Source organism: Donghicola eburneus (assembly GCF_900115865.1).
Lineage (GTDB): Bacteria > Pseudomonadota > Alphaproteobacteria > Rhodobacterales > Rhodobacteraceae > Donghicola > Donghicola eburneus.
Genome location: NZ_FOXY01000001.1, coordinates 285369 through 510257 on the forward strand (window position 1 = coordinate 285369; position 224889 = coordinate 510257).

Consider the following 224889-nt stretch of genomic DNA (forward strand, 5'->3'; position numbering starts at 1 on the left):
CGCACGGTGCCGAGGATCGCTTCCCAAATGGACTGGACGTTGAACCCCAGCGCGATGGAGCCGATCAGCAGGATGTACAGGACGACGACGACAGAGGCTTCGGTCGGGGTGAAGATGCCCGCGAGAATGCCACCAAGCAGAATGACAGGGGCCAGCAGTGCGGGCAGGGCACGCCAGAAGGCAGTGTTCACTTCGGACAGTGTGGCGCGGGGCAGTTTGGGTGCATCTTCGCGGCCGGTTTTGACCAGAATGTAGACCATGACCATCAGCGCAAAACCAACCAGGAGGCCTGGCAGCGCACCGCCAAGGAACAGGCGCCCCACGGACTCTTCGGCAAGAAAGCCGTAGACAACCAGTGTGATTGAGGGCGGAATAATCGGACCCATTGTAGCCGAGGCCGCGGTGATCGCAGAAGAGAACTTGCGCGAGTAGCCGGCCTTTTCCATGGCTTTTATCTCGACCGCGCCAAGGCCGCCCGCATCCGCCACCGAACTGCCCGACATGCCCGCAAAGATGATCGAGGCCAGCACGTTCACATGCCCCAGACCGCCGGTGATGTGACGCACCAGAACACCCGCGAAGTTAAAGATGCGCTCGGTCACGCCAAGGCCATTCATCAGGTTGCCCGCCAGCAAGAACATGGGGATGGCGAGCAGGCTAAAGCTCTCGATCCCGCCGGAGGCGCGCAGGGTCAGTTGGACCTCTGGCAGACCGGCCATCAGGATATAGAGCGCCGAGGAGACAAGCATCGTGTAGGCGACGGGTAGGCCAAGGATTAGCAGCCCAAAGAACATCACCAGAAAGGCAACAGTAATCATTCGTGAACCTCTTTGGTGGGATGGGTCGGCGTGCCGGTCAGCTCTTTCCAGATCGCCTCTGCGGCAAAGAGGATGGTGAACCCTGCGCCCAAGGCGAACGGGAACTGGATCAGCATGAACTTGGAGGTCAGCGGCCCCTTGGGCACCGTGCCAAATTCGAGCCGCGACATCAGGGGCTGGATCTGCTGGATCTGGGTCAGGATATACAGCATCACCGCAATCACAGCCCCGTGCAGCAGGACATGGATCAAACGCTTGATCGCAACACTTTCGAACCCGCTCAGGACGTCCATGCCGATGTGCCCGCCCTCGCGGTAGACCAGCGCCGCCCCAAGGAAGGTCAGCCAAACCATCGACAATTCCGCGATGTCATCGGTCATGTGCACTGGCGCGTTGAACACGTACCGAGACACGATCTGGACCGCGAGCGCCCCGATAATCGCAACGGTCAGCGCAGCGCAGAGCCACAAAATCAGGCGGTGCAGCCCGTTCAAAAGAAGCGTCATAAGCGGTTGTCCTGCTTGGAAATTAAAGGGTTGGCGCCGTGATGTTAGAAGGATCAGCACCAACCCCACCCCGAAGGGATTACTTCATGGCCTGAATTTCAGCCCACCAGCCTTCGGGCAGCAGGCCCTCGGCTTCGAATTCGGGGACGGACTCGGACACCTTGGCGCTGAATTCCGCACGAACGTCTGCGGGCAAATCGCAGAAGGTCACGCCTTCGGCTTCCATGGCGGCTTTGTTCGGCGCGGTTTCCGCGGTCACGAGCTCGACAAAGTAGTCGCCCGCGTCCTCGGCTGCTTGAATGACAATCGCCTGATCTTCTTCCGAGATCGACTGGAACGCACTCTCGGCCACATAGACGCTGTTCTGCGGGTACATCATCTGCGCTTCGGTGACGTAGGGCAGGACTTCGTAGAATTTGGACGAATAGATCTGCTCGCCCGCGCTTTCAGCCATGTCGGCGACGCCTTGGCTCAGGCCCATGTAGGTTTCACCGTATGCCATGGTGACGGGGACAGTGCCGATGCTTTCCCAGCCAGCGACGAACATGGGCAGGTTGGGCGAACGGGCGCGCTTGCCCTCGATATCAGCGGGGCTGGTGACGCAGCTCTCTTTGGTCAGGAAGACGCGCGGCAGGCGGAACCAATTGGTGGCCAGAATGCGGACGTTGTAGTCATCGCGCAGCTCGTCCTTGAGGCCTTGGGCCAGATCGCTCTGCATGAATTTCAGGAAGTGGTCCTGACTTTCAAAGACGAAGGGGATGTCCACGACGCCGAATTCCTTGACGAGGTTTGAGGCGTTCGAGCCAGAGCTGATGTAGCCCTCTTGGGCACCCATCGCCATGGCTTCGATCTGGGCAGGGCCGTTGCCGAGCTGCGAGCCCTCGTAGAAGTCGATGGTCACGCGGCCTTCGGTGCGTTCACCGACCAGTTCGGCGAATTTCTTGGAGGCGATGGTGACGGGGGCGTTTGGCGGGTTGATGCCGCCAAAGGTCCACGTGGTTTGGGCCTGCGCGACGCTGGCGCCAAGCCCCAGAACCGAGACAAGGGAGAGGGAAAAACCTTTTGAAAACATAGTACCGTTCCTGTTGTTGGGATTATTGTTGGGTAAATCGCCCGGCGGTAAAGCTTCGAAATTCTGGCGGCCGCTGGCCGTTCAGAATCCATTGCGCGAGGGGACCGCGATGCGCAGGGGCGAGGGTCACACCCGAGTGGGTTGTGGCCACATAGACCCCCTTGTGGGTGGGGGATTCATCGTAAACGGGATTTCCGTCGGCTGTCAGGACGCGCAGCGCGGCCCAACTGCGGACAATCCGGACGCTGGCAAGGGCAGGCATGATGCGCACCGCGCGCTGCGCCAGTTTGTGCAATCCAGCGGTAGAGGAGCTGTCATCGAGCCCCGTATCCTCTTTGGTGTCGCCGATCAGGATCGTGCCTTCGGGCGTTTGGCGGATCTGCGATGAGATGACGGGCAGGGTTTGCGCCACGCGCTCTGTCACAAGGATTTGGCCCTTTTGCGGATGGACCAATTTGGGAAATCCAAAGGGTTTGGCTAGGTCATTCGTCGCCAGCCCAGCCGCGATCAGGATGCGGTCAGCATGGGCAGACTGGGTATCGGTTCGAACGGTATAGCCACCCTTTTCTGTCTTGATGGCCCGCACTTTCGCATTTGGCTCCAGCCGTGCCCCCGCGGCCTGCGCCGATGCTGCGAGTCCGCGATACAGCGCCAAAGAATGGCACGCCCCATCAACCGAAGAGGTCGAGGCGCTGACGGCGTCTGGCCCCACGCCGGGAAACATCGCACGCAACTCAGAGGCGTCGATCATGCGGGTGTCGTCATGGGGCAAACCGTGCGCGGCCATCTTTTCGACCATGCGCGCACGGGTCAGGTGTTCGCTCTCATCAAGGCAGATATGCACACCATTGCCCATTTTATGGGCGGTATCGACGCCAGAGAGAGCTTTCACCTCTTGCTCCAGCATCGGCCAATCGGCCACAGCGCGGCGGGTCCACGTCGCATAGTCCCGATTGTTTGCGCCCTTACTTTGGGCCCAAACCAGACCAAAATTCCCGCGCGAGGCGCGAAAGCTGCCATCGTCCCCGTCAAAGATCAGGACGCGTGCACGGTCACTGGCCATACCCAGAGCAGCCGCGGTACCGACCAACCCTCCGCCAATAACGATGACATCGAATATTCCCAGATCTTCCACGTTGCCGTCCTGTCATACTTCTGTGACCAGTAGGGCAAGCGCTGGGTTATAATGCTAATACCAAAACCTGCGATAAGTATTCGATTTTGTAATGGGGTGCTTCCATCCTCCTAGAATTGCGGGCTTATGTCGTTTCTTCGACTACGGCATAGCGATGCTCGACCGCTTCGACAGTGCTCCGAATTTGAGCAAGCAGGTCTTTGGCCAGCTGCGACATTGGCTCTGACGACGAGGTATAGAGCCACATCGGCGTCTTGATCGCGGGCAAGAAAGGGCGGAACTGGACATCAGTGGGCGACCAGCCTTCGGTGCAAAGCGAGGGCACAAGCGCGATCCCCTGACCCTCGGCGACAAAGGTACATGCGGAGTCCGCCATTTGTACTTGGATCGCGGGGCTATATTCCTCTTTGGCTTGGATATAGGCCTGTTCGATCACCTGCGCAGACAGGTCATCCCGACCCAGCGAGATCAGGCGTTCTGTCTTTAGGTCCGACATATGGATCGCGCGTTTATTGGTCAGCGGGTGATCTGCGGGTAGGGCGGCCACCATACTACACTCACCAAAGGGGTGACATTCCAGTCCAGCCCCCGGCGTTTTCAGCAAAGACACCCCAAAGTCTGCTTTGCCGGTCAGCATCCCGTCGGGTATCGACGGCGAGGTCCGCGTCATAACGGACAGCCGCACCTGAGGGCGTTTGGCTAAAAAACGGGCACAAGATTTCGGCAATAACCGCATAGACAAGGCTGGAAAGCCGACGACGGTGATCTCGCCTTCCTCTAGGTTGCGGATGGATTTTGCAACGCGATCAATCTGCGCGACCCCAAGCAGTAGCTTTTCGGTTTCCAGATACAGACGCCGCGCCTCTGGTGTGGGCCGCAGGCGACCGGATTCCCTGATAAACAAAGGAAAACCGCAGGCATCCTCAAAGGCGCGGATCAGTTTGGTCACCGCGGGCTGACTGACAAACAGATCCTCGGCCGCACGGGTGACAGAGCCGCATTTGACCACGGCGTTAAAGGCTTCAATCTGACGGATGTTGGGTCGCATAGCTGCCTCGGTATAACCAAACGGAATACTCGTCGAAATTAAACTCATTTGAGTTATGACACCCGTCACGGTCCCTTGAAGTCACAAAACATTCAACAGGGATTTCAATTATGACCAAACTGACTGGCGGACTTGCCGCCGTATTGAGCATCACCACCGCAACTGCGGCGCTTGCCCAAGAAACCACGCTGACTGTGGGCGGCTATGGTGGGTCGTTCGAAACGCTCATGAAAGAGCTGATCATCCCCGAATTCGAAGCCGCCAATGACGTAAAGATTGCCTTCGTATCTGGTAACTCGACCGAGAACCTGGCCCGCCTCCAGGCGCAGCGGAATTCACAGGAACTGGACGTTGTCATTCTTGACGATGGCCCGATGTACCAAGCGGACGCTCTGGGGTTCTGCACCGAAATGGCCGATAGCGAGGTCAAAGCAGACGTATATGACATCGCGAAACTGGGCCCGAACTCGATTGGCATCGGCTTTGTCGCGACCGGCTTTACCTACAACACCGAATGGTTCGAACGCGAAGGTTGGGACGCGCCCACAAGCTGGCTCGACCTGAAAGATCCCAAGTACAAAGACATCCTGTCGATCCCGCCGATCTCGAACACCTACGGCCTCCACACGCTGGTCATGGAAGCGCGTCTTGCCGGCGGCGGCGAGAACGACATCGACCCCGGCTACGAGGTGATGGCCGACGAAATCGCGCCGAACGTTCTGGTGTTCGAACCCTCTTCCGGCAAAATGTCCGAACTGTTCCAGAGCGAAGAGATCGCAATCTCGATCTGGGGGTCTGGCCGCACCAAGTCGCTGGCGGACACCGGTTTCCCCGCAGCCTTTTCCTATCCCGAAGAGGGCGCTGTCGCGCTGATGCTGGCTGCATGCCCCGTTGTGGACAGCGACGCTCCCGAGGCGGCTCAGGCCTTTATCGACTATCTGCTGACGCCTGAAATTCAGGTCAAACTGGCGGACGCGATGGGCGCAGGCCCCGTCAACACCGAAGCCGAACTGCCCGAAGAACTGGCCGCTGTGCTGCCCTATGGCGACAAGATTGCCGATCTGGTGGCGGTCGACTGGGACGTGATCAACCCCGCCCGCGAGGATTGGACCAAGCGTTGGGCCCGCGAGATCGAGCGGTAACCTCGTGGCTCATCGGGGCCTGCTTTCGGGCGGGTCCCACCCCACCCATCGAACAAAAGAAAGGCGGACCGGATGGCATTCCTAGAAGCACATGGCCTGACCAAAACTTATGGTGAGACCAACGCCGTCGATAACCTGACCTTCACGGTCGAAAAGGGCAGTTTTGTCTCGCTGCTTGGCCCCTCCGGTTGCGGCAAGACCACCACCCTGCAAATGATCGCAGGGTTCGAAGATCCGACCATGGGCAAGATAAAGCTTGCAGGTCGTGATCTGTCCGCGATCCCGGCGCGGGACCGCGGCCTTGGCATCGTGTTCCAGAGCTACGCGCTGTTCATGCACATGACCGTTGCGGAAAACGTCGCCTTTGGTCTGGAGATGCGGAATGTCGACAAGGCCGAGCGCAAGCGCCGTGTGGCCGATGCCTTGGAACTGGTCCATCTGGGACATCTGGCAAACCGCTATCCTCGCGCCATGTCGGGCGGCCAGCGTCAACGTGTGGCCTTGGCCCGTGCGCTGGTGATCGAACCTGAGCTTCTGCTCTTGGACGAGCCGCTGTCGAACCTTGACGCGAAGCTGCGCGAAGAGATGCAGCTTGAACTGCGCCGCATCCAGCGCGAAGCCGGCGTGACCACCCTGATGGTAACCCACGACCAATCCGAGGCGCTGGCCATGTCAGACCGCGTGCTGGTCATGGAGAAAGGCCGCCTGCAGCAAGAGGACTCGCCCTTCGAAGTCTACGAGCGTCCGCGCACGAGCTTTGTTTCCACATTCTTGGGCAAATCTAATAACTTCGAGGCTGAACTTAAATCTGTTAGCCCGACCGCGTCGCAACTGCTGATCGGTGGCCGCGCCCTGACAGGCCCCACTGTGAATCTGACGCCTGGCACCGTCGAAGTTGCCGTCCGCCCCGAGCGGATCGAGATTGTCGATGCCGCTGAAGCCGTGATCACCGGCACCGTGCGCGAGCGTATTTTCCTCGGGGCACAATGGATGATGAACGTCGCGACCCCCTTGGGCGATATGCTGGTCATCCGCCGCAACGCCGGTCGCCGCGAAGCCGAGATTGGCGACACCGTGCACCTGTCGTGGGCCCCTGAACACATGCGCATCCTGCCCCTGAATGAGGTGGCGGCATGAATGAAAAACCATGGATGATGAGCGCGCCGGCGCTGACGCTCTTTGGCGTCTTGCTGCTGGTCCCGCTCTGCATGACCTTCTTTCTCAGTTTCAACTCCTTCGGGTTCTACACCGGCATCGAAAACACCGTTTCGATGGAGAACTACGCCGAGGTCGTTTCCGACAGCTACTTCTGGGAGATCTTTGGCCGCACCTTTGCCATCGCGCTGGCGACCACGTTTTTCTGTGCGCTGCTCGGTGTGCCCCAAGCCTATATCCTGTACCGCCTGAGCCCCGCGTGGCGCTCGATTGTGGTGCTGATCGTGATTGGCCCGCTGCTGATTTCTGTGGTGGTACGGACGCTGGGATGGGCGATCCTGCTGGGGAACAACGGGGTCATCAACTCGGCCCTGCAAAACTGGGGTCTGATCGAACGCCCGATCAAGATGATGTACACCTCGGGCGGCATCGTTCTGGCGCTGACCCACGTCTTTCTGCCCTTCATGGTGCTGGCCGTTTGGGCCGCCCTGCAACGCAAAGACCCCGCAGTCGAGGCGGCGGCAGAGAGCCTTGGCGCGCGTCCCTTTACTATCTTTCGCCGGATTGTCTTGCCGCAGGTCATCCCCGGTATTCTGTCCGGTTCGTTGATTGTGTTTTCGATGGCGGCCAGCAGCTTTGCGACCCCTGCGATCCTAGGTGGACGCCGTGTCAAAGTCGTAGCGACGACGGTCTATGACGAATTTCTCAACACCCTGAACTGGCCCCTTGGCGCGGCGATCGCCATGCTGCTGCTGGCCTCTGTCATGGTGATCATGCTGGCGTGGAACCGTCTGGTCGAGCGCCGTTACGGGGAGGCTTTGGAATGAACCAGAACGGTCGTTTCTCCCAAGTATTCAACATCTTGTTCTGCGCTTTTATGCTGGCACCGATCGTGGTCGTCATGGGCGTCTCGCTGACACCCGAAGGCTTCCTCGAGTTCCCGCCAAGCGGCATATCGCTGCGCTGGTACCAAGCGATCCTCGACAACCCCGACTTCATCGAAGCGGCGTGGATTAGCCTGAAGCTCGGCATCGTTGCGGCCACCGTGGCAAGCGTTCTGGCCGTGCCGGCCGCGCTCGCCATCGGTCAAGGCAAGTTCAAAGGCCGAGAGGCCCTGCAAGCCCTGTTCCTGTCCCCGCTGATGGTGCCGACGGTGGTGTTGGGGATCGCGTTCCTGCGCTTCCTTAGCCTGTTCGGCCTGAACGGCACCTTTACCGGTCTGGTCCTGTGCCACGCGATCATCATCACGCCGTTTATCCTGCGTCTGGTGCTGGCGGCTGTGGTCGGTCTGGACCGTACCGTGGACCGCGCAGCCGAGAGCCTTGGTGCGAGCAACTGGACCATTTTTCGCCGTATCACGCTGCCGTCGATTTTGCCGGGCGTGATCGGGGGGTGGGTTTTGGCCTTTATCACCAGCTTTGACGAGCTGACCGTGACCGTCTTTATCGTGAACCCGGCGACCACCACGCTGCCGGTGCGCATGTTCTCTCATATCACCCAGACGACCGACCCGCTGGTGGCCTCTGTGTCTGCGCTGACGGTGATCTTTACCATCATTCTCATGGTGGCCGTGGACCGCATGTACGGTCTGGACCGCCTGCTCATCGGGGAGGGCAAGAAATGAGCGCCTCAGTCGACACAATCGTCGTGGGCGGCGGACTGGTCGGGGCGGCCGTGGCGTGGGGATTGGCCCGCGAAGGCGAGACCGTCACTGTCATCGATGAAGGGGACATCGCCTTGCGCGCGTCCCGCGGCAACTTCGGACTGGTCTGGGTGCAGACCAAGGGCAAGAATCTGTTTGACTACGCCCGCTGGTCCCGCCGCTCGGCCGACCTTTGGCCGGAATTCGCGGGCCTGTTAGAGCAGCAAAGTGGTGTAAACCCCGACTATCACAAGGCGGGTGGTGTCCACCTGTGCCTGAGCGAAGAGGAACTGGATCAAGCCCGCGCCCTGAACAACCGGATGCACAACGTGAACGGCGCTTTGGGCTACGGGGCGGAAATTCTAGACCGCAAGCAGCTGGACGAGATGATCCCCGGACTTGGGCCTGACGTGGTCGGTGGCTCGTATGGGCAGCATGACGGGCACACCAGCCCGTTGCGTCTGCTGCGTGGCCTGCATGGTGGGCTGAAGTCCTTGGGCGCGACCTATGCCTCTGACGGACCGGTTCTGTCGGTGGCCAAAGATGGCGACGGTTATGTCGCCAAGACCGCCAGCAGTACCTATCGCGGGGCCAAGATCGTGCTGGCCGCAGGGCATGGGAACAAGGCGCTTGGCCAGTCGCTTGGCCTTGATATTCCAATCCACCCCGAAAAGGGGCAGATCCTTGTGACCGAACGGGTTGACCCGTTCCTGAACATGCCGACCCATGTGATCCGCCAGACCGATGAGGGCACGGTCATGATGGGCGATAGCCACGAACACACCGGCTATTCCGACCGCTCGACCGCGCCGGTGATCTCTGATCTGGCCCGCAATGCTGTGCGTTGCTTCCCCATTTTGTCCAAGCTCAAAATCGTCCGCAGCTGGGGTGCGGTGCGTATCCTCAGCCCCGATGGCGCTCCGATCTACCAAGAGAGCGAGACTTGCAAAGGCGCGTTCTCGGTCAACTGCCACTCTGGTGTGACTTTGGCGGGGGCCCACGCGATGGCGCTCGCGCCGATGATTGCTGCGGGCAAGCTTGAGCCCGATTTCGAGATTTTTTCTGCCAGGAGGTTCCATGGCCAAGCGCATTGAGAACACGGGCGAACCCGTGCAGTTCACCTTTGACGGCCAGACCGTCACGGCCCAATCCGGCGATACCGTCGCCGCTGCGCTGACCGCTGCAGGGATCGATATCCTGCGCAGTAGCGTGGTCAGCGGTGCACCGCGCGGTGTGTTCTGTATGATGGGCACCTGTTTCGAGTGTCTGGTCGAGGTGGACGGCGTCCCGAACCGCCAAGCCTGCCAAGTCCCCGTGACCGAAGGGCTGACTGTCTGCAGTCAGCAAGGCGCCCCCGAAGTTCTGGAGGCCAGCGCATGACACAGCATTCCCCGATGGAGCCAACCAAAGTCGACGTCGCCGTGATCGGCGCGGGTCCCGCAGGCATGGCCGCCGCCGTCACCGCCAGCAAAGCGGGCCTGAGCGTCGCCCTCTTGGACGAAGGCCAGTCCCTTGGTGGTCAGATCTACCGCAATATCGAGAACGGGACGCCGTTCCGTGACGGTATTCTTGGGCGGGATTATGTGGCTGGCCGGACCTTGGCCCAGAGCCTGCGCGCGTCAGATGTGACCTACCTGCCGCGCACAACGGTTTGGAATATCTCGACCGACAACATGTTGGACCTGAGCCGCGATGGTAGCTCCAGCCAGCTGATCGCGGACAAGATTATCGTAGCCACCGGCGCGGTAGAGCGCCCGTCGCCCATGCCCGGTTGGACCTTGGCGGGCGTCACCACCGTTGGCGCGCTGCAAATCCTGCTCAAAGCCTCTGGCGTCGTTCAAGAGGATGCTGTGCTGGTCGGCTCTGGTCCGTTGATGTGGCTGGTCGCGGCGCAGATGATTTCTGCCGGAACGCCGCCCAAGGCGATTGTAGAAACCACGCCGAAGGGCCGCATGGCGCAGGCGATGCCGCATATCCTGCAGGCGTTGAAGGGGCATCGCTACCTGACCAAGGGTCTGTCTATGATTCGCCAAGTGCGCGGCGCAGGGATTCCGATCTACAATGCAGCCACGAACGTGCGGATCAACGGCGGCGAGGTTGCCGAGAGCGTGACCTTTATCTCCAAGGGCAAAGAGCACACGATACACAGCAATCACATCGCCCTCCATCAGGGTGTCGTGCCAAACCAGCAGGTCACGCGCCTTCTGCGCTGCGATCACAAGTGGGACGCCTCGCAACACTGTTTCCGGCCGGTACTGGACGGGCAGGGGAAAACCTCGGTCCCTGACGTGTATGTGGCGGGCGACGGAGCGGGCATTGGCGGAGCGAAATCGGCGGCGCTCATGGGCCGATTGGTGGCGCTAGCTATCGCGCAGGAAAAAGGCAAAGCCCTGCCGGAGCGGGTGGACCGTTTGGAGGCTGCGCTGGCCAGCGACGGCGCCGTGCGCCCATTCCTAGAGGCGATGTACGCCCCCGCGCCGCAATTCGTGAAACCCGCCAAAGAGACCATTGTTTGCCGCTGCGAAGAGGTGACCGCTGGTGCGATCCAAGAGGCCGTCGACCTTGGCGCGCCCGGCCCGAACCAAGTGAAATCCTTCTTGCGATCTGGCATGGGGCCCTGTCAGGGGCGTGTCTGCGGGCTTGTGGTCGCCAGCATTATCGCAGAGCGGCGCAAAGCCTCGATGGACGAGACGGGCTATTATCGTATCCGTCCTCCGCTGAAACCGATCCCGCTGTCAGAGCTGGCAAATTTCCAACCGCTCGAAGTGGCACAAAAATGACCCAGACCGCCGATCTGATCGTGATCGGGGGCGGCATTCATGGGTCGAGCACGGCCCTGTTTGCCGCCCTAAGGGGCATGTCCGTTATCGTGATCGAAAAAGATACGGTCGCCCGCCACGCCAGCGGGGTGAACGCGGGCGGCGTGCGCAGGTTGGGACGACATCTGGCCGAGGTGCCACTGTCCCAACATTCGATGGAGATCTGGTACGGGCTGCAAGACATGCTTGGGGCAGATTGCGGGTTTCAGATCGCCCCGCAGATCAAGGTCGCCGAAAATGAAGAGGAGCTGGACCGTCACCGTGCGCGGGTTCAGACGCTGAACCGGATGGGGTTTTACCACGAAACCATTCTGGATCAGCCGCAGGTGCGCCACTACTTGCCTGCTGTCGCCGATCACGTGGTTGGCGGGCTGGCGAGCTTGCGTGACGGGTTCGCGCAGCCCTTCTGGACCACCACTGCGATTGCCCGCAAAGCGACGCAAGCGGGTGTGGTGTTCAAGGAAGGCGAGCGGGTTCTGAGCCTGAAGCGCGAGACGGATTGGACCGTGACCACGGACCAAGACATATACCAAGCCCCCAAAGTTCTGAATGCGGCGGGCGCTTGGGCAGGGGCCTTGGCCGGATCGCTTGGGGAATATGCGCCGGTCGAAGCGATTGCTCCGATGATGATCGTCACCGCACGTTTGCCAAAGTTCTGCGATGCCGTCGTGGGGGCCACGGGGCGACCTTTGTCCTTCAAACAAATGCCCAACGGGACAGTGGTGATTGGGGGCGGACGCAGAGGCCGCGCAGACACAGCGACCAACACATCCGAAATGCTGTTCCCAGAGCTGCGCAATACTGCCGCGACCGCGATGGACATCTTTCCGATCATGCGCGGCGCAACCATCGTCCGCAGCTGGTCGGGGGTCGAAGGGCGCATGCCCGACGATATTCCCGTTATCGGGCCCTCTGCGCTGCACGACGGGCTGTATCACAGCTTTGGCTTCAGCGCGCACGGGTTCCAGATGGGACCCGGTACGGGCGAAACGATGGCTGGATTGATCGAGACAGGCGCGACGCAATTCGATCTTTCGGCTTTTGCGATTGATCGGTTCGCCCCGCCCAACACCTGAAAAATGTCCAGAAATGAGGCGCTTGTCCTCGCGACTGTACGAAAATAGCAGTCGTCATTTCAGTTTATTCTGTTAGACAGCACGGCGAATTTATTTGGTTGGATCAGATCTGCTGATCTCTTTGCCTGTGAAGGAATGCGCCGTGACCGTCAGCCTTGAAAATACCGAACCGGAAATCCGGACCATCGCGATGCCCGCAGATACAAACCCCGCGGGGGATATCTTTGGCGGGTGGCTGATGTCCCAGATGGACCTTGCTGCGGGCAATATGGCGGCGCGGATTGCGCGCGGACGATCCGCCACCGTCGCGGTCGAGGGCATGAGCTTTCACCGGCCAGTGAAGGTGGGCGATGAAGTCTCGCTCTTTGCCAAGCTCGAGTCTACGGGCCGCACATCCATGAAGATTTACGTCGAGGCGTGGCGCCGCGATCGCTTTGAATTGGCCCGCGAAAAGGTGACAGCGGCGACCTTCACCTTTGTGGCGCTCGACGATGAGGGACGTTCGCGGGCTTTGCCGCTGCAGGAGGACCCGAAGTAAGGGTCCTTTAAGCGGGGACTACGGTCTGCTTGCCGTCAATCTCGGCGACCGACAGGCCGGTACCGAACAAATCACTCAGCATCGTGCCGGTCATCGACAGCCATTTCGGCCCGGTCGTGACCAGCTGGCCGTCGCGTAGAGCGATGATCCGGTCCGCATAGCGCGCCGCGACACCCAGATCGTGCAGCACAATGATCACACTGCGCTGGTTCGGACCGGGGCGCGACAGGGTATGAAGGCGGTCCATGATATCGCGGGTGTGCCGAGGGTCGAGCGCGGATAGGGGCTCGTCCAGCAAGAGCCACGGCGTCTCTTGCGCCCATGCCATTGCGATAAATGCGCGCTGGCGTTGTCCCCCAGACAAGGACGCGATCAGGCGCGACTTCAGACTGATCAGGTCAAAGGTCTCTAGCGCCTCGGCGATCACCTCGTGGTCGTGGGCCGTGGGACGTCCGTGGTGATGCGGCCAGCGGCCAAAGGAGACCAGATCCTCAATCGTGAGGCGGGCGGTCACCCGTTCGTCCTGCGCGAGCAGCGAAATCAGGCGCGCGCGGTCTGGGGCCCGCAGGCTCGCCAGATCATGCCCGTCGATTTTGACCCGGCCACTGGTCGGGGTCAGTAGGCCGGACATGCTGTGCAATAGGGTGGATTTCCCCGCGCCGTTCGGACCGATCAGGGCGGTGATCCCCGCCTCGCCAAAGGAGAGCGAGATATCGGTCAGAATGGGTGTGCGGTCTTTTTCAACGCTGACGTTTTCCAGAGTGATCACCGGGGGGACCTCCTTAGGACGAGGGCAAGAAAGAGCAGGCCGCCCGCGAACTCGACGATCACCGCGAGGGTCGATTGGAGCCCGAGCAGGCGTTCGAACACGAACTGCCCAAAGATAAGAATGGATGCGCCGATCAGCGCGGCGGCGGGGATCAGGTAGATATGCCGCCACGTTGGAACAAAGGCATAAGCCAGGCTTGCCGCCAAAAGCCCAAGGAATGTCACCGGTCCGACCAACGCGGTCGAGACCGCCACCAGCAGCGCGACAAGCGCGAGAGACGCCAGAACCACGCGGTCGTACTCTTGGCCCAGCGAACGTGCCGTCGTTCTACCAAGGGCGACGATGTCCAGTTGTCGCGATAGCCGCATCGCGAACAGCAACGTCACCGCTAGAAGGACCATCGCAATCCACAGCTGGGTTTTGTCCACACCGCCAAAGCTGGCAAAGCTGGCACCTTGGACGATGGCGAACTCGCTCGGGTCGAGCAACCGCTGCGCCAGACCGGCGAGCCCGCGCAGCAGGACCCCAAGAATAACGCCTGTCAGGATCAGCCGCAGCATATCCTCGGTCCCGCGCCGGAGCATCAGGCCGAAAAGCAAGAGCGCCGTGACCACCATCGTGACGATCTCTGCCCCGAACTGCCCCAATTGCGGCAGGGTTGCATAGCCGGTCCCGCCAAGGGTCATGACAAGCATCGTCTGCAAGAAGATATAGAGCGCGTCAAAGCCCACGATGCCGGGTGTCAGCAGGCGGTTCGCGGTTATGGTTTGGAACACGACCGTCGCTGCACCAACTGCTGCACCCACGACGACCAGCGCACCTAGCTTGGTCAGGCGCAGGCTTAGGATCAGGGCTTTGGGATCACGCAGCTGCCACAGCAGAAACAGTGCGCAGACCCCAAAGAAGACGGCGATCAGACAAAGGAAACGAATTTTAGCCATGGCTGGCCTTTCGCGGAGCGGCGTGCAGCAGCCACAGGAACATGCCTGCGCCAAGCACGGCAAACACCGTTCCTGCCGGAATTTCATAGGGGTAACGGATGACACGGCCCAAGATGTCACAGGCCAAAACCAGACTGCCGCCAGCCCACGCAATCAGGGGCAGGTTCCGCCGCAGATTGTCCCCGCGCCAGCGTGAGATGATATTCGGCACCACCAGTCCGACAAAGGGGATTGACCCCACGCTGACCACCACGACCGATACGATCACAGCCACGAGCACCAACCCGGCGAGCAGCGTCTGCCGGTAATCCAACCCAAGGCTACGCGCCGCGTCTTCGCCAAGTCCAAGCAGCGTGATGCGATCCGCCACCAACCACAACAGGCCCGCAATCAGGGCGACAATCCAGAGCAACTCGTACCGCCCCTGAAGAACACCAGAGAACTCGCCGCTTTGCCATGTTCCGATGAATTGCAATAGGTCCGTGGTCCAAGCGATCCAGAGCACGGCGGCCCCAATGATCCCGCTGTAAATCAGACCAACGAGCGGCAAGAGGACCGGATCACGCCGCGGCACATGCCGAGCGAGTGCCAAGAATCCGAGCGTGCCCATCAATGCCGAGGCCGCGGCCACCGACATCTTGGTCATCAGCGCCGCCCCCGGCGCGATCAGGGTAATCCCGAGCAGGCCGAGCATGGCAGACTCGGGTGTGCCGACCAGACCTGGTTCAACCATCCGGTTCTGGACGCTCATCTGGACCACGACACCTGCCAAGGCCAGCCCCGCACCGGCGAGCAATGCCGCAAAGGTTCGGGGCAGGCGGCTGACCGCGAGCAGCATGGACTGGTCAATTGCACCATCAAACAGTCCAGCCACGCCGATCAGGCAACTGGCAACAACGAGGCACGCGAAAACAAGGCTGGCAAAGAGCGGGCCGCGCATTTTGAACTCAGCTGTTCGAGTCGCGCAGGGCGGTCATGATCTCGGACAGGGTGTGGTTCAACGACTGCACGCCGCCACCCGCAAGGTAAAGCGGTGCGGAATCCAGATAGACGATCTGTCCGTTCTGACCTGCTTTGGTGCCAGCGACCAATGGGTTGTCCAGTGTGACAGCTGCAGCCTCGGCTTCTTGGCCAATCGCAGCGCTGCGATCGACAACAAAGATCCAGTCGGGGTCAACATCTGCGATGAATTCGAAGGATACCGCTTCGCCATGGCGGCCGTCGGCCACATCGGGATAGGCTTCGGGAATGCCGACAGCGGTGTGCAGCCAGCCAAAACGCGACTTGTCTCCGTAGGCCGAGACTTTGCCACCGTTTGTCATCAGGATCAGCGCGTCGCCTTTGCCCTCGGCCATTGCCTTAGCGTCTGCCAGAGCGGCTTCGAGCTCTTGGGTCAGAGCCTGCGCTTCGGGAGACAGGCCAAAGATCGCGCCGTATGCGGTGATGCGCGACTTGGCGTCGTCAATCAACTTGGTCGCATCAATGGTCATGTCCAAAGTCGGCGCAACTTCGGCTAGCGCGGGAATGACGGTCTGCGAGCGGCCCCCCGCGAAGACGACGTCAGGGGCCATGACGGCCAGCGCTTCGAAGTCTGGCTCAAACAGGGTGCCCACGGTCGCGACACCATCAAACGCGTCGGCCAGATAGGCGGGCGGCGTGATGTTGGGGATGCCATCAATTTCGACCCCGAGCGCGTCCAGTGTGTCGATGGCCGAGAGATCAAGAGCCACCACCTTCGCTGGGTTCAGCGGCGCAGCCTGCGGGCCGGTTGCGGTGTCGATTTCGACAGTTTCAGCAATGGCAGAGACGGGCAGGGCGGTCATGGCGAGGACGGCAAAGAGGGGTTTCATGCAAAGCTCCTGGGTGGATCAGAAAATCACGGGTTAAAGTTGATCAATATTGTCACCTTTAATTTCCGACAGAAATACTAGGAATGCGGGGAGCGCAAGGAAAACTTTTGTGAGCCGTCGGAAAAGCGTCCTTGCCCGAACGCGCGATGAACGTTCGACCGGAAAATCGAGCAGGTCTAAAGGGATAGCTGGGGCGACTGACGAAAAGCCGCGCGGCCAAGACGGTGCGCAGAAACAAAAAAGGCCCTGCTCGCGCGGGCCTATGCATCATCATATTGGGAGATTTTCAGTGGCTCCGGCGGTAGGGATCGAACCTACGACCAATTGATTAACAGTCAACTGCTCTACCGCTGAGCTACGCCGGAACACTGTAGGGCGCTGTATAATAACAGCATTCTACGGGCGCAAGCGGAAATTCGAGAAAATTGGAAAATGTTTGTGGGCTGCTGTAAGTGTTTGATGCAACGTGAAAAAGGCTCTGTCCCCGATTGCCGCAGTTGCTTCGGTCGCTGCCAATCGGTTGGCCCAATACTTTATGCTGAATTGCCCAAGGCGGGGCGCAACCGCAGTCTGTACCCACGACCTTGAGCAGCCAAGGAGATAGAGATGGGACGGTACGACAGGGAAACGGCACTTCATGCCTTTGACGGACAAAGCCGCGTCATCCATCCATGCGCCGCGCAGGCCAAAGACGATAAGCCCGATTTTCAAGGGGGGACGTTGCGCTGTCACTGTCATGACAGTCCGGTTCTGGTGCAGATAAATGCGCAAAGCCAGCACAACCATCTATGTGGGTGCAGTCGGTGCTGGAAGTCTGACGGTGCTCTTTTTTCCCAAATCGCGGTGGTGCCCCGGAATGCCGTGCATGTTGTGGAGAATGCGGACAAGCTCGGGCTGGTAGATCCGGCGGCAGTGATCCAGCGCTACGCCTGTCGCGACTGCGGTGTTCATCTGGTGGGCCGGATTGAAAGCAAGAGCCACGGGTTTTACGGGCTCGACTTTATTCATACGGAATTGTCTGCGGATATAGGCTGGTCAGCGCCGTCGTTCGCGGCATACGTGAGTTCCGTGGTCGAAGCAGGCTTTCCGCCAGAGCAAATGCCGCATCTTCGGCGGCAGCTCCGCGCCTTGGGTCTAGAGCCGTATGACTGTCTGTCTCCGGATCTTATGGATGTTATTTCGCATCACGCATACGTCCGTCGCCGGTCAGAGGGTGAGCGAGTTTCTGCCTAAGTGGATGGTCATTAACCGCTTGGTGATCACAGTTTTGCTAAAAACATGGCGCTTTTTTTGATGCGTTTGAAGAATCATGGGGTACCCTTCCGCATAGGGAGGAAGTTTAATGATTCAGGAACCAGTGACTGTGTCGACTGGACAGGTGGGGTCTGTCCTAATCGTAGATGATCATCCGCTATACGGTGACGCGTTGGGCGCAGCCCTTCGGAATGAATACCCTGGCTGCCGGATCGAGACCGCTCAGTCCTTGCGTGCGGCGCTCAAAGCTCTGGATGACGGGTTTCGTCCTGACTTGGTGATGTTCGACCTGAAATTGCCGGATGTTCGCGGGATATCTGGGTTTTTGTCCCTGCGCGAGCGGATGCCGGATTTGCCGATCCTTGTGATTTCGTCTTTGACGTCAACCGACGTCGTCCATGCCCTGATGGATAAGGGTGCGGCGGGATTTCTGCCCAAAGATGCGTGCTCTGACGTGCTGCGCAAGGTGGTTGGGTCGATCGTGGCAGGGGAACGCTATGTGCCGACCGCCTATCAGAAGGCCGAAGACACCCTGCCGAGCGAGGGGGCGGGCACTGGGACCAAACTAGACGAGCTAACCCCGCAGCAGCAGAAAATCATGCGTCTGATTTGTTCGGGCAAGGCGAACAAACAGATCGCATATGAGCTGTGTCTCGCGGAGGCGACGGTCAAAGCCCACATTACTGCACTCCTGCGTAGGCTCGGCGTCCAGAACCGAACGCAGGCGGCTATGATGATGGAAAGCTCTTTGGCGGCGGGACAGACCACGGATCCGGATGCGCTTGCTTTCCTGACCCACTAATCATGCTGGACCAAGGAGACACCGCGCGGTTTGTGCGCGTCGCTCTGTCGCGCGCCTCGACCGCGACAGAAGCGGTCACCGAGGCAGTGGCCCAAGTGGATCGACGGGCAACGTGTTTTGTTATGGCGTTTGTGCCGGACCATCTGGATCGGGAAGTATTGGCCAGCGAACTCGACCGCCAAATGGGCGGTGTGCCCGTATTCGGTTGTACGACCGCAGGCCAAATCACACCCGAAGGCTACGAGACAGGCGCGCTGATGCTGATCGCCTTTCCGCGTCGGTATTTCCGCTGTGCATCCATGTTTATTGACCATCTGCGCGATTTTCCGATGCAGGAGCTCAGCCAGAAGATTGATCGGATCAAAACCCAGTTTCAACGCACAGCGGGCTGGCGCCGGTTCGGTCTGGTTCTGTGTGATGGTGTCTCCAAGGCCGAAGACTTGCTGGCCTCGACCCTGCAACTGTGCCTCGGTGAAATCCCGATCTACGGTGGATCGGCTGGGGACGGGCTGCAATTTCAAGAAACCTCTGTGCTTTATGGGGGGCAGTTCCATTCTGGCGCGGCTCTGGTCCTGCTGGTTGAGACGGCGCTCGATTTCACGGGCGTGGGATTTGACCACTTCTTGCCTACAGAAACACTGATGGTCGTCACCAGTGCCATCCCCGAAGAGAGGGTGGTGCTGGAGTTGAACGGCGCCCCCGCCGCGCTGGAATATTCGCGCAAGATCGGGGTCGCTGTGGATCAGTTGTCGCCAGAGGTGTTTGCCGAAAACCCTGTGCTGGTGCGCCAAAATGCCAAGTTCCATGTCCGCGCGATCCACTCGGTCGAGGCTGATCACGGGCTTTCGTTTATGGGGGCGATTGATGACGGGCTTATTTTGACGCTCGGCACTGGAACAGAGATTATCAATGCGCTGGATACGGGGCTCGATTTGCGAGGTCCGATGGGACAACGGCCGGACTTCATCCTTGGGTTCGACTGCATCCTGCGCAAGCTGGAGTTCACGCAAAAGGGCATGTTGGACGATGTCTCTGCCATGTTCCGCAAGCACAATGTGCTGGGTTTCAACACCTATGGCGAACAGCATTGTGGGGTGCATGTGAACCAGACGTTTGTTGGGATCGCGTTCTTTGAGCACACGCCGGAGGATTTGCATTGATCAATCCCTCTGACCCGCCCGAAGAGCAGATCCGCAAGCAGGCGAAGATCATCGACGCCTTGATCCGCCGGATGAACCACCAGCACGAATTGGGGAATTCGGCCTACGCGACCTTTCAGTCGGCAGTGTCCATGCAGGCCAAGATGATGGAGCAGTCGCGCGATCTGGAGCGGACGACCTCGGAGCTGGCCAATGTCCGGATCGAACGGGAACGTACGCGCAAGAACCTAACCAGTGCGCTGGCCGCAATGGAGGGGGGCTTTGCCCTGTTCAACCGCTGCCGGCTCGAAGTTAGCAACGAGCTGTTCCAGATGCTGCTGCCGGATATTTCTGCGCGCATTCAGCCGGGACTCGAGATTGATGAATACATCGAGGCCATGCTCTCGAGCGAGGATTTGGTCGGCACAGATGGGCGCTTGTTCGGGGCGCTGGCTCAGGTGCGCCGATCTGCCGTGGGGGCCGCGGTCAATGCGGTGGTGGCCGAGTTGATTGGCGATCGGTTCTTTCAGGTGAACCTGCAGAGGACGAGCGAGGACAACATCGTCATTCTGTTGACCGACATCAGCCGGATTGTCCGCCAGAACCGCAGTGAAAAAGAGAACCTCATTGACCGTCAGGCGACCTATCTACAAGCGGTGTTTCAAAACATGACCTCTGGCGTGTGTACCTTTGACTCAGACGGGCGGGTCAAGATGTACAACCAGCGGTTTCGGCAGCTGCTTGGGCTGCCCTACACGCTCTTGCAGACAGGATCAGAACTGGAGTTGATCGTGCGGCACGTGCGGTCCCACGCGGTGTTCGAGGACGAAGATGCCTTTGACGTTGGGTTCTGGATGGAGCGTTTGCAAAAGCAAGGGCGATTCAGGTCGCGTCTGCGCCATGCCAACGGACGCATTCTGGACATGCATTCCCATGTTCTGCCCGATGGGGGCTTTGTCGTGGACCTTGGCGACGTTTCTGCCGAAATTCGCACCGCAGAGATGTTAGAAAACCGCGTGGCAGAGCGCACAGCCGAACTGACCGAAGCCAACGCCCGCCTGCGCGAACAATACGAGGAAAAGGCGCGTGTCGAAGAGAAGTTGCGCGTCGCCAAAGAGGCGGCAGAAGCAGCTGTGTCCTCCAAAACCCGTTTTTTGGCGGCGGCCAGTCATGATCTGTTGCAACCCATCAATGCGGCGAAGTTGCTGATCTCGACGATCAAAGAGGCAACCCAAGGGGCGACCGTTCACCCCATGGTCGAGCGCTTGCAATCCTCTTTCACCTCCACAGAGCAGCTCTTGCACGCGCTGCTGGACATTTCGCGGCTCGATAGCGCGGATTCCAGTGCGCTTCAGCCTGCGAACGTGTGTCTCGGGACTTTGATGCAAGGCGTTTACGAGGACCAACTGCGGGTGGCGGAAAAGCGCGGCGTGCGTCTTGATGTGGTGACCGCGATGGTCTTTGTCCGATCTGACCCAGTGTACCTCTTGCGATCGATACAGAACTTGGTGGTAAATGCGATCCAATACACTCCGTCAGGCGGGCGCGTATTGGTCGGGTGCCGACGCAAGGGCGATGACGTAGTGCTCGAGGTTTGGGACACCGGCATCGGGATTACGCTCAAGGACCAGTCCAAAATCTTTGAGGAGTTCACCCGCGCGGGCAATGTGCCCATCGGGTCCGGCGTCGGCCTTGGCCTTTCGATAGTCGAGAGAACCTGCCGCCATATGGGGCACACCGTCAGCGTAAAGTCCAAGCCGAATGTCGGCTCAGTCTTTTCCATTCGTATGCAGCGGGTGGCAGTCCAGCCCGAAGCGATTGAAGAGCGTGTTCCGATAAATGCCAACGAATCCAGCACGATGGACTTGATTGTTCTGGTGGTCGAAGACGATCCAGCCGTGCTTTTTGCGATGATCAAGAAGCTAGAACAGTGGGGCGCTTCTGTTCTTGGGGCTAGTTCAACCGAAGAGGCGTTGGGCCATGTGCGGGACATGGGAATTCCGCCGGATATCATGCTTGCGGACTATCAGTTGGGCAAAACCGATACAGGCATCAACGCGATCAATGCAGTGCGGACTTTGACCGGTATGCACGTGCCTGCGGTGATGATCACGGCAGATCGTGGGGATCACCTCCTCAAGATGGGCGCGGAACATCGCATCCCCGTGCTGACAAAGCCGGTGCGCCTGCGCAAATTACGACCCCTGATCGAGTGGCTGACCCGTGATCCGATGGAGCCGCTCACGCGCTCTGGCACAGACCAAAGTCGGCAATGACTGCCCCATGCCAAAAGATAGGCTTGGGGTAAGGGGAGGACTAAATTATGCGGAAACACCTGCTTTCATTGGCGATCATCGCGGCCTTGGGCGCACCAGCATATGGTGCTGTTCTCGAAGGCAACGCACTCTATGAGACGCTGTTCAAATCGGGCACGCTCTCGCAAATGGAAGAGGGCGACAAGCTGGTCTACAGGCGCGAGGTGACCAACAAGGTCAAGCCAGAAACGGCCGCAAGGGACACCGGAAATGTCGTCCTTTCGCTCGAACAGGGCGACGCGTTGATGGCGAACCTTGAGTTTCGCCAAGAGGAAAAGCACCGCAATCTGGGCAGTTTTCCAGCCAGCATCGGAAATCCGATGATCATGTACTTTGCGGAAACGGTTGCCCGCGACATGGCCGAGACGGCGGGCGGCAGCCCATTCTATATCCGAAATCGTTTGAAAGAGGCGCTCGTGGGCGCAGCAGAAATGGTGGAAGGTCAGGCCGATCTGGATGGTGCGGGCATCGCGGTCAAAACAGTGGTGATGCGGCCCTTTGCCGATGATCCGAACCGGGACCGGATGCATGGGTTCGAGGATCTGGAACTGATTGTTGCGATGTCGGATGCCGTACCTGGTTGGTACCTGTCGATGTCCGCCGTGACGCCGCCCGAAAGCGCTGTTGGCTACCGTTCTGAAACTCGCTTTGTCGCGATCGAGGATGCGGAATGAGAGGCCTTGCGCTGCTGCTGGCTTTGGCCGCGCTGCCTGCCTATGGGCAGAGCGTGGCCGATCGGCTGAACGATTATCCAACGGCGGCGCGGGCGGACTATGTCTTTGCTTGCATGGCGTCAAATGGGCAGACCCGCCAAACGCTTGAGAAGTGCTCCTGTTCAATCGACCAAATCGCGACGATCCTGCCATATGCCAAGTATGTCGAGGCCGAGACCGTCATGTCCATGCGCCGGACAGGCGGCGAGCGAATGGCGATCTTCCGGAGTGCGGCCTCTGCCTCGGCTCTGGTGGCGGATCTGAAACGCGCGCAAGCCGAGGCAGAAGTCATCTGTTTTTAATCAGCTGCCCGACTTGGGTAGCACGTTGCGCCAGATGTTGCCTTCGGTGTCGGTCGCTGTGACCACCAGCGCATCTTCGCCATTGTCTGTGTAGATGAACCGGAACACGGGATTTTCGCTGATCGAGATCCCGCCCTCCATGGAAAACAGGGGCGTGTCACCTTGAGACACTTCAATCTCGCTCAGGAAATGGGCGGGAATGAATAATTGCGTGAGTTGGTCGCGCTGAAGCCCCGAGTAGTTGGGATGGCGGATCATAATCTGCGCTTCGCGGCGGTTGTGGTCCAAAGGCTCGAACTGCCGCAGCTTCATCTGGCCCATGTCGACTTTGGCCATCTCTGGATCGCGCGTCGCAGGGGCCGAGCACCCGCCTGATGCTTTGACGTAGCCGCCATCCATTGCCAGCCCGTTTGGCGTTTTTGCCAGCACGCGCACGTTGGAGTACTGGTTCACACGCACGCGCAACTCGAAATCCAGCGGCAGCATGTCTTGGCCAAAGGTAAAGGTCCCTGCCACTGGTGCTGGATTTTCGTCGACCACCACGGTGGCGGCAGTGACAGCCATCGCGGGATCAGTTTGCACGATGCGGATCGGGACGGTACCGGCGTCTTGGGCGCGGGCAGGCGTTTCGACCCGGAACATGCCATCTGCCGCGAGCGGCGTCATTTCACCGATGACATCCGCTTGCAGATCAGTCCACGTGGGACTGTCGCGCATTGGATTATCCTGAGCGGTCGCGGGCATGGCGATGGACAAGGCCAACGCAGCGGCTAGGCAACGTGTGATCATTCGGGCTCCTCCTTGGGGCGAAGTATGCCAGATCAGCCATGCGTTTCTCATACCGCCGAAAGTCTGTGTGGTGCGGGCGGCGGTCCCCGCGGACCCTTGTTTCCAAGGGCCAAAGGAGGCGCAGATGTTTGAATTGATCGCTACTGTGTGTGTGGCAGGGGCCTGTCACGATCAGCTGGTTCCAGGCTTCGAGGCGGAAACTTTGTCAGGATGCCAGAGCCTTGCCGCAGAATGGCAGAGCGATGTGGAAGCTTTCTGTCAGCCCGCAGGCCCCGCTCTGTCGCTGACAGAAATCGCGTCGGATGTGTACGTGCATATCGGGGAAATCGCTGAGCCAAATCCCGAAAATAAGGGGGATGTGGCGAACCTTGGGGTGGTTGTGGGCCGCGATTCAGTCGCCGTGATTGATTCGGGCAGTACGCGGAAGGTGGGCGAATCGCTCTGGCGGGCGGCGCGTCAGGTCACGGATTTGCCCGTGCGCCACCTTATCCTGACCCACATGCATCCCGACCATGTTCTCGGCGCTTCGGTTTTTGCCGAAGCTGGTGCGCAAGTGGTTGGGCGAGAGGGTTTGGCCCGCGCTCTGGCAGACCGTCAGGACAGCTACATGCTTCGGATGGGCCAAGAGGTGGGGGCGGCACAGGTCGCAGGAACCGCGTCGCCCGAAATTGATCTAGAGATTGTAGACCGGATGGAACTTGACCTTGGGCGCCGGCGTCTGGTGCTACAGGCATGGCCTTTGGCACATACCCCGACCGATTTGACAGTGCACGTGCCGGATGCGCGCCAGCTGTTTGCGGGGGATTTGTTGTTCGATGACCATTGCCCGTCGCTGGATGGGTCAATCTCTGGCTGGCAAGCGGTGCTGAACGATCTGATCGCGATAGATGTGGATCACATGGTGCCCGGACACGGAGAGGTTCTGGATTGGCCGCCGGATAATTTGCCGCTGGATCGGTATCTGACAGCGTTAGAGGCCGAAACCCGCGCAGCTCTGGCCGCAGGCACGCGGCTGGATCAGGCCGCTACGACCGTTGCGCAAGAAGTGTCCAAGGAATGGCACCTGTGCGAGACCTTCACTCCGCGCAACGCGACCATCGCTTACACGCAGTTGGAGTGGGAATAAGCCCTACAGCGCTGCGTTCTGCAGTAGATTGGCCAGCGCAAACAAACGTTTTTCTAGCAGGACAGGGGATTCGCATAGGTAAGTGACGGATTGCTGGCGCTCGCGGTAGATGCGGTCGTCCCAGTCGAGCTGCTCTTCCAAGGCGTCTACGCGGTCATAGTCCGGCTCTGGCTGGTCCATCAGACGGTCCATTTCCGAGCGTGTTTCGTCAATCCGCTCGGCCAGCTTGATCTGTCCGGTCGAGACATTGCCGATCCCGTTGATAATGCGGGTGCGCCGCTTGCCGACGGTGTCAAAGACCTGCGTAAAGACCGCCTGCATCAAATCCCGTTCTGCACCATGAGTTTGGGCGAACGCGGTCACCATCTGACCTGCGGTCTCCATATCCACCCGCTGCAACGACAGGGCAGCGGCCAACGCCTTGACCGCGCTTTCCTGAGAGTCGGTTAGGGTAATCTCTGGTTTGGGATCGGGCCACATCAGACCGACCGACAAACGCTCGACCTTGCGCTGGATGCACGGCCAAGTCGGGTCGGAAAAGTCCGCAGCCAGAGCCTGATTTGTCGCAACTGACAAAGCCAGAGCCATAGAAAGATTACATAAAATCTTCATGTAGTACCCCCTCCGCGTTTGGACTATGTGCTACTTAAGGGTTGCATGTCTATGCAGACCTGACACCAACCATCGTATGCATTGAGTGAAATGCAAACTGCTCAGCATACTTGGATCAACCCGTGTGTACCGCGGAATACTAACTCAAATTCATGGAGACTATGGATGCGAACCCGTGCCGCCGTTGCCCTTGAGGCAGGCAAACCCCTCGAAATTATGGAAGTCGAACTCGAGGGCCCCAGAAAGGGAGAGGTTCTGGTCGAGATTAAAGCGACCGGCATTTGTCACACCGACGAATTCACCCGCTCGGGTGATGACCCCGAAGGTCTATTCCCCAGCATTCTCGGCCACGAGGGTGCCGGTGTGGTTCTGGAAGTCGGCGAAGGCGTCACCACGCTGAAGCCCGGCGACCATGTAATCCCGCTGTATACGCCAGAGTGCCGCGAATGCCCCAGCTGCCGTTCGGGCAAGACCAACCTGTGTACTGCGATCCGCAATACTCAGGGTCAGGGCCTGATGCCCGATGGCACCACCCGTTTCAAAATGCTGGATGGCACCCCGATCTATCACTACATGGGCTGCTCGACCTTTGCGAACCACACCGTCATGCCCGAGATCGCTCTGGCGAAGGTCCGCGAAGACGCGCCGTTCGAAAAGATCTGCTACATCGGCTGTGGCGTTACCACCGGCATCGGTGCCGTGATCAACACCGCGGGCGTCGAGATCGGCTCGACCGCAGCGGTTTTCGGTCTGGGTGGTATCGGTCTGAACGTGATCCAGGGCCTGCGCATGGCAGGTGCGGACATGATCATCGGTGTCGACCTGAACGACGACAAAGAGGAAATGGCCCGCAAGTTCGGCATGACCCACTTTGTGAACCCGTCCAAGATCGAAGGCTCGGTCGTGCAGGAAATCGTCAACCTGACCAAAAAGGGCGACGATGTCATCGGCGGTGTGGACTACTCGTTCGACGCAACCGGCAACGTCAAAGTCATGCGTGACGCGCTGGAATGCTCGCACCGTGGTTGGGGTGTGTCGGTTATCATCGGCGTTGCGCCGGCTGGTGCCGAAATCAGCACCCGTCCGTTCCAGCTGGTCACCGGCCGCGTCTGGAAAGGCACCGCATTCGGTGGCGCCAAGGGCCGCACCGACGTTCCCAAGTTCGTTGATTGGTACATGGACGGTAAAATCGAGATCGACCCCATGATCACGCACGAGCTGACCCTCGACGAGATCAACGAAGGCTTTGAACTGATGCACGCGGGCAAATCTATCCGCGCTGTCGTGAAGTTCTAAGGTTGGGGGACGAGATGGAGGTCGTATCGGAAAATAGAAGCTTCGGCGGCCGCCAGATCGTCGCGAAACATCCCTCTGACGCTTGCGGGTGCGACATGACCTTTGCGGTCTACTTGCCTCCGCAAGCCGAAGAAGGTCCAGTCCCGGTGCTTTGGTATCTATCGGGGCTGACCTGCACGCACGAAAACGCCATGAGCAAGGCTGGCCTGCAGGAACATGCTGCCCACCATGGTCTGGCAATCGTCTATCCCGATACCTCGCCGCGCGGCGACGAGATCGCGAATGATGAGGCCTATGATCTGGGGCAGGGCGCGGGCTTCTACGTGAACGCTGTCTGCGATCCGTGGAAAGCTAACTTTCAGATGTATGACTATGTCACAGATGAGCTTCGGGGACTGGTCGAGCGAACGTATCCGGTGACAGACCGTCACGGTATAACAGGGCATTCAATGGGCGGCCATGGTGCCCTGACGATCGCGATCCGCAATCCGGACCGCTACCATTCCTTGACGGCTTTTGCGCCGATCACGAACCCCACCTGCTCGGATTGGGGGCGCAAGCAACTGTCGGCCTATCTTGGCGACGACGAGACGTCTTGGACGAATTACGACGCCACGCTCCTGCTAGAGGAGCATGGTTGGAAGGGCGATATCCTGATTGATCAGGGGGCTTCGGACCAATTTCTGGACCTGCTCAAGCCCGAAAGCCTGTCAGCGGCCATGGCGCGCCGCCGTCAACCGGGCGAGTTCCGCATGCAGCGGGGCTATGACCATTCGTACTATTTCGTCAGCACGTTCGCTGGCGAGCATGTCGCATGGCATGCGGAACGGCTGATTTAAAGGAAGTTACTCATGTCCAAACGGGTTTTTGTCGCAGCACTTCTACTCTCGGTACCGGCCCATGGGGTTATGGCCGAAGGCGACCCCGCCAAAGGCGAGCCAGTCTTTAAGAAGTGTCAAGCTTGCCACGCCGTGGGGGAGGACGCCAAAGCGAAAACCGGACCCGTTTTGAATGGCATTGTCGGCAGCGAAGTCGCTGCTTCGGAGAGGTATTCCTACTCTCCGGCGATGCAGGAGTTTGCCGAGACCGGGGTGACCTGGACGGTAGAAGAACTGGACGCATTCCTCGCAAAACCGCGCGAGCATGTGTCGGGAACAAAGATGTCTTTTGCAGGTCTGCGCAAGGAGCAAGAGCGCGCAGACGTGATCGCATATTTGGGTACGTTTACCAAGTAACAGACCCATGGGGATCATAGGGCCCCATCACAAGAAGCTCGCGCCCAGAGGAGGGAGAGGTCGCTGGACGCAGGCACCAGTCGGGAGAGGTGTGCCCGATGACCAGAGGGCGGGGATGGCCCGTCAATCAGGGAGGAAAACATGAAAAGCCTTAAGTACTTAACATCAGTATTGGCGATTTGCTCGGCGACAGGCGCGCTGGCAAATGCCGATCTACAAAGCCAGATCGACAACCCCGCGCAGTGGGCGATCCAGACTGGCGACTACGAGAACCAGCGCTATTCGGAACTGGCTCAGATCAACGCGGACAACGTTGGCGACATGCAGGTTGCGTGGACCTTTTCGACCGGCGTTTTGCGTGGTCACGAGGGCTCGCCGCTGGTGGTGGGAGACGTGATGTACGTCCACACGCCATTCCCGAATACGGTCTACGCTCTGGACCTGACGCAGGAAGGTAAAATCATCTGGAAGTATGAGCCCAAGCAGGATCCGAACGTGATCCCTGTGATGTGCTGTGACACCGTAAACCGCGGCGTGGCCTATGCGGATGGTAAGATTTTCTTGCATCAGGCGGACACCACGGTCGTTGCGCTGGACGCGAACACGGGCGAAGCGCTGTGGTCGGTCAAGAACGGCGATCCCAGCAAGGGCGAGACCAACACCGCGACCGTCATGCCGGTCAAGGACAAGGTCATCGTTGGCATCTCGGGGGGTGAATTCGGTGTGCGCGGCTCTGTAACGGCCTACAACATGGAAGACGGCAGCCTCGCATGGCGCGCCTATTCGATGGGTCCGGACAGCGACATCCTATTTGATCCGGATACCACCACCCATCTTGGCCAGCCCGTTGGCGCGGACTCTGGCACCAACACATGGGAAGGCGATCAGTGGATGATCGGTGGCGGCACCACTTGGGGCTGGTATTCCTATGATGCCGAAGCTGATCTGATCTACTACGGCACCGGTAACCCGTCGACTTGGAACCCGGCGCAGCGTCCTGGTGATAACCGTTGGTCGATGACCATTATGGCACGCGACCCCGATGACGGCATGGCCAAGTGGGTCTACCAGATGACCCCCCATGACGAGTGGGATTATGACGGCATCAACGAAATGATCCTGACCGATCAAGAGATTGATGGCGCGATCCGTCCGCTGCTGACTCACTTTGACCGGAATGGTCTGGCCTACACACTGGACCGCGTCACCGGCGAGCTGATCCTTGCAGAGAAGTTCGATCCTGCCGTGAACTGGACCACGGGCGTCGATATGGACCCCAATTCGGAGACCTATGGGCGTCCCGCAGTGGTGGCCGCGTACTCGACAGAGCAGAACGGCGAAGACGTGAACTCGACCGGTATCTGTCCGGCGGCTCTGGGCTCCAAAGACCAGCAGCCCGCGTCCTACAGCCCCAAGACAGAGCTGTTCTACGTACCCACCAACCACGTCTGCATGGACTACGAACCTTTCCGCGTGAGCTATACCGCTGGTCAGCCCTATGTGGGCGCGACATTGGCCATGTACCCGGCACCGGACAGCCATGGCGGCATGGGTAACTTCATCGCGTGGGACAACATCGCAGGCGAGATCAAGTGGTCCATACCTGAGCAGTTCTCGGTCTGGTCGGGTGCTCTGGCTACCGCTGGCGACGTGGTGTTCTACGGCACGCTCGAAGGTTACCTGAAGGCCGTTTCGGCTGACACCGGCGAAGAACTGTACCGCTTCAAGACCCCCTCGGGCATCATCGGCAACGTGATGACCTATGAGCAGGCGGGCAAGCAGTACGTCGCGGTTCTGTCGGGGGTCGGCGGATGGGCTGGCATTGGCCTTGCGGCTGGTCTGACCAACCCGAACGACGGTCTGGGGGCTGTGGGCGGCTACTCGGCGCTCAGCGACTACACCGCTCTGGGTGGTCAGCTGACCGTGTTCACCCTGCCTGACTAAGCGATCTTTTTGATCCAAGGGAGCCGGCCGTTTGGCCGGCTCCGACCCCCGAAAACTTAAGGATAATATGATGATCCGACAGGGTTTTTCTCTGGTGGCACTGACCACCGGTCTGATGGTTGCGTCTGGTGTCTGGGCTGAATCTGGCTACACAATGGACGACCCGAACATCGCCGTCTCCTACGAGGAAGATGGCCGCTATTTCACCGAAGATGACGTTCCGACCTTTAACGTCACCGACGATGGCAAGGTTGACTGGCTGACCTTCTCGGGCTTTCGCCGCTATCACTCGGAATGCCACGTCTGCCACGGCCCCGATGGCGAGGGGTCGACCTACGCGCCCGCGCTGAAAAAATCCGCGCTGGACATGGATTACTACGACTTCCTCGACGTGGTGACGAACGGGCGGCAGCGGGTCGATGCTGCAGATAATTCGGTCATGCCTGCCTTTGGTACCAACCTGAACGTGATGTGCTATCTGGATGACATCTATGTCTACCTCAAAGCCCGCGGCATGGAAGCTGTGCCACGCGGTCGTCCCGGCAGCAAAGAAGCCAAATCCGATGCTATCCGCGAAGCTGAAAATGCCTGCATGGGAACGTAAATCTGCCCTCAAGGTTCTGGCCGTGGCGCTCTGCGGGCTCTTGCCCGTCAGCGGCGCCGCGCAGACCTCGGATCTGGTGTCGCACCATGCGTTCCGTGTGTGCGCAGATCCGGCCAACCTGCCGATGTCCGACGATCAGGGCAGGGGATATGAGAACCGACTGGCAGAGCTGTTTGCGTCAAAACTGGATTTACCTGTGGAGTACGAGTGGTATCCGATGGCCACGGGCTTCATCCGCAACACGCTCAAGGCGGCGAAGTGCGATGTGGTGATCGGGTATGCCCAGGGGCATGAGATGGTTCTCAACACGAACCATTACATGACCTCTGGGTTTGTTCTTGTCGCGCCTCGGGATAGCGACTTGTCCAGCGTCAGCGGGCTGTCTGATCCCGCGCTGCAGGGCAAACGGATCGGTATTGTGGCAGGCACTCCGCCCGCCACGCACATGGCGCGCTACGGCCTGATCGGCAAGGCCAAGCCCTATAACCTGACCGTGGACCGCCGCTACGAGAGCCCCGTGGTCAACATGCTCGAAGATCTCAAGGCCCAAGAAATTGACGCCGCCATTCTGTGGGGGCCGCTTGGCGGGCCGTTGGTGAAATCCGATTATCCTGGGATGACGGTCCTACCTCTTTTGGGGGAAACACTGCCGCCCAAGATGTTCTATCGCATCACCATGGGCGTCCGTCAGGGAGAGAAGGTCTGGCAGCGCAAGCTTAACTCGCTCATTCGTCGTCATCAGGATGAGATCAACGCCATTCTAATGGAGGCGGGTGTGCCCCTGCTGGATGCGCAGGGGCAGACCTTGCTGGAGCTCCCCCAGTGAGGTGGCTATGGGCGGCTCTAATGTCCGGCTTGCCCATGGTTCTCCTCGCGCAGGTGGCCGAGCCCGAGGGCTACCGTACCCAACAGTATCGGGCTGCAGTTCCGTCAGAGCTTTCTGGCGGGACTGTCATCACAACCCCAGAGGCCGAGGCGCTCTGGCGTGAGGGGCAGGCGTCTTTTGTCGATGTGCTGCCCCAAGCGCCCAAGCCTGCCAATCTGCCAGAAGGCACGATCTGGCGCGACAAACCCCGCCACTCTATCCCCGGCGCGATCTGGCTGCCAAATACTGGTTACGGCGCGTTGGCGGATGTGACGCTCGACTATTTCCTTTCGGGATTGGACGCCGCGAGCGGTGGGGACAAGGCGCATCCTCTGGTCTTCTTTTGCTTAGAAGAGTGCTGGATGTCTTACAACGCTGCGCGCCGTGCGCTGGAGTTCGGCTATAAGGATGTCAGCTGGTATCCCGATGGCACCGACGGCTGGACGTTCTTTGACCTGCCGACCGAGCAGATCAAACCCTTTCCCGAGGAGTAAGGGGATCAGGGTCGGATAAACCGCCCAAACGCCCGTGGCCCGTCCGCTGTCGGGTAGGTCGCAATGATGCTCTGGCTCTCTGGATCAATGACTTGGATGGTATTGTCGAACCAGTTTGCAATCACGATATCCCCGTCAGAGGTTGTATCGATCCCCTCTGGGTATTCGTTTGTGGCGATCTCGTTCAGCGGAGTCAGAGTTTGCAGGTCAAACAGGCTCAGCGTGTTGGCGTATTGGTTGGTCGCGAAGCCGACAGCGCCCGCAAAGGCGATCCCGTAGGGCCGCTCTCCCACCGGAATGGTCGCAATCACCGATCCAGCCTCTGGGTCAATGACGCTCACATCATTCGTGCCTACATTCCCAACGAACAACCGACCGTCTGCATGAAACCGTAGACCATAGGGGCGCACGCCGGTTTTGACACGGGCCACGACCTCGAGTGTGTCTGTGTCAAACAAAGAGACCTTATCCCCATCGCGGTCGGCACTGGCCAGAAGCCTGCCGTTCGCCGAGATATCCAACCCTGCAGGCGCGGCGCCGGTCTTCAGCGCGCCCAACACGCTCAAATCTTGGCCAGATAGCACCCAGATGCGGGCGTTGTACCAGTCGGACACAAAGAGCTGATCGTGCGCAGGATCATAGGCGATTCCCGTCGGCCCGCCGTCCAGCACGATCTCTGCCAGGACAGCGCCGGTTTCGGGGTGGTGACGCCGGACGGTCTTGGCCTCCGGCGCAACCGTATACACGGCTGTTTCCGACACAGCGATCCCCGCCGGTTGACCGGGTAGCGGCCAGCGCGCGATTTCGCGCCCTTCGTCCAGATCAAAGACACTCAGCGCCTCGCCGTTCTGACAGGTGATGTAGGCGATATCCCCAAGCGCGGGTAAGGCGGCGCATCCCAGCGCCGCCGCCAGTTCAAGAACCCGGCGCACCAAATTTCTCGACCAAGGCATCAAGACCTGCCTGATACACTCCGCTGACTGCGGCAATCGCGGCTTCGTCGTTCAACTCGGCAGGCGGATCGTTGTTCGGGTAACCACGATAGAAGGCCCCCTTCCACTCGATCTTGGAGCCACCGCCATCGCGGGGCGTCACCGTCAGATGGGATGAGTAGTTGGTGACAGGTAGGACCTCGACCTTCACGTCGGTGATCCGGTAGGAATAGCTCATCTTGGTGGCGTCGTACTTGTACAGGATCTCGTCGATCGTCGGACCGCCTTCTTCGCCAAGCACCAATTGGCGCGTGGCATCAATCTCGTTGCCGCCGTTCCCAGCGGTCGCATGTACCGCAGGGTGCCATCCCATGTCCTGAAAATTGCCGATCGCGGCCCAAACATCTGCGGGCTCTGCGGCGACTTCGGTCGTCAGTGTGACCTTCTGGCGCGTGGGCCCGTGGGCATAGGCCAACCCGGGCAGTGCAGCCAAGGCGACCGCGCCAAGGAATAAGCGTCGTTTCATTGGGATCCTCCCCTGTCTTCTGTGAAGAACGTTGTTTTCAGGATGTACCGCATGCCGCGCTGCCAGCTTTCGTCCGTGTTGTTCCGGATATCGACCACACGGCCTTTGACCATGGTGCCCGTCGCGGCATCGCGCATCTGTAAATTCATGCTCAGGATCAGGTTCGAGACCTTCTGAACCTCGCCGACCAGGGAATAGTCTGCCCCCAGCTTGGTCGCCATGCGCGTGTCGCAGCCATAGCACTTGGCGGGGTTCACGGTGGCGTCGATCTGCTCTTGCACAGGGGCTAGATCGACTAAGTCGTACCCGTTTTCGGTAAAGCGCTCGCGCACCATTGCCTCGAGCATGTCGATCCGCGCCATCTCTGCTGGGTCTTGGCCCAGTTCAGCAGTCTGCAAAGAGCTGTCCAGAAAGGTGATCCCGAAAAAAGCCACGCTCTCAGCGCTTTGGGCAGAAGAGCCAAAGCCGAGCAGGGTTGTCAGGATCAGTGCGGTGTTCCGTAGCATACCGCCATCGTCACGCGGGACGGGGGTTGCTGCCAATTGCTCCGAAAGTATCGGTAGCGAGCCGCGCCGCCGCTCTGACAAGCTGTTGGTATGCGTCGGTATTCAGTGACGTGAACGTGTACGGAGGTGGCATGCGCAGACAAACGGGAACATGGGCTGTGGCCTCTGCGATTCTGCTGGCCGGACTGGCACCCGCGGCGGCGGTCGAGGTGACCTCTGCTGTGTTGCGCGTGGACTATCAGACACTGCTGCCGATCTCGCGATATGACCTGAAGCCGGATGATTTGGGCTTTGCCGGTGCGGCGCTCGCTGACGAAGATAACAGCACCACGGGCCGCTTTCTGGGGCATAACTATGAAACCCGCACTCTGAGCGTTCCCCCCGAAGCTGCCGCCGAAGCCGCTGTTGAACTGGTCGCTGGCGGCGCGCCTTATGTGGTGGTCATCGCCAATGGGCCCGACATAGCGGCCATTGCGGATGCAGTGGCTGGGGCAGGTGGCATCGTTCTGAATGCGGGCGCCGCTGATAATAGCCTGCGCGGCGCCGAATGCCGTGAAAACCTGCTGCACATCGCGCCGTCCAATGACATGCGTGCGGATGCCGTGGCTCAATTTGCCATGTGGAAAAAGTGGCCGCGCTGGGTACTTGTCGAAGGCTCCAATCCCGCCGATCAGGAATTGGGACAGAGTTACGAACGTGCTGCCCGAAAGTTCGGCGCCAAAGTGGTCGAGACCCGCACATTCGAAGATACCGGCGGCACGCGCCGGACGGACTCGGGTCATGTCTTGGTACAGCGCCAATTGCCGACTTTTATGCAGGACTTGCCGCGCCACGATGTGGTCATGTCCGCCGACAACTCTGACTACTTTGCGGCGTATCTGCCCTATCATTTGTGGGATCCACGGCCCGTTATGGGGTCGGCTGGATTGCGCCCGGTGACCTTTCACCCCGCGCACGAGGCGTGGGGTGCGACCCAGTTCCATACTCGGTTCGAAGACCTAACGGGGCGCTATGTCCACGAAGAGGATTACGAGGTCTGGCTGGCCCTGCGCGTCATCGGAGAGGCAGTGACTCGAACCAGCAGCAACGATCCGGCGGTCCTGCGCGACTATATTCTATCGGATGACTTCGAACTGGCCGCGTTCAAGGGGCAGAAGGTCACCTTCCGCGATTGGAATGGTCAGATGCGCCAGCCGATCTTGCTGTTTGACGACCACATTACAGTCAGCGTCAGTCCGCAGGATGGTTTTCTACACCAGATATCCCCGCTCGACACCCTAGGGCAGGACCGTGCCGAAAGCGCCTGTGCCGCCTTTGATTAACCCTAGATGGAGACCTTAGTGAAACCTTTGCTTTTGACGACTGCCCTCGTGATGGCCGCTACCTCGGTCGCTGCCAACCGCGCCTTCGTGTCGAACGAGCGGGGGAATACAGTCACCGTGATCGACACAGAGACGTGGCAGGTCGAGACAGAATTTTTTGCTGGAAATCGCCCGCGCGGGATCACCGTCAGCCCTGATGGGACTTTGCTGTATGTCTGTGCCTCTGACGATGATCAGGTCAAAGTGTTCAGCACTGAAACCTTCGAGGAACTCTATAGCCTGCCATCTGGTCCAGATCCTGAGCTGTTCACTCTGCACCCGTCGGGCAATCCGCTGTATATCGCGAACGAGGACGACAATCTGGTGACTGTGACAGACACCGAAAGCCACACGGTTCTGGCGGAAATCCCTGTGGGGGTCGAACCCGAAGGCATGGCGATCTCTCCGGACACCAAGTTCGTAATTAACACCTCGGAAACCACGAACATGGCGCACTTCATCTCGACCGAGGATTACGAGATCAAACACAACATCCTCGTCGATCAGCGGCCGCGCTATGCCGAGTACACGCCGGACGGCAAGCGCCTGTTCGTGAGCTCAGAAATCGGGGGGACTGTATCGGTCATCGACATTGCAGACGACGGCACGCCGACCCTGAACAAGAAGATCGGGTTCGAAGTCGCTGGCGTGCTGCCGGAATGGCTTCAGCCTGTGGGGGTCAAAGTCACGTCGGACGGTAGTCGGATTTTTGTTGCTTTGGGGCCGGCGAACCGCGTGGCCGTCATCGACGGGGATACGCTCGAAGTGCTGGACTACATTCTGGTCGGGCAACGGGTGTGGCAGATGGCCTTTACGCCCGACGGCGCGCACTTGATGACCACGAACGGCAACTCCAACGACATCACCGTGATCGACGTGGCCAAGGAAAAGGCCATTCAGTCCATTCAGGTCGGCCAGCAGCCTTGGGGCGTGGTCGTCACACCGAACTAATTGGGGAGAGATTCATGAAAACTTGGATCGCGGCAGGCGCGTTGGCGCTGATCGCGGGTGGTGCAGCCGCCCATGACTATGGGTTCGCGGGGGTGCTGTCTGCGAACAACAAAGGTGAGATGCCCGAGATTACGCTGTCCGTCGGCAAACCCATCGCAGAGGGGCCGATCACGCTGAAGTCTGGAATGATGTACGAGCTGGAGATCGAGTCAGACGGCAGCGGGGAACTGGCGCTCGAAGGGCCTGGTTTCTTTCGTGCGATCTGGGTGAATGAGGTCGTCGTCAATGGGCTGGAAATGCGCCCCTTCGGCATGGAAAGCGTCGAGTTCGACGAAGCCGGCGAGATGGAGATTGAATTTCTGGCGATCAAACCGGGCGCGTATTTCCTGCGTATTCCGGGATCCAAGGGCGAAAGCCAGCGGGTCGAGATCACCATTCAGTAAGCAAGCACGCAACCAGCCCCTCCTCTGACAGGGCTGCGTGCTGGCGGATTAGATGGCTTGGGAGTCCAGATTCACCATCTTGCACTTCCAGCCTTGGACCGAAAATTTGGGGTGCTCGACCTGCCATTTGGCCAACTCAGGTTGTGCACCCATCATGCAAGCCATGGGGGTCACGTCGACAAAGGTCAGGCTCTTTTGCTCACAGACGTCAGGGGCTGTGGCAAGACAAGCCGTGAAGAGAAGTTCGATCATAAAGACATCCTTTCAGTCAGAGGGGATGCCCAAGCGTAATGCCGCAATGCAGCATTCACGTCAGGGTACTGGTTAAAAGACCATCACCTTTTGCATAATTTTGCGATTTTGCACAATATGTAGGCGCTATTTGCCGCAGGTCACGGAAAAAGCGTACTCTGTCCCGCAGGTTAATGGGCGCGGTGGCCCTTGATCTCGCCTGTGGTCAGCACCGGAGAGGCGTCAATATCGTCTGCATTCAGCATCGCTGCGACTCGCTCCAGCGATGCGAGGAGCTGCGCTTGCTCCCAATCTTTCAACTTTTCAAACGCCTGAACGTAGCGCTGCTGCAGCGCGTCGGGCGCAGTCTGGACCGCCATCTGGCCGCTCTCGGTCAGGATGATGTTCGTCTGGCGGCGGTCGGTTTCAGAGCGTACGCGCACCGCATAGTTCCGCGCGACCAACCTATCCACAAGCGTAGTCACCGTGGCCTGCGACACGCCCATCTGAACAGCCAACTCTTTGGGGGTGGCGCTGCCATCCCGTGCTGCTGTGATCTGCAACACCCGCAGTTGAGCAGGGGTCAGGCCAGCCGACTGCGCAAGGCTGCGCGAATAGAGTTCCGTCGCACGCAGAATACGGCGCAGGGCGATCAGGCTTTGGTCGGTTCGGTCACGGTGTTGTTCAGACATAATCCTTTATCGCACAAAACTGAAAATGCTTCAATTGGCTAAGTATCTCGCCTGTGATCTTCGATTGTCGAAGGGAAATAATTTAGCCGCTTGGTGTAAAAATCAAGAAAAACATCAAGAAAACAAGGGCATTTAGGGGATGTGAGAAAAACAACTTAGGTGGTTGAAATATTTTCAGCTTCTATTACTTTGACAGCCAAAGGAAACAACCCGAGAGGCCAACATGCCAGAGTTGCAAGTACAGACCGAAACGACTCCGATGCGAGTCATGCAGCCGATCCTGCGCAAGCCGGATGCGACTGATGGCAAGAACGTCTGGGAGCTCGTCCGGAGCTGTCGCCCTCTGGATGAAAACTCGATCTACGCTAACATCATTCAGGCTGACCATTTCCGCGATACTTGCGTTCTGGCCGAGCTGAATGGCGAAGTCGTTGGCTGGATCTCGGGCCACATGATCCCGAACTCGAATGCGTTCTTTGTCTGGCAGGTTGCTGTCAGCGCCAAAGCGCGCGGTCTGGGTTTGGGCAAGAAAATGCTGCGTGAATTGCTGTCGCGAGATGCGACCGCAGAGGCGCGTGAGTTAAAAACCACGATCACGCAAAGCAACGAAGCTTCGTGGGGGCTGTTCCGCAGCATTGCCCGCGACGTCGGCGGGGATCTGACCGATCAGCCGCACTTTACAGAAGACGAGCACTTTCAAGGCGAGTGTGCCACCGAACACATGGTGACCATCACTCTGCCGCGCGCTCAGGCTTCTGTTGCACGCGCCGCTTGAACTCTCCCCTCTTTTACGACTGACCAAAGGATTTTCCCCATGCCCAAAGACATGGCTACTGAACGTACGATCTATGAACGCCGCGAAAGCGGGGCGCGTTCCTACTGCCGCGCCTTTCCTGCTTCGTTCACCGAGGCACGTGGCTCCGAAATCTTTACCGCTGACGGCAACCGCTACATCGACTTTTTGGCGGGCTGCTCTTCGCTGAATTACGGCCACAACGACGCCGATATGAAAGCCGCCCTGATCGAGCATATTGCTGGTGACGGCATCGCGCACGGTCTGGACCTGCACACCGATGCAAAAGGCGCGTTCCTGACCGCGTTCAACGACCACATCCTTGCGCCCCGCAAGATGGATCACCGCGTGATGTTCACCGGCCCGACCGGCGCAAACGCTGTTGAAGCGGCAATGAAAGTTGCGCGCAAAGTAACTGGTCGCACCAACATCATCTCGTTCACCAACGGCTTCCACGGCGTGACCATGGGCGCGCTTGCAGCAACCGGCAATGGCTACCACCGTGGCGGCGCTGGTATGGACAAGGCTGGCGTGACTCGCTTCCCCTTTGACGGCTACGCCGAAGGTGTGGACAGCGCCGCGCTCTTGGACCAGATGCTAAGCGACCCGTCGGGTGGCATCGACGCCCCCGCTGCGATCATGTTCGAAACTGTCCAAGGCGAAGGCGGTCTGAACCCGGCATCGGCGGACTGGGTTCGCAAGATGCAAGCGATCGCTCACAAGCATGGCGCATTGCTGATCATCGACGACATTCAGGCAGGCTGTGGCCGTACTGGCACTTTCTTCTCGTTTGATGAGATGGGCGTGCAGCCGGACATCGTGACCATGGCGAAATCGGTTTCGGGCTTTGGCCTTCCGATGGCGCTGATGCTGGTCCGCCCGCAGCACGACATCTTTGGCCCCGCCGAACACAACGGCACATTCCGTGGCAACACCCACGCCTTCGTCACCGCCCGTGTCGCGATTGAAAAGTTCTGGGCCGACGACGCGTTCCAGACCGAGTTGGCCGAGAAGGCTGCTCTGATGACCGAAAAACTGCAGCGCATCGCGGACCTCGTTCCCGGCGCCTACCTGAAGGGACGCGGCCTGATGCAGGGCGTTGATGTAGGCTCGGGTGATCTGGCCTCGGACATCTGTGGCCGCGCCTACGAGAACGGTCTGATCGTCGAGACCTCGGGTCCGAATGACGAAGTGGTCAAGATCCTCGCGCCTCTGACGACCTCGAAAGAGCTGTTCGAAGAAGGCTTCGCGATCCTCGAGAAAGCGGCTCGCGACGTGCTGAACAACGCAAAGCTGGCAGCGGAGTAAGAGTAATGATTGTACGCGATTTTAACGAATTGAAGAACACCGACCGCCACGTTGCTGACGCGCAGTGGACGTCGACCCGTATGCTTCTGGCGGATGATGGAATGGGCTTCTCGTTCCACATCACCATTCTTGAGGCGGGCTCGGAACACACGTTCCACTACAAGCACCACTTCGAGAGCGTGTACTGCATGGCGGGCAAGGGCTCGATCACCGATATCGCCACAGGCGAGACCCACGAGATCAAGCCTGGTGTCATGTACGCCCTGAACCTGCACGACAAGCATATCCTGCGCGCCGAAGAAGAGCTGCACATGGCTTGCTGTTTTAACCCGCCCGTGACCGGCAAAGAGGTACACCGCGAAGACGGCTCTTATGCCCCTGCCGAAGAGTTGGCGTAACAGCAGACAAGGATCTGATGACCTATACTGTCGAAAAAATCGGCGGGACCTCGATGTCTCGCGTGAACGAGTTGACCGAAACGCTGTTCATCCCGAACGGCGTCTCGGACGACATTTATGGCCGCATCTTCGTTGTCTCGGCGTTTGGTGGTATCACCAACTTGCTGCTCGAGCATAAGAAAACCGGTGAATCGGGTGTCTACGCCCGCTTTGCCGATGCGGATAACGATCACGGCTGGCATGATGCCCTGAGCCGCGTCGCAACCGAAATGCAGAAGGCACATGCAGGCGTTCTAGATCACTCGGCAGACATTGCTCAGGCAGATGCCTTTGTGTCAGAGCGTATCGCTGGCGCCCGTAACTGTCTGACGGACTTGCAGCGTCTGTGCAGCTACGGCCATTTCCGCTTGTCAGAACACATGCTGCACATCCGCGAACTGCTGTCCGGTTTGGGCGAAGCGCATTCGGCCTTCGTCACCAGCCTGATGTTGCAACGTCGCGGCGTGAGCGCCCGTTTCGTAGATCTGTCCGGCTGGCGGGATCAGGGCGAAGTCTCGCTCGACGAACGCATCATGACCGCGATGAAAGACGTCGATCCTGCGACCGAGATGCCGATTGTGACCGGTTATGCTCAGTGTGCCGAAGGCTTGATGCAGGAATTCGACCGTGGCTATTCCGAAGTGACGTTCTCGCGTATGGCTGCGCTGCTGCATGCCCGCGAAGCGATCATCCACAAGGAATTCCATCTGTCTTCCGCCGATCCAAAGCTCGTTGGGGCAGGGGTGGCGCGCAAGTTGGGTCATACCAACTACGATGTGGCGGACCAGATGTCGAACATGGGGATGGAGGCGATCCACCCCAAGGCCGCGAAAACACTGCGCCAAGCTGATGTTCCGCTGCGCGTGGTGAATTGCTTTGACCCTGCCGATCCGGGCACCCTGATCGACGACCGTCCTGCAGAAAACGCAGCGGTCGAGATGATCACGGGTTTGGATATCGTGGCACTTGAGGTGTTTGAACAGGACATGGTCGGGGTCAAAGGGTATGACGCCACCATTCTCGATGTGCTGACCCGTCACGGTGTCCGCATCGTGTCCAAGACCTCGAACGCGAACACGATCACGCATTATTTGGATGCCTCGCTGAAAACGATGCGCCGCGTAGAACGTGATCTGGCAGAGCGCTACCCGGGTGCCGAAGTCTCGGCCCGTCCGCTGTCCATGGCCTCGATCATTGGGCGTGACCTGCGCGGACTGTCGGTCCTGACCAAAGGTCTGCAAGCTTTGGCAAATTCCGGGATGGCTTGCCTTGGCGCGTCGCAAGGCCCGCGCAACGTTGACGTCCAGTTTATTCTGGAACGCGACGATCTGCAGCCCGCCATCAAGGCGCTGCACAAACAGCTGATCGAAGGCGTGACGCCGACCCTGAAGCAGGTCGCCTAACAAAACGCCAAGCCCAACAGAGACATCAGGGGCCGCCGCGCGCGGCCCCTTTTGCGTGTTCAAAGGCGCAGCTGTTCATATTATGCATTGAAAATAGGCATTTCGGGGCTGCACGTCTGTCCAATTCCTGTTTATGCGCTTGCGATATTGCGCATGCAGAAATTTCGGTCTATCCCGAAATCAAGCGGGCGGCGTATCGCCCGACACCTTGGTCGCAACGGCGCGACTTTTTCCGATCTTAACCCGTCACGGGTTGCAGCAATGACGCTGTTTCTGGCCTCGCATCCCGAGGTCTTCGGAAACTCCTGAACTGATCCATGTTCCCATTGCTTCGGCTTGATCGCAGTCCTTTGGACGCTCGGGCCACACGAACCGGAGAGTCTTATGACCAAGGCACGTCTTGTTATTGTTGGAAACGGAATGGCCCCTGGCCGGATGCTCGAACACCTGTTCGATCTGGCGGGCGATGCGTTCGACGTCACGATTTTCAACGCCGAACCCCGAGTAAACTACGACCGCATCATGCTGTCGCCCGTTCTGTCCGGCGAGAAGTCCTATGAGGACATCATTATCCACGGCGACGGCTGGTACGAAGAGCACGGCATCACGCTGCACCGCGGCGAAAAGGTCGTGAAAATCGACCGCGTGGGCAAGACTGTGACTTCCGAAGGCGGGATCGTCGCGCCCTATGACAAGCTGGTGCTGGCGACGGGCTCGAACCCCTTTATCATTCCTGTCCCGGGTCATCAGCTGGACGGTGTTCTGGCCTACCGTGATCTCGATGACGTGGATGGCATGCTGAAGGCTGTCGAGCAGGGAGGCCGTGCGGTGGTCATCGGCGGCGGTCTCTTGGGTCTCGAGGCGGCGGCTGGCCTCAAGATGCGCGGCATGGACGTGACTGTTCTGCACCTGATGCCCACCCTGATGGAGCGTCAGCTGGACCCTGCCGCAGGCTACCTGCTGCAAAAAGAGCTCGAAGGGCGCGGGATCGAGGTGCGCTGCGGCGCCAACACCAAAGCGATCCATGGCGACGGCAAGGTCGAGCAGGTCGAGCTGGAAGACGGTACGATCATCGACGCAACGCTGGTAGTGATGGCCGTGGGCATCCGCCCGAATGTGGAGCTGGCCAAAGAGTCCGGTCTCGATGTGAACCGCGGGATTGTGACCGATAGCGCCATGTGCACCTCGGACCCGGACATCTACTCGGTCGGTGAATGTGCCGAAGTGGGCGGCCGCGTCTACGGTCTGGTGGCACCGCTGTATCAGATGGCCAAGTCGGCCGCGCACCACCTGTGCAAGCTGGAAGACAACGATTTTGTCCACGCAGAGACCCCGACCAAGCTGAAGGTCACCGGCGTAAACCTCTATTCCGTTGGCGAATTCGGCGATGGTCCCGATCTGGAAGACGTCGTTCTGCGCGATGCGAACCGTGGCACCTATCGCCGTGTGATCATGCGCGGCAATCAGGTCGTTGGTGCGGTTCTGTATGGCGATGTCACCGATGGCATGTGGTACAACGAGATGCTGAAATCCGGTCAGGACATCAGCGAAATCCGCGATACCCTGATCTTTGGTCAAGCGCATCAGGGCGGCGCTGCGGCAGACCCGCTGGCGGCTGTGGCCAATCTGGCAGACGACGCGGAAATCTGTGGCTGTAACGGCATCTGCAAAGGCCAGATCGTCAAAACCATTCAGGACAAGGGCTTGACCTCGCTCGCCGAAGTGCGCGCCCACACCAAAGCCTCGGCCTCTTGCGGGACCTGCACCGGTCTGGTCGAGAGCGTGATGGCAATTACCCTCGGCGACGGCTACGCCAAGAAGGTCGAAGGCATGTGCGGCTGTACCGATCTGGGTCACGGCGACGTGCGCCGCCTGATCAAAGCCAAGGGCTTGAAATCGATCCCCGCGATCATGCAGGAGCTGGAGTGGAAAACCTCTGGCGGCTGCGCGAAGTGCCGTCCGGCGCTCAACTACTACCTCTTGGCCGATTGGCCCGGCGAGTACAAAGACGATCAGCAGTCGCGCTTTATCAATGAGCGTGTCCACGCAAACATCCAGAAAGACGGCACCTATTCTGTGGTGCCTCGGATGTGGGGCGGCATGACGACCTCAGACGAATTGCGGGCCATCGCGGATGTGGTCGACAAGTTCAAAATCCCAGATGTCAAAGTCACCGGCGGCCAGCGCATCGACCTTTTGGGCGTCAAGAAAGAGGATCTGCCTGCCGTTTGGGCCGACCTGAACGCTGCTGGCATGGTCTCGGGCCACGCTTACGCCAAGGGTCTGCGCACGGTCAAAACCTGTGTGGGCAGCACGTGGTGCCGCTTTGGCACGCAGGATTCCACCGGCCTCGGCATCAAGCTCGAGAAATTCATGTGGGGTTCTTGGACGCCCGCCAAGGTCAAGCTCGCTGTCACCGGATGTCCCCGCAACTGCGCCGAAGCGACCTGCAAGGACATCGGCGTGATCTGCGTCGATAGCGGCTACGAGATTGTCTATGGCGGCGCGGCCGGCCTGCACATCCAGGGCACGACCAAGCTTGGCACCGTGAAGACCGAAGAAGAGGTCATGGAGATCGCAGGCGCGATGACCCAGATGTACCGCGAGCAGGGCTTCTACCTGGAGCGCATCTACAAGTGGGCGGACCGCGTGGGCTACGACACGGTCAAAGCCGCGATCTTTGACGATCTGGACAGCCGCCGCGCCTATAACGAGCGCTTCATCTACAGCCAGAAGTTCAGCCAGACCGACCCGTGGTCCGAGCGGGTGTCCGGCGTGGACAAGCACGAGTTCAACCCCTTGGCCGTGTTCGGCGAAGAAGCGATGGAGCCCGCAGAATGAACGCCCCTGTCACCGAAAGCCAGCTGGACTGGCGCCTGATCGGCACCATCGACGACGTGCCGCTCCAAGGCTCGCGCTGCGTGAAAAACGGCGAGACGACCATCGCGATCTTCCGCACCGCCAAGGACGAAATCTTCGCCCTCGAGGACAAATGCCCCCACAAAAACGGGCCTTTGTCGCAGGGTATCGTCCATGACGGTTGCGTGACGTGTCCGCTCCACAATTGGGTGATTTCGCTTGAGAGCGGTATGGCCCAAGGCGCGGACAGTGGCCAAACGGCCTCTTATCCCGTGCGCGTCGAGGGGCGCGAGATCTATTTGAGTTTGTCGCCAAAGGTATGAGTTTTGCGGCGGAGGGGCCGCAACATTGTTCCACAAAAACAAGAACAAGGGACGAGTGAGGTGACATGGCGATCCTGCCCCGAGGGGCGGGGTCGTCTCTTTTTGTCGCGCCGTTTGATCGGCTCAATGGGAAAAAGGGTACTCGTTACAGGCGATTCCACGGGCTTTTTGAGTGTCGAGGTCTGGCAAACTTCCCGCGATTTCACCGACACGTTGGGTGGCGTACCCATAGACCGGCAACGTTTCAGAGATGCGACAAAGCTAACGATCCAAACAAATTAAATGCCACCGAGCGCAGACCATTATCGGATAGCGTTTTTGCGCGGTTCGGCTAGTCTTGCGATATGGACAGTGAAACCGAACGCCCCACGCTCCGCCTGAGAATTGTGTTTGGCCAAGATGCGATGCTTGGACCGGGCAAAGCAGAATTGCTTGAGCGGATTGATCGCACGGGCTCTATCTCTGCGGCCGGTCGCGAGATGGGGATGAGTTACAAGAGGGCCTGGCTGCTTGTGGGGACGATGAACACGATGTTTCGCGAACCTGTCGTGCATAGCGCGCGAGGGGGCAGCAACGGGGGCGGGGCGACATTGACGCCTCTGGGGGCCGAGGTGCTGCGGCTCTATCGCGCTGTGGAAACGACCGCGAGCGCGGCCGGGGCCGAAGATATTAACCGGCTGCACGGCTTGCTCGCGGATATGGCCACTGGAAAATAACGGTTGACGGGCTCTTGTTTGGATGGCGTTATTTCCGGCGGGGAATATTGAAGGGAGTGCGCCTTGGGGCTGACACGTAGAGAATTCGGAATGCTTGGGCTGGCAGCTGCGGCTTTTGGCCAGACGGCCGACGCCTCTGACATGCCGGTCATTGCCGTCGCGTCCGATCTGTCCTTTGCGATCGCTGAACTGCAAGAGCATTTCACCCAGAAGACGGGTCATGGGTTGCGCATCACTTTGGGCGCGACGGGCAACTTCGCGCGGCAGATCAGGGCAGGGGCACCGTATCAGATGTTCATGGCGGCGGACGAAACCTTTGTGAAGGATTTGGCCGCTGACGGTCTGACGCGTGACGCTGGCACGCTGTATGCCGAAGGCAGGGTATCGCTCATCGCGCCGTCAGGCTCTGTTCTAAAGCCGGACGGAACCCTGAACGATCTGCGGAGCGCGTTAGAGGGCGGCCGCGTAACCCGTTTTGCCATCGCGAACCCAGAGCATGCCCCTTATGGTCAGCGCGCGAAAGAAGCCCTGCAGCACGCCGGCCTATGGGAGGCGATCCAGCCGCACTTGATCCTTGGCGAGAATGTAGCTCAAGCCGCGCAGTTTGCGATGTCCGGCAATGCTGATGGGGGATTGATTGCGCATTCGTTGGCTTTGGCGCCTGAACTGAAGGCGCGGGGGCAATCCGATCTGATCGCGGCAGACTGGCACAATCCGTTGCTGCAACGCATGGTGCTTTTGCCCTCGGCGGGTCCCGAAGCCGAAGCATTTTATGCCTACGTCCAGTCCTCAGAGGCCAAAGAGATCCTCGCGACCTATGGCTTCTCCCTGCCGCAGGGGGACTGATGGACTGGACGGCGCTCTTGTTGTCTCTGCGTCTGGCGGGGTGGACGGTTGTCCTGCTGCTGCCCGTCACCGTGATCATGGGGCGGGTGCTGGCCTATCAAAGCTTTCGCGGCAAAGGATTGTTCGAGACGCTCGTGATGCTGCCGCTGGTCCTGCCGCCCACGGTGTTCGGCTATTACCTTTTGGTGGTGCTGGGGCGCGGTGCCCCGATTGGGGATTTCTGGCAGCAGACGTTTGGTCAGCCCTTGGTCTTCAGTTTCGAAGGGCTCGTGCTGGCCTCGGTCATCTTTAATCTGCCGTTTGCGATCCAGCCCGCGCAGCGCGGGTTCGAAGCTGTCCCGCAAGATATTCGCGAGGCGGCAGCCTGTTGTGGTATGTCGCCGTGGCGCAGTCTGTTGCAGGTCGAGTTGCCCTTGGCTTGGCCAGGCTTGATGACTGCGATGGTCCTGACGTTTGCGCATACCCTTGGGGAGTTCGGGATTGTGCTGATGGTAGGTGGGTCCATTCCGGGCGAGACGCGCACCATCGCGATCGCGATCTATGACCGTGTGCAGGCCTTTGACTATGACGGCGCGGCGGTCATGTCGGCGGTGCTTGTGGGGATTTCTCTGTTCACCATTGGGATCACCTACTTGCTTTCTGCACGCGTGGGGCGGCGCTTGTCATGAGCCTGAGCTTTTCGGCAAAAGCCATCGCGCCCATCCCGATTGATCTGGCTTTCGAGGCCAAGGAGGGCGAGGTTCTGGCGCTGGTTGGCCATTCTGGGTCGGGCAAGACCACCATTCTGCGTACAATTGCCGGGCTTTGGGCCCCGCAGAACGCCGAGGTTCAGTGCAGCGGGGCAACGTGGCTTCGCACTGCGTCAGGGGTTGATGTTCCGGCCCATCGTCGGCGTGTCGGGGTGGTTTTCCAGAATTACGCACTGTTTCCCCATATGACGGCCAAGCAGAATGTGATGTCCGCGATGCCGTCCACTGTCCGTGACAAATCGAGCGCCGCATTGGATTGGCTGGCGCGGGTGAACCTGCCGGATATGGCGGAGCGCAAACCAGCCGAGCTGTCAGGCGGGCAGCAACAGCGCGTGGCCTTGGCGCGGGCCTTGGCGCGTGCGCCGGATGTCCTGCTTTTGGATGAACCTTTCTCTGCAGTAGACCGCGTTACGCGGGAACGGCTGCATGCAGAGCTGATCGCGCTGCGCTCTGATCTATCGATGCCTGTCATTCTGGTCACCCATGATATGGCCGAGGCCCAAGCGCTGGCCGACCAAATGGTTGTGATTGATCAGGGACGGGTGATCCGCCAAGGCCCCACAGCCGAGGTTATGTCTGATCCAGCGGCGCTGCGCGCGATGGGGCTGCGGGATCTGGCATCCTTGTTGACGGCGCGTGTCTCTGCGCACGACGACGATGGTCTGACACAGTTGGAAACGGCGACGGGCCCCATTTGGCTGCCGCGCGTCAAAGCAGAGGTCGGAACGACCCTGCGTGTCCGCGTTCTGGCGCACGAAGTCATCCTGTCCCGCGCTCGCCCCGAGGGGCTGTCGGCGCAGAACATCCTGCCCGCGGTCGTGGATCGCATTGTTTCTGGCGAAGGGCCCGGCGTGATCGTGCACCTTGCGATTGGCGGGGACGAGGTTCTGGCGCGGATCACCAGACGCGCCGCGCGAGATCTGGAGCTGGCTGTCGGCCAGCCCTGTCACATGGTTCTGAAATCCATGTCGGTCGCCCGAGACCACGTGCGCGGGTAACGCCCGCCCTCAGACGTTCCCTTCGGTTTCGATATGGATCACCGTCCCGCAATGCTTGCAGTGGACCGCATCCGCGTCGTGCAGCACCAGCCCGCACACATCGCATTCCTGGCGCACTTTGGACGGACGGAACAGCACTTGGAGCAGGCGCAAGAACAGCGTCACACCAAAGATCATAACCAAAACCGACAAGAGCCGCCCCCATGGCCCGCCGAGCGTGATGTCCCCAAATCCGGTCGTGGTCAGGGTCGTGACCGTGAAATATAGCGCGTCAACGTAATTTCGGATCTCTGGATTGATGCCGTACTGGGTGGCATAGATCAGGCCCGTCATGATGAACAGGAATACACCCAAGTTCATTGACGATAGAATGATATCCTCGTTCTTGCGGAAATAGCCAAAGTCCTGACGCAGCCGCGCCAACGTCTGATAGGTGTGCAGCAGTCGCAGTGTACGCAGCACGCGCAAGAACCCAAGGCCTTCGCCCGCGATGGGTGCCAGAAAGGACACGACCGACACGATGTCAGCCCATGTAGACAAGCGCGTCAGGTAGCGGCTTTTTTGACGTTCGATCCACAAGCGCACGATAAAATCAGCAAGGATCAGGATGCCAAAGACCACATCGATCGCCTCGATGAGCGGGGTGTGGGTAAAGAAAGACGTGACCACCACGAACCCGATCGTCACCAGATCAAAGATCAACAGAATATAGCGAAAGGTGTGCGCGGCGTGGCTGTCGCCTTCGTACAAGGCGCGGATGCGGTCCAACACGAGTCTGCCTCTTGGGTTGTTTGCCAAAGAGTTGCACATGGTCAGGCCAAGAGCCAGAGGGCCAGATCACGCGGCCCGCACCCTGATACGGATGCGGGCCGGTTTTGGTCAGAGTTGCGCCAGCATGTCGGCGGCAGGCGTGTAGGGTAGGTTCTGCGCCACCGCGACGGGTTCGCAGGTCACAACCCCTTTGGCGACGTTCAGGCCGTTCAGCAGGTGGGGGTCACGGCGCAACGCTTCGGCCACACCTAGATCCGCCAGTTGTAGCAGGTGGGGCAGGGTGGCGTTGTTAAGCGCATAGGTCGAGGTGCGGGCCACGGCGCCGGGCATGTTGGCAACGCAGTAGTGCACGATGCCTTCCTCGATATAGATCGGATCGGCATGTGTGGTTGCGCGCGAAGTTTCGAAGCAGCCGCCTTGGTCGATCGCCACGTCCACAAGAACCGCGCCGGGCTGCATGGTTTTCAGCATCTCTCGAGTGACCAGCTTGGGGGCCGCTGCGCCGGGGATCAGGACCGCTCCGACAACGACATCCGCATCCTTGATGGCGGCTTCGAGCAGGCTTTGGCTCGAATACACTGTCTTGACCGCGCCGCCGAACTGCTGGTCGATGCTCTCGAGCACGTCATTCGACCGGTCCAGAATGGTAACATCCGCGCCAAGGCCAACTGCCATCTGCGCTGCATTTCGGCCAACGACACCGCCGCCGATGATCACAATCTTGCCCGGTGCTACACCCGGCACACCGCCAAGCAGAACGCCGCGACCGCCCTTGGCCTTTTCCAGCGCCGCAGCGCCGGCCTGCACGGACATCCGGCCAGCAACCTGTGACATCGGCTTGAGCAAGGGCAAGCCGCCGCGCGCAGAGGTGACCGTTTCATAGGCGATGCAGGTCGCACCAGAGTCGATCAGGTCATTGGTCTGGGGTGCGTCAGGGGCAAGGTGCAGGTAAGTGTAGAGCGTCTGGTCCGCGCGCAGGCGTTTGCGCTCAGCCTCTTGGGGCTCTTTGACTTTGACGATGATGTCAGCAGTCTCGAAAACCTCGTCCACGCTCGCAATGGTCGCGCCTGCGGCGATGTAAGCGTCATCGCTGGCGCCGATGCCGTCGCCTGCGCCAGTTTCCATGGTCACACTATGTCCGTGTGCCACAAGCTCGGCCGCGCTTTCGGGCGTCAAGCCGACGCGGTATTCGTGGTTCTTGATTTCTTTGGGGCAACCGATACGCATTGTATTCTCCTGAATTCGCGTTGCCGTAATCATGCGCTTGGTTGCCGCGTATGAGTTTCGAATGTTGGTCTGATTGGCGCGTTTTTGCGAAGAAGTTTGCGTATTTAACGCTCAGTGTCGAAGAATATTGCGTAGATTTGTTGCTGCGCCGCAGTATGGCCCGCTCGTGGATTCGCCGATTGCCGCTCTGTGTGCCTTCTGGCACATTTCACGCATGACGAGCGCTCATCCCATCCCCTCCTTTAACCTGTTCGGGGAAACCACCGTGTTTCCGGACGTGGTGCATTGCGAGCAATATTTTGATCGTGCCGCCCAACATGATTGGGCGATTTCAGCGCACCGGCATGACCAGATGGCGCAGTTGTTTGTGATGGACGAAGGGAGCGCCGAAGTCTCGTTGGATGGTGCAACGCGGCACCTGAACACAGGCTGGTATCTTTTTGTTCCGCCCCACGTGGTACACGGGTTTAACTTTACCCGTGGGTCCCAAGGTGTGGTGATCTCTTTTCCAACCAGTGTGTTTCTGGGTTTGGCAGGCGAGGGCGGCCAAATCACGAGCGCGCTGTCGCGGCCCTTCTTGGGGCAGGTCACGCCAGAGATTGGCAACCTGTGTTCCGTGCTCTCGACCTTGTTTGCGGGGCGCGGGGCATTCAGAGCGCAGAGCCTTGTATCCTCGGCGCAGGCGATTCTATCGTTGGTGGCCGAGGCCAGTCCGGTGGAACTGGGGGATGGTGCGGATGACCGGCTCAAGCGGCTCGATGCCCTGATTGCCGCGCACATGTCCGAGGGATGGAGTGCCCGAGATTACGCCGACGCGCTGTCAATCACGACTGGCCATCTGAGTCGGCTGTGCCGCAACGCCACAGGGCAGGGTGCGGCAGTGTATATCGAGGCCGCGATGATGGCAGAGGCCCGCAGGCTGCTGGCCTTCACGCGATTGCAGGTGTCCGAAGTGGGATACAGACTTGGGTTTTCAGACCCCTCCTACTTCTCGAAACGGTTCAAAGCCAAAGAGGGTCTGACCCCGCTCGCTTACAAAGCTCGCTTCGCGCCAGAGGTGTGATCCGCGCACCTGTTTGCCCTCAGGAAGTTGCAATCAGTGCGTGTTTTGTGGCTGCTTTTTCAGTCACTTGTTCGCTTTTTCGCGATGGGCTGATCTGCGGACGCCTATCCTCTTATGCTTGATCGGCATGCACGAAAACTACCAGTCTGCGCTCAGTTCCTCTATTTTCAATGTATGTTTTCTCGGCCACCCTCTGCCTCAGGAGGAGTGTCTGCCATTCGTAATTCGGCTTTGTGTGTAAGGGGTGCGTGGGCTGACGGGAACGTGAAGAGTGGATAATTGTTCATTGACAGAACAATTAAATCCGTGACACGTTTCAGGCAACGGGAGGACATTCATGGATATCAAGGGCAAAGTAGCGCTTGTCACCGGTGGTGGCAGCGGACTCGGAGAGGCAACAGCGCGCCGTCTGGCTGCCGCAGGAGCCAAAGTCGCCGTCGTTGATCTGTCGCAAGAACGCGCGGACGCAGTGGCAAACAGCATCGGCGGTGTTGGCATCGCAGCGGACGTGTCGAACGCAGAGCAGGTCGAAGCAGGCTTTGTCAAAGCGGCCGAAGTTCTTGGCGCAACCCCTGCAATTGTTGTGAGTTGCGCAGGGATCGGGACCGCCTCGCGCATTCTTCCGCGGGACGGATCGCTGACCATCGACAGCTTTGCCTTGGCGCTCAAGGTCAACCTGCTGGGTACCTACACGGTCCTCAACATCGCGGCCCGCGAGATGGCCAAGGTCGATCCGTTGGATGACGACGGCTCGCGCGGTGTGATCATCAACACCTCGTCTGTTGCGTTTGAGGATGGCCAGATCGGTCAGGCCGCATACTCCGCTTCCAAGGGGGGCGTTGCCTCGATGACCTTGCCTGCGGCACGGGAACTGGCGCGCTTTGGTATCCGCGTGATGGCCATCGCACCGGGTCTGTTCGAGACCGCCATGAGCGCCGGTCTGCCCGATGACATCCGCGCAGAGATTTGCAAAAGCATCCCGTTCCCCAGCCGGATGGGCATGCCCGACGAGTACGCGCGTCTGGTCGAGCAAATCGTCGAAAATTCCATGCTGAACGGCACTGTCATCCGTCTGGATGCGTCTGCCCGTATGCCAGCCAAGTAAGAAGAAAGAACATCGATGTCCCAGAGCACCGAATACCTGAAGGTCGAGATTGATGGCGCGATCGCCACTCTGACCATGAACCGTCCCGGCAAGCGTAACGCGATGTGCGACGAGTTGCTGGACGCGATCGACGCGTTTTTCTCGAACCCGCCCGAAGGCGTGCGTGCGGTTATCCTGACCGGGACCGAAGGACACTATTGCTCGGGCCTCGACCTGTCCGAGCATGTGGCCCGCAATGCCGAAGGCACCATGCGCCATAGCCGTAACTGGCACCGCGTGATGGACCTGATCCAGTTCAGCGGTCTGCCTGTGATCTCGGCCATGTATGGCGCGGTGATTGGTGGCGGTCTGGAAATGGCGACCAGCACCCATGTGCGGATCGCGGAACCCAGCACCATCTTCCAGCTGCCCGAAGGGATGCGCGGCATCTTTGTCGGCGGCGGCGCGACTGTGCGCGTGGGCCGGATCCTAGGGGCCGACCGCATGTGCGAGATGATGCTCACAGGCCGCAAGTACAACGCCGAAGAAGGCTTTACTCTGGGCCTGACGCACTACTCGGTTGGCGAAGGTGAGGCGATGCCTCTGGCACGCAAGCTGGCGGCCAAGATCGCGAAAAACGCGAGCCTGTCCAACTACATGATGATTAACGCGATCAGCCGGATCAACGACATGTCCAAGGCTGACGGCCTGTTCACCGAAAGCCTGTGCGCTGCGGTGTCCCAGACCAGCGAAGATGCAGAAGAGGGCTTGAAAGCCTTCCTCGAAAAGCGCGCGCCGGTCTTCCGGTAACGCCACGAGATTTGTCCGTCCCGAAGAGGAGGGGGCGGACACCCAGATTTCATTCGACCCACAGGACAATAGGGAGGCCCTGAGAATGACGAACTTTACCCGCCGTAGCATGATGGCAACCATGGGTGCCGCACTCGCCACCCCCGCGCTGCTGTCGCGCGCGAACGCTGCTGAAATTACCCTGCGCCTGCACCATTTCCTGCCCGCCGTGGCACCGATGCAGAGCAAATTCTTTGAACCTTGGGCAGCAGAGCTGAAAGAAGCATCGAACGGCGCAATTGACGTGCAGATGTTCCCCTCGATGCAGCTGGGTGGCAAGCCGCCGCAGCTGGCGGATCAGACCCGTCAGGGTATATGCGACATCGCGTGGACCCTGCCTGTCTACACCCCCGACCGTTTCCCCGTCGCAGAAACCATGGCGCTGCCCTTCATGGTCAAGAACGCCGAGAAGACCTCGGTGGTCATGCAGACCCTGATGGACGAGTTTGGCGAAGGCGAATACAGCGGCATGAAGACGCTGGCCTTCCACACCCACGATGGCGGTAAACTTCACACCCGCGGCGGTCCTGTCACCAGCACCGCTGACCTTCAGGGTCTGAAGCTGCGCGCCCCGAACCAGGCGACCGGCGAAATGCTGACCGCGCTGGGTGCCGAGGTTGTCTTCTTCCCCGTGACCGAAATGGTTGTTGGTCTGTCGAACGGTGTGATTGACGGCTGCTGTCTGCCATACGAGGTTGTGCCCGCGTTCAAACTGCAGGAACTGACCAGCACCACGTCGCAGCCTGCGGCTGGATCGCGCGGGCTGTACTGCAACACCTTCTCGCTCGTGATGAACCAGCGTTCGTATGACAAGATGTCGCCCGACGTTCAGAAGGTCATCGACGATCATTCGGGCATGGCACTGTCCCAGCGGATCGGCAAGCAGTTCGACGAATTCGAAGCCTTTGGCAAATCGGTCGTTGAAAAGCAGGGCAACGAGATTGCGGAAATCCCTGCCGAGACGATCGCCGAATGGCAGGAACTGGCAGCCCCGATCCACGACGCATGGGTGCAAAAGCTGAACGATCGTGGTTTGGACGGCGCGGCGATCCTTGCCCGCGCAAACGAACTGCTGGACGCGTAAGTCATGGCAGAACGCCTCGAAAACGAGGACTGGCAAGGGGTCCAAGGCCCCTTGTTCAAGATCCTGCGCCCCATTTGTTGGACCTCGGCCGGTATCGGCGGGTTGGCGATCTTCGGGGCGGCGATTGTGGTGACTGCGTCTGTCATCATGCGAAATGTAGGTCTCGGCGGTATTCGCGGGGACTTCGAATTGGTCGAGCTGGTCTGCGCGGCCTGTGCGTCCTTATTCCTGCCACTCTGTCAGTTGAACAAAGGGCATGTGATGGTGGATCTGTTCACCGCGTGGATGCCGTTCAAGGCGCAGCGTCGCTTGGATGGGATTTGGACCCTGTTGTTTGCCTTTGTCTGGGGGCTGCTCTGCTGGCGCCTGTCGATCGGGCTCGAGGAAATCCACAGCTACGGTGACAAGACCATGCTGCTGCGGGCGCCTGTCTGGTGGGTCTATGTACCTGCAGTCTTTGGTACCGCGCTGTCGGCGATCGTGGCCTTTGCCATGAGCCTGCCGATGATCTTTTCATCCATGCGCGGAATGGAGCGAACCTGATGGACGCGACGACTATTGCAACAATCATGGTGATCGTCCTGCTCTTGGCGATCTTCATCCGCATGCCAATCGCGTTGGCGATGGGGGCCGTGGGCGCTGTGGGCTATTCGGTTCTGGCCAGCCCCTATGCCTTGATGGCGTATTTCAATACCGCGTGGGTCGACAAGTTCATGTCCTATGAGCTGGCGATTGTGCCGCTGTTCATCCTGATGGGCCACTTGGCGACGCGGACCGGCATTTCCGGTGCGATCTTCCAAGCGTCAAACGCATGGATCGGTCACTTCCGTGGCGGTTTGGCGATGGCCGCTGTGGCGGGCTGTGCGATGTTCGGCTCGATCTCTGGCTCCTCGTTGGCAACCGCCTCGACTATGGCCAAGGTTGCACTGCCGGAAATGCGCAAGCATGGCTATTCTGGGGCTCTATCCTCGGGGTCACTCGCGGCTGGCGGTACACTTGGCATTCTGATCCCGCCCTCGGTGGTGCTGATCATCTATGCCCTGCTCACCGAACAGAACATCGTAAAGCTGTTCCTCGCGGCGACCATCCCCGGCATTCTGGCTGTGATTGGCTTCTTTATCGCGATCATGGTGTACGTACGCCTTTATCCCGAAGAGGGACCGACCCACGAAAAAGCAGACTTCAAAACCCGCCTCAAATCGCTGGGTGAAATCTGGCACGTGGTCGCGATCTTTGTGGTGGTGCTTGGCGGTATCTATGGTGGCTTCTTCACTCCGGCCGAGGGCGCGTCTGTCGGCGTGGTGATGACGCTGGCGGTGGGTCTGTTCAAAGCAGGTCTGAGCTTCCGTGAACTCATGGACTGCCTGATCGACACAGCCGGTTCGACCGCAATGATCTTTGCCATCGTGTTCGGTGCGGACATCTTCAACGTGGCGCTCGCTCTCAGCCAGATGCCTGCAGAGGTTGCCGACTACTTCCGCAATGCAGACATCGCGCCGATGACGGTGATGCTGGGAATGATCGTGTTCTACCTGATCATGGGCTGCGTCATGGACAGTCTGTCGATGATCCTCTTGACCGTACCGGTGTTCTTCCCGACCGTAATGGCGCTGGACTTCGGCCTGATGCCGGAACAGCAGGCTATGTGGTTCGGGATTATCACGCTGGTGGTCGTCGAGATGGGCTTGATCACGCCACCTGTCGGGATGAACCTGTTCGTGATCTCGGCCATGGCCAAGGATATTCCGACCGGTCAGATTTTCCGCGGAACGACCCCGTTCATCATCGCAGAGTTCTGCCGGATCGCGCTACTGGTCAGCTTTCCAGCGCTCAGCTATTGGCTTGTCGCCATAGTGGCCGGCTAAGCAGGAGAAGGATGATGGCGAAAGTGGCACGGAAACAGACTGCAGCGGCACCCGCTCCGAATGACGAAGTTCTGCGTCAATTCTACGGCTACAGCTTGAAGCACAGCTACCTGCTGATCCGCGATGACATGATCCAGACGATCGAACCTTTGGGGCTGCGTGTGGCGACGTTTTCTGCGCTCGCCATCATCAACGCCCATCCAGACATTACCCAGACCCAGCTGGCGCAGGCACTGCGTATTGAACGGTCTGGCGTGGTGGTGCTGGTGGATGAATTGGAAAATGCCGATCTGATCGGGCGCAACCGCGTCCCGGGTGACCGGCGCTCCTATGCTTTGCGGGCCACGCTCGCGGGGCAGAAGCTCTGGAAAAAGGCGGTAGCGACCGTGCACGAACATGAACGTGTGATGCTGTCGGCCCTGACCGAAGACGAGCAAAAGACATTGAAAGACCTGTTGTGGCGCATCGGCGCTACGGAACAATCCGACTAAGGGCGGGAGGGCCCAGAGGGGGAATTATGAAAAATGAGATTACGGGGCTGACCATGGTCCCGCACTCTGTCCGGCTCGACCGCCGCGACAGCACTCTCGAAATGCGCTCGAACGTTGCCTGTGATCCGATCGTTGATCACACCGGCGTCTGGATCGAACAGTGGGCGGCCAAGACACCCGATCAGGTCTATATCGCAGAGCGGGCAGGGGACGGCTGGCGCGAAGTGACCTATGCCGCGCTGCTGGAGCAGGTCAAAGCGATTGCGTCGTCTCTGGCGGCTCGCGGTCTGGGCCAAGAGACACCGATCGTGATCATGTCCGGCAACTCGGTCGACCACGCGCTGCTGTCTTTGGGCGCGCAGTGGGCAGGGGTGCCCACCGTGCCGCTGGCCGAACAGTATTCGCTGATCCCCGAGGCGCACGCCCGTCTGGTCTATGTGCTGGACAAGGTCAAACCGGCGATGGCCTTTGTCGATGACGCGGGCCGCTACGCCGAGGCGCTGAAGCGTCCCGAGCTGGCGGACGTGGAAATCGTGGCCTCTGCCACCGACGGCGCGCCTGTCGCCGTGACCTCTTTTGCCGATTTGCTGGCGGGTGATGAGACCGTCGATCTGGACGCGGTGCACGCCACTGTCGGCCCCGATACGCTGGCGAAAATCCTGTTCACCTCGGGCTCGTCTTCGGACCCCAAGGGCGTTTTGACCACCCAGCGCATGATGTGCGCGAACCAGGCGCAGATGGCGTCTGTCATGCCCTTCCTCAAGGAAAAGGCCCCGAGCATCACCGACTGGCTGCCTTGGAACCACGTGTTTGGCGGATCGCACAACGCCTACATGATGCTGGCAAATGGCGGCAGTCTGTACATCGACAACGGCAAACCGACCAAGTCGGGCTTCAAGCACACCGTTCAGAACATCATCGACAAACCCGGTACGCTGTCCTTTTATCGTGCCCGTCGGCTTTGCAATGCTGGTCCACGAGATGGAAACCAATCTGGAGCTGCGCCAAGCATATTTCCGTGATCTGGACCTGATCTTCTATGCTGGCGCGTCGCTGCCGCAGGACGTCTGGACCCGTCTCGAAGAGATGGCGATAGAAGTCCGTGGCCGCTTGCCGCTGATGATTTCGAGCTGGGGCATGACCGAAACCGCGCCTGCGACGATCATGGTGCACGAGCCTATTGGCCGCTCCGGCGTGATTGGCGTGCCGCTGCCCGAAACTGTTGTGAAACTGCTGCCCGACGACGAAATGCGCTGCGAAGTGCGCGTCAAAGGCCCGAACGTTATGACCGGCTATTGGGGCGATGAAAAGAAGTCCGCCGAAGCCTTTGACGAAGAGGGTTTCTTGATCACCGGCGACGCTGTGCGCTTTGTGAATAACGACGACCCCGAGCGGGGCCTGACCTTTGATGGCCGCGTGTCCGAGGATTTTAAGCTGCTGACCGGTACTTGGGTGCAGGCGGGCAAACTGCGTCTCGAAGCCTTGGAAGGGCTGCGCGGTTTGGTGCAGGACGTTGTGATCTGTGGTCACGACCGCGACCAGATCGGCTTGTTTATCTTCCCGCGTCCTGACCACGTGCATGGCGACAACACCTCCGAAGGGGCGGTCATCGACCCGATCCTTCAGGCCGAACTCGAAGAGCGGCTTCGCGAGATGGCGCATAATGCCACAGGATCTGCAAAGCGGATCAGCCGCGCTATTATCTTGTCCGAGCCGCCCTCGGTCAAAGATCACGAGATCACGGATAAGGGCAGCCTGAACGTCCGCAAAATCATTACCCGCCGCGCCGACCTGCTCGAGCGGCTTTACGATAACGAAGACCCGGCGCTGATCCGGGTGTGAGGTGACACAATGGTAGATTTCTCCAAAGTTCGCGCGATCGATTTCCACACCCACGCCGAGGAAAGCTGCGGCTGTCACGCCGATGACGGCTACGATGACCTGCAAAGCGCCATGGCCAAATACTTCGGTGCCCCGTGGAGCCACCCGCCGACCATCCCCGAGACCGCAGACCACTACCGCGAGAAAAACATTGCGGCTGTGATCTTCCCCGTGGATGCAGAACGCGAGACCGGTTACCGCCGCTACAATAACTACGAGGTCGCCGAGGCCTGCGCCAAGGAAGACGACATCCTGATCCCGTTCGCCAGCATCGACCCTCACAAGGGCAAGCTTGGCGCCCGCGAGGCCCGCGATCTGGTGGCAAATTACGGCGTACAGGGCTTCAAGTTCCACCCGACCATGCAGGGCTTCTACCCGAACGACCGCATGGCCTATGACCTGTATGAAGCGATTGCGGAAACCGGCAAGCCCGCCCTGTTCCACACCGGCCAGACCGGCGTTGGCAGCGGCATGAAGGGCGGCAACGGGATGCGCCTGAAGTACTCGAACCCGATGTACATCGACGATCTGGCGGTGGATTTCCCCGACATGCCGATCATTCTGGCGCACCCGTCCTTCCCTTGGCAGGAAGAGGCGCTGTCCGTCGCGACCCACAAGCCCAACGTCTATATCGACCTGTCGGGCTGGTCGCCCAAGTACTTCCCCGAGATACTGATCCGCTATTCGAATACGCTCTTGAAAAAGAAGATGCTGTTTGGTTCGGACTGGCCGATGATCGCACCGGAGAAATGGCTGGATGCGTTCGATAAGCAGAACTTCAAGGATGAAGTGCGCCCGCTGATCTTGAAAGAGAATGCGATGCGTCTGCTGGGGGTGACGGAGTAATGGTTCCCTTTGCCGCCCCCGTTGACGATATCCTGTTCAGCCTGCGCAAAGTGGCCGATGTCGACCGTTTGCCTGACTGGGATAACGAACTGGCCGAAGGCGTGATAACCCATTTTGCCAGCTTTGCCGAAGGGGTGATCGCCCCGCTTGACGAGTCCGGCGATGCACAGGGGTGCCGTCTGGAAAATGGCCGCGTTCGGATGCCCGACGGGTTCGGCGATGCCTATAGTCAGCTCGCCGAAGGCGGCTGGCAGGGACTGACCGCGCCCGAACAATTTGGCGGAATGCAGGCGGACCACGTGACGGCTGCCTGTGTTTCTGAAATTTTCAGCGGCGCGAACCACTCGATGCAAATGGTCTGCAACCTGGTGCCGGGGGCGATCTCGACCCTGATGCGCTTTGGGACCGAGGATCAGAAATCTGCCTACATCCCGCCCTTGGCGGAGGGGCGCTGGCTCGCCACCATGTGTCTGACCGAGCCGGGCGCGGGCAGTGATCTGGGCCGTGTGCGGACCAAGGCGGTGCAGGATGGGGATCACTACAAAATTACCGGGGAGAAGATTTTCATCTCTGGCGGTGATCAGGACATGAGTGAAGGCATCTTCCATCTGGTGCTGGCCCGCACCGGAGCGATGGAAGATGGCGTCAAAGGTCTGTCCCTGTTCCTGTGCTTGTCCGAAAATGATGGAATCCGGAACGACATCACCGTGACGCGGATCGAAGAGAAGCTCGGCCTCCATGCCTCGCCGACGTGCCAGATGTCCTTTGACGGGGCGCGGGCAGAGCTTGTCGGGGCCGAGGGGCAGGGCCTTATGGCCATGTTCACCATGATGAACCACGCGCGGATCGATGTGTCCTTGCAAGGCGTCGCCCATGCCAGCCGCGCCTATCAGGTTGCGTCAACCTATGCCGCTGACCGGACCCAAGGCCGCAAATCTGATGGCAGCCCCGCTGTGCTCTCCGATCACCCTGATGTGCGCCGGATGCTAGACGAGCAGCGGATGCTGGCCTTGGGGGCGCGGGCGATGGTGCACGTGGCAATGGTCGAAATGGATTTGGACGCGCGCCCCGCGCTGGTCGATTTCCTGACGCCGGTGTGCAAGGTGTTCTGCACCGACGCGGGTACGCTCAGCGCTGATCTGGGGATGCAGATCCTTGGCGGTTACGGCTATCTGACCGAATATCGCGTCTCGCAGACGTGGCGCGATGCGCGGATCTGCTCGATCTATGAAGGCGCGAATGGCATTCATGACCTGACGATTGCTACACGCGGGCTCAAACTACCAGGTGCGGCTGATGGCTTCGACGATCTGATCGGTGAATTGACCGATGACGCGGTAGTCTTGGCGATACGGGACACTTGGCGCGCCATGCGGGCCGAGGTCGCGGCAAGCGAAACGCCCGCCGAAATGGCCTATGACTTTGCACGCCTGACCGGTGAGCTCTATTTCCGTGCGGTCTGGGCCAAGATGGCCAAGGTCGGAGACGATGAAATGCAGCGATTGTTTGCGCGGGTTCAGCGTAGGCCCCTCCCAGTGCTGGTCTGAGCAAACAAAAGCCCCCTGAGACGTCTGTCACAGGGGGCTTTTTGTATCGGGCGTGTCGTGTTCGGCTCAGGCGACCAGACGCTCTATGCAATTCATCAGGGCCTTGGTTGATGCGGGCTTGCGGATCAGCGGCTCTTCAATCTTGCGGAATTCAACTGCGGCAGGCGGATCGGCGGTGATGAACGCAATCGGAATGTTCCGTTCGCGCAGGATCTCGGCGATCCCTTCGGTCGTCTTCCCCGAGCCAAGGTTCACGTCCAGCAGGGCGACATCGATGTTATCTTCCTTGGCCACCCGCTCTGCATGTTTCAGGCGTGAGCAGGGCCCAACGACGCTGTACCCGTGATCTTCGATGATTTCTGTGAAATCAAGCGCCAGAATGACCTCGTCCTCGACCACAAGAACACGTGTGCCGTCCAAGGTCATTGCTCGTCCTCCTCAATCGGGACAATACATGTCCAAGTCACACCGGTCTCCTTGTAGTCCATCTCGACGCTGCCTCCAGTCTCGAGGGCAATTGCACGGTTTGTAATAAACGAACCGAAGCCCTTTCTATCGGATTTAACGACTGGCGGGCCGCCAAGTTCCGTCCAGTTGACAACAAAAGAGGGAGTGTCATCGATGACACACGTGGTCCACGTGACATCGACGCGGCCTTCGGGGACACTCAGGGCCCCATATTTCACGGCGTTGGTTGCTAATTCGTAAAAAGCCATTGAAAAGGCCAACGCCTCGGCGCTGCCAACCTCGTAATCAGGGCCACTGTATTGAACGCGTCCCGCCGCGACGCGGTCTACGATATCGGCCAAAATATCGCGGAATTCACCCGATTGCCATTTGGTGTCCATCAGGCGCCCGTGGGCAGACGCGTAGGCATCTAGCCTGTGATCGAGCGTCCGCCTTACGTGCTCTTCGACGGTAGAGTAGCGCAAGGACTGGTTCACAATGGATTTGACCACGCTAAAGGCGTTTTTCACACGGTGGTTCAATTCGCGGATCAACAGGCGCTGAGTCTCTTGCAACTTGCGCTCACGGTCGATGTCGATCACGGCCACAGCGGCGCCGATGCGCTGGTCGTCGGCATCGTAGATGGGACGCCCGATGATCCGCATCCAGAACTTTGTGTCGTCGCCGCGGTGGTATAGAACATCAAGTTCCGCATAATCCTCGCCCGCTAGAATTCTCGCCAGTGGATATTCCTCGGGGGCGACCGATGTACCGTCTGCGTGATACGCTGTCCAAGCGCGGTAATCCGAGACATTCTCCGAGAAGTGGATCGGGTGGCGCAGCATTTCCTCAACCAAGTGGTTGCCGAATGTGATCCGTCCACATTTGTCCGCCACCAGAATGCCAACTGGGGCCGTCTCGACCATGGCCTCGAAGTTACGCAGCATTGCGCGCTTCGTTTTTAGGCGAAGGGCTTGGGCTGCATTTTCGGCCTCCAGCTCGGCCACGCGCTGTCGAAGCGCGTCAATTTCCAACTGTGGGTCCACAGTAATCTCCGACGGGGCCGGTGTGTGATCCGTGATTTGGCTCACGCGCATGATAGACCTACCAGTTCAACAATTATTTTGTCGTCAGCTAGCACGGTACTTACAAAGACAATAGTGTCACGTTCAAATGGACGTGATCGACTGTCTTGCGTCCATCACATGCTGAATTTCTACTGTTTTCAAGGCGGGTGGGGCGGATGACCCCGCGGAAGCGTGCCGTTTGAGGATAGATTTGGCAGCTTCGATGCCGATATTGCGCCGCGATGTGCGGGTGGTGGCGATCGGGGCAGGTAAGCTCGCAGTCAAATCGAGCCCGTTGAACCCCGCCAGAATGAGTCGCTCTGGCACAGAAATCCCAATTTCCATGCAGTGAAAGAGCCCGCCGATGGCGAGGTCGTCGTTCGAATAGTAGATCACATCAAGATCGGGGTGCTGGGTCAGCAGGTCTGCCGTCAACGCTTTACCATCCGCGACAGAGGAGCGCGCGTTGCGAACTGCTTCTGGAACGCGCGTGATGCCCGCCGATTGGAGGGCGGCCTTGTACCCTAGGTAGCGCTTGGCCGCGCGCGTGTCGCGATCCAGTGCGCAGCCCACGTAGCCAAACCGCCTGCGCCCCTCAGTCAAAAGCATCTCTGCCATGCCCGCACCTGCGGCTGTTTGGGAAAATCCGACACACAGATCCACCGGATCCCCGTCCGTATCCATGATCTGCACCACAGGGGCGCTGGTCGCGCTAAGGAGCTCTCTGGTCTGGTTGTCTTGGTCCAAGCCTGTGACGATCAACCCCGCAGGACGCCAAGAGAGCATCTTGCGGACCAACTGGTATTCGCGTTCAGGATCATAGCCTGTGACGCCGAAAAAGGGCTGCAGGCCAGAGCCTGCGATCGCATCTTCGATGCCCGACATGACCTCGGAAAAGACGATGTTTGACAGGGATGGGACCACGACGCCAATCAGGTCCGTCCGGTTGTTGGCCAAACTCGCGGCCACGTAATTTCCCATGTAGCCCAGATCAGCCGCGATTTTGCGCACCCGCTCGACGGTCTTGGGAGACACGTCCTTGGCACCCCGCATCGCGCGCGAGGCTGTCATCTTGCTCACGCCGGCGGCGGCGGCCACGTCGGCCAAGGTGACTTTGCTGTGCATCGGTTTCACTTTTCCAATCGCGATTTCGCTTTTCTACACGGGAAGCAGGCTTGACGCACCCCTCAATGCTGACTACCCCTAGTGCCCAACGGTACCGGTAACGGAAGCAACGTCAAGCCGGTGGCTCATGTTCGGAGGAGGGACTATGGGACAGAATTACAAAGTGGCCGTGATCGGCCTTGGGTCGATGGGATATGGCGTCGCCAGCTCGCTGCTTCGGGCGGGGCTGACCGTTTACGGCTACGACATCAATGACGCACAAATGGCCAAGTTCCGCGAGGCTGGCGGCGCCGAGGGGGCGTTGGCGGATGTGGCTGGCGATCTGGATGCCGTGGTCACCGTGGTCCTGAACGCAGCCCAAACCGAAGCTGTTCTATTTGGTGATGGAGGTGCGGTCCCGATGCTGCGCAAGGGTGCCGCAGTGATGAGCTGCGCCACAGTCGCCCCCGATTTCGCCCGCAAGATGGAGTCGCAGTGCGCCGAAACCGGCGTGCTCTATCTGGATGCGCCGATCTCTGGCGGCCCGATCCGCGCTGCCGATGGCGCGCTCTCGGTTCTGGCATCGGGCACAGCGGAAACTTTCGCGGCTTTGAAACCCGCTCTGGATGGCATGGCAAGCGACGTCTTCGAGATGGGCGATTGCGCGGGCCCCGGCAGCGCGATGAAGGCAGTGAACCAGTTGCTCGTTGGTGTCCACATCGCGACCATGGCCGAAGCGCTGACCTTTGGCATGACCCAAGGCGTGGACCCCAAGCGGTTCTACGAGGTCATCACCAAATCCGCTGGCAATTCGTGGGCGCTCGAGAACCGGACACCTCACATTATCGACAACGACTATTCCCCCAAAAGTCAGGTCAACATTTGGCCCAAAGACCTTGGTATCGTGCAGGACATCGCACGTTCGGCCCAATTCAGCGCGCCAATTTCCGGCGCGGCGCTCCAGATGTACCTAGCGGCGCAGGGCATGGGCCTTGGGGCCGAAGATGATGCCGCAGTGGCCAAGGTCTATGCGGCGATGGCGGGGCTCACCCTTCCTGGACAGGAGTAACTATGACCGTACTTGGCTGCATTGCCGACGATTTTACCGGTGCCACTGATTTGGCAGGCCTCTTGGCCCGCTCCGGCGTGCGCGTGTCCTTGCGCATGGGCATTCCCGACGAGGCGCCCTCTGACACCGCCCCGTTCGAGGTGATTGCACTGAAATGCCGGACGGCCCCTGTGGCCGATGCCGTCGCTGAATGCCGCCGTGCCTTGGACTGGCTAAAGCAAGCAGGCGCAGAGCGGTTTTTCTGGAAATACTGCTCGACCTTTGACAGCACGGCCGAGGGCAATATCGGCCCCGTGGCCGAGGCCCTGATGGCCGATCTGGACGCCAAGCAGACCATGTATTGTCCCGCGTTTCCTGAAAACGGGCGCGCGATTTTCATGGGCAACCTTTTTGTCGGCGAGCAGCCCTTGGCCGAAAGCCCGATGAAAGATCACCCCCTGACGCCCATGCGCGACAGTAACTTGATGCGCTTGCTCGCACCCCAGGTTTCGGGGCCGGTGGGGCTGGCCAATCGCTTGACCGTCGCCCGCGGCGCTGATGCGTTGCGCGAACGTCTGTCAGAACTCGAGGGCGCCGGCGTCGCGCATGTTGTGATCGACGCTGTGGCCGATGATGATCTCTATACCATCGCTGCTGCCTGCCGTGATATGCCATTGATGACCGGCGGTAGTGCGGTCGCGATGCCCTTGCCCGATCTCTATGTGCGTGACGGGGTGCTGTCAGCGGATGCCGAGAAAGCCGTGCGACCGGATTTGCCCGAAAAGACCATCATTCTGTCTGGCAGCTGTTCGGCCATGACCCGCGCGCAGGTGAGCGCGTATTCGGTCAATGCCCCCAGCTACCGTCTAGATGCCTTCGACTTAGAGAAACGTGGGATTGGTCCGGTGCTGACGTGGCTTTCGAAACAGGATCTGAGCAAAGCGCCCCTGATCTACGCCACCGCAGAGCCGGATCAAGTGCGCAAGGCGCAAGAGGCCTTTGGCGGCCCGCAAGTAGGGGCGATGATCGAAGATGCGCTGGCCGAACTGGCCCAAGCAGCGTTCAGTTCAGGGGCGCGGCGGTTCGTTGTGGCAGGGGGCGAAACCAGCGGTGCTGTCACACAAGCGCTAGGGGTCACCCGTTTGGACATCGGCCAAGAGATCGCGCCCGGCGTGCCGTGGACCTATACCGAGAGCGAAGGCGAAAAGATTGCTTTGACCCTCAAATCCGGCAACTTTGGCAAAGAAGAGTTCTTTGCCGACGCGCTTGCCGTGCTGGAGGATCAATGACCGAAGAAACCAAGCTGCGCGAAGAGATGTGCCTATTGGCCAAATCCCTGTTTGACCGCGGTCTGACGGGGGGCTCGACCGGCAACATTTCGGCGCGGACGCCGGACGGGGGGCTCTTGGTGTCGCCCACGGGGACCAGCTTCGGGCGACTTGATCCGGCGCGGCTGTCGCGGTTCGACGCAAGCGGTACCCTGATCGGTGGCGATAAACCGACCAAGGAAATGCCCCTGCACGCGGCCTTTTACGAGACGCGGAACAAGACCGGCGCGGTGGTGCACTTGCATTCCTGCCACTCGGTCGCGTGGTCCCTGATGCCCGAGGTGGATGAGGATAACTTCCTGCCGCCCATGACGCCCTATGCGATCATGAAACTGGGCAAGGTCAAGCTGCTGCCATTCTTTATCCCCGGCGATCCGGCGATGGGCGATGCGGTGCGCGGGCTGGCGGGAAAACGCAGCGCGGTGATGTTGGCCAACCATGGCCCCGTCGTCGCGGGCAAGGATGTGGAGTCCGCCTGCAATGCCATCGAAGAACTCGAAGACACCTCGCGGCTCGCCATCCTGATGCGCGGCTATAATGCGAAGATGCTGAGCCCGGAAATGGTCCAGCAGATCGTGACCAAATATGATGTGGAGTGGGACTGATGAAATTCTCTGCCAACCTCGGGTTCCTCTGGCGAGAACTGGACTTGCCCGACGCCATCCGCGCCGCGAAAAAGGCCGGATTTTCGGATGTGGAATGCCACTGGCCTTATGATACGCCCGCCAAAGAGGTGCGCGAGGCGCTCAAGGAAACCGGGATGACCATGCTGGGGCTGAACACCCATCCGGGCGATCTGGATGACGGGGATTTCGGCCTGTGTGCGCTGCCCGACCGCATGGACGAGGGGCGCGCTGCCATCGACCAGGCCGTCGCCTATGCCAACGCCACGGGCACCAAGTGCATCCATGTCATGGCGGGCAAGTCCAAGGGGGCAGAGGCGGCCAAAGCCTTCGTCTCTAACCTGAAATATGCCTGCGAACGGGCGGCGGCGTTTGGCATCACCATCCTGATCGAACCTCTGAACACCTATGACGTGCCGGGGTACTTCCTGACCTCGACCGCCGAAGCGCAACGGATCATCGACATGGTGGACGAACCCAACATCAAGATCATGTTCGACTGCTATCATATGCAGCTGATGCAGGGCGATCTGAGCAATACTCTGCGCGACCTACTGCCCAAGATCGGGCACATCCAGATCGCCTCGGTCCCCGACCGTGCACAGCCCGATCATGGTGAACTGGACTTTAGCTATGTCCTGCAACTGATTGCCGATCTTGGATATTCTGCGCCCATCGGGGCCGAATACAAGCCGGGCAAACCCACTGATCAAACCATTGGTTGGCTGAAAAACTATCTCTGAAACACTCCCCGAAACTCGGGGCTTTTCAGGTGGGGAATTTTGGTATACCAAATTTCCAAACCAAGTCGGAGCGGGAAGGAGGGGCCCGCTCCGACACTTTTAATCAGCCTATGGGGAGGGACCATGTCAGGCATGATTTTCGCCGACAGTCTGTCGCGTCTGGGAACCGAGTCCGCCTTTGTGGTGCTGGCGCGGGCACAGGCACTGGCGCAGCAGGGCAAAGATATTATCAACCTCGGGATCGGGCAGCCGGATTTCAAAACGCCCGAACATATTTCCGAAGCCGCGATCAAGGCGATCCGCGATGGCCACCACGGGTATACCCCCGCAAATGGCCTGCCTGTGCTGCGAGAGGCCGTCGCCGCTGACCTGAACCGCCGCCACGGGGTCGAGGTGAACCCTGACAATGTGGTCGTCGTGCCGGGCGGCAAGCCCACCATGTTCTTTGCGGTGATGATGTTCGGCCAACCGGGTGTCGAGATCATGTATCCCAATCCGGGCTTCCCGATCTATGAATCGGTGATCAAATACAGCGGTGCGACGCCTGTGCCGATTGCCTTGGAGGAAAAGAACGGCTTTGCCTTCAGCGCCGAACAGGTTCTGTCCCAGATTACCGAGCGCACCCGTCTGATTATCATCAATAGCCCTGCCAACCCCACGGGCGGCGTCACACCCAAAGAGGAAATCGACAAGCTGGTCGCGGGCCTGATGGATCACCCCCACGTGGCCCTGATGTCAGACGAGATTTACAGCAACATGCTCTATGGCGGGCGCGAACATGTCAGCCTGCTGCAATACCCCGAAATCCGCGATCGCCTGATCATGCTGGATGGCTGGTCCAAGACCTATGCCATGACCGGCTGGCGACTGGGCTATGCGGTTTGGCCGGATGCGGCGGTGGATCATGTGACACGCCTGTGTATCAACGACCACTCTTGCGTGAACGCACCGACCCAATTCGCGGGACTGGCCGCCCTGACCGGATCGCAGGATTGCGTGACCGATATGGTGGCCCAATTCGACGCCCGCCGCCAAGTGATCGTCGATGCCCTAAATGACCTGCCCGGAGTGCGCTGCGCCGATGCGGCGGGGGCCTTCTATGCCTTTCCGAATATCGAGGGCACAGGCCTGACATCAAAAGAGGCGCAGGACAAATTTCTGGACGAGGCGGGGGTTGCGACCGTCGCGGGCACGTCCTTTGGCGCGTGGGGCGAAGGGTACTTGCGCTTCTCTTACGCGAACTCGACCGAGAACATTCTTGAAGCGATAAGCCGCATCAAGAAATTGCTCTAAACCACGGAAAGGAAATGTGAAATGTCCGATGTAAAACTGCTTGTCTGTGGTGCCTTCAACGAGGAAGAGCGCGCGCGGTTCGATGCGAATTACCCCAACGTTTATGCCGCGTCGCCTGACGATATCGCGGGCGTGGACGCGGATACCCGCGCGGGTATCACCGCAGTGGTGTTCAAGGGACACGCCCCCTTTGGCGGGGCGGCGATGGACCCGCTGGAAAACCTGGGCCTGATTGCGAACTTTGGTGTTGGCTATGACGCGATCGACGTGGATGCGGCCAATGAACGCGGCGTCAAAGTCACCAACACCCCCGATGTCCTGAACGACGACGTGGCGGATCTGGCGGTAGCTCTGATGCTGACACAGACCCGCAACATGATCGAGGGCGATAACCTGACCCGCTCTGGCCGTTGGGCTGGCGGTGGCAGCCTGCCGTTGAACCGCAAGATGACCGGTGGGACCGTGGGCATCTGTGGCCTTGGCCGCATTGGCCGCGAAATCGCGGACCGTCTGGCAGCGTTCAAGATGGACATCCACTACCATTCGCGCAGTGAAAAAGAGACCCCCGGCTGGACCTACCATGCGGACCCCAAGAGCCTCGCCGAGGCGGTGGATTGGTACGTCGTCGCGCTTGTCGGCGGCAAGGAGACCGAAGGCTATGTTAGCCGCGACGTGATTAACGCGCTCGGGAAAAATGGCGTGATCATCAACATCAGCCGCGGCACCACCATTGACGAAGAGGCGATGCTCGACGCGCTGGAAAGTGGCGCCATCGCGGGGGCGGGCCTTGATGTCTTTGTCAATGAACCGCATCTGAACGAACGCTTCTACGATCTGACCAACGTGGTGCTTCAGCCGCACCAAGGGTCCGGTACCCATGAAACCCGCCGCGCTATGGCCGAGGTTCAGCTGTCCAACGTGACCGCGTTTTTCAACGGTGACGCTCTTGTTACGCCGGTGAACTGATGGAACAGATCGCCAACCCGTTCAAAAAGGCGATCATGGCTGGTCAACAACAGATCGGCCTGTGGTCCACCATCCGCGACAATGCAGCGACGGAAATGCTGGCCGGTTTGGGTTTTGACTGGCTGCTGCTTGATTGCGAGCATACGGCCAACGATCTGAACAGTATTTTGTCGATGCTTCAGGCGATGTCGACTTACGGCACGCACCCCGTCGTGCGCCCCACAGAACTGAACGCGGCCGAGATCAAGCGCCTCTTGGATGTGGGCGCTCAAACCCTGCTGATCCCCTATGTCCAGACTGTCGAAGAGGCGAAGCTGGCGATTGAGGCTGTGGATTACGCCCCCCGCGGGTTCCGCGGCATGGGCGGCTCCACTCGTGCCAATAGGTTCGGGACAGTGCCGGACTATTTCACCCGCGCCCGCGAAGAGATCTGCCTGCTGGTGCAGATCGAAACCCAAAAGGGGCTCGATAATCTGGACGAGATTGCGGCCCTGGACGGGATTGATGGGGTCTTTATTGGACCGGCGGACCTTTCGGCCTCGCTCGGCCATGCGGGGAATGTGCGCCACCCCGATGTCGAAGCCGCGATCCGCGATGCCATCCAGCGGGTTCGGGCACTTGGCAAGCCGGCGGGATTCTTGTCGGTGGACGACGCGTTGACGGCCATCGCGGTCGAGGCGGGCAGCCTGTTCACTGCCGTTGATGTGGATATGGTCGCCCTGCAACGGTACCTGCGCGAGCGTCTCCAGACGGCGCGATCGGCTTATGTGCGCTGATCCTCACCTTGCTGTGAACCGTTACAGAGACTGAAAACGACATCTGCTGCGTTGAAGTCATGAAAGGAGTTTTCATGACACATATTCACACCGCAGCAGAGGGCCACAAAGACGACCACGATCTGGGGCTTCGTCACGACTTGCCGCGCCTTATTGGTCGGCGCAGCGCGCTTGGTTTTCTGTTGGGGGCAGGGGCGCTGGCCGCCAACCCTGCGGCCGCGCTGCAATGCGTGGTCAACAGCACCGAGACCGCAGGGCCTTATCCCGCAGATGGGACAAACGGGCGCGGCGGCAGCATCAACGTGCTGACCCAAGAGGGCATTATCCGCGAGGATTTGCGTCCCAGTTTCAACGGCATGAGCCCAACGGCAGAGGGTGTCCCCCTAGAGGTCGCTCTGACCTTGGTTGACGCAAATGACGCCTGCACACCGCTCGAGGGTCGTGCGCTTTATCTCTGGCACTGTGATGCGATCGGGAAGTACTCGCTTTATGATTACGACGACCGCAACAACCTACGCGGCGTGGGCATTTCCGACGCGGACGGGGTGGTCAAGTTCACGACGATCTTCCCCGGTTGCTATAATGGGCGCTGGCCGCACTTTCACTTCGAAGTGTTTGAAAGCGCAGATGAAATCGTTACGGGGCGCGACAGCCTACTCACTTCGCAGATTTCCTTGCCTGAAGAAGACTGTGCCGCCGTGTATCGCGCCGCGAGCGATATCTATACGAACGGCACCCGCCATCTGGAGCGTCAATCCTACGACCGCGACATGATCTTTGCGGACAATACCGATGCCCAGAAAGAGCAGCAGATGATGCAACTGAACGGCTCTCCCCAACAAGGTTACACAGGGTCGTGCATCATCGGGCTGGCGTAACGAGTGCGGCCCGCCATTCCTCTGGCGGGCCTTTTCGTCAGGCAGCGGGTTTGTCGTCTTCGAGATAGTAGCGAATATTATCCTCGAAGCTTTCGTCCGCAGTGAGGCCCAGTTTCAGTGCCTTGGACGGCTGGATGTCGTAGCGCCAGCCCCGCACGATCGCGAGGATATCGGGCTGCTCTTCCCAGCGGATCAGTTTTTCAGGCTCGGGCCCGCAGACGTTGCGCAGGGCCTCGACAATCTCGCCGATGGTCCAAGTCCGGCCAGGCATCATCATGCAGCGGTTCTGGCCCAAATCTTCTTCGGGAATTTCGGCGCCCTTGATCAGGTTTTCGATGCACTTGCGCGGGCTCAGGTAAAAGTGGGCAAAGCTCGGATCGACAGGGCACACCGCCTCTTGGCCGTTCAAAGGCTCGCGAATGATCGACGACATAAAGCTACTAGCAGCGCGGTTCGGCTTGCCCGGACGGACTGAAATGGTCGGCAGGCGGAATCCGCGCCCGTCCACGATGCCTTTGCGGCTGTAGTCGTTCAGCAGCAGCTCGCCGATGGCCTTTTGCGCGCCATAGCTGGTCTGCGGATTCAAGAAGGTGTCGTCGATGATGGGGTCCGCAACCTCACCGCCGTAGACGGCGATTGATGAGGTGAAGACCACAACCGGCTTGGTGCCAAGTTCGCGGCACCGTTCTAGCACGTTCATGGTGCCCATCATGTTGATCTTATAGCCCAGATCCAGATCTTCTTCGGCTTGGCCGGAAACGATGGCAGCCAGCAGGTAGATCACGTCGGTTTCGGCATCAATCACGCTGCTGACGCTGGCCGGATCGGCGATGTCACATGTCGCGGTCTCGACCGCAAAGGGCGCATCAACCTGCGCGGGGTCCACAACGTCTGCCAGCACGAGGGTATCGATGCTCTGACCGCGCAGTTCGCCACGCGATGCCAGCGATTTGGCCAGCTTCTGACCGACGAGGCCGCCGCCTCCGATGATAAGAACTTTCATGAAAAATCTCCTCCCAGAGAATTAAAGTAGCCCGCGCCCCGCCAGATTGCGCATCAGCGCTGCGGTGCCAAAGGTCCATTCAGGGCATTCGGTGGACAGACGCACGGTGTTTCGCAACTCTCCCAGATGGGGTTCAGAGATGCTGACCACGTCGCCAACTTTGTGTGTAAAGCCCTGACCGGGATTGTCGCGGTCCTGAATCGGGGCAAATAGAGTGCCCAAGAACAGGAAGAACCCATCGGGATACTGGTGATGCCGCCCGCAAGTTTGCGCCGCCAGATCGGCGGGGTGGCGGCTGATTTTGGTCATGGACGAGTGGCCGTTCAGAATGAACCCATCCTCGCCCGTGACCTTGAGCGTCAACTCGGCAGTTTCGACCTGCGCCATACCGTAGCTGTCATCGAACAGTCGGACAAATGGGCCGATTGCGCAGCTGGCATTGTTGTCTTTGGCTTTCCCGAGCAGCAGGGCGCTGCGCCCTTCGACGTCGCGTAGATTGACGTCATTGCCTAGGGTCGCGCCTTTGATATCGCCGCGGCTGTTTACTGCGATGACGATCTCTGGCTCGGGGTTGTTCCAATTGCTGACAGGGTGCAGGCCGACGGAGGCTCCGAATCCCACAGAGCTCAGGGGTTGCGCCTTGGAAAAAACCTCGGCGTCGGGGCCAATGCCAACTTCCAGATACTGGGACCAGAGCCCTTCGGCGATCAGGACCTTCTTGACCTCCATCGCCTGATCACTCCCGGGGGTGATGCCGGACAGGCTGTCGCCGATCTTGTCCTTGACCTTGGCGCGGATTTCTTCGGCGCGGTCGGCGTCACCGGCGGCTTGTTCCTCGATCACGCGCTCAACCATGGATTCGGCAAAGGTCACCCCGCACGCCTTGACCGCTTGCAGATCGCAGGGGGCAAGGAAATGCATCACGTCATCGCCAACCGCTTCGCCGCTCAGGTGCGCCAGATCGGTCAGTGACCCAAGGCTTTCGCCCACCGCGTCGCGAACATAGGTAGCGGGGTCGTCCAGTTCCAACAGATCGCGCATGGTCGGCACGGATTTAGAGGTGATGTCGATCACTTCGTCCCCGCGCAAAGTGATAAGACACGGACCAATTTCGGGGCGCCAGACGCGGCCCACCAGAGTGGCGGTCGGATCGGTATTCTCGAACGGCAGCATGGGGGCTCCTTTATTCAGCGGGGGGCAGCATTTTGCCCGGATTGAGGATGTTTTTCGGATCAAGCGCGGCCTTAATCGACCGCATCAGCGCAACGCCTGCGCCGTGCTCGGCATTCATGTATTTCATTTTGCCCAGACCGATGCCGTGCTCGCCGCTGACGGTGCCCCCCAGACGCATGGCTGTCTTGGCCAATGCATCGGTGAACTCTTCGGCGGCCTTCATTTGCTCGGGGTCTGTGGGGTCTAGAGCGATGCCGGAATGGAAATTCCCGTCCCCTACATGCCCCACGATGGTCGAGGTCAGCCCCAGTCGTTTCGCATCATTCTGGGCCTGCACAACCGCTTCGGCCAGTTTGCTGATTGGCACGCAGACGTCGGTGGGCATCAGATGCCCCGTCTTGCCCAAAGAAGCCGAGGCATAGTGCGACTTGTGGCGCATGGCCCAAAGGGCGTTGCGGTCCTCGGTTTTGGTGGCGGTTCGGTAGGCCTCGACCCCGAAATCCTCGGCGATGGCGCCGAACATTTCGGCTTGCTCTGCCACACTGTTCTCGGACCCGTGGAACTCAAGGAACAGGTGCGGGACTTCGGGCAGGCCCGCGTCCGCATAGTTGTTGAACCCCCGCACCATCATCTCGTCCACCAGCTCAATCCGCGCCATGGGGATGGCGCTTTGGATGGTCAGGATTACGCAGTTGACCGCGTCTTCGATGGTGGGAAAGCGGCAGGTGGCGGCGCTGATCGCCTCGGGGATACCCTGAAGTTTGACGGTCAGTTCGGTGATAATCCCCAGCGTCCCTTCGGAGCCGACCAGCAGGTGGGTCAGGTCATAGCCCGTACTGGACTTGCGGGCCTGTGTGCCGGTGCGGACGATGGTACCGTCGGCCGTGACAGCCTCGAGCGCCAGAATGTTTTCGCGCATGGTGCCGTACCGCACGGCGGTGGTGCCGCTGGCGCGGGTGGCCGTCATGCCGCCGATGCTGGCATTCGCGCCGGGGTCCACGGGGAAAAACAGTCCGGTGGCGCGCAGCTCCTCGTTCAGGGCGATGCGGGTAATGCCAGGCTGGACGACGCAATTCAGATCTTCGGCATTCACTTCCAGAACGCGGTTCATCCGGTTCATATCCAGACTGATGCCGCCGCGGGTCGCCAGATGCTGACCCTCGAGCGAACTTGCCGCGCCATAGGCCACCACGGGGCAGTCATGGGCGTGACAGATTTTCAGAATGTCCGAGACCTCTTGCGTGGTCTCGGGATAGGCTACGGCGTCGGGCGGGGTCAGCGGATACCACGTCTCGTTCTGTCCGTGCAGATCGCGGTCGGCTTGGGTCGTGACCAGACGGTCCCCAAGTAGCGTTTGCAGTTCGGTAATCGCAGCAGAGTGCATCACTTGCCCCACTTCAGGACCAGCGGATCAAGCGGCGTCAGCAGTTCCATCAGCATCGCACGGGTGGCGGGATGCAGGGGCGCGATGGGGTGGCGGCAGAAGTCGGACTTGATCACACCGCCTTCCATCATCGCTGCCTTCGCCGAGCGGAAACCGCACTGGCGGTTTTCGTGGTTCACGGCGGGCAAGACACGGGCGTAGCCGTCGATAGCCGCTTGACGGTTGCCAGCGAGGAAGTCGCGGACAATGGGGCCAATCAGATCAGGGATCATCGCGCTGGTCATGGTGCCGGTGCAGCCTGCGTCCAGATCAGCCAAGAGTGTAATCGCTTCTTCGCCGTCAAAGGGGCCTTCGATGGCATCGCCGCCTTGCTCGATCAGGGCGCGCAGTTTCATCGCGGCCTGCGGGCATTCGATCTTGAACAGCTTCAGCATCTCGATCTCTTGGGCCATCTGGACCAAGAGCGGGACGGGCAGATCGACGCCGGACAGAGGGGCGTCTTGCAGCATGATTGGGATGCCAACCTCGCCCACGGCGCGGAACTGTTCAAAGGTCTGCTCGGCGGTGCCCTTGAGCAGGGCGCCATGGTAGGGGGGCATCATCATCACGATGGACGCGCCAAGGTCTTTGGCGAACTGCGCACGCTCGACCACAATCGGGGTCGCATAGTGGCTGATGGTCACGATCACCGGAACGCGGCCCGCGACGTGCTCCAGACACAAGCGGGTCAGGGTCTCTCGTTCGGCGTCGGAAATCAGGAACTGCTCCGAGAAGTTGGCGAGGATGCATATGCCATCCACGCCCTGATCAATCATGCAGTCCAGCACGCGCTTCATGCCCTCCAGATCGAGGGTGCCATCGGGGTTAAAGGGCGTGGGCGCAACAGGCCAAATGCCGGTATAGGGTTTGGTCATAAATCCTCCTTAGGCACCAAAGGACAACTGCACTTTGATCGCTTGGGTGCGGTCATTGGCGGTCTCGAAGGCGGTCTGGAATTCGGTCAATGGAAATGTGTGGGTTAGCAGGGGTTTCACGTCGATCAGCCCTGCGGACATCAGCTGGACAGCCACGGCGAATTCTTCGTGGAAGCGGAAAGACCCGCGCAATTCCAGTTCCTTGGCGGTAATCTGCATCATGGGCAGGGGCATGTCGCCAGACAAACCCAGCTGCACGATCACGCCGCGGGGGCGCAGGGCAGGGATCGCACCGGCCAAAGCAGGGGCTGCCCCCGAGCATTCGAACAGCACGTCCAAAGTGCCCTTGCCCGTTGCATAGTCTGCCAACGCGTCAGGATTGGTCATCGTGTTCAGGGTGACATCCGCGCCAACCTTGGCCGCCATCGCAAGTGATGTGTCAGTGATGTCCACCGCGATAATCTGCGCGGCCCCAGCACGGCGGGCGGCTAGAATCGCGAGCAGGCCGATCGGGCCGCATCCGGTCACCAGAACCTTGGCTCCCATCAGGTTGCCTGCGCGGCGGACAGCGTGCAAAGCGACCGAAAGGGGTTCGGCCATCGCAGCCTCGGCCGGTGTCAGATCGTTGGCCACATGGCACTGGCTGGCCATGACCGTGATCTCTTCGCGAAAGGCGCCTTGAATGTGCGGAAAGGGCATAGCCGAGCCGTAGAACCGCATGTTCAGGCACTCGTTCGGCAGACCACGATGACATTCCACACAGTCACCGCAGGGGCGGGACGGGGACACGGCCACCAGATCGCCGACCTTCAGGTTCGTCACGTTGGCCCCGAGTTCGGCCACCCGTCCGGCAACCTCGTGGCCCAGAACCATGGGTTCCTTAAGGCGCACGGTGCCAAAGCCGCCGTGGTTGAAATAGTGCAGGTCCGAGCCGCAAATCCCGCCGCGCTCCATCCGGATGCGGACATCGGTTGGGCCAAGTGGATCTGCAACACAATCGGAAAGGCGCAGGTCCTCTGCGCCATGGGCAAATAACGCTTTCACGGTTGGTCTCCTCCCCGAACCGTAGGCGGTTGCATCACCGCCAAAATGGTATACCATTTCAAAAAATGCGGGATCGGGCGGAAAGTCAACCACCCATTTTCCGCAGTAAGGGAGGATTTATGGAACTGTTCAATCTGAGCGGAAAGACGGCGCTGATCACCGGCTCGTCTATGGGGATCGGCTTTGCCTTGGCGCTGGGTTTGGCGCAGGCTGGGGCGCGCATTGTGTTAAACGCGCGCAACCCCGAGCGTTTGGAAGAGGCCGCCAAAGCCTTGCGCGCGACGGGTGCTCAGGTGGACACGCTTGTGTTCGACGTAACCGACGCTAAAGCGGTCGCCGATGCCGTGGATGCCTATGAAATGGGGCGCGGAATCGACATTCTGGTGAACAACGCAGGCATGCAGCATCGTACCCCGCTAGAGGATTTTCCGGTCGATGCCTTTGATCGCCTGATGCGGACCAACGTGAATTCGGCGTTCTACGTGGGGCAGGCCGTCGCCCGCCACATGATCAAACGCGGCGCGGGCAAGATCGTGAATATCGCCTCTGTTCAGTCAATGCTCGCCCGTCCGGGAATCGCGCCCTACACGGCGTCCAAAGGTGCAATCACGAACTTGACCAAAGGCATGGCGACGGACTGGGCCAAACATGGTCTAAACTGCAATGCGATCGCGCCGGGCTATTTTGATACGCCCTTGAACGCCGCCTTGGTGGCGGACCCTGAATTTAGTGCTTGGCTTGAAAAACGGACCCCCGCTGGCCGCTGGGGCAAGGTCGAGGAGTTGGTCGGCGCCTGCATCTTCCTGTCGTCTGACGGGGCTTCTTTTGTGAACGGGCACACGTTGTTCGTGGACGGCGGGATCACCGCCAGCCTGTAAAACTGTCTTTACTGGGGAGGAAAAGACATGAGTGACAAACCGGTTATCGGGTTCATCGGCGTGGGATTTATGGGCCACGGCATGGCCAAGAATATCCTGCAAAAGGGCTACACGCTTTACATCAAGGGCAACCGCAACCGCGACCCCGTAGAAAGCCTGAAGGGCATGGGCGCGACCGAGGTCAGGAGCGCCCGCGAGATGGCTGAAAAATGCGATATCATCCACATCTGCCTGTCGAACTCCACGCAGGTCGAGGCGATCTTCCGTGACGAGGATGGCATCTTGGCTGGCGCACGCGAAGGGTTGATCGTGATCGAAACCTCGACCGCTGATCCGACCTCGACCATGGCGCTGGCGGCGGAACTGGCAGAAAAGGGCGGCACGCTGGTCGATGCCCCCTTGGGCCGAACGCCGAAAGAGGCCGAAGAAGGTAATCTGGACGCCATGGTCGGCGCAGATGACGCAACCTATGCCAAGGTCGAGCCGGTGATCCAGTGTTGGGCGGGCAACATCACGCGCACGGGCGGGACGGGCACGGGCCACAAGATGAAGCTGCTGATGAACTTTATCGCGATGGGCTACGCGGCGCTCTACTCCGAGGCGACTGTTCTTGGCGCCAAGGTCGGCATCGCGCCGCAAACCGTTCGGCAGGTCATCGGGTCCAGCCGTATGGGCAACGGGTTCTTCGACACCTTTATGAAGTACACTGTGGACCGTGATCGGAACGCGCACCTGTTTACCATTACCAACGCGTCCAAGGACGTGCGCTATGCCAACAACATGGCCTCTGATGCTGGGATTGTGGGGATCATGGCAGCCGCGGTAAAGCAGTACTACACCCATGCCGAAGCGATTGATCGGGGCGGGGACTACGTGCCCATGCTCGGGGATATCGTGGCGGAACTGAATGGCATGAACATGGCCGAAGAAGTGAAAAAGGGAGAGGGCTGAGCCCCCTCCACTGGCCGGAGGCAGGGCTTAGTCGATCCAGACGGCCTTGCCCTCGGCCACCATCGCGTCGAGATCTAAGAAAGACTTGGCGCCACCTTTGACCTTGGCTTCGAACGCATCTTCGGCGGCTTTGACTTCTTCGAGCGCTTTGATGGTCGCGTCGATTTTGGCGTGGGGGATCACGACGACACCGCTGCGGTCGGCCACGATGATGTCACCGCTGCAGACATACTGACCGCCAACGATCGCACCATCGCCCACTGTTGCGGGCCCTTTGGAATATGGGGAGTTCGGGTTCAATCCAGTGCACCACGCGGGCAGGCCGACCTCTTCGATGCCTTCGATATCGCGCATGGGACCGTCGGTTACAAAGCCGGCCAGATCGTTGTTCTTCATCATCCCAAGGATCAAATCCCCGCAGGCCGAAGTGCCCTGATGCCCATGGACCGCAGACAGCAGAATGTCGCCTGCCTGCACGATGGACAGCGCGGCCATGGTGGCCAGAATTTCGGCGGGACCGTTTTCCGCGACGACGGCTGTGCCGACCACAGGGCCACTGGTGGTTGCCGCGCCGATGGGGGCAATCGCGGTGTCCAGCGATCCTGCGCCGTTCATCGCATCACAGACGAACCCCGTGGGCACGCCGCGAAAGGCGTCGATCTGAGCGGCAGTCGGGCGCGGAAAATTGCGGCGGATGCGCAGGATGGGCGGTTCTTCGAGCATGGTTCGGCCTTTCGGTTAGAAGATAAAGCGCAGGGCATAGAAGGTCGCCATGCCCGCAATGATTGAGAAAATGACGTTCACTCGTAGCCCCACAACCAGAGCGGCGAGGGCGGCGGTAATGCGGATGGGATCGACGATGCCATCGGTGGCAGGGGGCCAGACGACCAGCGGCATAAAGATCGCCGGAAACACCGCGACCCCGACGTAGCGCAGATGCAGGAGCGCCCATTCGGGCATCTCCTTGCCGCCAAAAATCCCGAGGAACGAGAAGCGGATCAGGAAGGTCCCAAGCCCCAAGAGCAGTGTCAGGACCCAGAAATCGAAATCAGAAATCATGCGGCCTCCTTTTCCGCGCGGCGGCGCAGGTAGAGTTCCGTTTGCGCGCCACTGATCATCGCCAGCGTTGCAGCCACCATGATCCCGAGGTTCCACGGAACCCACGAGAACAGCAGGATGCTGACCCCAGACACCAGCGCGGCGACGTAGTGGGGCACTGACCGGAGCAGGGGCCCCGTCAGTGCGATGAAACAGATTGGCAGCGCGAAATCGAGCGACAGGGACGCTGGGATCGCCTGCCCCACATAGGCTCCGACAAAACTGAACCCGTACCAGAAAGGGCAGATCAGCATCATGCAGCCAAAGTAATACGCGACCTTGGCTGCGGGCGGCATGTCGGGGCGCTCTTCATAGGTTTTGACGCAAACGGCAAAGGCTTGGTCCACCATCAGATAGGCCATAAGCGCGCGGAGGCTGAATCTCGCGTGACCGATATGGGGCACCAGAGCCGCCGAATACATTGCCATCCGCAGGTTCACAGCGAGCGAGGTGAGCAAAGCAATGAACACCGGCGCGTTGTCTTGGAGAAGCGCTAACGCGGTGAATTGCGCGGCCCCTGCGATCACCAAGACGGTCATGCTCATGGTCTGGAACAGGTCCAGACCCGCATCCCGTGCCACCACGCCAAAGAGCATGGAATAGGGGATCACGATCAACACAAAGGGCGCGCAGTCAATGTAGCCGCGCCAGAACGCCTTGCGCGCGGTAAACTGGGTCATTGCAGCGACCGTGCCCGCCAGTTCAGACGCACATAGGCCAGACCAGAAGCCGTCGAGACACATCCAGCTTTTTGCCGCGCCACCAGTTCAGCGCTCTGGTCGGTCAGGCGGTTCAACTCCTCCATCCGGTCACATTGCAGCAGAGCAGACAGCACATCGTATTTGGTCTCGATTCCTGCAACTGCGGATAATTGATCATCGCCGCGGGCCCGAATGCCCTCCATCTGTTCTGCAATTGCGGCGTTCCAGACCTCTTGTGTCTTGGTAAAGCACAGGGCGGATGCCGCATGCATGTCTTCTGGCATGCCACCGCATTCGGCGTGGGCCAGATCGACACAGCTGTTCGGATTGGTTTGGGCGTCAAAGGCCTCTGTCAGGCACTGATCCACTGTTTTCATGGACATTTCTGCCTGTGCTGCGCCTGTCACAAGCGCCGCCGACATGGCCGCAATTGCGCCAAATCTCAGTCTCATAGTAATCCTCCCGCACGGCTCTCCCCAGCCGCGTTGATTCTGGTATACCAAAATATTCTTGCGCTTGGTATACCATTTGAGTTTTGTAGAAGGACTGGCAGCGAACAACAAGATTCGCCATGCCTCATGAATTTTCTGGGAGGAAACCATGTCCAACACCCGCGCGAACAAGCGGTTCCGCTCGCAAGAGTGGTTCGACAATCCCAATAATCCGGGGATGACGGCGCTGTACCTAGAGCGCTATCTGAATCAGGAATACACCCGCGAGGAATTGCAGGGCGAAAAGCCGATCATTGGCATCGCGAACACCGGCTCTGACATTGCACCCTGTAACAAGATCCACGTGTTCCTCATGGACCGGATCAAAGCTGGCATCCGCGCGGCAGGCGGGGTTCCCATGGAATTCCCCGTGCATCCCATTCAGGAAACCGGCAAACGCCCCACGGCGGCTTTGGACCGGAACCTGTCCTATCTGGGGCTGGTCGAAGTCCTGCATGGCTATCCGCTTGATGGCGTCGTGATCACCACGGGCTGTGACAAGACCACTCCGGCGATGCTGATGGGCGCGGCGACTGCCGATCTGCCCGCGATTGCCTTGAACGGCGGCCCCATGCTGGACGGCTGGTGGAAGGGCAAGCGCGCAGGGTCGGGCACGATCGTTTGGGAGAGCCGCCGTCTGCTGTCCGAAGGCGAGATCGACTACGAAGAATTCATTAGCCGTGTGTGTTCGTCTGCGCCCTCTTTGGGGCACTGCAACACCATGGGTACGGCGTCGACCATGAACGCCATGGCCGAGGCTTTGGGAATGTCCCTGACCGGTAACTCGGCGATCCCCGCGCCCTTCCGCGAGCGGATGGAGATGGCCTATCAGACCGGCAAGCGGATCGTGGAAATGGTCTACGAGGACCTGAAGCCCTCTGACATCCTGACCCGTGAAGCCTTTGAAAACGCGATCAAAGTGAACGCTGCGATTGGCGGTTCTACCAACGCGCCGCCGCACCTGCAGGCCATTGCGCGCCATGCCGGTGTCGAGCTGGACGTCAAGGATTGGGAAACCGTCGGTTTCGAAATCCCGCTGATGGTGAACATGCAGCCCGCAGGCAAGTATTTGGGCGAAAGCTTCTTCCGTGCGGGCGGTGTTCCTGCGGTTATGGCCGAGCTGCAAAAGGCTGGCCACATCCACGAGGGCTGTATGACCGCCACGGGCAAGACCATGGGCGACAACCTGAGTGGCCTTGGCTCCGAGGATGAGGACGTGATCACCACCTATGATGCCCCCTTGCGCAAGAACGCGGGTTTCAAGGTGCTGTCGGGCAACCTATTCGACAGCGCGCTGATGAAGACCTCGGTGATCTCTGCGGACTTCCAGAAACGCTTCTTGTCCCGTCCGGGCGAAGAGGGCGTGCACGAGGCCCGTGCGATCGTGTTCGAAGGCCCCGAGGATTACCACGACCGGATCAACGATCCGTCTCTGAACATCGACGAGAAGTGCATTCTGTTCATTCGCGGCGTGGGCTGCGTGGGCTATCCCGGCAGCGCCGAGGTCGTGAACATGCAGCCGCCGGATGCCCTGTTGAAGCAGGGGATCAACCACTTGCCCACCGTGGGCGATGGGCGTCAGTCGGGCACCTCGGAGAGCCCGTCGATCCTGAACGCCTCGCCTGAATCGGTTGTGGGTGGGGGATTAGCTTACTTGCGGACAGGCGACATGGTGCGCTTGGATCTGAATGCCTCGACCATGGATGCTTTGGTCTCTGACGAGGAATGGGCGCAGCGCAAGGCGGATTGGACTCCGCCCGAGATCAAGCACCAGACACCGTGGCAAGAGATCTATCGCACCCACGTGGGGCAGTTGGACAAGGGCGGCTGTCTGGAACTGGCCACCGCCTACCACAAGGTCTGCCAAGACCTGCCGCGCGACAACCACTGACCCAAAGGGAGGGGAGGCCCGATGGCTAAGACAATCATCATTACCGGCGCCGCGCGCGGTGTGGGCAAAGCCTGTGCGCAGCATTTCTTGGACAACGGGTGGAAGGTCGGCATCGTCGGCCGCACACCCGCCACGGTGCAGGAAATGGCAGACAGCCACGAGAATGCACTGGCCCTGCCATGTGACGTAACGAACGAGGCCGAAGTTGACGCGGCCTTTGACAAGGCGCTGGCGGAATGGGGGCGGATCGACGCCCTGTTCAACAACGCAGGCGTCGCGATGAAGGGCACGACCATCGACACTGTCGATGTCGATGCTTGGCGCGACCTGATCAACGTGAACGTGACCGGCAGCTTTATCTGCGCTCGGGCGGCTTTTGCTCGGATGCGGGCGCAGGACCCCCAAGGGGGCCGGATCATCAATAACGGCTCTGTCTCGGCCTATGTGCCGCGCTGGGGCTCGGCGCCGTATTCGGCCTCGAAACACGCGATCACCGGTTTGACCCGCAGCATTTCGCTGGACGGGCGTCCGTTCAACATCGCGTGCGGGCAGATCGACATCGGCAATGCGCTGACTGATATGGCGCAGGCGATGACCCAAGGGGTGCCGCAAGCCGATGGATCGATTGCGGTGGAGCCTGTGATGGACGTGGCCAATGTCGCCAGCTCGGTCCTGCACATGGCGGAACTGCCGATCGAAGCCAACGTTCAGTTCATGACCGTGATGGCAACAAATATGCCCTATATCGGGCGCGGTTAACCCGGCGTTAACCGAAACTATGCTTCCTGTTGGGTGTTAGAACCCGGACTTACCCGCCGGCCCTTGTGGTCGGCGGCTTTTTTATGCCGCGTCCCTAGGCGAAGAAGATGCGTTGCAAGTCTTAAGAATTTCTGCGCGGGGAGGACGGGCCCCTTTGGGACCCGCCGGTTCAGCGTTTCAGGCTGCGCTCGCGTTGCCAGATATAAAGACCCGAGGCGATGATGATCGCACCGCCAGCGAGCGTCCACAACGTGGGCCATGTGTTGAACACAAGGATCCCTGCGAGCGAGGCGAGGAACACCTGAATATAGACCACTGGTGCGAGCAAGGACGCATCCGCCCACCGATGTGCGATGGTGGCAATGGTGTGACCTGTCGCGCCGAAAAATCCGATCAGGCAAAAGATGATCCACGCCTGCGTCGTGTCCGGCCAGACCCAGTTTTGCAGAGCAAAGGGCAGCAGGGCGGTCATGGCAATCCCGCTCGACCAGATTTGCTGGGTGGCGTTCGCCTCGACCCCCGACAGCAGTCGGGTCATAATGAAATAGAGCGATGCGCACATCAGGCCCGCAAGGCTAAAGAACATCGCCGGGTGAAAGGCCGTGCCCCACGGCTGGATCACCACCAGAACGCCGCTGAACCCGACGCACACCGCAATGAGACGGCGCAGGCCGACCTTTTCCCCAAGGATCGGGATCGCCAGAATGCTGGTCACGATCGGACCAGCAAAGAAGATCGTCGTCGTGATGGTGATCGGCAAATGTTTCAGCGCCATGAAGTTCATGACGGTGGAGCCCAGCAAAAACAGGCTGCGCAGCAGCTGTTTCACGGGTGCGTTCGACACCAGTGCCGCGCGCCCTTCTCGTGGGACGTAGAAGGCGAGCGCCAGAATGAAATGGCCGAAGTAGCGGGCGAAGACCACCTGAAGCGTGGGCAATCCGAACAGGATCAACCACTTGGCCGAGGTGTCGATGCAGGTAAAGAACCCCACGGCCAGGCACATGAGCAAGAGCCCAGCGCCTGTGCGGTCCTCTCTTGGGATCGAGGTCCCCATGGGGGGACTCCTTTAGCCGGCCGCCCAACCGCCGTCGATGATGTGGGCCTGCCCAGTGGTAAAGCTGCTTTCGTCCGAGCCAAGATAGACGACCAGATGCGCAATCTCGTCTGCGGTGCCGATGCGGCCCATGGGCTGACGGGCCTCGAACGCGGCGCGGGCTTCTTCGTAGTTGCCCATGGCGCGCAGGCGGTCATGCAGCGACGGGCTGTCCACGGTGCCCGGGCAGATGCAGTTCACGCGGATGCCTTGTTTCACATAGTCCACGGCCACGGATTTGGTCAGGCCAATCACGGCGGCCTTGGAGGCTCCGTAGATGCAGCGATTGGGGGCGGCGATTAGGCTGCTCGCCACCGACGCGATGTTGACGATCGACCCGCCGCCCCGTTCGAGCATGCCGGGCAGGGCAGCCTGCATCGCGTGGAACTGGGATTTCACGTTCAGGGTAAAGGCAAAGTCGAACTCGTCGTCGTTTGCTTCCAAGATTGTGCCGCCGTGCACGAACCCTGCACAGTTCACCAAGATATCGGGCTGCGCGTCCTGAATGGCGGCGGTCAGGGCGGCCTTGTCAGTGACATCCAACGCCATGGTTTTCTCGACGTTCAGCCCGTCCAGCAGCTCTGCCTTCAGGTCGGTGGCGGTGACAATGGCGCCCTCGCGGGCGTAGTGCTCCGCGACGGCGCGGCCGATGCCTTGGCCCGCTGCGGTGATAAAGGCGCGTTTTCCTTCCAGCCTCATCTCAATTCTCCAATCTATCGGTTTCGGGGCGGGGTCAGGCCCCGCGAAAATCATCGGGTACGTCGCCGCGTTTGACGGGGCGTCCGTCGCGGCCCGACAGGACCGCAGCGAGGGTCAGTTCTAGCGCCGCTGCACCATCGGACAACGTGCACAGGATATCATCTTGGCCGCCCGCGACGACGTCCGCGAACCTGTCAATCTGGGCCAGCAAAGGGTCAATCTTGTCATATACTTGCGGGGCGTGACGGCTCAGGGGCTTGGACCACTCGATCTCTCCTCCGTCGCTGCGGCCCCAGCGGGTGAGCGAGGGGAAGGCCAGCGCGCCTTGGGTGCCGATGATGCGCAGGTAATCCTCACCCGAGGCGGCGATGGCGGGGTTTTCGGCACTGGCCGCTTCGAACGCCCAAGGCGATGCGCCAGCGTCAGACATCAGAACGGATCCAAGCGCGCCATTCGCGAACCGCAAGGACAGCGCGGCGGTGTCTTCGATCACCATGCCGCGTCGCGCATTGGAGGTCAGGGCAGAGACTTCGTCAATCTCGCCGATCAAGAAGCGCAGAAGGTCGAGCTCGTGGCTGACATTGGTCATCAGTACCCCTGCGCCGGGCTGGGTGCGCCACGGGGTGTCGTAGTAGGTGTCGTGCTTGCGCAGCGACCACAGTGTTTGCACCCCGACCAGATCGCCGATCTGCTGCAGGGCTTCTCGGGCTGCAATGCTAAAGGGGTGACAGCGGCGATGATGCCCGCAAAACAAGGGCTTATCGCCTGCCACTTCGGCCAATGCTTTGGCTTCGCCCACCGTGGCGGTCAGAGGCTTTTCGATGATGCCTGCCCATCCACGATCCAGAATTTGCAAGGCACTGTCGTGATGCAGCTGCGTTGGCGTGGCCGAGATGGCAGCGCGAGTGGCAGCAGGGGCATCCTCAATGGCTGCGACGGCGGTTAAGCCCATTTGGGCCAGGTCTGCGCGACGCGCGTCAGAAGGCTCAACGATACAGGTCAGATCGACTTTATCCGACCTTTGCGCCACTTCGACGTGACGCATGCCGATCGAGCCTCCACCTATGACGCAAAGTGGTAAACGGGCCATTACATCACCGCGCCAACCTGCCATGGGACGAATTCGTAGTCCCCAAGGTCCAGTTTTTCCGATTTTGTTTGCTCGCCCGAGGCCATGCGGAGCCACATTTCGTAAATTTCGCGGCCCACTTCCTCGACGGTTTTGCCGTCGGAAATGATCGTTCCCGCGTTCACATCCATGTCCTCGTGCAGGCGGTTGTACATCTCTGTGTTCGTCGCGACCTTCATCGAGGGCGAAGGTTTTGCGCCGAACGCGGATCCGCGGCCCGTGGTAAAACACACGAGATTACAGCCACTTGCGATCTGTCCGGTCACGGATGCGGGGTCGTAGCCGGGGCTGTCCATAAAGGTGAAACCCTTGGCCGTGACGGGTTCTGCGTACTTGTAGACACCGGTTAACGGGGTGGTGCCGCCCTTGGCTGCGGCGCCGAGGGACTTCTCGAGGATCGTGGTTAATCCGCCTTTTTTGTTGCCAGGGCTGGGGTTGTTGTCCATGGAGCCGCCGTTGCGGTCTGTGTAGCCCTCCCACCATTTGATCAGATCGATCAGCTTGTCGCCAATCGCGCGATCAGCGGCGCGGGCGGTCAGCAGGTGTTCTGCCCCGTAGATTTCGGGGGTTTCGGCCAGAACGCCGGTGCCGCCTTGGGCCACCAGAAGGTCACAGGCGTAGCCGACGGCGGGGTTGGCAGTGATGCCGGACCACGCGTCGGACCCGCCGCATTGCAGGGCGACCATCAGCTCGGACGCAGGGCATTCTGCGCGCGTGGCTTTGTTCACTTCGGGCAGCATGGCGGTGATTTGTTCGATGCCAATCTCAACCGTTTTGCGCAGGCCGCCGTGGTCCTGAATGTTCATGGTCTGGAACAGCGGGCCGGGGGTCAGACCGTAGGCTTCGATCAGCCAGTCGATCTGCATCATCTCGCAGCCGAGACCCGCCATGAGCACACCGCCCACATTCGGGTTCTTCGCGTAACCCCAGAGGGTTCGCTGCAATAGCTCGAAGCCGGTGCCGTCGCCGCCCATGGCGCATCCGGTGCCGTGGACAAAGGCCACAACGCCATCGACATTGGGATAATCGGCCATGACGTCGGGGGTGAAGTGTTGGGCGATCATACGCGCCGCTGTGGCCGAGCAGTTCACAGAGGTCAGGACCGCAATATAGTTGCGGGTTCCAACGCGGCCCGTGGCGCGGCGATAGCCCATAAAGGTGTCCTGCTGGGTCGCAGGGGCGACAGGGCGCAGGTTGGTCGAGAATTCGTAGTCCGTGTCCACATTCCGGAATTCAAGGTTGTGGGTGTGGACATGTTGCCCCGCCTGAATGTCGGTGGCCGCGTAGCCGATGAGCTGCGCATATTTCAAAACAGGGGCGCCCGCAGGAATATCACATGTGGCCATTTTATGCCCGCGCGGGATCAACTGCGTCGCGCCATCTTCGCCGATTTCGAGGGGGGTTTTGGCGGTCACAACGTTGTCGGCTTCGGACAGACGGACGGTTTTCATGGTTAATTCCTTGACCTTCACTGCGCCGAAACGGCGCGAAAATCGGGGTATGGCTGGCGTCTGGTTCACGTATGGCAAACGTCATGACGTTGCGCCGGTGCTTGCTTTGGGGGTCCGGGGCGGCGCCGTGCGTCGGGCCGGACGAAAATCTGGGGGATCATACCCGATCCCGAGGGGGTAGGGACCGGGGCGGCAGCATGTCCGCCCCGGCCGGGTTTCAAAGACCTCTTCCTAGAGGAACAAAGTCACGATCGGGGGCCAAATCAGGAGGACCGACAGCGCAATAAGCTGGATCGCGATGAAAGGAAGGAAGCCTTTGAAGATGTCGGTCAGCGAGATGTGCGCCGGTGCGACGGACTTCAGGTAGAAGGCCGCAGGGCCAAAGGGCGGCGACAGGAAGCTCACCTGCATGTTCATACAGAACACAACACCGAACCAGATCGCGACGTGGCGGGCCTCGAGGTGGCCAAGGACGCCGATCTCTTCGACCGGAAGGCGCAGCACGATGGGCAGGAACACGGGCATGATCAGCAGAACGATCCCAACCCAGTCCATGAACATCCCCATGATCAGGAAGATGAACATCATCACCAGAATAACACCCATGGTCGGCAGGTCAGAACCCACGATCATGTTCGCCACATAGGTCGGACCACCTGCCAGCGTGTAGGCTGCTGCCAGTGCGGCCGCACCGATGGTCACCCAGATGATGGTGCCGGTCGATTTCAGGGTCCGCATCAGGCTGTCCCACACGATGTCAAAGGTCATCTCGCGGCGGACAAGGCCGATGACGAACACGGCAACCACACCCATACCAGCGGCTTCGGTGATGCCGGTGATGCCACCGTAGATCGAGCCCAGAACCACGCCGATCACGATGATCGGTGCCACCAGACCTTTGGACATGTCCCAGCCTTCTTTGGAGCGGTCTTTGCCGACAACCAGATAGACGACAAGAGCACAGATCACGAATGCGCCGATGATGTAGGGCAGGTCAGAGACCATGCCGAGGAAGATCGGCTCGACCCCTTCGGTCACAGCGTTGTCGCCGGTGACGGTGAAGAACAGGTTGCGGGCGATCAGAACACCGGTGATCCACATGAACAGGCGACCCAAGAAGCCAAGGAACATCAGGCCCTTTTCTTTGCCTTTGGGATCGGTGGGATCTTCGGGCGGCAGGGGCGCCATCTCGGGGTTCATGATGCTACGGAACAGGATGTAGATCATGAAGAACGAGGCCAGCATGAAACCGGGCAGGAAGGACGCGGTGAACAGCGCCTTGATCGAGGTTTCGGTGACCAGACCGTAGAAGATCAGAACGATCGACGGCGGGATCATGGTGCCGAGCGAGCCCGACGCACAGATGGTGCCGATCGCGAGGTTCTGGTTGTAGCCCAGACGCAGCATCTGGGGCAGGGCGATCAGGCCAAGCAGAACGACTTCGCCGCCGATGATGCCGGACATGGCCGCCATGATCACCGCCATCAGCGAGGTCACAAGGGCAATACCGCCACGGGTGCGCGACAACAGCTGGTTCAGGGCCGAGTACATATCCTTGGCGATGCCGGATCGTTCTAGGAGCGCGGCCATAAAGATGAACAGCGGGACCGAGATCAGAACGTAGTTCGTCATCTGGCGGTAGACCGCCTGCCCGAGGACCGAGAACGGTCCGCGGCCAAAGGTGTTGAACAGGATGTCGACGTCGAATTTGAGGACCAGCGTCACCACCGCAAGGAAGGCGGACGCAAAGCCCAGCGGCATGCCGATCGCCAGCAAGGCAAACATGCCAAGCAGCAGGATCATGCTGAGGGTACCGATATCAACCATAACTTATTTGTCCTCCAGCGTACGACGCAGGGTTTCGATCTCGTGCTCGTCGATATCGTCGTGGCCGTGGTGTTCGGGGGCTTTGTTCCAGTCGGCGATCAGGTTGGATACGGCCTGAACTGCCACAAGAACGATGATGATCAGGATCGCGGGTTTCACGGTGCCCGGAAGGGGCGGATCCCACGCGGTGCCAAAGGTCTCCATCCGCAGCATCCGGGTCCAGGCGTCGTTAAAGCCGCCCCAGACGAGGGTGAAGGTAAAGAGCAGGATCAAGAGGACAGAGATCACGTCCGCGGTTTTCTGGAACGCGCGGGGCATCATGTCGTAGATCACATAGATGCGGATGTGGCTGCGCTGCTGCATCGCGTAGAGGCCCGCCAAGAGGAAGATGAACGATGCGATCCACAGGGACAGCTCGTTCGCCCACAGGGTCGGACGGTTGAAGGCGTAGCGCGAGACCACTTCGTAGAACATGACGATCACGACAAAGGCGATCGAGATCATGGCCAGACGCGAGGCCACAAGCGAAATGTAGTCAAAGAAACCGCTGGGGCGCTCTTCGATCGGGCCGACGGTGTCGGACAGGTAGACCGAGGCAAAGAGCAACGCTCCGGCCAGCGAAAAGAGCATCAGCATCGCAAGAGGACGGCCCGCGGGGCGGATCATCTCGTACATGCCGATAGGCTCGGCAGAAACAAACTGGCTGACGATCAGGATGACAAAAGTGACGAGGGCGAGACCGGTAAAGCCGATCATCCCCAGTCGCACTGGTCCCCTGAGACCCCCGAGCCAAACGCTCTGGTTCTCCATTGTTGAAAACTCCTTGCCTGAATCCCGTTTCAGTTGCGAGCGGGTGGAAAAAAGGCGGGCCATATGGAATAGGCCCGCCCGATTGTCAGGCTATGTTCACGTTACGTGATTATTCGGCGATCAGGCCGAGCGAGCCGAGGTACTCGCGGTGGCTTGCCACCAGCGCTGCAGCCTCGGGGGTCTTTGCTGCCCAACCGTCCCAAGACTTCTGAGCGGCAGCACGGAAGTCCGCGCGGTCCTCAGCGGACCAGTCGTGCAGGGTCACGCCGTTTGCAGCCAGTTCAGCAGCAGCTTCGGCGTTCTTCTTCTCGTTCGACAGAGCGGTGTGCAGGGTCAGTTTCTGCATCGCGGTGTCGATGATGCGGCGGTGCTTTTCGCTCAGGCCGTCCCAGACGTCTTTGTTACACGCCAGGTGGTCCGACGGCATCGAGTGGAAGCCGGGGTAGGTGGCGTGCTTCACGATGTCATAGAGACCCAGACCAACGTTGTTGTAGATGCCCGAGGCGTCTGCACCGTCGATGATGCCGGTTTCCAGCGCGGTAAAGATTTCGGTGAAGTCCATCACGATGGGCGACGCGCCCATTTCGGTGAAGATTTCGGTTTCCAGACCCGGGGGCGAACGGAACTTCCAGCCCTTCAGATCTTCGGGGCCGGCGATGGGCTTGGACGAGGACAGCGATTCCTGACCATAGAGCCACCAGCCGATCAGCTGCATGCCGTTCGCGTTGTACAGTTCCTGAGCCGCGTCATAACCGCCGCCGTAGTACAGCCAAGAAATCTGCTGCCAAGGGGTGTCGTAGCCGCCCATGATGTCGCCAACGAACTGGAACGCAGGGTTTTTACCGGTCTGGTACGCACCGCCGGTCATGTCACAGTCGAGGATGCCGTTGACGGCTGCGTCCCATGTCTCGGTGGTCGCAACGACCGACGAGCTGTAGAACATTTCAATCGCGATTTCGCCGCCCGACATGGTCTGCACGTCGTCGATGAACTGGGCTGCCAGCTTACCCGAGGGGTGCTCGGTCGCGTAGTGTGTCTGGATGCGCAGGGTTACGTCCTGAGCCGATGCTGCGGTTGCCGCGATTGCGGTCAGGGCAGCGGATGCAAGAAGCTTGCTAATTTTCATAACTTTATGTCCTCCCTCGGCGGCCTCCTCTTGCCGCCGTTCCTTCGTATGATCGGTTCCACCCGACCAGCGAACAGATGGTATACCATCCTGAATCGACGCTACTCAAAGCGATCTTCACTTTCAATCATTTTTGGTATACCAAATTCAAAAAAATGCTCTAATGTGATTACAGCCCTAAGAATAGGTCTAGCAACACTCTGAATAATAAGGGTTTTAAAGCGGGGATGGCCGAAGAAACTTTACCGGAACAGATCGCGCGCCAACTGCGCCGCGACATTCTGAGGGGGAAACTGCCCCCTGGCACGACGATCAAAGAGCGCGACAACGCCGCAGAGCTGGGGGTCAGTCGGACCCCCATGCGCGAGGCGATCCGTATTCTGGCCCAAGAGGGTCTGGTCATCCTGCGTCCGGCCCGAAGTCCGATCGTGGCGCAGCCCTCGATCAAGGAGATTTCCGATCAGGTGACGGTTCTGATTGCCCTTGAGAAACTGTCACTGGAACTGGCCTGTGTGCATGCCACCGAGGCCGAGATCGATGATCTGGCGGCGACCATGGATTACATGGATCAGAACTTTGAAACCGCTGATCCGCTCGACATGTTCGAGGTCGACATGGGCTTTCACCATGCTTTGGCGGTCATGTCCCATAACGACGTGATTGCCGAATTGCACCAGACCCTGATGGAACGCCTGTGGCGCGCCCGCTATATGGCCGCGCGCCGCCGCCGCAACCGCGAGCGGGTGATTGTGCAGCACGGAGCGATTGTAAATGCGCTGCGTGCCCGTGACCGCGCATCGGCGCTGGTCGCGATCGAGGCCCATCTGGGCCATCTGGACCGAGATATTCGGAACGTCCTCGAGCAAGAAGCCGAGGCCGCTCTGGTCACCAAATGATTTGGAGGAGAAATCAATGAAACTTCTACGTTTTGGCCCCGCAGGTCAGGAAAAGCCCGGCATTCTGGACGCCGACGGCAATGTGCGGGACCTGTCGGGCAAGTGCCCCGATTTCGCGGGTGCGGGCGTGTCGCTGGAGGCGCTGGACGCCATTCGTGCCATCGATGTGACCAGCCTGCCTGTGGTGGCAGAGCCCGGCCGGATCGGATCGTGCGTGGCCTCGGTGCCGAACTTTTTCTGCATCGGTCTGAACTACGCCAAGCACGCCGCTGAAACCGGCGCGGAGCCGCCCAAGGAGCCGATCATCTTTAACAAGGCGACCTCGGCGCTGTCGGGTCCGTTTGATGACGTGGTGATTCCCAAGGGGTCGGTGAAGTCGGACTGGGAAGTCGAGCTGGGTGTCGTGATTGGCAAAGAGGCCAGCTATGTGTCCGAAGAGGACGCGCTGTCCTACGTGGCGGGCTATTGCGTGATCAACGACATGTCCGAGCGCGAGTTCCAGATCGAAAAGGGCGGCCAGTGGATCAAGGGTAAATCGGCCCCCACATTCGGCCCGACCGGTCCCTATCTGGTGACGGCGGACGAAGTGGATGATCCCCAGACACTGGCGCTGTCCTTGGACCTGAACGGCGAGACTGTGCAGGATTCGAACACCGACGACATGATCTTTAGCGTCAAAGAGATCGTCAGCTACATGAGCCAGTTTATGAAGCTGCAGCCCGGCGACATCATAGCGACCGGTACGCCGTCGGGTGTGGGCATGGGCATGAAGCCCCAGCGGTTCCTGAAGCCCGGCGACAAGATGACCGTGCGGATCGAAGGCTTGGGCGAGCAAGAGCAGACGGCTGTCGCCTACGAATAAGCGTTCCGGTCTTGGAATGGGTGAGGGCGTCCTGCGGGGCGCCCTTATTTGTTTGTGGGGTGTTTGGTTCGCGTTGGTGACTTGGGTATTTTTGCCAAGAAAGAGGGAGCGGTGGCTTATTCGGCAGTGCGGCGCAACAGGTAGATGTCCATGCACCAGCCGTGGGCGGCGCGGGCGGCGGCGCGGGTGTCGATGATGTCTGCTTGGACCTCGGCTAGGGGGCCGGAACGGCGGATTTCGTTTTCCATCCCTGCGTAGGCGGTCCAGTAGATGTGGATGCCCGTGGGATCGAGGTGCTGGAAGGAGCAAGCGCCGTCCAGCATGACGACCGCGGTGTCCGAGCCAGCGGGGAAGCCGTTGTCGCGAATCTGGCGGCCGGTGGTGATGGTCACGGGGCCGTTGATTTCGTTCAGCGGGATCGCGTGGCCTGCGGTCAGGGTCTGGATTGAGGTGATGCCGGGGATGACCTCGACCGTGACTTCGGTGGTTTTGGTCAGGCGGTCGGCGATGCGCAGGGTCGAATCATAGAGGCTCGGGTCGCCCCAGACGAGGAAACCGACGGTGCCCCCCTGTGGCAGGGTGGCTTGCATGGTGTTCAGCCAGATGTCGGCGATGGCGTCGTGCCAGTCGTTCACCTTTTGCCCGTAATCGCGGGTGGATTCGTCGCGGATGGGCAGGGCGAAATCGGCGATTTTGGGCTGGGTCGTCAGGATTTGGGTGCAGATTTCATGGCGCAGACCCGCCAGATCATCTTTGCCCGCGCCCTTGGTCGGGATCAGGATCGCGTCGACGCTGTTCAGGGCGTCGATCGCTTTGAGGGTCAGGTGCTTGTGGTTGCCCGTACCGATGCCGACAAGTTTCAGGTGGTACATCGGTCAGTCCGCCAAGGGGCCATAAAGGATCAGCGCGGGCTGGGTGCTGTCCGCGCCTTCGAGGCTGTCGGCGAGGTCGCGGATCGTGCTGCGGGTCAGCTCTTGTTCCGGTTTCGAGACGCCTTCGCACAGCATGGCGGGGGTTTCGGGGGGCATGCCTGCCGAAATCAGCCGATCCACCATTTTCGCGAAGGTCCGTTTGCCCATGTAGACCGCTGTGGTCGCCATAGGATCGGCCAGCGCGGCAAGGTTCAACTGTTCGGGCAGCGCGCCGGTGACATCATGGCCTGTGACCAGTTGCAGTCGGCGCGCGGTCATCCGGCGGGTCAGCGGGATGTTCGCAGCGGCCGCCGCGGCCGAGGCTGTGGTCACGCCGGGCACGATATCAAAGGGGATACCCGCGGCGCGCAGGGCTGTGGTTTCCTCTTCCAGACGGCCAAAGATGCCGCAATCGCCGGATTTCAGGCGGACGACTTTGATCCCTTGGGACGCGTAATCGACCAAGAGCTGGCTGACGTGTTCCTGTTTGGGGCTGGGGCGGCCTGCGCGCTTGCCGACGCCGACGAGTTCGGCCTCGGGCTTCAGGTCTTCGAGAATGGGGGCGGCGCCGAGATCGTCATAGAGGATGGCGTCGGCCTCTTTGATCAGGCGCGCGGCCTTGAGCGTGAGCAGTTCCGGATCGCCGGGGCCAGAAGATACGAAATGAACAAAGCCGCTCATGTGGCCTCCGAAATCAGGTGGAAGAATGTGCCGGTCGCGTTGCCACGTACCGAGCCGGTTTCGGGCACATCGGCGCCGTTGGCATCGGTGACGCGGGCCAAGGGGGCGTCGGGCTGGTCAAGAATGGTGGAATAGTGGAACTCGTGGCCGCGCAGACGGGCGGCGGCGGAATAGCCGGGCATTGGCGCAGTCAGATCGGCCAGACGGTAGCCCAGATGCATCTTGCGCTTTTCATAGCTGGTCACGAGACCAAGGAGGCCGGCCATCTCGTGACGCTCTCCGGCTTTGTCGATCAGGGCAGTGCCCATGGCCATGTAGCCGCCGCATTCACCATGAACGGGGCGCGTTTCTGCAAATGATTTCAGACCGTTGCGGAAGGTTGTTGCAGCGGCGATTTTGCCTGCGTGCAGCTCTGGGTAGCCACCGGGCAGCCATGCGACATCGGCTGAGGGATCGGGCGCTTCGTCGTTCAGGGGGCTGAATGGCAGGATCTCTGCGCCCGCTTTGCGCCATGCGGTCAGCTGGTGCGGATAGACAAAGCTGAAGGCCGCGTCGCGGGCCAAGGCGATCCGCTGACCGGGAGGCGGACAGGGGTTCGGGTCGATCGCGGGGGGCGTGGTTTGCGCGGCGGCGGCGCGCAGGGCGTTCAGGTCCACATGCTCGGCCACAAAGGCAGCGGCGGCGTCGAGGATACGGGTGAGTTCGCTGTGCTCTTCGGCTTGGACGAGGCCGAGGTGCCGCTCGGGCATCTCGATCTCTTTCATGCGGGGCAGCGCGCCAAGGACGGGGATGCCGACCTGTTGCATGCCGACGCGCACGAGCGCCTCATGACGGGGCGAGGCGACGCGGTTCAGGACCACACCCGCCAGTTGCACATCGGGGCGCATGGCGGCAAAGCCAGCGGCGACGGCGGCAGCCGATTGCGCTTGGCCGGACACGTCGATGACCAGCACCACGGGCCAGCCCATCAGGGCGGCCATGTCAGCGCTGGCGCCGGTGCCGGTTTCGCCGGGGCTTGCCACGCCATCGAACAGGCCCATGGAGCCTTCGGCCAGCACAAGGTCAGCGCCGTCGGCGGCTTGGACCAGATCGGCCAGCAACCCGCGCGGCATGGCCCATGAATCAAGGTTCACCGACACACGGCCCGCCGCGGCGCTGTGGAAACCGGGATCGATGTAGTCGGGGCCGCTTTTGAAGGGCTGGACGGTGACGCCCGCTTGGGTCAGCGCACGGCACAGGCCCAGCATCAGGGTCGTCTTGCCGGTGCCCGACGCGGGGGCAGAGATCAAAAGGCCCTTGGGCAGCATCATTCGGTCCCCTCGGGGAAGCGGGGATCGGTGCCGATGGGGCGGTAGCGGCGGTCGTAGTCGGCGGCATAAAGGCAGGATTCGTCGAAATCCGTGGCCCCAAGCGCGTGGCCGACCATGATCAGCGCGGTACGGCCGCGCTCGCCCTCGGTGGCTTCGATGACGGTGCCGAGGGTGGCTTTGATGATCTTTTGATCCGGCCAAGTGGCGCGCCAGATGATCGCGACGGGGCAATCTGCGCCATAGGACGGGGACAGACGCGCGACGACTTCTTCCAGCACGTGGACCGACAGGTGCACGGCCAAGGTCGCGCCGGTTTTGGCGAAGTTTTCCAGCGTTTCGCCATCGGGCATGGAGCTGGCGCGCCCCGAGGTGCGGGTCAGGACCAGCGATTGCGCGACGCCCGGCAGAGTCAGTTCTGCGCCCAAGGCAGCGGCGGCGGCGGCAAAGGACGGCACACCGGGGGTCACGTCATAGGGGATGCCCTCGGCCCGCAGGCGGCGCAGCTGTTCGCCCATGGCTGACCAGACCGACAGATCGCCGGAGTGCAGGCGGGCGACGTCTTGGCCCGCGTCATGGGCGGCTTTGATCTCGGCGATGATGTCGTCCAAAGACATGGGGGCGGTGTTGATGATCCGCGCGCCTTCGGGGCAGTGGTCCAGCAGGGCTTCGGGCACCAGTGAACCTGCGTAGAGGCAGACAGGGCAGGACGCGATCAGGTCGCGGCCGCGCAGGGTGATCAGGTCGGCAGCGCCGGGGCCTGCGCCGATAAAGTGAACGGTCATGCGTCTGGTCCTTCAGCAATTGCGGCGGTGGCCATGCCATCGGTCGAAGTTACGCGGCGGTCTAGCAGATGCGCGTTCTCTCCGACAGCGGCAAGCGCGGCAGCTTCGGCCAAAGAGCCGGTGCCGTAGCGTTCCGCCACGCGGGGGGATTGGGTGATGGTGATTTCTTGGCTCAGTTCGTCCAAGGGGACGGCGATCAGCGGCACGCCGAGGATCTTGGCGAGTTCTGTGATCTGGGGCGCTTTGGCTTTGTCGGCGGCGGTGGCGATGGCGTCGACCGTGTGGCCGGTTTGGTTCAGCGCATCTTGGAGCGATGCGGTGGGGGCCTCGGTTCGGAAGCCTATGCCTGCGATTTTCATCGGGTGACGCTCCATTGCAGGATCGGGCGGGCGGCGTTCCACCCGCGCATCCGGCCCAAAGGCGCTGTTTCCGACAGTTCAGCGCGCAGCAGGTGCCCGCCCTTGGCCGCGTGCCAATTCATGAGCAGGCATTCGGTTTCCAGCGTGACGGCGTTGGCGACGATGCGGGTGCCCTCTGGCAGGGTTTGCCACAGTTCCGTCAGCAATGTCGCGCTGTTGCCGCCACCGATGAACACCGCATCGGGTTTGGCGTGGCCTTGCAGGATGGCGGGGGCAGACCCATGGACGGTTTGCAGGCGGTGGGACAGGCCGAAACGTTCGGCGTTCTGGCGGATGTTGGCGCAGCGGGTGTCTTTGGGCTCAAAGCTGGTGGCGGTGGCGTTTGGCGCGGCCAGACACCATTCTAGCGCAATGGAGCCCGAGCCGCCGCCAATGTCCCACAGATGCTCGCCGTAGCGCGGCGCTAGGGCCGAGAGGGTCAGGGCGCGGACGGGGCGCTTGGTCATTTGGCCGTCGGACAAGAACATTGAGTCGGGCAGGCCAGAGGCGCGGGGCATCCCCTTGGACCCCGCGCAGTCGATTGCGACGGCAACAGGGGCTTGGATGTCCTGCAGGGCGAAGTCTTGGGCGGTGGTGCGGCGCACGCGCTGGCGCGGGCCGCCGAGGCATTCCATAACGGTCAGTTCGGATGCGCCAAAGCCGGTCTCGGTCAGATAGCTGGCCAGTTTCGCGGGCGCATCGCCGTCGCGCACGGTGCAGATGGCGCGGACGCCGCGTCCCAAGGTCGGTGTCAGGCGCTCGAACGGTGCCGCATGAAGCCCGAAGCACAGTGTTTCTTCGAGCTTCCAACCTTGGGTATTTGCCGCCAAGCTGAAGGTGGAAGGGGTCGGCACGCTGACCCATTCGTTGGGGTCTAGGTGGCTGGCGATAGACCCGCCTGCGCCGAACCAGAAGGGATCGCCCGAGGCCAGAATGACCACCTTTTGACCGCGCAGGGCCAGAACGGGCTCGATGCTGAACGGGATGGGCCATTCGTGGCCGCGCGCGCCAGCGCCGACGAGCGACAGATGACGGGGGCCGCCAAAGATCGCCTCTGCGCTGTTCAGCAATTTCCGGCTTGTCTCTGTCAGGCCATCCAGTCCATTTTCCCCTAGACCCAGAATGCTAAGCCAAGGTTCAGACATGACACGCATCCTTGTTCTCGGTGGAACGACCGAAGCCATGAAACTCGCCGCGACGCTGTCCGATTGGGGCGTGGATGCGGTGTTCAGCTATGCGGGGCGCACGAACAATCCGACCATGCCGCCGCTGCCCGTGCGGATGGGCGGCTTTGGCGGTGTGCCGGGGCTGGTACAGTACCTGCGGGACGAGGGGATCACCCACGTGGTCGATGCTACGCACCCTTTTGCCGCGCAGATGAGCAACAACGCGGTTGTGGCCTGCGAAGAGGCTGGGGTGGAGCTGTGTGCCTTGGAGCGTGGTCCGTGGCGGAACAAACCCGGCGACAGTTGGAGCCATGTGGAGGATATGGCTGGCGCGGTTGCGGCGCTGCCCGAGAGCCCGCGCCGGATTTTTCTGGCCATTGGCCGCCAGTACCTGAGCGACTTTGCGGGCAAGCCCCAGCATTTCTATCTGCTGCGTCTGGTGGACGCGCCCGAGGGCGAGTTGCCTCTGCCGGATGCGGTTGCCGTGCAGGCGCGCGGACCGTTTACCGTGGCGGGCGACAAGGCGCTGCTGCAAGAGCACAAGATTGATCTGATCGTCGCCAAGAATTCGGGCGGCGTTGGCGCGCGCGCCAAGCTGGACGCGGCGCGGGAGTTGGGCATTCCGGTCATTCTGATCGACCGCCCCCATATCCCGACGCGCCCCATCATGCGGACCGTCACCGATGTGATGGACTGGCTGGATCATGCGCTCTCGGACGAGGTTGGCGCGTAACGCGGGGTGTAGACGTGGGGACCGACGCGGCGTGTGTCGGCGTTCCCCACGATGACCACGGTGCGCATGTCGGCCATATCTTCGGTCGCCTCTCCGAGCGGGACGGTCAGCAGTTTCTGCCCGTCCTTGGTCACATCTTTGCAGAACGAAATCAGGACGTTATCGCCTAGTTCTTCACGTAGAATGGTCAGGGCCTGACCGAACTGGAAGGGGCGCGATTTGCTGCGCGGATTGTAGAACGCCATGGCGAAACCGGCTTGGGCGGCAAGGCGCAGGCGGCGTTCGATCAGGCTCCACGGTTTCAGGTTATCCGACAGATTGATCGCCGCGAAATCGTGGCCCAAGGGCGCGCCGAGTTTCGAGGCTGCGGCCAGCATCGCAGTGATGCCGGGCAAAACGCGGATGTCCAGATCGTGGTATTCGGGGTGGTTTTCCAGCGCCTCGAACACGGCAGAGGCCATGGCGAACACGCCGGGATCGCCGCTGCTGACCACGACAACATGGCGCCCTTCGGCGGCCATTTGTAGGGCGTGGGTGGCGCGGTCAACCTCGACGCGGTTGTCGGACCCGTGCAGGGTCAGTCCTTCGCGGGGTTCGACGCGGGCGACATAGGGGAAGTAGCCCACGATGTCTGTGGCCACCTCCAGAGCGGCGCGCACTTCGGGGGTCACGAGGTCTTCGGCACCCGGCCCAAGGCCTGCGATAACGACGGAACCGGTCATGGGCGTCTCCCGTTGCCGTGGACGATGGCGATGCTGAAATAGGGGACGGTGTCGCCCACATCGGTCAGTTTCTGGACAGTCTGGTCAGGCATGGTGCCCCGTTCCACGAGCCAGGCGTCCTGCAGTTTGCCAGCGGCTTCGAGAGCGCGTTTGACCTTGGGCAGGTTGCGGCCGATCTTCATAAACACCAGTGCGTCAGAGTCTTTGGCGCGGCGGGTCAGTTCATCTTCGGGCAGGGTCGCCATGCAGACGGTCAGCACGTCGTCGCCCCACGTGATCGGCTGGCCCGTGGCGGTCCAGCAGCCAGACATACCGGTGATCGCGGGGATCACATCGATATCGCAGCGCGGTTTAAGACGCGTGTATAAGTGCATGAAACTGCCGTAAAAAAACGGATCACCTTCGCACAGGACAACCACGTCTTCGTCGGCGGTCAGGGCGCATAGCTTGTCTGCCCAGTCGTCATAGAATGCTGACAGCAGGCGGTTGTATTCGGGGTCGCTGAAGTGGATCTCGGTGGTGACCGGATACTCCATGGCGTGCTCGGTCACGTCTGTGGGCAGCATGCCCTCGACAATGCGGCGGGCCTGACCCTGACGGCCTTCCTTGCGGAAATAGGCCACGTGGCGGGCGGTGCGGATCAGGCGATCCGACTTCACGCTCATGAGTTCGCGGTCGCCGGGGCCGAGGCCGACGCAGATGACCTTGCCCATCGTTATTCCTTCCAGCTGGCCAGCGCGTTCACGGCGGCGACGGTGATCGCAGAGCCCCCCAGACGCCCTTCGACGATCATTGAGGGGACCGGCAGATCAGCCATCAGGGCGTCCTTGGATTCCCGTGCGCCCACAAAGCCCACGGGGCAGCCGATGATGGCCGCAGGGCGCGGGCAATCGGGGTCCTCGAGCATATTTAGCAGGTGAAACAGCGCCGTGGGGGCGTTGCCGATAGCGACCAGAGCGCCATCAAGGTGGGGGCGCCACAGTTCCACTGCTGCGGCCGAACGGGTGTTCTGCATTTCGGCGGCTAGTTCAGGGACCTGCGGGTCCTTGAGCGTGCAGATGATCGCGTTGTCGGCGGGCAGGCGCGGGCGGGTGATGCCCTCGGACACCATGCGGACGTCGCACAGGATCGGCGCACCGTTTGCCAGTGCGGCGCGGGCGGTTTCGGCCATGCCCTCGGAGAAGCGCACGTGTTCCTCTAGGCCCACAAAGCCGAGCGCGTGGATCATCCGCACGACAACGGATTCTTCATCCTTGTTGAAGCGGGCGAGGTTGGCCTCTGACCGGATGGTCGCAAAGCTTTCCTTGTAGATGGCGGCGCCGTTGGTCTCGTAAACGTGGGGCATTCAGGCTCTCTTGGTCGTCAGAAGGTCGGGATGGCGGATCAGCGCGTCGGATGCAAGGTCGGTCGCGGACCTGTTAGCGCTGGCTGTGCCATTGTGGATCAGGTCAAAGGTGTCTGGGGCCGTCGCGGTCAGGGTGATCGGCGCGGCGCTGGGGTGGGCGCAGCCCTTGGCGCAGCCGGACACGTGCAAGAGCTGCGGCGTGTGCGGGGCCAGTTGGCGGGCCAGAGTGCGCGTGTCGCTCAGGGCTTGGGGACAACCGGGCGCGCCGGTGCAGGCCACGACATTTAGGCGCGGATCGGTGGGATCGGTGATGAGCCCGTCGATGTCGCGCACTGTGGTCAGGTTTTCGAGCAGCAGCATTCGCCACGGGGTCAGGCGGATCGGAGCCAATTTCGCCAGTGCGGCGAGGGTTCTCGCCTGCATCTGCCCGAACTCGAGGCCGACTAGGGTGCCGTTCCTTGTCCGCCCGATCCGGGGCGCGTGCTGCGCGGGTTGCGCCGGAGCAGTGCGGTATTCGGCGGGCAGTTCAGTGGTTTTCAGATGGCGGGCCATGCGGCCGCGTCCCTCTGGCGCGCCGCCAGAGGTCAGGAACCAGCGGGCCAGCTCCAGCGCGGTTTCGGCGGCAGAGTCCACGGTGACGGGGATGCCCATGTCGCAGGTGTCTGCGCGAACGATCAGGCCGTTTTCGCCCCGCTCGATACGGATATCGGCGCTGATATCGGACAATACGGGCGTGTCTCCGCAATCCACCGCATAACCGAACTTTCCCGGCGTGGCGGGGGCATCGTCGGATGACAGGGCCAACATCAAAGCGCTTGCGATGCGGTGGCTGTCATCCCCTGCGGTCCAATAGGGCGTCAGGACGATATTCCGGCGGGTCTCGGTCGCGATGTCGCGGTCGATCACCCCGAGCATCCGCAGGCCGTCGATCAGGGGGGCGTGGGTGGCCTCCGTGACGCCTCGGATCTGCAGGTTCGCGCGGTTCGAAATGTCGATCAGCCCGTTCCCGTAGATCTGCGCCAGATCGGCGATTTGGGCGGCCTTGTCCTGCGCCAGACGGCTGAGGGGGGCACGCACGCGCACCACCAGACCGTCGCCCGACTGCATGGGACGCAGGGCACCGGGGCACCAGCCTTGGATGATGGGGGCGCTCATGACAGGGCCTCCAGTTCCGCGATGATCGAGTTGCGGCGCGTGACCCAAAGGCCCGCGTCCATCAGCGCGCGGAAGCGGTCCTTGAGCGCCTGAAGCGCTTGCGGGTTGGCGCCCTCCATGAACTCGGTCAGGTCTTCGCGGCCCAAGGTGGCTTCGAAATACTGGTCGAACAGGTGCGGGCCCACGACCCCTGCCAGATGGGCAAAGGCGGCCATGTGGTCGAGGGTGGCGGCGATTTCAGCGGCGCCGCGGAAGCCGTGGTTCATCATGCCGTTGGCCCAATCGGGGTTGGCAGCGCGGGCGCGGACGGTCCGGGCGATTTCCTCGTTCAGGCTGCGTGCGCGGGGGCGGTCCGGTTGGGTGGCGTCCATGTGGTAGAGCGCGGGGGCGTCTTGGCCAAGGCGCTTCATAGCGGCGGCGAAACCGGCCTCGTGGGCGGCGTAGTCGCTGGCCATCAGCACGTCGGTTTCTGGCAAGTCCTGCAGGTGAACAAAGCTGTCGGCGGTTTGCAGACGGGTTTCCAGCGCTTCGCGGGCCTCGTGAACCTCGCCCTTGGCGTCGATCGCGTGGGAGCTGGCGGCAAGCCACGCTTCACCAGCGGCTGCGCGGGCTTCGTCGCTGTAGTCGTCCAGCGCCGCGCCCATGTTCAGGCCGTATTGGCCCGGCTTGGGGCCAAAGACGCGGGGGGTGCGGGCGACGTAGGGATTGTCCTCGGGGGCCTCTTCGCGCTCGGCCAGTTTGTCGGCGGCGCCTTCGAACATCTGGGCCAAGCCGGGGAAGACATCGCGGAACAGGCCTGAGACGCGCAGGGTCACGTCGATGCGGGGACGGTTCAGTAGGGCCAGCGGTATGACTTCGAACCCGCTGACGCGTTCGGATCCGTCGTCCCATTTCGGGGCAAGGCCCGCGAGGTGCAGGGCCATGGCAAATTCCTCGCCTGCGGTGCGCATGGTGGCGCTGCCCCAAAGGTCGATCACCAAACCGCGCGGCCAGTCGCCGTGGTCCTGAAGATGGCGGCGCAAGAGTTCCTCGGCCAGCTTGACGCCTTGGGCGTGGGCGGCGCGGGACGGGACCGAGCGGGGGTCGGTCGTGAACAGGTTCCGGCCCGTGGGCAGCACGTCAGAACGGCCACGGTACGGTGACCCAGAGGGGCCAGCGGTCACGAAACGTCCGTTCAGCGCAGCATGGAGGCCCTCGTTTTCCTGCGCGCCGTAGTCGCCCGCGCCAAAGATATGCAGGCCCTCGCCGTACTGGCTTTCCTTGATGTCGCAGACAAAGCGGTCGATGCGGGTGATGGCTTCGGCGGCGGAGGCGTCCTGCGGGATGCCAAGGTCCTCTTCGACGCCGGTGCCTTGGGCCTCGGCGCGGATGTCGGCGATCAGCCGGTCGCGGCGGGCGGGGTCAAGGCCGTCTGCGGTCGAGTATTCGTCCAACAGGTGTTCCAGACGCCCCATCCCCTCGGGCAGTTTGGTCTGCGCCATGGGGGGCGGCAGGTGGCCGATGGTGACGGCAGCGATGCGGCGCTTGGCTTGGGCGGCCTCGCCGGGGTCGTTGACGATGAACGGGTAGATGACGGGCAGGTCGCGGATCAGCGCCTCGGGCCAGCAGTCACCGGACAGGGCCACGGATTTGCCCGGTAGCCATTCCAGCGTGCCGTGGGCCCCGATGTGGACCAGTGCGTCGGATTGGGCGCGGAGCCAGAGGTAGAAGGCGACGTAGCTGTGGCGCGGGGTGCGGGACAGGTCGTGGTAGTCGTCGTCGCGGGTCTCCACGTCGCCGCGCTCCGGCTGGAGGGCGACCAGCGCATTCCCTGCGTCGATGGCGGGGAAGTGGAAGGCGCCATTACGGAACAGCGGGTCGGTGTCGGGATTGCCCCAAGCCGCGATCAGGTCAGCGCGCAGGGGCTCGGGTAGGGTGTCTAGCGCTTGCTCATAGGCCGCGAGCGGATAGGTCAGGGTCTCAACAGTCAGCCGCTGGCCGAGGTCCGACTGGGGCCGCACGGCGTGGCCGCTGGCATTCAGGTCCGATAGTATCTGCTCGGCGCTGGCGAGGGCGTCCATCCCGACCGCGTGGGCGATCTGGTAGGTCTTGCCGGGATATGTCGACAGAACCAGCGCGATCCGTTTGTCCGCAGCGGGCAGGGTGGACAGGCGGTGCCATGCCTGCACACGGTCTGCCAGCGCGTCGATCCGCGTGGGGTCCGCACGGTGAGCAAAGCGGGAATATTCGAGATCGGGGTCTTTCTTGCCCGGCTGTTTGAAGCTGGCGACACCTGCAAAGATGCGGCCATCGACTTCGGGCAGGACCACGTGCATGGCAAGGTCGGCAGGGGACAGACCGCGATCGGCGTCCTTCCAATCCTTCTTGCGGGCGGTGGACAGGGCGATCTGGAACACGGGGCAGCCAGCCGCATCGAGGGGCGAGGCTTCGCCGTTGCGCCCTTGGGCCGAGAAGGCAGTCGCGTTGACGATGGCAGCGGGTTTCAGAGTATCGATCTGGGTGCGCAGCCAGTCGGCAGCAGCGGGGGCCTTGAGACTGCTGGCAAAGGCACCTATGGCTTGGAACCCGCGCTGCTCCAGCGCCGCGATCATAGCGTCGATGGGCGAGGTGTCGGCGGATGTCAGGTAAGAGCGGTAGAAGGTCACCAGAGCCAGCGGGCGGTCGTCGCGCTTTGGATCGGTGACGACGCCTGTGTCGGGCAGGTAAAAGCCCGCATCCGGCACAGTTTTCGCGCCCATCACGGGGGCCGCATAAAGGCCAGCGGCCAGCGCCAGTTGGGCCAGCGCGGCTTGGGCCGCAACGGCGCCACCAGCGTCGCACAGGTGTTGAAGACGTCGCAGGGTCGAGACTGGCAGGGTGCTGAGCTGGTCCAGCCGGTCATCCTGACGCCCGTCGGCGGGCAGGACGGCCAGCGCAATCCCCTTGCGCCGCGCCAAGTCCTGAAGGGTCGCCAGACCGTAGGACCAGTAGCTTTCGCCGCCGATCAGACGGACGAGGATGCCCTTGGCCCCCTCGAGCGTTTGTTCGGCGTAAACGTCCACGGACAGCGGATGTTTCAGGGCCACAAGGTTCGCCAGACGCACCGTCGGCAGGGCCCCCTTGGCCCGATGGTAGCCCGCCGCGAAAGCGCCAAGGTCGGAGTCGGAGAACGACAGCACAATCAGGTCTGCGGGCGTTTGCCCCAGATCCATCGGTGTATCGCCCTGATCGAGCCCGTGGCTTTCGCGGAAGACAACGTGCATGGGTTACGCGCCCAATGCCGCTTTGATCGCGGTCTCGTCGATGTGGTCGTGTTCAGCGATCACCACCAAGAGGGACTTGCGCGGACGGTCGCCCCAAGGCTGGTCGTACTGCGCACGAATGCGCGTGCCCACCGCCTGCACCAGATAGCGCATGGGTTTGCCCTTGACCGCGACGTAGCCTTTGACACGCAAGATATTCTGGTCCTTTGCCATTTTCACAATAGCATCTTGCAACGCCTGAACGTCCTCGACTTCGCCAAGATCGACCACGACGCTGTCGAAATCGTCATGTTCATGGTCATCGTGGCCGTCGTGGTGCGAGGGACGGTTCTCCAGATCATTCTCGGCGGCCGCCTCGAGGCCGAGGATCACGCGGGGATCGACGGCACCGTCGGTGATCGCGATGATCGGCAGCTTGCGGGGGGCTTCGGCCTCTACCACTTCTTTGGCCTTGGCGATGCCAGCCTCACCGGCCAGATCGGCCTTGGAGAGCAGCACGATGTCGGCGCAGCTGATCTGGTCTTCGAAGACCTCGGACAGCGGCGTTTCGTGATCTAGGCTCTCGTCCGCTTCGCGCTGGGCTTGAACGGCGTCCAGATCGGGGGCGAACTGGCCACTCGCCACGGCTTCGGCATCGGCCACGGCAATCACGCCATCGACGGTAATGCGCGATTTGATCGCGGGCCAGTCGAACGCCTTGAGCAGGGGCTTGGGCAGGGCCAGACCCGAGGTCTCGATGATGATGTGCTCGGGCGTTTCAGGCAGGGCCATCAGCTGTTCGATGGTCGGGATGAAGTCATCGGCCACGGTGCAGCAGATGCAGCCGTTCGCCAGCTCCATGATGTTGTTTTCGGGGCAATTTTCATCAGCGCAAGATTTCAGGATGTCACCATCCACACCAGCGGTACCGAATTCGTTGACCAGAACGGCCAGACGCTTGCCCTGCGGGTTTTGCATCAGGTGACGGATCAGCGTGGTTTTGCCAGAGCCGAGAAAGCCGGTAATCACGGTCACGGGGATTTTAGACAGGTTAGACATGGTTACTCCTGCGGGGGAATGCGGGCGATGGATTGTTTGCGGAACGCCTGAGGGCGCTCGCGCCATGGGACGATCCCGTCGGTGGTTTGGGCATAGGCTCGCACGCCGGTCAGGATGTCCTCTACCTGCGTGTCGGGGTCCATGTCGCCGTAGACATAGGTCCAACGGGCGGGGCCTCCGGTCAAGGCAATCGAGCACCCGCGCGAGCACGCGGACAGACATTCGGCGGGCTTCAGGCGGACGTTCTCGGGCAGCTCTGACCGCGTCAGTGTCTCATAGAGGCGCGCACCGGGGCGCGGCTCGTCCGCGACGGGCTCTCCGCCCGCGATGCGGCGGCAGGTGGTGCAGACGGTCAAGGTGACCTCGGCCATGTGGTGCCTCCCTAAACTGGCTGGGAAAACGGGGGGTCACTGGCCATCGGGCACGGGGAAACGCGCCTGTCAAAGCCGGCCGCGACACACCCCGGTCGCCCGTACATTTCTTGCGCTGGCAGGTCTCCCGGCTTGCGGAGCCCGAGGGGTTCCTCGGCTGGCCCGATCCTTCCCGGTATATGGATACCAGTGGCAACGGGGCCTCTCCGGTCACGGTCGCGGGGGCGGCTGCGTTTCGGCTGCGATTTTGGTCGCAAAGCGGTAGCGCATTCCCTCTTCGCCTGTCATAGACAGGAACCAGCGCCGCCCACCTGAGGGAAGGCACCCCACCTTGTCAAGCGTAAGGATCGTCCTATGAGCGATAAGCCCCAAACCGATGAAGCCCGTCACGCGGCCAAGATGGCCAAGAAGAAAGCGGCGCGCGATAAAATCATGGCTACCAAAGAAGGCGAGAAAGGCCTGATCATCGTCCACACGGGGCCCGGCAAGGGCAAATCGTCGTCCGGATTCGGAATGATCTTGCGCTGTATCGCCCACGGGATGCCTTGCGCGGTGGTCCAGTTCATCAAGGGCGCATGGGAGACCGGCGAGCGGACCTTGATCGAGGCGAATTTCAGCGATCTGTGCCAGTTCCACGCCATGGGCGAAGGGTTCACTTGGGAGACCCAAGACAAGTCCCGCGACATCGAGATGGCGAACAAAGGCTGGGAAAAGGCCAAAGAGCTGATCCTGAACCCCGAGATCAAGTTCGTGCTTTTGGATGAGATCAATATCGCCCTGCGCTACGATTATCTGGACGTCGAAGAGGTGGTGCGCTTCCTGCAAGAAGAAAAGCCGCCCATGACCCATGTGTGTCTGACCGGCCGGAATGCCAAAGAGCCCCTGATCGAGGCGGCAGATCTGGTGACCGAGATGACCTTGGTGAAGCATCCCTTCCGCTCTGGCATCAAAGGCCAAAAAGGCGTCGAATTCTGAGCCGTTTGGGGGCGCTGCCCCCTCTTGCCACTTCGCGCCAATTCACCCCCGGGGTACTGGGGCCAAGAAAGAGTACGGGGTTCTTCGCTCTTTCTTGGCGATAAATACCCTCGCCGAAGGCATTCGTGCGCAGCGCGAAAAGAAAAAGGGCCCAATCGGGCCCTTTTTTGTCTCCGAGGGTCGAACCTGTCAGATCGCAAGGTATTCGGCGCGGAGCTCTTCGTTCGCGAGAACTTCGGCGGCCGAGCCATCGTAGACGATCCCGCCGGTGTCGAGGATGATCGCGCGGTCTGCGATTTGTAGAACGCGGACCGCGTTCTGTTCCACGATGACTGTGGTGATGCCCTGCTCCTTGATGTGCATCAGGGTTTTCTCGATCTCGTCCACGATCACGGGCGCGAGGCCTTCGTAGGGTTCGTCGAGGAGGAGGACCTTGATGTCGCGGGCCAGGGCACGGGCGATGGCGAGCATCTGCTGCTCGCCGCCCGAAAGGGTCACGCCCTCTTGTTTGCGGCGCTCGCCGAGGCGGGGAAACAGATCGTAGAGGCGGTCGATCGACCAGCCGATAGGCGGGGCGATTTGGGCCAGTTGCAGGTTTTCCTCGACCGTGAGGCCGGGGATGATCCGGCGGTCTTCGGGGACGAGGCCGAGGCCCGCCGCTGCAGCCTCATAGCTGGACATGTTGTGCAGGGGCTGGTGGTCCAGCCAGATCTCGCCGTGGGTGACCTGCGGGCTGCCTGTGCGTGCGATGGCGCGCAGGGTCGAGGTTTTGCCAGCGCCGTTGCGTCCAAGAAGGGCGAGGATTTCGCCTTCGTGGACGTTAAAGTTGACGCCCTGCACGATGTAGCTTTCGCCGTAGTAGGCGTGCATGTCCCAGACCGACAGGAAGGCGGGCGCCGTTTCTGCGTGGTTCGAGTTCTTGGAGAAATCGGGTCTTACGTTCATAGGGAAATCTCCTGATTAGACCTGCGCTTCGCCAAGGTAGGCTTCGCGGACCTTGGGGTGGCCTTTGATGTTCTGCGGGGTGTCTTCGACCAGCGGGGTGCCTTGGGCCAGAACGGTGATCCGGTCGGCCAAAGAGAAGACCACGTGCATGTCGTGTTCGATGATACACATGGTGATGTCGCGCTTGGTCTTGATCTCTTTGAGCAGATCAATGGTGTTGTTGGTGTCGGCGCGGGCCATGCCGGCTGTGGGTTCGTCCAGCAGCAGCAGACGCGGCTCCTGTACCAGACACATGGCCATTTCCAGTCGGCGCTTATCGCCGCGGGACAGGCTGCCTGCGTGCAGGTGCGCTTTGGACAGCATGTTCACGTCGTCCAGCATGGTCTCTGCCTTTTGCAGCATGTCGGACTCGTTCACGACAGAGCCAAAAGCATGCATGCGGAACGAACCGTCACGGCGCGCGAAGCAGGGGATCATCACGTTTTCCAGAACCGTCAAATCCGCAAAGATTTCAGGTGTTTGGAAAACACGGCTGATGCCCATCTGGTTGATCTCGTGGGGGGAGCGGCCCAGAACCGATTGACCGTCGAACATGACGCTTCCGGTGTCGGGGATCAGCTTGCCCACCAGGCAGTTGAGCAGGGTGGATTTACCGGCCCCGTTGGGACCGATAATGGCGTGGACGGTGTTTTCCTGAACGCTGAGGTTCACATCACCGAGGGCTTGCAGACCGCCGAAGCGTTTCCCAACCCCTTTGACTTCGAGAATACCCATCGGTTGCTCTCCTTATTCCGCAGGGGTGGTTTTGGCGGCAGCGCCATCGTCCGAGGACTTGTTTTTCTTGAAGAGGCGCGAGATCCGCTGGCCCCCTTCGACAAGACCGCCGGGCAGATAGATCACGACCAGCATGAACAGGATGCCGAGGGTCAGGTGCCAGCCTTTGCCGATGAAGGGATGGATGATGAAGACCACGAAGTCTTCGATCCCGTCGGGCAGCCAGCTGAACCACTGGTGCAGAACGTTGTCGTTGATTTTCGAGAAGATGTTCTCGAAGTACTTGATGAAACCTGCGCCAAGAACGGGGCCGATCAGGGTGCCTGCGCCGCCAAGGATGGTCATCAGAACAACTTCGCCCGACGCGGTCCACTGCATGCGTTCGGCGCCTGCCAGCGGGTCCATAGAGGCCATCAGGCCACCCGCCAGACCGGCATACATGCCCGAGATCACGAAGGCCGCCAGAGTGTAGGGACGGGTGTTCAGGCCGGTGTAGCGCATCCGGTTCTGGTTACACTTTACCGCGCGCAGCATCAGGCCAAAGGGCGAGCGGAAGATGCGGACCGCGATGTAGAACGACACCAGCATGATGATCGCACACAGGTAGTAGCCCGCGCTGAACTGGAAGTTCCAGCCGCCGACAGCCATTTCATAGGTCGAGCGCATTTCCAGACCGAATAGGCTGGTCACGGGGATCGAGCCGTCAGCTGTTGCCGACACACCCAGAATACGGGGGTCATCGAGGGTCAGCTGCAGGCCTGTTTCACCATTGGTGATGGGCGTCAGAACCGAGTAGGCGAGGTTGAACGACATTTGCGCGAAGGCCAGCGTCAGGATCGAGAAGTAGATGCCCGACCGGCGCAGTGACACAAAGCCAATAAGCAGTGCGAACAGGCCCGCCACGATGACCGACAGGATGATCGCGGGGATGACGTTCATGCTCAGCAGTTTGAACATCCAGACTGCCGAGTACGACCCCACACCCAGAAACGCCGCATGGCCAAAGGACAGGTAGCCGGTCAGACCGAACAGAATGTTGAAGCCCACAGCAAAGATGCCAAAGATCACAAAGCGCTGCATCAGGTCTGGATAGCCCGCGTTGAACTGCGCCAGACCGCTATCGGTGGGGAAAGGGTTCAGGATGAACGGTGCGAAGAGTGTCAGCGCCGCGACGACCAGCAAAAGAGAGGTGTCTTTTTTGTTCAGACCAAACATGGATTAGTCCTCCATCACGCCCTTGCGGCCCATGAGGCCCCGTGGACGGGTCAGCAGAATGATGATGGCGACGACGTAGATGATGATCTGGTCGATGCCGGGAATGATGGACTTGATCTCGTTCATCGAGGCGAAGCTCTCGAGAATGCCAAGCAGGAAGCCAGCTGCCACAGCGCCGGGCAAGGAGCCCATGCCGCCCACAACCACAACCACGAAGGACAGCACGAGGAAGTCCATGCCCATGTGGTAGTTCGGGCTGTTGATCGGTGCGTACATCACGCCAGCCAGACCAGCGACTGCCGCCGCGAGGCCGAACATGAAGGTAAAGCGCTTGTCGATATTGATGCCCAAGAGGCCAACGGTTTCGCGGTCTGCCATACCTGCGCGGACGACCATGCCAAACGTGGTGAACTGCAAGAAGCTGAACACGCCGCCGATGATCACAGCCGCAAAGCCGAAGTAGATCAGACGCCAGTAAGGATAGATGATAGCGTTGGGATCAAAGCCGAGCAGAACGCCGAAATCAAAGCTGCCACGGAACGCCTCGGGGGCGCCGGTGGGGATCGGGTTCGCGCCGTAGAAATACTTGACGACCTCTTGCAGAACAATGGCGAGGCCAAAGGTCACAAGGATCTGGTCCGCGTGGGGACGCTTGTAGAAGTGCTTGATCAGGCCGCGTTCCATCGCGAAGCCGACAAAGATCATCACCGGAATGGCGAACAGGATTGCCAAAGGCACGGACCAGTCGATGATCGAACCGCCCATCTCGGGGCCGAACCATGCCTCGACATAGGGGACTTTGACCTTGAGCGGATTGCCAAGGAAGTCTGTCTGGGTGGCGTCAACCACTTCGTAGCTTAGGTTCAGGATACGCTGGAGTGTCACAGCGCAGAAGGCACCGATCATGAACAGCGCCCCGTGGGCAAAGTTCACAACGCCGAGTGTGCCGAAAATCAGCGTAAGCCCCAGCGCAATCAGCGCATAGGCCGAGCCCTTGTCGAGCCCGTTTAGGATTTGCAGTAGGATCGCGTCCATGGTTCCGACCGTCTTCTCAATAGGATGCTAGGCCGGTCCGAGCGATGTCGGACCGGCTGATCAACCGGCCAGCGCAAAGGCTGGCCGGACCGATTGTGGCGGGGGATTATGCGCCCGGGTTACAGGTACCCAGCGCACCACCCGCGAACATCGGGTGATCGGGTGCGTACTCGACCTGAGCGCGCGGCGTGACCTGAACAACCTCGAGAAGGTCGAATTCCGAGGTCGGGTTCTCTTTACCGCGCACAACCAGAACATCTTTGAAGCACTGGTGGTCTTCGGCGCGGTACAGGGTGGGACCGTTGCCCAGACCGTCGAATTCGAAGCCTTCGAGAGCTTCGGCAACGGCGCAGGGGTTGAACGAGCCAGCACGGGCGACAGCGTCTGCGTACAGGATGGTCTGTACGTAACAGGTGTGTGCAGCCTGCGACGGCGGGAAGCCGTACTTGGTGCCGAACGACTTGACGAATGCCTTGGAGCCTTCGTCCTGCAGCGACCAGTGCCAGTTGGTCGAACCAAGAATGCCCTTGATGTTTTCGCCTGCGCCACGTGCCATCAGGCGCGAGAACAGGGGAACAACGATCTCGAAGTTCTTGTTGTTGATGGTTTTGTCGCGCAGGCCGAACTGAACAGCGTTGGTCAGCGAGTTCACCATGTTGCCGCCGTAGTGGTTCAGAACCAGTACGTCCGCACCCGAGTTCAGAACCGGTGCGATGTACGACGAGAAGTCAGTCGCTGCCAGCGGGGTCAGAACGTTGTTCACGGTTTCCCAGCCCAGAGCCTCGGTCGCGGCTGCGATCGATTCCTGCTGGGTCCAGCCCCATGTGTAGTCTGCGGTCAGGTGGTAGGCTTTACGGTCGTTGCCGTAGACGTCTGCCAGCACCGGAGCCAGAGCTGCGCCCGACATGTAGCCGTTAAAGAAGTGACGGAAGCCGTTCGCCTTCTTGTCCTTGCCGGTGGTGTCGTTCGAGTGGGTCAGACCCGCCATGAAGATGACGCCCGCTTCTTGGCACAGGCCCTGAACCGCGATCGCCACACCCGAGGACGAACCGCCGGTGATCATGACAGCGCCGTCTTTTTCGATCATCGACTTGGCCGATGCGCGGGCTGCGTCCGATTTGGTCTGGGTGTCGCCGGTGACGTACTCAACCTTCTTGCCCAGAATGCCGTTCCCCTCGAGCGCCTTGGAGCTGAAGGTCGGCAGCATGCCGCCGTCGCCGCCACCGTTCAGGTGCTCGACTGCCAGCTCGTAAGCGCGCAGTTCGTCCGCGCCTTCGTCCGCGTAGGGACCGGTCTGGGGCACGTTGAAGCCCAGAGTGACGGTCGACCCCGTGGGTGCGTTAGTGAAACCTTCGTGACCAGCTGCGCGCAGGTAGGTGGGCAGCATCAGGCCGCCGCCGGCAACCGCACCGGTCTTAAGCACGCCGCGGCGTGTCACATCCATCTTCGACATGGATTTCCTCCCAATTTTTGTAGGTGCTCGGTGGGGCTCCTCTTCCCCAGTCAAGCGGCACTCTCGTGCAAACTCAGTATCAGGGAGGGTTGTAAAATTACGCAACAACCCTGTTGCTTGTAATGATAATTTTGTAAAGCTATACACAATGCGATTGCATACACTGTAAAGTATTTTTCTCGCGACCGCAGAAGGTTGCTGAAAAGTAAGGGGAATTTTCATGTCGCGAAGTGCGTTGACAGGCAGCCGGATCCGCGAGCGTCGCAGCATGATGGAGATGCGCCAAGCCGATCTTGCCCGCCATGTGGGAATTTCCGCCAGTTACCTCAATCTGATCGAGCATAACCGGCGCAGAATCGGCGGCAAACTGCTGATGGATATTGCGTCCGCTTTACAGATCGAACCCGCTGCCTTGAGCGAGGGAGCAGAGGCACACTTGGTCGCCCGTCTGCGCGAAGCGGCGGCAGATGGCGGCAAACGGACTGAAATTGAACGGGTGGACGAGTTCGCAGGTCGTTTTCCCGGTTGGGCAGAGTTGGTAGTTGAAAAGCAACGGCGCATCGCCGCGCTGGAACGCACGGTCGAGGTTCTGACCGACCGTTTGACCCACGATCCGTTTTTGTCGGCGGCGCTTCATGACATCCTGACAGCGGTGGCCTCGATCCGGTCGACCTCTTCTATTCTGGTAGAGACACCGGAACTGGAGCCCGAATGGCGCGGCCGGTTTCAGCGCAACATCAATGAGGACAGCCAACGTCTGTCCGAAGCGTCGCGCTCTTTGGTGAGTTATCTGGACGGGGTAGATGACATCGATGCCAGCTCGACCTCTCCCCAGGAGGAGTTGGAGGCGTTTCTTGCGACGCACGATTTCCATTTCCCCGATCTCGAAGAGAGCCCGACCGAAGAGACTATCAATCAGTTGATCAACGGCGTCGATCTGCTGCGCTCGACTTCGGCGCAAGCCTTGGCGGTCTCGCACCTGACGCAATACGTACAAGACGCGCAGCGCTTGCCGCTGACGCGGTTGCGGTCCGTACTGGGGACCTATGGGCTCGACCCTTCGGCATTGGCCGCAAACACAGGGGTAGATTTGCCGCTGTTGTTCCGCAGATTGGCTGCGCTGCCCAAAGAACTGGAGTACGGCCCGATCGGTCTGGTGGTCTGCGATGCGTCCGGCACGCTGATCTTCCGCAAGCAGATCGAGGGCTTCCCCCTGCCAAGGTTCGGCGCGGCCTGTCCCTTGTGGCCGCTGTTCCGCGCGCTGAGCCAACCTATGATGCCGCTGATGATGGACCTGACTCAAGCGGGCCGAGGTGCCGGACATTTCCGCAGTTATTCAATCGCACAAGCGGTTGGGGACGTCAGCTTTGGGAAAAGCATGCGGTTTGAAGCAAGTATGCTGGTCATCCCCGAGGAAGCTGGAGTAGAAAAGGATTACGAACTGGTTGGTGTCAGTTGCCGCATTTGCCCCAGCGCAACCTGCGGCGCCAGAAGAGAGCCATCTATTTTGGCAGAGGGGTTTTGACTTTTAATTGCGCTATGCGCGATACTCTCTGGATATAAGTGCCATATCCAGGGGAGGGGGTTAGGCATGGGGAAGCGAGTTTTGCTGATCGAGGATGAGCCAAACATCATCGAAGCGATCAGTTTTATCTTGTCCCGGGACGGATGGGATGTGGACACCCACGCCAACGGAATCGACGCCGTTGACAAGGTGATCGCCCGTCAGCCCGACTTGGTTATTTTGGACGTCATGTTGCCGGGCCGCAGTGGCTTTGACATCTTGCGCGACCTGCGGGCCCATGACGGGACCGCAGCGCTGCCGGTGTTGATGCTGACCGCACGCGGCCAGACCAAAGACCGCGAGACCGCCAAAGCGCTTGGGGTGTCTCGCTTTATGACCAAACCGTTTTCCAATGCCGAAGTGCTGGAAAGCGTTCGGAGTTTGGCCAACGGTGTCGAAGCGCCTCAGTAATGGCCCGCAAACCCGAAAACCCGATCTTTCTGGAGCGTGAACGGTACAGGATGCGCCGCCTGATGGACGCGGCGCGGCTGGCCCCGGTGTTGGCCGCATTCCTGTTTCTTCTGCCTCTGATGTGGTCCGCAAGCGAAGCTGTGAAAACTGCCAGTGTCCTTGTCTACCTGTTCGCGGCATGGGGGCTGCTGACTGCGGTGACGGCGTTTCTGTCGCGGAAACTGCACAAAATCCCGCGAGATAAGTGGCAGGAGCGTCCCTAATGGGAATGCTGAACGTGCTGGTCACGGTCTCGTTGGCCTACGTGACCTTTCTGTTCATGGTTGCGTTCTTTGCCGATCGTGCTGCGGCGCGGGGGCGGTCCAAGTGGCTGCAGAGCCCACTGATCTACACTCTGTCCCTGTCGATCTATTGCACGGCTTGGACGTTTTACGGGGCCGTCGGCTACGCTGCCCGCTCTGGGGTGGAGTTCCTGACCATCTACCTAGGTCCGTCCATCGTGATGATCGGTTGGTGGCTGATCCTTCGTAAACTTGTGCGAATTGGGCGCAGCCAGCGCGTTACTTCTATCGCGGACCTCATTTCGTCGCGCTTTGGTAAGTCCAACAGCTTGGCCGTGGTGGTGACGGTGATCGCTGTGGTCGGAACGACCCCGTACATCGCGCTGCAACTCCAGTCTGTCACATTGGCGCTGGATGCCTTTGCGGGCGAAGAGGTGACGCCGAGTGTCGGGCCATCGGCCACGGCGCTGTGGCTCGCCGTGGGTCTTGCGCTGTTTACCGTGTTGTTCGGCACCCGAAATCTGGATGCGAACGAACGGCACGATGGTGTTGTTATGGCGATCGCGGTCGAAGCGGTGGTCAAGCTGGTCGCGCTGGTCGCGGTTGGACTCTTTGTGATCTGGGGGATCGGCGGCGGGATCGGCCCCACGATGGAGCGGATTTCCCAGTCCGAAATCGCGCGATGGGATGTGTCGGCGGGGCGTTGGATGGGATTGATGTTCCTGTCATCGGCAGCGTTGCTCACGCTGCCACGGATGTTCCAAGTCATGGTGGTCGAGAACGAAGACGAACGCCATCTGGCGACAGCGAGTTGGGCCTTTCCAGCGTATCTGCTGCTCATGAGCCTGTTCGTGGTGCCGATAGCAGTGCTGGGCCTAGAATACATGCCCGATGGCGCGAACCCTGACCTTTTCGTTCTAACCTTGCCCTTGGCCGAGGGGCGAAACACGCTGGCGATGCTCAGCTTCTTGGGTGGTTTTTCGTCGGCGACCTCGATGGTGATTGTGGCGGCAATTGCCCTTTCGACCATGGTGTCGAATCACATTGTTATGCCGATCTGGCTGTCGACCCAAGGCTCCACGGCGATGGTTGCGGGCGATGTACGGCATGTGGTGCTGCTCTCGCGGCGCCTATCGATTATGGGTGTTCTGACCCTTGGCTATTTGTATCACCACACCACAGGCGGCGGAGAGGCGCTGGCATCCATTGGTTTGATCAGTTTTGCGGGCGTCGCGCAGACCTTGCCTGCGCTGCTCGGCGGAATTTTCTGGCGCGGCGCAACGCGGGTGGGCGCGCTGATGGGGATGGTCGTGGGTTTCGTCCTATGGGCTTATACCCTGTTCATGCCGAGCTTTGGTCCAGAAGTCTTTATGTCCGAGACGTTCCTGCGCGAGGGTCCATTTGGTTGGGGCTGGCTGCGTCCAGAGGCGTTGTTCGGCATCGCCTCGAGTGATCCAGTGGTGCATTCGGTGGTCTGGAGCATGTCTCTGAACACCTTCACCTTCTTTATCTTTTCCCTGATCAGCTTCCCCACACCGCTCGAGCGGCTTCAGGGCGCGCAGTTCGTCAACGTGTTTGACCATTCGGCGCGGCCGGGCAGTTGGTCACGCGGATTGGCCGAGGCCGAAGACCTGCTCGTCATGGCGCAGCGCATCCTTGGCCCATCCGAGGCGCAGTCTCTGTTCCGGTCCGAAGCTGTGAGCCAAGGCATCACAGGCTATCTACCCGAAACCACGCCCGAATTCTTGCAGCGACTAGAGCGGGAGATGGCCGGTAGCGTGGGCGCCGCAACGGCGCACGCGATGGTGGGGCAAATCCTAGGGCGGGCGTCGGTCACGGTCGAGGATCTGATGGCGGTGGCGGATGAAACCGCGCAGATCATGGAGTACTCCAACCAGCTTGAGGCTAAATCGGCCGAATTGACCCGCACCGCCCGCCAACTCCGCGCCGCGAACGAAAAGCTGACGCAGATGTCGGTGCAAAAGGATGCCTTCCTTTCCCAAATCAGTCACGAATTGCGGACGCCCATGACCTCGATCCGTGCGTTTTCTGAAATCTTGCGCGATGGGGGCTTGGACGATGCCGCGCTCGCGAAATACGCAGGTATCATCCATGACGAGGCGATCCGATTGACTCGTTTGCTGGATGATCTGCTGGACTTGAGCGTGCTGGAGAACGGGCAGGTCAGTCTGAACGAGCGGGTGGGCAAGATCGGGGATGTGCTGAATCAGGCTGTGGCTGCGGCGGGGATCGAGAATAGCCGGCTGCGCGTTGTGCGGTCCAAAGTGCGCGAAGACCTGATGATCTACACCGATCTGGACCGACTGTCGCAGGTCTTTATCAACCTGATTTCAAATGCGCTGAAGTATTGTGATGCCGCACGGCCACGGCTCGAGGTGTCGATCCGCGATTTGGGGGACACGCTGGCGATCGACTTCATCGATAATGGCAGCGGCATTCCCATGGCCTCGCAGGATGTGATTTTCGAAAAGTTCTCGCGGGTGGGCAGTGATCAGGCGGCGGGGGGTGCGGGTCTGGGGCTCGCCATCTGCCGAGAGATCATGCACCGGCTTGGGGGCACGGTGTCCTATTTGCCGGGACAGGGCGGGGGTGCCTTTCGTGTCATCTTGCCGGTCACTGTGGTGCGATCGGGGCGCTGATCGTAACCCTTCGGTAACCGTGATGGGGCTAGGGTCGGCGTAAACCCCTTTGAATTGCGCGGATGCTTATGCCCGAGTCAGCTCTGGAACGAAAACTGCGGTCCGGTCCGAAACCAGCAGAAACTTTGGACGCCTTTGCGCGGGCCTGCGAGGTCGGCATCGGGGCGGCGCTGAATTATCCTGTGCAGGTTTCTGGATCAGAGCAGGGGGAAATGACCGCTCGGGATGCAGTTCAAGAGATGGCAGAGGGCGGTATGGTTCTGCTGCTGGACGCCCCTGACGGTGGCCTTGGTGCGCTGATCATTCCGCCCGCGTTGGCTGCTGGTTTGATCGAGCTTTTGACCTTTGGCGCGCTCTCGACCCATCCGGTCTCGCGTCGGGCCGCGACGGCTACGGATGCCGCTGTGATCGAACCCGTCGTGCGTGCGTTGCTTGGGGAAGTCGCGGCGCGGCGCGAGGGGGCGGAGGCCCCCATGCAATTCGGCGCTCTGTTGTCGGCTCAGCACTTCGCGCGGGTCATGCCCGAGGGCGCGCTGGATGCTTACAGTGTCGAGGTGATGATATCGCCGGAGCGGGCAGGGCGGCTGTGGCTGTTGACCACCAAGCCCATTCCCAAAGAGCCTGAGCCCGACCCCGAAGCGGACGCCCGCTGGCGCGGCGGCATGGCCGAGAATGTCACAGGTTCGACTGTGCGTTTGGACGTGATGCTGGGGCCGCTTCAGGTGTCCCTGGCCGAGATGTCGGAATGGCAAATTGGAACGGTCCTGACCCTTGGGATTGAGGCGCTAGAAGCAGCCGAGGTCCAGATCAACGGCTCAGAGGCCTTGGGCCGTGCCCGCGTGGGGCGTCTGGGCGGTCTGCGTGCGATCCGGCTGGAAACTGACGGAGACGCCCCAGAGCCGACTGCGCCGCCCGAAGAGCCCGCTCTGCCGACTGTCCTGCCGAGCGAGACGGAGTGGGACAACGAAAATGGGGAAGATGTTCCCATCTCCCCCATCTGATCACCTTCGATGATCGCGTGCCATCAGGAGCGTGCCAGCATCTCTAGCTGGGGGCGCAACTGTCCCAAGGCGTATCCCGCCTTTTCGGTCGCAGCCAGAATCTCGTCTGCGGGCATTTCCTTGGCCATCGCAAAGCTCCAGAGCACCGAGCAACGGGTGCCAGAGGCGCAATAGGCCAGCACGGGGCCGGAAGCGGCCGCGAGCGTGTCGTGATGGCGGGCAATGACCTCTGGGGTCATGGTGCTGTGCGTGACCGGATGGACATGGAATTCCAGTCCGGCTGCTTCTGCCGCCTTGCCGACTTCCTCGGCCCAGAGTTGGGGCGGGTTTTCGGCATCGGGTCTGTTGCAGATCAGAACCTTGTAGCCGGCCTCCGCAATCGCGGGGACGTCTTCGGGGCTGATCTGCGGAGAGACCGAATAGTGGGGTGTAATTACGCGGATATCCATCCGCTTGTCTTACTCTGCCGGAACGGCGCGGTCCAGTCTCGCGCGTAGGCTTGGCGCAGCAAACATACCGAGCGCCATCGCGCCTACGAACACCACGCCGCCAATCCCGTTAAAGGTCAGCGAAGCCATTGAGGGACCGGGGCACAAACCGGCCAAACCCCAGCCCATCCCGAACAGAACCGAGCCCAGAACCAGATTGCGGCCAAGGCGCGCCTCGGGCTTTGGGGGGAACTCTCCGCCCGCAAGGGGTTTGCGGCCACGGGTCAGCTGCCATGCGATCGCCATGGGGACAATCGCGCCGCCCATAACAAAGGCCAGAGTCGGGTCCCAATCGCCGAAGACGTCCAACCAGCCTTGGACCTTGGCGGTGTCGACCATGCCCGAAACCAGCAGGCCAGCGCCGAACAGCGCGCCCGAAATCAGTGCAAAGATAGTGCGCATCAGATCACTCCCAGCATGTGGCGGAAAAACACGACGGTCAGACCACCCGCAAGGATGTACATCACTGTCGCGACGATGCCGCGTAGGGACAGGCGAGAGATTCCGCACACGCCGTGGCCCGAGGTGCAGCCGTTGGCAAAGCGGGTGCCCACGCCCACCAGGATACCGGCGGCGGCGATGACCCAAAGGTTGTTGGTCAGGTGGGTGTCGACCTCTGTGTAGATCGGCAAGAGAACGGCGGGAAACAGGATCAATCCCCCAAGGAACGCAATGCGCTCTTTGGCGGTGCTCCATCCGCTGCCATCCACAAGTCCACCAATGATGCCGCTGGCGCCCATGATCCTGCCGTTCGCAAGCAGGTAGACGGCACCGGCAAGGCCGATCAGCAGTCCGCCGATCAAGCCCATGATCCAGTCTTGTTCCATGTCGTTTCCTATATGTCCTGTGTGCGCGGGGCGCGTCCGGAGGGGGACCGCCCCGCGTTACTCGTTAGATTTTATTGACGGGTACCTTGAGGAACACGTCGCCCTTTTCGTCAGGCTCGGGCATGTTGCCCGCGCGCATGTTCACCTGAAGAGAAGGGATGATCAGGCGGGGCATCGCGAGGGTCGCGTCACGTTCATCGCGCATGCGGACGAAATCCTCTTTGGCTTTGCCTTCGCCCACGTGGATGTTCAGGCGCTTCTGTTCGCCCACGGTGGTTTCCCATGCATATTCGTCGCGGCCCGGTGCCTTGTAATCGTGGCCCACAAAGATGCGGGTTTCATCGGGCAGGGCGAGGATCTTTTGGATCGACGCATACAGGGTTTCCGACGAGCCGCCGGGGAAGTCACAGCGTGCCGTGCCGAAGTCGGGCATGAACAGGGTGTCGCCCACAAACGCCGCGTCGCCGATCACATAGGTCAGGCAGGCGGGGGTGTGGCCGGGGGTGTGCATGACGTCGCCACGCATCTGGCCGATGTGGAAGCTGTCGCCCTCTTTGAAGAGTTTGTCGAACTGGCTGCCGTCCCGCTGGAACTCGGTCCCTTCGTTAAAGACCTTGCCGAAGGTGTCCTGCACCACGGTAATGTTGTCACCGATGCCGATCTTGCCGCCCACGCGTTCCTGAATGTAGGGCGCGGCGGACAGGTGGTCCGCGTGCACGTGGCTTTCCAGAAGCCACTCGACAGTCAGGTTGTTGTCCTGAACGAATTTCACAATGGCATCGGCCGAGCGGGTGTCGGTCCGGCCCGATGCGTAATCGAAGTCGAGCACACTATCCACGACAGCGCAGGCGCTGCCCTGAGGGTCGCGAACCACATATGAGATGGTAAAGGTGGCTTCGTCAAAGAAGGCTGTCACTTCGGGGGTCATGGCTATGTCTCCGGGTGTTCTGTTTCGCTACATATATAATATCATGAATATGAGATGCAAGTATTTTCGCCTTGATTTGGGTCAAGGTTTAAAAGGGTGCGCTTCGATACAATTAAGAGTGGAAGAATCCTCTTCAGAAAGGTGCGAAAAATGAGCATTCATGAGCTGAATCGCGCCAAGTTGCAGGAACGTTTGCAAGAGCTGACCTCAAGGCTTGACGCATGTGAAACTGGATCGGAAACTTGGACCCAGCGGACTGGACCGGACGATGGATCCGTCCGCCAAGGGGGAGAGCTTCTTGTATGTGCCGACCAGACCCCAGAGACGATGGCAGAGGTGTCTGCCGCTCTGAGCCGGTTTGATTCGGGAACATACGGTCAATGTATGTTGTGCGGCGAAACGATCTCTGCCGCGCGACTGGAAAGGGTCCCGACCGCAACCCTGTGTGCAGGGTGTGCATCGTCGGTGGCTCGAACACGCGCTTTAGGGGAGGAAACGCGCATGGACATTTATGAAAAGAAAGCTGAACTGCTGGCCCGCATCAACGCGGCTGGTGAGGAACGGCATGAAATGCTGCCAGAGCTGCAAAGCTTGGTGAGCGAGTTGGAGAGCCACGGCAATACCATCTCTGCGAACCTGAAATACATGCTGGCAGAGCTCGAAGACGAAGCCCGCGAGGCTGATATGGACAATTTCCCCGTCTAAGGCGGGCCGAAGGCTACAACACTGGCCTCGTTAAATGACAGAAACAACAAAGGGCGTGCCTATGACGGTGCGCCCTTTTCGCGTCGGATGTGTCGGGCCTTAGCCCAGAGAGATGCCCATTATCACTGACATCAGGCCGATAACGGACACGAACAAGGCGCCCATGTTGATCGGCATCGCCTTTTTGATCCGCTCGCGCAGTTCTTCGTCGCTCAGGTCTGCGCGCTTGGCTTTCCAGACGGTGACAATCGACCAAAGAATGCCCGTCAGGCCCAGTACCGACAGGGCAGCGCCGCCCCAGATCATCCAGCTCATGGTTCATCTCCAAAAAATGCGTCGGGGCAGCGGTAAAACATGCTGGCCCCTGCGGCAAGACCTTGCACCCTTGCAGGTCACGGTCTATCCCGTCCCCCAGCACAAACGCGAGGACCCCCATGAGCGATATGACCGAAAGCGCCGTAGATGCGAACTATCGTGTGACCGCGGACGAGTTGCGTCAGTTTGTCGAACGTTTCGAACGTCTCGAGATTGAAAAGAAAGATATTGCGGACCAGCAAAAAGAGGTCATGGCCGAAGCCAAAGGGCGCGGTTACGACGTCAAGGTGATGCGCAAGATCATCTCGCTGCGCAAGCGCGACCGCGACGACATCGCCGAGGAAGAAGCGATTCTCGAGATGTACAAAGAAGCTCTCGGGATGAGCTGATCCCAAGCCAGCTGCGACAGGTTCGGGCGCGTCCATCAGGGCGCGCCTTTTCATTTAGGGCTGTAGCAGTCGGACACCGGGTAGGGCGGCCACACGCTCCAGATCGGCGGCGTAGTCGGCGCTGACGCGGTCTACGATGTCCTGTGTCAGACCGGGCAGGTCGAGTTCCTGCTCCAATTCGTCCTCGATCGCGAATTTGTCGAGGAAGGCCATGATGATCCGCTGGCGTTGGGCTTCGTTCTGGGGCGGGCGCGTGTCCATATACGTCTTCATCCGCGAGAAGCCGTCTTTGGACATGATATCTCTCAGGATGTCGAATTCACCGACCATTGCAGTGTCGGCCTCGACCCCTGCGATGTCTCGTAGAATATCTCCCCACAAGATCGGCAGATCTTCGTAGCACCATACGGTGAATTGCGCCTGCGGGACGGCTGTCACCAGCTTTTCGATCATGTCAGACCAGCGCACATCGGCCAGACGTACGCCATCGACGAACTCAGCAAAGCTGGAGCTGCCGGACAGGCGGAACGTTTCAGCGATAAATGTGACCGGATTGCGAATGGCCATATAGACCTGCAGATCATTGGTCGGCAGCAGGCCGTTGATATCCGCCAGACGTTTGGGCGCGATGGGGTACAGCTTGCCGCGTTCAAAAATTCGGTGGGCGCGGCCAAGGATATTTTCCTGCGACAGAACGATCCGGTCGCAGCCGGAACTCATTCCGATATCCTTGAGCATCTTGTCGCGGACCCGCTGGTTGACCGCTTCGCCCTTCATCACGTCGGTGAGCATGTCGAGCATGGGTTTGCGGTAGTCATTCACCTGCGGAATGGAAATGCCAGCGGTTTCAAGGCGGTCTGCATTCGCAGACAGACATTGTATCAGGCGATCGTTGTCCGTCCCGTGCGCACCGATGTGCAAGGCGATCTGCATTTTATTCAGCCTCTGAGCGTGGTCTTCTTTGTTCCCACTATCATATGGTCTTTTCTGGACAGTTAAACCTCAATCAGGCAGGAACGCCACATGACCGATCTCAGCGTTTCGAATTCCAAGAAAGCCCGTTTCCGCCTGCCGGACCCTTGGTCGGTCGGGGCAATGGTTATCGCGGCCCTTGTTCTGGCCCCGATCCTGTCTGTTTTGTGGATCGCGTTGAACCCGTCCGAGAACATTTGGCCCCACCTTTTGGCGACGACACTGCCGCGTTACTTCGTCACCACGCTTGAGATGATGTTTGCCGTGGGCGCTGTGGCAGCAGCCACGGGCACTGGGGCAGCGTGGCTCGTGGTGCGTTACAGTTTCCCGGGCGTTCGAGTGCTGGAGTGGCTGCTTTTGCTGCCCTTGGCGATCCCTGCGTATATCGGCGCCTACGCCTTGGTCGATTTTCTAGAGTATGCGGGACCGGTGCAAACCGCGCTGCGGGACCTCTTTGGCTGGCAAACCTCGCGCGAGTACTGGTTCCCAGAGATCCGCAGTCAGTGGGCGGCGGTCGTCGTCATGGCGGCGTCCATGTACCCCTATGTCTATCTCTTGGCCCGCGCGGGTTTCCGAGAGCAGTCGGGCTGCGGGCACGAGGTTGCGCAGTCATTGGGGGCAGGGGGTGTGTCGCGTTTCTTCCGTATCGGGCTGCCACTGGCGCGTCCTGCAATTGCCGCTGGCACCGCCATCGTGATGATGGAAACCGTCAATGATTTCGGAACGATGGACTATTTCGCGGTCCAGACACTGACGACTGGCATTTTTACCACGTGGCTCGAGAGCAATAATGCGGGCGGCGCTGCGCAGATCGCCTGTGTGGTGCTGACGCTCGTGATTTTTCTGGTCGCGCTTGAAAAGGTCAGCCGAAAGAAGGTCCGCTTTTACGCCTTGTCCAAACGCCATCGTCCGATCCAGCGTATGCCTCTACATGGCGCGGCGAGCTGGCTGGCCACTGCGGCCTGTGCCGTTCCATTTCTGGTCGGATTTGTGCTGCCTGCGGGGGTCATCCTTGATCATGCACTGTCGAATATCGATGGCTTCTGGGCTCCGGGTCTTCTTAAAGCGTTCTGGAATACTCTGACTGTCGGCGGGATTGCGGCGCTGGTTACGGTGATTGCGGCCCTCTTTATGGTTTACGGCATTCGCCTGTCGGGCCGCAAACTGCCTGCGATGATTGCCCCGATCACGACCATCGGATACGCGGCGCCGGGCGCGGTGCTCGGGGTCGGGATCCTGATCCCCTTGGCCCAAGTCGATCACCTGCTCGCTGACGCGATCGAGGCGATCACCAACGAGCGAGCAAGCCTGATTCTGACCGGCTCTGCCTTTGCGCTTGTTGTCGCTTACTGCGTCCGATTCTATGCGATTGCCCAAGGGGCCACGGACGCCGCAATGGAGCGTGTCGCCCCGAGCCTGCCCATGGCAGCGCGCTCACTGGGCCGCGGCAAGGCCCGCGTTCTGGCCGAGGTTTACATGCCATTGATGCGCGGCTCGATCGGGTCGGCGCTGCTGCTGGTCTTTGTCGATTGCGTCAAAGAGCTGCCTGCGACGCTTTTACTGCGTCCGTTCAACTACAGCACGTTGGCCACCCGCGTGTACGACCAAGCGAGCCTTGAAAACCTTGGCGATGCGGCGCCCGCGGCTGTCATGGTAAGCTTTGTGGGATTGATCGCAGTCGCGATGCTGGCAAGGGCCAACCGCTGAAATCTAAACTGTCTGAAAAGTGGTGCCCCCACACGGACTCGAACCGCGGACCTACTGATTACAAATCAGTTGCTCTACCAGCTGAGCTATAGGGGCACTGGAGGATCGTTTAAATGGGCTGTTCAGACTGTGCAAGACGATTTTCGCGATTTGCGAGGAAATTTTTTGCCAAGCTGTCGGGGAGCCTTCTGCGCATAACCCTCTGCGATAGAACGGAAAGCTTCTAAGTCTCGGCGATCCAGCCGGAATTGGTGGCGTGGGTGACCGGCCTGCCGTTCCGGACCTCGTAGTGGCATGTCGTTCCTCGATAGGCCAGCGGGCTCTGCGAAGGGCGCGGGGCTCGATGATCAATGCAAATCGAACCCCACATTTGGTAACAGAGCGCGGTGAAAACAGGGCTGCCGACCTGTGAATTTGTTGCAAGCCCCTGTTCCCATGTGCTTTAGCTATCCGCCAACGAAGTTCGGGAACATCGCTATGTCCGCAGATAACAAAACCCAAAAACGGTTGGATGACGTCGCTCGCGCGGCGTGGCTCTACTACATTGCGGGTAAAACGCAGGACGAAGTTGCTAGCGAGCTTGGCGTGTCGCGGCAGTCGGCACAGCGTATGGTCAGTCAGGCCATGTCATCGGGTATGGTAAAGGTGCGCGTGGATCACCCGATCTCAAAATGCTTGGATTTGGCGACAGCATTGCAGGATCGCTTCGGGCTCGAATTTTGCGAGGTGGTTCCGTTTGTCGCGGACGCAGCGGCCACGTCGACCGCAACGTCTTTTGCGACCGGAGACGTGATCGAAAGCTGGCTCAACCGCCCCGAGCCCTTGGTCATTGGCCTTGGGACGGGGCGAACATTACGCGCAGCTGTTGAGCATTTGCCCAATGTGGATTGCCGTCAGCACCGGATCGTGTCGCTGACGGGGAACATCGCGCCGGATGGCTCGACCGCCTATTACAACGTGCTGTTCACCATGACCGAGAAAGTGTCCGCTGCCACCTATCCGTTGCCCACACCCGTCATCGCGAACACGGTCGAAGAGAAGGAAATGCTGCTGGGACAAAAGACGATCGCCAGCACGCGGAACCTTGCTGCGCGGGCGGATGTAAAGTTCGTCGGGATCGGTGCCATTTCGGACGTGGCACCTTTGCGGATCGATGGCTTTGTCCCGCTAGAGACGATTGCTGCACTGCAAAATAAGGGGGCTGTGGGCGAAATCCTGGGTTGGACTTTTGACGCAGAGGGTCGCCTTCTGGAGGGGCTGACCAACGACCGTGTGTGTTCGACGCCGCTCGAATCAGGGCTGACAATTGCTGCCGCCAGCGGCGTGACAAAGCTGCCTGCGATTCTCGGTGCAATCCGTGGTGGATTGGTGAACGGACTTGTCACCGACGAGGTGACGGCGAAAGAGATGCTGACCTGACAGCGCTAACAAAAGTCTAAAAATCATCGAGCGATCGCCGTTTTTATCGGCGGTCGCTTTTTCTTTTGTTGACATCGCACCTCAGGTCGTATGAGTATTTGCCCACTGAAAGGGCAGATGCCCGATTTGGGAGGAATAATATGAAACGCACCTACGGCGCTCTTCTTGGCGCATGCGCAACCGTTGCCTTTGCTTCGGCCGCTTATGCAGAAACCATCACCATCGCGACTGTGAACAACGGCGACATGATCCGCATGCAGGGTCTGACCGATGACTTCACCGCAAAAACCGGTCACGAAGTTGAGTGGGTCACTCTGGAAGAGAACGTTCTGCGTCAGCGCGTCACCACCGACATCTCGACCAAGGGCGGTGCCTTCGACATCATGACCATCGGCATGTACGAAACCCCCATCTGGGGTGCGAACGGCTGGCTGGTCCCGCTGGATGATCTGTCCGAAGAGTACGACGTTGACGACATCCTGCCCGCAATGGCAGGCGGCCTGAGCCACGACGGCACGCTCTATGCGGCACCGTTCTATGGCGAAAGCTCGATGATCATGTACCGCACCGACCTGATGGAGAAGGCCGGTCTGGAAATGCCCGAAGCCCCGACCTGGAGCTTCATCCGCGAAGCGGCGGCTGCGATGACCGATCGCGAAAACGACATCAACGGCATCTGCCTGCGCGGCAAAGCCGGTTGGGGTGAAGGCGGCGCGTTCATCACCGCGATGTCCAACTCGTTCGGCGCACGCTGGTTTGACATGGACTGGAACGCTCAGTTCGACACCCAGCCGTGGAAAGACACCCTCGAGTTCTACGTCGGCATGATGAACGAGAGCGGCCCCGCAGGCTACGCGACCAATGGCTTCAACGAGAACCTCTCGCTGTTCCAGCAGGGCAAGTGCGGCATGTGGATCGACGCAACTGTTGCGGCATCCTTCGTGACCAACCCCAACGACTCGACCGTTGCAGACAGCGTCGGCTTTGCGCTAGCGCCCGACACCGGTCTGGGCAAGCGGTCTAACTGGCTGTGGGCGTGGGCTCTGGCGATCCCCGCAGGTTCGCAGAAAGAAGACGCTGCGAAGCAGTTCATCGAGTGGGCAACCTCGAAAGACTACATCGAGCTGGTCGCAGAGAACGAAGGTTGGGCAAACGTGCCTCCGGGCGCACGTACCTCGCTGTACGAGAACCCCAACTACATGGAAGTTCCCTTCGCTCAGATGACTCTGGACTCGATTCTGTCGGCTGATCCGAACAACTCGACCGTCGAAGAGAGCCCCTATGTTGGCGTTCAGTTCGCAGCGATCCCCGAGTTCGCCGGTATCGCAACCGAAGTGAGCCAGGAATTCTCGGCCGTCTACGCTGGTCAGCAGTCGATCGACGAAGCACTGGAGAAGGCACAAGCCATCACCAACGACGCAATGGAAGCAGCTGGCTACCGCTAAGCCTTCCACGATCTGACGGGGGCGGCTGTATCGGCCGCCCCCACACCCTTTTACCCAATACGTTAACGTTCATGCGCATCGGCTCTTTGCCGTGAACAGAGGAGGTGTGGCCAATGGCTACCCAGCATTCCAGATCAGCGGCGCGCCTCATGATGGCGCCAGCGGTGATCTTGCTTCTGGGGTGGATGCTCGTCCCCCTGACCATGACACTCTATTTTTCATTCAAGAAATATCTGCCCATGCGGGGCGGCGATCTGGGATGGGTCGGATTTGAAAACTACATCCGCTTTGTGACGTCCAGCTCGTTCTGGCCCTCTGTCGTGACCACGCTGACTATCGTGGGTGGCGTTCTGCTGATCACCGTTGTGCTGGGGATTTTCCTCGCGATCCTGCTGAACCAGCCCATGTGGGGGCAGGGTATTGTCCGGATCCTTGTGATCGCACCGTTCTTTGTCATGCCCACCGTTTCCGCGCTGGTTTGGAAGAACATGTTCATGGATCCAAACTATGGCCTGCTGTCATACCTTTGGGAATTCTTCGGCGCGCAGCCGGTGGAGTGGCTGAGCAAAGCTTCGATGACCTCGATCATCACCATCGTGTCGTGGCAGTGGCTGCCCTTTGCGACCCTGATCCTGCTGACTGCGATACAGTCACTGGACAGCGAGCAACTCGAAGCGGCGGAAATGGACGGGGCGTCCGCGCCCAAGCGTTTCGCCTATATCACCCTGCCGCACCTTGGCCGCGCGATCACCGTTGTGATCCTGATCCAGACCATCTTCCTGCTGTCGATCTTTGCAGAGATCTTTGTGACCACCGGCGGCGCATTCGGCACCAAGACGCTCAGCTATCTGATCTTCCAGCGTGTTCTGGAAAGCCAGAACGTGGGCCTCGGCTCTGCGGGCGGTGTCTACGCAATCATTCTGGCCAACATCGTTGCGATCTTCCTGATGCGCATCGTCGGCAAGAACCTGGACGCGTGAGGAGGACATCATGGCACGCGCAGTGACAACAAATCGCAAGATCATCAACACGGCTGTCGCCTGGGGTATCGGTCTGCTGGTCTTCTTCCCGATCCTCTGGACCATTCTCACCAGCTTCAAGACCGAAGCCCAAGCCATTGCAGATCCACCGATTTTCCTTGGCTTTGACTGGACGCTCGAAAACTACGCCGTGGTAATGGAGCGCTCGGACTATGGCAAATACCTGTGGAACTCGATCGTGATCGCCGGTGGCTCGACCATTCTTGGCATCATCATCGCGGTCCCCGCAGCTTGGTCGATGGCCTTTGTCCCGTCGAAGAAAACCAAAGACATCCTGCTCTGGATGCTCTCGACCAAGATGCTGCCGGCGGTGGGTGTTCTTTATCCGATCTACCTGCTGTTCATCAAAATGGGGATCCTCGACAGCAAGATCGGCCTTGTGATCGTGCTGATGCTGATCAACCTGCCGATCATCGTCTGGATGCTCTACACCTACTTCAAGGAGATCCCCGGCGAGATCCTCGAGGCAGCCCGCATGGACGGTGCATCGCTGAAGGAAGAGGTGATCTACATCCTGACGCCCATGGCCATCCCCGGCATCGCGTCGACCCTGCTGCTGAACGTCATCCTCGCTTGGAACGAAGCCTTCTGGACCCTGAACCTGACCGCAGCCAAAGCGGCTCCGCTGACAGCGTTCATCGCCAGCTACTCCAGCCCCGAGGGCCTGTTCTACGCAAAACTCAGCGCGGCCTCGACCATGGCCATCGCGCCGATCCTCATCCTTGGCTGGTTCAGCCAGAAGCAACTCGTCAGCGGCCTGACCTTTGGCGCGGTGAAATAAGGAATAACCATTATGGGACGTATTACGCTTGATAAGGTCACCAAAAGCTTTGGCGATGTGAATGTCATCCCGCCTTTGGACCTGACCATTAATGACGGTGAATTCGTGGTGTTTGTTGGCCCGTCGGGCTGCGGTAAGTCTACCTTGCTTCGCCTGATCGCCGGTCTCGAAGATGTCACCAGTGGCCAGATCCGCATCGACGGTGAAGACGCGACCAACCTGCCGCCCGCCAAACGCAAACTGGCCATGGTGTTCCAGAGCTACGCGCTGTACCCCCACATGTCGGTGCGCAAGAACATCGCATTCCCCATGAAAATGGCGGGTGTCGATGAGGCAGAGCAGAAGAAGCGCATCGAAGCCGCGGCCAAAGCTCTGAACCTGACCGACTATCTGGACCGTCGTCCGGGCCAGCTGTCGGGTGGTCAGCGCCAGCGTGTGGCCATCGGCCGTGCGATTGTCCGCGAACCCAGCGCCTTCTTGTTCGACGAACCTCTGTCGAACCTTGACGCTGCGCTGCGTGTGAACATGCGTCTGGAGATTTCCGAGCTGCACAACCAGCTGGAAACCACCATGATCTATGTGACCCACGATCAGGTCGAAGCGATGACCATGGCGGACAAAATCGTTGTTCTGCGCGCAGGTCACATTGAACAGGTTGGCAGCCCGCTGGAACTGTACCGCGCCCCCCGCAACAAGTTCGTTGCTGGCTTCATCGGCTCGCCCAAGATGAACTTCATCGAAGGGGCTGTCGCGCAGCAGCATGGCGCGGAGACCATTGGCATCCGACCCGAGCATATCACTGCGTCGGAAACCGATGGCATGTGGAGCGGTAAAGTCGGCGTGGCCGAGCATCTGGGCTCTGACACCTTCTTGCACGTGCATGACTCTGGCTTGGCAGAAACCATCACCGTGCGCGTGAACGGCGAATTCAGCTTGCGCCACGGCGACACGGTGTACCTGACCCCTGAAATGGACAAAGTGCACAAGTTCGACGCGCAGGGGCTGCGGTTCGAATGACACGTCTGGCCGGAAAAACAGCCATCATCACAGGCTCGGCGCGCGGCATTGGCCGTGCGTTCGCCGAACGCTACGTGGCCGAAGGCGCGCGTGTGGTGATCGCGGACATCAATCTCGAGGCGGCTTCGAAAACCGCCGCCGAGATCGGGGAGGGCGCTATCGCCCTTCCTATAGATGTCACCAATCAGGACAGCATTGAGATGTGCGTCCGCGAGGCTGTAACCCAGCTTGGCGGGATCGACATTCTGATCAACAACGCCGCGATCTTTACCGCGGCGCCCATCGACGAGATTACCCGTAACGATTACGACAAGGTTTTCGCGATCAACGTCTCCGGCACGCTTTTCACCATGCAGGCGGTCGCACGCCACATGATCGAGCGCGGGCAGGGCGGCAAGATCATCAACATGGCGTCCCAAGCGGGCCGTCGCGGCGAAAGCCTTGTCGCTGTGTATTGTGCCTCGAAGGCGGCGGTGATCAGCCTGACCCAGTCAGCTGGCCTGAACCTGATCCAGCACGGGATCAACGTGAACGCGATCGCCCCCGGCGTGGTCGATGGTGAACACTGGGACGGCGTAGACGCCTTCTTTGCGAAGTATGAAAACAAGGCCCCCGGTCAGAAGAAGAAAGAGGTCGGCGAGGCCGTTCCTTTTGGCCGCATGGGGACCGCAGAAGACCTGACCGGAATGGCGGTTTTCTTGGCAAGTGATGATGCTGAATATGTTGTGGCGCAGACCTACAACGTGGACGGCGGCAACTGGATGAGCTGAGGCCCCGACATGGCTACCCCCCTCTCACTGAACACACTGGACCAACTGCCCGAGACCATCGGCAAACCGTCCTACGCGCGCTCTGACCTGAGCGGCGGCATCCTGCATTTTGGTGTAGGCAACTTCCACCGCGCGCACCAAGCGACCTACCTGCACCAGCTGTTCAATCAGGGCAAAGGCCACGATTGGGCAATCGTCGGCGCAGGCGTCATGGAGGGCGACAAGCGTGCCCGCGACGTGCTGGCAGCTCAAGACTGGCTGACCACTTTGGTTGAACAGGAAAAAGACAGCAGCGGCGCGCAGATCATTGGCTCGATGGTCGACTATCTGGAGCCTGCAAATGCGCAGGCGATTATCGCCAAGCTCGCCGATCCTGCGATCCGCATCGTGTCCACGACCATCACCGAAGGCGGCTATTTCCTTGATGCGACGGACACCTTTGATCCGACCCATCCGGCGATCGCTCATGATGGTGAAAACCCCGACACCCCGAAAACCGTGTTCGGCATGATCGTCGCTGGCCTCAAGGCCCGCCGTGATGCTGGCCACGCGCCCTTTACCATCATGTGCTGCGACAACATCCCCCACAACGGGAACGTGACCCGCAACGCTGTGGTCGGAACTGCGCGCCTGTCTGACCGCGATTTCGCGGACTGGATCGTGACCAACGTAGCGTTCCCGAACTCTATGGTAGACCGCATTACCCCCGCAACCTCGGACCGAGAACGCCAGATCGCGGCGGATGAGTACGGCGTACAGGACGGGTGGCCCGTCTTCTGCGAAGGTTTCATCCAGTGGGTGATGGAAGACAACTTCCCCCTGGGCCGTCCGGAGCTCGAGGCTGTTGGCGTTGAATTCGTTGAGGATGTTGCTCCCTTCGAGCTGATGAAGCTCCGCATCCTGAACGGTGGCCATGCAGCAATCGCGTATCCGGGCGGCCTCTTGGATATTCACTTCGTGCACGAGGCGATGGAGCATCCGCTCATCAACGCCTACCTCGCGAAGCTGACCGCCGAAGAGTTCCTGCCGGGCGTGCCTCCGGTGCCGAACACCGACACCAGCGAGTACCAGAAGCTGATCGATCGGCGGTTCTCGAACCCCAAGATTGGCGATACGATCCGGCGCCTGTGTCTGGACGGCTCGAACCGCCAGCCCAAGTTCATTGTGCCCCAGATCCGCGACGCGCTGGCCCGTGGCGGCAGCATCACCGGTCTGGCGCTGGAAAGCGCGCTGTGGTGCCGCTACTGCTATGGCACCAGCGAGAGCGGTGCGGTGATCGAACCCAATGATCCCAACTGGGACATGCTGGTCGCAACCTCGGCCAAGGCCAAGGACGACCCGCAGACATGGCTGACCGGTCTGCCCGCCGTTTACGGTGATCTGGCGCAGAACGAAGCGTTCTCCACCGCGTTCGCTGCGGCGCTCAATGCGCTGTGGACCGACGGCACTGCAGCGGTTCTGACCAAGTATCTAGAGGACCAGCCCCTGTGATGGGGCAGCCGGAGCCTCGCCTCGTGATCTTTGATTGCGATGGCGTCTTGGTGGACAGCGAGCCGATTTCGCTGTCCGTCATGCGCGAGGTTCTGGCAGAGCAGGGCTGTCACCTGACCGAAGCCCAAGGCTACGAACAACTGCTCGGGCGGTCGATCACTACGATCGCCCGAACACTGCAGGACGAGCAGGACATCACTTTGAACGACGCGCATCTCGAGGAGATGCGCAAGCGGCTCTATGCGCGGTTCCGTGCAGAGCTGTCGCCGATCGAACATGTGGCGGGGGCGATTGATGCGATTGACTGCCCCGTCTGCGTCGCGTCCTCTAGTCAGCCGGACCGGATCAGGACCTCGCTCCAGATTACCGGCCTCTATCAGAAATTCTCACCCAATATCTTCTCATCCAGCATGGTCAGCCGCGGCAAACCTGCGCCGGATCTGTTCCTGTATGCGGCCGAGGAAATGGGGGTCGATCCCAAAGATTGCGTCGTGATCGAAGACAGCCCCGCAGGGATCAAGGCAGCCCAGAGTGCTGGGATGCGTGTTATTGCGTTTGTGGGCGGGGGCCATGCCGCACCCGCGCGGCTTCGTGAACAGGCCGAAGTTTTAGTACCGAATGGAGTGGTTGAAACTATGTCCGACTTGGTTGCAACATTGAACTCCATTCGTTGAAGGCAGGGCCGTTCACATGACCGAATATGTTTGTGCCGTCGATGTCGGTACAGCCAGCGCCCGTGCGGCGCTTTTTGATCGTGATGGCACGCGGCTGGCCAAAGCGGTCCACCCCATCGCGCTCTACCAGATGGAGGGCGCGCGGGCTGAGCATGCCTCTGAGAATATCTGGGAAGCGGTTGGGATCTGCGTGCGGCAGGTTCTGGTGGGGATCGATCCTGCGGAGGTTGTCGCGATCGGCTTTGATGCCACCTGTTCCTTGGTCCTGAGGGATAAAACCGGCGCTCCCTTGCGGCTGGGACCGGATGGACGAGACACCATCCTGTGGTTTGATCATCGCGCCGCCCCGCATGCCGAGGTCTGCAATGCGACTGGCCACCCTGTTTTGCAGGTTCAGGGCGGCGCGTTCTCTCCCGAAAAGCAGGTCCCGAAGCTTCTTTGGCTCAAGACCCGTCGGCCGCAGCTCTGGGATCAGTTGGGCGCGGCGTATGACTTGGCGGATTTCCTGACATTTCGGGCCAGCGGATCGAACGCCCGGTCGAATTGCACTCTGACCGCGAAATGGAGCTACCAGTCCGAGCGCGGTGGGTGGCAACGGGATTTCCTGAACCAGATCGGTTTGGATGATTTCACCAACAAGGCGGATCTGCCAGAGCACGCGACCCCTTTGGGCACAGCTGTCGGCACGTTGACCGCCGACGCAGCAGAGCATCTGGGCCTGACGACCGCCTGCAAGGTCAGCGCCGGCATGGTCGATGCCTTTAGCGGCACGCTGGGTGCCGTGGGGCATTGCCCGAGCGATACGCTGAATGATGGGTCTGATCTGGCCTTGATCGCAGGCACCTCGTCATGCGTGATGTCGATCAATCGCACCCCATGGGTGACGCGCGGTGTTTGGGGTCCCTATTCCGACGCCATTTTGCCGGGCTATTGGACCAGCGAAGGCGGCCAATCGGCCACGGGCGCCTTGCTCGACTTCATCCTGCGCAACTTCGGCCCCGACAAGACCGAAGCTCCCGAAGCGCACCAGCGCGTCGAGATGCGTTTGCGCCAGATGCTGGACGAAGAGGGACCGAGCCTAGCCGATGGCATCCATATCCTGCCGGATGTGAACGGAAACCGCTCGCCCTTTGCTGACCCGAACATGCGCGGCGTGATCTCTGGGCTGACCATGGATCAGAGCTTTGACAGTGTGTGCAAGCTATACTGGCGGGCGGCCGTGTCCTTGGCCTTGGGACTGCGGCAGATCATCGAACACATGCGCGCCCAAGGGCCGACGATCCGCGTTCTGCACGTCACCGGCGGCCATGTGCGCAGTGATCTGTTGCTGCAACTCTATGCAGATGTCACGGGCTGCGACATTCAGATTGCCGCCGAAGGCGAGGCTGTCCTTCTTGGGACGGCGGCCTTGGCGGCGGTCACAGGCGGGCTGTTTCCTGATCTGATCGCTGCGGTGCGTCACATGCGGACGGATGGGCGTGTCTATCGCCCAAACCCTGCGCTGCGCGATCTTTTCGATCAGGACTACGCGATCTTTCTCCGGATGCAGCAGCACCGCGATGAATTGAACGCCATGCGGACTTCAACAAAGGTATAAGACATGTATCTCGGCATTGATTTGGGGACATCCGGCGTCAAGGCGCTGTTGATGGACGACGCACAACAGGTTGTCGCCAGCGCGACCGCTGCGCTGACGGTCCAGCAGCCAAAACCGCTCTGGTCAGAGCAGGACCCCGCAGATTGGATTGCGGCGACCGACCAGGCCTTGTTGGCGCTCAAGGACAAAGCAGGTCAGGCCTTGGCGGCGGTCAAGGGGATCGGTCTGTCTGGCCAGATGCATGGCGCGACGCTGCTGGACGCAGCGGATCAAGTGCTGCGCCCCTGTATTCTGTGGAACGATGTCCGCAGCCACGCCGAAGCGGCTGCGCTGGACGCTGACCCGCAGTTTCGCGCGATCTCTGGCAACATCGTCTTCCCCGGGTTCACGGCGCCGAAACTCGCTTGGGTGCGGGAAAATGAGCCAGAGGTTTTTGACAAGGTGGCCAAGGTGCTGTTGCCCAAGGACTACCTGCGCCTCTGGCTGACGGGTGCCCATGTGTCCGAGATGTCAGATGCCGCTGGCACTGCTTGGCTGGACGTAGGGGGCCGATGCTGGTCGACTGACCTGCTGGATGCGAGCGGCATGCGTGCAGACCAGATGCCCGACCTGATCGAAGGCAGCGCGGCCTCTGGCGGATTGCGCGCTGAGCTCGCGCAGCGCTGGGGGATCGCGACTGGCACCGTGGTGGCGGGTGGCGCTGGGGACAACGCGGCCTCTGCCATTGGGCTTGGGACGATTGGCGCGGGCGACGGGTTTGTGTCTCTGGGGACCTCTGGCGTCGTTTTTGCTGCAACCGACAGCTATCTGCCCAAAGCCGAAAGCGCCGTGCATGCGTTTTGCCATGCCATCCCCGACACGTGGCACCAAATGGGTGTGATCCTGTCTGCAGCCTCGGCTTTGGGCTGGTTTGCGGGGATCACGGGGCGCTCTGCGTCTGACCTGTCCGCCGCGATTGGCACAGAGGTCCAAGCGCCAACTGCCGTGACCTTCTTGCCGTACTTGTCGGGCGAACGCACGCCGCACAACGATGCGATGCTTCAGGGCAGCTTCACAGGCCTGATCCATGCCGCGCAGACCGAGGACCTGACCCGCGCGGTGATCGAGGGTGTCACCTTTGCGCTCAAGGAGAACCTGATCGCGCTTCAAAGCGCTGGAGGCCGTGTGGATGCGCTGCTGGCCGTCGGTGGCGGCGCGCGGTCCCCATATTGGCTGCAACTGATTGCGACGGTCCTGAACATCCCTGTGCATATCGCAGCGGACGGCGATTATGGCGCCGCCTTTGGCGCTGCGCGGCTTGGCATGCTGGCTCAGAGTGGTGCTGACCCCCAGTCTGTGTGCCTGCGACCTGCCATTGAACGGGAATATGCGCCCCAAACCCAGCTAACAGACGCATTCGAAAGCGCCTTTGACCGCTTCCAGTCCCTGCGGTCGGCTATCAAAATGACATGAAACTGATTCGCGAGCACACCCCATACTTGCGTATGTATGGGGTTCTCCCTCTGGAAGAGTGTGAAAAAACATGCTCTTTCTCTGTGAGAAGATGCCAAAATCTTAAGTTGTGGTTAACCATTTTCTGCAAGTTCTGATTGTGGAAACAGGCTATTTTCCACTCCGGACGTTCAATTTCTCTCGGATATGCGTTATATCCGAAGGGGTAAGATATCTCCGTTCGAGATATCTGTGGTGACGGATGGTGACATTGGAACAATTTTCGAGTGAACAGACCCGCGCAGTCGTGTCGAATTCGGCGTGGCGCGTATTCCTACAAGACGCGGCATGGCTTGGCATGTCCGCGGAAACGCGGTGTTCCATCCTCGGGGATGTGTCCGAACCGCTTTACGAAAGCTGGATGAAGGCTGCGGATGTCCACTTTAACCGCGACCAGCTGGACCGGATCGTCCTGCTGCATGCCATCCGAGAGCGGCTGGAGAAACTGTTCGGTTGCGCCAATGCCGCGGCCGAGTGGCTCTGCGCGGAACATTCGGAAAAAGACCCAGTTTTTGGCGGTCGGAGCCCGATTGAGCATGTGATGCACGAGGGGATGATCGGTCTCTATCACATTCTCACACGGCTAGAAAAAATGATGGAAGACATCACCTCCGCGCTCGCAGGGTGGGAGGATGACGAGTCCGACGACCTGATGTGGAAATCCGAAGACGCGGCTAACACACGGCCCCGTTTACTGCACTAATCCCTTTGGTCTGGCCGCTGGGGCGCGTCGCGGATAAGCTTGGGGAAACGGAAATTTCTCAGGCAAGTCATGCGGATACTTTGCGTAAGCACCCAGCGGAACGAAGGCCCTTTTCTCCTCGAATGGATTGCGCATTTGCGGGCCTGTGGCATCACAGACTTGCTGGTGTACTCCAATGATTGCGACGATGGCAGTGACGCGCTGCTTGATCTGTTGCAGGATCAGGGCGTTCTGACGCACATCAAGCAAGACGTCCCCGAGGGCGAGAGCGTGCAATGGACGGCGCTGCGGGCCGCGTGGAAACATCCCCTGCGAAAAGAGGTCGATTGGGCTCTGTGCTGCGACGTTGACGAATTTCCGGTCATCAAGGTTGGCGAGGGGCGTTTCTCGGACTTGCTGAACACCGTGCTCGAAGAGTTCGACGCCATGGTGCTGCCGTGGCGCCTGTTTGGCGCGAACGGCGTGAACCGCTTTGTCGATGCACCGGTGACCGAACAGTTCCGTATGGCGCAGCGGCCGGACGCGCTCTGGCCCGTCGCGGCGACGTTCTTTAAAACGATTTTCCGTGTGAACGGGCCCTTTAATCAATTCGGCGTTCATCGTCCCAAGCAAAAGGCAGAGGCGAAGGCCGGTCTGCCCGTCATCGTGGATGGGGCAGGGCGCAGGTTGCCTGAAGCGTTTGTTCGGAATGTTAAGCGGCTCTCGCTCTTCGGGACGCCGATGGGGCGCAATTTGGCCGAGATCAACCATTACTCCTTGCGCTCGGCAGAGAGCTTTTTGATCAAACGAGACCGCGGGCTGCCCAACCGCACCGAAAAGGCCATCGATCTGGCCTATTGGGTCGAGCGGAACTTCAACGAGACGACCGAGAGCGATGTGGACCGCGTCGCAGGGCAGCGCGCGGCAGAACTGGAGCAGTTGAAATCCTTGGCCGGTGTTTCAGAGGCGCACGACACTGCCGTCGCTTGGCACAAAGAACGGTTCCAGAATTTGATCACGACCGAAGAGGGACACCGGCTGTTCAGTCAGCTTCTTTTGGCCTCTGGCAGCACCACCCCAAGCCCCGAATCCGCGCGTCAGATGGTGGATTGGTTTCAGACCGCCTACCGCAGATCGCTTGATCTATCGTCCTGAGTCGCAAATGCGCGGAGCGCATGGCACCATAGGCTGCAAAACCTGCGCAATAAAGTTGCGGCAGCATTGCGTGGATTGCGAGCATGGCGCTGGATAACGCGACGTCGCAAGAACAAAAGCGTTCCATCGAAAAAGTTGATCATCTGCTTTCTTGACGAATCGGTAAAGCTCGGGAACCCTTTGGATCGTAGCGCAGCGGACCATTGGTCGAAGCGGGCCTCTGGTCGTAGATCCGATGCCTCCGGTCCAGCCGTCCGCCACTCCGCGTTGCGGACATAAAAAAGAAAACCGACTGGAGGACACATGACGTATATGACCCGCACCCTGCTGGCGGCCATGATGGCGAGCACCATCGTCGCTGGCACCGCCACCGCCGCGACCCATCCCGAAACGGGCGAAGCGCTGGCAGCCGATCAGACATTCACCAACTGGACCCTCGACAACCCCAGCAGCTTTGACCCCCAAGTGGTCGAGGACTCGGACGGCGCAGCCATGGTGCGCAACATGTTCGAAGGCCTGATGAACCAGGATGCGGATGGTAACCTCGTGCCCGGTGTGGCGCTGGACTACTCGGTCAACGATGACAAGAACGTTTACACGTTTACCCTGCGCCCCGAGGCTCAATGGTCAAACGGAGATCCCGTGGTCGCCAGCGACTTTGTCTACGCATGGCAGCGCGCGGTCGATCCTGAACTGGCCTCGCCCTATGCGTGGTTCATGGAGCTGATGTCTATCGAAAACGCCTCGGCGATTATCGCAGGGGAGATGCCCAAAGAAGAGCTGGGTGTGAAGGCCATTGACGACCACACACTCGAAGTCACCCTGTCCGCGTCGCTGCCCTATTTCGCGACCATGACCACCCACTCAACCACGTTTCCCGCACCGCAAAAGGTGATTGAGGAGTTCGGCGCCGAATGGACCAAGCCCGAGAACATCGTGGTGAACGGGGCCTTTATCCTAGAGGATTATACCCCCGGCGAGCGCATCGTTCAGGTTCGCAACCCCGAATACTGGGACAATGAGAACACCATCCTCGACAAGATCGAGACGCTGGTTGTGACCGACCAGAACCAAGCTTTGACGCGGTATTTGGCCGGCGAGTTTGACCGGATCGAACTGCCAGCGGGTACTTATCCCAAGATGAAGGCAGAGCACCCCGACGAGGCGGTCAGCGTGCCGTGGCTGTGCAACTACTATTACACCTTCAACGTCAGCGATTCCGGCCCCGAGGCGTTCAAAGACGTTCGTGTCCGTCAGGCCTTGTCGCTGGCCGTGGATCGCAAGGTCATCACCGAAAACGTCATGCAGGGTGGCCAGCCCGAAGCTTATAGCTTTACCCCTGCGGCCGTTGCGGGCTTTGAGCCCCCGAAATCGGCGATGGCGGACATGACCCAAGCCGAGCGCGACGCCAAAGCCAAGGAACTGCTGGCCGAAGCGGGCTATGGCGCTGACAATCCGCTGACCTTTGACATGATCTACAACACTTCGGAAAACCACAAGAAAGTGGCCGTCGTGTTGAGCCAGATGTGGAAGCAAAAACTGGGTGTTCAGGCCAGCCTTGCCAACATGGAGTGGAAGACCTTCCTTGATACACGCGGTCGTCAGGACTTTGCTCTGGCGCGCGGTGCATGGTGTGGTGACTACAACGAAGCCTCGACCTTCCTTGATCTGCTGACCACGCCGTCGGGCTACAACGACGGCAAGTATTCCAACACCGAATACGATGAGCTGATCCAGTCGGCCAAAACAGCCGAGAACGCGCCCGAGCTGTACACCCAAGCTGAAGCGATCCTTGCCGAAGAGATGCCGGTCATCCCGATCTACCACTATGCCGGTGTGATGATGATCGACACCGATCTGAAGGGCTGGCCCTATCAGAACGTCGAGCGCAACTGGTACGGCAAGAACCTGTACAAAGTTGCTGAATAAATCCTGAGAGCAGGCGTCCCGCAGCGGGCGCCTGCATCTGCCCATAGGTACCCCTCTGACATGCTGAATTACATCCTGCGGCGGCTCTTGACCGCGATCCCGACGCTATTGGTGTTGGTCATCATCTGCTTTCTGATGATGCATGCGGCCCCCGGTGGCCCCTTTACCAGCGAACGCCCGTTGCCTCCCGAAGTGCTGGCCAATATCGAAGCCAAATATGGTCTGGATAAGCCGCTTTATGCGCAGCTTTGGGACTATCTGGTGGGGGTCGTGACCCGCTTCGATTTCGGTCCATCCTTTATCTACAAAGACCGGAGCGTGAATGACATCATCGCCCAAGGTTTCCCCGTGACCCTGACCTATGGGACCATCAGCTTTGTGCTGGCGACGATTGTGGGTGTGGCCATGGGGGTCTTTGCGGCGCTGCGTCACAACACGTGGGTCGACTATCTGGCCGTTGGGGCCACGTTCAGTGCGCAGGCTTTGCCGAACTTTGTCATGGCGCCCATATTGGTGATTATCTTCACATGGCAGCTGGGGTGGCTGCCGGGTGGTGGCTGGAATGGCGGGCAGTGGCAGTATGTGGTCATGCCGGTGATCGCTTTGTCCACCAGCTACATGGCCTCGATCGCACGCATTCAGCGCACCGCGATGCTAGAGGTTCTGCATTCCAATTTCGTTCGCACCGCGCGAGCCAAGGGGTTGCCCAGCAGCACCATCATCTGGCGTCACGCGATGAAGCCTGCTCTGATGCCCGTCGTCAGCTACTTGGGGCCGTCCTTTGTGGCGATGATCACCGGTTCTGTTGTCATCGACCTTTATTTCTCGACCGGAGGTGTTGGGCTGCACTATGTCAATGCGGCGCTGAACCGCGACTATGCGGTGATGCTGGGGGTGACGATCCTGTATGGCGCTTTGACAATTCTTTTCAACCTGGTAGCCGACATTGTTTATGCATGGCTTGACCCCAAGATCCGCTACTAAGGGGCCTGAGAAATGATCACAAATTCAGACCGTATGGACCGGATCACCGAAGCCTTGGACGAGGCTGCGGATATCAAGGGTCGTTCTCTTTGGGCCGATGCACGCCGCCGGTTTTTGCGGAACAAAGCGGCCACGGGCGCTGTCGTTGCGCTGCTGCTCGTGGTGCTTTTCGTTATTATCGGCCCGTACTTCGCCGTCTGGTCGAACGAAGAGATCGACTGGAATGTTATGGGCATGGTCGCCGAAAAGGGCGCGCCTTCGATCGAAAGCGGCCATTTCTTTGGTGTGGATGAGTTGGGGCGCGATCTCTATTCCCGCACAATTCAGGCGACGCGCACCTCGTTGATCGTTGGTGTCATCGGCGCGATCGTCGCCGTGACCATCGGCACGATCTATGGCGCGACGGCAGGCTTCGTCGGGGGCTGGGTCGACGGGCTCATGATGCGCTTTGTCGATATCATGATCGCCATTCCCTATATGTTTATCATCATCCTGCTGATGGTGATGTTTGAACGCTCTTTCTTTATGCTGTTCGTGGGCATCGGCATTATCAGTTGGCTGGAAATGGCGCGGATTGTGCGCGGACAGACCCTGTCCCTGAAGAACCGCGAATTTGTTGAGGCCGCCAAAGCCTGCGGTGTCGGTTGGTTCACTATCATCCTGCGCCACATCATCCCGAACCTTTTGGGCCTGGTGGTCGTTTTCGCATCACTCCTCGTGCCTCTGATGATCCTGATCGAAAGTTTCATCAGCTTCCTAGGTCTTGGGGTCCAAGAGCCGCAAACCTCGCTCGGGGCGCTGATTTCCGAAGGGGCGGGCACGATCCTTTACGGCACCATCTGGCAGCTGTTCATCCCGCTGTTTTTCTTTCTCGTCACCATCATCAGCCTGTTCTTTATCGGCGATGGTCTGCGTGACGCCCTAGACCCGAAGGACCGCTGATATGAGTGTTTTCGAGGTAAAAGACCTAGCCGTCACCTTTGACACCCCCGACGGGGCGGTGGAAGCGGTCAAAGGGGTCTCCTTCAGTATTGGTGCGGGCGAATGCCTTGGGATCGTGGGCGAGTCCGGCTCGGGCAAATCGCAGACCTTTATGGCGGCGATGGGGTTGCTCGCAGACAACGGGCGGATCACCGGCTCGGCGCAGCTGAACGGGCAGGAGTTGATCGGCCTGCCCGTGGGCAAGGCCAACAAAATCCGCGGCGCTTCTATGTCCATGATCTTCCAAGACCCGCTGACCGCGCTGACACCGCACCTGACCGTCGGCCAGCAGATGGCTGAGGTTCTGAAATTCCACAAAAGCCTGCGCGGGTCCGAAGCGCGACAGCAGTGCTACGAATGGCTGGATCGCGTGCGCATTCCAGAGGCTCGCGCGCGTCTGGACCAGTATCCGCACGAGCTGTCCGGCGGGATGCGTCAGCGGGTGATGATCGCGCAGGCGATGCTGTGCAATCCGCGCCTGTTGATTGCGGACGAACCGACAACGGCGCTGGATGTGACTGTACAAGCCGAAATTCTGGATCTGATGGCGAACCTGCAACGCGAAGAAGGCACCGCGATTGCGCTGATCACGCACGACATGGGCGTTGTAGCCCGCATGTGCGACCGCATCTGCGTCATGAAGCACGGTGCTTATGTCGAGGAAGGCAGCGCGAGTGACGTCTTCTACGCACCCAAGGACTCCTATACCCGCAAATTACTCGACTCGATGCCCCGCATCGATGCCGAAGAGATCGCGATGAACCCTGTCAGCGACGCCGACCCTGTGCTCAAGGTCCGCGATGCCAAGGTGCATTTCCAAGTCAAAAAGACCGGCGGTATTTTCCCCAAATCCCAGACCTTGCGGGCGGTGGATGGCGTCAGCTTTGACCTGAGGGCGGGGGAAACACTGGGGGTCGTGGGCGAGTCCGGTTGCGGGAAGTCCACCTTGGCCCGCGCTGTCTTGCAACTGCTGCCCGAAGTGCAGGGCAGTGTCAGTTGGCTTGGCCGTGATCTGGATGGCATGACCAAACGCGAGATGACCCGCCAGCGCAAGGACCTGCAACTGGTGTTTCAGGACCCGCTCGCCAGCCTTGATCCCCGCATGACGATCAGCGCCTCGATCGCGGAGCCGCTGAAAACCTTCCGTCCTGACCTTGGTCCCTCCGCACGCAAAAAATTGGTGGCCGAAATGATGGAGAAGGTCGGTCTGGATGTGCGGATGATCAACCGCTACCCGCACGAATTATCGGGGGGCCAGAACCAGCGCGTCGGCATCGCGCGGGCGATGATCAATAACCCAAAACTGGTGATCTGCGATGAGGCCGTGTCGGCTTTGGACGTGTCCATTCAAGCGCAAATCATCAAGCTGCTCAAAGAGTTGCAAAGCGACCTTGGCCTGTCGATGATCTTTATCAGCCACGATCTGGCAGTGGTCCGCGAGATCAGCCACCGCATCATGGTGCTCTACTTAGGGCGCGTGGTCGAACTGGCCGACCGCCATGCCATCTACGAAGCCGCAAGGCACCCTTACACGCAGTCTCTGATCTCTGCCGTGCCAATCCCCGATCCGAACCTTGAACGGGCGCGGGCCCGCGTAAAACTGCCCGGCGAATTGCCATCTCCGCTAGAGCCGGGGGCACAATTGCGCTTCTTGCCGTCGAAAAAGGGGCAAAGGAGCTACATGCCCGAACTTCAAGAGGTTGCGCCAAATCACTGGGTGGCAGAACATGACCCTATCGAGGAGATTCTGAAGGCAGGGTAATGAAACCTAAGTTGCGTGCGATCTGGGATGCGGGGGTGGCGGCCGCCGATCCCGCGGGTGCTGTTACACGGGCGTTGCCCGATCTGGAGTTCGGTGACCCCGCGCAACTAAGCGTTGTGGCCGTCGGCAAGGCGGCGCCGCGCATGATTGCCCCCGTGCTCGAGGCGGTGACGCCCAAGCAGGCGTTGATCGTCACCCACCGCGAGAACGTTTTCGATGACCTTGGCGTGCCGGTGATGCGCGCAGGTCATCCCGTGCCGGACCCCGAGGGCGAGGCTGCGGCTAACGCCATTCTAGAGATGGCAGAGGGCCTCGGCAAAGACGACCACCTGCTGATCCTGATTTCCGGCGGCGCTTCGGCGATGCTGCCAGCGCCCGCCAAAGGACTGACTCTGGATGATAAAGTCAGAGTGACCAAAGCCCTTCTGGCCAGCGGCGCGCCGATCGAGGTCATGAATCTGGTTCGCCAGCAGCTTAGCCGGATCAAAGGTGGGGGCCTCGCGATTGCGGCGGACCCTGCGCGTGTGACGGCCTTGGTGCTGTCTGATGTAATCGGGGACGACCTGCGCGCTGTGGCCTCTGGCCCGACGCTCGCGCCCTTGGGGACACCCGAAGATGCGGTGCAAGCCCTGCGCGGCTATTTCTGCTACGGCAAAGTCTCGCAAGAGGTGCGCAACCACTTGCGGGAGGCTCCGAAGAAACGCGATGTGCCAGAGACGGACACACGGATCATTGGTTCAAACGACGTGTCTGTTGCGACCATGAAAGAGCAGGCGCCCGAGGCCAAAATCTTGACGCCGCCCCTGACAGAGGATGTCAAAGACGCGGTGGAGCGTCTGGCCAAGCTGCCCTCTGGGCTATGGTTGATTGGCGGCGAATGCACCGTGCAGGTCAAAGGCAAAGGGATGGGGGGCCGTAATCAGGAACTGGCCCTGCGTCTGGCGATGAAGGCCGAAGAAGAGGGCTGGCCTGCAGGCTGGACTTATATTCAGGGCGGCACGGATGGGCGCGATGGGCCAACCGATGCAGCTGGGGCCGTGGTGAATGGCCAAACCCTGAAAAAGATGCGCGCGGCAGGGGTGGACCCCGCCGCGGCGCTGAAGAACAACGATAGTTATCACGCTTTGAAAGCGGCCGGCGATTTGCTGATGACGGGTGCCACCGGAACAAATGTCGCCGACCTTGGCGTGCTCTACCGTCCTTAGTCGTGGCTGTAGGCACGCTCGCCGTGGACCGCCAGATCGAGCCCTTCATGCTCGGTCTCGGCATCCACGCGCAGCGGGAAGAAGATGCCAACCACTTTGGCGATGATGAAGCTGACCACTAGCGTGTAAACACCGACAACTGCCAGAGCACCCAGCTGTGCGGTCCAGCTGCCCGCGCCGAACGCTGCGATCATGATGGTGCCGAAGATGCCACCGACACCGTGTACCGCGAACACGTCCAAGGTGTCGTCGATCTGCATCTTGTTGCGGATCAGGTTGACCGCTTCCTGACACAGAACACCTGCGACCAGACCGATGATCAGGGCCTCAATGGGGCCGACAAAACCAGACGCGGGGGTGATCGAGGCCAGACCTGCGATGGTGCCGGTGACGGCGCCAATCAAGGATGCGCGGCCGAACTTGATGCGTTCCCATGCGGCCCAAGACAGGGTCGCTGCCGCAGCCGAAATGTGGGTCACAGTGATCGCCATGGCTGCGCCGCCATCGGCTGCCAGTTGCGAGCCACCGTTAAAGCCGAACCAACCGACCCACAGCATCCCTGCGCCAGCGGCGACCATACCGGGGTTGTGCGGGGGCTTGGACGCGTCCTTGCGACGACCCAGCATGACGGCCAAGAGCAGCGCCGCCAGACCTGCGGTTTCGTGGACAACGATGCCACCGGCAAAGTCTTTGGTGCCGGTTTCGCCCCAGATGCCGCCGTCTGCCATCAGACCGCCGCCCCAGATCCAGTGGGTCACGGGTGCGTAGACCAGCAGCATCCACAGCGCCGAGAACGCCAGAACGAAGCCAAAGCCAATACGCTCCACATAGGCGCCCACGATCAGCGCGGGGGTGATCACCGCAAAGGTCATCTGGAAGGCAAAGAACAGAACCTCGGGCAGGGTGCCCGACAGGGTGTCTGCGTCAATGCCGTTCAGGAATGCCTTGCCCAAGCCACCCCAGAGAGCGTCGCCTTCGCCGAATGCGATCGAGTAGCCCGCGATCAACCACAGCACACTCATCAGCGCCGCGATCATGAACACGTGCATAAAGACCGACAGAACGTTCCGCGCCCGCACCAGACCGCCATAGAACATGGCCAGACCCGGCAGGGACATAAACAGTACAAGAGCGGTCGCCACGAGGATCCAGGCGGTATCTGCTCCGTTCATTTCATTTCCTCCTGCGTTTGGTTGCGGGAGGCATACGTTCATACTTTGCGGAAGAAAGGTGCAAAGTTGATAACCACTGCATAAAACCTAGGACTTATCAAAACTGCACATCATGTGAGCGAAAATTGCACCTTTATGACCAATAAGTGTGCGAAATGAAAACCTGAAATCGCACAGGAAATAGACACACCTCGGAATCGCGGGTGATATTTTCAGCGCAGCACAAAACAGCGCCCCTCTTAGTCAAACGCCGTGAACTGCCCATACTCGCCACGCGTGAACAAAAGCGGTGTGCCTTCGCCAGCGTGGGCCCGCAAAACGCGTCCAACCGCGATCGCGTGATCGCCTGCTTGGTGTAAGTCATAGGACTCGCATTCGAACCGCGCGAGCGTTTCGGTCAGGACCGGCACGCCATATTCGTTTTCAGTCCATGCGCAGTGATCGAACGCAAACCCATCTTTGGCAAACGCGATGCCGAGATCGAGCTGATCCGCCTTGAGCACGTGGATCGCGTAATGCCGCGCCTCTGCGAACAACGGATAGCGGTGAGAGGAATGTGCGGGACACCACAGGACCAGCGGTGGATCGAGCGAAACCGCGCTGAAACTGTTGGCCGTGATCCCCATCGGGCCCTTGGCCGTCTGACAAGTCACAACAGTGACGCCGGTGCCAAAGCACCCTAGAACATTGCGGAAGTCCCGCTGAAGGTCAGGCGTGGGCGTGAACCCGTCAAGTGTCGTGACTTCGGTCATCAGGCTTCCTCGTGGCCGATCGCTGCTGCGTACAGCTCAAACCATTTTTCGCGGTCGAGTTCGACCTTAAATACATCTTTTCACAGTCCAAAGCGGTCATGTCAGTTGGTGCGGACAACCGCACTGATCTGAAGGGGCTGCCCTCTGAGGGCGGCCGGCATTTGGAATGCAGTACAGGTAACGAAGAGCATTCCGGTTGCTGTCCTTGGTGGTTTCGATTCGGGTTCTGTTTGCTTGTGGCTGATGTATGGCGCTTGGCCGCGGTTGCCAGTCCCCTGCACGAAACTCCGTGATTTGGGGGCGGTGAAAATTATCGACTGGTTGGGAGGGGCTTTGAAAATATGTAGGATCGGGGCGCGCTAAGGGCGCGTCAGTTCAAGCGCGTGTGAGCGCTTTGAACTTTAAACCCCGATGACCTTGGGCTGTTGATCTCAGCGTAGAAAACACCGGTAAGAGATCAGGTTTTCGATATATTTTTTGACACGCGCGCAAGCGCTTTAACAGAAAACAGTTAGGGTAATTTATATATCCACAAGAAAAAGCTCCGTCTCACCTTGTGCAACATTGCTGGGACTGGGGCCGGAAAAAAACATGCTGTCGACGGCTTGGCGCGCTGACGTCGGTTCTAACGAAACCTGCTTAAACAGTTCGTCACTCAGCTTGTTCGCATAAAAAGGGCGGCATCAGAGCCGCCCGCTTTGGTACTGAAAATACCCCTTAAGTATACCCTTAGTATAATCGAAAGACGGGCTTCTCCGAAGCGATAAGTGCACCGCTGGTTAATTTCTGCGGGTCTGCGGCGTGCGTGTTGTCATTTTTGCAGCAGGTACAAAGGGTGCCGAGGGCTGGCTGCCATGGCCCAGAAAGCGAGCTCCAGCCTCGCCCGAGAGATAGGCCAGACGTCCGGCGACAAGGGTCGCTTCGATCTGGCGGGTCTGTTGATTAAGGATCACAAGGTCCGCGCGGCGCCCAAGCCCAAGGGTCCCGCGATCCGGCGTCCGCATGATTTCGGCAGGGCGCTGGGACACCAGAGCCCAAGCGGCGGGCAAGGAAACGCCGTGGGTGTCGACCAGACTCCAGACCGCGCTAAGCAGGGAGGGGTAGTAGTAATCCGACGCCAGCGCGTCACAAATGCCCTCTTTCACAAGCTCTATCACCGAAACCCCGCTTTTGGGGCCGCTGGGGCGTACGGCAGAAGTCGCGGATAGGATGACCGGATCGCCCATGGCTTTGGCAGCGGCGGCGGCGCGCCGTGCACGGGGAAAAGCGCAGTGCTTGGCTCCGATCATTGCATAGCTTTCTCGCGTTTCGCCGTCACCGTCGCCGCTGCTGCCATAAACAATGCCCATCTCGTCAAACACTTCGGCCAAGCGGCACAGGTGGCGTGGCACTTCTCGGCTCCGCGCTTGGGCGCGGTGCAGACGCCCGCGAGACGCCTCGGTCGCGGCCTCGTCCAGCGCGGTCAAATGACCATAGCGAAGTTGCTCTAGCGTATCGTCGAGGGTGTTGCGGAACATTACATATCCAACATCAAACCGCCGAATGGCCGCCATGAGGCGCGCGGCGGTGTCGACCATGTGCGTCTCGCAGTCCAGAGCAATGCGCATATCGATCAAGGCATTCAGTTGGTAGCGATAAAGCGCCGCCAGCATGGTCTCGGCAAAATCGGGACCGCGCAGGCCCCCATGCCATGACCAGCCCTGAGACAGGTATGCGGTCGTCACCCCGTTTGCCGCAGCCTCGCGGTCTGTGCTGCAGAGGGCTGTCATCGGGTCGAATTGCGCGGCGGGGCGCGGTGCCAGATGGCGGGCAAAGGCGCTACCATGCAGATCTATCATCCCTGGCATCACATAGTAGCCGCTCAGGTCGATTTCGGGCAGGGGCCCGCGCGTGATCCGACCATCTGCAATCGCGATGGAACGGGACTGCATGGCGCCGTCACGCAGGATCGTCGCGCCCACAAGGCGCAAGGGCGGAAGAAAACGGGTCATCACTCTGCTCGGGTTAGGTGTTCCGAAGGTGATAGGCGCGCTTTGTTTCGGGACTATGACACCGGCACCACAGTTCAGTGAATGTCCTGTGATCTGGCGTGTTTAGCCCCCGAACGGATAACGGTGCAGCATATGGAAATTCCCGTCATCCGCTTCGCCAAAGAGACAAAGAGACCGGATTTTCAGCGGGCGCGGCAGGATGTCGGGCAGGGTGGTGTCCAGTACCTCGCGGGTGCGCTCGGCCAGTTCGGGGCTCACGCGGCTGGTCAAGGTCAGGTGAAACCGAAATTCGTCCATCACATAAGGGTAGCCCCAGCGGTGCAACAGGTCCAGTTGATGGTCTGACAGACGCGCGGGGTTCCGGCGTGCGATATCCGCATCGGTCATAGGTGCGCGAAAGGCGTCTAGGGCTTTGACCACTTTGCCCGCCATCGACTTCAACTCTGTGGTGTCGCCTTCGGGCACAAGTGCCAGAAAACCGCCGATCCGTTTCAGCTTCAGTGCCTCAACGCGGACGGGACTCATGCCAGCCATCAAGGCCGTGGCCGCGGCGTGTAGAGCACCTATGTCAACGCCACGCGCCAGACGGAAAGGCGGCTTGATCGTCCCATGAAAACCGTACTTTCGCGGGGTCCGCGTGATTTCGTCCATAGGCAGTTCATAGGGCGGGTGGGGCACGTCACAGCCCGCCAAGGGATCCCAGCCCAGCCACCGTTTCCCGAAGTCGGCAAACACCGCCGACTCGGGCGCGTAGTAGATCGCGTAGCGCTTGAACCCCTGCATGCCGCCTCTCTTGTGCTATTGACCGCGTTCTTCAACAGATACCAGAACCGCTGCCGAGCGATAGCCTCTGTTTCCGAGGATCGGACAAAAGCGGCCTAGGCGGGGGTATTTAGGTCCTGCAGCAAGCGCCCGTGTTTGCGGGTTTCCTGAATGACATCGCCAAAGGTGCGCATGCCTTGGGCCTGCAGCATCGGGATCATGGCGCACAAAACTTCGGCAGTCGCTTGTGCATCGCCAAGGGCCGTGTGCCGCAGATGCTCGGGGATGGTGATCCCCAGACGGTCGCAGATCGCATCCAGCGTGTGTTTGGCATCTGCCCCAAAGAGCACCGCCGACACCAGAACCGTATCAAGGATCGGATGGTCAAAAGCGATGTCCATCTCTTTGCTTTGCCGATGCAAGAAGGCCATGTCGAAGGGCGCGTTGTGCGCCACAATCACCGAGCCGGTGCAAAAGGCGTGAAAGCGGCGGGTCACACTTCCGAAATCCGGCGCACCAATCACCATGTGGTCACTGATCCCGTGCACCTTGGTCGAGGCGGCGGGGATGGGGCGCTTCGGGTCCACGAGGGTGTCGATCACCTCTCCTTCGACAATCCGACCGCGCAGGACGCGCATCGCACCCAGCTGCACCACGTCGTCCTTGTGGGGCAAAAGCCCTGTGGTCTCCGTATCAAAGACCACATAACTCATCTCGCATAGGGGCATGTCGGCATGGGCGTGGTCTACGGACCGGTCCATCAGGGCAAAATCATAGGTGAGCGGGCGGCTCGCCTCTGGTGCGATCAGGGCCGTGGCGCTGTCGATGACGATCATGTAGCCCGGCGCCCCGCCAAGAGGACGCAGTTTGGCCTCGTATTCCTGCTGCCCTTTGACGCCGCGCAGGGTGCAAATGACTTCTTTGCCGGTTTTCGAGAGCTTGGCGTGGGCGTTGAGCAAGCTTCTTTCATCAAAAAACTCGGTGATCGACGCCCCCATGCGCGGCGGTGCAATCTGGTTTAGTACCTCTGCCGCTTGGCCATCGTAGAGGACGATCTGATGGGATGGGTTCACAAGGATCATCGCCACTGGAATCTCGGTCAAAAGAGCGGTCAGGTGGTCGCGATCCGCCGACAGGCGCGCGGTGGCTTGGGCGACGGCCTCGGCCTGTGACATGGCGGATTGGCCCAGTTCCTGGCTGATCGCCTGAGCCGCAGGGGCCAGATCGCCAAGGTATTTCGCGTCATCTGCGTTCAGCGCAACATGGGCGCCAGAGTGGGCGCGGGTGCGCAGATGTGAGGACAGACGTAGAATTGGCTTGGCGACATTTTCGTCAAAGAGCAGCCAAACCGCCGCGCAAACTGCCAGAATGCCAAAGGCCGCAATGACCCCCGAAGTGATAAACCCGTCCGGTGCAGAAAAAGAGTTCCGCCACCCCATAAAGAGCGCGCCGATCATGACAATGATCAGCGCCGCAGCCAGCGCCGAGAAAATCAGGAAAATTCGCAGCCGAAGCCCGAGATTGGTAAACATCACTCGGTCCCTCCGCTGCAGGCGAGGGAGACCATCTCTTCGTCGCCATTGGGATTAGCAAAGTCGGCTTCGGTCACCTCGTCATATGTTTCGCCCGGCACCATGGGCAAGGTGCCGCCGCTGGCGCAGTCGAACAGGATTTGCAGGCGCTGGGTGTTCTCCCAACGGGCAAAGAAATACAGGTCGCCCACCACGCGATTTTGGCCCGACGGATGGGCTGTCAGGCTATTGGTGTCGAGCGCGGCAAAGCGGTCGGTGATCGGAAAGAGATAGGTCCACGGGCGGTAGAACGCGCTGCTTTCGATGGTGCTGACCACCGCGACGCCCGGCTTCAGGTTCGCCGTGCTCTGGTCATACCACAGGTATTCGTTGCTGATTGTTGTCACCAGCATCGCAAAGGCCGCGGCAAAAGGCGTGAGCCATTTCGGCGTTCGCCCCTTGGTGATTTTCCCTAGAATAATCGAGATGCCCGCACCGCCGATACCGGCGACGATGACTGCGATAAATCCCCAAAACATACGCTTTCCTCCCCAAGAAGCGGTGTAGTCCTTAGCTCAAGGCACCTTTGCCATGGCCAACAGCAGCCTGCATGCCCTTGACGACGACAAAGGCGTCGCGCAGGTGGCTGCGTTCCAGATCCGACAGGCTGGCCGGAGACATGAAGTTGTCCGGTGCCTCTCCGGCTTTGATCAGGCGGGCCTGATGTTGAAGTCGTGTTTCTGCGATCAGATCGTAGGCGTCCAGCAAATCCCGCGCGCCAGACGGAGAAATCAGCCCCGCCCCTGCCGCCCCTTCAAGACGCGCGCGGGTGTTGAAGGCTGTTAACTGTCCTTGCAGCGCGTAAACGCGGCCCAAGTCGGCGATCGGGACGACGCCGTTGTGCTTTAGATCGATGCTATTCTTATGCTCGCCCGAGCGGATGGTCGCGAACCCTCGCAAGAGCCCCAAGGGCGGCGTGTGCTTTAGTGAGTTGCTGATCATGTGCGCAACAAAGATGCTGTTGCCCGACGCTTTTCGCAGGGTGTCCAGTTGCAGGTCCTTGAACATCGCGGTGTCGCCGCCGATGGGGCGCAGGTCGAACATCACGCTGGCCAGCATCTGTGCTTCGGGGCTGGGTTTGTTGATCCAGTTCTCGAAGTACCCGCGCCAGACGGACAGAGGCTGACACCACCGATCCGCAGTCGCCATCATATCGCCGGGACAATAGACGTAGCCGCATGTGTTTAGCCCGTCGCACACAAAGGTCGCAAGACGTCGGAAGTACGCCATCTGGTCATGGGTCACACCGTCGGCGATGATCAGGCAGTTGTCTTGGTCGCTGACGCCGGTTTGCTCTTGGCGCCCTTGGCTGCCGCATGCGGCCCAGAGGTAAGGCACAGGTGGCGTGCCCAATTGCTCTTCGGCCAAGGCCAGCAGGCGGCGGGTGGCGGTGTCGGCCACATCGGTGATCAACCGCGTGACAACCTCGTGCCGATTGCCAGCGGCCACCAGCTGCACCAGCAATTTCGGGATGCGGGCCGTGACGGCAGCCATTTCTTCGGCGCTGTCAGAGCCTGCGATCTCGGCCACCAATTCGGCTGAACTGACCGCCTGAAAACGGGTCAAATCGGTCTGCGTAACAATGCCAACGAGTGCGCCGTTGCGCGTGATCGGGATATGCCCGATGCGCCGCTCCATCATGGCGTGCAGCACGTCTGACCCGATGGCCGAAGGCTCCAGCGTCAGCGGATCTTTGGTCATGACCTTGTCTACGTGGGTGTCGATGGCCATGCCATCCGCCAGCGCCTTTTCGGTCAGGTCGCGATTGGTGACGATCCCAACGAGCCGATCATCCTCGAGCACGCAAAGGCAGGACACATGCCGGTCGCGCATCTCGCGCGCGGCATCCTGTACTGTGGTGCCCGGCATGCAGAAATAGGCCGAGGGGTGCATGATCGTTTCGACCCGGCTGGTGGCCAGATCGCTGCCGCGCGGGGCGGGGGTGCGCGAGCGGTCAAAGAAACGGCGGGCGACCTGATGATCATGGATGAGTTCCGCGAACTGCATTTTGGGCAGCATCAGCAGAACGGTTTGTTCGGTTGCGGTGGCAGTGGTCACAGCCACGCCTTCGCGCAAGAGGCCACGTTCGGCAAAAGAATTGCGGGGGCCCAGAATAGACACGGGAATGTCGTTGGCGTCCACGACCTCGACCGTGCCGGACCACACGATATACAGCCCGTCGAGCGGCTGCCCATGACGGTAGATCGTCGCGCCTTGAGGCAGGGTCTGCACCTCTATCGCCGCCGCCAGCGTCTCTCGTTCGGCTTCGGTCAGACCGTCATAGGGGTGCAGTCCACCGAGAAAAGCCGAGATATCTGTCAAAGGAATCGTCATGGTTGAAATCTGTCTGATGTGAAAAGCCCTGCCCAGTTGAAACCGGACAGGGCTGAAAGGCAACCAAGGGAAGGGGCGGCGAACCGCCCCATCTGCTTGGGATTAGTGGTCAACCGCTGCGCTCGAGCCGCGGGGAACACGAACCGCTTCGACCAGTTCTTTGATCTCTTGCGGGGTGTCTTCGGTGGCGTTCGACACAAAGTAGGCTACGATGAAGTTCAGCAGAGCGCCGATCGCACCGAACGAAGTCGACTTGATCGAAAGCAGCAGCGGATCAGCATCGGTGAAGCTGTTGGTGCCGGGGATGAAGAACCAGCCCTTGTGCAGGAAGATGTACACGAGGGTGACGATCAGACCGGTGACCATGCCAGCAACCGCGCCGGTGTTGTTGATGCGCTTCGAGAAGATGCCCATCATCAGCGCCGGGAAGATCGATGCCGCTGCCAGACCGAAGGCCAGAGCCACGGTTTGCGCTGCAAAGCCCGGAGGGTTGGCGCCCAGGTAGGTTGCGATCACGATAGCCACACCCATCGACACACGTGCCGACAGCAGTTCGCCTTTTTCCGAGATCTCGGGATTGATCTGCGACTTGATCAAGTCGTGCGAAACCGCCGACGAAATCGCCATCAACAGACCAGCCGCCGTGGACAGCGCCGCTGCCAGACCACCAGCCGCAACCAGCGCGATCACCCATGCAGGCAGTTGCGCGATTTCGGGGTTCGCCAGCGTGATGATGTCACGGTTTACGATAAACTCGTTGGCGTCTGCATCCGCAACGTACTGGATCAGGCCGTCGCCGTTCTTGTCTTCGAAGCTCAGCAGACCGGTCTGTTCCCAGTTGCTGACCCACTCGGGACGATCGTCATAGGCCAGAGGCTGCTCGGTGGTGCCATTGGGGTAGACGGTGTTGATCAGGTTCAGACGCGCCATTGCGCCAACCGCAGGAGCGGTGAGGTACAGCAGTGCGATGAAAACCAGTGCCCAACCTGCCGAGTAACGTGCGTCTTTCACGGTAGGAACGGTGAAGAAGCGAACGATCACGTGGGGCAGACCCGCGGTACCGATCATCAGCGACACGGTGAACAGGAACATGTTCAGGGTGGTGTCGGTCTGTTCGGTGTAGTTTGCAAAGCCCAGATCGTTCAGCAGACCGTTCAGGGTCGACAGCAGAGGCTCGCCCGACGATGTCGCGTCCGAGAACAGGCCCATCGGCGGGAGCGCGTTGCCGGTCAGCTGCAGCGAGATGAAGATCGCGGGGATGGTGTATGCGATGATCAGAACGACGTACTGCGCAACCTGAGTGTAGGTGATGCCCTTCATGCCGCCGATAACCGCGTAGAAGAACACGATGGCCGCACCGATCAGAAGGCCGGTCAGCTTGTCAACTTCGAGGAAGCGCGAGAACGCAACACCCACACCGGTCATCTGACCGATCACGTAGGTCAGCGATGCAACGATCAGGCAGATAACGGCGACGGTACGCGCAGTCTGGCTGTAGAAGCGGTCGCCGATGAACTCAGGCACGGTGAACTTGCCGAACTTGCGCAGGTAGGGCGCAAGCAGCATCGCCAGCAGAACGTAGCCGCCGGTCCAGCCCATCAGGTAGGCAGAGGTGTTGTAGCCGCCAAATGCGATGATACCGGCCATCGAGATGAACGAAGCTGCCGACATCCAGTCCGCACCGGTTGCCATACCATTCACCACAGGGTGAACGCCGCGGCCGGCTGCGTAGAATTCCGAGGTTGAACCCGCGCGGGCCCAGATCGCGATGCCGATGTACAGGGCGAACGTCGCGCCCACCACCAGCAGGTTTAGTGTAAATTGATCCATGATATCAGGTCCTTAAAACTTATTCTTCGTCCACGCCGTATTCGACGTCGAGCTTGTGCATGCGCCATGCGTAGAAGAAAATCAGAACAAGAAAGACGAGGATGCTTCCCTGTTGTGCGAACCAGAAACCAAGGTCCGTTCCGCCGACTTCGATACCCGACAGAAGCGGGCGCAGCAGAATGGCCATGCCAAAGGATGACACGAACCAGACGATCAGGCACCCTTTGATGATACTAATATTTTTCGACCAGTAGGCCGAGCTGTCCTGTTGGCTTGCCATAGGCAATCCTCCCCATTTTCCAAAAAGCTATGGTCTTGAGTCGTAGTCCGGGGCGGTTCCTCCTTCGCCCCGGAGACATTCTAGAAAACCTAGCTGATCGCGCTCTCTACCATTTCGGTCATCTTTGCGGTGATCGCATCGATGTCGCCCATGGCGTCCACGCGGCTAAGTTGCCCCTTTTCGTCGTAGTAGGCGATCAGGGGGGCGGTCTGAGCGTGGTACGCCTCGAGGCGGGCTCCCACGGTTTCAGCCTTGTCGTCGGCACGGCGCTTGAATTCCGTGCTTCCGCAGTTGTCACAAACACCTTCGGCAGCGGGCTGCTTGAAGCTGTCATGATATCCTTCGCCGCAACCGGCGCAGGTGTAACGGCCAGAGATACGCTCGACCATCGCTGCATCGTCGACTTCCATCGCGATGGCGGCGTTGACCGACTGGCCATTCTCGGCCAGCAGCCCATCAAGAGCTTCGGCCTGAACAGTGGTGCGGGGGAAGCCGTCAAGGATGGCGCCTTTGGCGACGTCCTCCTCTTTGAGGCGGTCCCGCAGAATGTTGATGACGATCTCGTCGCTGACCAGCTCGCCCGCGTCCATCACGGTCTTGGCCGCTTTGCCCGCGTCGGTGCCGGCGGCAACAGCTGCGCGCAGCATGTCACCGGTCGACAGTTGCACCAGACCGAACTTCTCTTCGAGACGGCGTGCCTGGGTGCCTTTGCCGGCCCCGGGGGGGCCAAGCAAAATGAGAACTGCGGGTGTGGTCATGGTTGTCGCTCCATCCATCTCCGTTAGCCCCGGTTCATCCGGTTTTCGATCAGCTCGTCCACGCAGCCGGGTTCGGCCAAGGTCGAAGTGTCACCCAGCGCGCCAAAGTCGTTCTCGGCGATCTTGCGCAGGATACGGCGCATGATCTTGCCCGAACGGGTCTTGGGCAGGTTGGGGGCCCACTGGATCAGGTCGGGTTTCGCGATCGGACCGATCTCGGTGCGGACCCACTTCTCCAGCTCTTTGCGCAGCTCTTCGGTGGGCTCTTCGCCGTTCATCAGGGTGACATAGGCGTAGATGCCCTGACCCTTGATCTCGTGCGGGTAGCCAACCACTGCGGCCTCGGCGACTTTGGCGTGTGCCACCAGCGCGCTTTCGACTTCGGCAGTGCCCATGCGGTGACCCGATACGTTGATCACGTCGTCCACACGGCCAGTGATCCAGTAGTAGCCATCCTCGTCACGGCGGCAGCCGTCACCCGAGAAGTAGTAGCCCTTGTACTGACTGAAGTACGTGTCCTGGAAGCGCTCGTGGTCGCCCCAGACGGTACGCATCTGGCCGGGCCAGCTGTCGGCGATACACAGAACGCCTTCGGTCGCACCTTCGAGAACTTCGGCAGTGGTGGGGTCCAGAACGATCGGCTGAACACCAAAGAAGGGCGTGGTTGCCGAGCCGGGCTTCAGCGCGGTTGCGCCGGGTAGCGGTGTCAGCAGGTGACCACCGGTTTCGGTCTGCCACCACGTGTCAACGATAGGCGCTTTGCCCTTGCCGACAACGTCGTTGTACCAATTCCATGCTTCGGGGTTGATCGGTTCACCCACGGTGCCAAGGGTCTTGATCGACGACAGGTCATACTTCTCGACGAACTCGGTGCCCTTGCCCATCAGAGCGCGGATCGCGGTCGGCGCGGTGTAGAACTGGTTGACCTTGTGCTTTTCGCAGACAGCCCAGAAACGACCGGCGTCGGGGTAGGTAGGAACACCTTCGAACATTAGCGAGGTCGCGCCGTTCGCCAGCGGGCCATAAACGATGTACGAGTGGCCGGTGACCCAACCCACGTCAGCGGTACACCAGTAGACGTCGCCCTCGTGGTAGTCGAAGACCAGCTCTTGGGTCATCGCCGCGTAGACCAGATAGCCGCCCGAGCAGTGGACAACGCCCTTGGGTTTGCCGGTCGAGCCCGAGGTGTACAGGATGAACAGCGGATCTTCGGCGTTCACTTCCTCGACGGGGCATTCGGGAGCTGCATGCTCCATCAGAGCGTTCACGTCCACGTCGCGACCGTCGACCCAAGTGGTCTGACCGCCGGTGTGCTTGACCACGAGGCAGCGAACCTTGTCCGAGCAGTGCAGAAGCGCGGCATCCGCGTTCGACTTCAGCGGGGTGACACGGCCGCCACGGGGCGCTTCGTCTGCGGTGATGATGACCTTGGCGCCGCAGTCGTTGACGCGGTTTGCCAGAGCGTCGGGCGAGAAGCCCGCAAACACGATCGAGTGGATCGCGCCGATACGGGCACAGGCCAGCATCGCATACGCCGCTTCGGGGATCATGGGGAGATACAGGATGACACGATCACCTTTGGTCACACCCTGGCTGCGCAGGACGTTCGCCATGCGGCAAACTTTGTCGTGCAGCTCGTTGTAAGTGATGTGCTGTGCTTCGTCGTCCGGATTGTCGGGCTCGAAGATGATCGCAGTCTGGTCGCCGCGCTTTTCGAGGTGACGGTCAATACAGTTGTAGGCAACGTTCAGGGTGCCATCGTGGAACCACTTGATGCTGACTTCACCGAAGTTGTAGTTGACGTCTTTGACTTGGGTGTAGGGCTTGATCCAGTCCAGACGTTTGCCGTGCTCGCCCCAGAATGCTTCGGGGTCGTTCACCGACTGGGCATACATCTCTTGATACTTTGCCGCATCAATATGAGCGGTTTTCGCGAATTCAGTCGGAACTGGATAGACCGGTTCCTTGACCTCGGCGGTTTGCGCTTGAGTGGACATTAGGCTCCTCCCTCTGTCGTTTTATGGACGCCCCGTATGGGGGCAAATTGCAGCCACAGAATATGTCGGCGTCTCTCCCTTAGCGAGACATTACCAGAGTTTGAAAACAATGGAATAAGTCCCTGCAAGGCATCAATTTATTTGTGAAGCTTGTTTACTCGCAGATGTCATTTTGTAAATTCACTGAAAATTGAGAGGTGAAATTTTCGTGAAAACAATGTGATAGGTGCAAAATGAGAAAACCGTTAGCGCGGTATCTTTGCGACCAATGTATGGGGTGGCTGCGACGGAACGGCGCAACCTTGACGATGGTAGCGCCGATCAATTTGTTTGCAGTTTGCTGGTCAGATGGTTGCAACCTTTTACTGAAGCCGCATTTGACCCCGTCTGGCCCCGCGGCGTCTGGGGGCGGGCATGGGCCGTGTCGCTTCGACCAGCATGGTTTCGAACGCGGCCAATGCTGCTGAGTCGGAATCGAAATAGTGCAGTTTCGCGATTGCTGCGCGGGCCTCTGCGCGCATGTCGGTCGTATCCTCAAGGCTCAGACACCATTGAAGAAAGCCCGCCCGCGCCCGTTCTGTCGGATCAATTTGAGAGTGTTTTGCGGCCGTCAGTCCGGCCACGATGGTCGTTAAGGTCATAGCGCCCTCCGCGCGTTTGGACCAAGGAGGACAGGCGGAAACCGATATGCCCGAACGCTGCAGAAGCTGGGGCCACCGCATCCGCCGGAACACCCCGTCCGGGTTTGCATTGCTTAGATGGCAGGTCTCCTGACTCGCGTGTCTTTGCCGTTTCGGACCTTCCCGGCGCGGGGCCAGTGGTTCTGCCGAAGGGCTCTTCGCTTACAGTTGCGGGGGCAGTCGTGGATTTACACCACGTTCCCTTTTCATGCCGTTCCTGCCGGAGCAGGGCGGGCAACCATCTGCGCAGACCATGACGGGCCCGTCTGGGCCCGTCAATTCAATTCGCTCAGGCTTTGATGGATTGCCAATTGCATCTCGGCCAAAGCGTCACCGCGATCCAGAAAAATAGCCCCATAAAGCCAATTCCGAACACAGCGCCGCCGGCCTCTGCCAGTGCGGGGTGCAAGGTCAGCACGCCCGCCGTGCCCACCACAACGGCCAAACCCTTTTGCGCTGGGACAAGGGCTGAACCTGTTGCGATTCCCAAAACCCATAGTGCCCCAAGCAATTCGGTCCCGCCGCCGATCCCCTCGATCAAACTGGTGGCGATGTGCCAGTGACGGGCGGCATCCGACGGGGCGGAGCGGTAAATCTCTGGCAAACTGGCCAGCGCCACCACGGCCACAAGCCCCGCCGCAATCACCAGTGCGGACCAGACAAAGCCTACTCCGGTGATCCAGCGTCGCCAAAGGGGCGCATTGCGCTCTGACAGGGCCAGCACCAGCATTAACAGCGCCAGCCCGTTGACCACATAAATGCTGAAATACCACAGCCGCAACGCGCCGGAATGGGTGACGATAAAGGCGATGGTCCGGATTGACGGCACGCCCGCCGCATCCAGATCTGCCCCAGCAAAGATGGTCGCGTACATCAGCAGGCCAACCAGATAGGTTAGCCCGCACACTGCTGCCGCCAGCGCCGCAAAGGGTCTATCCGACGACCGCATGGCCACGCCCCTTCATGCAGTTGATCACGATGTCTTCTTTCTTGTCTTGGTTTTCGACCGCGACCGTGCCGCCCAGAATGGCGGCACCCCCCAACGCGTTACCAACCATGTCGTCATCGTCTGCCACTGCCGACAGCAGAGCCCCCGCGGCCGCTCCGATGGCGGCAGCACCGTAGGTCTCTTGGGTCAATTGGGTCTGGTTCTTGGCCAGTCGCTGGCAGGCAGCCAGATCGCTCTGGAACCCGATCGTGGTGGGGCCGTCATTGATCGGTGTGTAGTTTGCGCCGCTGTCACCGCAGGCGGACAGCAGGGTGCCTGCGAATAGGGCGAGGATGAAGTGCTTCGAGTAACCTTCCATGGTCATGCTCCGTGTCTGAATTTTCTGACACGGCTTTTGACCGATTGGTGCAATTTCTCACATGACCGCAGGTGTCACAGACATGACACTTGGTGCCAATTGTCACGCGGGGCGCTGCAGGTGCAGGTAGGTCTCGCGAAAGCGGCGCTCTAGATGGTCGCCCGCCAGCAGTGTTCCGCCCGAGCCAAGGGGGGCGACATTGGTGTCGTAATTCGGGTTAAAGAAAAGCGGGACGCTGACGCGTTCTTGGCTCGTGCCGATGACGCGGTGCAAGGTGGCTTTGATCCGCCCGTTGGTCCAGCTTTCCAGCATTTCGCCGAAATTAATGATGAATGTGCCTGGCTCGGCTTGAACAGCCAGCCATGAGCCGTCGCGCTGCTGCACTTCCAGTCCCGCAACGCCGTCTGTCGCCAAGAGCGTCACGCAGCCATAGTCCGTATGCGCCGCGATCCCGAAATCATTAGCACCCGCATCGACCGGACGGCTGGGGTAGTAATTCCCGCGCAGCAAGGTCATCGGCTTGGTAAAGGCTTCGTCAAAGCTGCCCTCGGGCAGGCCGACCGCTGCAATAATCCCGCGAAGTGTGTTCATGGCGACGCCAACCGCGCGGTCCGCATAATCTTCGACGATCTGTTTGAAACCGGCGGGCTGATCTGGCCACTGATTTGGCGCGTAGCAGGTCAGATGGGCCAGCGGGTCATTGGCGGGCAGCGCGAGGCCACTGTCAAAGACCTGCTTGTAGTCGGGGTTCGCGTTGGGATCGACCTGTTCGGAATAGGGTGCACCCCAACCGCGGTTCGCACCGGTGCGGGCCATGTTCACAGGCTCTTTGGCGGCCTCTGGCAACTGAAAGAACGCGCGATAGGCGTCGATCACGCGCAAGACGTCCTCTGGCGTAAGGTCGCTGTTCACCAAAGTCATGAAGCCGACCTCTTGGGCTGCGCGGCGCAGCTCTGCCATCGTTTCAGGCGCGCGGGAGATCATCTCGCGGGCGTCGATACGGGGGATGGTGGTCATGGCAGGGGCCTTTCGGGTGTCGCGTCGCGGCGGACCCTAGCGCCCTTGGGGCACGGTTTCCAGCGTGTTCGCAGGGCGCGCCATCAGGGCGCCGAAATCCACGACCCCCCAGAATCCCGCAATCTTGTAGGGCTTGAGGAGGTGTTCTGGTGCAACCAGCTGGTCCTGTCGCGAAAGCTCCGAGATTTTCTCGCTCAGCGCCTGAATATCTTGGCGGATCTCCAGCGCGGTTTCGCTCCGCATCCGGCGCGATATGGTAAAGAAATGATCTGCGTTACCTGATGGGGTGCTGATCCCATGCGCGATGAAGCGCAGGTTGACCTCTTTGAGGAGGGGCAGAAGCGGGCCATTGGGTCGGAACCGGATCGGGGCATGCGACAAAAGCCGAATTTTGTTGCCCGCACCGACCTCTGCCAATCCCAGACGTTCCAGCGTCATGCCCATCTGGTGCAGCCGCGTCGGGCTCAGGCCCATGATTTGTGCGATGTATTCAGGCGCACGCAGATCACGCAGCAGGATCAGAAAGTAAAAGAGGGGCGGGTCGGCCGCCAAACTTAGTTCGGTGGCCATGGGTAATACGGTCGCCTCTGCCTTCTGGCGGGCAGCATTGTCGGTCACGTCCGACAGCGACAAATCGAGTGCGTCGCAAATTTCGATGATGCGGCTCAGTTTGCAATCCCGCGCCGCAAAGATGCGTTTGATTGTGGGTTCTGACAGACCCAGCGTGTCAGCCAGATCGGCATAGGTCATGCGCCGTGCACGCAGAGCCTCTTGAAGGACTTTGAAGACATCTCCGCGCATGTGGGCTCCTGTGATACGGGATTGGGTGGTGTCGTATCGTTAAATGATACCAAAACGATGATCGGCGCAATAATCGTATCACACATATAGGAAGTTTTCATCTTTACCGATGGAGATTTCAGAATGACTTTACGCTTGAATGCGACCCTTGTGGCAGGTGTGGCGGCGACCTTTACAGCCCATTCGGCAACCGCAGGTGAGTTTGAGTTGCCCGAGTCAGCGATCTTTGACGCGGCGCATAACCGGATCATCGTGAGCAACATCAAAGGTGGCTTCACAGACGCGGATGGGAATGGCTATTTGTCCAGCCTGAACCCTGACGGGACAGTGATGGCACAGCATTGGCTGACGAGTTTGGATGCGCCCAAGGGAATGGCGATCTTGGGGAAGCGGCTGTTCGTGGCAGACGTTACGGGATTGGTTGAAGTGGATTTGGAGAGCGCTGCAGTGGTGGCTGTCCACCACGCGAAAACGGCCGAATTCCTAAATGATGTGACGGCGGCCGATGACGCGGTCTATGTCTCTGATCTGATGACTGACACGATCTGGCGCCTGCAGGACGAAAACTTTGAACCTTGGGTGCAAAGCGCAGCACTCAGCCATCCGAACGGGATTGCCTGGGATGAAGATCGGTTGATCGTTGGGTCTTGGGGGCAGGGCCTGCACGAGGATTTCACCACAGACGCGCCGGGCGATGTGTTGGCGATTGATGCGGAAAGCCAAGACATTGAGGTGATCGCGGAAGGGGTCGGAAACATCGACGGTGTTGTGATGGTGGACGGACGCCTGATCGTTAGCGACTGGGTGCAGGGGGCCCTGATCGAAGTTCAGGACGGCGGCGCAGAGGTGATCGGTAGGTTCCCAACAGGCTTGGCTGACATTGGGACCGATGGGGTGAACCTGCTGCTGCCGCACATGCTGGAGGGTCGCGTGCAAGTTCTGCCACTGCCGTAAAGCGAAACCCCCGCGTCCATGTGAGGCGCGGGGGTCGCTGTTTAGGCGGTGGTGCTGATCGCTTCGCCAAGAATATCGATCAGGGTATCAATATTCTCTTTCTCAAAGATCAGCGGCGGCGACATTGCAATCGTTTCGCCCGTATAGCGGACCATGGCACCGGCTTTGTAGCACTTGAGGAAGACCTCGTAAGCTCTTGTTCCGAATTCACCTTCGCGGCTTTCCAGTTCCACGCCACCGATCAGACCGATGTTTCGGATATCCTTGATTGGGCCTTTGTCGCGCAGGCTGTGGACCTTTTCTTCCCAGTAGCTTTCAAGCTCTGCGGCACGGGTCAGCAACCCGTTCTGCTCGTAAATGTCGAGCGTCGCCAAACCGGCCGCGCAGGCCACAGGGTGGCCCGAATAGGTGTAGCCGTGGAACAGTTCGATCATGCCCTCGGGGCCGGTCATGAAGGCATCGTGGATAAAGCCCTGCGCGAACACAGCGCCCATGGGCAGCGTCCCGTTGGTGATCCCTTTGGCCGTGGTGAACATGTCGGGCACGACGCCAAATTTCTGGCTGGCAAAAGGCGTCCCCAAACGGCCAAACCCAGTGATAACCTCGTCAAAGATCAGCAGAATGCCGTGCTGGCTGGTGATCTCGCGCAGGCGCTGCAGATAGCCTTTGGGCGGGATCAAGACACCGGTAGAGCCAGCGACGGGTTCCACGATTACAGCGGCAATGGTTTCTGCGCCATGCAGGGCGATGATACGCTCCAGATCGTCGGCGAGATGCGCGCCATGCTCTGGCTGGCCCTTGCTAAAGGCGTTCTCGGGCAGGTGCGTGTGGGGCAGGTGGTCCACGCCGGTCAGCATTGTGCCAAAGTTCTTGCGGTTGTTGACGATACCGCCCACGGAAATGCCGCCAAAGCCGACGCCGTGGTACCCACGCTCGCGACCGATTAGACGGGTGCGCTGGCCTTCGCCGCGCGCACGGTGGTAGGCGAGCGCAATTTTCAGCGCGGTATCTACGGACTCAGAGCCGGATCCGGTGAAGAACACGTGCTTGAATTCATCGGGCGCGAGGGCGCGCAAACGATCGGCAAATTCAAACGCGATCGGGTGACCCATCTGGAACGCAGGCGCATAGTCCATTTCCAAGAGCTGGTTATATGCTGCCTTCGCGATCGATTCATAGCCGTGCCCGGCGTTGCAGCACCACAGACCAGCAGTGCCGTCCAAAATATCGCGCCCGTCGTCAGAGGTATAGTGCACCCCCTTGGCCCCGACCAGCATCCGCGGGTCGGCCTTGAACTGGCGGTTGGCGGTAAAAGGCATCCAGAAGGCGTCTAGCGGGATATTGCGCGCAGCTTGATTCATCAGAGCGATCCTATAAGTCGTTTGAGACAGATTACGCCTTTGGTTTGCCAGCGGAAGTCTGTTTTTTGCTTTCTCTAAGATATTGATATAACGATACCGGATCGGAAAACGTTGCGGATCGTGAACATGGTGAACAACTTCGATGACCCAGAAAACGAGGTGGCCATCCGGCTGCGTCGCTTGCGGCTTGCGCGGGGGCTCTCCCAACGGGCGCTGGCCAAGGCAGCAGGGGTCAACAATTCCACGGTGTCTCTGATCGAGAGCGGGCAGATGAACCCGTCAGTGGGCGCGCTCAAGCGGGTTCTGACCGGCTTTCCGATTGGAATGGCGGAATTCTTTGCCTTTGATGCTACGCCAAACGAGCAGGTGTTTTTCGCTGCCGAAGAGCTGAAAGAGATTGGCAAGGGCGGCATTTCCTACCGTCAAGTGGGCGGTACTATTCCTAGTCGTACCCTGCAAATTCTGCACGAAACCTACAAAGTCGGGGCGAGCACGGGCACCGTTCTGCTCAGCCACGAGGGTGAAGAAGGCGGCATTGTCATCAAAGGCAGGCTCGAGGTTATCGTGGGGGAACAGCGCAAGATTTTGGGGCCCGGGGATGCCTATTTGTTCGACAGCCGCATGCCCCATTCCTTTCGGGCGATCGGCAAAGATGAATGCGTCGTCATCAGTGCGAGTACGCCGCCAACCTTCTGAGATTTAGCGAAAATCCTAAATACATCGCGGGGAACCGTGGTCCCGCTTTCATGAGTTGTTAGGGCCTCGGCCCGTAGCGTTCCCCCAAGACGCGGTTTTTTAACGAATGGGGGACTGCTTTGGCGAGCGATAGCCTATCAACTCTGACGCTTGAACCGGACGACTGGTTGGACGATCCCGAGACCGCAATCGGGGCGTTGTCCGCTGCGGTTGCCACAGGCGAGGTGTGTGTCGACGCAAGCGGCCCGCGCATGTTGCCAGCGCAAGTTCTACAAATGCTGATCTCGGCCCGCAAATCGGTCGAGGCACAAGGGGGCCGGTTTGTTTTGCGCGCTCCATCCGAAGGGGTCGTGCGCAGCCTGACCGCCTTGGGCTTTGCCGACTATTTCGAGGGGGCTTTGCAATGACGGCGCTCTCTGTTCTGGCCATCGACGATTCCCGGACGATGCGGATGATGGTGACCGCGGCTTTGGAAAACGCGGGCTTTGACGTGGTGACGGCGGATGACGGCGTTCAAGGGGTCGAAGCCTTTGGTCAGCGCCGCTTTGATGCGGTGATCACCGACATCAATATGCCTAACCTTGACGGGTTTGGTGTGATCGAAGCGATCCGATCCGCCCCGAAGAACCGGCGGGTGCCGGTTTTGGTTCTGACCACGGAAAGCAGCGACGAATTCCGAAATCGCGCACGATCTTTGGGCGCAACCGGTTGGTTGGTGAAGCCCTTCGAAGAAGCTGGCCTCGTTAACACAGTCCGCATCGTGACAGGGCAGGACGTGGCATGAGTATGGACGCCCTAAAGGCCACTTTCTTTGCCGAGTGCGAGGAGCTGGTCGAAGCGATGACCGAAGGCCTGCAGCAGATTGGCGACGACGACTGGGGCAGCGAAACGGTCAACGCCATCTTTCGCGCAGTGCATTCGATCAAAGGATCAGCAGGCGCCTTTGGTTTCGAGACGCTGGTCGCTTTCGCCCACCGTTACGAGACGGTACTGGACAAAATTCGCAGCAATACGCTTGGGATCGACGCCGATGTCCTGCGTGTGATTACCCGAGCCAGTGATGTTCTGGCGGAATTGGTCGAGTTGGCGCAAGTCGAACCTGATGCAAAACCGGCGGCCTACGATCCAGTCATGACAGACCTGAACGGGTATATCGAGACGGCGGCAGAGCCCGAGCCCGAAGAGGACTTGTTCGCGCCCGTCGCCTTTGCCGCCTTGCCACTGGGACTGGACGAGCCCGAAGATGTGCGGATCGAATTCGCCCCGGATGCGAGTTTCTATCGCAATGGACACGAGCCCGAACGGATTTTCACGGCTTTGGGCCCCGATGTTTCGGCAGTCTGCGACGCTGATACGGTGCCGCTCCTGTCTGATTTCAACGTCGATACCGGTTATCTGGTGTGGTCGCTCGAGATCAAAGGGAAAACCGAAAGCGAGGTTGCCGAGGCTTTTGAATACGCAAAGGGCCTTGGACGCATCGATTACCTTTCGGACGACGCACCTGCACCAGTCGGGCCCGTGTCCGAGATCGCGGTAGAGGTTCCAGCACCGCCTTCGACACAAGCCAAGCCAGCCAAAGCGCGTCCTGCGTCGGCGCAAACCCTGCGCATTGATCCAGAACGCGTCGACCGGCTGATCAACACTGTGGGCGAGCTCATTATCAATCAAGCCGTTATTGCCCAGAAGATCGAAGGGGATGGAACGCCTGTTGATCCCGAGGTCGCCAGCGCTTTGGATGATTACCGATATCTCGCCCGCGAGATCCAAGAAGCAGTCATGTCGATCCGTGCACAGCCGGTGAAGTCTCTGTTCCAGCGCATGGCGCGGGTCGTCCGCGAAGCGGGTGAAGCGACGGGCAAAGCGGTGTCCTTCGAGACCCGCGGCGAGGCGACCGAGATCGACAAAACCTTGATTGAACGTCTGGCAGATCCGCTGACACACATGTTGCGCAACGCTGTGGATCACGGGCTGGAGTCACCCGAAGATCGCGCAGCCACCGACAAACACGCGACCGGTACGGTCACGCTCAGTGCCGCCCATCGGTCAGGTCATGTGATGATCGAGGTGTCAGACGACGGCGCCGGACTGGACCGCGCCCGCATCCTGAAAAAGGCGATTGCGAACGGGCTTGTTGCCGAGGATACCAACCTGTCGGACACAGAAATCGACAACCTTCTGTTCGCGCCCGGCTTTTCGACCGCAGATCAGGTGACGAACCTGTCTGGACGCGGGGTTGGCATGGACGTGGTCAAAACATCTATCACCTCGATCGGGGGACGGGTCACAATTACCAGCGAGCAGGGCCGCGGATCGACCTTTACGATCTTGCTTCCTCTGACTTTGGCTGTGCTGGACGGCATCGTTGTGTCGGTCGCCGACGAAACCATGGTCGTGCCGATTGCGACCATTATCGAGACCATCCGCGCGAGTTCGGATGATGTCATTGAGCTGTCGCCGGATAACTGGGTGCTCAAGGTCCGTGGCGCCTACGTGCCGATCATCGACCTTGCGCCCCTATTGGGGTTCCGGACAGAGCGCAATGCGGCCGGGCCCTTTATCTTGGTCGAAGCAGAAACCGGCGCTGTTTACGCGTTTGCCGTCGATGAAATCTGGGACCAGCGTCAGATCGTGATCAAAAGCCTAGAAGGCAATTATGGCGCCATTCCAGGGATCTCAGCCGCAACCATTCTGGGGGACGGACAGATTGCGTTGATCGTCGATCCAGAGGCGCTGATCGCATTAGCCGGTCCCACCGCAATGACGTCACACAAGCAAAAAGTGGGGGCCTGACATGACAGATTCAAATGTTTCAGCGGACCAACCGTCCGAATTTGTCTCGCTGACGGCGGGCGGGCAGGGGTTCTGCGTTGATATCCACGCGATACGGGAAATTCGCAGCTGGACTCCTGTCACCACGCTTCCGTTTGCAGAGCCTTCGGTGTTGGGGGTCATGAATTTGCGCGGTGCGGTGATCCCGATCATCGACCTGAAGGATCGCCTCGGTCTGGGAGCCACAAGCGAAGACCATCGAAATGTGATCGTCATCGTCAATCTCTCTGGCCGCACGCTGGGCCTGCTGGTCGAAGCCGTCTCAGAAATCATTTCGGTGCCCGCAGATGGAATCCTGCCGAACCCGACATCTGCAACCGAAGGCAACCCGGCCCAGATCATTGGCCTGATTTCGCGTGATAACCAGATGTTGCGGGTGCTTGACCTGACCGGCCTTGCGATGGCCGAGACCGAGGATGCCGCATGAACCAAATAACTGAGTTGGACAGCGTTGAGAGGCCGACGCTTTCAGACGAAGCGTTTCAGCGGATCGCGACCATCGCCAAGGGGAATTGGGGCCTGCATCTTGAAGAGAACAAACGCCCGCTGGTGACAGCTCGTTTGTCCAAGCGTGTGACGGCAACCGGGGTTTCGTCCTTTGCCGACTACATCGCCTTGATCGAAGCAGGGGATGCTGCGGAATGTGACCACTTTGTTTCTGCTCTGACGACGAACGTCACCCACTTCTTTCGAGAGCAGCACCACTTCGACTATCTCGCGGAAACCGTTGCGCCGGCTTTGCAGGGGCACCGGAGCGTGAGGGTTTGGTCGGCGGGGTGTTCGACAGGGCAAGAGCCTTATTCGATCGCCGCAACTCTGTCGCGCGCGCTGCCCAAGGCCTCTGATCTGCGGATTTTAGCCACGGACGTCGATCAAGACGTTTTGCACAAGGCCGAGGGGGGCACATATCCTGCGGCAGAGGTTGTCTTTCCGTCGCCCGCGCTCGAAGCGCAGGTCTTTGGGACCAAAGAGCGGGGTCCAAACCGAAGTGTACGGCCTGAATTGCGCAGCATGGTTACGTTTCGGCGGCTCAATTTGATCCAGCCCTGGCCAGTTTCGGGCGCGTTCGATGCGATCTTTTGCCGGAACGTCGCGATCTATTTCGACAAGCCGACACAGGCAGGGCTTTGGCAGCGCTTTGCGAGCCACCTAAAGCCAAACGGCCATCTGTTTATCGGCCACAGCGAACGCGTCGAGCACCCTGAAACGCTGGGCCTGCAGCCTGCAGGCATCACCCTTTACCGAAAATCACTTGCCTTGGATGGAGGCCGCTAATGTCCTTGAAATCGAAATTGAAAGTCATGGTCGTCGACGACATGTCGGTCAGCCGCGGGCTCTTGGCACAATGTCTCGAGGAAATGGGCCTGCAGAACCTAGAGTACGAAAAGTCTGGCCAAGATGCCTATGCTAAATTGGCTGAAAGCCCCGTCCACCTCGTTATCAGCGATTACAACATGCCGGGGATGAGCGGTCTTGATCTGCTGCAGCACGTGCGCGCAAACAAAGAGACGCAAAAAACCGGTTTCATTTTGGTGACCGGCACGCCCACGTCAGATATCGTCACCCGCGGCCGAAGTCTGGGGCTGAATAACTTGGTGAAAAAACCCTTCACCACGGCGTCGCTCAAATCCTCGATCGAAGCGGTTGTCGGGCGGCTGTGATGGAGGTGCCAACCTCCGCCCTGGTTGCTGTCCTGAATGACGCACGCGCGCAATTCGCAACGTTCGAAGCCGCCCAAGAGCATTCGAACGATGTGAGCGCAGAGGTTCAGGCCTTTGATACGGCGACACAAATCCTCGCCGATCTGTCAAATTTGCTCGCAAGTGCAGCGACAGCCCACGTCGATTTCACCGATGCGGATATTGCCAGTGTCCGGCTCCAGCGGGTGCGCGATGCGCTCTCTGGCGCCTCTTTCGATGCGGCCCAGCCGCAGATCGAACTCTTTTAACTTACCTACCTTGTCATCCGTCAGGAGATCCCAATGTTCAAACGCCTGAGCCAGGCCCGGATTTCGCTACGTTTGCCCGCGTTGATCGTCGGGACGCTGATCATGACTGTGATCGTAGCGAGTGAAACCTACTACCTTCAGTTTCGCAAAGAGGCAGAGATCGCCGCTGAGCAGAAGTCCGAAGTTCTGACCGCGCAGGTCACGAACAGCCTACAAAATTGGTTCCACTCTCTTGATCAACAGCTCGATACGCTGGCCGAGGATCCAAACACCGCGCTGGCCCTTCAGCGTTTTGGCGATGCGTTGCAAGCGGGCGGCTCGGTTTCTTTGCGGGACGTGCGCCAAATGTACCACGAGAGCAACAGCTTCCCGATGGGTGAGTTGAATAAACTGCAAGATGCAGGCGACGGCAGTCTATATTCAAGTTTTCATCGCAAGGAGCATGGCTTCTTTGACGGTGTGACAGAGCGGTTTGGCTTCTACGACCTGTTCCTGATCGATCCTGACGGCGACGTCATTTACACGGTCTACAAAGAGGCGGATTTCGGCACCAATTTGGTTGCGGGCACCTATGCGTCTTCGGGCTTGGGGCAGGTTTTTCGCGAAGCGATGAGCGCACAAAACGGTGACCTCTCCTTCGTGGATTTCGCCCCCTACGCGCCAAGCGCTGGTGCGCCAGCTGCCTTTATCGCACGCAAAGTGATGACCCAAGACGGTAGTGTCGCCGGCGTTCTGGCCCTGCAGCTGCCCCAAGATGGGCCGTTTCAGGTGATTTCCAACATTGGGGGGCTCGGTGCCGCCGACGAGGTCTATCTTCTGGGGGAGGATGCTCTGGCACGAACGGTATCCCGCTCGGATACTGACTTGGGACTTTTGGACCCCGCTCCGAACACCGCTGCCGGCGATGCCGTCAGGGCAGAAACCGATGGCTATTTCCCGCACGTCTCCGGTCTGTCAGGAGCGCCTGCAATGGTCACGGTCAGCGAAATACCTGTATTCGATCAACATTGGCACATCATTGTAGAGCTTGACGAAGCAAGCCAGTTCAATGCCTTAACCCGCCTGCGTCACACCATGTTCGCCTTCGTCGCGATCGGTCTCGTTGCCTCGGCTCTGCTTGGTTGGCTGATGGCGCGATCCATTACGAAACCGCTCGCGGGTTTTGCCCACGCGATGGAGGAAATTGCGAACGAGCGGTACGAGACCAAAATCCCTAATACGGAGCGCGGTGACGAGCTTGGCGGTGTGTCACGGATCCTCGAAGATTTCCGCATCAAGCTTCAACAAAGCAGCGAAGCAGCACGTCTGCGCGAAATGGCGACAGCCGAACAAGAGCGTGTCGTCGCTGATATTTCGGGGGGCCTACGTCGTCTGTCGAGCGGCGACCTGACAAGCGCACTGAATGAACCGTTTGATAGCGATTACGAACAGTTACGGTTGGACTTTAATGCGACTGTCGACACTCTGAATACGCTCATGCTGTCTATCAGTGACAACGCCAGCGAAATCCGCTCGCGGGCCGAAGAGATCAGCGGTTCGTCGGATGACTTGTCTCGCCGGACGGAAAACCAAGCAGCGACGCTGGAACAGACTGCAGCTGCCTTGGATGAGCTTACCTCTAGCGTCCGATCGGCAGCGGACGGCGCAGCAGAGGTCGAGCGTGTCGTAACCGAAGCGCGCGCGGAGGCAGAGCAAAGCGGCAAGGTCGTGAACGACGCGGTTGATGCTATGTCGCAGATCAAGAAATCGTCGGACGAGATTGCACAAATCATCAACGTGATCGACGACATCGCGTTCCAGACCAATCTGCTGGCCCTCAATGCTGGCGTCGAAGCGGCGCGGGCGGGCGACGCGGGCCGAGGATTTGCAGTCGTTGCCTCGGAAGTGCGTGCTCTCGCGCAGCGGTCTTCGGATGCGGCCAAGCAGATCAAGACGCTGATCGGTTCCAGCACAGAGCAAGTGGAAACGGGTGTTGGCCTCGTGGGGCGTGCAGGTGGAGCGCTGACCTCTATCGTGGACCGCGTCGGGCAGATCGCTCAGCTCGTGAGCGGGATTGCAGTGGGCGCAAGAGAGCAGTCTGCGGGCCTAGGCGAAATCAACGTTGGGGTGTCTCAGCTGGATCAGGTCACGCAACAAAACGCTGCTATGGTGCAGGATGCGACAGCCGCAGCCATGACGCTCAAGAGCGAAGCCTCTGGCCTATCGCAACTTGTCTCGCGCTTTCAGCTGTCCGGAAAACCAGGCGAACCACTCGCCGCGCCCATGCAATCAGCGCAGCCCTTTCCTGCGGTCATGAATGTCGAAGAGACATTTAGCGGACCTCCGCCCAAGGCCTTTGCCGCGGCGGGAAATGGTCCGACCTGGACCGACTTCTAAGAGGGCACACATGCGTATCATGATTGCCGATACTGATCTGGCGCGCGCGGACCATATAAACCGCGCGCTTCAGACAGACCCCAGACTCCGGGTTGCTGGACATTTTTCCAATCTCACCGATTGCTATCACGCTGTCGAGCACCGCCCGCCCGCTATTGTTTTGGTCTCAGCTGCGATGGCGCAGGCCATCGAATTCGAGGTGATGACCCATCTCTTTGAGGCGCTTTCGGTAAAGTGGATCCTGCTAGGAACTCACCGCGATGCAGAGGTTTTCAATGCCCGTTCGCGTCCAAAGAGGCAGATTTCGTCAGTCGATCCGCACTGCGCGCCAGCGGACTTGTGCCGCAATATAATCGCCAGTGTTGTCCGATCGAATAGCGCGGCGCCTGATTTCCGGTACGCTCCGCGCTCTGGGACGTGGGATAGGCTGTTCTTGATCGGTTCTTCGACGGGCGGGGTCGATGCGCTCATGACAGTTTTGGGGACGATGCCCGCCGATTGCCCTCCGGTCATGATCGTGCAGCACACGGGCGAAGGGTTCTCGGCAGGTCTTGCGCGTCTGCTTGATAACAATTGCCGCGCCAGTGTCCGAGAGGCACGCGATGGCGATCTGCTTGAACGTGGGACCGTCCTTCTTGCCCCATCGGGGCGACATCATATGAAGCTCGACATGACACGCGGCGCGCGCTGCAAACTGGTCGAAGGCCCTGCGGTCTCCGGCCACAGACCGTCCGTGGACGTGCTGTTTCGGTCGGCGCTGCCTGTGGCACGCCGCTGCGTTGCGACAATCCTCACCGGGATGGGCCGCGATGGTGCAGAGGGACTACTGGAGCTTCGGCGCTCTGGCGCCGTTACGTTGGGGCAGAATGAGGAAACCTCGATGGTATATGGGATGCCAAAGGTTGCTTTTGACATCGGCGCTGTGGAGACCCAGCATCCCCTGAGCCAAATCGGACCGCAGATGTTGTCTTCCACACGGGGGCGAGCTGCCTGATGGCGCGGTGCATCGATTGGCCCGAAGGGATGCGCTGTACGCTCCGAACTGTGGTCTCCGGAGAAACCTGCGTTACGGCCGAGGACGATCTTGTAATTTCAACGGTCCTCGGTTCGTGCGTGTCGGTCTGCTTATTTGATCCTGTCGCCCGCGTTGGTGGCGCGAACCATTATTTTCTGAGTTCAGGGCGCGGGCAAAACGCGAGCTACGGCGCCGTTGCCATGGAGCTGGTGATCAACGGCCTAATGCGGCGCGGGGCTGAAAGATCGAGGTTACGGGCCAAAGTCTTTGGTGGGGCGCTGATGAAATCAGGTTTGGGGGACATTGGGAAAGAGAACTCGAAATTCGCGCTCGAGTATTTGCAAACCGAACGAATGCCGATCGTTGCCATGGATCTTGGGGGATTTTGGGCACGCCGGTTGCACTTTCATCCAACCTCCGGACGCGCGCGTGTGGTGCAAACCAAGCAGCCCCAACTTGTGAATGAAGCGGCTGCGGTCGCTCCAAGTGGCGCGACGCCGGTCGAGTTGTTTTAGTTTTGGTGCGCGTCCCAAGCGCTGACGATCTGTGCGTGGAGGGCGGGGTCGATATTGCTGCCTGACAGAATTGCGATAGAGGAATGACCTGCGGGAGTGTCGCGCAGGGCTGCCGCGACCGCTGTACAGCCACCAAGTTCGGCCCTGATTTTGTGCTCATGCCAAAGCCAGCCACAGGTATTTCGCAAATCCGCGACGGAGACGCTCGTAAAACTGGCAAGATCTGCGTTTCGCATAATCTTCGCGGGGAGTTTGCCCAAGGTTCGGATCGCGACACCTTCGGTCGACGGCGGTGGCGGAGACATGGGTGGCAGGTCTCCGGCGCCATCCCAAACAATACGCTGGACCCGTTCGTAGGGGCTAAGTTCAACGCCGATAACACTGTTCCCGCCGGTTTCAAAAGCGGTGATCGCACCCGAAAACAGACCTCCGCCACCTATCGGTGCAAAAACTGTGTAGCCGGTGGTGTCGATTTCCTGTTGAATCTCCGAAAACACGGCGCGGTTGCCCGCGATAATGTCGGGATGGTCGTAACTGGGCACTAGCTGCGCGCCGCTCTCTTCTGCAAAGGTCGTTGCGCACGCCAATGCCATTTCGTAATCCCCGTTGATCAACCGGACCTCACCGCCTGCGCGCCGGATGGCCTCTAGTTTCTTGGCTGGGGTGGATTCCGGCACCATAATGATAGCCTTAATGCCATGCGCGCGCGCCGCCATTGATAGCCCAATTGCATGATTTCCGGTTGATGCGGTCGTGACACTCCCCGATGGAATGTCATTCATCGACAGGAAATGTGAGGGGCCTCTGATCTTGAACGACCCGCTTGGCTGCGCACCTTCGTTCTTGATCCAAAGGGTGCGGTCCTGTGGAAGTTTGGCCTCAATCAATGGGGTCCGGATCGGTGTCATGGCGTTCATGCCGAATGTCCTTGTGTAAGTTAAGCCAAACCATAGGCATTCAGAGACTTGGAAAACGGCGGATTTTTGGCCAACATTTGGTTATCTAGGGCGCGTGTGTAGGGTATGTCCCTGAGCGCAGGAGCCGCGCGCGCGATCAGTCGCTGGTTATACTGCAACCGGTAGCGCATGGCCGGCGGAGCGGAGGCTAAGAGGGTGATGATCTCGCGGTCACATCCGGGAGCCACGTAGAAATTCTTGACGAACCCATAGAAGGACGCGCCGAGCGAATAATTGCGGTAGAGTTCGAGCCCCATGAAATCCAACGTTCGATCGCGGGCACCGTCGGGCAGGGTCGCGCGCCATGCGGCAAAATGCTTTTGCGGCCAAGGGAACAGGCCGAGTTCGGGCCGGTCATGGTAAAGAAGCTGGGTTCCAATTTCGTCCGTGATCCCTGCAGCGCCATGTCGGATAAAGGCCATGGCCCCGAGTTTGCGCCACAACACAGCTTTGGAGATATCGGTAACATGTCCCCGAAGAACAACGCCGCCATCGGGCAGAGCTTGGGTCGCGGTCATTTCGCGGCGGGGGATTGTGTGCTCGGGGCTCTTCGTCGGGTAGGTGAAATTCACGTTGCCCCGCGCCAATGCTGCCTCGCGCAGGTAGCGGTAGACACGTCGAGGCGGTAAAGCCAGCGGCGAGTCCCAGTGCATCACGTCCAGCACGTCACGCTCCCATCCAAGAGCTTCGCAGAGCTGCGCGGCAACCTCGGAATCCGCGAGGGCGTTCTTGGTCGTGATATGGGTGAAGACGTAGTCAGGGGACAGGTTGCGCGCTGCGGCAATCGCCATCAGCACACGGCTGTCTTGTCCCCCTGTCACTGGGAGAATGGTCGGTCCTCTGACAGCGGTTAGGGCATGCATGATTTCGCCATGGCGGGCGATGACCCTGTCGATTCCGGCGTCGAGTTCTTCTAGGCTGCTGCAGGTAAAACTCTGTTCTTTGGGCCAAAACCTATGCATTTGCCCAGTTTCAAGATCCAAATAGTGGTTCGGCATGAGCGCGAACACATCCTTGTCCGCCGTATGGCCAAACGCATACCGGCTGACCGTCAGTTCGGCAGGATAAGCGGTCGAAGGCTCGGTTGGCCGCGTCAAAGCCATATGGAGCGTTGATGCGATGCGACCCTGAGCACGGTTGATCAGCGCGCCCATAGACCCCGTTGGGTCGAGGTAAAGACGCTCTTGCGCGCCGTGTCGCAGTAGCGCGATATACCGGCCGCCTAGGCCAGAGATATACCGTTCGAGTCTCTCGATGTCCGTACTCTCACTCAGGACGTCATTCAATCGAGTGTTTCTCGCCAAAGTCCCGGTCGCGTCGACCGCGTGTCCCATGACGATCACCTGAATGGTTTTATCGTGCTTGTCTTTGACTTCGGCCTCAGCGATCGGCATGCGAGGGCCCGACAGAAGAAGCCATTTTCCGAAAGCGCGCCTTTGGTAGCGGGGTAACTCTTGTCCGGCGTCCGTCGTCAGCAAAAACTGCTGTGCAAAGGCTCTGGTAAAGTTGAGGCCGTGCTCCTCGCACAGACTAAGGGCCTGAACGCTCATACTCGATCCAAAAATGTAAATTGAAGTGTGTGGTAGCGTGCCGCGTAGGTATTCCGCGTAGCAATGGCGCTCATTTCAACGGCCCGGGTCGATGCACGCGGCTGACAAGCCATCGCATATCGGGGCGACTGGTTTTGGAGGAGCGACTGTTCTGTCTTGGATGCGGTCTCTGGCAATGTGTTCTCGCAGCTGCTTACGCCGTGATGGGTAAAACCATACTTACAAGAAAATAAGATCAAAATGATATGGCAACAATAAGGTGTACGCCGCTTATGCGCCAACAAAATTGCCGCGCATTATCGCAACAGAGATGTACAAGAATTGAAATTCGGAGTGCGAAATACCGAAGGAACCTTAACACACACGCAGTGCGCCAAAACTGCTTTCGTTCCTGACAGGTCGAATGCTCCAGGGGGGGATGCTTGAGGTCATTGGAAGAAAAAGGGAGATCGGCGCCAGCGTAAGGGTTGCGAGATTTCTATCGAACCAATTGAAATACAGCGCAATTTTGCAGGAATCCTGGCCGAGATCACGGAGCGCACACACTCAAGCTCAAGTAGCTGCATATGGTCAAGAGGTACACTGAACGCAATGATTGGGAACAATAAATGGGGTTTGGGGGGCTGACCGGCTTGTCGGTGGGGGCTCTGTGGAAGCGGATCGTCGGAAGTTGCAGTCGGTGCCTGAGACACGATAGCCGATTGTCATGCGGTAGGGGGCCATGAAGCCGCCGGTGTAGTCGTGGTAGACGCAATAGACCCTTCGTGACGCATCGTCTTCGACTTTCGCGCGGATATTGTTCGATCAAAAGGCATCCCACAATGCGCCGATCTTCGCCAGCCTGCGCCCTGGCCGAGTATCACGAGATTAAACCCAGCTATTATTCGAAGGCGATGCAAAAGCTTGTGGTCGCCGAACTGGTGCGCTCATTCGAGGGGCGGGCAGGTGGGTTGGCTCTTCCGAAACCGGCGGAGGACATCACGGTTCTGCAGATCGTCCTGACGCTCGAAGAGGATCAGCGCTTTTTTCGCTGCACCGAGTTGCGTCAGAAGGGGCCCTGCGCGGCCCCAGCCAGTCAATACCAAAAGCCCTGCAATATCGCGCGACTAATGCACCAGGCAGATGCCGAATGGCGGCGCGTGCTGGCGAAGACGACGCTCTCGGATCTCAGGCAGTCCGTGTTGGACAACACTGTGCCCAGTGTCACGGAGGCGACCGAAGCCTGACTTGCGCAAACCGGCGCATTGCGATGGGAGTAGGGGTCGATTGGCGCCGGATGCAGCGCGACATCATCGAAACGGTCGTTCATGCGTCATGCTGCACGGTCCGCTATCGTGGGCCGCTAACGCAATGCTTTGGCGTTCGACACCTACTTGATGAGTGAGACCATGAGATCGCGGTCGACTTTCGGGATGAGGCGTGCAGTGGCGACCGACAATATATGTCAGCAAGCCGGTCTCTGGCAGCGACGGCGTTCGAGCATGGTATCAAGAAAACCGGCGGCGACAAGAGATAGTTCGGCTTGAACGTGCCGCGGCCCTTGTGTGTGTGCGGTGGTCGGCATGATCAGGAGCGGCAGGTCACTCTTTTCAGCAGCGGGTGCGTCCTTCCGAACGAAACCGGGGCCCGTTTGGGCCCCGGAGTTGGTCTCAGGTCTCGTCCTTCAATTCCTGGTATTCGCCGCGGAGTTGCAGGGTCACTGTCACGTCCGCATTGTCCCGATTGCGCCAGAACCAGCCATGGTCGCCGTCGAACTGCGCGACCAGTGGACCTTCGGAGCCGGTGGAGCCGCGCGCTTTCTCGTAGGTCGCATTCGCGCCGTTGCCATGGCCATGCATGTCGAAGTTTACCCGACCGCCTGTCACCGTCATGCGGTAGAACACCGTCTGGCCTTCGGTCATCGAAAGCTTCCATTCGGCGTGCTCGCCGGGCTCGAGGGTAAAGCTGATCTCGTCGCGCCACTCCTCGGCTACGGCGTCCTGCGCGGCGGCAGAGCCCACGAAGAGCCCGAAGATGTCGTCGAGCAGAGAGGACTGTTCTTCGATACCGGCGTCCATCTGTCGGTGGGCCTCGGCTTCTGCGGCAAGTTGCAGCTTGATCTCACCCATCTCGGCCAGGCCCAGCATGCCACCCACGCCGGTCGGGTCGATGTTGTATTCGGCCGGCAGCACTACGGTCACGAGGATCGCGATGGCGGAGGCGGCCGCGATGGCCGTGGATTTCAGAAGCTGCGCGCTGGAGGGCAGCTCTTCGAGTGAGGGTCGTTCGGAATTGAACATGTTGTGTCTCCTATGTCTGAGAGTCAGGCGACGAAGTAGCCGGTCATCTGGTAGCCCGTGAGGATGAAGCCCATGGACATCATCACCACATTGAAACTGTAAGCCTGGGTCATGAAGCGCTCCGAGCGGCGCCAGTAGCCCATGGCGATCAGGATCACGGCGAGCGCCAGGATCTGGCCGATTTCGACCCCGACATTGAAGGCCAGAAGGTTGGGAAGCAGCCCATCAGAGGCGATTTCGTATTGCAGGATATTCGTTGCGAGACCCGTGCCATGGAAGAAGCCGAAGATCAGCGTGGCAATCTTGGTGTTCGGCTGGACACCGAACCAGCGCTGGTAGGCGCCGAGGTTGTCGAGCGCCTTGTAGACCACCGACAGACCGATGATCGCATCGACGATGTAGCTGTTGATGCCCCAGCCAAACCAGACGCCGAGCAGCATGGTCGACGAGTGACCGAAAGCGAAGAGACTGACGTAGATCGCCACGTCCTTCATTTTGTAGAGGAAGAAGACCACGCCCAGCAGAAACAGGATGTGGTCGTAGCCGGTCACCATGTGCTTGGCGCCGAGGTATAGGAAGGGGATGAGATGCACCCCCCAAATTTCTTGGATGTAGCCTGCGTCACCTTCCGTAACGTTGTGGGCAGCAGCCTGCGTGGCAAGGGCCAGCAGAAGGATGGGCAGCGCGACGCGCCTGCCCGCGAGACGGGATGTCATATGATACTCCGATTGTGTCCGTGAAACTCCGATCCTGCAGGATCAGGCTCTTGGCGGACGCAATTGGCGATAGACCGGCGGGGGCCGATACCCGGTGTCAGGCGCATGCCAAAGCACGTCGACTTTGAGCGCCATGACATCGAAGCGATGCTCCGGTAGAACGGCCACGGAATGGTCGTGGTCCATCTTCTCATGGCTGTGGCCATGCAATGCCCAGGCGATGTCTTCCTCCAACCCGTGCGAGTGCCCGTGTTCGGCAACCATCTCGGCATGATCGATCAGCACCTAGATCAGGCGGGGCACGTGCGGCGTGGGTAGGGCGGTGGCAAGGCTCAACGTCAGCGCGCACAGAAGCGCGGTCAGGCGCCCTGTCCAAGCTGTCCGTCCTGCCGTCATGCGTTATCCCTCGTGCCGCCTGCAGTATCCCCGGGGGAAGGTTAGACAAAAAGTTTGACAGAACATCATCGCCACGCAAGTCACCCCAATGTCGTATCCCGGCTGAAACGCGCTGAGGGGCATCTGCGTTCGGTCATCGCGATGATCGAGGAGGGTCGCCCCTGCCTACATGTGGCGCAACAGATGCAAGCGGTCGAAAGTGCCATTCGCAATGCCAAGCAGGCGCTGATCCACGATCACATGGCCCACTGCCTTAATGGCGATCACGACCGAGAAGAGCTGAAGACGATCTCTCGCTACCTGTGAGGACCGGATATTCGACATCCTGCGCGACCGCGCCTACCGACATCTTTTGTTGGCGCAGGTCGTTGCGCTTCTGGGAACGGGCCTAGCGACCGTGCCACTTGGCCTGCTGGCCTACGATCTCGCCGGGAACGGTGCCGCGATGGTGCTGGGCACCGTCTTCACGATCAAGATGGTGGCCTGTGTCGGCATTTGCGGCTTAGACAAGGTCACTCATCTTGATGAGGCGACGCGCCAGTGTCTTCGCGTTGAAGGGGAGATTTGTTCGAAGTGAAAAAAACAGGAGCATTCTTCTCAATGCGGTCCGGATATTTTCGGGGCCACCATCGAGGCAGATCGGCGTGGCCTGACGCAGGGAAACGGGCAACCGACGGCGCGAAGAGTATCCGCTTCGACGTATCGCGAGGTAGGGTGGGAAGCGCCGATTTCGGGCCCTGTCCTGAGCCTACTGTGAAGACGGTGTGCACATCGTCATCGAAACTCAATTGCCAGTATATAAAAACAGGCTTTATCAGGACTTTAGAAGAATATGGCTCCGGCGGTAGGGATCGAACCTACGACCAATTGATTAACAGTCAACTGCTCTACCGCTGAGCTACGCCGGAACACTGTAGGGCGCTGTCTAAGAAGTTGAGCGCGGAACGTCCATAGGAAAAACGCGGTCACGCCGAACTTTTTCACTTTGCTTCGAATTCGGCTGTCTCGGTCAAGTGGCCGATGTGTCTGGCCTTGGCTTGGTCGCAAAGTGCAATCAGGTGGGCGAGGACGTTGCGGGTCGCGGCTGGGATCAGCGCGGGCGCTATGTCGGTGTAGATACGTTTGGCCAGATCCTCGGCAGTGCCGCTCTGGGTGGCAAGGGCTGCGATGATCTGCGCTTCACGAGTCTTGCGGTGGGCATACAATTCGGACACGCGGGCGGCAGGATCTGCGACAGGGGCACCGTGACCGGGGTAGAAAACGCGCGCGGAGGTGCCCTTCAGCTTGTCGAGCGACGACATGAACGCTGTGAGGTCGCCATCCGGCGGCGAGATCATCGAGGTCGCCCAATCCATAACGTGGTCACCACTGAAGACACGGTCGCCTTGGGCGAAACACAGGTGATTGCTTAGGTGCCCCGGGGTCCAGATCGCTTGGATGGTCATCCCCCCAAGCGTGATTTCTTGGCCATCCGAAAGTGTTTCATCAGGCGTAAAGGCGTGGTCGATTCCTTCGCCGCCGCCAAGGCCACCGGTCTGACGCAACTGCGACATCGCTTGGCTTTCGCCCGCCAGAGCTGTGCCATAGGCATAAACGGGCGCGCCGGTGTCCGTACTCAGGCGCGCCGCCAAGGGCGTGTGATCGAGATGGGCGTGGGTGCACAGGATCGCAACGATCTGTTCGCTCGGGCCAAGGGCCCGTAGGATCGCGTCGCGGTGCGTGCTGAGGTCGGGGCCGGGATCAATAACGCAGATCCCGCCTCGGCCCAGCAGATAGGTGTTGGTCCCGTGGAATGTCATGGGCGAAGGGTTCGGCGCCAAAATGCAGCGTACATCCTGCTCTAGAGACACGCAGTCGCCGGCGGGGGGCGGGGTATAGGCCATCGTTCACTTTCGCAAAGCACTGTCTTTTCCGCGATTGCAACCGCGGCAGAAGCGATTAGCAATAGGGATATGTTTCTCTGGCTGAAAAAATATATGCCGCGCAGCCTTTATGGTCGGGCCGCATTGATCCTCATCCTGCCTGTTTTGACGGTGCAGCTCGTGGTGTCCGTAACATTTATCCAGCGGCACTTCGAGGATGTCACCCGTCAGCTGAGCCAAGGCTTGGCGCTCCAGGTGAACTACATTACCGACCAGATCACCGCACCCGACCGGCTGGACGCGATCGATCAGGGGCGCCCACTTGCACGGCAATTTCAGCTTCAATTCAGTGTGTTACCCGAGGATGTGACAGGCCCGCTGCCCGAGCGGCGGCGGTTTTACGATTTTTCTGGCAGTATCGTTCAGGACGTTCTCTACCAGATGGTGCCGACAGTTCTGGCAGTGGATTTGCCCGACGACAAACGTGTCTCGCTTTATCTGGCGATGCCGGCTGGGATTGGCGTCTATAATTTTGACCGCACGAAGGTCAGCGCCTCGAACCCGCACCAACTGCTGGTTTGGACCGTGGTGGCGGGAGCCTTTATGACGCTGATCGCCTATTCGTTTTTGCGCAACCAGTTGCGCCCGATCAAGCGTATGGCTGTGGCTGCAGATGCCTTTGGTAAGGGACGGCACGTGCCGTACAAACCTACGGGAGCGGTCGAAGTTCGGGCGGCGGGCAATGCTTTTCTTGAGATGCGCGCGAGGATCGAGCGGCAGATTGAGCAGCGCACGCTGATGCTGTCGGGGGTGAGTCACGATTTGCGGACACCTTTGACGCGGCTGAAGCTCGGCCTGTCGATGATCGAAGACGAGAGCCGCGACGAGTTGGTAGGCGATGTCAACGAGATGCAGCATCTGCTGGACGAGTTCCTGAGCTTTGCCAAGGGCGAGGGCGAGGGCGAGCCGGAGCTTCTGAACCCTGCCGATCTGGCGGCGGATATCGTGTCTGGTTTTGAGCGCTCTGGCCATAACGTGACCCTCTTGCCTGTCGAGGGCGAGGGGATGGCACGCCTGCGTCCTGTCGCCGTGCGCCGCGCAGTTGAGAACCTGATTGGGAACGCGGTGCGCTACGGCACTGAGGCGCACCTATCCTGCCGTATTGGCGAAAAATCCGTGCGTTTTCGGGTCGAAGATAACGGGCCGGGCATCGCGCCAGAGATGCGCGGCGAGGCGATCAAACCTTTTTCTCGGCTCGATCCCGCGCGCAACCAGAACAAGGGCAGCGGCGTGGGTCTTGGGTTGGCGATTGTGACTGACATTGCACGGGCGCACGGGGGCAGCTTGCGGCTGGACCAGAGCCCAGAATTGGGCGGGCTCATGGCCGATCTGGTGCTGCCCCGTTAGAGAGCGGCGCGCACGGCGCGGGCGATCACGATCTCTTCGTCCGTTGGGATCACGCGGACCGTGGCGCGGCCCGTGGAGATCACGCTTAGGTGCATGGCGTTCGCGGCTGGGTCAAGTTGAATACCAAGCCACTCCATGCCCTTGCACACCTCGGCGCGGATGCGCGTGGAATGCTCTCCGATCCCGCCGCAGAAAACCAGCGTGTCGAGCCCGCCGAGGATCGCCGCCATTGCCCCCAGTTCCCGCCGAATGCGGAAGGTGTAGTAGGCGATAGCTTGTTCGGATTCGGGGGTGCCTGCCTCTTGGAGTGTGCGCATGTCGTTGCTGAGGCCCGAGAGGCCAAGCAGCCCGCTCTCTTTGTAGAGAAGGTTTGTAATCTGGGTGGAATCCATGCCTTCGTGGTCCATCAGATAGAGCAGCACACCGGGGTCCAATTGCCCCGACCGTGTTCCCATGGGCAGACCGTCGAGCGCTGAGAACCCCATGGTCGATCCGATGGATTTCCCGTCTAGAATGGCACACATGGACGCGCCATTGCCCAGATGCGCGACCACGGTCCGGCCGTGGGCGGCATGGTGGTCAATCTCGGCCAGACGGCCGGTTACGAAATCATAGCTCAGGCCGTGAAACCCATAACGCCGCACGCCTTGGTCATAGTACTTGCGGGGCAGGGCAAAGGTGTCATTTACCCATGGGTGATGGCGGTGAAATGCTGTGTCAAAGCAGCCGATCTGCAGTGCATCTGGAAAAGCAGACATCGCTGCGCGCACGCCCGCCAGATTGTGGGGCTGATGCAGCGGTGCCAGCGGTTCGAACTCTGCCAGCCGTGTCATCACCTCTGGCGTCAGTTGTTGCGGAGCGTCAAAATCTGGTCCGCCATGGACGATCCGATGCCCGACCGCGATGATCTTGCTTCGCTTCAGGTGGGTTCCGATTTCATCAAGGATACGGTTCAAGGCGCCGGCGTGATCCACTGGGCCCACGTCGGTACGGGTCTGCTGGTTGCCGTGGTTGAATTCGATACGGCCTTCGTCTGATCCAATCCGCTCGATCTGACCGTGGGCAAGGGCGGCGCCATCCCCTGCCGGGTAGACCGAGAATTTGATCGAACTGGAACCCGCATTCAGAGTTAACAGGACGCTCATACGGGCACCTTCCGCGCATAAAGAGCCGCCACCGCGCAAGAGGCAAGGCGTGCTTTGTCATCGTCGGATCGCGAGGTCAGGATGATCGGACAGCGGGCCCCAAGAACGATCCCGCCTGCCTCGGCCCCAGCAAGGAAAGTCAACTCCTTGGCCAGCATGTTGCCCGATTCAAGGTTCGGCGCGACGAGGATTTCGGCATGCCCTGCGACCGCGGACTTGATGCCCTTGATCCGTGCGGCAGTGATGTCGACTGCGTTGTCCATGGCCAGCGGGCCGTCCACAACCCCGCCGCGGATCTGACCGCGATCCGCCATCTTCGACAGAATGGCCGCGTCGAGCGTCGAGGGGATCTTGGGGTTCACGGTCTCGACGGCAGAAAGGACGCCAACCTTGGGGGCCTCGATTCCCAGCGCAATGGCCAGATCAATCGCGTTCTGGATGATGTCGACCTTGGTCTCCAGGTCTGGGGCGATGTTGATCGCGGCGTCTGTCACGAACAGCAGATGATCCAGACTGGGGACATCCATCACGAACACATGGCTCAGTCGGCGCCCCATACGCAGACCTGTGCCGGATTTCAGCACCGCCGACAACAGAACATCTGTGTGCAGATGGCCCTTCATCAGAGCATTCGCTTGGCCCTCGTGCACCAGTTTGACAGCCATCGCAGCGGCCTCGGTGTGGGAGGGTTGGTCGATGATCTGATACCCACTTAGGTCCGCGCCAATCTCTGCGGCGGCAGCCTCGATCTTGGCTTGGCTACCGACCAGGATCGGGCGGATCAGCGTGTGTTCGGCCCCGAGTATGGCCCCACCAAGGCTGTTCGCCTCTTCTGGTGCAACCACGGCGGTTGGGATCGGGGGCAGGGGTTCGGCCTGTTGCAGCAGGCGGTCGAAATGGACATGGCTCTGGACCCGCAGACCGGGAATGTCATGCAGGTCATAGCTTCGCAGTTCGGTTGGCGCTATGACGACCGCTTCGCCCGTCAGGATCGTCGCGCCGCCCTTGATCGCGACCGAGGTGTCAAAGCGCACGCGGTTGCCGTCCATCTTTTCCGTGAGCGTGACCGTGGCCACTAGAATGTCGCCCGCATGGGCGCGGCCGGTCCAGTTCAGGGTTTGGCTCTCGTACATCGTGCCGGGCCCTGGCAGGCGATTGCCCAGTACCGAAGAGATCAGTGCGCCGACCCAAGCCGACGGCGCCACCGCTTCGGGGCGGCCATCACCGTCGCCGTCCTCTTTGGGCAAATGCATGGGGTTCAGGTTGCCCGAGCTATGGGCAAAGACGTAGAAATCGTCCGCCACGCAGAGATGCTCTGCCTCTGCCTGCATGCCGATGGTCAGCGCGTCAAAGGGCGTATTTTTCAGAACGGTCATAAATTTGCCTTTCGGGCGCTATGCTTAGCTGAGGATGGAGTAGCCGCCGTCAATCATATGAACACCGCCGGTCATGTTCTTGGCCCCGTCGCTGGCCAGAAACGCGGCGCAGGCGCCGACGTCTTCGATCGTGGCCAGATGATGGGTCGGCGCGCGGTCTGCCGCATCATTCAAGAGCTGGTCAAAGTGGTCGATCCCGCTGGCAGCACGGGTGGCCAAAGGGCCGGGGGACAAGGCGTGCACGCGGATGCCTTTGGGGCCTAGTTCTGCGGCGGTGTAACGCGTCACCGACTCGAGTGCAGATTTCACCGGCCCCATGATGTTGTAGTGGTCCACCACCTTTTCCGCTCCGTAATAGCTGACGGTCATGTAGGTGCCACCATCCGGCATCAGCGGCTCGGCCGCTTTGATCAGGCGCAAGAAGGAATGCACCGAGACATCCATCGCCTGCAAAAAGCCATCTCGCGAACAGTCGGTGACGCGGCCATGCAAATCCTCGGCGGGGCAAAAGGCGATGGAATGCACCATGATGTCAACGCCGCCGCAGGTGTCGCTGATGGCGGCAAACAGTGCGTCCTGCTGGTCAGCGTTCGTCACATCCAGCGGCATAAACAACTTGGCCCCCAGCGCCTCGGCCAGCGGCTCAACATAGGGGCGTGCCTTAGCGTTCAGATAGGTCAGCACAAGCTCGGCGCCCGCGTCCTTGAGCGCTTTGGCGATCCCATAGGCGATGGAGTGTTCGTTGGCGATCCCGACCACAAGGGCCGTCTTTCCCTGTAATGAAAACATGTGTGCCCCTCTGTTTTCCTTGTTGGATCAGAGATTAACGGGCGTTTGTAAATGTTGGGACACAAACAGGCGTCGGTCCGCCAAACTTTTTGCCTGTGCTGCGGAGATAGGCGGCGCGTCGATCTTTCACGCGGCTTTTGTGCAAGGAAAGGCTATACTTGCGCTGCGGTACTGTAGAACCGGCCAGTCGGCGAAGGCCGCATTTGCTTAAGCGAATTTATTTTGTACTGGTTTGCTCAAAATCTATTTCTAGGAGCTGGACAGGACATGGACCGGAATCTAACCCACGAGTTGGTGTCATATCAGGTCGACAACCTGTTCTTCATTAATGAAACAGAGAAAGAGTTGCTCGACCTGTAGTACCCAGACACAGAGCAAAGGGTGCGTACCTGCTTCGCTGCAAGCACCAACAAGTATTATCATCACAACGGTGAAGTCCGGTTTTCACCGTATCATTCCGGCCAGTGGTGCATCTTTCTCTATTTTCTTGCCAACAGCATTTTTCGCAAGGAGAGGCGAGAAGCGGCACGAACGCTGTGCGACAAGCTGTACTTCTTGAACAAAGCGATTAACGGCCTCGACCTCTACTATGAAGTCGAGATGCCAGATATCTTCTTGCTGGATCACCCCGTTGGCACAGTTATGGGGCGGGCCAAATACTCCAACCATTTCAGCTTTGGGCAGAATTGTACGGTTGGGAACAACAAGGGAATTTTCCCCGAAATCGGTGAACGCGTGAACATGATGTCGGGATCAAAGATCTTGGGCAAAAGTCGGATCGGGAACAATGTCATCATCGCGGCCAATGCCTATATCAAAGATCAAGATGTGCCATCGCATACGATTGTATTCGGTGCGTCGCCCTACCTGACGTTCAAGGCAAACACGCTTTGAGAGATGGACTGTGCTCGATCTTGCAGTGTCCCAAGGACACGCGTTCCGTAGACAGGTTCACTGGTAGGCCCGGCAGGATTTGAACCCGCAACCAAAGCGTTATGAGCGCTCTGCTCTAACCGTTGAGCTACAGGCCCCCAGTGCGCAAACTCCTATTCATCGCGGCCAATGACGTCAAGTGGCAGGTGAACTGGAAAACAGGATCGCATCCGGCAGTGGTTTTCGCGGGATTTCAGCGCGGTTCCGGCATCTGTGCCATTGCCCTTGGCGCGGCATTTGGGTATCGCCACGCTAACGCGAAACAAGGGGACTCCTCATGACCGATGGCAAGAATGGGCTGAGCTACGCCGACGCTGGTGTGGACATCGACGCAGGCAACGAGCTGGTGAACCGTATCAAACCGGCAGCGGCCCGCACCAAGCGCAGCGGTGTCATGGCAGGTCTGGGCGGCTTTGGCGCTCTGTTCGACCTGAAAGCCGCGGGCTACGAGGATCCTATTCTGGTGTCGGCCACCGACGGTGTGGGCACCAAGCTGCGGATTGCCATCGATACCGGTTACTTTGAAACCATCGGCGTCGATCTGGTTGCAATGTGTGTGAACGATCTGGTCTGCCAGGGCGCAGAGCCGCTGCTGTTCCTCGACTACTTTGCCACCGGCAAGCTGGAGCTGGACGACGCGGTCACCATCATCAACGGCATCGCAGCAGGCTGCGAACAGTCCGGTTGTGCCCTGATCGGCGGCGAAACCGCCGAAATGCCCGGCATGTACAGCGATGGCGACTTCGATCTGGCGGGCTTTGCCGTCGGCGCGATGGAGCGTGGCGAGGATCTGCCCGCTGGCGTCACCGAAGGCGACGTTCTGCTGGGTCTGGCCTCGAACGGCGTACACTCGAACGGATATTCTCTGGTTCGCCGCGTTGTGGATGTGGCTGGCCTGAAGTGGGATGACGCAGCCCCCTTTGCGACAGGTGAAACCGTGGGCCAAGCTCTGCTGGCGCCGACCCGTCTTTACGTCAAGCAGTGCCTTGCTGCGGTCAAAGCGGGCGGCGTTCACGCACTGGCGCACATCACCGGTGGCGGCCTGACCGAAAACCTGCCCCGCGTTCTGCCCGAGGGCTTGGGCGCAGAGATCGACCTGAACGCATGGGAACTTCCCGCTGTGTTCGAGTGGCTGGCGGACACCGCAAGCATCGCGGAAAAAGAAATGCTCAAGACCTTCAACTGCGGCGTTGGCATGATCTTGTCGGTTTCGGCAGATGAGGCGGACGCACTGAAAGCGCTGCTCGAAGAGCAGGGCGAAACGGTCTACACCCTCGGCACTGTGGTGGCGGGCGAAGGCGTCAGCTACAAGGGCGCTCTGCTTTGATCCGGACGGCCATCCTGATTTCAGGCGGCGGATCGAATATGGTCCGCCTGGCCGAGTCCATGACCGGCGACCACCCCGCACGCCCTGTGCTGGTGATGTCGAACCGCCCCGATGCTGGCGGCCTGTTCAAAGCGCGCGATATGGGGATCGAGACCGCGGTTGTCGATCACAAAGAATTCGAGGATCGCGCGGCCTTTGAAACCAAACTGCACGAGGCGCTGCTGGCGGCGAACCCCGACGTGATTTGTCTGGCGGGATTCATGCGCGTGCTAACCGCAGAATTCGTCCAGAAGTGGCAGGGCCGGATGCTGAACATCCACCCCTCGCTGCTGCCCAAGTACAAGGGGCTGCACACCCACAAGCGCGCGATCGAAGCGGGCGACACTCAGGCTGGCGTTACTGTCCACATGGTGACCCCTGCGCTAGATGATGGTCCGATTTTGGGTCAGGCGCGTGTGCCGATCCACGCAGGCGACACGCCCGACGATCTGGCAGCGCGTGTTCTGACGGCAGAACATTCGCTTTATCCTGCTGTTTTCCGGCGCTTTGCCGAGCAACTGAAATAATTACGCGCACCGTCTTGGCAAGCCGCGGTCCGCGGCTTTAGCCTGCACCGCGACCCAAGAACAAGAAGATTGCGTTTATGAAAACCATCACCACCACCCAAGAGCTGGAAGCGTTTTGCCAAGCGGCGGCAAAAACGCCCTACGTGACAGTTGATACCGAGTTCCTGCGCGAGCGCACCTATTACTCGAAGCTCTGTCTGATCCAGCTGGCCTACCGCGGTGATGGTGAGAACGACGCGGTACTGGTGGACCCGCTGGTTGATGGCTTGGACCTGTCGCCGCTCTATACCCTGTTCGAGGACGCGGGCGTGGTCAAAGTCTTCCACGCGGCCCGTCAGGATCTGGAAATCTTCTACGTGGATCGTCAGATTATTCCCCATCCTCTGTTCGACACGCAGGTCGCCGCCATGGTCTGCGGTTTCGGCGAACAAGTGGGTTATGAGACGCTGGTCCGCAAAATCCCTAAGAAGTCTCTGGACAAAACCTCGCGCTTCACTGATTGGTCGCGCCGCCCGCTGACCGACGCACAAAAGACCTATGCGCTGGCAGACGTGACCCATCTGCGCGATATCTATGAATATCTGAACGAACGCCTCCAGCGCTCGGGCCGGTCGAAATGGGTGTCCGAGGAACTGAGCACGCTGACAACGCCGGAAACTTACATCACCGACCCTGATGATGCGTGGATGCGGATCAAGACGCGCACCAACTCGGGCAAGTTTCTGGCGATCGTGCGCGAATTGGCCCGCTTCCGCGAGGCTTATGCCCAGAAAAACGACATTCCCCGCAGCCGGATCATGAAGGACGACGCGATCCTCGAGCTGGCCTCGACTAAGCCCAGCGATCATAAGGATCTGGGCCGGTCACGACTTCTGTTGCGCGAAGCCCGCAAAGGGGAAATCGCGGATGGTATTCTAACCGCCGTCAAAGCCGGCGTGAATTGCCCGCCCGAGGACATGCCCAAGGTCGCGGACAGCAACGACAAGCTCAAGGTTAATCCGGCGCTTGCCGATCTCCTTCGTGTACTGCTCAAGGCCAAGACTGCCGAGTCCGACGTGGCGCAGAAGCTGATCGCCTCGGCCAATGAACTGGACGCGATTGCCGCAGGTCAACGCGATGTGGCGGCGTTGCGCGGTTGGCGCAAAGAGGTGTTCGGCAATGACGCCCTGCGTCTGTGCGATGGCGAGATTGCCCTGACGGCCAAGGGCGAGAAGGTTCGTATTATCGAACTGTGACCCTTTGGTAGGACACCACGAAAAAAGGGGCCTAGAGGGCCCCTTTGATATTTCTAGGTGTTAGCAGATGTTAGCGGCGAACCGACAATACATTCGCGGAAGAGCGCACGCGCAGGGTCCGGATGCCTTCGAGTCCGCGGTTGGTCAGCTTGGTCGCGACAGTCAGTTCGCGGCTGCGCTCTGTGCCCACGCGGGTCGCCACATCCGGCGGCAGGGCAACGAAATCGAACAGCATCACGCCTGCTTCGTCTGTCGGTACGGGGACGAGCGCGGCGCTGTGGTATTGCTGACGGGCCGAAACGCCGACGGCATGCAGGATCAGGCCCCCAGGGATAGGCTCCGCGTTCAGCGATTTCAGACCAGCGACCAGCGGCAGGGCGGTCGCCTCTTCCATGATCTCGGACATATCCGAGTCCGAAACGGCAACCGCATCAGCAGGGCCACTCGGTCCGCTGTCGAACCAGTTCATGGGATTGAGCCGGCTGCCACAGCCAGAAACCAGCAATACGGCGCAAAGAGCGACAGGCAGGGTGCGGAACATCGAAACAAGCCCTCTGAGAATTGATTGATCACAGGGCTAACCGATCCTGTCTGCGTTGAAAAGCCTTTGCGGGCTGGACCTTGGCCCCTGCAGGACTTAGATCACACTCAGGACCTGAAAGGAGCACCCATGGCAACCGAAGCATTCGAAGCAATTGTCGAGGATTTCGAGTTTCTGGAGGATTGGGAGGACCGGTACCGCATGGTTATCGAAATGGGCAAGGACATGGCCCCGATGGACGATGCGCTCAAGGTGCCCGCGACCAAGGTGGACGGCTGCGCCAGCCAAGTATGGATCCACCCAGAGGTCAAAGAGGGCCGTTTCGATTTCCAAGGCGACAGTGACGCGATGATCGTTCGCGGTCTGATCGCCTTGTTACACACGCTCTATTCCGGATTGCCACCGGCCGAAGCCGCGCAGGTCGATGCCAAGGCGGAACTGACACGTCTGGGACTCGAGGAAAACCTGTCCTCGCAGCGGTCAAATGGCCTGCGTGCCATGATCCAGCGCCTCAAGGAAAGCAGCGCAGCGGCAGCAACCTAAGCGCTGCCGACAAATTCCTGCATTTCATTGGCCAGATCGCCATATCCAGTGAAGCGCCGTTCGAATGGCAAGCCCAAGCGCGCGGCGCAGTCTTCGGCTTTAGCCGTCAGGACCGGATCATCGGTTTGCGCTTGGTAGACCAGCTTTTCGTAGTTTCCGAAGTACATGTCCTTGAGCGATGGATGTTTGTCGAGCCCAAGGGGTTTCCAGACAAAAGCATCGAATTGGCGGACCAGAAAATCCGTTAGGTAGAACGCTGTGAATTCGTCCCGCGCTGCAAAGGCTGCGTTCCCTTCGAAAAAGCTGTAGCAATGCGGGCCGCGGAGCATCTCGACGCCGAGCTCTGCGCATGTCGCCTGCAGCAGACCGCCGGTCCCACAGTCCGCATAGAGCACATAAATCGTGTCATAGGACGCGCGGTGTTTCTCAACAGCGGCGCTGACGGCTGCGGGAATCTTTTCCGGCGTATTGTGCAGAATCGCGGGCAAGCACGTGACGGTGATGTGCGACCAGCCGTTGCCCTGGCAAATGGCCAGAACCTCGCGGGCCAAGGCGCCACAGGCTATCAGCAGAACCGATTTGGTGCCTGTCTGCAGGGCAACATCAGAGTAAATGAGGTCGGAATCATTTGGCGTGATCGCCATGGGCCACCTGTGCGCGGATAAATCTGGATCACGACGCTAAGGCAAACTCCGACGGCTTCCAAGGTGTGGTCGCGACCACATCGCGCAGGATTGCGGCAACCTCGTGCCGCTTCATCACAAAGCGCGCGGTTGTCCCGTACGCGGCAGGACGATCAACCAATTCGGGGAAGAGGCTGAGGACCTCGATCCGCGCTTCGTCGGTCAGGCAGGTCATCGCATAGTCGCCGGGATGAAAGCTTTCGGCCAGAACGCCGTTGGCCAGTACGATCTGATGACGGTCGAACATCATGTGCATGTAGGTGACTTTGGCCTGCGGCGCGACACGCACATCCGCACCGTTCACCATATGCTTGGCCATCGCCAGACCCTCTTCTTCGCCCAAGTGCAGGGCGAGCGATGCCCCGAAAAGGTACATCCGGTGGTTTGGAGAAACCTTGAGAACCCGCTCAGACCCTAGGCTGCCCGCCGCAAACTCGATGGGGGCCAGATCGCCCGTGCCGTCGACGTCTTTGCTGCCGATCCAGCGCAGGGGCTGTAGACCGTCATCCATCGTCCAGATCATGTCACCGGGGCGCAAATCCTCGATTGGGCGTTCGCCGTTGGAGGTCAGGATCATAGTGCCTTTGGTGAAGCACGTCACGAATTCAAAGGTTTGGCGGTCTTCGTTCAGGCCAAGAGAGGAGTCATTTTCGAGCGAGTCCAGCGTGACCATCCGAATGCCGCGATATTCGAGGTAGGTCTGGTCTTGGTTTTCGCTGTATTCGGGCGCGAGAAAGGTGTTGCCATACCGATCTTGGAACACAACAGCCGTGATCTGGGCTGTTTCGCCGTTCATGTAGGTCAGGGTTGCGTTGTAGACGACGGTCGAGTCCATCTCGAGCACATAAGACGTCCCATCCTGTGCAGTCACTCGGAAGTCGTCGTAAGTATCGCCCCGGCCGGAGTTGTCCGTGCGGTAGTACCCGTTTTGGTTCGAAACCTTGGAAAACTCGTAGTAGCTGTCTTGGATCGGCGCGTCCTGCGAGCCGAAGGTCATCCCGACCAAAGCATCCGCATTTTCCGCAACATAGTTGCCCTCGTTGGTATCGAGGTCGACCAGATTGCCCAGAAATAGAACGTTAAACGTCGTCGCCACAACGGAAACTCGCACTAAAGTTAATCAGTACGTCCGGAGGTATTAACTAATTGTGGCTAAATTTAGGAAAGATGCATTTACGTTTTTGCAATTAGTGCATGAGGGCGGGTGTCGTAGCGTCAGTCTTGGGTTTTAGCATGCTCTGAACAAGCTTTGCTTCGTATCCTCGCAACACTGGACGGGCGACTTCGCCAAAGCCGTCGGCGCCAAAGAACCTAATCTCCGGAAATAAAGAGATGATTTCCGATTGGCTCGCGCGAGAGAGCATGGACCACGACTTGTCACCGGGGTGGAAGCTTTCGCTTGGCATCCCTTCAGCATAGATGATTTCGTGCCTGTCAAAGAGCAGATGCACGTAGGTGACACTCCCGCCGGCCTGCAAGATGATGTCACTTCCGGTAACAAGATTTTTGGCCGCGGTCAGGGCCTCTCTTGCGCCAGAGACGAGTTCGGTCTGCCAACCGGACAGCAGCACGCGATGTTGCTGTGACAGGCTGATCGCGCGTTTGTTGCCCATGGCGCCCGCCGAGAAGCGAACGGGGGCAAAGGCGCCGGAGGCCTCGACCTCTTTCTTGCCGATCCAGCGCAGGGGTTGCAGGCCGTGATCCACGGTCTTGACCAGATCGCCTGCGCGCAGGGTTTCGACAGGGCGCTCGCCCGTCGCTGTCTCAATCAGCGTTCCAGCGGTAAAACACACCGCGTAATTCCACGTCTGACGGTCGGCAGTCATGCCGTTGTAGTCCGACTTGTTGACGGAGTTCAGCGTGAGCGACCGGATCGGTTTGACCTCGAGCTGGTCTTGTGAGGGGCCTGCGCCAGAAAACGGCGCCATATACGTTTCGCCGTTGGTGTCTTGAAACACCGCGACGACCATATCCGCCGTCGTCCCATCGACATAAGTGATGGTGGCATTGTAAGCGACGATCGCGTCGAAGTTGGCTTGATTGGTGCCGTCGACCGTAAAGGGCTCGGTCGCTTCCCAGTTGTCCTGATTGTAGTAGTCGCCGGTAAATCCAGCCGGCGCGATCTCGACAAAGTCGTTTACCAAAGCGTCATTTTCGCCGCCAAAGGTCATGCCAACAAGCGCGCCTGCATTTTCGGCGCTATAGTTCCCTTCGGTCGGGTCGATCAGCGCATGCTGGCCCAGATAGATCGCATTGAAGGTTGTAGACATGACACTCGTGCTCCCAGAATATCTTTATTCTGATAATGATTAACGACTTGTGAATGTTATATTTTATCGTTGCTTAGAGCATCACTTTGGTGGTGTCAAAGGTATGTAAAACTTACATAACGCGCAAAAAGAAAACCGCGCTTTTGCAAGCGCGGCTTTTAATCAAAACCATTTTAGCGTGGATGACGCTTAGGCGTTCATCTGGTTGTGACGACGCGCGATAAAGTCTTTGGCCATCTCGACCGCAACGGCTGCGTCGCGGCAGTAGCCGTCAGCGCCGATCGCCTTGCCGAACTCTTCGTTCAGGGGTGCACCACCGACCAGAACGATGTAGTCGTCGCGGATGCCTTGCTCCTGCATGGTGTCGATCACGACCTTCATGTATGGCATGGTGGTGGTCAGCAGAGCGGACATGCCCAGAATGTCGGGCTTCTCGGCTTCCAGCGTCTCCAGATAGGCTTCAACGGCGTTGTTGATGCCCATATCGACCACTTCAAAGCCAGCGCCTTCCATCATCATCGCAACAAGGTTCTTGCCGATGTCGTGGATGTCGCCTTTGACGGTGCCGATGACCATCTTGCCCATGCGCGGCGCGCCGGTTTCTGCCAGCAGAGGCTTCAGAATGGCCATGCCGCCCTTCATCGCGTTGGCGGCCAGCAGCACTTCGGGAACGAACAGGATGCCGTCGCGGAAATCGTGGCCCACGATGGTCATGCCTGCAACCAACGCTTTGGTCAGGATGTCGTAGGGGGCCCAACCGCGTTCGAGCAGAATGTTAACGGCCTCTTCGATCTCTTCCTTGAGACCGTCATAGAGGTCGTCCATCATCTGTTCGACCAGTTCCTCGTCATTCAGTTCCGAGAGGATGATGTCGTCTTCTTCCGACATGGCGCGTATCCTTGCAAAGAGATGGGGCCCGAAGGCGCTGCGATTTTCTTTGGTTTTACTGTCGTAAATCTGTGATCGGGCTGTGCATTTACGACATTCCCGATCACTTCACCGACTTCTGTTAATTAGCTGCGACGACGGCTGCGGCGCGAACGGGCAGGTGCATCGCTCTGGTCGCCTGTTCCGTCGCTGGCCGAAGAGAATCCGCCCATCTTTTCGGCGATATCTTCGAGCGTCGGACGCGGGCCTTTGGGTGTGTTTTCCAGCGCAGCGCGCATGGCTGCCAAATGCTCGGGCATGGTGCCACAGCATCCGCCGATAATCCGCGCGCCCATGTCCCGTGCCAGAACGGCGTACTGGCCCATCAACTCGGGGGTGCCGTCATAGTGGATGTGGCCATCGTGGTATTTGGGAATGCCCGCGTTGCCCTTGGCGATCACAGGGATTTCGGTGCCAGTCGCGACAAAGCCCGCCACGGTGCGCAGCAGGTCCGCCGCGCCAACGCCGCAGTTCGCGCCGAACGCCAGCGGCTTGTTGTCCAGCGCGTTCACCATGTCGACCATCGATTGGCTGGTGACGCCCATCATGGTGCGGCCTGCGGTGTCAAAGCTCATGGTGCCACACCAAGGCATGCCCGCCAGCGCAAAGGCTTCGGCAGCAGCTTGGTATTCTTCGGGGGCAGAGATGGTTTCAAGCCATAGCACGTCCGCGCCGCCTTCCTTCAGGCCCTCGGCCTGTTCGTGGAACATCTCGACGGCGGCGGCATGGGTCAGGGGCCCCATTGGTTCGAAAATCTCGCCGGTCGGGCCGACAGAGCCTGCAACGATCACGGGGCGGCCAGCGGCATCTGCCACTTCACGGCCGAGTTCAGCCGCCAGACGGTTCAATTCGCGCACACGGTTTTCAGCACTGTGCAGTTTCAGGCGCGAGGCATTGCCGCCAAACGAGTTGGTCAGGAAAATGTCGCTGCCCGCATTTACGGCAAGGCTATAGAGCTTTTTGATCTTTTCGGGCTCGTCGGCATTCCACAGTTCGGGGGCGTCGCCAGAAGACAGGCCCATATTGAATAGGTTGGTGCCCGTCGCTCCGTCGGCCATCAGCCAGTCACGTTCATAAAGCAGTTTGGTCAGCGCATCGGTCATTATGTGTCGTCCTGTGTGTTCGTTTTCCAGCGGGTGCCACGGATTGGCGACGGGATCAAATCTGAAATCGTCATAAACATCATGAAGGGGTTGCCGCCATACCGGAAAACGACACTCGGTCTGGGGTGTCGCGCTTGTGATGGGCTGGCGTCAGGCGCCGTCGTCTACCTTTTGCCGGGCGGTGGCGTCGATCGCGTCCATCTTGACCGCCAAGGTTGCCGCAGAAATGGCGTCCTGTAGATCATCGCTCAGGCGATCCAAGAGTGTATCACATTGATCCAGGTCGCGCGGCGCACAGACCTGATCGTGAACAATGCTGTTGACATAGTCCTGCGCCTCGGGGCCCGTTTTGCCCATCAGGTCCGCAGCCCAAGCCGCCATCATGCGGCTGCGCAATGCCGACACGCGGAACGCTTTGTCCTCTTCGTAGGCGAAACGCGCTTCAAACGCGCGCTGGCGGTCATCAAATAGTCCCATCGGGTCCTCCTGTGTGCTGCCTGAAAAGCCTAGCATGTTAGCGCCCTGATTCCGCCTGACTGCATGGATAGGTGACACCCCGTCTTGCGACATTCCAAGGCTTGCTCTATGAGGGCGCTTTAAGGCCCTTGTTCGGGCCAAACTCAGGAGACCGACACAGCTCATGGCACGGCGCACGAAAATCTACGAAGGCAAGGCGAAAATTCTGTACGAAGGCCCCGAGCCGGGCACTATCGTTCAGTATTTCAAAGACGACGCCACCGCTTTCAATGCCGAGAAGAAGGACGTGATCGACGGTAAGGGCGTGTTGAACAACCGTCTGTCCGAGTTCTTTATGACCGGCCTGAACAATATCGGTGTCCCGACGCACTTCTTGCGTCGTCTGAACATGCGCGAGCAGCTCTGCCGTTCTTGCGAGATCATTCCTCTGGAAGTGATCGTCCGCAACTACGCGGCTGGCTCGCTCTCCAAGCGTTTGGGGATCAAAGAGGGCACGCCGCTGCCCCGTCCCATCGTGGAATACTGCTACAAAGACGACAAGCTGGGTGATCCGCTGGTGTCCGAAGAGCACATCGCGGCCTTTGGTTGGGCCAGCCAGCAGGACATGGACGACATCGTCAGCCTTGCGCTCCGCGTCAACGACTTCATGTCGGGCGTGATGATGGCCGTCGGCATCCGTCTGGTGGACTTCAAGATCGAGATTGGCCGCGTGTACGAAGGTGACTTCCAGCGTCTGGTCGTGGCGGATGAAATCAGCCCCGATAGCTGCCGCCTCTGGGACCTGAAGACCGGCCAGAAGCTGGACAAGGACGTGTTCCGCCGCGATCTGGGCAGCCTGACCGATGCGTATGCCGAAGTGGCCCGCCGTCTGGGGATCATCCCCGAGGGCAACAACGGCACCGGCCCCGTAGCCGTCAACTAATACTCGTGGCGCTGGGGTCCCCTCAGCGCCATTTGACTTTACCAAAGACTGACGGGGCCATGCCCCCAAGCGACATGCCGAGGAGACTGCCATGAAGGCGCGCGTTCATGTGATGCTGAAAGAAGGGGTTCTGGACCCGCAAGGCGAGGCTGTGCGCCACGCTCTTGGTGCATTGGGCTTTGACGGCGTTGGCGGTGTGCGTCAGGGCAAAGTGATCGAGCTGGATCTGCCCGAAGGCACCACCGAAGAGACCGTGACCCAGATGTGCGAACAGCTGCTGGCAAACACCGTGATCGAAAAATACGAGATCGAGCTGGTCTGATGCGCGCAGCAGTCATCACCTTTCCCGGATCGAACTGTGACCGCGATCTCGCGGTTGCATTCCAGAGCGCTGGCGCGGAGGTTGTTCGCGTTTGGCACAAGGATGCAGAGCTGCCCGCAAATGTCGACGTGATTGGCATTCCTGGCGGTTTTTCGTTCGGTGACTATCTGCGTTGCGGCGCGATTGCGGCGAACTCGCCGGTCTGCCGCGCCGTCGTCGATCACGCGAACCGCGGCGGCTATGTGCTTGGGATCTGTAATGGTTTTCAGGTTCTGACCGAGACCCGTCTGGTTCCCGGCGCGCTGATCCGCAACACCAACCTCAAGTTCGTGTGCAAGCCTGTTGGCCTGAAGGTCGAGAATGCGGAAACTGATTTCACCAGCGGCTACGCGGCTGGCGCTGAAATCACCATTCCCGTCGCGCACCACGATGGCAACTACCGCGCCGATGACGAGCTGCTGGCTCGACTGCAGGGCGAAGGTCAGGTGGCATTCACCTACACCGACAACCCCAATGGGTCGGCTGGCGACATCGCCGGTGTCTTTTCCGAGAACCGCCGCGTTCTGGGGATGATGCCGCACCCCGAGCGGGCGATTGAGCCTTTGCAAGGAAGTGCCGATGGACAGGCGCTTTTCCGCACACTGATCGACGGCTTTGTTTCTGCCTGACTTGAGGCTCAGGGGGGCTTGGCATAGTCTTTGACCATGAACCAAGCCGCTCGGACAAAACCACGTTCCTTGCGTCATCGCAAACGGGTCTGGGTGACCCGCTTTGCGGTGGCGCTTTTGCTTTTGGTGGCCGTGGCGATTGTCTGGGGCACCAAGGTTTGGCTGACCTCGCGCTTTATCGAGACTACGCAAAATAGGGCCGAGGTTCGTCTTGCCTTGTATTCCGGCCAGTTGCTGAGTGAGCTCCGCCGCAACGCCATTGTGCCTCAGCTTTTGGCGCGCGATCCATCCTTGATTGGGGCGCTTAATTCGCAAGATTTCTCGCGCAGTTCTCAGCGTCTGATTTCGTTCGTAGATGAAATCGGGGCTGCGTCCCTGATGCTGCTGGACCGTGACGGTCGGACCGTGGCGGCAACGGCGCGGGAACGTCTTGGGAGCACACACCGGAACTCGAATTACTTTGTCGAAGCTTTGCGCTCGAACGGGACCGTTTTTACCAAAACCCTGCGTCCCACGGGGGCTTTCGTATTCGCCTATTCCCGCCGGATCGAGGAGGGCGGCGTCCCCATCGGCGTGATTGTTGTCGAAGCAGACTTGGGCAAATTCGAAAGCGCTTGGGCGGGGATCACCGACGCGGTGATTGTCACGGATAGCGAAGGCCAGATCATTCTGGCCACCGAACCCAAGTGGCGCGGCCTGAGCGAAGATGCAGCGCTGGAACGGCAGCCTGCCACGACAGCGATCGAACGCGCTTTGCAGGCGACCGCCGAGTGGACAGGCGATGTGAACGACGTCTACCTGCGCGGCGAAGCTGTGATGCGGCTGTCTGGCCGGATCCCGTTCCGTGGCTGGAATATCGTTACCTACACCAATTACAGCAGTGTTCGCGAGAAAGTGAATGGCGTTCTGGCGCTGGAAATCATGGCCTTTGCGATCGCGCTTGCGCTTGGATTTTATTTTCTGAGCCGCAAGAACGCCACGCGGGTGATGTTGGTACAGCGCGAAAGTGCAGAGCTGCGCGCCCTGAACCTGCGTTTGCAGCGAGAGATCGCCGAACGCGAGCGCGTTCAGGAGACACTGGCTGTGACCGAGCAATCACTGGCACAGTCGTCGAAACTGGCTGCTTTGGGCGAGATGTCCGCGGCAGTAAGTCACGAGCTGAACCAACCTCTGGCTGCGATGAAGACCTATCTGGCGGGTGCGCGCCTGCTGCTGAGCCGGAACCGCGCCGAGGAGGCGCTGGCCTCGATCCAGCGCATTGATGATCTGATCGAGCGGATGGGTGCGATTACCAAGCAGTTGAAATCCTATGCTCGCAAGGGCTCTGACCAGCTGCAACCGGTTGATATGAAAGAAGCGCTGTCCTCGGCCCTGTCCATGATGGAGCCGCAACTGCGCCAAGGCCGGGTGCGTCTGGAAAAGGCTGTGCCTGAAAACCCTGTGGTCGTCATGGGCGACCGCGTGCGGATCGAGCAGGTCATGATCAATCTCGTGCGCAATGCATTGGATGCTGTTGGCGGGCGGACAGATGCGCGCGTCGATGTGCTATTGAGTGCAGGCGAGACGGCGACCTTGACCGTGCGGGACAATGGCCACGGGATCGAAGATCTCGATGAATTGTTCGAACCCTTTTACACCACCAAACAGCCTGGCGAAGGTGTCGGTCTTGGTTTGGCGATCTCGTCTGGGATTGTCACGGACCTTGGCGGGCGCCTGACGGCCCGGAACGCCGAAGGCGGGGGGGCTGTTTTTGAAATGCAATTACCTATCTACCTCGAAGATATTGAAGCCGCGGAGTAAACTATGTCGCAAGTGATTAAGATCGCCATTGTGGATGACGAACAGGATATGCGTCAGTCCATTAGCCAGTGGCTGGCGCTTTCTGGCTTCGACACAGAGACGTTTTCCTCGGCCGAGGATGCGCTGACCAAGATCGGCAGCGACTATCCGGGCATCGTGATCAGCGACATCAAAATGCCGGGCATCGGCGGTATGGGTCTGCTGAAAAAGCTGATGGGCAACGATAGCAGCCTGCCGGTAATCATGATCACAGGGCACGGTGATGTGCCGATCGCGGTCGAAGCGATGCGTTTGGGCGCGTTCGACTTCCTTGAAAAGCCGTTCAATCCAGACAAGATGACCGAGATTGCCCGCAAGGCTGTGAACCAGCGGCGTCTGGTTTTGGACAACCGCGCACTGCGGCGGGAGCTGTCCGACGGGGCAGGGCTGATGAACAAAATCATCGGCACAGGCCCCGATATGACCCGTTTGAAAGAGGACATCCTCGATCTGGGTCAGGCGGATGGTCATGTCATGATCGATGGCGAAACGGGTACCGGCAAAACCCTGACGGCCCACGCGCTGCACGCGGTCGGCAGTCGGGCGGGGCGCAAATTCGTTCTGTTGTCCTGCTCTGCCTATGACGAAGATACGCTCACCAAACGCCTGTTTGGCCCGATGCAGCCCGAAGACACCCAATTGCCTGCGGTCGAAGAGGCCCGTGGCGGGACACTCGTTCTCGAAGACATCGAAACGCTGAGCGATACAGTTCAGGCCCGACTGTTGTCCTTTATCAATGAGCAAGGCACGCCGGCCGAGACCCGCATCATCGGGATTTGCAACATGCAAGAGCAGGGCAAGACAGTCGAAGACGCTCTGCGGAACGACTTGTTTTACCGCTTGGCCGCCCTGCGGATCACTCTGCCGCCCCTGCGCAATCGTGGCGAAGACATTCTGACCCTGTTCAACCGCCATGCCGAACAGTTCGCCGATGAATACGGCTGTGATGCGCCCGAGCCCAGCGCCCAAGAGGCGGCGCAGCTCTTGCAGGCGCCTTGGCCCGGCAACGTGCGCCAGTTGATCAATGTTGCCGAGCGCGCAGTTCTGCAGTCGCGCCGTGGATCGGGCACCATCGCCAGCCTCTTGATGGCGGATAATGACGATTTGCGCCCCGTGGTGACGACCGAAGGCAAACCGCTCAAGGAATATGTCGAGGCATTCGAACGCATGTTGATCGACAACACCATGCGCCGCCACAAGGGTTCGATCGCCAGCGTGATGGACGAGTTGTGCCTTCCGCGTCGGACCCTGAACGAAAAGATGGCCAAATACGGTCTTCAGCGCGCCGATTATCTGTAAGCGACTTGTTCAAAGGCAATTTATTCATTGTCTTTTCGGGAATTTCGCCTTTAAGGTGGAAGAACAGGCGCATTCTCTGCGTTCTGAACAGTTTTCTCGCCGCAAAGGCCGCGCGCCTACCAGAGCCGCCCTTTCCGACGGAACCGCTTGGGACTTGCAAACAGGTCCAAAGAAATCAGCCCGGCACGCGAACAGCGACGGGCCATAAACATGGCGCCACAAGGCGTCGGAGAAGAACCGCGATGAAACGCGCAAACGTAAGTTTAGTGAAGTGTAGGGCGCAATCCGCGCCCACTCTTTGCGCGTTTCCGCTCGCCCTTACAAAACACAGCCACACCGCGCGCGTCCGGCATGTTCCGGACCCCGATGGACTGTGCAAAGAGATACCATGGGAAAGAAAATGCTCATCGACGCCACCCACGCGGAAGAGACCCGCGTCGTGGTGGTTGACGGAAACAAGGTTGAGGAATTTGACTTTGAGTCCGAAAACAAACGCCAGCTTGCTGGCAACATCTATCTAGCAAAAGTTACACGGGTCGAACCCTCTCTTCAGGCAGCATTTGTAGATTACGGCGGAAACCGCCACGGGTTCTTGGCGTTCTCGGAAATCCACCCCGATTACTACCAGATTCCGGTTGCAGATCGCGAAGCGCTTTTGGCCGAAGAGCGCGCTCTGGCCGCTGAACAGCAATCCGACGACGAAGAAGAGAACGATCGCCCCAAGCGGTCGCGGTCCCGCTCGCGCCGGAAGAAGTCGGACAAGCCCGAAGCGGCCAAGACTGACGCGTCTACCGAAGACCAGGCAGCCGAGGATAAGTCCGAAGCACCTGCTGAAGCTGCCTCGTCCGAAAATGCCGTAGAGCCTGCAGCGGTCGAAGAGCCCGCAGCACCTGTCGCTGATGCGCCGGTTGCCGAAGAGGCGCCCGCTGAAGCCGAGGCGGCTCCTGCCGAAGCAGAGGCATCTGCGGAACCTGCCGCTGAGGAAGCGCCCGCAGTCGAGACCGCTATTGAAGAAGCGTCTGTTGAAGAAGCGCCTGCCTCAGAAGTCGAAGACACTCCGGTCGAAGAGCAGGCAGCGGAAGAGACCCAAGCAGAAGATTCAGCGGTAGAAGAGGCTAAGGACGAAGATGGCGATGACCGTCCGCGTCCGGCTCAGGCTGCGCGCAACGATGACAGCGATGACGCGGTAGAAACCCGCGAAATCTCTGGCATGGAAACCATCGACCTTGATGACGAGGAAGAGGGCGCATCCGAAGAGACCAACGCCGACGACGCTCAGACATCTGACGACGCTCCGAAAGCGGAGGAGGAGGCCAAAGACGAAGGCGAAGCCAAGCAGCCGTCGAAGCCTAAGCGTAGCCCGCGCAAGTCGACCAAGAAAGCAGCCGTCGAAGAAACCGAAGAGGAGTCTGACGCAGACCCCAAATCGGAGATTGAATCGGTCGCCGAAGAGGACGAGTCCGAGGACATTCGCCCCGCGCGCAAGCCCCGCGCTCGCCGTTACAAGATCCAAGAAGTGATCAAGGTGCGCCAGATCATGCTGGTGCAGGTCGTGAAAGAAGAGCGTGGCAACAAAGGCGCGGCTCTGACCACCTACCTCAGCCTTGCTGGTCGGTATTGCGTCTTGATGCCCAACACGGCGCGTGGCGGTGGCATCAGCCGCAAGATCACCAATGCGGCTGACCGCAAGAAGCTGAAAGAGATCGCCGGAGAATTGGCCGTGCCGCTTGGCGCTGGCCTGATCATTCGCACCGCAGGCGCGCAGCGCACCAAATCCGAGATCAAGCGCGACTACGAATACCTGCAGCGCATGTGGGAACAGATCCGCGAGAATACGCTGCAATCCGTCGCGCCCTGCAAGATCTACGAAGAAGGCGATCTGATCAAACGCTCGATCCGCGACCTGTACAACCGCGAGATTGATGAAGTGCTGGTCGAAGGCGATCGCGGCTACCGCAACGCCAAGGACTTCATGAAAATGATCATGCCGTCCCACGCCAAGAACGTGAAGCACTACAACGAGCGGATGCCTCTGTTCGCCCGCTATCAGGTGGAAAGCTACCTGAGCAGCATGTTCAACCCGACCGTCCAGCTAAAATCCGGCGGCTACATCGTGATCGGTGTGACCGAGGCGCTGGTGGCGATCGACGTGAACTCGGGCAAGGCGACCAAAGAAGGCTCGATCGAAGAGACCGCGCTGAAGACCAACCTTGAGGCCGCCGAAGAGGTGGCGCGCCAGCTGCGTCTTCGCGATTTGGCCGGTCTGATCGTCATCGACTTCATCGATATGGACGAGCGCAAGAACAACACCGCCGTCGAAAAGCGGATGAAGGACAAGCTCAAGACCGACCGCGCCCGCATTCAGGTGGGCCGTATCTCGGGCTTTGGTCTGATGGAAATGAGCCGTCAGCGTCTGCGTCCGGGTATGATCGAGGCGACCACCCAGCCATGCCCCCATTGTCACGGCACAGGTCTGCTGCGCTCGGATGATAACGTAGCGTTGGCAATCCTGCGTCAGCTCGAGGAAGAGGGCGTTCGTGGCCGCAGCAAAGAAGCCTTGGTCAAGGTACCGCTGCAGATCGCGAACTACCTTTTCAACCACAAGCGTGAACACATGGCGATGATCGAGAACCGCTACGGCATGGCTGTTCGGATCGAGGTTGACGGCAACCTGATCAGCCCTGATTTCTCGATCGAGAAGTTTAAGACGGCGGTCCGTGTGATCGGTGGCTTTGTCCCCGAGGCGGAAACGCTAGATACGTCGATCATGGATGCGCTGGACGCGGATAGTGACCAGCCCTCGGATGAGGACGACACCACAGAAGAAGCCGCCGAAGCGAAAGCGCCCGAGCAAAAGCCCGAAGGGGATGACAGCGGCAAGCCCAAGAAGCGCCGTCGCCGTCGCCGCCGTGGTGGCAAGAATAAAGAGGGCGATGAGGCCAAGTCGCAAGACGCTGAGGGCAAATCAGAGAATACCTCTGATGATAATGCTCAGGCCGCAGACAGATCCGAAGAAGCGCCCGCCGCAGACAGCACAAGCGAGCCCGCGCCTGCAACCGAAGAGCCGGCCAAGGAAGAGGCTCAGCCTGCGAGCGACGCGCCCGCGTCCGAAGAGCCTGCGCCTGAGGCCCCTTCGGAACCTGCAGAGCCCGCTGTCGAAGAGCAGCCTGCTGCCCCCGAAGCGCCTGTCGATTCACCCATTGTCGAGACCACAACGCCTGTCGAAGTGCCCGAGCCCGTCAGCGAACAGCCAGCGCCGGTGAGCGAAGTGCCCGCGCCTGTTCAAGAGGATACGGCACCCTCTGCGCCAGAGCCCGAGATTGCGCCTGAAGAGCCGTCGAATGAACCGCCGAAGCCCAAACGCACTGGCTGGTGGAGCGTATAACGATCCCAAGGGCGTCCCAAGCGGGCGCCCTTTTTCAATCGGACGCAGCGTAGATCGTTTGGCTGCATTGACCCGCCCAACAAACTTGTGAGAGGTCGCGACGTGACGCACGCGCACCAGATGCGGTAAGGAGAGATCATGTTCGGAATCGACCTCTTTGATGCAGGGCTTTTGCCCGCCATGATCGTTGCGCTGACCGCCGGGGTGATCAGTTTCCTGAGCCCGTGCGTGTTGCCGATTGTACCGCCGTATCTGGCCTACATGAGCGGCGTCAGCCTGAATGACATGGCCAAGGACGGCAGTGCCCGGGGGCGGACCTTGCTGGCCGCGCTTTTTTTCGTCTTGGGTCTGTCGACGGTCTTTCTTCTGCTCGGCTTTGCTGCCTCGGCGGTGGGTCGGGCGTTTCTGTCGTACCAAGGGTATTTTAACACCGGCGCGGGCATCCTCGTGATGGTGTTCGGCATGCACTTCCTTGGGGTGATCCGGATTGGCTTTCTAAGCCGCGAAGCGCGGATTGATGTTGGCGATCAGGGGGGGTCGGCGTTCGGTGCCTATATCCTTGGCCTTGCGTTTGCCTTCGGTTGGACGCCCTGCATTGGCCCGCAGCTCGGCGCAATCCTGTCGCTGGCTGCCAGCGAGGCGAGCGTTGCGCGGGGCACGACGCTGTTGGCGGTGTATGCTCTGGGCCTTGGCCTGCCGTTCCTGATTGTGGCGGCGTTCCTGCCGCAAATGGGCGGGATTATGGGCTGGATGAAGCGCCATATGGAGCAGATCGAGCGGATCATGGGCTTGCTGCTGTGGACCATTGGTCTGCTGATGCTGACAGGTGGCTTCTCGCGGTTCTCTTATTGGCTGCTGGAAACTTTTCCTGCTCTTGCGACACTGGGCTGACATTTAGCCCTATCCCTTGGCCCGTCTGCCATGTTTAATGCCCTTATATTAAGGGGTTGGCATGGACGAACGCTTTGACAGACCAGTGCGCCGTCGCCGGGTGTTTTACATTCCGGGGTTCGATCCCTATCCGCCCCGCCGTTACCGCGAATTCTATCGCAAAGAAGGTGCTGACCAAGCGCGCTACTCTGGCTATCGGATCGCTCTGCGCGGGGCCGGCCCGGCGGCGTGGGAGGTGGATGCCACAATCGAGGACCAAGATGTGTCGGCCCGCGTCGACGTTTTGGTATGGTCCGACATCGTAAATGCCTCGATGGATCAGGGGATCTTTGCGACTTACCTGCAGATGGTCCGGACTGCGTGGATTTATATCGGCTCGGGCGCACTGTTTCGTTTGATGCGGTTGCGGCGCGGGCCGGTGATCGCGGCGCTCTATCCGGTTGCGTTCCTGATGCTGCAATTGATCCTCGCGGCGACGGTTGCGGGATTGCTGGGATATATCGGCTACGAGTTGCTCCCGCTCAGCCTCTGCTGGATCGGCTTTGTTGTCGGCTTGGTCGCGGCGGTCATGCTGCTGCGCGCAGGGCGGCGGATGGATAATCGTATTCTCGCCTATTACCTGATGCACGACTACGCGTTTTCTGCAGGGCTGCGCGGGGCCTATCCCCCCGCGCTCGAGTCGCGCTTAAACGCGTTTCAGGATCAGATTGCGGCCGTTATGGCAGACCCAGACACGGACGAAGTGCTGGTGGTTGGCCATTCCTCAGGGGCTTATCTCGGTGTATCTGTACTGGCCGATCTCCTCCGCGATGGGCGACTGGGGCAGAGCCATGCGGCCGTTGGATTTCTAAGTCTGGGGCAAGTGGTTCCGATGGTGTCCTTTCTGCCCAATGCCGACAGATTGCGGCGTGACCTCCATGATCTGAGCCAGACAGACGCTCTGGCGTGGGTCGATATCACCGCGCTTGGCGATGGCTGTGCCTTTGCGCTGTGTGATCCAGTTGCGGTGAGCGGCGTGGCACCAGAGGATGGCCAGCGTTGGCCGCTTGTGATTTCTGCTGCTTTCTCGCGAACGCTTGGGGCAGAGCAGTGGAAGCGTCTGCGCCGTGCGTGGTTTCGTCTACATTTTCAATATCTTTACGCGCTGCCACAGGCCGAGGATTACGACTATTTCCGCGTGACGGCGGGGCCACAGACCTTGGCAGCCCGCTATGCAGAACGCGCCCCATCGCCGTCAACGATCCGCAAACCGATCTCTGGCTACCGGAGTATGTCCCCGTGATCCCGCCAAAGCCAGCAGCCCGACAGGACAAGGTGTCCCTCTGGCGCTACCTCAAACTCTTTCGCCAAGATATCCTGTCCGCGCAGCCCCAACGCCTTTATCGGGCGTGGATGGCCGAATTCAAAACACCTTTCTTCCGGTCCTATTTGGTGAACCAGCCTGAACTGGTTGATTTGGTGCTCAAGGGCAGGCCGATGGACTTTCCCAAGTCCGACCGCGTGAGCGAAGGGTTGCGACCGCTTCTGGGGCGGTCCGTCTTTGTCACCAACGGGGCAGAGTGGGAGCGTCAGCGCCGCATCATCGACCCCGCCTTCGAAGGCGGCCGTTTGCGCGATACGTATCCGGCCATGTGGGCTGCGGCACAGGCCGCGGTTCAGCGCATGGATGGTCATGTAGGGCAGATGATCGATATCGAACCAGAGACCAGTCACGTCGCGGCTGATGTTATATTTCGCACATTGTTCACAATTCCGATCGAACATGAAATCGCGAGCCAAGTCTTCCACGAATTCCGCGCGTATCAGCGCAGTCAGCCGATCCTGAATTTGGCAGCCTTTATCCCGTTGCCAAAATGGATGCCGCGGTTTTTTCGAAAGGACACCAAGGATAGTGCACGCCTGATCCGCCGGTTGATCACCCAACTGACGGCCGAACGTATGGACGCCATTCGCGCGGGGACTGCGCCAGACGATCTGGCGACCAAGATCATGACCACGGCGGACCCCGAAAGCGGTGAGACGTTTACCACCGAAGAGATGGTGGATCAGGTGGCGATCTTCTTCTTGGCGGGGCATGAAACCAGCGCGTCGGCGCTCGGGTGGACGCTCTATCTGATGGCGCTCTATCCCGAATGGCAGGACAAAGTCGCCGCAGAGGCCGAGGCATTGAAAACAGGCGATTTTTCCGAGGTTTCTTCGTTGAAGATCAGCCGAGATGTGTTCCGCGAGGCTTTGCGGCTTTACCCGCCCGTGCCCATGATGGTCCGCGAAACGACACGGCCCGAGTGCTTTCGCGATCGCAAAGTCCCCAAGGGGTCGCAGATCGTCCTCAGCCCATGGCATCAGCAACGCCACGAACGGCTGTGGGACAACCCCGACGGCTTTGATCCCGACCGGACCAAGACCGAAGAGGGCCGCGCCGCATCGCGCTGCGCCTACATGCCGTTTTCAGCGGGGCCGCGCGTCTGTACAGGGGCTGGCTTTGCGATGGTCGAGGGGCCGTTGATCCTGTCGATGCTGCTCAAGCATTTCCGGTTCAAACTCACCGATTCTGCGCCGCCAATACCGGTCGCACATCTCACTTTGCGGTCCGCGAATGGCATATATCTGGAGGTCGAGCGCCGTTAGCGTTAAATGTTAGCGTTAAACATAACATTGTTTGCGCTAAACATCACTTAAAACTCTATGCTGATCCCGTGAGATAGGTTAAAAACCCCACAAGGTTTTAACGCATCGAAGGGATTTTCAGATCATGGCCAAGGACACTGTACTCGAGCAGAGCCAAGCCGATCGCATTGCAGCGGGCGCGGGTTTTATTGCCGCATTGGACCAGAGCGGTGGCTCGACCCCCAAGGCTCTGAAGCAGTACGGCATTGAAGAAGACGCGTACTCGACCGAAGAAGAGATGTTCGGCCTGATCCATGACATGCGCTGCCGCATCATGACCGCACCCGAGTTCACCTCGGAAAAGGTCATTGGCGCAATCCTGTTCGAGCGCACCATGCGCGGCGAAGTTAACGGCATGCCCGTTCCCACCTACCTCTGGGAAGAGCGAGGCGTCGTTCCCTTCCTGAAAATCGACAAGGGCATGGAAGACGTCAAAGACGGCGCTCAGATCCTGAAGCCGATCCCCGGTCTGACCGAACTGCTGGCAACTGCTCGTGAATTCGGCATCTTTGGCACCAAAGAGCGTTCGGTGATCCACGAAGCCAACGAAACCGGCATTGCAGCGGTTGTGGCGCAGCAGTTCGAACTGGGTAAAGAAGTGATCGCAGCTGGTCTGGTGCCGATCGTCGAACCCGAAGTTCTGATCGACAGCCCCACCAAAGCCGAAGCAGAAACCATTCTGAAGGCCGAGATCGAAAAGCAGCTGGACCTGCTGGACGAGACCCAGAACGTCGTTCTGAAGCTGACCATTCCCACCGAAGCTGGCCTCTACGATAGCCTCGCTGACCATCCCCGCGTTCTGCGCGTTGTGGCTCTGTCGGGTGGTTACTCGACCGCAGATGCTTGCGAGAAGCTCTCGAAAAACGAGAAGATGATCGCGTCGTTCAGCCGTGCACTGGCCGAAGGCCTGAGCGCACAGCAGTCGGATGACGAGTTCAATGCTGCTCTGGCAGAGAACATCAACAAGATCTATGGCGCTTCGGTCTAATCCGAGCGGTAACAGATAGATAGAGCGGGGTCTTCATCCAGAAGGCCCCGTTTTTCTTTGTGTGCGTGCCAGAAAATTCAGTCCAGTTTCGTCTGATACCAGCGCAGGACAAATACACGGATGGCTGAGGCCAGTCCCTCGGTTTCGGGATCACGGCGCACGTCAATCTCGGCGGCGAGCTGGTTGATGGGTTTGTCCTGATCCTCGGCAATCGCGCGAAATGCCTGCCAGAAGGGCTCTTCCAAAGACACGGATGTCCGATGCCCGCGCAGGGTCAGCGACCGTTTGATGGGTCCGCCGCTCATTCGTCTTCACGCTTGTGCTGGTTTAGGTGACGCTCGGCTTTGTCAGCCTCAATCGCGTCACGCTGTTTTTCGGCTTTGGTGCGTCCGAATTTGGCAGCGTTCTGATCAGCACGGGCCTTTTTCTCGGCCCGTGCTTTGTCTTTGCGAAACCGGTTCAGATTGACCGGCGCGGCCATTACTTGGGGCCGATCATGTCTTCGGGGCGGACAACGCGGTCAAAGGTTTCTTCGTCCACAAAGCCAAGAGCGATCGCCTCTTCTTTCAGAGTGGTGCCGTTCTTGTGCGCGGTCTTCGCAACCTTGGTGGCGTTGTCGTAGCCGATGGTCGGAGCCAGCGCGGTCACCAGCATCAGCGACTCTTTCATCAGCTTGTCGATGCGCGCGGTGTTCGCCTGCGTGCCAACAACCATGTTGTCGGTGAACGCAGACGCGGCATCACCCAAGAGCTGGATCGACTGCAGAACGTTGTACGACATCATCGGGTTGTAAACGTTCAGTTCGAAGTGACCCTGCGAGCCAGCGAAACCAACGGCTGCGTCGTTGCCCATGACGTGGGCGCACACCATGGTCAGTGCTTCGGCCTGAGTGGGGTTCACTTTGCCGGGCATGATCGACGAGCCGGGCTCGTTTTCGGGCAGGATCAGCTCGCCAAGACCCGAACGGGGGCCAGAGCCCAGCAGACGCATGTCGTTCGCGATTTTGAAGAGCGAACCGGCAACGGTTTTCAGCGCGCCCGAGAACATGACCATTGCGTCGTGCGCGGCCAGTGCTTCGAATTTGTTGGGGGCGGTGACAAAGGGCAGGCCGGTGATCTCTGCGATCTCGGCTGCGACCTTCTCGGCAAAGCCCTTGCGGGTGTTCAGACCGGTGCCAACGGCGGTGCCGCCCTGCGCCAGTTCGTAGATGTCGGGCAGGCAGGCTTCGACGCGCTTGATGCCCTGAGCCACCTGATGAGCGTAGCCACCGAATTCTTGGCCCAGAGTTAGCGGGGTCGCGTCTTGGGTGTGGGTCCGGCCGATCTTGATGATGTCCTTGAACTCTTCGGACTTGGCGGCCAGAGCGGCGTGCAGCTTGCGCAGGCCGGGCAGCAGGACGTCACGGGTGTGCATACCGATGGCGACGTGCATCGCGGTCGGGAAGGTGTCGTTCGACGACTGACCCATGTTACAGTGGTCGTTGGGGTGCACAGGTTTTTTGCTGGCCAACTCGCCACCCAGCATTTCAATCGCGCGGTTCGAAATGACTTCGTTCGCGTTCATGTTCGACTGGGTGCCGGAACCGGTCTGCCAGACAACCAGCGGGAAGTTGTCGTCAAACTTGCCTTCGATGACTTCGGTGGCTGCGGCTTGGATCGCCTTGGACAGTTCCGCGTCCAGATCGCCAAAGCTTTCGTTCACGATGGCCGCAGCCTTTTTCACCACACCCAGAGCGCGGATGACAGGCACGGGCTGCTTTTCCCAGCCGATGGGGAAGTTCATGATCGAGCGCTGGGTCTGCGCGCCCCAATACTTGTCTGCGGGAACTTCGAGAGGACCAAAGCTGTCGGTTTCGGTACGGGTATCGGCCATGAGGCAACCTCCTGTATAACGGTTGCCGTGGGTTTACAGGCAGAAAAGCCCTGTCGCAATCGCGTCAGGGCCTTGGATAGCGTTAACGGGGTCGAAAAATCGCCTATGTGATCACAAATTTAAAAGGTGTGATCGCAGTTACTTGCGGAATTTGTCCAAGCTGACGATTTCGGCGTCGGTGGTGGGCTCTTCCTCAACCTCGGCCAGTTCGATGTCGAGTTCATCCTCTTCCTCGTCCTCTTCGCCAACGCTTTCGAAGCGGAGACCAAATTCGACTGAGGGGTCCACGAAGGTGCGGATCGCATCATAGGGGATGTACAGGCGTTCGGGGCTGTCACCGAAGTTCAGCGTGACGCCAAAGCCATCGGGATCAACATCCAGAGAATCGAACCAGTGCTGTAGCACCACAGTCATTTCCGTGGGATAGCGTTGAACCAGCCAGTCCGCCAGCTCGACCCCGTCGGCGCCCGTCGAGAAGGTGATAAAGAAATGGTGCTCACCCGGCAGGCCGTCCTGTGCCACGCCTTCCAGAACCTGACGGATCAGGCCCCGCATCGCAGCGTGCATCAGATTGCCGTAGTCGATATCGCCCATTTCAAGTGCCTCCGATTTTCAATCAGCATAGTACATCGAAAAGCAAACTAAAGGGGAGAATGCAATCAGATTGCGTAGATGCCTGATGCCAAGCCGAAAATTGCGGTCACAAGAAGGGTCTTTTCGATCCCAATCTTCAGCAACAGCAGCATAACGGCAGCCTGCAATGCCAATGCCAACGAGATCAGATTGAGCGAGGCCCAGTCTGGCGCGATGACATTCACGGGACCAAGGGACGCTTCGCCCACAGAGCCAAAGAAAACATGGGCTGCGAACCAGATTGACAGGTTCAGAATGACCCCGACTACCGCCGCTGTGATGGCGGCCAGCGCCCCTCTGATGCGGGGCATCGAGGACAGCAAATCGAGGTAGGGCGCGCCGACAAAGATCCACAGAAAGCATGGCACAAAGGTCACCCAGAGCGACAGGGCGCCCGCGGCCAGCGCCACCGCAGGACCGCCCTCGGCAAAGCCGGCCAGCAGCGCGACGAACTCTGTCACCAGAATCAGCGGGCCCGGTGTCGTCTCGGCAAGGCCGAGCGCGTCGATCATTGCTTCGGGGGAAATCCAGCCATAAGCGGACACGACTTCTTGGGCCATATAAGCGAGGACCGCGTAGGCACCGCCAAAGGTCACAATCGCCAGCTTGCAGAAGAAGAGTGCGATGTCAGTGAAAAACGGTGCCTCCAGCGCAATGCAAAGCGCGATGGGCGCGGCCCACAAGGCAGACCAGAAGATCACCGTTTTTAGGGTTTTGGGCCTGACAACAGGGTCTGATGGCGTCGCGCTGTCGTTCTGACTGCGGATCGCACCAATGATCCCCGCAACGGCGATAACGATAGGAAATGGGATATGCAGCGCAAAGAGGCAGAGAAAGCCCGCACCTGCGATCATCCAGTCGGTCGCATGGTGCAGCGCCCGCTTTGCCACCTTGTAGAGCGCCTGAAGGACGATGATCGTCACAGTCGCCTTAATCCCGACGAAGGCGGCTTGGACCCAAGGGATGTTCCCGAAATAGGCGTACCCCAGCGCGAGCGCTGCAACGACCAGCGCGCCAGGGATCACAAACAGCAGGCCCGCTATCAGACCACCCAAGGTGCCGCGCAACCTCCAGCCTGCATAGGTGGCCAACTGCATCGCCTCTGGTCCTGGCAAGAGCATGCAGAACGAGAGTGCACGCAAAAACTGCTCTTCTTTCAGCCAATCCCGATCTTCGACCAACTCTTTGTGCATCAACGCAATCTGTGCGGCCGGTCCGCCAAAGGACAGAACGCCGATGCGGCCAAAGACTTGGAAGAGCGTGCGAATGTCAGGAGCCATCAAGAAAGCCCTCGTATGTGTCGTATTCCGATAGGCCTATGGGCTTGGCAGGGAAACGCAAGCGAAATCAGCGCACTGTAATGAAACCTTCACATAGCGCCGTGATGCGTGCGGCTGTCCAAGGGCGCTTCGTCGCGCGCCTCCATCCCGTAGTCGCGCAACACGTGGGACACGCGCAGTCGGTAATCCTCGAAAAAGCGCTGACGCCCCATCTCTTGGGCGCCGCGATGGGCGGTGAGCTTGCGCCAGCGTTGGACGGCCTCTTCATCTTCCCAAAATGACAGAGATAGAAGCTTGCCCGGCGTGGTCAGGCTTTCAAATCGCTCGACGCTGATGAATCCGTCGAACCCCTCAAGGTGCTCTTTCATGCGGGCGGCCATATCTAGATAGGGGCCCATCATGCCCTCTTTCGGGGTCACTTCGAAAATCACTGCAATCATATCTCTCCTCCCGCGATGCCGAGGTAGAGTGTCCGAGACGTGCTGATTGTCAAAGGATTTTGTTGCGGGCGCTGTTCGGCAGCCCGCGGGGTTAGCGCGCGGAGCTTAGGTAAGAAACGGCTGCCTGCGCGAGAGTTGCCGACGCAGCGACACCGTCGATCAAGACGACGCCTGTGCGCGTGGTCAGATCCTGCCGCAAGGGGGCCATTCCCGCGCAGCCCAAGATAACCGCGCCAGCCTTGGTGTCGCGTGCCGCCTGATTGATGCAGGCCGCAAGATGAGCGCGGGTTTCTTCGGACCCCTCGTCGATGGTCAGGACGGGCAGATCGCTGGCTAGAACGCCCGCACAGTTGGGGGCGTAGCCGCCGCTATTGATATTGCCCTCAATCACAGGAATCGAAATCGGCAAAGAGGTCATGACTGCGAACCTTCGCCCCAGAACCGCGGCCATCACATAAGAGGACTGACCGATCCCAAGGACGGGCAGGGATGTCATGCCCTGCGCCTCGGCCAAGCCTGTGTCGTCAAAACAACCGATCACGACAGCATCCGCTCCGTCTGCCTCGGCCTGCGCAATCCGCGCCAGCACGCCTGGCAAGGCCGCTTCGCCATCCGCCGCCCCTTGGATCGCAGGCGGCCCGTCGTGGTTGGTCAATCCGATGATCTGAGCGGCCGGTAGAACCTGCGCTGCGACTGCGACCATGGTGTCTGTCATCGCCGCAGTCGCGTTTGGGTTCACGTAAGCGATTTTCATCAGACCGCTTTCCCAGCGTCATTGCCCATCTTGGCGCGGCGTTTCGCCATGATCCGGACCGAAATCAGGAAGACCCCGATGATGCCAAAAGAGAAGAGCGTGGTCAGCGTGCCGAGCGCATAGATGACCGGTGTGGTCACGTTGGTGGTCATGCCAAACACCTCAAGCGGTAGGGTGTTGTAGCTCCCCGATGTCAGCAGGGTCCGCGCGAATTCGTCGTAGGACAAGGTGAACCCGAACAAAGCAACACCAATCAAAGAGGGCGCAATGATGGGCAGAACCACGTGGCGGATGGTTTGCCACTGGGTCGCGCCTTGGTCCCGCGCGGCTTCCTCGTAGGATTTGTCAAACCGGTTGAAGACGGCAAACATGATCAGCAGACCAAAGGGCAGGGTCCATGTCAGCTGCGAGCCAAACCCGGAGGTCGCCCAATGGATCTTCAGCCCCAGCTGGTTGAAGATCAGACCAACCCCGAGCGAAATCAGGATCGACGGGATCACCAAAGAGGTGATCGCCATGTAGAACAGAACGCCAGAGCCCTTGAACCGTTTGCGGAAGGCCAGGCCGGACATCACCGACACGACAACGGTTGTGACCATGACCATTAGCCCCAAGGCAAAGGACCGGCGGAACGCGCCCCAGATATCCCCGACGGCCTGCTGCTCAAACAGCTCGCGGAACCAGTGGAGGGACACACCGCGCATCGGAAAGGTCAGACCGCCTGTGGGTCCTTGGAACGACAAGATCCCAATGGTCAGCGTGGGACCATACAGAAACAGAACAAACAGGCCAAAGAACGCTGCCAGTACGTAGAAGGAAAGAGACCGTTTTTCCATGACTTACAGCTCCTTGCGAATGTTAACAAAGCGCAGCAGGATCCCGATCACAATCAGAACGGTGATCAGCAGCACCACAGAGGTAGCCGCCGCCGACGGATACTGAAGCAGCGAAATGTCGTTCGAAATCAGGCGGCCCACATTGGCCTTTTGTGAGCCAGACATGAAGCGCACAGTGATGAAGTCGCCCATCACCAGCGTCACCACAAAGATCGTGCCGATCATGATGCCAGGCTTGGTGAGCGGCAGGATCACGTGACGCAGGGTTTGCATCGCGGTGGCGCCATTATCGACCGCCGCTTCGATCAGGGACCGGTCAATCCGCATCATGGTGTTAAAGATCGGGACCACCATGAACAGCGTATAGAGGTGCACAAACGCCAGAATGACCGAGAAATCCGAATAAAGCAGCCATTCCAGCGGCTCATCAATCACGCCCCACGAAATGAGCGTCGAATTTGCAATCCCGTTGCGTCCCAGAAACGGAATCCAAGAGATCATCCGGATGATGTTCGAGGTCCAGAACGGAATGGTACACAGCAAAAACAGTGCGATTTGCATTGACTGCGTGCGTACGTGGAATGCCAGAAAATATGCCACCGTAAACCCGATGGCCAAGGTAAACGCCCACGTAATGAAGGCGTATTTGAACGTCGCAAAGAACACCTTCCACACCACAGCCGATCCGAACAGATAGCTGTAGTTGTCAAACTGAAAGGCGGGATAGATCGAAAACTCGGTCGCGCCCCAAAAGCTTACCACGACAATCATGATAATAGGTGCAATCAGGAAACACCCTAGAACCACGGTCAGAGGCACAGCCTGGAGCCACCCTGTGACATGCCGGCTCATCGCCATAAATCCATCCCCGGGGCGACTGCCCCTTTCATCTTTGCGCTAAATACTCTGGGGTGAATGGGCGGGCCCAAAGGCCCGTCCAGAGGGGCAACGCCCCTGTAAATCCGCCGCTTATGCCGCGATGAATTCGTTCCACTTGCGAACCATGTACTGGTTCTCGTCCATGACGGCGTTCCAGCACGCCACCGAACCCATGCGCTCTTCGAACGAACCACCGTCGCGGGTTTCGCCCGCTTGGGCCAGCACGTCGCCGAAGGGCGAGGTGATTTCGCCGGTCGCTTCTTTGCCCTCGAACCAGTAGCCCCATTCGTTTTCGGACATGTAGTTCTTGGAGGTTTCGGGAACCGCCGAGTAGTAGCCCTGACGCATCAGGAAGCCGCCGACCCAGCCGTCGAGGTACCAGTTGATGTATTCGTAGGCTGCATCCAGCTCCATGCCGCTCAGCGACTTGGACAGGCCCAGACCGCCGCCCCACGAACGGTAGCCTTCCTTCAGAGGCTGATAGACGCAGGGGATGCCGCGTGATTTTACAGCAGTGATCGCAGGCGACCACATGGACTGGATCACAACCTCGCCCGACGCCATCAGGTTGACCGACTCGTCAAAGGTTTTCCAGAACGCGCGGAACTGGCCAGCACGCTTGGCTTCGGTAAAGATCGCAAAGGTCGCGTCGATCTCTTCCTTGGTCATGTTGCCTTTGTCGCCGTACTGGATTTCGCCCATAGCTTCGCAGACCATTGCCATGTCCATGATACCAATCGACGAAATGTCGAGGATCGAAGCTTTGCCTTTGAACTCGGGGTTCAGCAGCTCGGCCCAAGTGTTGATGGGGCGGTTGATCAGGTCAGGGCGGATGCCCAGAGTGTCCGCGTTGTAAATCGTGGGGATCAGGGTCATCCAGTTGGTTTCCTGATCCGCAAAGGTGGTCGCGCCAGGCTCTTCGACAAAGCCAACGGTGTGGGGGGCAGTGCCCTGCGCGATGGTGCTTTCGGGGGTCAGTTTACCCGAACGGAAGATGCCAACGATCTTGTCGTAGTTCTTGATTTTGCTGGTATCCATCGCCTGCAGGTTGCCGGTCGGCCAAACCTTTTTACAGATCCAGTATTCGATATCCGCAATGTCAAAGCTGTCGGGCTGGGTCGCGGCGCGCTGGGTCACGCTGTCGGAATCCAGAGCGGTCATTTCCAGCGTGAAGCCAAGGTCTTCTTTCACTTTCTGGCCGACTTCGTTCAGGTTTGACACGCCGGTGCCGAACTGGCGCAGAGTGATGTCTTTGATCTCTTGCGCCCAGACCATGGGCGCGGGCAGGGTCGATGCCGCAACGGCTGCTGCGCCGCTTTTCAGGATGGATCGACGGGAATAACGCATTTTCGACATAGTACTAAATCCCTGTTGTGGATTGAGGAGTTGCTTATGCTTGGAGGCGGTGAACCCGCCCTTCGTCCCAGACGAAGCTGACCGCTTCGCCGGTTTCTTTTGGTGCAGCAAAGAAGGCTGCCTCGGGCACGAGAGCCACGATCTCTTCTCCGGCGGGGGTGATCGCTGTCAGCGACACGTGGGCGCCTTGGTATTCCACGGCAGTCACGGTGGCGGGCAAGCCGGTGTCGGCCATGCGGACCTCATCGGCGCGCAATGCAATTTTGTGCCCTTCGAAGGAGATGACGTTGTGGCCGCCCATAAAGCGGGCCACGAATTCGGTGCGGGGGGCCATCCAGACGTCGCGCGCCGGGCCCGCCTGTTCGATGACGGCGTTGTTCATCACCACGATCTCGTCCGCCAGCGCCAGCGCTTCGTCCTGACCGTGGGTCACGTGAATAAAGGTAATGCCAAGCTCGCGCTGCAGACGCTTCAATTCAGCCCGCATGCGAATGCGCAGAAAGGGGTCGAGCGCGGATAGCGGTTCATCCAGCAACAGGACGCGAGGTTTGGTCACCAGAGCGCGCGCCAGAGCCACACGCTGCTGCTGACCGCCAGAGAGTTGGTCGGGCAAGCGGTCGGCAAGGTGGGTCATGTCCACCAGTTCCAGCATCTCGTCAGCCGCCTTGTGTCGGGTCGGCTTGTCCACGCCCTTCATGTGCAAGGAAAAAGCGACGTTGTCGCGCACGCTCAGGTGCGGAAATAGGGCGTAGTTCTGGAACATCATCGCCGTGCCGCGCTGTGCAGGCGAAAGGTGCGAGATATCGTGCCCATCCAGCACAATCGAGCCGTCCGACACGCTCTCGTGTCCTGCGATCATGCGCAGGGTCGAGGACTTGCCGCAGCCCGATGGTCCCAGAAGGCACACATAAGAGCCATTCAGAAACACATGATTGATGTTGTCCACCGCGGTGGTGTCCCCGTAGCGTTTGCTCAGGTGTACCAGTTCCAGATCCTGACCCGATCGCATGTGCTGTGCCCCTATGAGTTGCGTCTTGGGTTCACGTTGGTCGGTAAATTTCCTGACCGTGAAGAAAAAATCCGCATACGGCAGTGCAGAAACTTGAGATGGCGCGAAATTAAGCAGCTGGTGCAAAGCTGTGCACAAATGATAATCCGAAATCGTATACAATATCGTGCACGGAGGAATGCAGGACCTCCTGACTTGCGATTCGGACCCGAAGTGGGGATCAGTGAGGCAATGAAATAGGGGTTCGGGCACATGGCACCCAAGGAAAAGGCAACAGATACAGCAAGCACCAAGGTCGCAGAGGCGCTGGCCGAAGCGATCCACGAGCATCGGATCGCCCCCGGAACGAAGCTGAACGAAGACGAAGTTGGCGAAGTCTACGGCGTCAGCCGGACAGTCATTCGCGCCGCATTGCAGCAGTTAGCCCATCAACGCTTGGTAGAGTTGAAGCGGAACCGTGGCGCTTTCGTTGCGCGGCCCACGGTGAAAGAGGCACGCGAAGTCTTTGAGGCCCGCGCGCTGCTCGAGCCGACCATGACCCGACACGCCGCAGAGCGGATGACCGAAGCGGACCTAGCGGTTTTGCAGTCCCACATCGATGCAGAGCACGCGGCACTCGCCGCAGGGCAAACGGGCAAGGCGCTGCAGCTCTCGGGGCAGTTCCACGTAGAGGTCGCGCGGATCGCGGATCAGGACACAATCGAAGAGATCATTGCACAGCTCGTCGCCCGCTCTTCGCTGATCATCGCGCTCTATTGGCAGAGGCGGGCGGCCTTGTGCGAAAGCAACGCGCACCACGCACTGATCAAGGCGCTGGCCAACAAGGATGGCGCACTTGCTGAAGAGTTAATGAAGAACCACCTCTTGGACCTGCTGACGTCCTTGGATCTGCGCGAACAGACATCAGCACCGCAGTCGTTGTCCGAAGCGTTAAAGGTCTGATGATGGTGGAAAGTGGAGGTTTCTGTTGCCAGGTACCTCCGAACCCCGCCTTACGCTGCTAGGCACAAGGACTTAGATTTCGGAAACTCCGACTGCTTACGCAGCCATTGCTACCGGAGCACGATTGTCGTTTGCAATTGTACTTGTTGAACCGATAACGGCGGTATCACACCGGGACAAAGCAAACCCCTTTAGACGTTCGTCGATCCTGTTTCGGCCCCATGATCCCAAACGATAGGATTTTTGGTGGAGCCGCCGGGTACCGCCCCCGGGTCCGATCCGCTTACTACGAGCGCGTTTATGTCCATAGTCGGTTGCCCGACGCGCTTAACCTACGAACTTATTGGCGGAATTCAAGAGGTCGTCTTCAGAATCCTGTATGGATTTTCTTGCCTGCGGGGGCGGGCTCGGTTTTCATAACCCCCGAGGATCGATTGCAAAAACACCGACAAAGGCGGGAAAGTCCGATGCTGACCAAAGAATATTGCATAACGATGGCACGGTATAACGCGTGGCAGAACAGGGGGCTGCGCAAAATCCTGCAAGAGATGCCACGCGCCGAACTCACCAAGGATCGCGGCGCATTCTTTGGATCTATTTTTGCGACCGTGAATCATTTGCTGTGGGCGGACACCATGTGGATGTCCCGCTTCGAAGGAAAGCCGTCGCCGGGCGGGACGACCGAAGAGAGCAAGGCATTTCAGCCCACTGCCGCCGCATGGTCCGGCGAGCGGTTCCGTATGGACGGCCACATCCTGATTTGGGCCGAAAAGGTGCGCGCGCTTGATTTGGTGTCGGACCTCAGTTGGCACTCTGGGCTTCTGGGGCGGGAGGTGTCGAAAAACATGGGCGATTGCGTGATGCACTTTTTCAACCACCAAACCCATCACCGCGGGCAGGTGCACGCTATGTTGACCCAGATCGGGATCACACCAGAGCCAACAGATCTGTTCCTGATGCCCGAGTCAGGGCCATGGCTTTGACAGCTTTGAAATATTTTGACTTTTTGTGAACCATTGAGTGATCCGGAGCGTTTTGCCCAACGTAATAGTTTGTAATTAAAACCAAGAGGCATTGCGTGGCAGAGACTTCTCCTATCATCGTCTGGTTCCGTCGGGACCTTCGTTTGTCCGACCATCCAGCACTTTGGGCCGCAATGTCGTCCGGACGCCCTGTTCTTCCAGTTTTCATTTGCGACAGGCTCGTCGAACAGTTGGGCGCCGCGCCGAAATGGCGTTTGGGCCTTGGGGCGGAGCACCTGTCTGGATCGCTCAAGGACATTGGTAGCCGTCTCATTCTGCGCAAGGGCGACCCGGCAGAGGTGCTTCGTGCGCTGATCGAAGAGACCGGCGCAGACACGGTGTATTGGTCGCGGGCCTATGATCCAGACAGTGTGGAGCGTGACAAAGCGGTGAAAGCTGCGCTCAAAGACGATGGGATTGCAGCGGAAAGCCATCTTGGCCACTTGATGTTCGAGCCTTGGACGGTCGAAACGGGAACGGGCGGCTACTACAAAGTCTTTACACCTTATTGGAAGAATGTGCGCGATCGCGACGTTCCGCAGCCTCTGGGCCGCGTATCGAGCCTTGAGGCTCCAGCGTCATGGCCGGAGTCGGACGATCTTGAGGACTGGGGCTTGGCCGATGACATGCGCCGTGGCGCGGATGTGGTCCGCCCGTTCGTCCAGTTGGGCGAGGATGCGGCGCAGGATCGTTTGGCCCACTTCATTGAAGACATCGTCGATGATTACGACACCCTTCGTGACTTGCCCTCCGAAGATGGCACCAGCTGTCTGTCTGAAAACCTAGCCCTTGGCGAAATCAGCCCGCGCCAATGCTGGCATGCGGCTGCGCGCAAGCAGCACGAGGGCAGCAAGGGCGCTGAAACCTTTATGAAGGAATTGGCGTGGCGCGAGTTTGCCTACCATCTGATCTGGCACACGCCGCAAATCGCGACCGAGAATTGGCGTGAAGAGTGGTCTGCATTCCCTTGGAACGAAAAGGAAAATGACGAGGTCAGGGCGTGGAAGCAGGGTCGGACAGGCATCCAGTTCGTAGATGCCGCCATGCGAGAACTCTATGTCACTGGTCGGATGCACAATCGGGCCCGCATGATTGTGGCCAGCTACTTGACCAAACATCTGCTGACCCATTGGAAAATCGGTCAAAAATGGTTTGAGGACTGTCTGATTGATTGGGACCCCGCGTCGAACGCGATGGGGTGGCAATGGTCGGCGGGGTCGGGGCCAGATGCAACGCCATACTTCCGAGTATTCAACCCGGTGACGCAGCTCGACAAGTTCGACAAGCAGCGCAACTACGTGTCACGCTGGATCGCCGAAGGGCGCGGTAATCCCCACGAGGATGCTCTGAAGTATTTTGACGCGGTGCCGGTCAGCTGGAACCTGTCGCCGGACGACGACTATCCGAATGCGATCGTTAGCGCCGATGCGGGGCGGAAACGGGCACTTGATGCCTATGAAAACCGCGATTTCTGAAGACACAATAAAAAGATTTGCGGCGGTCCGCTTCAAGGACCTAGCCTAGAAAGACCCACAGGGAGAAGAACCATGATCCTGACAGACACCAAAGGCCAGACCGAATTGCCCCGTTATCTGGGCTCCGTCCTGTCGATGATGGAAGGCATGCGGGCAGGGCGCTTGGACATCCGACTTGAGGATGGGCGCGTGTTCCGGTGCGAGGGCAAATTGCCCGGTCCGGTCGCAGAGATTGTGATCCATCATCCGGACGTGTTCAGCCGCCTGATCCGCGAGGGCGATCTGGGTTTTTGCGATTCCTATCTGGATGGCTGGTGGAGCAGTCCGGACCTTCAAGCCTTTATGGATCTGGTGCATGACCAGCAAGAGTCGGTCTATGACGGCTTTCCGGGGCAATCGCTTGTTCGCGCGATGGAAAAATTCCGTTTCTGGCTGCAGTCAAATACCAAGCGCCAAGCGCGCAAAAACATTTCATATCATTATGATCTTGGGAATGACTTCTATAGCCTGTGGCTGGACGATACGATGACTTACTCGTCGGCGATCTTTAAGTCTGGCCAAGAGGATTTGGAGACTGCGCAGATCGAAAAGTACAAGTCGATGGTCGACCGGATGGGCGTAAAGCCCGGGGATCACGTGCTCGAGATTGGCTGCGGTTGGGGCGGGTTCGCCGAATATGCCGCCAAGGTGCGTGGGCTCAAGGTTACAGGCCTAACGATCAGCAAAGAGCAGCTTGCCTATGCGCAAAAGCGCATCGCAGACGCAGGTTTGTCGGATCAGGTAACGCTCAAATTGCAGGACTATCGTGATGAGACAGGCGTCTATGACGGTATCGCAAGCATCGAGATGTTCGAAGCTGTTGGAGAGAAATACTGGCCCACATATTTCAAGACCGTGCACAACTGCCTAAAGCCAGGTGCCTCGGCCACGCTTCAGATCATTTTGATCGAGGACAAGCGCTGGGACACCTACCGTAAGGGCGTGGATTTCATCCAGAAATACATCTTTCCGGGCGGGATGCTGCCGTCTCCTCGTGTCCTTCGTAATCAGGTTGAGCAAGCTGGGCTCACAGTCCGTGATACCTTTGAGTTTGGCCAAAGCTACAGCCAGACCCTGCGCCGCTGGCACGAGACCTTTAACGAACGTTGGGATCAGGTTGCCAGCCACGGCTTCGATGAACGTTTCCGCCGCATGTGGAATTTCTACCTGACAGCTTGCGCTGGCT

Annotated in this window: 227 protein-coding genes, 4 tRNA genes, 1 other RNA gene, 1 pseudogene and 2 riboswitches (2 of these 235 running past the window's edge); of the genes and pseudogenes, 123 read left to right on the plus strand and 110 right to left on the minus strand. The window is 59.8% G+C overall.

Annotated elements, in window-relative coordinates:
* The 5 genes from BM225_RS01270 to BM225_RS01290 all read right to left on the minus strand — a co-directional run.
* Window positions 1–818 carry the 5' portion of a TRAP transporter large permease gene (locus BM225_RS01270; RefSeq protein ID WP_092463685.1) on the minus strand. Its footprint begins 472 nt before the window's first position, so 818 of the gene's 1290 nt are visible here — the first part of the coding sequence; the start codon lies at window positions 816–818; its stop codon lies off the left edge, out of view.
* Window positions 815–1324, minus strand: coding sequence for a TRAP transporter small permease (locus BM225_RS01275; RefSeq protein WP_072706143.1), 510 nt, complete (start codon window positions 1322–1324; stop codon window positions 815–817). The genes BM225_RS01270 and BM225_RS01275 overlap by 4 nt, the downstream gene beginning before the upstream one ends.
* A 79-nt stretch (window positions 1325–1403) precedes the next feature.
* Complete coding sequence (locus BM225_RS01280) at window positions 1404–2396, minus strand: TRAP transporter substrate-binding protein (protein WP_072706144.1); 993 nt, start codon at window positions 2394–2396, stop codon at window positions 1404–1406.
* A gap of 22 nt (window positions 2397–2418) precedes the next feature.
* The gene (locus tag BM225_RS01285) at window positions 2419–3531 is read right to left on the minus strand and encodes an NAD(P)/FAD-dependent oxidoreductase (protein WP_072706145.1); all 1113 of its coding nucleotides are present in this window, start codon (window positions 3529–3531) and stop codon (window positions 2419–2421) included.
* Window positions 3532–3655: 124 nt separating this feature from the next.
* Entirely contained in the window at window positions 3656–4579 is a 924-nt protein-coding gene (locus tag BM225_RS01290) for a LysR family transcriptional regulator (protein WP_072706146.1), read from the minus strand.
* Window positions 4580–4689: 110 nt separating this feature from the next.
* On the opposite strand from BM225_RS01290, the gene BM225_RS01295 reads away from it, so the two are divergent.
* The 9 genes from BM225_RS01295 to BM225_RS01335 all read left to right on the plus strand — a co-directional run bounded on the left by BM225_RS01295 (window position 4690) and on the right by BM225_RS01335 (window position 12951).
* Window positions 4690–5721, plus strand: a complete 1032-nt coding sequence (locus tag BM225_RS01295; protein ID WP_072706147.1) for an ABC transporter substrate-binding protein — start codon at window positions 4690–4692, stop codon at window positions 5719–5721.
* Window positions 5722–5793: 72 nt separating this feature from the next.
* On the plus strand, window positions 5794–6858 hold the full coding sequence (locus BM225_RS01300) for an ABC transporter ATP-binding protein (protein WP_092463688.1): 1065 nt from the start codon (window positions 5794–5796) through the stop codon (window positions 6856–6858).
* On the plus strand, window positions 6855–7703 hold the full coding sequence (locus BM225_RS01305) for an ABC transporter permease (RefSeq protein ID WP_072706149.1): 849 nt from the start codon (window positions 6855–6857) through the stop codon (window positions 7701–7703). The genes BM225_RS01300 and BM225_RS01305 overlap by 4 nt, the downstream gene beginning before the upstream one ends.
* On the plus strand, window positions 7700–8500 hold the full coding sequence (locus BM225_RS01310; protein ID WP_072706150.1) for an ABC transporter permease: 801 nt from the start codon (window positions 7700–7702) through the stop codon (window positions 8498–8500). Before BM225_RS01305 ends, BM225_RS01310 begins: the two co-directional genes overlap by 4 nt.
* Window positions 8497–9612: an NAD(P)/FAD-dependent oxidoreductase gene (locus BM225_RS01315; RefSeq protein WP_072706151.1), complete on the plus strand. Its 1116-nt coding sequence runs from the start codon at window positions 8497–8499 to the stop codon at window positions 9610–9612. Before BM225_RS01310 ends, BM225_RS01315 begins: the two co-directional genes overlap by 4 nt.
* Window positions 9596–9898: a (2Fe-2S)-binding protein gene (locus tag BM225_RS01320; RefSeq protein WP_072706152.1), complete on the plus strand. Its 303-nt coding sequence runs from the start codon at window positions 9596–9598 to the stop codon at window positions 9896–9898. Before BM225_RS01315 ends, BM225_RS01320 begins: the two co-directional genes overlap by 17 nt.
* Window positions 9895–11298 (plus strand): FAD/NAD(P)-dependent oxidoreductase, encoded by a 1404-nt coding sequence (locus BM225_RS01325; protein WP_245780389.1) that lies wholly within the window; start codon window positions 9895–9897, stop codon window positions 11296–11298. The genes BM225_RS01320 and BM225_RS01325 overlap by 4 nt, the downstream gene beginning before the upstream one ends.
* Window positions 11295–12413: an NAD(P)/FAD-dependent oxidoreductase gene (locus BM225_RS01330; RefSeq protein WP_072706154.1), complete on the plus strand. Its 1119-nt coding sequence runs from the start codon at window positions 11295–11297 to the stop codon at window positions 12411–12413. The genes BM225_RS01325 and BM225_RS01330 overlap by 4 nt, the downstream gene beginning before the upstream one ends.
* Window positions 12414–12603: 190 nt before the next feature.
* On the plus strand, window positions 12604–12951 hold the full coding sequence (locus BM225_RS01335) for an acyl-CoA thioesterase (RefSeq protein ID WP_072706216.1): 348 nt from the start codon (window positions 12604–12606) through the stop codon (window positions 12949–12951).
* A gap of 7 nt (window positions 12952–12958) precedes the next feature.
* On the opposite strand, the gene BM225_RS01340 is transcribed toward BM225_RS01335, so the two are convergent.
* The 5 genes from BM225_RS01340 to BM225_RS01360 form a co-directional block, all read right to left on the minus strand.
* Window positions 12959–13720 carry an ATP-binding cassette domain-containing protein gene (locus BM225_RS01340; RefSeq protein ID WP_072706155.1) on the minus strand — a complete coding sequence of 254 codons (762 nt, stop codon included), beginning with the start codon at window positions 13718–13720 and terminating at the stop codon, window positions 12959–12961.
* A complete protein-coding gene (locus BM225_RS01345; protein WP_072706156.1) occupies window positions 13717–14661 on the minus strand; it encodes an iron chelate uptake ABC transporter family permease subunit in 945 nt (314 codons plus the stop codon). Before BM225_RS01345 ends, BM225_RS01340 begins: the two co-directional genes overlap by 4 nt.
* Window positions 14654–15601, minus strand: coding sequence for an ABC transporter permease (locus tag BM225_RS01350; protein WP_072706157.1), 948 nt, complete (start codon window positions 15599–15601; stop codon window positions 14654–14656). The genes BM225_RS01345 and BM225_RS01350 overlap by 8 nt, the downstream gene beginning before the upstream one ends.
* Before the next feature lie 7 nt (window positions 15602–15608).
* On the minus strand, window positions 15609–16511 hold the full coding sequence (locus tag BM225_RS01355; protein ID WP_072706158.1) for a siderophore ABC transporter substrate-binding protein: 903 nt from the start codon (window positions 16509–16511) through the stop codon (window positions 15609–15611).
* A 290-nt stretch (window positions 16512–16801) separates the two neighbouring features.
* Window positions 16802–16876, minus strand: a tRNA-Asn gene (locus tag BM225_RS01360).
* 241 nt (window positions 16877–17117) lie between these two features.
* Between BM225_RS01360 and gfa the strand changes: the two genes are divergently transcribed.
* The 6 genes from gfa (at window position 17118) to BM225_RS01390 (ending at window position 23036) form a co-directional block, all read left to right on the plus strand.
* On the plus strand, window positions 17118–17744 hold the full coding sequence (gfa, locus tag BM225_RS01365; RefSeq protein ID WP_092463690.1) for an S-(hydroxymethyl)glutathione synthase: 627 nt from the start codon (window positions 17118–17120) through the stop codon (window positions 17742–17744).
* 109 nt (window positions 17745–17853) lie between these two features.
* Window positions 17854–18567 (plus strand): response regulator, encoded by a 714-nt coding sequence (locus BM225_RS01370; RefSeq protein ID WP_072706159.1) that lies wholly within the window; start codon window positions 17854–17856, stop codon window positions 18565–18567.
* A 2-nt stretch (window positions 18568–18569) separates the two neighbouring features.
* Window positions 18570–19727, plus strand: coding sequence for an FIST N-terminal domain-containing protein (locus BM225_RS01375; RefSeq protein ID WP_072706160.1), 1158 nt, complete (start codon window positions 18570–18572; stop codon window positions 19725–19727).
* Window positions 19724–21982 carry a hybrid sensor histidine kinase/response regulator gene (locus BM225_RS01380; protein ID WP_072706161.1) on the plus strand — a complete coding sequence of 753 codons (2259 nt, stop codon included), beginning with the start codon at window positions 19724–19726 and terminating at the stop codon, window positions 21980–21982. Before BM225_RS01375 ends, BM225_RS01380 begins: the two co-directional genes overlap by 4 nt.
* 47 nt (window positions 21983–22029) lie before the next feature.
* Window positions 22030–22695 carry a hypothetical protein gene (locus BM225_RS01385; protein ID WP_092463693.1) on the plus strand — a complete coding sequence of 222 codons (666 nt, stop codon included), beginning with the start codon at window positions 22030–22032 and terminating at the stop codon, window positions 22693–22695.
* The gene (locus BM225_RS01390) at window positions 22692–23036 is read left to right on the plus strand and encodes a hypothetical protein (protein ID WP_072706163.1); all 345 of its coding nucleotides are present in this window, start codon (window positions 22692–22694) and stop codon (window positions 23034–23036) included. Before BM225_RS01385 ends, BM225_RS01390 begins: the two co-directional genes overlap by 4 nt.
* Here BM225_RS01390 and BM225_RS01395 read toward each other — a convergent pair whose 3' ends face one another.
* Complete coding sequence (locus BM225_RS01395; RefSeq protein WP_072706164.1) at window positions 23037–23825, minus strand: quinoprotein dehydrogenase-associated SoxYZ-like carrier; 789 nt, start codon at window positions 23823–23825, stop codon at window positions 23037–23039.
* A 124-nt stretch (window positions 23826–23949) separates the two neighbouring features.
* Here BM225_RS01395 and BM225_RS01400 point away from each other — a divergent pair, with 124 nt between their 5' ends.
* A complete protein-coding gene (locus tag BM225_RS01400; RefSeq protein WP_072706165.1) occupies window positions 23950–24951 on the plus strand; it encodes a quinoprotein relay system zinc metallohydrolase 2 in 1002 nt (333 codons plus the stop codon).
* Window positions 24952–24954: 3 nt separating this feature from the next.
* On the opposite strand, the gene BM225_RS01405 is transcribed toward BM225_RS01400, so the two are convergent.
* Window positions 24955–25563 carry a hypothetical protein gene (locus BM225_RS01405; protein WP_072706166.1) on the minus strand — a complete coding sequence of 203 codons (609 nt, stop codon included), beginning with the start codon at window positions 25561–25563 and terminating at the stop codon, window positions 24955–24957.
* A gap of 165 nt (window positions 25564–25728) precedes the next feature.
* Between BM225_RS01405 and BM225_RS01410 the strand changes: the two genes are divergently transcribed.
* From BM225_RS01410 to BM225_RS01440, 7 genes are all read left to right on the plus strand, one after another.
* Complete coding sequence (locus tag BM225_RS01410) at window positions 25729–26859, plus strand: S-(hydroxymethyl)glutathione dehydrogenase/class III alcohol dehydrogenase (RefSeq protein WP_072706167.1); 1131 nt, start codon at window positions 25729–25731, stop codon at window positions 26857–26859.
* A gap of 14 nt (window positions 26860–26873) precedes the next feature.
* Entirely contained in the window at window positions 26874–27698 is an 825-nt protein-coding gene (gene fghA / locus BM225_RS01415; protein WP_072706168.1) for an S-formylglutathione hydrolase, read from the plus strand.
* 12 nt (window positions 27699–27710) lie between these two features.
* Entirely contained in the window at window positions 27711–28094 is a 384-nt protein-coding gene (locus BM225_RS01420) for a c-type cytochrome (RefSeq protein ID WP_092463696.1), read from the plus strand.
* A 141-nt stretch (window positions 28095–28235) separates the two neighbouring features.
* Entirely contained in the window at window positions 28236–30038 is a 1803-nt protein-coding gene (gene xoxF5, locus BM225_RS01425) for a lanthanide-dependent methanol dehydrogenase XoxF5 (RefSeq protein WP_072706170.1), read from the plus strand.
* Between the two features lie 67 nt (window positions 30039–30105).
* Window positions 30106–30642 (plus strand): c-type cytochrome, methanol metabolism-related, encoded by a 537-nt coding sequence (locus BM225_RS01430; protein ID WP_072706171.1) that lies wholly within the window; start codon window positions 30106–30108, stop codon window positions 30640–30642.
* Window positions 30623–31468, plus strand: coding sequence for a substrate-binding domain-containing protein (locus tag BM225_RS01435; RefSeq protein ID WP_072706172.1), 846 nt, complete (start codon window positions 30623–30625; stop codon window positions 31466–31468). The genes BM225_RS01430 and BM225_RS01435 overlap by 20 nt, the downstream gene beginning before the upstream one ends.
* A gap of 20 nt (window positions 31469–31488) precedes the next feature.
* The gene (locus tag BM225_RS01440) at window positions 31489–32001 is read left to right on the plus strand and encodes a PQQ-dependent catabolism-associated CXXCW motif protein (protein ID WP_072706173.1); all 513 of its coding nucleotides are present in this window, start codon (window positions 31489–31491) and stop codon (window positions 31999–32001) included.
* 5 nt (window positions 32002–32006) lie between these two features.
* Here the strand turns inward: BM225_RS01440 and BM225_RS01445 are convergent, their stop codons facing one another.
* Genes BM225_RS01445 through BM225_RS01455 form a run of 3 tightly spaced genes read right to left on the minus strand, consistent with a single transcriptional unit; the run spans window position 32007 to window position 33965 of the window.
* A complete protein-coding gene (locus BM225_RS01445; RefSeq protein ID WP_245780391.1) occupies window positions 32007–32933 on the minus strand; it encodes a YncE family protein in 927 nt (308 codons plus the stop codon).
* On the minus strand, window positions 32917–33459 hold the full coding sequence (locus tag BM225_RS01450) for an SRPBCC family protein (RefSeq protein WP_072706175.1): 543 nt from the start codon (window positions 33457–33459) through the stop codon (window positions 32917–32919). The genes BM225_RS01445 and BM225_RS01450 overlap by 17 nt, the downstream gene beginning before the upstream one ends.
* The gene (locus BM225_RS01455; RefSeq protein ID WP_072706176.1) at window positions 33456–33965 is read right to left on the minus strand and encodes a DUF3280 domain-containing protein; all 510 of its coding nucleotides are present in this window, start codon (window positions 33963–33965) and stop codon (window positions 33456–33458) included. Before BM225_RS01455 ends, BM225_RS01450 begins: the two co-directional genes overlap by 4 nt.
* Before the next feature lie 131 nt (window positions 33966–34096).
* Here BM225_RS01455 and BM225_RS01460 point away from each other — a divergent pair, with 131 nt between their 5' ends.
* Genes BM225_RS01460 through BM225_RS01470 form a run of 3 tightly spaced genes read left to right on the plus strand, consistent with a single transcriptional unit; the run spans window position 34097 to window position 36720 of the window.
* On the plus strand, window positions 34097–35287 hold the full coding sequence (locus BM225_RS01460) for an ABC transporter substrate-binding protein (protein ID WP_072706177.1): 1191 nt from the start codon (window positions 34097–34099) through the stop codon (window positions 35285–35287).
* Window positions 35288–35305: 18 nt separating this feature from the next.
* Window positions 35306–36277 (plus strand): YVTN family beta-propeller repeat protein, encoded by a 972-nt coding sequence (locus tag BM225_RS01465; RefSeq protein ID WP_072706218.1) that lies wholly within the window; start codon window positions 35306–35308, stop codon window positions 36275–36277.
* A 14-nt stretch (window positions 36278–36291) separates the two neighbouring features.
* On the plus strand, window positions 36292–36720 hold the full coding sequence (locus tag BM225_RS01470; protein ID WP_072706178.1) for a hypothetical protein: 429 nt from the start codon (window positions 36292–36294) through the stop codon (window positions 36718–36720).
* Window positions 36721–36768: 48 nt separating this feature from the next.
* Here BM225_RS01470 and BM225_RS01475 read toward each other — a convergent pair whose 3' ends face one another.
* Both BM225_RS01475 and BM225_RS01480 read right to left on the minus strand, forming a co-directional pair.
* Entirely contained in the window at window positions 36769–36972 is a 204-nt protein-coding gene (locus BM225_RS01475; protein WP_072706179.1) for a hypothetical protein, read from the minus strand.
* 170 nt (window positions 36973–37142) lie between these two features.
* Complete coding sequence (locus tag BM225_RS01480; protein WP_072706180.1) at window positions 37143–37643, minus strand: MarR family winged helix-turn-helix transcriptional regulator; 501 nt, start codon at window positions 37641–37643, stop codon at window positions 37143–37145.
* 223 nt (window positions 37644–37866) lie between these two features.
* On the opposite strand from BM225_RS01480, the gene ectA reads away from it, so the two are divergent.
* The 10 genes from ectA (at window position 37867) to modC (ending at window position 48075) form a co-directional block, all read left to right on the plus strand.
* Window positions 37867–38418, plus strand: coding sequence for a diaminobutyrate acetyltransferase (ectA, locus tag BM225_RS01485; protein ID WP_072706181.1), 552 nt, complete (start codon window positions 37867–37869; stop codon window positions 38416–38418).
* A gap of 39 nt (window positions 38419–38457) precedes the next feature.
* Window positions 38458–39744, plus strand: a complete 1287-nt coding sequence (gene ectB, locus BM225_RS01490; RefSeq protein WP_092463699.1) for a diaminobutyrate--2-oxoglutarate transaminase — start codon at window positions 38458–38460, stop codon at window positions 39742–39744.
* Window positions 39745–39749: 5 nt separating this feature from the next.
* Window positions 39750–40142: an ectoine synthase gene (locus tag BM225_RS01495; RefSeq protein WP_072706183.1), complete on the plus strand. Its 393-nt coding sequence runs from the start codon at window positions 39750–39752 to the stop codon at window positions 40140–40142.
* A gap of 17 nt (window positions 40143–40159) precedes the next feature.
* A complete protein-coding gene (locus BM225_RS01500; RefSeq protein WP_072706184.1) occupies window positions 40160–41584 on the plus strand; it encodes an aspartate kinase in 1425 nt (474 codons plus the stop codon).
* Window positions 41585–41968: 384 nt separating this feature from the next.
* Window positions 41969–44425, plus strand: coding sequence for a nitrite reductase large subunit NirB (gene nirB, locus BM225_RS01505; RefSeq protein ID WP_072706185.1), 2457 nt, complete (start codon window positions 41969–41971; stop codon window positions 44423–44425).
* Entirely contained in the window at window positions 44422–44766 is a 345-nt protein-coding gene (gene nirD / locus BM225_RS01510; protein ID WP_072706186.1) for a nitrite reductase small subunit NirD, read from the plus strand. The genes nirB and nirD overlap by 4 nt, the downstream gene beginning before the upstream one ends.
* 344 nt (window positions 44767–45110) lie before the next feature.
* Window positions 45111–45482 (plus strand): winged helix-turn-helix domain-containing protein, encoded by a 372-nt coding sequence (locus tag BM225_RS01515; RefSeq protein ID WP_072706187.1) that lies wholly within the window; start codon window positions 45111–45113, stop codon window positions 45480–45482.
* A gap of 63 nt (window positions 45483–45545) precedes the next feature.
* Entirely contained in the window at window positions 45546–46328 is a 783-nt protein-coding gene (gene modA, locus BM225_RS01520; protein ID WP_245780392.1) for a molybdate ABC transporter substrate-binding protein, read from the plus strand.
* On the plus strand, window positions 46328–46996 hold the full coding sequence (modB, locus tag BM225_RS01525; RefSeq protein WP_072706189.1) for a molybdate ABC transporter permease subunit: 669 nt from the start codon (window positions 46328–46330) through the stop codon (window positions 46994–46996). The genes modA and modB overlap by 1 nt, the downstream gene beginning before the upstream one ends.
* Complete coding sequence (gene modC / locus BM225_RS01530) at window positions 46993–48075, plus strand: molybdenum ABC transporter ATP-binding protein (RefSeq protein WP_072706190.1); 1083 nt, start codon at window positions 46993–46995, stop codon at window positions 48073–48075. The genes modB and modC overlap by 4 nt, the downstream gene beginning before the upstream one ends.
* A 9-nt stretch (window positions 48076–48084) precedes the next feature.
* Here the strand turns inward: modC and BM225_RS01535 are convergent, their stop codons facing one another.
* Window positions 48085–48846 carry an ion transporter gene (locus BM225_RS01535; protein WP_092463702.1) on the minus strand — a complete coding sequence of 254 codons (762 nt, stop codon included), beginning with the start codon at window positions 48844–48846 and terminating at the stop codon, window positions 48085–48087.
* A gap of 108 nt (window positions 48847–48954) precedes the next feature.
* The gene (gene ald, locus BM225_RS01540) at window positions 48955–50073 is read right to left on the minus strand and encodes an alanine dehydrogenase (protein WP_092463705.1); all 1119 of its coding nucleotides are present in this window, start codon (window positions 50071–50073) and stop codon (window positions 48955–48957) included.
* Between the two features lie 214 nt (window positions 50074–50287).
* Between ald and BM225_RS01545 the strand changes: the two genes are divergently transcribed.
* From BM225_RS01545 to BM225_RS01590, 11 genes are all read left to right on the plus strand, one after another.
* On the plus strand, window positions 50288–51136 hold the full coding sequence (locus BM225_RS01545; protein WP_092463707.1) for a helix-turn-helix domain-containing protein: 849 nt from the start codon (window positions 50288–50290) through the stop codon (window positions 51134–51136).
* Between the two features lie 337 nt (window positions 51137–51473).
* Window positions 51474–52241 (plus strand): SDR family NAD(P)-dependent oxidoreductase, encoded by a 768-nt coding sequence (locus BM225_RS01550; RefSeq protein ID WP_092463710.1) that lies wholly within the window; start codon window positions 51474–51476, stop codon window positions 52239–52241.
* A 15-nt stretch (window positions 52242–52256) separates the two neighbouring features.
* Window positions 52257–53030 carry a crotonase/enoyl-CoA hydratase family protein gene (locus BM225_RS01555; protein WP_072706195.1) on the plus strand — a complete coding sequence of 258 codons (774 nt, stop codon included), beginning with the start codon at window positions 52257–52259 and terminating at the stop codon, window positions 53028–53030.
* A gap of 85 nt (window positions 53031–53115) precedes the next feature.
* Window positions 53116–54153: a TRAP transporter substrate-binding protein gene (locus tag BM225_RS01560; protein ID WP_072706196.1), complete on the plus strand. Its 1038-nt coding sequence runs from the start codon at window positions 53116–53118 to the stop codon at window positions 54151–54153.
* 3 nt (window positions 54154–54156) lie between these two features.
* Window positions 54157–54696, plus strand: coding sequence for a TRAP transporter small permease (locus BM225_RS01565; RefSeq protein ID WP_092463713.1), 540 nt, complete (start codon window positions 54157–54159; stop codon window positions 54694–54696).
* Window positions 54696–56018, plus strand: coding sequence for a TRAP transporter large permease (locus BM225_RS01570; protein WP_072706219.1), 1323 nt, complete (start codon window positions 54696–54698; stop codon window positions 56016–56018). The genes BM225_RS01565 and BM225_RS01570 overlap by 1 nt, the downstream gene beginning before the upstream one ends.
* 14 nt (window positions 56019–56032) lie before the next feature.
* A complete protein-coding gene (locus tag BM225_RS01575) occupies window positions 56033–56509 on the plus strand; it encodes a MarR family winged helix-turn-helix transcriptional regulator (RefSeq protein WP_072706378.1) in 477 nt (158 codons plus the stop codon).
* A gap of 26 nt (window positions 56510–56535) precedes the next feature.
* Window positions 56536–57531: an AMP-binding protein gene (locus tag BM225_RS22350; RefSeq protein WP_338060978.1), complete on the plus strand. Its 996-nt coding sequence runs from the start codon at window positions 56536–56538 to the stop codon at window positions 57529–57531.
* Complete coding sequence (locus BM225_RS22355; protein ID WP_338060979.1) at window positions 57458–58351, plus strand: AMP-binding protein; 894 nt, start codon at window positions 57458–57460, stop codon at window positions 58349–58351. The genes BM225_RS22350 and BM225_RS22355 overlap by 74 nt, the downstream gene beginning before the upstream one ends.
* A gap of 9 nt (window positions 58352–58360) precedes the next feature.
* The gene (locus BM225_RS01585) at window positions 58361–59236 is read left to right on the plus strand and encodes an amidohydrolase family protein (RefSeq protein ID WP_072706221.1); all 876 of its coding nucleotides are present in this window, start codon (window positions 58361–58363) and stop codon (window positions 59234–59236) included.
* Entirely contained in the window at window positions 59236–60783 is a 1548-nt protein-coding gene (locus tag BM225_RS01590; RefSeq protein ID WP_092463716.1) for an acyl-CoA dehydrogenase family protein, read from the plus strand. Before BM225_RS01585 ends, BM225_RS01590 begins: the two co-directional genes overlap by 1 nt.
* A 66-nt stretch (window positions 60784–60849) precedes the next feature.
* Here the strand turns inward: BM225_RS01590 and BM225_RS01595 are convergent, their stop codons facing one another.
* The 3 genes from BM225_RS01595 to BM225_RS01605 all read right to left on the minus strand — a co-directional run bounded on the left by BM225_RS01595 (window position 60850) and on the right by BM225_RS01605 (window position 63422).
* Window positions 60850–61209, minus strand: a complete 360-nt coding sequence (locus tag BM225_RS01595; RefSeq protein ID WP_072706223.1) for a response regulator — start codon at window positions 61207–61209, stop codon at window positions 60850–60852.
* The gene (locus BM225_RS01600) at window positions 61206–62276 is read right to left on the minus strand and encodes an HWE histidine kinase domain-containing protein (protein WP_177218557.1); all 1071 of its coding nucleotides are present in this window, start codon (window positions 62274–62276) and stop codon (window positions 61206–61208) included. Before BM225_RS01600 ends, BM225_RS01595 begins: the two co-directional genes overlap by 4 nt.
* Window positions 62277–62399: 123 nt before the next feature.
* A complete protein-coding gene (locus BM225_RS01605) occupies window positions 62400–63422 on the minus strand; it encodes a LacI family DNA-binding transcriptional regulator (RefSeq protein ID WP_072706225.1) in 1023 nt (340 codons plus the stop codon).
* Between the two features lie 145 nt (window positions 63423–63567).
* On the opposite strand from BM225_RS01605, the gene ltnD reads away from it, so the two are divergent.
* From ltnD to BM225_RS01645, 8 genes are all read left to right on the plus strand, one after another.
* Window positions 63568–64470 (plus strand): L-threonate dehydrogenase, encoded by a 903-nt coding sequence (gene ltnD / locus BM225_RS01610; protein WP_072706226.1) that lies wholly within the window; start codon window positions 63568–63570, stop codon window positions 64468–64470.
* 2 nt (window positions 64471–64472) lie between these two features.
* A complete protein-coding gene (gene otnK / locus BM225_RS01615) occupies window positions 64473–65738 on the plus strand; it encodes a 3-oxo-tetronate kinase (RefSeq protein WP_072706227.1) in 1266 nt (421 codons plus the stop codon).
* Window positions 65735–66382, plus strand: coding sequence for a 3-oxo-tetronate 4-phosphate decarboxylase (otnC, locus tag BM225_RS01620; RefSeq protein ID WP_072706228.1), 648 nt, complete (start codon window positions 65735–65737; stop codon window positions 66380–66382). The genes otnK and otnC overlap by 4 nt, the downstream gene beginning before the upstream one ends.
* Window positions 66382–67143 (plus strand): hydroxypyruvate isomerase family protein, encoded by a 762-nt coding sequence (locus BM225_RS01625; protein ID WP_072706229.1) that lies wholly within the window; start codon window positions 66382–66384, stop codon window positions 67141–67143. The genes otnC and BM225_RS01625 overlap by 1 nt, the downstream gene beginning before the upstream one ends.
* A gap of 123 nt (window positions 67144–67266) precedes the next feature.
* Window positions 67267–68436, plus strand: a complete 1170-nt coding sequence (locus BM225_RS01630) for a pyridoxal phosphate-dependent aminotransferase (RefSeq protein ID WP_083595659.1) — start codon at window positions 67267–67269, stop codon at window positions 68434–68436.
* Between the two features lie 21 nt (window positions 68437–68457).
* Complete coding sequence (locus BM225_RS01635; RefSeq protein ID WP_072706230.1) at window positions 68458–69402, plus strand: 2-hydroxyacid dehydrogenase; 945 nt, start codon at window positions 68458–68460, stop codon at window positions 69400–69402.
* Window positions 69402–70178, plus strand: a complete 777-nt coding sequence (locus tag BM225_RS01640) for an HpcH/HpaI aldolase family protein (protein WP_092463719.1) — start codon at window positions 69402–69404, stop codon at window positions 70176–70178. The genes BM225_RS01635 and BM225_RS01640 overlap by 1 nt, the downstream gene beginning before the upstream one ends.
* 74 nt (window positions 70179–70252) lie before the next feature.
* A complete protein-coding gene (locus BM225_RS01645; RefSeq protein WP_083595660.1) occupies window positions 70253–71056 on the plus strand; it encodes a dioxygenase family protein in 804 nt (267 codons plus the stop codon).
* 37 nt (window positions 71057–71093) lie between these two features.
* On the opposite strand, the gene denD is transcribed toward BM225_RS01645, so the two are convergent.
* From denD to BM225_RS01670, 5 genes are read right to left on the minus strand one after another with little or no spacing between them, the layout of a single operon-like run.
* Window positions 71094–72059, minus strand: coding sequence for a D-erythronate dehydrogenase (denD, locus tag BM225_RS01650; RefSeq protein ID WP_072706232.1), 966 nt, complete (start codon window positions 72057–72059; stop codon window positions 71094–71096).
* A 21-nt stretch (window positions 72060–72080) separates the two neighbouring features.
* Window positions 72081–73232, minus strand: coding sequence for a fumarylacetoacetate hydrolase family protein (locus BM225_RS01655; protein ID WP_072706233.1), 1152 nt, complete (start codon window positions 73230–73232; stop codon window positions 72081–72083).
* 10 nt (window positions 73233–73242) lie between these two features.
* On the minus strand, window positions 73243–74616 hold the full coding sequence (locus BM225_RS01660) for an FAD-binding oxidoreductase (protein ID WP_072706234.1): 1374 nt from the start codon (window positions 74614–74616) through the stop codon (window positions 73243–73245).
* Window positions 74616–75530 carry a dihydrodipicolinate synthase family protein gene (locus BM225_RS01665; RefSeq protein WP_072706235.1) on the minus strand — a complete coding sequence of 305 codons (915 nt, stop codon included), beginning with the start codon at window positions 75528–75530 and terminating at the stop codon, window positions 74616–74618. The genes BM225_RS01660 and BM225_RS01665 overlap by 1 nt, the downstream gene beginning before the upstream one ends.
* 9 nt (window positions 75531–75539) lie before the next feature.
* Window positions 75540–76574 carry an L-idonate 5-dehydrogenase gene (locus BM225_RS01670; RefSeq protein ID WP_072706236.1) on the minus strand — a complete coding sequence of 345 codons (1035 nt, stop codon included), beginning with the start codon at window positions 76572–76574 and terminating at the stop codon, window positions 75540–75542.
* Window positions 76575–76693: 119 nt separating this feature from the next.
* Between BM225_RS01670 and BM225_RS01675 the strand changes: the two genes are divergently transcribed.
* Both BM225_RS01675 and BM225_RS01680 read left to right on the plus strand, forming a co-directional pair.
* A complete protein-coding gene (locus BM225_RS01675) occupies window positions 76694–77452 on the plus strand; it encodes an SDR family oxidoreductase (protein ID WP_072706237.1) in 759 nt (252 codons plus the stop codon).
* Between the two features lie 27 nt (window positions 77453–77479).
* Complete coding sequence (locus tag BM225_RS01680) at window positions 77480–78403, plus strand: NAD(P)-dependent oxidoreductase (RefSeq protein WP_072706238.1); 924 nt, start codon at window positions 77480–77482, stop codon at window positions 78401–78403.
* 27 nt (window positions 78404–78430) lie between these two features.
* On the opposite strand, the gene BM225_RS01685 is transcribed toward BM225_RS01680, so the two are convergent.
* Genes BM225_RS01685 through BM225_RS01700 form a run of 4 tightly spaced genes read right to left on the minus strand, consistent with a single transcriptional unit; the run spans window position 78431 to window position 80654 of the window.
* Window positions 78431–79126, minus strand: coding sequence for an RraA family protein (locus BM225_RS01685; RefSeq protein ID WP_072706239.1), 696 nt, complete (start codon window positions 79124–79126; stop codon window positions 78431–78433).
* Between the two features lie 15 nt (window positions 79127–79141).
* A complete protein-coding gene (locus BM225_RS01690) occupies window positions 79142–79462 on the minus strand; it encodes an AzlD domain-containing protein (protein ID WP_072706240.1) in 321 nt (106 codons plus the stop codon).
* Complete coding sequence (locus BM225_RS01695; RefSeq protein ID WP_072706241.1) at window positions 79459–80181, minus strand: AzlC family ABC transporter permease; 723 nt, start codon at window positions 80179–80181, stop codon at window positions 79459–79461. Before BM225_RS01695 ends, BM225_RS01690 begins: the two co-directional genes overlap by 4 nt.
* Window positions 80178–80654, minus strand: a complete 477-nt coding sequence (locus BM225_RS01700; RefSeq protein ID WP_072706242.1) for a hypothetical protein — start codon at window positions 80652–80654, stop codon at window positions 80178–80180. The genes BM225_RS01695 and BM225_RS01700 overlap by 4 nt, the downstream gene beginning before the upstream one ends.
* A gap of 148 nt (window positions 80655–80802) precedes the next feature.
* On the opposite strand from BM225_RS01700, the gene BM225_RS01705 reads away from it, so the two are divergent.
* Both BM225_RS01705 and BM225_RS01710 read left to right on the plus strand, forming a co-directional pair.
* On the plus strand, window positions 80803–82584 hold the full coding sequence (locus tag BM225_RS01705; RefSeq protein WP_072706243.1) for an IlvD/Edd family dehydratase: 1782 nt from the start codon (window positions 80803–80805) through the stop codon (window positions 82582–82584).
* Window positions 82585–82605: 21 nt separating this feature from the next.
* Window positions 82606–83343, plus strand: a complete 738-nt coding sequence (locus BM225_RS01710) for an SDR family oxidoreductase (protein WP_072706244.1) — start codon at window positions 82606–82608, stop codon at window positions 83341–83343.
* Window positions 83344–83512: 169 nt separating this feature from the next.
* Here the strand turns inward: BM225_RS01710 and BM225_RS01715 are convergent, their stop codons facing one another.
* The 7 genes from BM225_RS01715 to BM225_RS01745 form a co-directional block, all read right to left on the minus strand.
* A complete protein-coding gene (locus BM225_RS01715) occupies window positions 83513–84397 on the minus strand; it encodes a DMT family transporter (RefSeq protein ID WP_072706245.1) in 885 nt (294 codons plus the stop codon).
* A gap of 12 nt (window positions 84398–84409) precedes the next feature.
* The gene (locus BM225_RS01720; protein ID WP_072706246.1) at window positions 84410–85135 is read right to left on the minus strand and encodes an SDR family oxidoreductase; all 726 of its coding nucleotides are present in this window, start codon (window positions 85133–85135) and stop codon (window positions 84410–84412) included.
* Between the two features lie 34 nt (window positions 85136–85169).
* Window positions 85170–86225 (minus strand): Gfo/Idh/MocA family protein, encoded by a 1056-nt coding sequence (locus tag BM225_RS01725; protein WP_072706247.1) that lies wholly within the window; start codon window positions 86223–86225, stop codon window positions 85170–85172.
* On the minus strand, window positions 86225–87715 hold the full coding sequence (locus BM225_RS01730) for a UxaA family hydrolase (RefSeq protein WP_092463724.1): 1491 nt from the start codon (window positions 87713–87715) through the stop codon (window positions 86225–86227). The genes BM225_RS01725 and BM225_RS01730 overlap by 1 nt, the downstream gene beginning before the upstream one ends.
* A gap of 231 nt (window positions 87716–87946) precedes the next feature.
* The gene (locus tag BM225_RS01735; protein WP_072706249.1) at window positions 87947–89542 is read right to left on the minus strand and encodes a TRAP transporter large permease; all 1596 of its coding nucleotides are present in this window, start codon (window positions 89540–89542) and stop codon (window positions 87947–87949) included.
* A gap of 3 nt (window positions 89543–89545) precedes the next feature.
* Window positions 89546–90352 (minus strand): TRAP transporter small permease subunit, encoded by an 807-nt coding sequence (locus BM225_RS01740; RefSeq protein ID WP_072706250.1) that lies wholly within the window; start codon window positions 90350–90352, stop codon window positions 89546–89548.
* A 109-nt stretch (window positions 90353–90461) separates the two neighbouring features.
* Window positions 90462–91478, minus strand: a complete 1017-nt coding sequence (locus tag BM225_RS01745) for a TRAP transporter substrate-binding protein (RefSeq protein ID WP_072706251.1) — start codon at window positions 91476–91478, stop codon at window positions 90462–90464.
* Between the two features lie 227 nt (window positions 91479–91705).
* On the opposite strand from BM225_RS01745, the gene BM225_RS01750 reads away from it, so the two are divergent.
* Complete coding sequence (locus BM225_RS01750; RefSeq protein ID WP_072706252.1) at window positions 91706–92374, plus strand: GntR family transcriptional regulator; 669 nt, start codon at window positions 91706–91708, stop codon at window positions 92372–92374.
* Window positions 92375–92390: 16 nt separating this feature from the next.
* A complete protein-coding gene (locus BM225_RS01755) occupies window positions 92391–93236 on the plus strand; it encodes a fumarylacetoacetate hydrolase family protein (protein WP_072706253.1) in 846 nt (281 codons plus the stop codon).
* A gap of 116 nt (window positions 93237–93352) precedes the next feature.
* Here the strand turns inward: BM225_RS01755 and cobF are convergent, their stop codons facing one another.
* The 6 genes from cobF to cbiT are packed head-to-tail and all read right to left on the minus strand — an operon-like array spanning window position 93353 to window position 98463.
* Window positions 93353–94108, minus strand: coding sequence for a precorrin-6A synthase (deacetylating) (gene cobF / locus BM225_RS01760; protein ID WP_072706254.1), 756 nt, complete (start codon window positions 94106–94108; stop codon window positions 93353–93355).
* Between the two features lie 3 nt (window positions 94109–94111).
* A complete protein-coding gene (gene cobA, locus BM225_RS01765) occupies window positions 94112–94828 on the minus strand; it encodes a uroporphyrinogen-III C-methyltransferase (protein WP_072706255.1) in 717 nt (238 codons plus the stop codon).
* Window positions 94825–96135 carry a cobyrinic acid a,c-diamide synthase CobB gene (locus BM225_RS01770; RefSeq protein ID WP_072706256.1) on the minus strand — a complete coding sequence of 437 codons (1311 nt, stop codon included), beginning with the start codon at window positions 96133–96135 and terminating at the stop codon, window positions 94825–94827. The genes cobA and BM225_RS01770 overlap by 4 nt, the downstream gene beginning before the upstream one ends.
* Window positions 96135–96920 carry a precorrin-4 C(11)-methyltransferase gene (gene cobM, locus BM225_RS01775; protein WP_072706257.1) on the minus strand — a complete coding sequence of 262 codons (786 nt, stop codon included), beginning with the start codon at window positions 96918–96920 and terminating at the stop codon, window positions 96135–96137. The genes BM225_RS01770 and cobM overlap by 1 nt, the downstream gene beginning before the upstream one ends.
* Window positions 96917–97279, minus strand: a complete 363-nt coding sequence (locus tag BM225_RS01780) for a cobalamin biosynthesis protein (RefSeq protein WP_072706381.1) — start codon at window positions 97277–97279, stop codon at window positions 96917–96919. The genes cobM and BM225_RS01780 overlap by 4 nt, the downstream gene beginning before the upstream one ends.
* Entirely contained in the window at window positions 97276–98463 is a 1188-nt protein-coding gene (gene cbiT, locus BM225_RS01785) for a precorrin-6Y C5,15-methyltransferase (decarboxylating) subunit CbiT (protein ID WP_072706258.1), read from the minus strand. The genes BM225_RS01780 and cbiT overlap by 4 nt, the downstream gene beginning before the upstream one ends.
* Between cbiT and BM225_RS01790 the strand changes: the two genes are divergently transcribed.
* Entirely contained in the window at window positions 98462–99217 is a 756-nt protein-coding gene (locus BM225_RS01790; RefSeq protein WP_072706259.1) for a cobalt-precorrin-6A reductase, read from the plus strand. The two genes, cbiT and BM225_RS01790, sit on opposite strands and share 2 nt — an antisense overlap.
* Here BM225_RS01790 and cobJ read toward each other — a convergent pair.
* From cobJ to BM225_RS01825, 7 genes are read right to left on the minus strand one after another with little or no spacing between them, the layout of a single operon-like run.
* Window positions 99187–99939, minus strand: coding sequence for a precorrin-3B C(17)-methyltransferase (gene cobJ, locus BM225_RS01795; RefSeq protein ID WP_072706260.1), 753 nt, complete (start codon window positions 99937–99939; stop codon window positions 99187–99189). The two genes, BM225_RS01790 and cobJ, sit on opposite strands and share 31 nt — an antisense overlap.
* Window positions 99936–100652, minus strand: coding sequence for a precorrin-2 C(20)-methyltransferase (gene cobI / locus BM225_RS01800; RefSeq protein ID WP_072706261.1), 717 nt, complete (start codon window positions 100650–100652; stop codon window positions 99936–99938). The genes cobJ and cobI overlap by 4 nt, the downstream gene beginning before the upstream one ends.
* Window positions 100653–100654: 2 nt before the next feature.
* Window positions 100655–101284 carry a precorrin-8X methylmutase gene (locus tag BM225_RS01805; protein ID WP_072706262.1) on the minus strand — a complete coding sequence of 210 codons (630 nt, stop codon included), beginning with the start codon at window positions 101282–101284 and terminating at the stop codon, window positions 100655–100657.
* The gene (cobG, locus tag BM225_RS01810) at window positions 101285–102439 is read right to left on the minus strand and encodes a precorrin-3B synthase (RefSeq protein WP_072706263.1); all 1155 of its coding nucleotides are present in this window, start codon (window positions 102437–102439) and stop codon (window positions 101285–101287) included.
* Complete coding sequence (cobN, locus tag BM225_RS01815) at window positions 102436–105681, minus strand: cobaltochelatase subunit CobN (protein ID WP_072706264.1); 3246 nt, start codon at window positions 105679–105681, stop codon at window positions 102436–102438. The genes cobG and cobN overlap by 4 nt, the downstream gene beginning before the upstream one ends.
* Before the next feature lie 3 nt (window positions 105682–105684).
* Window positions 105685–106719, minus strand: a complete 1035-nt coding sequence (gene cobW, locus BM225_RS01820; protein ID WP_072706265.1) for a cobalamin biosynthesis protein CobW — start codon at window positions 106717–106719, stop codon at window positions 105685–105687.
* Window positions 106720–106721: 2 nt separating this feature from the next.
* Window positions 106722–107090 carry a DUF1636 family protein gene (locus BM225_RS01825; protein ID WP_072706266.1) on the minus strand — a complete coding sequence of 123 codons (369 nt, stop codon included), beginning with the start codon at window positions 107088–107090 and terminating at the stop codon, window positions 106722–106724.
* Between the two features lie 100 nt (window positions 107091–107190).
* A riboswitch (cobalamin riboswitch) is annotated at window positions 107191–107407 on the minus strand.
* Window positions 107408–107444: 37 nt separating this feature from the next.
* Between BM225_RS01825 and cobO the strand changes: the two genes are divergently transcribed.
* Entirely contained in the window at window positions 107445–108065 is a 621-nt protein-coding gene (cobO, locus tag BM225_RS01830; protein WP_072706267.1) for a cob(I)yrinic acid a,c-diamide adenosyltransferase, read from the plus strand.
* A gap of 189 nt (window positions 108066–108254) precedes the next feature.
* Here cobO and BM225_RS01835 read toward each other — a convergent pair whose 3' ends face one another.
* The 5 genes from BM225_RS01835 to BM225_RS01855 all read right to left on the minus strand — a co-directional run bounded on the left by BM225_RS01835 (window position 108255) and on the right by BM225_RS01855 (window position 113487).
* Window positions 108255–109010, minus strand: coding sequence for an ABC transporter ATP-binding protein (locus BM225_RS01835; protein ID WP_072706268.1), 756 nt, complete (start codon window positions 109008–109010; stop codon window positions 108255–108257).
* Between the two features lie 15 nt (window positions 109011–109025).
* Window positions 109026–109784, minus strand: coding sequence for an ABC transporter ATP-binding protein (locus BM225_RS01840; protein ID WP_072706269.1), 759 nt, complete (start codon window positions 109782–109784; stop codon window positions 109026–109028).
* Window positions 109785–109796: 12 nt separating this feature from the next.
* The gene (locus tag BM225_RS01845) at window positions 109797–110999 is read right to left on the minus strand and encodes a branched-chain amino acid ABC transporter permease (RefSeq protein ID WP_072706270.1); all 1203 of its coding nucleotides are present in this window, start codon (window positions 110997–110999) and stop codon (window positions 109797–109799) included.
* Between the two features lie 3 nt (window positions 111000–111002).
* Complete coding sequence (locus tag BM225_RS01850; RefSeq protein WP_072706271.1) at window positions 111003–112034, minus strand: branched-chain amino acid ABC transporter permease; 1032 nt, start codon at window positions 112032–112034, stop codon at window positions 111003–111005.
* A 106-nt stretch (window positions 112035–112140) separates the two neighbouring features.
* Window positions 112141–113487 carry a substrate-binding protein gene (locus BM225_RS01855; protein ID WP_072706272.1) on the minus strand — a complete coding sequence of 449 codons (1347 nt, stop codon included), beginning with the start codon at window positions 113485–113487 and terminating at the stop codon, window positions 112141–112143.
* 220 nt (window positions 113488–113707) lie between these two features.
* Here BM225_RS01855 and BM225_RS01860 point away from each other — a divergent pair, with 220 nt between their 5' ends.
* From BM225_RS01860 to BM225_RS01880, 5 genes are all read left to right on the plus strand, one after another.
* Window positions 113708–115012, plus strand: coding sequence for a helix-turn-helix transcriptional regulator (locus tag BM225_RS01860; RefSeq protein ID WP_072706273.1), 1305 nt, complete (start codon window positions 113708–113710; stop codon window positions 115010–115012).
* A gap of 66 nt (window positions 115013–115078) precedes the next feature.
* Window positions 115079–115462, plus strand: coding sequence for a response regulator transcription factor (locus BM225_RS01865; protein WP_072706274.1), 384 nt, complete (start codon window positions 115079–115081; stop codon window positions 115460–115462).
* The gene (locus BM225_RS01870; protein WP_072706275.1) at window positions 115462–115725 is read left to right on the plus strand and encodes a hypothetical protein; all 264 of its coding nucleotides are present in this window, start codon (window positions 115462–115464) and stop codon (window positions 115723–115725) included. Before BM225_RS01865 ends, BM225_RS01870 begins: the two co-directional genes overlap by 1 nt.
* On the plus strand, window positions 115725–118403 hold the full coding sequence (locus BM225_RS01875) for an ATP-binding protein (protein ID WP_072706276.1): 2679 nt from the start codon (window positions 115725–115727) through the stop codon (window positions 118401–118403). Before BM225_RS01870 ends, BM225_RS01875 begins: the two co-directional genes overlap by 1 nt.
* Before the next feature lie 68 nt (window positions 118404–118471).
* Window positions 118472–119404, plus strand: coding sequence for a FliM/FliN family flagellar motor switch protein (locus BM225_RS01880; RefSeq protein ID WP_072706277.1), 933 nt, complete (start codon window positions 118472–118474; stop codon window positions 119402–119404).
* A gap of 23 nt (window positions 119405–119427) precedes the next feature.
* Here BM225_RS01880 and BM225_RS01885 read toward each other — a convergent pair whose 3' ends face one another.
* From BM225_RS01885 to BM225_RS01900, 4 genes are all read right to left on the minus strand, one after another.
* Window positions 119428–119853 (minus strand): protein tyrosine phosphatase family protein, encoded by a 426-nt coding sequence (locus tag BM225_RS01885; protein WP_072706278.1) that lies wholly within the window; start codon window positions 119851–119853, stop codon window positions 119428–119430.
* Window positions 119854–119862: 9 nt separating this feature from the next.
* Window positions 119863–120294 (minus strand): DUF6691 family protein, encoded by a 432-nt coding sequence (locus tag BM225_RS01890; RefSeq protein WP_072706279.1) that lies wholly within the window; start codon window positions 120292–120294, stop codon window positions 119863–119865.
* Window positions 120294–120719 carry a YeeE/YedE family protein gene (locus BM225_RS01895; protein WP_072706280.1) on the minus strand — a complete coding sequence of 142 codons (426 nt, stop codon included), beginning with the start codon at window positions 120717–120719 and terminating at the stop codon, window positions 120294–120296. Before BM225_RS01895 ends, BM225_RS01890 begins: the two co-directional genes overlap by 1 nt.
* A 64-nt stretch (window positions 120720–120783) precedes the next feature.
* On the minus strand, window positions 120784–121647 hold the full coding sequence (locus BM225_RS01900) for an MBL fold metallo-hydrolase (RefSeq protein WP_072706281.1): 864 nt from the start codon (window positions 121645–121647) through the stop codon (window positions 120784–120786).
* Window positions 121648–121797: 150 nt separating this feature from the next.
* Between BM225_RS01900 and BM225_RS01905 the strand changes: the two genes are divergently transcribed.
* On the plus strand, window positions 121798–122352 hold the full coding sequence (locus BM225_RS01905; protein WP_072706282.1) for a TraR/DksA family transcriptional regulator: 555 nt from the start codon (window positions 121798–121800) through the stop codon (window positions 122350–122352).
* A 99-nt stretch (window positions 122353–122451) separates the two neighbouring features.
* On the opposite strand, the gene BM225_RS01910 is transcribed toward BM225_RS01905, so the two are convergent.
* Window positions 122452–122667, minus strand: coding sequence for a hypothetical protein (locus BM225_RS01910; RefSeq protein ID WP_072706283.1), 216 nt, complete (start codon window positions 122665–122667; stop codon window positions 122452–122454).
* Window positions 122668–122786: 119 nt separating this feature from the next.
* On the opposite strand from BM225_RS01910, the gene BM225_RS01915 reads away from it, so the two are divergent.
* Entirely contained in the window at window positions 122787–123056 is a 270-nt protein-coding gene (locus BM225_RS01915) for a DUF2312 domain-containing protein (protein ID WP_072706284.1), read from the plus strand.
* A gap of 54 nt (window positions 123057–123110) precedes the next feature.
* On the opposite strand, the gene BM225_RS01920 is transcribed toward BM225_RS01915, so the two are convergent.
* Complete coding sequence (locus BM225_RS01920; protein WP_072706285.1) at window positions 123111–123989, minus strand: hypothetical protein; 879 nt, start codon at window positions 123987–123989, stop codon at window positions 123111–123113.
* A gap of 90 nt (window positions 123990–124079) precedes the next feature.
* Between BM225_RS01920 and BM225_RS01925 the strand changes: the two genes are divergently transcribed.
* Window positions 124080–125735 carry an ABC transporter permease gene (locus BM225_RS01925; RefSeq protein ID WP_072706286.1) on the plus strand — a complete coding sequence of 552 codons (1656 nt, stop codon included), beginning with the start codon at window positions 124080–124082 and terminating at the stop codon, window positions 125733–125735.
* 20 nt (window positions 125736–125755) lie between these two features.
* Here the strand turns inward: BM225_RS01925 and BM225_RS01930 are convergent.
* Window positions 125756–125831 (minus strand) — tRNA-Thr (locus tag BM225_RS01930).
* A 381-nt stretch (window positions 125832–126212) separates the two neighbouring features.
* On the opposite strand from BM225_RS01930, the gene BM225_RS01935 reads away from it, so the two are divergent.
* From BM225_RS01935 to BM225_RS02015, 17 genes are all read left to right on the plus strand, one after another.
* Window positions 126213–127154, plus strand: a complete 942-nt coding sequence (locus BM225_RS01935; protein WP_072706287.1) for a sugar-binding transcriptional regulator — start codon at window positions 126213–126215, stop codon at window positions 127152–127154.
* Window positions 127155–127294: 140 nt separating this feature from the next.
* Window positions 127295–128599 (plus strand): ABC transporter substrate-binding protein, encoded by a 1305-nt coding sequence (locus BM225_RS01940; RefSeq protein ID WP_072706288.1) that lies wholly within the window; start codon window positions 127295–127297, stop codon window positions 128597–128599.
* A 113-nt stretch (window positions 128600–128712) separates the two neighbouring features.
* Window positions 128713–129579, plus strand: coding sequence for a carbohydrate ABC transporter permease (locus BM225_RS01945; protein ID WP_072706289.1), 867 nt, complete (start codon window positions 128713–128715; stop codon window positions 129577–129579).
* Between the two features lie 10 nt (window positions 129580–129589).
* The gene (locus tag BM225_RS01950) at window positions 129590–130420 is read left to right on the plus strand and encodes a carbohydrate ABC transporter permease (protein ID WP_072706290.1); all 831 of its coding nucleotides are present in this window, start codon (window positions 129590–129592) and stop codon (window positions 130418–130420) included.
* 12 nt (window positions 130421–130432) lie between these two features.
* The gene (locus BM225_RS01955; RefSeq protein ID WP_072706291.1) at window positions 130433–131437 is read left to right on the plus strand and encodes an ABC transporter ATP-binding protein; all 1005 of its coding nucleotides are present in this window, start codon (window positions 130433–130435) and stop codon (window positions 131435–131437) included.
* Window positions 131434–132207, plus strand: a complete 774-nt coding sequence (locus BM225_RS01960; protein WP_072706292.1) for an L-iditol 2-dehydrogenase — start codon at window positions 131434–131436, stop codon at window positions 132205–132207. The genes BM225_RS01955 and BM225_RS01960 overlap by 4 nt, the downstream gene beginning before the upstream one ends.
* 9 nt (window positions 132208–132216) lie before the next feature.
* Entirely contained in the window at window positions 132217–133698 is a 1482-nt protein-coding gene (locus tag BM225_RS01965; protein ID WP_072706293.1) for a mannitol dehydrogenase family protein, read from the plus strand.
* Complete coding sequence (locus tag BM225_RS01970; protein WP_072706294.1) at window positions 133698–134372, plus strand: HAD family hydrolase; 675 nt, start codon at window positions 133698–133700, stop codon at window positions 134370–134372. Before BM225_RS01965 ends, BM225_RS01970 begins: the two co-directional genes overlap by 1 nt.
* 16 nt (window positions 134373–134388) lie before the next feature.
* Window positions 134389–135969 carry an FGGY-family carbohydrate kinase gene (locus BM225_RS01975; protein ID WP_072706295.1) on the plus strand — a complete coding sequence of 527 codons (1581 nt, stop codon included), beginning with the start codon at window positions 134389–134391 and terminating at the stop codon, window positions 135967–135969.
* Between the two features lie 3 nt (window positions 135970–135972).
* Complete coding sequence (gene xylB, locus BM225_RS01980; RefSeq protein ID WP_072706296.1) at window positions 135973–137421, plus strand: xylulokinase; 1449 nt, start codon at window positions 135973–135975, stop codon at window positions 137419–137421.
* A 250-nt stretch (window positions 137422–137671) separates the two neighbouring features.
* Entirely contained in the window at window positions 137672–138163 is a 492-nt protein-coding gene (locus BM225_RS01985; protein WP_143095337.1) for a DUF2384 domain-containing protein, read from the plus strand.
* Between the two features lie 69 nt (window positions 138164–138232).
* Window positions 138233–139297, plus strand: coding sequence for a glycosyltransferase family 2 protein (locus BM225_RS01990; RefSeq protein ID WP_072706298.1), 1065 nt, complete (start codon window positions 138233–138235; stop codon window positions 139295–139297).
* A 303-nt stretch (window positions 139298–139600) separates the two neighbouring features.
* Window positions 139601–141226, plus strand: coding sequence for a peptide ABC transporter substrate-binding protein (locus tag BM225_RS01995; protein WP_072706299.1), 1626 nt, complete (start codon window positions 139601–139603; stop codon window positions 141224–141226).
* A 60-nt stretch (window positions 141227–141286) separates the two neighbouring features.
* Window positions 141287–142210: an oligopeptide ABC transporter permease OppB gene (gene oppB / locus BM225_RS02000; protein WP_072706300.1), complete on the plus strand. Its 924-nt coding sequence runs from the start codon at window positions 141287–141289 to the stop codon at window positions 142208–142210.
* A gap of 12 nt (window positions 142211–142222) precedes the next feature.
* Complete coding sequence (locus BM225_RS02005) at window positions 142223–143152, plus strand: ABC transporter permease subunit (protein ID WP_092463728.1); 930 nt, start codon at window positions 142223–142225, stop codon at window positions 143150–143152.
* Between the two features lies 1 nt (window position 143153).
* Window positions 143154–144953, plus strand: a complete 1800-nt coding sequence (locus BM225_RS02010; RefSeq protein ID WP_072706301.1) for an ABC transporter ATP-binding protein — start codon at window positions 143154–143156, stop codon at window positions 144951–144953.
* Window positions 144953–146158, plus strand: coding sequence for a glycerate kinase type-2 family protein (locus BM225_RS02015; protein WP_072706302.1), 1206 nt, complete (start codon window positions 144953–144955; stop codon window positions 146156–146158). Before BM225_RS02010 ends, BM225_RS02015 begins: the two co-directional genes overlap by 1 nt.
* Here BM225_RS02015 and BM225_RS02020 read toward each other — a convergent pair.
* The 16 genes from BM225_RS02020 to BM225_RS02095 form a co-directional block, all read right to left on the minus strand.
* Window positions 146155–147330: an ammonium transporter gene (locus BM225_RS02020; RefSeq protein ID WP_072706303.1), complete on the minus strand. Its 1176-nt coding sequence runs from the start codon at window positions 147328–147330 to the stop codon at window positions 146155–146157. The two genes, BM225_RS02015 and BM225_RS02020, sit on opposite strands and share 4 nt — an antisense overlap.
* A gap of 239 nt (window positions 147331–147569) precedes the next feature.
* The gene (locus tag BM225_RS02025; protein ID WP_092463731.1) at window positions 147570–148082 is read right to left on the minus strand and encodes a flavin reductase family protein; all 513 of its coding nucleotides are present in this window, start codon (window positions 148080–148082) and stop codon (window positions 147570–147572) included.
* Window positions 148083–148861: 779 nt separating this feature from the next.
* Window positions 148862–150073: an alpha-D-ribose 1-methylphosphonate 5-triphosphate diphosphatase gene (locus tag BM225_RS02030; protein ID WP_072706305.1), complete on the minus strand. Its 1212-nt coding sequence runs from the start codon at window positions 150071–150073 to the stop codon at window positions 148862–148864.
* A gap of 102 nt (window positions 150074–150175) precedes the next feature.
* Complete coding sequence (locus tag BM225_RS02035; protein WP_072706306.1) at window positions 150176–150856, minus strand: DUF1045 domain-containing protein; 681 nt, start codon at window positions 150854–150856, stop codon at window positions 150176–150178.
* 95 nt (window positions 150857–150951) lie between these two features.
* Entirely contained in the window at window positions 150952–152367 is a 1416-nt protein-coding gene (locus BM225_RS02040) for a 3'-5' exonuclease (protein WP_072706307.1), read from the minus strand.
* Entirely contained in the window at window positions 152367–152885 is a 519-nt protein-coding gene (locus tag BM225_RS02045; RefSeq protein ID WP_072706308.1) for a hypothetical protein, read from the minus strand. The genes BM225_RS02040 and BM225_RS02045 overlap by 1 nt, the downstream gene beginning before the upstream one ends.
* A 31-nt stretch (window positions 152886–152916) precedes the next feature.
* A complete protein-coding gene (locus tag BM225_RS02050; protein WP_177218558.1) occupies window positions 152917–154740 on the minus strand; it encodes a DUF294 nucleotidyltransferase-like domain-containing protein in 1824 nt (607 codons plus the stop codon).
* A 102-nt stretch (window positions 154741–154842) separates the two neighbouring features.
* Window positions 154843–156570: a sodium:solute symporter family protein gene (locus BM225_RS02055; protein WP_072706309.1), complete on the minus strand. Its 1728-nt coding sequence runs from the start codon at window positions 156568–156570 to the stop codon at window positions 154843–154845.
* Between the two features lie 19 nt (window positions 156571–156589).
* Window positions 156590–156850 carry a DUF4212 domain-containing protein gene (locus tag BM225_RS02060; protein ID WP_072706310.1) on the minus strand — a complete coding sequence of 87 codons (261 nt, stop codon included), beginning with the start codon at window positions 156848–156850 and terminating at the stop codon, window positions 156590–156592.
* An 89-nt stretch (window positions 156851–156939) separates the two neighbouring features.
* Window positions 156940–157608, minus strand: coding sequence for an adenylate kinase (locus BM225_RS02065; RefSeq protein ID WP_245780393.1), 669 nt, complete (start codon window positions 157606–157608; stop codon window positions 156940–156942).
* Between the two features lie 23 nt (window positions 157609–157631).
* Entirely contained in the window at window positions 157632–159605 is a 1974-nt protein-coding gene (acs, locus tag BM225_RS02070) for an acetate--CoA ligase (RefSeq protein WP_072706312.1), read from the minus strand.
* 362 nt (window positions 159606–159967) lie between these two features.
* A complete protein-coding gene (locus BM225_RS02075; RefSeq protein ID WP_072706313.1) occupies window positions 159968–160246 on the minus strand; it encodes a hypothetical protein in 279 nt (92 codons plus the stop codon).
* A gap of 102 nt (window positions 160247–160348) precedes the next feature.
* A riboswitch (cobalamin riboswitch) is annotated at window positions 160349–160543 on the minus strand.
* A 31-nt stretch (window positions 160544–160574) separates the two neighbouring features.
* The gene (locus BM225_RS02080; RefSeq protein ID WP_072706314.1) at window positions 160575–161234 is read right to left on the minus strand and encodes a hypothetical protein; all 660 of its coding nucleotides are present in this window, start codon (window positions 161232–161234) and stop codon (window positions 160575–160577) included.
* Window positions 161218–161598 carry a glycine zipper family protein gene (locus tag BM225_RS02085; protein ID WP_245780394.1) on the minus strand — a complete coding sequence of 127 codons (381 nt, stop codon included), beginning with the start codon at window positions 161596–161598 and terminating at the stop codon, window positions 161218–161220. The genes BM225_RS02080 and BM225_RS02085 overlap by 17 nt, the downstream gene beginning before the upstream one ends.
* A 96-nt stretch (window positions 161599–161694) precedes the next feature.
* Window positions 161695–162609, minus strand: coding sequence for an isopenicillin N synthase family dioxygenase (locus BM225_RS02090; RefSeq protein WP_072706316.1), 915 nt, complete (start codon window positions 162607–162609; stop codon window positions 161695–161697).
* Window positions 162610–162645: 36 nt separating this feature from the next.
* Window positions 162646–163410 (minus strand): helix-turn-helix domain-containing protein, encoded by a 765-nt coding sequence (locus BM225_RS02095; RefSeq protein WP_092463734.1) that lies wholly within the window; start codon window positions 163408–163410, stop codon window positions 162646–162648.
* A 123-nt stretch (window positions 163411–163533) separates the two neighbouring features.
* Here BM225_RS02095 and BM225_RS02100 point away from each other — a divergent pair, with 123 nt between their 5' ends.
* On the plus strand, window positions 163534–164364 hold the full coding sequence (locus tag BM225_RS02100) for an SMP-30/gluconolactonase/LRE family protein (protein ID WP_072706318.1): 831 nt from the start codon (window positions 163534–163536) through the stop codon (window positions 164362–164364).
* A gap of 41 nt (window positions 164365–164405) precedes the next feature.
* Here BM225_RS02100 and aptA read toward each other — a convergent pair whose 3' ends face one another.
* Window positions 164406–165725, minus strand: coding sequence for an omega-aminotransferase AptA (gene aptA, locus BM225_RS02105; protein ID WP_072706319.1), 1320 nt, complete (start codon window positions 165723–165725; stop codon window positions 164406–164408).
* Window positions 165726–165851: 126 nt separating this feature from the next.
* Here aptA and BM225_RS02110 point away from each other — a divergent pair, with 126 nt between their 5' ends.
* The 11 genes from BM225_RS02110 (at window position 165852) to BM225_RS02160 (ending at window position 175104) form a co-directional block, all read left to right on the plus strand.
* Window positions 165852–166421, plus strand: a complete 570-nt coding sequence (locus tag BM225_RS02110) for a cupin domain-containing protein (RefSeq protein ID WP_072706320.1) — start codon at window positions 165852–165854, stop codon at window positions 166419–166421.
* A 119-nt stretch (window positions 166422–166540) separates the two neighbouring features.
* Window positions 166541–166828 (plus strand): STAS domain-containing protein, encoded by a 288-nt coding sequence (locus BM225_RS02115; RefSeq protein ID WP_083595662.1) that lies wholly within the window; start codon window positions 166541–166543, stop codon window positions 166826–166828.
* The gene (locus BM225_RS02120) at window positions 166825–167205 is read left to right on the plus strand and encodes a response regulator (protein WP_072706322.1); all 381 of its coding nucleotides are present in this window, start codon (window positions 166825–166827) and stop codon (window positions 167203–167205) included. The genes BM225_RS02115 and BM225_RS02120 overlap by 4 nt, the downstream gene beginning before the upstream one ends.
* Window positions 167202–169211 carry a chemotaxis protein CheA gene (locus BM225_RS02125; RefSeq protein WP_072706323.1) on the plus strand — a complete coding sequence of 670 codons (2010 nt, stop codon included), beginning with the start codon at window positions 167202–167204 and terminating at the stop codon, window positions 169209–169211. The genes BM225_RS02120 and BM225_RS02125 overlap by 4 nt, the downstream gene beginning before the upstream one ends.
* A 1-nt stretch (window position 169212) precedes the next feature.
* Entirely contained in the window at window positions 169213–169677 is a 465-nt protein-coding gene (locus BM225_RS02130; RefSeq protein WP_072706324.1) for a chemotaxis protein CheW, read from the plus strand.
* A complete protein-coding gene (locus tag BM225_RS02135) occupies window positions 169674–170525 on the plus strand; it encodes a CheR family methyltransferase (RefSeq protein ID WP_072706325.1) in 852 nt (283 codons plus the stop codon). The genes BM225_RS02130 and BM225_RS02135 overlap by 4 nt, the downstream gene beginning before the upstream one ends.
* On the plus strand, window positions 170525–170911 hold the full coding sequence (locus BM225_RS02140; protein WP_072706326.1) for a response regulator: 387 nt from the start codon (window positions 170525–170527) through the stop codon (window positions 170909–170911). Before BM225_RS02135 ends, BM225_RS02140 begins: the two co-directional genes overlap by 1 nt.
* A complete protein-coding gene (locus BM225_RS02145; protein ID WP_072706327.1) occupies window positions 170911–171198 on the plus strand; it encodes a hypothetical protein in 288 nt (95 codons plus the stop codon). Before BM225_RS02140 ends, BM225_RS02145 begins: the two co-directional genes overlap by 1 nt.
* 33 nt (window positions 171199–171231) lie before the next feature.
* Window positions 171232–173574 (plus strand): methyl-accepting chemotaxis protein, encoded by a 2343-nt coding sequence (locus BM225_RS02150; RefSeq protein WP_083595663.1) that lies wholly within the window; start codon window positions 171232–171234, stop codon window positions 173572–173574.
* A gap of 10 nt (window positions 173575–173584) precedes the next feature.
* Window positions 173585–174568, plus strand: coding sequence for a chemotaxis protein CheB (locus BM225_RS02155; RefSeq protein WP_177218559.1), 984 nt, complete (start codon window positions 173585–173587; stop codon window positions 174566–174568).
* Window positions 174568–175104: a chemotaxis protein CheD gene (locus BM225_RS02160; protein WP_083595665.1), complete on the plus strand. Its 537-nt coding sequence runs from the start codon at window positions 174568–174570 to the stop codon at window positions 175102–175104. The genes BM225_RS02155 and BM225_RS02160 overlap by 1 nt, the downstream gene beginning before the upstream one ends.
* On the opposite strand, the gene BM225_RS02165 is transcribed toward BM225_RS02160, so the two are convergent.
* Together BM225_RS02165 and BM225_RS02170 are read right to left on the minus strand one after the other, a co-directional pair.
* Window positions 175101–176021: a threonine ammonia-lyase gene (locus BM225_RS02165; protein ID WP_072706329.1), complete on the minus strand. Its 921-nt coding sequence runs from the start codon at window positions 176019–176021 to the stop codon at window positions 175101–175103. The two genes, BM225_RS02160 and BM225_RS02165, sit on opposite strands and share 4 nt — an antisense overlap.
* A 20-nt stretch (window positions 176022–176041) precedes the next feature.
* Entirely contained in the window at window positions 176042–177454 is a 1413-nt protein-coding gene (locus BM225_RS02170) for an asparagine synthetase B family protein (RefSeq protein ID WP_072706330.1), read from the minus strand.
* Between the two features lie 977 nt (window positions 177455–178431).
* Here BM225_RS02170 and BM225_RS02175 point away from each other — a divergent pair.
* A complete protein-coding gene (locus BM225_RS02175; protein ID WP_072706331.1) occupies window positions 178432–178836 on the plus strand; it encodes an RrF2 family transcriptional regulator in 405 nt (134 codons plus the stop codon).
* A 423-nt stretch (window positions 178837–179259) separates the two neighbouring features.
* Here the strand turns inward: BM225_RS02175 and BM225_RS02180 are convergent, their stop codons facing one another.
* Genes BM225_RS02180 through BM225_RS02190 form a run of 3 tightly spaced genes read right to left on the minus strand, consistent with a single transcriptional unit; the run spans window position 179260 to window position 180890 of the window.
* Complete coding sequence (locus BM225_RS02180) at window positions 179260–179889, minus strand: transmembrane anchor protein (protein ID WP_072706332.1); 630 nt, start codon at window positions 179887–179889, stop codon at window positions 179260–179262.
* Between the two features lie 23 nt (window positions 179890–179912).
* Window positions 179913–180605 carry a HupE/UreJ family protein gene (locus BM225_RS02185; RefSeq protein WP_092463739.1) on the minus strand — a complete coding sequence of 231 codons (693 nt, stop codon included), beginning with the start codon at window positions 180603–180605 and terminating at the stop codon, window positions 179913–179915.
* Between the two features lie 42 nt (window positions 180606–180647).
* Complete coding sequence (locus BM225_RS02190) at window positions 180648–180890, minus strand: hypothetical protein (RefSeq protein WP_092463742.1); 243 nt, start codon at window positions 180888–180890, stop codon at window positions 180648–180650.
* 165 nt (window positions 180891–181055) lie between these two features.
* On the opposite strand from BM225_RS02190, the gene BM225_RS02195 reads away from it, so the two are divergent.
* Both BM225_RS02195 and BM225_RS02200 read left to right on the plus strand, forming a co-directional pair.
* Window positions 181056–181307, plus strand: a complete 252-nt coding sequence (locus BM225_RS02195; protein WP_072706334.1) for a metal-sensing transcriptional repressor — start codon at window positions 181056–181058, stop codon at window positions 181305–181307.
* Window positions 181308–181314: 7 nt separating this feature from the next.
* Window positions 181315–181497: pseudogene (locus tag BM225_RS02200) on the plus strand (MFS transporter); the annotation flags it as partial.
* Between the two features lie 337 nt (window positions 181498–181834).
* Here the strand turns inward: BM225_RS02200 and BM225_RS02205 are convergent.
* Together BM225_RS02205 and BM225_RS02210 are read right to left on the minus strand one after the other, a co-directional pair.
* Window positions 181835–181909 (minus strand) — tRNA-Asn (locus BM225_RS02205).
* Window positions 181910–181981: 72 nt separating this feature from the next.
* Entirely contained in the window at window positions 181982–182884 is a 903-nt protein-coding gene (locus tag BM225_RS02210; RefSeq protein WP_072706335.1) for an MBL fold metallo-hydrolase, read from the minus strand.
* A 93-nt stretch (window positions 182885–182977) separates the two neighbouring features.
* Here BM225_RS02210 and BM225_RS02215 point away from each other — a divergent pair, with 93 nt between their 5' ends.
* A complete protein-coding gene (locus tag BM225_RS02215) occupies window positions 182978–184270 on the plus strand; it encodes an ATP-binding protein (RefSeq protein WP_245780395.1) in 1293 nt (430 codons plus the stop codon).
* On the opposite strand, the gene BM225_RS02220 is transcribed toward BM225_RS02215, so the two are convergent.
* Genes BM225_RS02220 through fabI form a run of 3 tightly spaced genes read right to left on the minus strand, consistent with a single transcriptional unit; the run spans window position 184267 to window position 187580 of the window.
* Entirely contained in the window at window positions 184267–185415 is a 1149-nt protein-coding gene (locus tag BM225_RS02220; RefSeq protein ID WP_072706337.1) for an acetate/propionate family kinase, read from the minus strand. The genes BM225_RS02215 and BM225_RS02220 overlap by 4 nt on opposite strands.
* The gene (locus BM225_RS02225; protein WP_072706338.1) at window positions 185412–186791 is read right to left on the minus strand and encodes a bifunctional enoyl-CoA hydratase/phosphate acetyltransferase; all 1380 of its coding nucleotides are present in this window, start codon (window positions 186789–186791) and stop codon (window positions 185412–185414) included. The genes BM225_RS02220 and BM225_RS02225 overlap by 4 nt, the downstream gene beginning before the upstream one ends.
* Window positions 186792–186815: 24 nt before the next feature.
* Window positions 186816–187580: an enoyl-ACP reductase FabI gene (gene fabI, locus BM225_RS02230; RefSeq protein WP_072706339.1), complete on the minus strand. Its 765-nt coding sequence runs from the start codon at window positions 187578–187580 to the stop codon at window positions 186816–186818.
* Window positions 187581–188135: 555 nt separating this feature from the next.
* On the opposite strand from fabI, the gene BM225_RS21945 reads away from it, so the two are divergent.
* Window positions 188136–188474, plus strand: a complete 339-nt coding sequence (locus BM225_RS21945; protein WP_218157038.1) for an LbetaH domain-containing protein — start codon at window positions 188136–188138, stop codon at window positions 188472–188474.
* Between the two features lie 61 nt (window positions 188475–188535).
* On the opposite strand, the gene BM225_RS02240 is transcribed toward BM225_RS21945, so the two are convergent.
* A tRNA-Ile gene (locus BM225_RS02240) sits at window positions 188536–188611 on the minus strand.
* Between the two features lie 179 nt (window positions 188612–188790).
* Between BM225_RS02240 and purM the strand changes: the two genes are divergently transcribed.
* The 3 genes from purM to rnd all read left to right on the plus strand — a co-directional run bounded on the left by purM (window position 188791) and on the right by rnd (window position 191641).
* Complete coding sequence (purM, locus tag BM225_RS02245) at window positions 188791–189840, plus strand: phosphoribosylformylglycinamidine cyclo-ligase (RefSeq protein WP_072706340.1); 1050 nt, start codon at window positions 188791–188793, stop codon at window positions 189838–189840.
* Window positions 189837–190406, plus strand: coding sequence for a phosphoribosylglycinamide formyltransferase (gene purN, locus BM225_RS02250; protein WP_072706341.1), 570 nt, complete (start codon window positions 189837–189839; stop codon window positions 190404–190406). Before purM ends, purN begins: the two co-directional genes overlap by 4 nt.
* A gap of 77 nt (window positions 190407–190483) precedes the next feature.
* Complete coding sequence (gene rnd, locus BM225_RS02255; RefSeq protein WP_072706342.1) at window positions 190484–191641, plus strand: ribonuclease D; 1158 nt, start codon at window positions 190484–190486, stop codon at window positions 191639–191641.
* A 70-nt stretch (window positions 191642–191711) separates the two neighbouring features.
* On the opposite strand, the gene BM225_RS02260 is transcribed toward rnd, so the two are convergent.
* On the minus strand, window positions 191712–192182 hold the full coding sequence (locus BM225_RS02260) for a hypothetical protein (protein WP_072706343.1): 471 nt from the start codon (window positions 192180–192182) through the stop codon (window positions 191712–191714).
* 129 nt (window positions 192183–192311) lie between these two features.
* Here BM225_RS02260 and BM225_RS02265 point away from each other — a divergent pair, with 129 nt between their 5' ends.
* On the plus strand, window positions 192312–192725 hold the full coding sequence (locus BM225_RS02265) for a SufE family protein (RefSeq protein ID WP_072706344.1): 414 nt from the start codon (window positions 192312–192314) through the stop codon (window positions 192723–192725).
* On the opposite strand, the gene BM225_RS02270 is transcribed toward BM225_RS02265, so the two are convergent.
* The 6 genes from BM225_RS02270 to BM225_RS02295 form a co-directional block, all read right to left on the minus strand.
* Window positions 192722–193369: a DUF1638 domain-containing protein gene (locus tag BM225_RS02270; protein WP_092463745.1), complete on the minus strand. Its 648-nt coding sequence runs from the start codon at window positions 193367–193369 to the stop codon at window positions 192722–192724. The genes BM225_RS02265 and BM225_RS02270 overlap by 4 nt on opposite strands.
* Before the next feature lie 28 nt (window positions 193370–193397).
* Window positions 193398–194504 (minus strand): Hint domain-containing protein, encoded by a 1107-nt coding sequence (locus tag BM225_RS02275; RefSeq protein ID WP_072706345.1) that lies wholly within the window; start codon window positions 194502–194504, stop codon window positions 193398–193400.
* A gap of 91 nt (window positions 194505–194595) precedes the next feature.
* A complete protein-coding gene (locus tag BM225_RS02280) occupies window positions 194596–195678 on the minus strand; it encodes a Hint domain-containing protein (protein WP_092463748.1) in 1083 nt (360 codons plus the stop codon).
* Between the two features lie 189 nt (window positions 195679–195867).
* Window positions 195868–196566, minus strand: a complete 699-nt coding sequence (locus tag BM225_RS02285; protein WP_072706347.1) for a corrinoid protein — start codon at window positions 196564–196566, stop codon at window positions 195868–195870.
* 125 nt (window positions 196567–196691) lie between these two features.
* The gene (gene bmt, locus BM225_RS02290; protein WP_072706348.1) at window positions 196692–197708 is read right to left on the minus strand and encodes a betaine--homocysteine S-methyltransferase; all 1017 of its coding nucleotides are present in this window, start codon (window positions 197706–197708) and stop codon (window positions 196692–196694) included.
* Window positions 197709–197858: 150 nt separating this feature from the next.
* Complete coding sequence (locus BM225_RS02295; RefSeq protein ID WP_177218560.1) at window positions 197859–198185, minus strand: ATPase inhibitor subunit zeta; 327 nt, start codon at window positions 198183–198185, stop codon at window positions 197859–197861.
* 163 nt (window positions 198186–198348) lie between these two features.
* Here BM225_RS02295 and purC point away from each other — a divergent pair, with 163 nt between their 5' ends.
* The 10 genes from purC to BM225_RS02345 all read left to right on the plus strand — a co-directional run bounded on the left by purC (window position 198349) and on the right by BM225_RS02345 (window position 211166).
* Window positions 198349–199107, plus strand: a complete 759-nt coding sequence (gene purC / locus BM225_RS02300; RefSeq protein ID WP_072706349.1) for a phosphoribosylaminoimidazolesuccinocarboxamide synthase — start codon at window positions 198349–198351, stop codon at window positions 199105–199107.
* A 91-nt stretch (window positions 199108–199198) separates the two neighbouring features.
* Window positions 199199–199429: a phosphoribosylformylglycinamidine synthase subunit PurS gene (gene purS / locus BM225_RS02305; RefSeq protein ID WP_072706350.1), complete on the plus strand. Its 231-nt coding sequence runs from the start codon at window positions 199199–199201 to the stop codon at window positions 199427–199429.
* Window positions 199429–200097 (plus strand): phosphoribosylformylglycinamidine synthase subunit PurQ, encoded by a 669-nt coding sequence (gene purQ / locus BM225_RS02310; RefSeq protein ID WP_072706351.1) that lies wholly within the window; start codon window positions 199429–199431, stop codon window positions 200095–200097. The genes purS and purQ overlap by 1 nt, the downstream gene beginning before the upstream one ends.
* A 36-nt stretch (window positions 200098–200133) precedes the next feature.
* Window positions 200134–201897, plus strand: coding sequence for a sensor histidine kinase (locus BM225_RS02315; RefSeq protein ID WP_083595667.1), 1764 nt, complete (start codon window positions 200134–200136; stop codon window positions 201895–201897).
* Between the two features lie 3 nt (window positions 201898–201900).
* Entirely contained in the window at window positions 201901–203235 is a 1335-nt protein-coding gene (locus BM225_RS02320; protein WP_072706353.1) for a sigma-54-dependent transcriptional regulator, read from the plus strand.
* 388 nt (window positions 203236–203623) lie between these two features.
* A complete protein-coding gene (locus tag BM225_RS02325; RefSeq protein WP_072706354.1) occupies window positions 203624–206620 on the plus strand; it encodes a ribonuclease E/G in 2997 nt (998 codons plus the stop codon).
* Between the two features lie 138 nt (window positions 206621–206758).
* The gene (locus BM225_RS02330) at window positions 206759–207511 is read left to right on the plus strand and encodes a cytochrome c biogenesis CcdA family protein (protein WP_072706355.1); all 753 of its coding nucleotides are present in this window, start codon (window positions 206759–206761) and stop codon (window positions 207509–207511) included.
* Between the two features lie 61 nt (window positions 207512–207572).
* Window positions 207573–208793 carry a hypothetical protein gene (locus tag BM225_RS02335; RefSeq protein WP_072706356.1) on the plus strand — a complete coding sequence of 407 codons (1221 nt, stop codon included), beginning with the start codon at window positions 207573–207575 and terminating at the stop codon, window positions 208791–208793.
* The gene (locus tag BM225_RS02340) at window positions 208790–210139 is read left to right on the plus strand and encodes a cytochrome P450 (protein WP_092463752.1); all 1350 of its coding nucleotides are present in this window, start codon (window positions 208790–208792) and stop codon (window positions 210137–210139) included. Before BM225_RS02335 ends, BM225_RS02340 begins: the two co-directional genes overlap by 4 nt.
* Before the next feature lie 124 nt (window positions 210140–210263).
* Window positions 210264–211166, plus strand: coding sequence for a fructose bisphosphate aldolase (locus BM225_RS02345; RefSeq protein ID WP_072706358.1), 903 nt, complete (start codon window positions 210264–210266; stop codon window positions 211164–211166).
* A gap of 77 nt (window positions 211167–211243) precedes the next feature.
* Here BM225_RS02345 and BM225_RS02350 read toward each other — a convergent pair whose 3' ends face one another.
* From BM225_RS02350 to BM225_RS02400, 11 genes are all read right to left on the minus strand, one after another.
* Entirely contained in the window at window positions 211244–211471 is a 228-nt protein-coding gene (locus BM225_RS02350) for a ribbon-helix-helix domain-containing protein (RefSeq protein ID WP_072706359.1), read from the minus strand.
* A complete protein-coding gene (locus tag BM225_RS02355; RefSeq protein ID WP_072706360.1) occupies window positions 211468–211647 on the minus strand; it encodes a DUF4169 family protein in 180 nt (59 codons plus the stop codon). Before BM225_RS02355 ends, BM225_RS02350 begins: the two co-directional genes overlap by 4 nt.
* Window positions 211647–213038 (minus strand): class II fumarate hydratase, encoded by a 1392-nt coding sequence (gene fumC, locus BM225_RS02360; RefSeq protein WP_072706361.1) that lies wholly within the window; start codon window positions 213036–213038, stop codon window positions 211647–211649. Before fumC ends, BM225_RS02355 begins: the two co-directional genes overlap by 1 nt.
* Window positions 213039–213176: 138 nt before the next feature.
* Entirely contained in the window at window positions 213177–213632 is a 456-nt protein-coding gene (locus BM225_RS02365) for an SspB family protein (protein ID WP_072706362.1), read from the minus strand.
* Window positions 213633–213697: 65 nt separating this feature from the next.
* Entirely contained in the window at window positions 213698–214954 is a 1257-nt protein-coding gene (gene chrA, locus BM225_RS02370; RefSeq protein ID WP_420809842.1) for a chromate efflux transporter, read from the minus strand.
* Window positions 214955–215040: 86 nt separating this feature from the next.
* The gene (locus BM225_RS02375; RefSeq protein ID WP_072706364.1) at window positions 215041–215391 is read right to left on the minus strand and encodes an antibiotic biosynthesis monooxygenase family protein; all 351 of its coding nucleotides are present in this window, start codon (window positions 215389–215391) and stop codon (window positions 215041–215043) included.
* Between the two features lie 91 nt (window positions 215392–215482).
* A complete protein-coding gene (locus BM225_RS02380; protein ID WP_072706365.1) occupies window positions 215483–216145 on the minus strand; it encodes an aspartate/glutamate racemase family protein in 663 nt (220 codons plus the stop codon).
* Window positions 216145–216981: an ABC transporter permease gene (locus BM225_RS02385; protein WP_072706366.1), complete on the minus strand. Its 837-nt coding sequence runs from the start codon at window positions 216979–216981 to the stop codon at window positions 216145–216147. Before BM225_RS02385 ends, BM225_RS02380 begins: the two co-directional genes overlap by 1 nt.
* Window positions 216982–216984: 3 nt before the next feature.
* On the minus strand, window positions 216985–217833 hold the full coding sequence (locus BM225_RS02390) for an ABC transporter permease (RefSeq protein WP_369841467.1): 849 nt from the start codon (window positions 217831–217833) through the stop codon (window positions 216985–216987).
* 117 nt (window positions 217834–217950) lie between these two features.
* Window positions 217951–219216 (minus strand): ABC transporter substrate-binding protein, encoded by a 1266-nt coding sequence (locus BM225_RS02395; protein WP_072706368.1) that lies wholly within the window; start codon window positions 219214–219216, stop codon window positions 217951–217953.
* A gap of 34 nt (window positions 219217–219250) precedes the next feature.
* Window positions 219251–220225 (minus strand): ABC transporter ATP-binding protein, encoded by a 975-nt coding sequence (locus BM225_RS02400; RefSeq protein ID WP_072706369.1) that lies wholly within the window; start codon window positions 220223–220225, stop codon window positions 219251–219253.
* A gap of 252 nt (window positions 220226–220477) precedes the next feature.
* On the opposite strand from BM225_RS02400, the gene BM225_RS02405 reads away from it, so the two are divergent.
* The gene (locus BM225_RS02405) at window positions 220478–221167 is read left to right on the plus strand and encodes a GntR family transcriptional regulator (RefSeq protein WP_072706370.1); all 690 of its coding nucleotides are present in this window, start codon (window positions 220478–220480) and stop codon (window positions 221165–221167) included.
* Between the two features lie 11 nt (window positions 221168–221178).
* On the opposite strand, the gene ssrA is transcribed toward BM225_RS02405, so the two are convergent.
* Window positions 221179–221528: a transfer-messenger RNA gene (gene ssrA / locus BM225_RS02410) on the minus strand.
* A 106-nt stretch (window positions 221529–221634) separates the two neighbouring features.
* On the opposite strand from ssrA, the gene BM225_RS02415 reads away from it, so the two are divergent.
* From BM225_RS02415 to BM225_RS02425, 3 genes are all read left to right on the plus strand, one after another.
* On the plus strand, window positions 221635–222150 hold the full coding sequence (locus tag BM225_RS02415; protein ID WP_072706371.1) for a DinB family protein: 516 nt from the start codon (window positions 221635–221637) through the stop codon (window positions 222148–222150).
* 95 nt (window positions 222151–222245) lie between these two features.
* Window positions 222246–223664 carry a cryptochrome/photolyase family protein gene (locus BM225_RS02420; protein ID WP_072706372.1) on the plus strand — a complete coding sequence of 473 codons (1419 nt, stop codon included), beginning with the start codon at window positions 222246–222248 and terminating at the stop codon, window positions 223662–223664.
* A gap of 72 nt (window positions 223665–223736) precedes the next feature.
* Window positions 223737–224889, plus strand: the 5' portion of a protein-coding gene (locus tag BM225_RS02425) for an SAM-dependent methyltransferase (protein WP_072706373.1). The gene runs 56 nt beyond the window's last position; only the first 1153 of its 1209 coding nucleotides appear in the window; the start codon lies at window positions 223737–223739; its stop codon lies beyond the right edge, outside the window.

Bases quoted from the DNA above. Each gene is read 5' to 3' on its own strand.
- BM225_RS01275 (WP_072706143.1), bottom strand. From the start codon at position 1,324: ATGACGCTTCTTTTGAACGGGCTGCACCGCCTGATTTTGTGGCTCTGC.
- BM225_RS01280 (WP_072706144.1), bottom strand. From the start codon at position 2,396: ATGTTTTCAAAAGGTTTTTCCCTCTCCCTTGTCTCGGTTCTGGGGCTT.
- BM225_RS01290 (WP_072706146.1), bottom strand. From the start codon at position 4,579: ATGCGACCCAACATCCGTCAGATTGAAGCCTTTAACGCCGTGGTCAAA.
- BM225_RS01295 (WP_072706147.1), top strand. From the start codon at position 4,690: ATGACCAAACTGACTGGCGGACTTGCCGCCGTATTGAGCATCACCACC.
- BM225_RS01300 (WP_092463688.1), top strand. From the start codon at position 5,794: ATGGCATTCCTAGAAGCACATGGCCTGACCAAAACTTATGGTGAGACC.
- BM225_RS01305 (WP_072706149.1), top strand. From the start codon at position 6,855: ATGAATGAAAAACCATGGATGATGAGCGCGCCGGCGCTGACGCTCTTT.
- BM225_RS01310 (WP_072706150.1), top strand. From the start codon at position 7,700: ATGAACCAGAACGGTCGTTTCTCCCAAGTATTCAACATCTTGTTCTGC.
- BM225_RS01315 (WP_072706151.1), top strand. From the start codon at position 8,497: ATGAGCGCCTCAGTCGACACAATCGTCGTGGGCGGCGGACTGGTCGGG.
- BM225_RS01320 (WP_072706152.1), top strand. From the start codon at position 9,596: ATGGCCAAGCGCATTGAGAACACGGGCGAACCCGTGCAGTTCACCTTT.
- BM225_RS01325 (WP_245780389.1), top strand. From the start codon at position 9,895: ATGACACAGCATTCCCCGATGGAGCCAACCAAAGTCGACGTCGCCGTG.
- BM225_RS01330 (WP_072706154.1), top strand. From the start codon at position 11,295: ATGACCCAGACCGCCGATCTGATCGTGATCGGGGGCGGCATTCATGGG.
- BM225_RS01335 (WP_072706216.1), top strand. From the start codon at position 12,604: ATGCCCGCAGATACAAACCCCGCGGGGGATATCTTTGGCGGGTGGCTG.
- BM225_RS01345 (WP_072706156.1), bottom strand. From the start codon at position 14,661: ATGGCTAAAATTCGTTTCCTTTGTCTGATCGCCGTCTTCTTTGGGGTC.
- BM225_RS01350 (WP_072706157.1), bottom strand. From the start codon at position 15,601: ATGCGCGGCCCGCTCTTTGCCAGCCTTGTTTTCGCGTGCCTCGTTGTT.
- BM225_RS01355 (WP_072706158.1), bottom strand. From the start codon at position 16,511: ATGAAACCCCTCTTTGCCGTCCTCGCCATGACCGCCCTGCCCGTCTCT.
- gfa (WP_092463690.1), top strand. From the start codon at position 17,118: ATGGGACGGTACGACAGGGAAACGGCACTTCATGCCTTTGACGGACAA.
- BM225_RS01370 (WP_072706159.1), top strand. From the start codon at position 17,854: ATGATTCAGGAACCAGTGACTGTGTCGACTGGACAGGTGGGGTCTGTC.
- BM225_RS01375 (WP_072706160.1), top strand. From the start codon at position 18,570: ATGCTGGACCAAGGAGACACCGCGCGGTTTGTGCGCGTCGCTCTGTCG.
- BM225_RS01385 (WP_092463693.1), top strand. From the start codon at position 22,030: ATGCGGAAACACCTGCTTTCATTGGCGATCATCGCGGCCTTGGGCGCA.
- BM225_RS01390 (WP_072706163.1), top strand. From the start codon at position 22,692: ATGAGAGGCCTTGCGCTGCTGCTGGCTTTGGCCGCGCTGCCTGCCTAT.
- BM225_RS01395 (WP_072706164.1), bottom strand. From the start codon at position 23,825: ATGATCACACGTTGCCTAGCCGCTGCGTTGGCCTTGTCCATCGCCATG.
- BM225_RS01400 (WP_072706165.1), top strand. From the start codon at position 23,950: ATGTTTGAATTGATCGCTACTGTGTGTGTGGCAGGGGCCTGTCACGAT.
- BM225_RS01405 (WP_072706166.1), bottom strand. From the start codon at position 25,563: ATGAAGATTTTATGTAATCTTTCTATGGCTCTGGCTTTGTCAGTTGCG.
- BM225_RS01410 (WP_072706167.1), top strand. From the start codon at position 25,729: ATGCGAACCCGTGCCGCCGTTGCCCTTGAGGCAGGCAAACCCCTCGAA.
- fghA (WP_072706168.1), top strand. From the start codon at position 26,874: ATGGAGGTCGTATCGGAAAATAGAAGCTTCGGCGGCCGCCAGATCGTC.
- BM225_RS01420 (WP_092463696.1), top strand. From the start codon at position 27,711: ATGTCCAAACGGGTTTTTGTCGCAGCACTTCTACTCTCGGTACCGGCC.
- xoxF5 (WP_072706170.1), top strand. From the start codon at position 28,236: ATGAAAAGCCTTAAGTACTTAACATCAGTATTGGCGATTTGCTCGGCG.
- BM225_RS01430 (WP_072706171.1), top strand. From the start codon at position 30,106: ATGATGATCCGACAGGGTTTTTCTCTGGTGGCACTGACCACCGGTCTG.
- BM225_RS01435 (WP_072706172.1), top strand. From the start codon at position 30,623: ATGCCTGCATGGGAACGTAAATCTGCCCTCAAGGTTCTGGCCGTGGCG.
- BM225_RS01440 (WP_072706173.1), top strand. From the start codon at position 31,489: ATGTCCGGCTTGCCCATGGTTCTCCTCGCGCAGGTGGCCGAGCCCGAG.
- BM225_RS01450 (WP_072706175.1), bottom strand. From the start codon at position 33,459: ATGAAACGACGCTTATTCCTTGGCGCGGTCGCCTTGGCTGCACTGCCC.
- BM225_RS01455 (WP_072706176.1), bottom strand. From the start codon at position 33,965: ATGCTACGGAACACCGCACTGATCCTGACAACCCTGCTCGGCTTTGGC.
- BM225_RS01460 (WP_072706177.1), top strand. From the start codon at position 34,097: ATGCGCAGACAAACGGGAACATGGGCTGTGGCCTCTGCGATTCTGCTG.
- BM225_RS01470 (WP_072706178.1), top strand. From the start codon at position 36,292: ATGAAAACTTGGATCGCGGCAGGCGCGTTGGCGCTGATCGCGGGTGGT.
- BM225_RS01475 (WP_072706179.1), bottom strand. From the start codon at position 36,972: ATGATCGAACTTCTCTTCACGGCTTGTCTTGCCACAGCCCCTGACGTC.
- BM225_RS01480 (WP_072706180.1), bottom strand. From the start codon at position 37,643: ATGTCTGAACAACACCGTGACCGAACCGACCAAAGCCTGATCGCCCTG.
- ectA (WP_072706181.1), top strand. From the start codon at position 37,867: ATGCCAGAGTTGCAAGTACAGACCGAAACGACTCCGATGCGAGTCATG.
- ectB (WP_092463699.1), top strand. From the start codon at position 38,458: ATGCCCAAAGACATGGCTACTGAACGTACGATCTATGAACGCCGCGAA.
- BM225_RS01495 (WP_072706183.1), top strand. From the start codon at position 39,750: ATGATTGTACGCGATTTTAACGAATTGAAGAACACCGACCGCCACGTT.
- BM225_RS01500 (WP_072706184.1), top strand. From the start codon at position 40,160: ATGACCTATACTGTCGAAAAAATCGGCGGGACCTCGATGTCTCGCGTG.
- nirB (WP_072706185.1), top strand. From the start codon at position 41,969: ATGACCAAGGCACGTCTTGTTATTGTTGGAAACGGAATGGCCCCTGGC.
- nirD (WP_072706186.1), top strand. From the start codon at position 44,422: ATGAACGCCCCTGTCACCGAAAGCCAGCTGGACTGGCGCCTGATCGGC.
- BM225_RS01515 (WP_072706187.1), top strand. From the start codon at position 45,111: ATGGACAGTGAAACCGAACGCCCCACGCTCCGCCTGAGAATTGTGTTT.
- modB (WP_072706189.1), top strand. From the start codon at position 46,328: ATGGACTGGACGGCGCTCTTGTTGTCTCTGCGTCTGGCGGGGTGGACG.
- modC (WP_072706190.1), top strand. From the start codon at position 46,993: ATGAGCCTGAGCTTTTCGGCAAAAGCCATCGCGCCCATCCCGATTGAT.
- ald (WP_092463705.1), bottom strand. From the start codon at position 50,073: ATGCGTATCGGTTGCCCCAAAGAAATCAAGAACCACGAATACCGCGTC.
- BM225_RS01545 (WP_092463707.1), top strand. From the start codon at position 50,288: ATGACGAGCGCTCATCCCATCCCCTCCTTTAACCTGTTCGGGGAAACC.
- BM225_RS01550 (WP_092463710.1), top strand. From the start codon at position 51,474: ATGGATATCAAGGGCAAAGTAGCGCTTGTCACCGGTGGTGGCAGCGGA.
- BM225_RS01555 (WP_072706195.1), top strand. From the start codon at position 52,257: ATGTCCCAGAGCACCGAATACCTGAAGGTCGAGATTGATGGCGCGATC.
- BM225_RS01560 (WP_072706196.1), top strand. From the start codon at position 53,116: ATGACGAACTTTACCCGCCGTAGCATGATGGCAACCATGGGTGCCGCA.
- BM225_RS01565 (WP_092463713.1), top strand. From the start codon at position 54,157: ATGGCAGAACGCCTCGAAAACGAGGACTGGCAAGGGGTCCAAGGCCCC.
- BM225_RS01570 (WP_072706219.1), top strand. From the start codon at position 54,696: ATGGACGCGACGACTATTGCAACAATCATGGTGATCGTCCTGCTCTTG.
- BM225_RS01575 (WP_072706378.1), top strand. From the start codon at position 56,033: ATGGCGAAAGTGGCACGGAAACAGACTGCAGCGGCACCCGCTCCGAAT.
- BM225_RS22350 (WP_338060978.1), top strand. From the start codon at position 56,536: ATGAAAAATGAGATTACGGGGCTGACCATGGTCCCGCACTCTGTCCGG.
- BM225_RS01585 (WP_072706221.1), top strand. From the start codon at position 58,361: ATGGTAGATTTCTCCAAAGTTCGCGCGATCGATTTCCACACCCACGCC.
- BM225_RS01590 (WP_092463716.1), top strand. From the start codon at position 59,236: ATGGTTCCCTTTGCCGCCCCCGTTGACGATATCCTGTTCAGCCTGCGC.
- BM225_RS01595 (WP_072706223.1), bottom strand. From the start codon at position 61,209: ATGACCTTGGACGGCACACGTGTTCTTGTGGTCGAGGACGAGGTCATT.
- BM225_RS01605 (WP_072706225.1), bottom strand. From the start codon at position 63,422: ATGCACAGCAAAGTCACCTTGGCCGACGTGGCCGCCGCCGCCGGCGTG.
- ltnD (WP_072706226.1), top strand. From the start codon at position 63,568: ATGGGACAGAATTACAAAGTGGCCGTGATCGGCCTTGGGTCGATGGGA.
- otnK (WP_072706227.1), top strand. From the start codon at position 64,473: ATGACCGTACTTGGCTGCATTGCCGACGATTTTACCGGTGCCACTGAT.
- otnC (WP_072706228.1), top strand. From the start codon at position 65,735: ATGACCGAAGAAACCAAGCTGCGCGAAGAGATGTGCCTATTGGCCAAA.
- BM225_RS01625 (WP_072706229.1), top strand. From the start codon at position 66,382: ATGAAATTCTCTGCCAACCTCGGGTTCCTCTGGCGAGAACTGGACTTG.
- BM225_RS01630 (WP_083595659.1), top strand. From the start codon at position 67,267: ATGTCAGGCATGATTTTCGCCGACAGTCTGTCGCGTCTGGGAACCGAG.
- BM225_RS01635 (WP_072706230.1), top strand. From the start codon at position 68,458: ATGTCCGATGTAAAACTGCTTGTCTGTGGTGCCTTCAACGAGGAAGAG.
- BM225_RS01640 (WP_092463719.1), top strand. From the start codon at position 69,402: ATGGAACAGATCGCCAACCCGTTCAAAAAGGCGATCATGGCTGGTCAA.
- BM225_RS01645 (WP_083595660.1), top strand. From the start codon at position 70,253: ATGACACATATTCACACCGCAGCAGAGGGCCACAAAGACGACCACGAT.
- denD (WP_072706232.1), bottom strand. From the start codon at position 72,059: ATGAAAGTTCTTATCATCGGAGGCGGCGGCCTCGTCGGTCAGAAGCTG.
- BM225_RS01655 (WP_072706233.1), bottom strand. From the start codon at position 73,232: ATGCTGCCGTTCGAGAATACCGATCCGACCGCCACTCTGGTGGGCCGC.
- BM225_RS01660 (WP_072706234.1), bottom strand. From the start codon at position 74,616: ATGCACTCTGCTGCGATTACCGAACTGCAAACGCTACTTGGGGACCGT.
- BM225_RS01665 (WP_072706235.1), bottom strand. From the start codon at position 75,530: ATGACCAAACCCTATACCGGCATTTGGCCTGTTGCGCCCACGCCCTTT.
- BM225_RS01675 (WP_072706237.1), top strand. From the start codon at position 76,694: ATGGAACTGTTCAATCTGAGCGGAAAGACGGCGCTGATCACCGGCTCG.
- BM225_RS01680 (WP_072706238.1), top strand. From the start codon at position 77,480: ATGAGTGACAAACCGGTTATCGGGTTCATCGGCGTGGGATTTATGGGC.
- BM225_RS01685 (WP_072706239.1), bottom strand. From the start codon at position 79,126: ATGCTCGAAGAACCGCCCATCCTGCGCATCCGCCGCAATTTTCCGCGC.
- BM225_RS01690 (WP_072706240.1), bottom strand. From the start codon at position 79,462: ATGATTTCTGATTTCGATTTCTGGGTCCTGACACTGCTCTTGGGGCTT.
- BM225_RS01695 (WP_072706241.1), bottom strand. From the start codon at position 80,181: ATGACCCAGTTTACCGCGCGCAAGGCGTTCTGGCGCGGCTACATTGAC.
- BM225_RS01700 (WP_072706242.1), bottom strand. From the start codon at position 80,654: ATGAGACTGAGATTTGGCGCAATTGCGGCCATGTCGGCGGCGCTTGTG.
- BM225_RS01705 (WP_072706243.1), top strand. From the start codon at position 80,803: ATGTCCAACACCCGCGCGAACAAGCGGTTCCGCTCGCAAGAGTGGTTC.
- BM225_RS01710 (WP_072706244.1), top strand. From the start codon at position 82,606: ATGGCTAAGACAATCATCATTACCGGCGCCGCGCGCGGTGTGGGCAAA.
- BM225_RS01715 (WP_072706245.1), bottom strand. From the start codon at position 84,397: ATGGGGACCTCGATCCCAAGAGAGGACCGCACAGGCGCTGGGCTCTTG.
- BM225_RS01720 (WP_072706246.1), bottom strand. From the start codon at position 85,135: ATGAGGCTGGAAGGAAAACGCGCCTTTATCACCGCAGCGGGCCAAGGC.
- BM225_RS01725 (WP_072706247.1), bottom strand. From the start codon at position 86,225: ATGGCCCGTTTACCACTTTGCGTCATAGGTGGAGGCTCGATCGGCATG.
- BM225_RS01730 (WP_092463724.1), bottom strand. From the start codon at position 87,715: ATGAAAACCGTCCGTCTGTCCGAAGCCGACAACGTTGTGACCGCCAAA.
- BM225_RS01735 (WP_072706249.1), bottom strand. From the start codon at position 89,542: ATGGTTGATATCGGTACCCTCAGCATGATCCTGCTGCTTGGCATGTTT.
- BM225_RS01740 (WP_072706250.1), bottom strand. From the start codon at position 90,352: ATGGAGAACCAGAGCGTTTGGCTCGGGGGTCTCAGGGGACCAGTGCGA.
- BM225_RS01745 (WP_072706251.1), bottom strand. From the start codon at position 91,478: ATGAAAATTAGCAAGCTTCTTGCATCCGCTGCCCTGACCGCAATCGCG.
- BM225_RS01750 (WP_072706252.1), top strand. From the start codon at position 91,706: ATGGCCGAAGAAACTTTACCGGAACAGATCGCGCGCCAACTGCGCCGC.
- BM225_RS01755 (WP_072706253.1), top strand. From the start codon at position 92,391: ATGAAACTTCTACGTTTTGGCCCCGCAGGTCAGGAAAAGCCCGGCATT.
- cobF (WP_072706254.1), bottom strand. From the start codon at position 94,108: ATGTACCACCTGAAACTTGTCGGCATCGGTACGGGCAACCACAAGCAC.
- cobA (WP_072706255.1), bottom strand. From the start codon at position 94,828: ATGAGCGGCTTTGTTCATTTCGTATCTTCTGGCCCCGGCGATCCGGAA.
- BM225_RS01770 (WP_072706256.1), bottom strand. From the start codon at position 96,135: ATGCTGCCCAAGGGCCTTTTGATCTCTGCCCCCGCGTCGGGCACCGGC.
- cobM (WP_072706257.1), bottom strand. From the start codon at position 96,920: ATGACCGTTCACTTTATCGGCGCAGGCCCCGGCGCTGCCGACCTGATC.
- BM225_RS01780 (WP_072706381.1), bottom strand. From the start codon at position 97,279: ATGAAAATCGCAGGCATAGGCTTCCGAACCGAGGCCCCCACCGCATCG.
- BM225_RS01790 (WP_072706259.1), top strand. From the start codon at position 98,462: ATGACACGCATCCTTGTTCTCGGTGGAACGACCGAAGCCATGAAACTC.
- cbiT (WP_072706258.1), bottom strand. From the start codon at position 98,463: ATGTCTGAACCTTGGCTTAGCATTCTGGGTCTAGGGGAAAATGGACTG.
- cobJ (WP_072706260.1), bottom strand. From the start codon at position 99,939: ATGACCGGTTCCGTCGTTATCGCAGGCCTTGGGCCGGGTGCCGAAGAC.
- cobI (WP_072706261.1), bottom strand. From the start codon at position 100,652: ATGGGCAAGGTCATCTGCGTCGGCCTCGGCCCCGGCGACCGCGAACTC.
- BM225_RS01805 (WP_072706262.1), bottom strand. From the start codon at position 101,284: ATGCCCCACGTTTACGAGACCAACGGCGCCGCCATCTACAAGGAAAGC.
- cobG (WP_072706263.1), bottom strand. From the start codon at position 102,439: ATGAGCGCCCCCATCATCCAAGGCTGGTGCCCCGGTGCCCTGCGTCCC.
- cobN (WP_072706264.1), bottom strand. From the start codon at position 105,681: ATGCACGTTGTCTTCCGCGAAAGCCACGGGCTCGATCAGGGCGATACA.
- cobW (WP_072706265.1), bottom strand. From the start codon at position 106,719: ATGTCTAACCTGTCTAAAATCCCCGTGACCGTGATTACCGGCTTTCTC.
- BM225_RS01825 (WP_072706266.1), bottom strand. From the start codon at position 107,090: ATGGCCGAGGTCACCTTGACCGTCTGCACCACCTGCCGCCGCATCGCG.
- cobO (WP_072706267.1), top strand. From the start codon at position 107,445: ATGAGCGATAAGCCCCAAACCGATGAAGCCCGTCACGCGGCCAAGATG.
- BM225_RS01835 (WP_072706268.1), bottom strand. From the start codon at position 109,010: ATGAACGTAAGACCCGATTTCTCCAAGAACTCGAACCACGCAGAAACG.
- BM225_RS01840 (WP_072706269.1), bottom strand. From the start codon at position 109,784: ATGGGTATTCTCGAAGTCAAAGGGGTTGGGAAACGCTTCGGCGGTCTG.
- BM225_RS01845 (WP_072706270.1), bottom strand. From the start codon at position 110,999: ATGTTTGGTCTGAACAAAAAAGACACCTCTCTTTTGCTGGTCGTCGCG.
- BM225_RS01850 (WP_072706271.1), bottom strand. From the start codon at position 112,034: ATGGACGCGATCCTACTGCAAATCCTAAACGGGCTCGACAAGGGCTCG.
- BM225_RS01855 (WP_072706272.1), bottom strand. From the start codon at position 113,487: ATGTCGAAGATGGATGTGACACGCCGCGGCGTGCTTAAGACCGGTGCG.
- BM225_RS01860 (WP_072706273.1), top strand. From the start codon at position 113,708: ATGTCGCGAAGTGCGTTGACAGGCAGCCGGATCCGCGAGCGTCGCAGC.
- BM225_RS01865 (WP_072706274.1), top strand. From the start codon at position 115,079: ATGGGGAAGCGAGTTTTGCTGATCGAGGATGAGCCAAACATCATCGAA.
- BM225_RS01870 (WP_072706275.1), top strand. From the start codon at position 115,462: ATGGCCCGCAAACCCGAAAACCCGATCTTTCTGGAGCGTGAACGGTAC.
- BM225_RS01875 (WP_072706276.1), top strand. From the start codon at position 115,725: ATGGGAATGCTGAACGTGCTGGTCACGGTCTCGTTGGCCTACGTGACC.
- BM225_RS01880 (WP_072706277.1), top strand. From the start codon at position 118,472: ATGCCCGAGTCAGCTCTGGAACGAAAACTGCGGTCCGGTCCGAAACCA.
- BM225_RS01885 (WP_072706278.1), bottom strand. From the start codon at position 119,853: ATGGATATCCGCGTAATTACACCCCACTATTCGGTCTCTCCGCAGATC.
- BM225_RS01890 (WP_072706279.1), bottom strand. From the start codon at position 120,294: ATGCGCACTATCTTTGCACTGATTTCGGGCGCGCTGTTCGGCGCTGGC.
- BM225_RS01895 (WP_072706280.1), bottom strand. From the start codon at position 120,719: ATGGAACAAGACTGGATCATGGGCTTGATCGGCGGACTGCTGATCGGC.
- BM225_RS01900 (WP_072706281.1), bottom strand. From the start codon at position 121,647: ATGACCCCCGAAGTGACAGCCTTCTTTGACGAAGCCACCTTTACCATC.
- BM225_RS01905 (WP_072706282.1), top strand. From the start codon at position 121,798: ATGAGCATTCATGAGCTGAATCGCGCCAAGTTGCAGGAACGTTTGCAA.
- BM225_RS01910 (WP_072706283.1), bottom strand. From the start codon at position 122,667: ATGAGCTGGATGATCTGGGGCGGCGCTGCCCTGTCGGTACTGGGCCTG.
- BM225_RS01915 (WP_072706284.1), top strand. From the start codon at position 122,787: ATGAGCGATATGACCGAAAGCGCCGTAGATGCGAACTATCGTGTGACC.
- BM225_RS01920 (WP_072706285.1), bottom strand. From the start codon at position 123,989: ATGCAGATCGCCTTGCACATCGGTGCGCACGGGACGGACAACGATCGC.
- BM225_RS01925 (WP_072706286.1), top strand. From the start codon at position 124,080: ATGACCGATCTCAGCGTTTCGAATTCCAAGAAAGCCCGTTTCCGCCTG.
- BM225_RS01935 (WP_072706287.1), top strand. From the start codon at position 126,213: ATGTCCGCAGATAACAAAACCCAAAAACGGTTGGATGACGTCGCTCGC.
- BM225_RS01940 (WP_072706288.1), top strand. From the start codon at position 127,295: ATGAAACGCACCTACGGCGCTCTTCTTGGCGCATGCGCAACCGTTGCC.
- BM225_RS01945 (WP_072706289.1), top strand. From the start codon at position 128,713: ATGGCTACCCAGCATTCCAGATCAGCGGCGCGCCTCATGATGGCGCCA.
- BM225_RS01950 (WP_072706290.1), top strand. From the start codon at position 129,590: ATGGCACGCGCAGTGACAACAAATCGCAAGATCATCAACACGGCTGTC.
- BM225_RS01955 (WP_072706291.1), top strand. From the start codon at position 130,433: ATGGGACGTATTACGCTTGATAAGGTCACCAAAAGCTTTGGCGATGTG.
- BM225_RS01960 (WP_072706292.1), top strand. From the start codon at position 131,434: ATGACACGTCTGGCCGGAAAAACAGCCATCATCACAGGCTCGGCGCGC.
- BM225_RS01965 (WP_072706293.1), top strand. From the start codon at position 132,217: ATGGCTACCCCCCTCTCACTGAACACACTGGACCAACTGCCCGAGACC.
- BM225_RS01970 (WP_072706294.1), top strand. From the start codon at position 133,698: ATGGGGCAGCCGGAGCCTCGCCTCGTGATCTTTGATTGCGATGGCGTC.
- BM225_RS01975 (WP_072706295.1), top strand. From the start codon at position 134,389: ATGACCGAATATGTTTGTGCCGTCGATGTCGGTACAGCCAGCGCCCGT.
- xylB (WP_072706296.1), top strand. From the start codon at position 135,973: ATGTATCTCGGCATTGATTTGGGGACATCCGGCGTCAAGGCGCTGTTG.
- BM225_RS01990 (WP_072706298.1), top strand. From the start codon at position 138,233: ATGCGGATACTTTGCGTAAGCACCCAGCGGAACGAAGGCCCTTTTCTC.
- BM225_RS01995 (WP_072706299.1), top strand. From the start codon at position 139,601: ATGACGTATATGACCCGCACCCTGCTGGCGGCCATGATGGCGAGCACC.
- oppB (WP_072706300.1), top strand. From the start codon at position 141,287: ATGCTGAATTACATCCTGCGGCGGCTCTTGACCGCGATCCCGACGCTA.
- BM225_RS02005 (WP_092463728.1), top strand. From the start codon at position 142,223: ATGATCACAAATTCAGACCGTATGGACCGGATCACCGAAGCCTTGGAC.
- BM225_RS02010 (WP_072706301.1), top strand. From the start codon at position 143,154: ATGAGTGTTTTCGAGGTAAAAGACCTAGCCGTCACCTTTGACACCCCC.
- BM225_RS02015 (WP_072706302.1), top strand. From the start codon at position 144,953: ATGAAACCTAAGTTGCGTGCGATCTGGGATGCGGGGGTGGCGGCCGCC.
- BM225_RS02020 (WP_072706303.1), bottom strand. From the start codon at position 147,330: ATGAACGGAGCAGATACCGCCTGGATCCTCGTGGCGACCGCTCTTGTA.
- BM225_RS02025 (WP_092463731.1), bottom strand. From the start codon at position 148,082: ATGACCGAAGTCACGACACTTGACGGGTTCACGCCCACGCCTGACCTT.
- BM225_RS02030 (WP_072706305.1), bottom strand. From the start codon at position 150,073: ATGACCCGTTTTCTTCCGCCCTTGCGCCTTGTGGGCGCGACGATCCTG.
- BM225_RS02035 (WP_072706306.1), bottom strand. From the start codon at position 150,856: ATGCAGGGGTTCAAGCGCTACGCGATCTACTACGCGCCCGAGTCGGCG.
- BM225_RS02040 (WP_072706307.1), bottom strand. From the start codon at position 152,367: ATGTTTACCAATCTCGGGCTTCGGCTGCGAATTTTCCTGATTTTCTCG.
- BM225_RS02045 (WP_072706308.1), bottom strand. From the start codon at position 152,885: ATGTTTTGGGGATTTATCGCAGTCATCGTCGCCGGTATCGGCGGTGCG.
- BM225_RS02050 (WP_177218558.1), bottom strand. From the start codon at position 154,740: ATGACGATTCCTTTGACAGATATCTCGGCTTTTCTCGGTGGACTGCAC.
- BM225_RS02055 (WP_072706309.1), bottom strand. From the start codon at position 156,570: ATGGATCAATTTACACTAAACCTGCTGGTGGTGGGCGCGACGTTCGCC.
- BM225_RS02060 (WP_072706310.1), bottom strand. From the start codon at position 156,850: ATGGCAAGCCAACAGGACAGCTCGGCCTACTGGTCGAAAAATATTAGT.
- BM225_RS02065 (WP_245780393.1), bottom strand. From the start codon at position 157,608: ATGACCACACCCGCAGTTCTCATTTTGCTTGGCCCCCCCGGGGCCGGC.
- acs (WP_072706312.1), bottom strand. From the start codon at position 159,605: ATGTCCACTCAAGCGCAAACCGCCGAGGTCAAGGAACCGGTCTATCCA.
- BM225_RS02075 (WP_072706313.1), bottom strand. From the start codon at position 160,246: ATGACCTTAACGACCATCGTGGCCGGACTGACGGCCGCAAAACACTCT.
- BM225_RS02080 (WP_072706314.1), bottom strand. From the start codon at position 161,234: ATGCGGTCGTCGGATAGACCCTTTGCGGCGCTGGCGGCAGCAGTGTGC.
- BM225_RS02085 (WP_245780394.1), bottom strand. From the start codon at position 161,598: ATGACCATGGAAGGTTACTCGAAGCACTTCATCCTCGCCCTATTCGCA.
- BM225_RS02090 (WP_072706316.1), bottom strand. From the start codon at position 162,609: ATGACCACCATCCCCCGTATCGACGCCCGCGAGATGATCTCCCGCGCG.
- BM225_RS02095 (WP_092463734.1), bottom strand. From the start codon at position 163,410: ATGCGCGGAGATGTCTTCAAAGTCCTTCAAGAGGCTCTGCGTGCACGG.
- BM225_RS02100 (WP_072706318.1), top strand. From the start codon at position 163,534: ATGACTTTACGCTTGAATGCGACCCTTGTGGCAGGTGTGGCGGCGACC.
- aptA (WP_072706319.1), bottom strand. From the start codon at position 165,725: ATGAATCAAGCTGCGCGCAATATCCCGCTAGACGCCTTCTGGATGCCT.
- BM225_RS02110 (WP_072706320.1), top strand. From the start codon at position 165,852: ATGGTGAACAACTTCGATGACCCAGAAAACGAGGTGGCCATCCGGCTG.
- BM225_RS02120 (WP_072706322.1), top strand. From the start codon at position 166,825: ATGACGGCGCTCTCTGTTCTGGCCATCGACGATTCCCGGACGATGCGG.
- BM225_RS02125 (WP_072706323.1), top strand. From the start codon at position 167,202: ATGAGTATGGACGCCCTAAAGGCCACTTTCTTTGCCGAGTGCGAGGAG.
- BM225_RS02130 (WP_072706324.1), top strand. From the start codon at position 169,213: ATGACAGATTCAAATGTTTCAGCGGACCAACCGTCCGAATTTGTCTCG.
- BM225_RS02135 (WP_072706325.1), top strand. From the start codon at position 169,674: ATGAACCAAATAACTGAGTTGGACAGCGTTGAGAGGCCGACGCTTTCA.
- BM225_RS02140 (WP_072706326.1), top strand. From the start codon at position 170,525: ATGTCCTTGAAATCGAAATTGAAAGTCATGGTCGTCGACGACATGTCG.
- BM225_RS02145 (WP_072706327.1), top strand. From the start codon at position 170,911: ATGGAGGTGCCAACCTCCGCCCTGGTTGCTGTCCTGAATGACGCACGC.
- BM225_RS02150 (WP_083595663.1), top strand. From the start codon at position 171,232: ATGTTCAAACGCCTGAGCCAGGCCCGGATTTCGCTACGTTTGCCCGCG.
- BM225_RS02155 (WP_177218559.1), top strand. From the start codon at position 173,585: ATGCGTATCATGATTGCCGATACTGATCTGGCGCGCGCGGACCATATA.
- BM225_RS02160 (WP_083595665.1), top strand. From the start codon at position 174,568: ATGGCGCGGTGCATCGATTGGCCCGAAGGGATGCGCTGTACGCTCCGA.
- BM225_RS02165 (WP_072706329.1), bottom strand. From the start codon at position 176,021: ATGAACGCCATGACACCGATCCGGACCCCATTGATTGAGGCCAAACTT.
- BM225_RS02170 (WP_072706330.1), bottom strand. From the start codon at position 177,454: ATGCCGATCGCTGAGGCCGAAGTCAAAGACAAGCACGATAAAACCATT.
- BM225_RS02175 (WP_072706331.1), top strand. From the start codon at position 178,432: ATGCGCCGATCTTCGCCAGCCTGCGCCCTGGCCGAGTATCACGAGATT.
- BM225_RS02180 (WP_072706332.1), bottom strand. From the start codon at position 179,889: ATGTTCAATTCCGAACGACCCTCACTCGAAGAGCTGCCCTCCAGCGCG.
- BM225_RS02185 (WP_092463739.1), bottom strand. From the start codon at position 180,605: ATGACATCCCGTCTCGCGGGCAGGCGCGTCGCGCTGCCCATCCTTCTG.
- BM225_RS02210 (WP_072706335.1), bottom strand. From the start codon at position 182,884: ATGGCCTATACCCCGCCCCCCGCCGGCGACTGCGTGTCTCTAGAGCAG.
- BM225_RS02215 (WP_245780395.1), top strand. From the start codon at position 182,978: ATGCCGCGCAGCCTTTATGGTCGGGCCGCATTGATCCTCATCCTGCCT.
- BM225_RS02220 (WP_072706337.1), bottom strand. From the start codon at position 185,415: ATGAGCGTCCTGTTAACTCTGAATGCGGGTTCCAGTTCGATCAAATTC.
- BM225_RS02225 (WP_072706338.1), bottom strand. From the start codon at position 186,791: ATGACCGTTCTGAAAAATACGCCCTTTGACGCGCTGACCATCGGCATG.
- fabI (WP_072706339.1), bottom strand. From the start codon at position 187,580: ATGTTTTCATTACAGGGAAAGACGGCCCTTGTGGTCGGGATCGCCAAC.
- purM (WP_072706340.1), top strand. From the start codon at position 188,791: ATGACCGATGGCAAGAATGGGCTGAGCTACGCCGACGCTGGTGTGGAC.
- rnd (WP_072706342.1), top strand. From the start codon at position 190,484: ATGAAAACCATCACCACCACCCAAGAGCTGGAAGCGTTTTGCCAAGCG.
- BM225_RS02260 (WP_072706343.1), bottom strand. From the start codon at position 192,182: ATGTTCCGCACCCTGCCTGTCGCTCTTTGCGCCGTATTGCTGGTTTCT.
- BM225_RS02265 (WP_072706344.1), top strand. From the start codon at position 192,312: ATGGCAACCGAAGCATTCGAAGCAATTGTCGAGGATTTCGAGTTTCTG.
- BM225_RS02270 (WP_092463745.1), bottom strand. From the start codon at position 193,369: ATGGCGATCACGCCAAATGATTCCGACCTCATTTACTCTGATGTTGCC.
- BM225_RS02280 (WP_092463748.1), bottom strand. From the start codon at position 195,678: ATGTCTACAACCTTCAATGCGATCTATCTGGGCCAGCATGCGCTGATC.
- BM225_RS02285 (WP_072706347.1), bottom strand. From the start codon at position 196,566: ATGTCGGAAGAAGACGACATCATCCTCTCGGAACTGAATGACGAGGAA.
- bmt (WP_072706348.1), bottom strand. From the start codon at position 197,708: ATGACCGATGCGCTGACCAAACTGCTTTATGAACGTGACTGGCTGATG.
- BM225_RS02295 (WP_177218560.1), bottom strand. From the start codon at position 198,185: ATGGGACTATTTGATGACCGCCAGCGCGCGTTTGAAGCGCGTTTCGCC.
- purC (WP_072706349.1), top strand. From the start codon at position 198,349: ATGGCACGGCGCACGAAAATCTACGAAGGCAAGGCGAAAATTCTGTAC.
- purS (WP_072706350.1), top strand. From the start codon at position 199,199: ATGAAGGCGCGCGTTCATGTGATGCTGAAAGAAGGGGTTCTGGACCCG.
- purQ (WP_072706351.1), top strand. From the start codon at position 199,429: ATGCGCGCAGCAGTCATCACCTTTCCCGGATCGAACTGTGACCGCGAT.
- BM225_RS02315 (WP_083595667.1), top strand. From the start codon at position 200,134: ATGAACCAAGCCGCTCGGACAAAACCACGTTCCTTGCGTCATCGCAAA.
- BM225_RS02320 (WP_072706353.1), top strand. From the start codon at position 201,901: ATGTCGCAAGTGATTAAGATCGCCATTGTGGATGACGAACAGGATATG.
- BM225_RS02325 (WP_072706354.1), top strand. From the start codon at position 203,624: ATGGGAAAGAAAATGCTCATCGACGCCACCCACGCGGAAGAGACCCGC.
- BM225_RS02330 (WP_072706355.1), top strand. From the start codon at position 206,759: ATGTTCGGAATCGACCTCTTTGATGCAGGGCTTTTGCCCGCCATGATC.
- BM225_RS02335 (WP_072706356.1), top strand. From the start codon at position 207,573: ATGGACGAACGCTTTGACAGACCAGTGCGCCGTCGCCGGGTGTTTTAC.
- BM225_RS02345 (WP_072706358.1), top strand. From the start codon at position 210,264: ATGGCCAAGGACACTGTACTCGAGCAGAGCCAAGCCGATCGCATTGCA.
- BM225_RS02350 (WP_072706359.1), bottom strand. From the start codon at position 211,471: ATGAGCGGCGGACCCATCAAACGGTCGCTGACCCTGCGCGGGCATCGG.
- BM225_RS02355 (WP_072706360.1), bottom strand. From the start codon at position 211,647: ATGGCCGCGCCGGTCAATCTGAACCGGTTTCGCAAAGACAAAGCACGG.
- fumC (WP_072706361.1), bottom strand. From the start codon at position 213,038: ATGGCCGATACCCGTACCGAAACCGACAGCTTTGGTCCTCTCGAAGTT.
- BM225_RS02365 (WP_072706362.1), bottom strand. From the start codon at position 213,632: ATGGGCGATATCGACTACGGCAATCTGATGCACGCTGCGATGCGGGGC.
- BM225_RS02375 (WP_072706364.1), bottom strand. From the start codon at position 215,391: ATGATTGCAGTGATTTTCGAAGTGACCCCGAAAGAGGGCATGATGGGC.
- BM225_RS02380 (WP_072706365.1), bottom strand. From the start codon at position 216,145: ATGAAAATCGCTTACGTGAACCCAAACGCGACTGCGGCGATGACAGAC.
- BM225_RS02385 (WP_072706366.1), bottom strand. From the start codon at position 216,981: ATGGAAAAACGGTCTCTTTCCTTCTACGTACTGGCAGCGTTCTTTGGC.
- BM225_RS02390 (WP_369841467.1), bottom strand. From the start codon at position 217,833: ATGAGCCGGCATGTCACAGGGTGGCTCCAGGCTGTGCCTCTGACCGTG.
- BM225_RS02395 (WP_072706368.1), bottom strand. From the start codon at position 219,216: ATGTCGAAAATGCGTTATTCCCGTCGATCCATCCTGAAAAGCGGCGCA.
- BM225_RS02400 (WP_072706369.1), bottom strand. From the start codon at position 220,225: ATGCGATCGGGTCAGGATCTGGAACTGGTACACCTGAGCAAACGCTAC.
- BM225_RS02405 (WP_072706370.1), top strand. From the start codon at position 220,478: ATGGCACCCAAGGAAAAGGCAACAGATACAGCAAGCACCAAGGTCGCA.
- BM225_RS02415 (WP_072706371.1), top strand. From the start codon at position 221,635: ATGCTGACCAAAGAATATTGCATAACGATGGCACGGTATAACGCGTGG.